Here is a 230,686-nt window from a genome sequence, read left to right on the forward strand (position 1 = left end):
TTGGATGCGCCGCAACGTCCGACGGTGGCAGCATCGATCTGCCAGTGTCGACCGTGGGGACATCTTCTCTGTTCCACTCCATTCCCCAAGGGTACGTCCTTCCATCCAATCCCTGAGCAGCATATTGCCATTCCCATTCGTGAGGAAGCCTTTTACCGGTCCAAGCCGCGTAAGCACGGGCGTCCTCGATAGATACCCACGTTACCGGCTTGCTGCCCCAGCCGTCGGGATAGTTGTTGCCGTGCCAGTCTTTCAGAAAATTATGATCATCGGCTGGATGGTATTTTGTAGCGTCTAAAAATGCTTTGAACTGCGCATTCGTTACAGGAAAAGTATCGATCCAGAAGGCAGGAATATGGATCTCTATCTCATGATAGCGGCGTGCTGAAGGCTCGCCCGGATACTGCACATCGACTCCTTCATCGTTGGTACCTTCAATCTCAATTCCATTGACGCGAAAGACAAAATCGGCCGATGGAATAGCTGACATCCCAGATGGTTGAGACTTGGCTGGTGCTGTCTTTGCGATGGGTACCAGTTGCTGGGGGACAGTCGTCCATCCGTGGGAGTAGTTCGCGAGAGGTTTTTCCGCAAGCTCTTTCATTGTTCGCATCAAGGCCGGAAGTTGTTCGGGTTCCGAAGATGACGCCAGAATTGCTCCATAAGCGTTCGCTTCAATCGAAAAATCAAGAACAATTTTGTCGCCTTCTGGCTTTGGCTTGAGTTCTATCCCATGCCACAGGTCGTAGTAGTGCATTCCTGTCTCGGCAGACAGAATCATCTGCCTGCCCGATTCAGGATAGGAGTTGCGATTGACAATAGTCCAGAGCGTGGAATGATCTCCGGGCCATTTGCTGGCGAAGACTCCATACTGCTGCATGGGCGTATGGGGCTCCCACTTGGGAGAGACCAGCAGTTTATTGAAAGCCCTCTCAATCGTCGCAATCCGACGCAGAGCTTCTGCATCGCGCGGAGTCATGCCGTTCCAGATGCCCCAGATGTTTTCCCATGATTCGAAGCCGATGCCGTTGAAGAAGGAAAATTGAAGATCATCCGTATGACTGTGCGCCCATCGATCCGAAATATTAACCATATGCCGGGTTTCGAGCCACTTGTAACGGCTTACCGTTGGCACAAAATCGTACTTCCAGTAGCCCCAGCTCATGTTGTTGTAGTTGAGCATCTCGTCGGAAGCCGGCCCAAGTTCGGGTTCGAGAGCGAGAGGATGGCCAAGACTATCGGATGCTCTACGAAATGTCCGCGGAATCCCTTCCAGGGTGTCACCATTGATACCGTCCGCATTCACCTCTGCAAGCTCACGAGAGAGTGCCTGTGCATCTGGCTCATCTTGCTTGCGTGTTCCCTGATCCCACAGCATCACGGGGAAAAAGACACGCACCCCTCGATGGTGGAAGTCGGCGACAAACTCTTTGATTTCTTCGCGGCCGCCGGGAAGATCGGCGAACAGATCGTACTCGTTGCGATCATCGATTCCGATGTTGGGATAGGTGGGCCACACGAGCACGCTGTCGATGCCGCCGTAACGCGTCTCTAAGTCCTTCAAGTAACCATCGACCGTATAATGGCGCGTGGCGACGTCATAAAAGAAGCGGTCATGCACCATCATCTGCGGCTGAACAAAGCTCGACTGTGTCCACCGCAGTTCGGGACGTTCGTACTCAGCGCCATCGAAGCCCACTCGGATGCGCCTTTCGTCACGCCAATGATGTAGGTCGTCGAGCCACGCCTGTGTCTCAGCGGGAGTACAGGTTCGGGGAGCGCTTCGCACAAACCATTGGGGCGGCGCCGCGCAGGAAGGACCATCGATCTGTTCTCCCTGAAGATGGAGCACGGTGTCCTGGCCATGCGCGAGAGAACCAGCGAGAGTAAGGCACAGCATGGCGAGAACAGTGCGAAACCGGTACATAGAAACTCCTTTAGGCTACAGCTAAGAAATGCCAATATAAAACGATTCAAGTACTATCGGCAAGAAGTTTGGCTAGAGATTGCGAAAATGCCGGTTGACCGACAGTACGTTGACAACTCTTGTTAGCGCATAACTTGCTTGAATACGTGAATGATTTGATCAAATTTGAGAGTTTCTGCTTGCTTAAGTTAAAAAGCTTGACAACTTGAGATGTGGATTACTAGGATGGCCACGCTTCTATTTTGAATCGATTCAAAAATATAAAACATTTAACGCGTGCTGGGAATCCAGCCCGAATCTACGGAGGTTTCGATGTTGTTTCCCAGGCAACTCAAATTTATTCTCTCGATCTTCGCAGTAATATCCTGCCTGACAATCGCTCCTTCATTGCATGCGCAGTTTGCCAGCGGCATTGAAGCCACGGTAGTGGATTCAACTGGCGCTTCGATTCCGATGGCGCAGCTAACGCTGGTGAATAAGGCGACTCAGGTCAGTCAGAGAGCCGTGACCGACTCTCAAGGGTATGTCCACATTCTTCAACTTCCCCCGGGAACATATCGTGCCGAGATTAAGGCAACAGGCTTTAAAACATGGCAACTCGACAATATTCAGGTAGAAGGCCACGATATCCGAACCATTTATCCGAAGCTCGCTGTTGGCAGTGAGAACACGACCGTCACCGTAACAGCAGATGCTGAAACGGTAGAGACCACCAAGGGCAACATTGGGCGCGTTCTCGAAGCGGAGACAATGCGCGAATCTCCGATGGTCGGGCAAGACGTCTACGCCTCCGTAGCGACTTTGGCGCCGGGTGTCACCGGGCTCGGAGATGCGTCTGGCAATATCTCTGCTGCTGGCTCGGTTGGGACCAGCAGCTTTAACGCGGAGGCAGGTTTTCAGATCAATGCCGCCGGCCAACGGCAGGAGGCCAACGAATATCAGGTAGATGGCACGGTCGTCGACGGTAACTCCCGCGACGGCGTCGTGAATATCACGCCTGAGCCCGAAACCATTCAGGAGATGAAGGTCACCGCTTCAACCTTCTCTGCCGAAAAGGGGCGACAGAGCGGCGCGCTGATAGAGATCTTCACAAAGCCCGGTACGAACCGTTTTCATGGCATGTTGTCTGAGTTTCATGCGGACAAACCTCTTACTTCGCGCACGGAGTTTCAGACTGAAGTGCCGAAGTACAATCGCAACGACTTCGGCGGAACAATAGGCGGGCCGATCATCAAAGACAGAACGTTTTTCTTTGGATCTCTGTTCTGGACACGCGCAGTGCTGGGAAGTACTTATGTAGAAAATGTCGAGACGCCGGCATTGCGGAATTGGGTTGCCAGTAATGAACCGAACTCGATTGCGAATATGTTCCTGTCGCAGGCTCCGCCTGCTGTCGATCCAACCGCAAACTTCCTGACGGCGGCCCAGGTAGAAAACAACTATGGCAGCACCTACGCACCGCCACCGATCCCGAGTGACCTGGTCGTTGAGGGAACATCCACGATTAATGTCTCTCCGATCGCAAATGGCTTCCAGGGACATCTAAGGCTGGATCAAAATATGAGCGGCGGTAAGGACAAGGTATTTTTCAGCTTGTTTCGCAACACCACACAGGGCGAGACTGCGGATGGCCGTCCTAAATACTCCTACATCGCTCCTAATGCCACGCTTTATGCAAAATTCGACTACCTTCATGTCTTCTCCCCGTCGCTTGTGAATGAAGCCGGCATGAGCTACGTGCGGAATACTGGCAGCCAGTCGGACAAGATACCTTCGCTGCCGAATGTGTATTACATTGGCGGCATTGACGATCATTTCTCGCAGTGGGGACCATCGAGCTGGGCGCAAAACAATTTCATCTATCAAGATGATCTGACCTATACCCACGGAGGCCACACCTTTCATGTGGGGCTCAATGTGGACCGTCAGCAAGATTTCGATAACTTCACAAATGGCCTTGTTCGACCATACTTCTACTTTCTCAACGTTCTCGATTTTGCAAGCGACCATCCATTTGATCAGGGTGGTCCAGTCGTGGATCTGGCCACGCAGACGACGGCGCATGATCTTTATCAGCGCGTGATGATGCTGTATGTTGCTCCCTACATCCAGGATGATTGGAAGATCTTGCCGCGACTTACTCTCAATCTTGGCCTACGGCTGGATGACTTTACACATCTCGCAACGGTAGAGAATGGTCAAAAACCAATTTCATTCTTTACTCCCGGCACTGGTTCTACGTTTGCCGAACAGACAGCAAATGGCAGCATGCAAGCACGCGGTTCAAATGGAGCGGCTACTACAAGCGCTCGATATCGCTTCGTTCCGCGAGTTGGTTTTGCGTGGGACGTTCATGGAAACGGAACGCTGTCTCTCCATGGTGGCTACGGCATATTCAACGACAAGGTAGGCGAATATGCCTACGTGAATAATATGCGCACGAATCCTCCGGGATATGCTGATCCCTCTCTGAGTATCTTCAATCCCGGTACAACCCTCGCCAATTTCTCTTATGGAGCGAGCAGCTCCGGAGCTCAAGGTTTCGCTCCTCCTCCGGGACTGACCTACAAGGTCGATTCTCACGGCGGTCTGGTCGGAACGCGGACCCAGGTTGGAGGTATCGATCCAAATTTGACTCCGCCGCTGGTTCATAGCTGGGGCCTTGGTCTCCAACAGATGGTGGGAGGTTTCGTTGTCGAGCTTGACTATCTGGGCACAGCAAGCCGTAACCTTTTCCTGCAGACCGACGTCAACCGATTTTCCGGTGACTATATCGTGAACAACGGCACGTCGAAACGATTGAATCAGAGTTTCGCTGGGGTGATCTATGGCCGGAGCGTTGGCATTGCAAACTCCAATGTAGGTGCCTTCGGCATCTCCCGCCACTTTTCACATGGATGGACAACGCACGTCACCTATACCTTTAGCAAGTCGCTCGACTACGTGAGCAGCAACGATAATGGCGTCGGCGGGGGAGAAGCTGTATTCGATGCACAACATCCTGAACGGCAATATGCCCGCTCGGATTACGATGCCCGGCATCGCCTCTCAGCAGACGCAGTATGGGATATTCCTGGATTCCGTTCAGGATTTCTAGGTACTCTCACTAAGGGCTTTACGGTGTCGCCTATCGTAATTCTGCAGTCGGGCAATCCCTATAACATCTATACGTCTGCTACATATTCCGCTGGTGGAGACTACAACGCCGACGGCTATGGATATGACATCCCCAATGCACCTGCGTTTGGTCGTGTCATCCATGCCAGCCGTTCAAATTACTTGAAGGGGGTTTTCACTGCCTCTGAATTCCCTGCCCCGACACGGGGAACAGAAGGAAATCTTGGGCGAAATGTCTATAACGGCCCAGGCTTTGCCCAGACAAATATCGCAGTGCAGAGATCGTTCCATGTGCCTATTCTGGGGGATTCAGGGAGACTTGAGCTTCGCGGTGAATTCCTGAATGCTTTCAACCGTGTCAACCTTGAAACTCCGGTAGGAGATCTGTCTAATAATCTCTTTGGTAAATCTACCGGACAGTATATGCCACGGCAGATTCAGCTCGTCGGGCACCTTCGCTTCTAACGTAACGCATCCGAGAAAAGGCATCTCTTCCGGATGCTCGTATATACGCTGCTTTGACAGTTATTATTTCTACACTTAAGGAGAAACCGCTTGTATCAACCGCAGGCTTACATTGTCGTTCTCCTGCTTATGATCACCAGCATGCTCTGCTGGGGCTCGTGGGCTAATACTCGAAAGCTCACAACCGGTTATGCCTTCTCTCTCTTTTATTGGGATTACGTGCTCGGCATCGTAATTGCAGCTCTGGTCTGGGGATTTACGCTTGGCAGTCTCAATGGTGGCACGAGCGCCTTTCTCCAGAATCTCGCGAGTGCCGATCGCAATCATTGGCTGCTGGCTATCGCAGGTGGAGTTATTTTTAATGTTGCCAACTTGTTGTTGGTTGCATCGATCGATTTGGCAGGCATGGCCGTTGCCTTTCCCGTAGGCATCGGCCTCGCGTTGATTGTCGGCGTGATCCTGAACTACATCATCCAACCAGCGGGTAACCCACTTTTTATCTTCGGCGGAGTTGCACTGGTCGCTGCCGCGATTCTTCTGGATGCTTTGGCTTATCGGCGGCGAGAAGCCAGTAACACCGTTAGCACGCGCGGTGTCATTTTGAGCGTCGTCAGTGGCCTACTGATGGGCACTTTCTATCCTTTCGTCGCCAAGTCTACTCTTGGAGAGCACTCGCTCGGGCCCTACGCTGTCGCTTTTGTGTTCGCTCTGGGTGTTGTGATCTGTTCTCTTCCCGTCAATAGCTGGCTTATGAGCCACTCGCTCACCGACGAGAAGCCAACATTCTTCAAAGAGTATCGTCAGGCTCGAACAAGTTGGCATATCTGGGGAGTAGTGGGCGGCGCGATCTGGTGTACTGGAGCAGTTGCCAGTTTTGTTGCTTCTCGCGCGAATCTGGTCGGCCCGGCTGTTTCCTATGCGATCGGCCAAGGCGCCACCATGATCTCCGCAATCTGGGGAGTCTTCGTCTGGCGCGAGTTTGCTAATGCGCCTAAGTCTTCCCGTCATCTGCTTCCCTATATGTTTGTCTTATTTTTGCTGGGGCTGGGACTAATCGCCGCAGCGCCGCTCATTGCAAGATAGTTTTGAGGAACATATGAAAAAGATAGTAGTGGTGGGAAGCATTAATCTCGATCTCGTCTCTTACGCGGCACGGATGCCGCTTGCAGGTGAGACTATCCTCGGCGAGGGATTTGCAACCCATTCTGGAGGGAAAGGCGCAAATCAGGCCGTGTGCGCTGCTCGCCTGGGAGGAGATGTCTCGATGGTGGGGCGGCTCGGTGAGGACAGCTTTGCGAGCGAGCTTCGAGAAGGGCTAAACGCGGCTGGCGTGGATACCGGATGCGTAGAGAATGTCGCTGGATCATCTGGTACAGCGATCATTTTAGTCACTGCCGATGGTTCAAATTCCATCGTTGTGAATCCAGGAGCGAACGCCTCACTCCGGCCTCAAGATTTGCTTGCCTTTGAGGACCTCTTCCGAAGTGCCTCAATCATTCTCTCCCAACTCGAAATTCCGCTCGAGACCGTCGAAGAACTAGGACGCATCGCTGAGCGGTTTGGGGTTCCGTTTCTTCTGGATCCAGCGCCTGCGTTGCCGTTATCGCCCGCTTTGCTAAAGGCTGTCACATGGCTGACGCCAAATGAAAGCGAATGCCAGAGTCTCCTTAAATCTTTCGGGTATTCGGGAGTCGAAACGTCAAATAATATTCCACCGGAAGAAGCGGTCCAGCCTTTCCTTGACGCAGGCGTCCGCAACGTCATCCTCAAACTCGGTGAGCGTGGAGTCTATATGGCTGGCCGAGATGTCGAACCGGCTTACATCTCTTCTTTTCCAGTAACAGCAATTGATACAACGGCGGCAGGAGACGCCTTCAACGGGGGATTCGCGTTTGGATTGACATGTGGCGGCCTTGATCCTTTATCTGCTGCACGCTTCGCGAACGCAGTTGCGGCAGTTTCTGTTACCAAGAGCGGAGCGCAGAGCTCTATGCCACAGATTGCGGAAGTCGATGCACTCTCAAATACAGAAGAGCATAATCGACAGCAACCTCCATGCGCGAAGACGTTACCTTACCGCTGATGCTTGCGCTGAAAAGACGAGTACGGTTGCCACGATTTATGAGCGGCAAAAAGCCGTGCCACTTTTACTGTGGGCACGGCTTCCATGTTGGTTGATTTGATTTACTGGCCGAAGTTGACGGACTCGATGCCGAGGAATTCGGCGGACTGGCCTAGCTCTTCTTCGATGCGGAGGAGCTGGTTGTATTTGGCGATGCGGTCGGTGCGGCTGGCGGAGCCGGTCTTGATCTGTCCGGCGCCCGTGCCTACGGCGAGGTCGGCGATGAAGGTGTCTTCGGTCTCGCCGGAACGGTGGCTGATGATGCTGGTATAGCCGAAGCGGCGAGCCAGTTCGATGGCTTCGAGGGTCTCAGTGACGGTTCCGATCTGGTTGACCTTAATCAGAATGGAGTTGGCGACCTTCTGCTCGATGCCCTGCTGTAGGCGGGTAGTGTTGGTGACGAAGAGGTCGTCGCCTACGAGCTGCACGATGCCGCCGATCTGGTCGGTGAGCAGCTTCCAGCCATCCCAGTCGTCTTCGGCGAGGCCGTCTTCGAGCGAGACGATGGGGTACTGACGCACCCATGACTCCCAGAATGCTGCCATCTCGGCGGAGGTCTTCTCGGACTTGTCGGACTTCTTGAAGACGTACTTGCCGGTCTCCTTGTTGTAGAACTCGCTTGCAGCGGGGTCGAGCGCGATGGCGATCTCTTCGCCGGGCTTGTAGCCTGCGAGTTGAATGGCTTCGAGGATGAGTTCGATGGCCTCGGCGTTCGACTTGAGGTTGGGTGCGAAGCCGCCTTCGTCACCGACGGCGGTGTTGTAACCCTTCTTCTTGAGTACGCCCTTGAGGGTGTGGAAGACCTCGGTGCCCCAGCGGAGGGCGTCGGAGAAGGTCTCGGCGCCGACGGGCATGACCATGAACTCCTGGAAGTCGACGTTGGAGTCGGCGTGCGAACCGCCGTTGAGGATGTTCATCATTGGGGTGGGCAGAAGACAGGCGTTGACGCCGCCGAGGTAGCGGTAGAGTGGCAGCTTGAGGGCTTCGGCCGAGGCGCGGGCGCAGGCCATGGAGACGGCGAGGATGGCATTGGCGCCGAGCTTGCTCTTATTTTCGGTGCCGTCGATCGAGATCATGGTGGCGTCGATGAGGCGCTGGTTGCTGGCGTCCATCCCGGTGAGTTCGGGAGCGAGGATCGACTCTACATTTTCGACTGCGTTGAGAACGCCCTTGCCGAGATAGTGGTCCTTGTCACCGTCGCGAAGCTCTACGGCCTCGTGCTCGCCGGTGGAGGCTCCGCTGGGAACTGCGGCGCGCCCTTTGGCTCCGCCGTCGAGGATGACGTCGGCTTCGACGGTGGGGTTTCCTCGGGAGTCGAGGATTTCGCGGGCGTGGATAGAGACGATCTCGGTCATGTTGCTCCTATGGTTTGAAGTTTGGGGGTGCTGGGCGACGACGCGGTGCATCAGGCGCTCATTCAATTTGGGGCGGCGGTCGACGCGAACGGGAGCACCGCCAGCTGCGGCGATTGTCTGCACCAATCCTGCGTCGGGAGAGCTCACTCACTGGATTTTAGCAAAGCATTTAAGAAGCGGGCTGAATGTGGCGTGAATCGCCTGAAATGAGCTGTTTACCGGATTGAGACGGGAGTAGCAGGTTCGATTCCCTTTCGCCAGATTTGTTCCTCGGCGGAGGCGATTCGCTCTAACCTTCTCTTTAATGGCCTGTCTAACAATCAGGCCTGAAATTGCTTGATTGTTAAGAGGATCAGCCATGAAGCTTTCGATTGCGACCGCCGCTCTCATTTTTGTCACCATTCCCGTTATTGCCCAGGATGCGCGGAGTGGAGTTTCGACGCCTCCTGCATCGGACATTACCGCGACCGACGATAACAGCCCCGCGACTCCGGTGTTGACGCCGCGCGTGCCTGAAGCGAAGCCCTCGGCGGCTGTGCCTGCGGACTCCTCGAACACCAACACCATTACCTATGGACCGTATGTACCTTATCGTGCGGCTGGCGATGCTGCACCCGGGACGGCACCGACCGACACATCTGCGACAACGGCTGCCTTTGATCCGGATGCCAATATCGTGACGACGACTGTTCCGGATACTTCTGCGGCCGCGGACTCTCCCTCTGACGATGAGGGGATTGTGACCAGCGTGCCGGAGCGCGAGGGCGAGATTCGCGAGGGAACGCTGCTGCGGGCGCGCATTACGCAGGGACTTTCGACGACGAGCACGCTTGAGGGCTCTCCGTTTTCGGCTTCGCTGACGCAGCCGGTCGAGAAGGATGGACGCGTGATTCTGCCCATTGGCTCGATCGTCGAGGGACGCGTTACCGAAGTTCGCAGCGGACGGAGAATCTCGGGCCGTGCGGCGCTGCACCTTGAGGCGCATGATGTGACGCTTCCGGATGGGTCGCACTATGTGATTCACGCGCAGCTGATCGATACGGATCAGACCGACCACAGCACCGTGAACCGTGAGGGCACGCTGGTTCGCAGGGACCATCCGAAGGAGACGCTGGCGGCGATGTCGGTGGCTACCGGTGGCGCTGCGGCTGCGGGCGCGATGGTTGGTGGAGGCGTGGGCGCTCTGGTAGGCGCGGGGATTGGGGCGGGAGCGAGCACGATTATCTGGCTGAAGCAGGATCGACAGGAGGCGTTGCCCAAGGATTCGCTGCTGGTGTTCAGCCTGACGACACCGATGATTCTGAAGCCCCTGAGCAATAACGCCATGAGCGGCAATGTTACGAGCGACAACACCGTGAGCAGCGTGGCTGCACCGCAGCCGGCTTCTTATACGGCGGTTGCTTCGGTTCCTGTTCAGTAATCAGGACTGGTGCGCCCACTAGCTCTGGTGAGTCCGAGCTAATGGGCGGCAAAAAACAGCAGATCCTCCGCCTTCGGCGAAGGATGACAAATCAAGATGATAGCAAGCCAATAGCTCGGTGTAGGCTCAGCTTCCCTAGTCGCGGACCTGTGCGAGGAGGCGCTTCCAGTTTTTCTGGTTGCGGCGATAGCTCTTTTTGAGGTCTTCGAGGATGCGTTCGAAGTCGGCGTGGCCGCTTAGCTTGCGCCATGCGGGGTTGATGCTGAACCAGGGATAGTTCTCGTTGCCCAGATAGATGGCCCGGCGCAGCCAGTGGAGCGCCTCGGACTCATCGCCTTCGAGGGCGAAGTAGGTGGCGAGGCGGTAGGCCATCTCGCTGTCGGCCTCGGCGGCGGAGAGCGTCTCATCGACAATGAAGGTGGCGGCCTTTTCGCGCTCGCCCAACTGCACGTAGCAAAGTGCGATGGTGGGAAAGACGATGCGCAGCGATTGCTCGTCGCGGATGACGTTTTCGAGTGTCTCAATGGCGCGGGGGAGATCGCCGGTACGCATCTGCTGGTAGCCGAGGGAGATTCGGAGCAGCGGTTGCTTTGGCTCCAGCGTGAGGCCCTTTTGAATTTCGTCTGCGGCAAGCTCCATCTGATTTTGATACTGGTAGACGCGGGCGCGGTGGTTGTAGACCATGGCCGCGTTGGAGGGGTTCATGCGCAGCGAGGCGTTGAACTGGTCGAGCGCCTCTTCGTACATGCCGTCGATGCGCAGCGTCATTCCGGCGACGAGGCGGACGTTCCAGTCGTTGCCTGCGGTCTGGAGGAGATGCTCGATGCCGTGGCGGGCTGATTCTTTTTCGCCTCGGGACAGGAGCATGTAAACGCGATAGAGATTGGCTTCGACCGAGCCGGAGTCGAGCGTGAGTGCCTTGTCGAAGGCGCGGCGGGCTTCGAGGACGTGCATCTGGCCGCCTAGTCCGTGGCGGGCGTATTGAAGGTGAGTGATGCCGAGACCGGACCAGCCGGGAGCGTACTTCTCGTTCTGCTTCACGACGGACTCGAAGAGCGTGCGGGCGCGGTCGAGGTCGTCGCGGCTGCCGGTGCGGGTCATGAAGGAGGAGAGGACGGCGCGGGCCTGCAGGTACTCTTCGGAGACGTCTTCGGAGAGCGAGGTGGCGCGATGGCTGTCGTGCTGCTGCTGCAGATCGCCGAAGCCTTGCAAGGTGCTGAAGACTTCGTTGCAGATCTCGGACTGCACCGAGACCAGATCGAAGGAGGCCACGTTGATGGAGCCGCCGGCACGGACGCTCTGGCTGGGAACATCGAGGAGCTGCCAGTTGAGGTCGAAACCCTTGTCGGAACGGAGGAAGTTGCCCGCCAGCACAAAGTGCACGAGCAGCTTTTTACCGACGCTGAGCGGATCGAGCTGCTGGGTCGAGACGTTCATCAGCGAACTGGAGGGGCGGACGACGAGCGACGGCATGCGCGCGAGACGGGCGGCAATGGCGTCGGCCAGGGCGTAGCCATAGAGTGGCGCGACATCGGCGGGGCCGTAGTTGATGAAGGGCAGAACGACGATGGTGTTCTGGGTGCTGACCTCGGCGGGAGTGGACTCGCGGAAGCGCTCGGCCAGCATGGAGAGAAGGCCGGTGGTGCGCTTCTCTTCCTCTGGCGTCTCCTTTTGGTTGTGGTTCTTTCCGCCCTGCGAGGGCAGCAGTGAGACCGACTCGCCGTGCAGAAGAACGGAGTCGAGCTGCATGGCCATCATGATGGTCTTAAGCGCCTCGCGCACATCGGCGGAGGAGGCGAAGCGGGCGGAGGGCTGCTTTTCGAGGCAGCGGAAGATGACGCTCTCAAGCTCGACGGGAAGGTGCGGCGCGATGGTGCGGATCGATGGCGGCTCGGCAAACTGGATGGCGCGGATGCTCTGGAAGTCGGGCGCGTCGGGGCGGTGGAAGGGGTGGCGTCCGGTGGCGAGCTCGTAGAGGATGAGGCCGAGGGCGAAGATATCGGACTGGACGCTGGACTGGCCGGTGACGAACTGCTCGGGCGCCATGTAGGCGATGGTGCCGCCACGTGCGGTATAGGTGGCTCCGGCGTTGGGCGGGTTGCGCTTGCTGTCGGGACCGGCGGGGTCGAACTCGGCCTTGTCGGGCGTGAGGCGGCGAGCGAGGCCGAAGTCGAGGATCTTGATGAGGCCGCCGTCGGTGAGCATGACGTTGGCGGGCTTGAGGTCGCGATGGAAGATGCCCAGATTGTGCGCGGCGGAGAGACCGTCCGAGATCTGAATGCCTGCGGAGAGCGTGAGTTGGAGGCTGGCCGGGCCTTCGCCGATAAGCTTGTCGAGCGACTTGCCGGGGATGTACTGCATGACGATGTAGGCTTCTTCGCCACCGCCGGAGTCTTCCGGGGCAACGCCTACTTCATAGATAGCACAGACGTTGGGGTGGTCGATCGCCGAGGCGAGGCGGGCTTCGCGAAGCTGCGTGGTTCGCATCTGCTGGACGGTGAGGTTGCCGCGTTTCAGCAGTTTAAGGACTACAGGGCGCTGGAGGAGGGTGTCGTTGGCAAGGTACACGACGCCGCTGCCGCCCGCACCGATCTTGCGAACGAATTCGTACTGCTCGATGACGCGTCGCTTCATACCTCTATTATCGCAAGCCCCGGCGTGGGAAAGGTTAATGGGCGGATGCGTCAAGGGATAGTTTTATCTTCCGCATTCAATTTGGCACTGAATTTTAGTGTTGCGGTCCGGTGCCCCGTTCCCAGGGGCGGTGGGTGATGGGGTCGTCCTGCCACTTTTTGCGGCGGCCTACAAGGAACATGACCAGGCCGAAGACGAACATGATGAGGCCCCAGGTCAGGTTCAGGTTGATGCCCATCGACTTTTCGTAGATGGCGGCGTTGCCGCGGGTGATGAATCCGTAGACGCTCATCAGGCCGCCCGTGATCAGGAAGATGAGGCCGAGGGGGATGCGGATGTCGAGTCCCATGTGCGCTCCTTGCGTGTACCTCGGGGGCTAAAGCCCCCTTTGATTATGAAACATTGTTTGGCACGGCTGAAGCCGTGCCCTTAAGCAGTACGAAAGCAGATCCCTGCGCTCCGCGAAGGATGACAACAATGGGGAGAAGGATGACAACAAATGCTGCGCGAACGATGGCACAAAAACGAACAATGGTAGATGCAGCCTGCTACTGGATGACAAGAAAACAAGCAACAACAAGTACAGACGCAGATTCCTACGGAATGACAAAAGAGATCAGGCGAAGACTAGGTTGAGGACGACGAGGATGGCAAGGACAGCGATGGCCAGCGTCGCGGGCTTCTGATACCAGCTTAGGTGGCCCTCCTCGGGCTTGGGTGTCAGCGAGTAGACCAGGCCAACCAACTCGGACTCTTCGCGAGGGCGCGTGGCGAGGCTGACCGCGATGGTTACGACCAGGTTGACGGAGAAGGCGAAGATGGCGGTCCAGAAGTTCTGCGCCATGTCGCTGGGATAGTGATGGACGATGGCGATCCATCCGCCGTGCATGCCGGGAACAGCGTCCGTGGGGATGGTGAGGCCGTGATGCAACAGAGCGGCGGCTGTGCCCGAGATCAGGCCGGTGAAGGCCCCGTGTCCGGTCGTGCGCTTCCAGAACATGCCGAGCAGAAAGGTGGCGAAGAGCGGTGCGTTGACGATGGAGAAGACGAGCTGCAGCGCATCCATGATGTTGTTGAAGTTGGTGACGGCGTAGGCCGCACCAATGGATAAGACGACCCCGCCTATGGTTGCCATGCGACCCATCCAGAGGTAGTGCGCGTCTGTTCCCTTCTTATTGATGTAGGCCTGATAGATGTCGTAGGTCCAAACCGTGTTGAATGCAGTCACGTTGCCGGCCATGCCTGACATGAAGCTGGCCAGCAATGCGGTGAGGCCGAGGCCGAGGATTCCGGTTGGGAAGAAGTGCAGCAGCATGACCGGGATGGCGAGGTCGTAGTTATAGACCGGGTTGCCGTTGGTATCGAGCACGGGCTGGCCGGTGATGGCGTTCATCTTCTCGGGAATGATGCCGTGGGGGTGCTGCTCATCGAGTGGAAGGGCGTGGCCGTTGGGCGCGTGGGTGACGATAGCCGTTGGCGTCGCCATGTGCGAGGTCACCGTGATGGCGATGAGGCCGGGCAGGATGACAAGGAACGGGAAGAACATCTTGGGGATGGCAGCGATCAGGGGGACGCGGCGGGCCGAGACCTCGGAGTCGGCTGCCATGGCGCGTTGGATGACGAGGAAGTCGGTGCACCAGTAGCCGAAGCTGAGGACGAAGCCGAGGCCCATGGCGAGACCCACCCACTCGACGCCGAGGGTGTTGGTGGAGGCGTGGGCCATGCCCTGCCATGAGTGCGTCATGTTGGACGGCAGGGTACGCTTGATGCCTTCCCACCCGCCTACGTTGCGCAGGCCGATCCAGACCAGAGGAGCGAACCCTGCGACGATGAGGAAGAACTGCAGCACTTCGTTATAGATAGCGCTGGTGAGGCCGCCGAGGAAGATGTAGCCGAGAACGATGATCGCCGACAGGATGACGGAGACATGGAAGACGTACTGGTCGGGGATGATGCCGTGAAAGAGGCCGAGCGTCTGGATGAGGAGCGCCATGGCATACATCGAGATGCCGGAGCTGAAGATGGTCATGACGGCGAAGGAGAAGGCGTTGACGGCGCGGGTCTTCTCGTCGAAGCGCATGCGCAGGTACTCGGGCACCGACCGGGCCTTGGAGCCGTAGTAGAACGGCATCATGAAGACGCCGACGAAGACCATGGCGGGAATGGCGCCGATCCAATAGAACTGGCTGGTGATGATGCCGTACTTGGCACCCGACGCGCCCATGCCGATGACTTCCTGGGCTCCGAGGTTCGCCGAGATGAAGGCGAGGCCGCAGACCCAGGCCGGAATCGAGCGTCCGGCAAGGAAAAAGTCGTTGCTGGTGCGCATGTAGCGCTTGAGGGCAAACCCGATCCCCAGAACGAAGACGAAATAGACCAGCATGATGAGCCAGTCAATGATGGATAAGGACACGATAACCCTTGTTTAAAGCTGAGTTTGAATTGGAAGCTCTGGCTCACTCTAAATCGTTACGATATATCGCGTCCAGCACGGGAGACGCCTGAAAGGATTCGATACCCCTGCATTTGTCGCAAGACTAACGGTAATATGGAGGCCACGGATAACTTGCAGGTTTGGCAGCGCATCGTAGGAACTATCTTGCGGTGTGACGCAGGTTAAGTTGAACGGCAGTTCATTCTGACGCTTTCTTTTTTCTTTCTTGTCCATCAAAAACGGGACAAGGTTGATCGACTTTTTTGTTGGACTTTTCTCCTTGGAGCAGCATGACAGTAACCATCCTTCTTATCGATGACAATGCGGTGCAGGCAGCCACCCGGCAGGCGATTTTGAGACGTGCGGGATACGTTGCCATCGCGGTGCTCAACCCCAGACAAGCACTCGAACAGTTTCAGAATGGCGGGTTCCCTGCTGCCATCGATCTGGTCATCACCGACCACATCATGCCAGGGATGAATGGCTCGGAGTTTGTCAGGCTGCTTCGACAGATGCACCCCAGGCTACCGGTCATGGTCGTCAGTGGGCTGGAAGATGCCGAGGCGGAGTACGAAGGACTGGACGTGCAATTCTGTTTGAAGCCGTTGCCTCCGGACAATCTTCTGGCCAGCGTGGCTCGGCTGGTGCAGGCTGCCTGAGATCCGCTTCAAAAAAATAGTGCGATAAACGATGGCGATTGCCGTTGCAACCTTCTCCCTGAGAGAATGGGTCATGCAATTGCACCCAATGCCTCAGTTTGGTAGTTTCACGTTGCTGCTGGCTCTGGCGTTGAGCGTCTACACGCTGCTGGCGGGCGGGTTCGCGCTTTGGCGGTTCAAGACGACCAAGGCGGAAGATGGGTCAGGACGACTCGGCGAAACTGCTCGCCGCGCAGGAATCGCGAGCTTTGTTGCCTTGAGCTGCGCTGGATTCGCGCTGGTCTGGGCGTCGTTTACTAACGACTACTCTGTCTCCTACATCCTGCACCACACCAACCGGTCGCTGAACCCGGCTTATAAGTTCTCCGCGTTGTGGTCGGGTCAGGAGGGATCGCTCCTGTTGTGGGCGTGGCTGCTTTCGGCGTATGGGTTTGTGCTGCGTATTCGGCATCGCGTCGATGTTCGGCTCTCTGCGTTTGCTTCGACGATTCTCGCAGCCATAACGGTCTTCTTTCTTTTGCTGCTGAACTTCGCTGCTCCTCCGTTTGCCATCCAGCCGGGGCCGGTGGCGTTGGACGGATTTGGACTCAATCCGCTGCTGCAATATCCCGAGATGGTGATGCATCCGCCGCTGCTGTACCTCGGCTATGTCGGCTTCTCGGTGCCGTTTGCGTTTGCGCTGGGTGCGCTGATGATGCGGTATCCGGGTGAAAAGTGGATTCACATTACGCGGCGATGGACGATGGTGACGTGGCTGTTTCTTACCTGCGGGATTTTCATGGGGGCGCACTGGGCCTATAGCGTGCTCGGTTGGGGTGGCTACTGGGGATGGGACCCTGTAGAGAATGCTTCGTTGATGCCGTGGTTGACCGGAACGGCGTTTCTGCACTCGGTGATGATGCAGGAGAAGCGCGGCATGATGAAGAGCTGGAACGTCTGGCTCATCTTCTCGACATTTATGCTGACGATTCTGGGGACGCTGCTGACGCGGTCAGGGATTGTCAGTTCGGTTCATGCCTTTGCTCAATCGGACATTGGGAACTGGTTCTATGGATTCCTTGTGATCGTTCTGGCGGTGTGCCTGTTCACGTTCTTCAAGCAAAAGGATCACCTCAAGTCGGAGAACAAGCTGGAGTCGTTGGTATCACGCGAGTCGAGCTTCCTGTTCAATAATCTGGTGCTGCTGGCGGCGTGCTTCACGGTTTTGTGGGGAACGCTCTTCCCTATTTTGTCGGAGTATGTGCAGGGTTCGAAGGTTACGGTGAGCGCGCCGTTCTATAACCGCGTCAATATACCGGTTGGACTCTTTCTTTTATTCCTTACTGGCATTGGACCGTTGCTGGCTTGGCGGTCTACTTCACTGAGGTCTATCCGGCGCAACTTTATTCTGCCGGGTGTCGCGTTTGTGGTGGCGCTGGTGGTTCTGATAGCCGCCGGTGTTCGTCCGTGGAACGCAGGCGACGCAATGCAGGCGACGATCTTCTCGTTGATTACGTTCTCGCTGGCGGCTGGCGTGGTTACAGCGATCACCTCCGAGTTTTTGCGTGGGGCCTTTGTGGTGCGGACGCAGACCGGCAAGAACCTTGTGGCTTCGACGGTTCTGCTGGTACGGCGCAATACTCGCCGCTATGGCGGATACCTCGTTCACTTCGGCATCGTGGTGCTCTTTATCGGGATCGCCGGGGGTGCCTTCAACCAGTATCACGAGCAGGAGATGAGTTATGGCGATTCCATAACAATGGGACCATACAAGCTGGTGTGCCAGAGCTTCACCCAGGAGAGCAAGCCGAACTACGACACAGAGTATGCTCTGCTGGATGTTTACAAATATGGCAAAAAGATCACCCAGCTCGCGCCGGAGAAACGCTTCTACCTTGCGAGCCAGACATCGTCGACGATGGTGGCCTTGCACTCCACGCTCGAGAGCGACCTCTACGTTATCTACGAAGGCAAAAACCCCGATACGGATCGCCCCATCATTAAGGTGTTCCTCAATCCTCTGATGAACTGGATCTGGATCGGCGTGGCGATTGTCGTCTTCGGTACGTTGCTGGCGCTGGTGCCAAGCCTTAAGAAGAATGCGCGGTCACAGGCCGCCTTCGAAGCTCCGCTGACGGAAGCCGAGGTTCATCATGTCGCTTAAACGATGGATGCAGGGTCTGGCCGTATGTTTTCTGGCCGTGATGATGCTCGGAGCTGCCGATGGGGGTGCCCGCTTCAACCGGCTTGGCCACAACATGATGTGCGCCTGTAGCTGCGGCCAAATTCTGCTCGAGTGCAACCACGTCAGTTGCCCAAGTTCCGGTCCGATGATCGCAGAGTTGCACGCGCAGTTGGCGGGGGGTGGCTCTGACAAATCCATCATGAGCTGGTTCGCGGCGAAGTATGGTGCGACCATACTGGCTGCTCCTCTGCGTGGAGGATTCGACGATGTGGCGTGGATCATGCCCTACGCCGTCTTCATTCTCTCCATACTGGGCACAGGAATTTTGATCTACTTCTGGAAGCGCCGGTCGCTGCTGAACCAGCCACCGGCAAGCGCCACCGGCACCTTCGATGCAGATAAAGAGGCGATGCGTGAGCGCATTCGCAGGGAGACGGAATACTGATGGGTGCTATAGCTGGTCTCGTACTGACGGTCGCAATCTTTCTGTTCATCTTCTGGCCCGAACGAAATCCGTTCTTCCAGGCCGACAAGACTCGCGTTGACTATCTGCGCGAGCGCAAGGATGCCATCTACGACAACCTTCGCGACTTGAACTTCGAGTATCTTGCCGGAAAGTACCCGGAGCAGGACTACACCGAGCAACGGAGGGGGCTTGAGGACGAAGCGGCCCGCGTGATCGCAGAGATCGACCGCCTGAACGCCCGAGGCGAGACTGGCCGCCGCAGCCGGGCATAGATTGAGACGACGGGCCTCGGCCAGCGATGGCCACTTTGACGTAAACTGATCGCGTGATCCTTTCCTCTCTAAACTTACGACGTGTTGCGGGAATTGCTACGCTGTTTGTGGCGTTTTCTGGTTTTGCCTTCGCTGAGTCCATTACCGGGACTGTCATTAACAAGACGACGAACAAGCCTGCCGTCGGGGACGATGTTGTTCTGATCCAGCTCACCCAGGGAATGCAGGAGGCGGCTCGGACCAAGTCCGATGCGCATGGCAGATTTACGCTGGATGTTCCCGACCAGGGAATGCACCTCGTTCGCGTGACGCATGACAAGGCAGCTTATTTTCGCCCCGCGCCTCCGGGAACGCAGTCGGTCGAGGTCGAGGTTTACAACGCCGCGGCGAAGGTGGAGGGGGTGACCGGCGAAGCCGACGTGATGCGCATCCAGAACGATGCCAGCGGCAAGAAGCTGGACGTGGTCGAACACTTCTTCATCAAGAACGCATCGAATCCTCCCCGAACCCAGTTCAGCCCGAAATCGTTCGAGTTCTATCTACCCGCGGGAGCTGTGATTGCAGGGTCTGCGGCGCTCGCCCCGGGAAGCATGCCTGTCAAGGCTGACCCCATACCACTCGGAGATCCGAACCATTTTGCCTTCATCTTTCCCCTCCGCCCCGGTGAGACGCAGTTTCAAATTATGTACAGCCTGCCTTACAGTGGAAGCTTCCAGTTTGCCCCTCATCTGACGCTGCCCACCGATACGGTCGCGATCATGATGCCAAAGAGCATGACCTTCGCGGGTGGAGGATCGACGGCGTACGCTCCTGTCACCGAGGAGATGACGGCGCAGACGTATGTTGCGCGCAATGTGGCTCCGGGACAGCCGCTCGACTTTACTCTTTCAGGTAGCGGGCAGCTTCCCAGAGATACTGGTGCAGCGGCTACGGCTGGCGACTCGAGCCAACCTGCTGCGAGCGGTCAATCCTCTGCAGCGGCAGATACACGGCCCGGCGGCGGTTTGGGAAACCCGATCGATCCCAGTGGGAACGACGATCCCTGGGCGAAGTACAAGTGGTGGGTCCTTGGAGGGCTGGGGTTGGCGATGGCCGCGGGCGCGGGCATCATGCTGAAGGGAACGCCTGCAAAGCCTGCTTCTGTGGGAGCTGCTCCGGCTGCGGCTACAGGACCGAATGCCTCTCTTGCAGCCTTGAAGGAAGAACTGTTTGCGATCGAGACGGAGAAGTTGCAGGGACGTCTGACCAATACTGAATATGCGGAGCAGAAGTCGGCGCTGGAGGTGGTGCTGCGCCGCGCTCTGCAGCGAAGCGAACCTGCCGCCACTGCGTCTAAGATTGACGGGCCTGTTCTATAGAGGGACTGACTAATGAATACGTTCAAATCGACGCTTCTGCTCGTGGTTCTTACGCTGTTTCTCCTCTTCGTGGGAGAGCGCATCGGTGGACGCAATGGCATGGTGCTGGCGTTTGTGCTGTCGGTCGCGTTCAACTTTGGAACTTACTTCTACTCGGACAAGCTCGCGCTCGCTATGTACAAGGCCCAGCCAGTAACACGGGCCGAGTTACCCCGCGCCTACGAAGTAGTCGAGCGGCTGACAGCAAAGCAGGGGATGCCGATGCCGAAGATCTACGTGTTACACACCGAATCGCCTAACGCCTTTGCTACGGGACGAAATCCGCAACATGCATCGGTGGCGGTTACGCACGGCATTCTGGAATTGCTGGACGATGAAGAGTTGGAAGGCGTGCTGGCACATGAGCTGGGCCATGTGAAGAACCGCGACATCCTTACCAGCTCTATTGCAGCGACGCTGGCGGGAGCGATTACGATGATCGCGCGCATGGGCTACTGGGCTTCCCTCTTCGGCGGCTACGGCGGCGGACGCGATAGCCGGGAACGCAGCGGAGGCTTCAGCGGCCTGTTCATGCTGATTCTCGCGCCGATTGCAGCTACCCTGATCCAGCTGGCGATCTCGCGTTCGCGCGAGTACGAGGCAGATGCCACGGGTGCGCAGGTGACGGGAAATCCCTATGCCCTGGCGCGAGCACTGCAAAAGCTGGATGACTATTCGAAGCGGATTCCGATGCAGGCTTCGCCTTCGACGGCGCACCTGTTTATCGTGGCGCCGCTGCTGGGCGGTGGCGGCTTCGGACAGCTCTTTTCAACGCATCCGCCTATCCCTGACCGGATTCGCCGATTGATCGGACGGGACCACGTTTAATGATTGAGAAGATTCTAAGAGCTTTGCGGATGCTGGCGATGGTCGCCTGGGTGGGTGGTCTTGCGTTCTTCGCGTTTGTGGTCGCGCCGGTCGCGTTTGGGCAGCTGTCGAGCGCCCATGAGGCTGGCCTGGTGGTCGGCGGGACGCTGCGCATTCTGCATTGGATTGGGCTCATTGGCGGCGGCGTCTTCTGCTTGTCGACGGCGATCTTATGGCTGCGCGCCGAAGTTCCGGCACGAGCGGGATTTGCTGGCGAGATGGTGTTGACACTGGTGATGCTCGCAATTACGGCTTACTCTCAGTTCAGCATCTTGCCGTCAATGGAGCAAGACCGCGTGCAGGCGGGCGGCGAGATTGAGATTGCAGCGATGACGAGTCCGGCGCGGCAGGACTTCGAGCGGCTCCATTCTTTGTCGGAACGGCTTGAAGGTTTCGTGCTTCTGTGCGGTCTCGGCGTGGTGCTCTTTCTGGCACGGGAGTCTCAGTGGCCTGAGACGGGTAAAATCAAGCTGATATGAAAATTGAAGTTTCCCCATTCGACTCGGCAAAGGATGGCGACGCTATGCGGCTTCGTCCTGCTCGCTGATGATGCCGAAGCTATGGTTGAGTCTTGGACTCGGATTAGTAGCCGGGCTGGCGGACTATCTTGGCGGAATCCTGCTCGTCCAGCGCTCTCCTTCTTCTAAAGCGTTGCGCTATTTCGTCGCGCTGGGCGCGGGCTTTATGCTGGCCGCGGCGCTGCTGGAGATGGTTCCGGAAGGAATGGCGGTCAACGCGAAGTGGGCCCCGGCATTGATCCTGTTGGGATACTGCGGAGTACATCTGCTGGAACATTCCCTCGTTCCTCATTTTCATTTTGGCGAAGAGACGCATCACCATGAGTTTCTTTCGGCGAAGACGAGCTACTCTGTACTGCTGGGGCTTGCGACGCATACCTTCTTCGATGGGGTTGCGATTGGATCGGGCTTTGTCGTATCGGATTGGCTGGGCTGGATGCTCTTCTTCGCGGTGTTCCTGCATAAGCTGCCGGAAGGATTTACCGTGGCGAGCGTGATGATGGCAGGTGGGCAAGGCCGGCGGGTGGCGCTGAACTCTGCCCTGTTCCTGGGGGCGACCACTGTGCTCGGCGTTCTCGTCATCAATCTGGAACCGGCGCTGGTGCGCGCAGGATTGCCGCTATCGGCTGGAGTAACGATTTATGTAGCGGCGACCGATCTGGTGCCTGAGGTAAATCGTGAACCAGGAATCAAGATGGCGCTGGTCTTTTTTGCAGGCGTTGTAGGATTTTATTTGCTGCGGATGCTGGCTCCGGCTTAGATATTGATCGTCTGCTACTCCTGCTTCGCCCGCATGGCAGATTGTTCCTTTGCTTCCATCCAGCCGCGCAGAATCACTACGGCTGCAACCTGATCGATGACATATTTTCGATCACGCTGATCGTGTCCCACTTCGTTGAGGATCTCGTGCGCTGCTACAGAACTCAACCTCTCATCCCAGAGTTGAACGGGAAGGCCGGAGCGTTTGCGCAACTCGTCGGCAAACTCGTGCACCTTTGTCGCCCATGGGCTGACATCGCCGGACATGTGCAGCGGATTTCCAACCACGATCTCGACGATCTCATGCTTGCGAATCAAACGCAACAGGCTTCGGAAATCTTCGCCGCGTGTCTTGCGCCAAAGCGTCAGCAATGGCTGCGCGGTGTAACCCAATGGATCCGAGAGCGCTACTCCTACACGTATCTTTCCGACATCAAGCGCCATGACTCTTCCTGTAGGCATATACCCAGTCTACCGCCGGAGTCGCAGAAGCAAAGAGACATCTGTCTTCGAGAGCAGGTGTCTCCTTCCTAATGGCTCTTCTCCTTTTTTATTAATCCATGCTGCGGTGAATTACCGGACGACTTAGTGCCTCTTCAGCAACTGCGCCAGCTTCTCCAGACTCTGGCTCCAGCCTTCCTTCATTCCTCTCAGGAACATCGGCGCTGCATCTGTCATGCTTCTCACATGTACATCCAGAGTTAGCTCTGTTCCTCCATCCTTCTCTTCGAGGAATACCGAGTTCCAATTTTCGAAGATTGCATTGCCATCTTTATCGAGTGGCGTTGCCGTAAAGTGGAAGCGGTAGGGCGCATAAAACTCCACTACCCGGCCCGACATCGGATACACGGTTCCATCCGGCGCTTTCATCTCGAGGTAGATCTTTCCGCCGACTTTGCCTTCGAACTCACAGCGCGGAATGGTGAAGCCCTTCGGCGCCCACCACTCGGCGAGCATCTCCGGCTTTGTCCACGCAGCAAAGACAAGATCGCGCGGCGCTTCAAAAAAGCGGCGCAGATGCAGCTCTGTGGGAACGTCGTTCGCATCTGCCACGCGTCCCGGCTGCTTATTCATTAAGAACTCCGCGAACTTATCAAATGCACTGTTCCAGCCGCCGGTGTGCCCGTCGCATGCGTTGGCGGTCAGGAATGGGCTCTGTGTGAATGTCATCACGGTCTTGTTACCTTTTTCTTCCAGCCGCACCGTGATCGTGTTTTCCTCGAAGTCCATGTTGCTCAATCCAACATCGCTGGGCACGTCCCACGCAAAGGAGAAAACCAGCAGCTCCGGCGGTTTTACTTCGCGAACTGTCCCATGCTGTTTCAACTGGACCTGAGCGCCGGTTGCTGGCACAAGGCCTTCCATGGTTCGCCGCCACGGTGCGCCCGGCGTCTTCGGCATATCGAGCTCGATCGTCGTGAAGCCTCGTGGCCCCATCCACTGCGCCTGCATTGCAGAATCGGTCCATGCCTTCCACACCAGCTCTCGCGGCGCATCGAAGACGCGCGTAATCTTCAACTCGTAGTCCTTGAAAGGCTCTAATCCCTTGTGCTCTGACGTCACTGTTGCTGTGCTCATGCTGTTGCTCCTTTCGCTGCAAGAACCTTGTTTAGCCGCTCGAACAGCTCGCGCGCGCCCTGAACCGAACCATAGGTGCGCACATTCTCGTCGCGCAGCTCGCGGCTGTCGAACTGGTTGCTCAACGTCAGGCGAGTCCCCCCGTCCTCTTCCTGCCAGGTAATCGTCTTGTGCATGGACACCAATGCAGCGCCTTCTTTGCCACCGACCAGATCCAACTCAATGCGTTCCTCGGGAACGACGGCGGTGAATGTCATCTCGTTGGGATAGTTGGTGCCGTCGGGGCTGTGCATCACGATACGCCACTTGCCGCCCGGACGCAGATCCATCTCCAGCACTGTGGTGCTGAAGCCGTGCGGGCCCCACCACTCGACCACCTGCGTCGGGTCGGCGAACGCCTCGTAGACCATCTTGCGCGGCGCGTTGAAGACTCGCGTCGACACAATGGTTCGTTCATCCTCTTGCAACTCGGGCATCGCTTCCAGTAACTCCAGCATTATGATTTCTCCTTTTTCCGTAAGGTCTTGCGCGGTGTCTGTTTTTGTTTCGCCTTATCAGCTTGCAGTCTCTGCAAATACGCATCGAGGCGGTCGAAGCTCTCTTCCCAGAACCTTCTGTACTCTTCGATCCAGGCAGCCGCGGTCTTCAGCGCCGCTGGGTTTAGCCGAGCCGGTCTCGTTTGCGCATCGCGCCCACGATCGATGAGACCGGCCTTCTCGAGCACCTTGAGGTGCTTTGAGATCGCAGGCATCGACATCTCGAATGGCTTGGCCAGCTCTGTTACGGAGGTCTCGCCGAGAGCGAGCCGCGCCAGGATAGCGCGCCTCGTTGGATCGGCCAGTGCTGCGAATGTCGTGTCTAGATTTGATTCGTTCATGGTTCGTTCCGTGGTCTCGCCATATTTCACCGAATAGTTATATAACCAATAGGTGAAATATAAGATCGATATTTCCGTTTGTCAACCCCTCCCGCAATATTTTTTTGAGGGCTGATCGACGGCGGCCGCAAGGGCCTGCGTGTGCAATGGATGAGTCGATGGCGAGGAGCAGGAATTAAAGCAACATCTCTACGCGATTGCGGATGGTGTCGTAAGCCGGTTGTTCGAGATGGGATCGATCGTCCAGGCGCTGGCCGTTATTCGGGTTCCACCGATGACGCGGACTGTGATGTCGGGCGCGGACGTTTGCGTGTAGTAAAAACGCCTGGTGTACCCTGCACGCTGGCTCAGGATCACCTCGATCACGGAGCCGTCGACGTAGGTGTGAAGCTGCGGTGTGTCATTCGGTTCGAGAGCGATCTCTTTATTCTCGACGAGGAAGGCGTGCTTTACAGGATCGTATGCGACATGCAGAAGCTCGCCGTTGTCGATGGAGTTTTGCATGATGAATTCGAATGCTTCCGTTCGCCGGAGTGCGGTGCACAGCACCTCACCTGAGGCTTTCTGGAGTGTGAATTCGATCTTGTTACTGGAGTTCGCAGGCCGCACCGGCGACGCCGAGCGCAGAGTGACGAGGGCAGGAAGAATCTCCATCTGGAGAGTGCCATCCTGATCGAGATGGAGCACGCGCGGCAGGCTCATCATACCGGCCCATCCGGCGGCCTTGTGCTCTGCCTCGGGCCTTCGCTCAGGGATCCATCCCCAGAGAACGCGCTGTCCGTTGGCGTCGAGCTGGGACTTCGGAGCATAGAAGGCGCCGAGATCGAGCTGTCCCGTCTTCGCAGGATGAAAGAGCATGGTCTCAGAATCGAGCTTTCCCGATTGCCAGAAGACCTTGCCCTCGGTGGAGTAGATTAGTACATGAGCGCCATCGAGAGCGAACAGTTCGGGGCACTCCCACATCTCGCCGTCGTCGCATGGGTTCGCCGTATGCTTTCCCGTCCATACGCCAGTTGCGATCTGGTGCATATACTCCCAGCTCTTCATATCTTTGGAGCGATAGAGCAGGACGCAACCGCCGACTTTGGCGACCCCTGAACCCACAGTCATGTAGTACCAGTCGCCCTGTTTCCATGCCGAAGGATCGCGGAAGCCGGTGATCTGCATTCCCGGCGGAGCGAGAGGAACAATCGCCTTCGGCTCTTTGGTCCAGTGAATGAGTCTGGAATCGTCGGACCACGCGAGACATTGTGATTCCTGAATTTTGTTTTCGCCATCGCGGATGGTTGCCTTGTCCAGCGTGCTCAGGACCGTACCTGTGTAGACCACGTAGACTCGATTGCCCACGGCGATTGCCGAGCCCGAGAAGCAACCATAAGCATCCTGGCCGCTCGACGTTGGAATGAATGCGATGGGCAGATGGGTCCAGTGAATCATGTCCTGGCTGATCGAGTGGTACCAGCTCATGTCTCCCCACACCGCCGCGTGCGGGTTGTATTGGCAGAACATATGGTAGCTTCCGTTGAAGTAGATCGGGCCGTTGGGATCGTTCATCCAGTTGGACGCGGGCAGCAGATGAAACTGCGGACGCATGGGATCTTCAGCGAGTTTTGCCTCCAATCCAGCATCTTCTTTACCAATTTCCTGTGCCAGGATGCCGCGCGGCACCATCGACGCCGCGGCCATCAGTGCTGCGGAAGACAGTAACTCGCGACGCGTTACTAAAACAGATTTTTTCTTCATCGGCCTCCGCTCATGGATGCAAAATCCACAAAGCATTTTATGCCCACTGCCTCGAACGCTGTTGTGTGGACTCCAGAGAGTATAGCGGGCAAAGGAGGAATCGGATTTGTTGACGGACGTTGTCACAGGCTGGACGCGAGTGGCTCGCTGCCATTCAGTATCATTAGGAGTGTTGGCCGGAGACGCGGCCCTGAATTGAGACAACTTTGACCAGCAAGAAGGCTTCACCTGAAGCCACCCGGGATCAAACGCAATCACGCCGGAACCGCGGCAAGACGGTCCGTCGCAGTCTCGTCGAAGCAAGCGAGGCCCAGGACGCGGCACTCCTCGCCCGCGAACTTCGTACCTCGCAGACTCAGCAGGAACTTGCCGTAATTGTCGTGGTCGAGTTCACCGGAGAGCTCCGCAAGCGCAAGCAGCTTACCGCAGCCGCTCGACTAGCCCGCACCGCGGCCGCCGTCACGGCTGGAGAAGAAGATCTCCCAGCCGATGCAGCCTCCACTCTCGACTTCGATGCCAGCCGCGCAGAGTTCGAAGAGCTTGCTCGGTCAGCTGGTGCGACCATCGCCGCCACTCTCGTGCAGCGCCGTCAGAGACCCGATCCCTCCAGCCTCGTCGGCCTGGGGAAACTCGACGAAATCGTTGAGGTCGTCGCCTCTACCAACGCGTCGCTTGTTCTCTTTGACCACGACCTCACTCCCTCGCAGCTCCGCAACATCGAAGCCCGGCTACCCTGCCACGTCATCGACCGTTCGCAGCTCATCCTCGACATCTTCGCCCGCCACGCCAGGACCCGTGAAGGTCAGCTCCAGGTAGAACTCGCACAGCTCGAATACCAGCTCCCCCGGCTCGCCGGACGCGGTCGCGCCATGTCGCAGCTTGGCGGCGGCATCGGGACCCGCGGCCCTGGCGAGACCCAGCTCGAGACCGATCGTCGCAAGATCAATCTTCGCCTCGACCATATCAAGACCCAGCTCGACGGCGTCCGCCGCATCCGCCATCAACAGCGGCAGCGCCGCGAAGCAGTTCCGGTCCCTGTGGTCGCCCTCGTCGGCTATACCAATGCAGGCAAGAGCACCCTCTTCAATGCACTCACCGAGGCTGGCGTGCTCGAATCGGCCCGCATGTTCGCTACTCTCGACCCCAAACTCCGGCAGTTGCAGCTCCCCTCCCGCCGCAAGATTCTGCTCTCCGATACTGTCGGCTTCATCCGCAACCTTCCCCACACGCTCGTTACGAGCTTCCGCGCTACCCTCGAAGAGGTCGAGCGAGCCGAGATTCTTATCCACGTCCAGGACGCCGCCAGTCCGATCCGAGAAGAGCAGAAAATTCAGGTTGAGAAAGTCTTGGCCGAGCTTGCAGTTTCGACGAAGCGGGTCATCCAGGTCCTAAACAAGATCGATCTCGTCCCGCCCCAGGAACTCGTCCACCTCTCCAGCGACCGCGATGCGATTCCCGTCTCCTCGCTTCGGCACACCGGTCTTGAACAACTCCTGATTGCCATCGATGCCGCGCTCGTGGTCGATCCGCTCGTCGAATTCAGCTTTCGCCTCCCGCAATCCGAAGGCGCAATCCTCGCCTCGCTCGAAGCCGGAGCCATCATCGACGAGAAACGCTTCGAAGGCAACCTCGTCTTTTTTCGAGCCCGCGGACCAGCATCTCTTCTTAACCGGTACCGCCGTTTCCGTGAAAAACCTGAACCGTCTAAGGAACCTCTGATTAAGTCATCCCTTTGAAGGGGCGCGGCTTCAGCCGCGTCGTAAGTCATTCTTACGAAAAGAGGCTTTAGCCTCTGAGGGAATCATTGGGACTTAATCAGGCTTTCCTTAACGAACACCAATCTCACCTTTTTCCCACAATTTATTCTTGGCTACCTGGGGCTACCCCCGTCGTTACCACTCCTATCCTCCCGAGTTCAGGTATTGAATGTGTTATCGACTGCCGGGGCCTCGGTGCTTGCGATCGGATATCTGCCGGCCGTTTGTCTCCTTTGGTCGTTGAAAAGGTTACAGGAGCGAACCTCTTGCAGGCGGCCGGCTTGGAGTGGCAGGTTCAGTCACCTCCGCTGACGGAGAATTTCACTGAAGTGCCCCTGGTTACGGAAGAGCCTATGCCTACGGCAAGATCGACGAAAAGATCCAGGTGACTCGGTGACATTGATCGCTGCATCTTGAAATCCATCTCTGCAGGAACTCAAAAGCGCTGAGCACGCCGCTACCGATTCTCCATGTGAGTAAAAATGCCGCCCATCTCCGCTGCCGTCACCGGACTAAATCTAAATCTGTCCTCCTCTCATCATCCAGCTCAGAAGTATGGAGTCCGATACGCCCACATTCCTGCTACCGCACCCATGCGTCCTGCAAAAACTCGAAGCTGCCCGATCCCCGCTGCTGAATGCCCCCGACCCGGCGCGTATGGACAACCTCGTTGTTCGGATACCAGAGTGGAATCGACGGCAGATCTTCGGAAAGAATCTGCTGCACCTCGATGTACTCTGCGCGTCGTTTCTGCTGATCCGTCTCCGCAGCGGCCGCGTTCAACAAAGCATCGAGCTTCGAGTTGGAGTACCGCCCGCGATTGCCGCCCCGCGGCGGAAAGCTCTCCGTCGCATACGCGTAGTGGAAGATATCGGGATCTTCATTGCTGTCGATCCACTTGAGCGCGTACATCTGGAAGGCGCCGCGCGTCACATCGGAGTAAAAAGTTCCAAACTCCGCCGAGCGAATATTCAGGCGAATTCCCGCTGCCCGCATCTGCTGTTGCAGCACCATCGCCATCAGGCGTGTCGACTCGTCGGTGCTCGTCTTCAGCGTGATCGTCAACCGCACGCCATCTTTGCCCGCAGGAAAGCCTGCTTCATCGAGCAATCGCTCCGCGCGTGCAACATCATGCGGATACTGCGCCATCTCCGATTCGCTTGCCGCCGCCCAGTGCCCGATCGGCAGCAAGGTATTCGCGACCCGCGCCTGATCGCGCCACAGGTCGCGCACGATGGCCTGCCGGTCGATGGCGCAGGCCACCGCTTGTCGCACGCGTCTGTCCTTCAGCAGAGGATCGGTCACGTTGAAGGTCAGATAGAACGCCTGCGATCCCAACCCGGTTTCCACCGCCAGGTTTGGATCACGGCGGAGTTGGTGGACCATGTCCAGCGTCAGCACGTTACTGGCTAAATCTGCCGAGCCCTTCTGCAACTCCAGCGCGCTTGTGATCGCGTCGGGAACAACCTCGAACCGAACCTGCTCGATCCGGCTCGCTCCCGCGGGAGGAGGCTGAGACTGCACCCAGTAGTGCGGGTTGCGCTTCAGGATCACGTCCTTGTCCTGCACCGCGCTCACAAATTCAAACGGGCCGGTTCCAACGGGGTGCAGTCCGAAGTCTCTTCCCGCGCCCTGCGGCACCACGCCGAAGAGGCCGTCACTCATATTGAAGAGCAGCCCTTCATCAGGCCGCTTCATGTGCACCACCACGGTCAGCCGATCCCGCGCTTCAACCTTCAGCACCGAGGCGAAGTTCCCGCTCTTCCCTGTCACCAACGTCCCGTCGATCAGGCTATTGATGGTGTACGCCACATCATCCGCGGTCAGCGGCTTTCCGTTTTGAAAGGACACACCATCGCGCAGATGAAAGATCCACGTCAAGGCATCGGGCTGCTCCCAACTGGTGGCCAGCCAGGGACGCAGATTATAGTGCTCGTCCTTGCGCACCAGCGCGTCGAAGATGAGACTGCCAAGCCTCGCCGACTGCGCATCGGTTCCCTGCCGCAGGTCGAGATTGTTAGGGCTGCTCTCGATCACCATCACGACAGTTCCGGGTGCATCCTTCTGCCCATGGCACCCGGCCAACCCAATACAAACCACCAACATCAACCAGCCAACAAACCGGGTGCCCCATCTCCCGATTCTGGGACATGGGTTTTCGCTCGAAGCACGAACCGCATTCCTCAGCCCAATCGCATCGCTCATCCGCGCGTGACTTTCCCCAACACCACACCTCTCGCAGCACCCGTAGCACTCGCAACATTTCCCGGCAGCCCAACCCAAGTCAGCCATGCCAACAGCGCAAACGCCACCGCCTCCTTAGCTTGACCCGGAACTCCCAGTTCTTCCATCAAGCGCACCTTCACTCCGATGGGCTGCAGACGCTCGCGCAGCATCGCCATCAACGCGACATTCTTCGCTCCGCCACCAGCGACGACGAACTCCGTCTTCGCCAGTGGAGCAGCATTCCCCAGATGCGCCCAAACAAACTTTCGATAACCATGCAAGACCGACTCCGCAGTCAAAGCCGTTGCCGTCGCGATGATATCCGCATCGCTCGCACCCACCTTCCGGCACAGCGAGATAAACCGCGCAACAAAATCAGCACCAAATTGTTCGCGCCCACAGCTCTTAGGCGGCAGCGCGGCGAAATACTTCTCCTCTAAAACCGTTGCCACTACAGACGAAATCACTCTTCCCTGCCGAGCCACTGCACCGCCGCGATCAAACGCCTTTCCATAAAGCTGCTGCATACAGGAGTCGATCACCATATTTCCCGGCCCCGTATCGAATGCCATCACACCATCAACGCCAGCTCCCGCAGGAATCGCCGTGAGGTTCCCGATGCCGCCAAGATTCTGCAACACACGGCTTACCTTCGCTGAACGGAACATCACGTAATCCAGCATCGGCACCAGAGGCGCGCCCTGTCCTCCCGCTGCCATATCCGCCGGACGAAAATCGCTCACCACTGGCGCGCGCAGACGCTCGGCAATCACAGCGGCTTCGCCTATCTGCCAGGTACACCGCACATCGTCACCCAAATATTTCGCAGCCGTCGATTGGTGATAAATCGTCTGCCCATGACATCCGACAAGCCCCGGCTTCACGCCAAACTTCGCCGCCGCCTTCTCCACACAGTCGGCATAGATCGCACCCAGCCTCCAATTCAGCCGCGAAAGATCCGCCACCGAAGCCGTCTTCGCATCCATCGCCGCAAGCACGGCTGCTCTCACCGCCTTGGAATACTTGACCCCCACATGACCAAGCAACTTCACCCGAGGCGTATCCCGCTCGTCACGCGCAGGAGAAATTCTGCACAGCGCGACGTCCACTCCATCCGCCGAAGTCCCGCTCATCACGCCCGCTACCACCATCGCCTTCGGCATCGTCATCCCTTCAGCTCGCGCTGCAACTCCGCCAGCAGATTCAGCGCTTCACGCGGAGTCAGCCCGTCCACATCCACCTCGCCCAGCCTATCCACAATCTTCTGCGACAGCGGCGTAAACATCGTCATCTGCATCTGCAGCGTCGATGGAGCGGCTTCGCGAACCTGCTGCGTCTCCGCCCGCTCATGCACCTTCAACACCTCACGCGCCCGCGAGATTACGACCGCAGGCAAACCGGCCAGCCGCGCTACCTCGATGCCGTAGCTCTTACTCGCAGCGCCAGCCTCGACCGTGTGCAGAAACACAATTCCCGAAGGCGTCTCCTTCACCGTCACGCGCAGGTTTGTCAGCCGTGCCAGTCGCTCCGCCAGCAGCGTCAGCTCGTGATAGTGCGTAGCGAACAGAGTGCGCGCGCCGATGCGATCGTGCAGATGTTCCACCGTTGCCCACGCCAGCGAAAGCCCGTCATAGGTCGCCGTCCCGCGACCCATCTCGTCGAGCAGCACCAGGCTGCGGTTCGTCGCGGTGTTCAGAATCGCAGCGGTCTCCGTCATCTCCACCATGAAGGTCGAGCGGCCACGCGCCACATTATCGCTAGCGCCGATGCGCGTATAGATGCGATCAACGAGGCCCACCCTCATTCGCTCCGCCGGAACAAAACACCCGCACTGCGCCATCACCACCAGCAGCGCCGCCTGCCGCAGATAGGTACTTTTGCCGCCCATGTTCGGTCCGGTAATCAGCAGCACCGCAGGTCCCGCATCCGCATCGAGATGCACCGAATTAGGCACAAATCGCCCGCCGCCACTCTCCTCCAGCCGCCGTTCCACCACCGGATGCCGCGCTCCTATGAACTCGAGCACGCCGCTGGCATCGACATCAGGCCGCGTCCATCCACGCAGCGCCGCCAGATGCGCAAAACATCCCAGCATATCGATCTCAGCCACGCGCCGCGCAGTGTCGCGCATTCGCTTCGCCGCGTCGAGCAACTGCCGTCGCAGCTCGGCGAACAACCTGCGCTCAATCTCGCCGCTGCGCTCCTGCGCCGTCAGAATCTTCGTCTCGTACTCCTTCAACTCCGGAGTCGTAAATCGTTCGGCATTGACCAGCGTCTGCTTGCGTTCGTAATCCGCAGGAACTAACTTCGCATTCGCCTTGGTCACTTCGAGGTAGTAGCCAAAAACCGAGTTGAAGCGAACCTTCAGCGAGCCAATTCCCGTGCGCTGCCGCTCGCGCTCCTCAATCGCCACCAGCGCCTGCCGTCCGCTACGAGACAACTCGCGCAACTCATCCAACTCCGCATCGACGCCCGCGCGAATCACGCCGCCATCGGCCAACGACACCGGAGGCTCATCCGCGATAGAACGCACGATCATCTCGTGCAGGTCTTCCATCGCATCGAACGCTGAACCGGGAACAAAACCTGGTGCCCCATGTCCCGATTCTGGAACATGGGTTTCCGCAGCAGCAACTCCACTCAGCTTCCGCCATAGCCCAGCCTCAAACAAATTCACCACAGCGACAATTCCGGGCAGACAGCTCAGTGTTCCCGCCAGCGCCATCACCTCGCGCGGCCCGGCCGAATCGAGCGCGACCCGTCCCAGCAGCCGCTCCAGGTCGAGCACGCCGTTCATCGATCGTCGCAGCTCTTCTCGTTTGCGCAGGTCTGCCGTCGCCTCGCCCACTGCTTCGAGCCGTGCCTTGATCTCCGATAACTCGCTCGAAGGCCGCAGTAGCGTAGATCGCAACAAGCGCTTCCCCATCGGAGTGCAACACGCGTCAAGCGTATAGAACAAGGTCGTCTGCGATGACTCGCCTGAAAACAGCGGCTCTACTAGTTCAAGATTTCTTACGCTCACCGCATCAAGTTCAAGACAGGTTGACCGCTCATAAAATCGCAGGCTATCCACATGCTCCAAGCCACCCTGCTTAGTCGCTCGCATGTAGTGCAGCAGCGCACCCGCCGCCACAGCGGCTGTCTCGTGCCCACTCAGTCCCATGCCATCGAGCGACTGCACGCGAAGATGATTGCGTAGCAATGGAACAGCATAGTCCGCGGTAAAAACCCAATCTTCCACCGCAGTCTTCGTCCGAATCGCATCCAGCCCCGCCGAAGCAGCCTCATCCTCCGTCGAATCCGACCCCGAACCTCCGAGTGCCCCATCCTTCGTGGCTTTATCGCGAAGGGTGGGAAGTACACCGCTGGAGCCATAGTTCAACCCGCCCAGCCCACCCTGTGCATACAGCAATTCAACCGGCCTCACCCGACCAAGCTCATCCGCTGCCAACGCCCAGCCATCGGCACCCGAAAACTCAGTCGCACGAAACTCTCCCGTAGAAAGATCGAGCAGCGCCAGCCCAACGCATTGCTCCAGCACAACCACGCTGGCCAGATAATTACTCTGCTCCGCACCCAGCGCAGGATCGACCGCCGTCCCCGGCGTCAGCACCCGCGTCACCTCGCGGCGAACAATTGTTTTGGTCAGCTTGGGATCTTCGATCTGCTCGCACACGGCGATGCGATAGCCCTTGCGCAGCAGCCGCTGAAAATAGCCCTCTGCCGCATGGTAAGGAACGCCGCACATCGGCTGCTTCTTCTCTTTGTCGCGGGCCGTCAGCGTCAGTTGCAGCTCACGCGAAGCCGTGATCGCGTCCTCGTAAAACAGCTCATAGAAGTCGCCGATGCGGCAGAACATCAGGCAGTCGGGATACTGCTCCTTCGCCGCAAAATACTGCCGCATCACCGGCGTCAAAGCCGCTGTATCGCCCATCAAATTGCTTGTCGTCTCATTCGTCATCATTGTTATCGTAGAACCGCCAGAATACCGCACGCTGCATGGCTATCTCTTCGGAGCCGACACAAGCTTGATCTCAAACAGCTTCGGCCAGAGCTTCCCGGTCACAAACAGACGATCGCTCTTCTGGTCATAAGCAATGCCATTCAGCACCGCATTGCCGTCCCTCGGCTCATCCTCCAACAGTCCACTCAGGTCGATCCACCCAATTACCTCACCCGTTGCCGGAGAGATGCGCGCAATCCGGTAGGCCTGCCATACATTCGCGTAGATCTCGCCGTGGATATACTCCAGCTCGTTCAGCTCCTTGACCGGCTTCCCACCATCCGATACCGCAAGCGTCCGCACCACCTTAAAGGTCACTGGATCGAGAAATCGCAGCACGGGCGAGCCATCGCTCATAATCAGGTTTTGACGATCATGCGTCAGCCCCCAACCCTCGCCCTTGTACTCGAACGTCCTGACCACGCGCATACTGAAGCGGTCATAGACAAAGCCGCGATGCGCCAGCCACGTCAGCTCGATCAGATTGCCGCCCCAATCCGTCAACCCTTCGCCAAAATATCTGTCAGGCACTTTCACGGATTGAATCACTCGACCCGTAGCCAAATCCACAGCCCGCACCGAAGACCGCCCCTTCAACCCGGTGCCTTCATAGAGCATTCCATCGACCATTACCAGCCCCTGCGTAAACGCCGAACTGTCGTGCGGATAGGTATGCACCACGCGATAGCCCTCAACCGGCGCACTCAGCTTAGCCGCAACTCCCACCGCGGTATCGGCCACCAGCAACATCACAACGAACAGCAAGAATCGGGACTCAGCTAATTTCATCGCGACTTTCAGCATCCTTTTGCGTCGGCAACTACCCTAAGACTAGTCGAAAAAGGCATCGCGGAGTGGCATGCCGTTCTCTGAACCGCTGCGCAAGCCCTCCTCATCCCTCATACCCGATATACTTAACATTCGCCACAAGCGAACGAATATCCATGTCCCTCCTCTGGCTCAGAGTCGCGGTCCTTCTTTACGCGTTTGCCTCGCTCGCCGTCCTTCCGGCGGCGTTGTACGACCGTCCCCGCTGGCGCCACATCGCCATCCCCGCCACCACGGCGGCCATCTTCTTCCACTTCGTCTCGTTGATCGAGATGCTCAACGCGGCCCATCATCGCCTCCCCGTCGACACCCACGAGGCCCAGTCTTTCCTCGGCCTCCTCCTCGCACTGGCCTTCCTCTTCATCAGCGCACGATACAAAACCGTCTCGCTCGGCATCTTCATCCTGCCTATTTGCTTCCTGCTCGGCCTCATCCCCGCGTTCCATCCCGGCGAAGAGGCAACCTACTTCCCTCACCTGCACACCGGCTGGATCTTCCTCCACGTAGCGCTCCTCCTCGCCGCCTATGCAGCCTTATTTCTCTCTCTGCTCGCCTCGCTGCTGTATCTGGTGCAGGAGCGCCGTCTCAAGCAGAAGTCTCCCGCATTTAAGTGGCTTCCGCCGCTCGAGACCACTGACCAGATCGCCCTTAAGACGCTCCTCTTCGGCCTGCCCTGCATGACCGCAGGTCTGCTGATCGGCTCCGTCATCGCCCAGCAGACAATAGGCTCCTCTTACTTCCTTGACCCCAAAGTCCTGCTCTCCTTCGCCATGTGGCTGGCCTACGTCGGCATGATCTTCATCCGCCGCCACAGCGGCCTGCGCGGACGCCGCGCCGTCTATCTCTCCAGCTTCGTCTTCCTGGTCGTCCTCGCCGTCTGGGCCGCCAACCAACTTTCGGCCGTCCACAGGTTCACCGCGCCATGACGAAAAACCTCTCAGCGCCGGGCTCACCCGTTGTCATCCTCCTCGGCATCAACCACAACACCGCGCCCATCGAGGTACGCGAGCGCCTCGCCATCGCTCCCTCGCGCCTCGCCGACGCCACCCGCGCCCTAGCGCATCAGCCGGGCATTCGCGAAGCCATCATTCTCTCCACCTGCAACCGCGTCGAGCTGCTCACCGTGCAGGACGCCGCGCACTCCGAGAATCCCGGCACACTCAACTTCCTCTACGAGTACCTCAACATTCCCGCAAGCGATCTCCAGCCGCATCTCTACGAGTTCCGCGAGCGCGAGGCCGTCCGCCATCTCTTCCGCGTGGCCAGTTCGCTCGACAGCATGGTCGTAGGCGAACCCCAGATTCTCGGCCAGGTCAAAGAGGCCTACACCACAGGCCGCGAAGTCGGCGCGGTCGCCACCACGCTCGAAGGCCTGCTCCAGCGCGCCTTCACCGTAGCCAAGCGCGTCCGCACCGACACCCAGATCGGCTCCAGCTCCGTCTCCATCGCCTCGGTGGCTGTAGATCTCGCGCGCAAGATCTTCGATTCCCTCGAAGGCAAAACCGTCCTTCTCGTAGGAGCCGGAAAGATGTCCGAGCTTGCCGCACGCCACCTCATCCAGCAGGGCGCGGCCTCCATCCTCGTCGCCAACCGCACGCAATCAAGGGCCGAGCAGATCGCCAAAGAGTTCAACGGCCAGATCATCCCCTTCGATCAGCTCTACGAGCAGGCTGACCGCGCCGACATCGTCATCACCTCCACCGGCGCGCCGCAAAAAATCTTCAGCCGCTCGCACGGCCAGCAATTCCTGCACCGCCGCCGCAACCGCCCCATGTTCTTCATCGACATCGCCGTCCCCCGCGACGTCGATCCCGGCATGAACGAGGTCGAAGGCTGCTTCGTCTACGATATCGACGACCTGCAGCAGGTCGCACAGGCCAACCTCGCCGACCGCAGCCGCGAAGCCGAAGCCGCCGAAGCCATCGTCACCCGCGAGGTCGACAAATACCTCCAGCGGCTGCAAACCCTCAACGCCGTACCCGCCATTCAGTCGTTGCAGCAATACGCCGAGGCCATCCGGCAGGCCGAACTCCGCCGCTCGCAATCCAAGCTCGCCGGCCTCACTCCCGAGCAGCGCGAGGCGGTCGATGTGCTGACCCGCTCCCTCACGGCAAAGTTCCTCCACCACCCGCTGACCGGCATCCGTCAGGCCGCGCAACAAGGTGACTCCCAAACACTCGCCGACCTCCAGCGCCTCTACACGGGCCAGTCCGACCAAAAATCCGATCCACCCACCGACGAAGATTGAGAAATCTGACAAGTCTCCACCCCCGGTTGCATTTGAATATTCTTCTAGGTACGCCAAGGCTTCAGCTTTGGCCCTCTAAATGCTGCCCTAAAAATGGGCTTCAGTCCCTGGGGTATGTTCTCCTTCTGCTGTGGAGACGGCCAATATAGTTGCGACGATGCCATAACAACCCGCAATCATAAAAATAGTTGCGTTCGATTAGCGCGCTATCTCCAGCTATTTCAATAGCTTCGCCAGCCTCCCTTTGTGACCTTTCGGTCATTGCCGCATCTAAATTGCTAGAGGTTGTAACAATGTCTATCCCAAAGTTCAAAGCGCTCTTGGTTTTCTCCCTGGCGACTCTGGCCGCTCCCGCCTTCGGGCAGAACGCGAACCCAGCCAGCCCAGGCACTCTTAATTACGTGGAAGGACAGGCCTCGATAGAAGGCCGCCAACTCTCCCGCCGCTCCGTAGGCCGCACCGAGATGCAGCCCGGCCAGGTCATCGCCACGGCCAACGGCAAAGCAGAGATCTTGCTCACTCCCGGCATATTTCTCCGCCTCGGAGACGACAGCACCGTACAGATGGTCTCGCCCGACCTGACCCACACCGAGGTCAGGCTCGAACGCGGCAACGCCAGCGTCGAAGTCGACCAGATCTACAAGCAGAACACCGTCCTCATCGACCTCCCCAATGGCCAGACCCAGCTGCTTCAGCATGGCCTCTATGGCTTCGACGCCAATAACTCGACCGTCCGCGTCTTCGATGGCAAGGCTGCGGTCTACCCCGGACAGAACTTGCAGAGCAACATCAAGCCGGTTGAAGTCAAAGGTGGGCATCAACTGGTCCTGAACGGCGAAGCCATCAAACCGCAGCGCTTCAATAAGGACCAGGCCAAGAACGACGATCTCTATAAATGGAGCAGCCTTCGTTCGGCCTACCTGGGCGACGCCAACATCGACCTTGCCTCCCAATATGCCGGATACGGCGGCTTCACTCCCGGCTGGTACTGGGCAGGCGGTCCTTTCGGCTACACCTGGCTGCCAGGCGGCGACGGGCTCTTCTGGAACCCCTTCGGCTATGGCTTCTACTCGCCCTACTACATCTATGGCGGCGGCATCGTCTATCGCCGTCCGGGCGGGTATGGCTATCGTGGAGGCTACGGATATGGCGGCCATCCTGGCCCTGCCCGGGGCAGTAACGGCCACGTCGTCGCGCACCCCGGAGGCTATCAAGGCAACGGCGGCGGCTTCCACGGCAACGGCGGTGGCGGCTTCCACGGAGGAGGCGGTGGGGGCGGTGGCTCCCATGGCGGTGGTGGCGGTGGTCACCGCTAGATCAGATCCCTGACGCTTTAGAGGGGTACCCCAAGAGTGAGGTACCCCTCAAGCTTGTCATTCTGAGCGCAGCGAAGAACCCCCGCATTTTGTCGTTGCTGTTGCTTGTACTTCCTGTCCTCTCCCTCTAAGCCGAATCCGCACTAATCCAAAAAATGAAACTGCTGGCTGGGTTCACTCAGCCGGCAGTTTTTTTGCTCCGGATCGTCTCGAACATAAGGATGGCAAAACTTGACAAACGCCGCTCTCCCCGAGCGCCCTCCAGCGCCGCACGAGGGTTGACTTCCGTACCGAAGTCCAGACTTTGCTCTTTGTTTTGAAGACTTTGGGACTTAAGTACAGGGGAGGGGGAGGTACCCACCCTTAACCAAAATGCAGTTGCTCGCCTACAATCAGAACAAACCTATGAGCAGTGAATTTAATCACCCAAAGAACCCTATTCGCATCGGTTCACGAGGCTCCCAGCTTGCACTCTGGCAAGCCAATCACATTCTCTACGCCCTGCGCGATGCTGGTTACCACGTCGAGCTTGAGGTCATTCGCACCACTGGCGATCGTATGCAGCAGCCAGGCTTTGTCGTACCCGCGAACCTCGACGGCAAAGGCATCTTCATCAAGGAGATCGAGGAAGCGCTCGAAGAAGGCAGCATCGACCTCGCCGTCCACAGCCTCAAAGACTTGCCCACGCAACTCGCGCCGCAGTTCACCCTCGCCGCCATTCCCAAGCGCGCCGACGCTCGCGACGTCTGGGTCTGCGAGCCGTACTGGTCGCTCAACACACTGCCGATGGGCGGAAGAATTGGCACAACCAGCCCTCGCCGTCGCGCCCAACTGCTGGCGCTGCGCCCGGATGTAGAGTTCGTCGACATTCGCGGCAACATCGACACTCGCCTCAAGAAGCTCGCTGCCGGGCAATGCGACGCTCTGGTTCTGGCCGCCGCAGGTCTCGACCGCCTCAAGCGCGCCGAATGGGTTCATCACCGCTTCTCGCCGGAAGAGCTTTGTCCCGCGCCGGGACAAGGCGCGCTGGCCATCGAAACCCGTAGCACTGAGCACCTCATCGACGAGGGCCGCGACGCTTATATTCGCCAGGCGGTCGCCTTCTTCAACCACCCCGAAACACGCTTCTGTGTCGAAGCCGAACGCGTCGCACTTGACGCTCTCGGAGGAGGCTGTTCGATTCCCATCGGCGTTCACTGCCTGCCCGAGTTTGAGAAGTGGCGCATGTTCGCCCAGGTGCTGGCTCCCGATGGCGAGGCCATGATCCAGATCGACACGTCTACCCCGCTCGATACCACGCCGGAGTGTTTCGGCCAATGGGTCGCGGCTGATCTGAAGTCGAAAGGCGCTCTCGACCTGCTGGCAGCGACTTTGTAATGTGGCTGGAGTTCATTACAAAAAGTATTTCAACCTTGCATTTCTCTCCTTGAGGGCAGTAAAAACAAGGGGCACCTCCTACAGGAGAATCCATGCCCCGAGTCAGCGCTTCAAGTTTGTCCCTCGTCATTCTTCTTGTCATCGCGACCATTGCCCAGACCGCGCCGGGCCAGTCCTTCCCGCTGGCTCCGCCAGCGGGCCCGCAGATCTATCCTCATCCGTTTGAAGACAGCGATGCAGGCTTTAAGCCAATCTTCGACGGCGAGACCTTGCACAACTGGGACGGCGACCCAAAGTACTGGCACGTCGAAGATCATGAGCTCATCGGCATCATCACGCCGGAGACCCTGTTGAAGCAGAACAGCTTCATCATCTGGCGCGGCGGAACCCCTGCAAACTTCGAGCTCAAGGCCGAGTTCCGCATCACCGATCACGGCAATAGCGGCATCAACTATCGCAGCGTACAGATTCCCGGTACCAAGTGGCTGCTCCGTGGCTATCAGGCGGACATTGACGGCGAAAACAAATATACCGGGCAGAACTATGAGGAGCGCGGCCGCACGTTTCTTGCCATGCGCGGAACCATTACTCACGTCGTCACCGGCAAAGGAGCGACGGTCATCGGCAGCCTTGGCGACGCCGATGAACTGAAGGCCTTCATCAAGCCAAACGATTGGAACCAGTATCACTTGATCGTTCGCGGTAACGTGCTGATCCATATTCTTAACGGTCACGTCATGAGCGAAGTCATTGATGACGATGAGCCTAACCGCAAGTTCAAAGGACTGATCGGGGTGCAGGTCCATGTCGGTCCGCCCATGAAGGTCGAGTACCGCAACATCCTGTTTAAAACCCTTCCCTGACCTTTCAAGGGCAGCTCTCGCTTATATTGCAAGATCTTGCAGCCTTAATGGCAGAGCCGTGTGAAATTGTCACAACGTTTTGCCATTGGCGATGTTGTAGCATCAGACAGCAGGTGCGGACGAGTACATCAGGCACCTAAAGGAAAGATTTCAAATGAGTGAGATACATGGTTTGGCTGTGCACGCGGCCGGTGCGCATTTGCTGCCCTATAAGTACGATCCCGGTGAGTTGCAGGCGAATGAAGTCGAGATCAAGATCTCGCATTGTGGGGTGTGCCACAGCGACATTCACCTGATCGACAACGACTGGGGATTCAGCAAATATCCCTTTATCCCAGGCCACGAGATCGTTGGAGCGGTCGTGGCGGTGGGCAGTGGAGTGGGGGACCGAAAGATTGGCGACCGGGTAGGCGTGGGCTGGCAGGCGGATAGCTGCGGGGTGTGCGAGTGGTGCCGTCAGGGAGATGAGCACCTTTGCGCGAAGTCACAGCCGACCTGCGTTGGGCGGAATGGCGGATATGCGGACAGGATTCGCGTCAATTCTCGCTTTGCGATTCCGGTGCCGGCAGTGCTTGAGAGTGAAAATGTGGCTCCATTGCTTTGCGCTGGAATTACGGTCTACAGCCCGTTGCGCAATCATGGAATCCGTCCGTCTTCGCGCGTGGGCATCATCGGAATCGGCGGCCTGGGGCATCTCGGGATTCAGTTTGCCAAGGCGTTTGGCGCAGAGGTGACGGCGTTTTCTACCTCGAAAGACAAAGAAGCCGAGGCGTTAAAGCTTGGAGCACATCACTTTCTGAATACGCAGGACACGGGAGCACTGAAGAAAGTCGCAGGCTCATTTGACTTTCTGCTTTCGACCGTGAGCGCGGACCAGGACTGGCAGGGGTATATAAATGCGCTCCGCCCCAAGGGAATGCTTTGCGTGGTGGGCGTTCCTCCCTCGCCGATACAGATTCAGGCATTTTCGCTGTTGGGGGCGCAGAGAGCAATTTCGGGCAGCCCGACCGGCAGCCCGCGCGATCTTCACGAGATGCTGGATGTTGCCGCGCGGCATGGCGTGAAGGCTATTACAGAGCGATTTGCGATGAGCAAGGCGAATGACGCTGTGGCTAAAGTGAAGAAGAACCAGGTGCGGTATCGGGCGGTTCTGGCCAACTAGCGTGGCCATTGTGAGATGAGAGATAGGCGGGAGCTTCGGCTTTCGCCTTTCTCTTTGGAGAATTGATGACAGAAGAGAAGCGCAGGTTCGCAAGATATAGCCCTGATTTTTTGCTGCTAGTGGTGGACCTTCTGGGAACCTACGTGTTCGCGGTGGAAGGAGCCATGGCGGCGATCCGGGCGAACCTCGACCTTCTGGGGCTATTGGTTCTATCGTTCGCAACGGCGCTGGGCGGCGGAATTATCCGAGATATGCTGATCGGCGCGGTACCGCCCAACAGCATTCGCGACTGGCGTTATGGCGCGACGGCGTTTGCCGGTGGCGGCACGGTCTTCTTCTTCTACGAGTTTTTCCGGAGTGTGCCGCAGCCGTTGATGATCACGCTGGATGCCGCAGGACTGGCGCTGTTCGCAGTGGCTGGCGCGGACAAGGCGCTTGAGTTTGGCATCAATCCTCTCATTGCTGTGCTGATGGGAGGCCTGACCGGCGTGGGCGGCGGCACGGTGCGGGACATCCTGCTGGCGCAGGTTCCGGCGGTGTTGCGGACGGATGTATATGCCTCCGCGGCGTTGGCTGGTGCAGCGGCTGTGGTGATGGGAGTAAGAATGAAGATGCCTCGTGGTCTGGCGATGAGCCTGGGAGCAGGGGTATGTTTTACGCTGCGCATGGTTGCGGTGTGGCAGCACTGGAACCTGCCCAGGGTGATGGTGCATTAAAGCGTGGAATCGTCGCCGGATAGTAAGCTGAGGTTCGATGCGATTTGAATTCTTTATTGCGATGCGGTATCTGCGGGCCAAGCGGCGACAGGCTGTTGTGGGCGTCATCACTGCGATCTCAGTGATCGGCGTCGCGGCTGGGGTGGCTTCGCTGATTATTGCACTCGCGATTACAAATGGGATGCAACGAGACCTGCAGGCGCGGCTGGTGGGCTCGACCTCACATGTGGACCTGATGCGGGTGAAAGCTGATGGCATTCAGAATTGGAGGCCATTGCTGGAGAAGCTGCGGAAGCTGCCGCATGTGACGGCTGCTGCGCCGGGGCTGTATGGGCAGGTGCTGATCTCGCGAGGTGCTCGGAGCGGGGGGGCTTTGATCAAGGGAGTGATTCCTGCGGATGAACGCAAGGTTGGGGATTTATTGCAATCGGTGGCAGAGGGATCGGCTAAGGATTTGGAGCCGGTTGAAGCTACGGAAACTCACGTCCCAGAATCGGGACGTGGGGCACCCAGTTCTGTGGCGGTGCAAGCGATTCCGCCGATTGTGATTGGGAAGGATTTGGCCGAGACGGTTGGCGCGAGTGTCGGAGACGATGTGCTGGTGACGAGCCCACAGGGAGAACTGACGCCGTTGGGGCTGGTGCCGCGCTATCAACGGTTTCAGGTGGTGGGGATCTTCAAGTCGGGGTTCTATCAATACGACATTGGCTATACATTTGTGCGGTTGGCGGATGCGCAGAAGCTTTTCAGCGAACCGGATTTGATCTCGGTGATCAGCTTCAAGGTGGATGATCTTTATCATGCCGACAGGATCGGCAAAGAAATTGAGAAGGCGGCGGGACAGGGATTTGAGACCACGAACTGGATGGAGCTGAATCGCGAACTGTTCCGCGCGCTGAAGCTGGAGCAGTATGTGACGTTCATTGTGCTGGCGCTGATCGTGTGCGTGGCCGCGCTGAATATTCTGATTGCGCTGACCATGATGGTGATGGAGAAGACCAAGGACATTGCCGTGCTGATGAGCTTCGGCGTGCGCGCAGAGCAGGTGCGGCGAATCTTTTTGCTGCAGGGATTGTTGATTTCAGTCATCGGTACAGTCATTGGGTTGGTGTTGGGATATGGCTTGAGTTGGCTGGGTAGCCATTACCACTTGCCTCTCGATGCGTCGGTTTATTCGATCGACTATCTGCCGTTCGCTCCGAGGATCCGGGATGCAGTGGTTGTGGCCTCCGTATCGTTAGGAGTGAGCTTGATTGCTACGCTGTATCCGAGCAGGTCGGCGGCGCGGGTGCTGCCTGCGGAGGCTTTGCGTTATGAGTGAACCACGGTTGAAGTATGCGCAGCTAGTGCCTGATGGCATGGCGAAGATGCACGAACTAGAACATTATCTGAATACCGGATCGGAGCTGGAGGCATCGCTGCTTGGGCTGGTAAGACTGCGCTCCTCGCTCATGAATGGCTGCGAGTATTGCGTCCACGTCCATACTGCTGAACTTCGGAAGTTGAATGAGACGGTGGAGCGGATTGCTACGATTGCGGAGTGGAGAGGTTCAGCAATTTATACGCAGCGGGAACGGTCTGCGCTGACGTGGACCGAGGCGGTGACGAATATTCAGGCGGGCCATGCTCCCGATGCGGTGTACGACGAGGTTCGCGCGCACTTCAGCGATGTGGAGACGGTGAATCTTACGCTGACCATTACAACGATCAACGCGTGGAACCGGCTGGCAATTTCGCTGGGAGCGTATCCCGGCCATGCGGGTACAGAGAAGATGGAGAAATAATGGCGGAATGGGCTGGCGAAATACACGGATCTCTCCACCCCGGCGGCAAAAGCGCCGCTTCCGGTCGAGATGACGTTTTGGGGGGAGAGTCGGAGATCACGCTGGTGCCGTTGCCAGGTGCGACTGAGGCGACAGTGGTCTTGCGGGCCGAGGGGCTGACAAAGAGCTACGCCGCCGTTCCCGGAGCGGCTGGGCGTGGGGAGCTGGAGCTTTTTCGCGGGCTGGATCTGGTGGTTCATGCCGGAGAGATGGTCGCCATCGTTGGGGAGAGTGGCGCAGGCAAGAGTTCCCTGCTGCATTTGCTGGCTGCGCTGGACAGGCCGACGGCTGGAGAAGTCTGGTGCGGGGAGAGTCGCTTGAGTACCTTTTCCGCGGCCCAGGCGGCGGACTTTAGGAATCGGGACGTGGGGTACGTCTGGCAGTTCCACTACCTGCTGCCGGAGTTTACGGCGCTCGAAAATGTAGCTATGCCATTGCTGGCGCGGGGGATGGGGCGTCTTTCCGCTTTGAAGCGGGCGCGGGTCTGGCTGAGCGAGGTCGGACTGGCAGAACGCGTCGAGCATCGCAGCGGCGAGTTGAGCGGGGGGGAGCAGCAGAGAGTGTCGCTGGCGCGGGCGCTGGTGACGGAACCGAAGATTCTTCTGGCCGACGAGCCTACTGGAGACCTCGATGGAAAGACGGCAGAGGCGGTATTTGGGCTGATTCAGGGGCTCCACACTGCCCATGGGCTGACCAGCGTGATTGTCACGCATAGTCTTGAATTTGCAGGTCGTTGCGGGAGAATGCTGAGGTTGCGGGAGGGGCGGCTGGTCGAGGTCAGCGACTGATGCACCAGGTTTGGTGCCTTTTTTACACAGCTTTCATCTAACGGGTAGTGGTTAGACAATGCTAAGTTATTGCATAACTTTTGAGGTATTTCCAGATGTGTTGCGCAGGCGACTACACTGATAGAAGTGGGATGGATGCTTCGCAGTCTGAAGTAGCCTGATTGTCTTTGCGGGCGGTCGCCGCAGAGATGGGTACGGTACCAACGGCGCTATGCGGCCTTCGGGCTCGGTGGTGGCCGGCGTTGAAGGGGAGAACATGTTCGAACGCTATACGGAGAAGGCGCGGAGGGTGATCTTCTTTGCTCGGTACGAGGCCAGCCAGTTCGGGTCGCCTTACATCGAGACAGAGCACCTGTTGCTGGGGTTGCTGCGGGAGGACAAGGCGTTGACGAACCGCTTTTTGCGGTCGCACGCATCGGTTGAATCCATACGCAAGCAGATTGAAGGACATACGACGATTCGAGAGAAGGTTTCGACCTCTGTCGATCTGCCACTTTCAAATGAGTGCAAGCGGGTACTGGCCTACGCGGCGGAAGAGGCCGAGCGGCTGTCACACAAGCACATCGGCACCGAACATCTATTGCTGGGGCTGCTGCGCGAAGAAAAGTGCTTTGCCGCCGAGATTTTGACGGAACGGGGACTCCGGCTGCCAGCGATTCGCGAGGAACTACAGCGGACGACGCAGGAGAAGGTGCCTGCCGCACAAGGTGGCAGCAAGAGCCAGCGCGGCGAGCAGAGTATGTTGGCGGAGTTCTCACGCGACCTTACGCAGTCCGCCATGGACCAGCAACTTGATCCGTTGGTTGGGCGAGACGCCGAGGTCGATCGCGTCATCCAGATCCTATGCCGCCGGACGAAGAACAATCCTGTGTTGATCGGCGAGCCGGGTGTTGGTAAAACCGCCATCGTCGAAGGGCTGGCGCAGAAGATCGCCGATGGCGAAGTGCCCAGCTTCCTCGCAGACAAGCGGGTGCTGGCGCTTGATCTTTCGCTCATCGTGGCTGGAACCAAGTATCGCGGCCAGTTCGAAGAGCGCCTCAAGACCATCATGAAAGAGTTGATGGAGAACCAGAACTCCATCGTCTTCATCGACGAGTTGCACACGCTGGTCGGTGCGGGCTCGGCTGAGGGGTCCCTCGATGCGGCGAATATTTTGAAACCGGCGTTGAGCCGCGGCGAGATTCAGTGCATCGGTGCGACCACTCCTGCTGAGTATCGCAAGTCGATTGAGAAGGACCGCTCGCTGGAGCGGCGTTTTCAAGCTGTGAAGGTGCCACCACCGAACGAAGAAGATGCGATCAAGATCATCATGGGCATCAAGGACAAGTATGAGAAGTTTCATGCTGTCAGCTACACCGATGATGCGATCACCTTCTCCGTCTCGCATTCGAGCCGCTACATTCCTGACCGCTTCCTTCCGGATAAGGCGATTGACCTGATCGACGAGGCCGGCGCGAGAGTAAAGCTGCGACAGACTTCCCTGCCCGAGGAGCTGACCGAGGTACAGAAGCGCATCAAGTTCATCGTGCACCGCATGGAGAACGCCATCGCGAACCACGAGTTCGAGAAGGCGCGTTTCTACTCGGACGAAGAACGTAAGGAGCGCGAGAACCTGCGCACGCTGCGCGACAAGTATCACCTCGACGATTCTTCCGCGGGCATCGTGACTCGCGAAGACATTGAAGATGTTGTTAGCCGATGGACCGGTGTTCCTATCACCTCGCTGAAAGAAGAAGAGACGCAACGGCTGCTGCGCGTCGAAGAAGAGCTGCACAAACGCGTCATATCGCAGGACAAGGCGATCTCGGCGCTGGCTCGAGCGATTCGGCGCTCGCGTGCCGGTCTCAAGAACCCGGCGCGTCCGATTGGCAGCTTTTTGTTCCTTGGGCCTACCGGTGTCGGCAAAACAGAGATGGCGCGTACTCTGGCTCAGTTCCTCTTTGGCTCGGAAAAGGCGTTGATCCGCTTCGATATGTCGGAGTTCATGGAGAAGCATTCCGTGAGCAAGCTGATCGGCTCGCCTCCGGGATATGTCGGCTACGAAGAAGGTGGCCAGCTTACCGAGCGGGTCAAGCGCAATCCGTACTGCGTGGTGTTGCTCGACGAGATCGAGAAGGCTCATCCGGATGTCTTCAACCTGCTGTTGCAGGTCTTTGAGGACGGGCAGTTGACGGACGGCCTTGGCAATACGGTTGACTACAAAAACTGCATCATCATCATGACCTCGAACATCGGCGCGAAGCATCTGCAGAAACGGCAGGGACTTGGCTTCCAGAGCGAGAAAGAAGACATGGTGCTCGACAAGATGGAAGAACTCGTACGGGGAGAGGTGAAGCGCACCTTCAATCCGGAGTTCCTGAACCGTCTCGACGAGATCATCATCTTCACCTCGCTGTCGGATGCTGACCTGATGCAGATTCTCGAACTGCTGGTGCAGCAGCTCAATGTGAACCTGGTGCATAAGGCGATCACGATCTCTGTGACCGATGAGGCCAAGAAGTGGATCATCGAGAAGACTGCATCTGACCGTACCTATGGCGCTCGTCCGCTGCGTCGTGCTCTGCAGAAGTACGTTGAGGATCCGCTGTCGGAGGCCTTAATCGGCGGCGGGATTGCGCAGCGACCTGCGTTCCTCGAGGTCTACATGGAAAACAACTTGCTGTTCTACCGGCCCATTGCGTCGGATGGTGAAGAGAAGATGGCTGGCCTTGCGCTGACCACTGTTTAGTTGGAGATGCAGATGCACGATACGCCCCGGCTTTTTGCCGGGGCGTATCGTTTAAGGTAGAGGAGTTTTGTTCTATGAGTTCGATGGATCGTCGTGAGTTTGCAACTTTGCTGCCAGCGTTGCTGGCTTGTTCGGCAGTGATGCCGGAGTCAGCCGCCGCTCAGGGCAATCTACCAGTGCTTCAATCAGGCGTGTTTCCGCCGGAGCCGCCGAAGGCAGGCGGCGCACAGGAGCGGGTGTCTCGCCATTACGTCACCGGAATGCTGAAGGCTGGCAATCTTCGCTGGAGATGCATGAGACGACGCAGGCCGTGGGTGCTCCGCATGAACCGATTGGAACCCATCTGCACAACGAGCTGTGGCTGGTGCGCGAGGGCACGGTGGAGTTGATGACCAATGGTGTGACCCGCAAGATGGTGGCTGGCGATGTAGGCATCTGCGTCGCAGGGGATAAGCACTTTATCAAGAATGTCGGCGACACAACGGCGATTTACTTTGTGGTGACCGTTGGGCCGCCGGAATAAAAACCCTCCGGCGTTACTGGCGGCTCAACCAGCGCATAAGTCCCTGTGCGGGAAGTTCCGGAGCCATGAAGCGGCTGCTGTCGCCCATGAGAGCGCCAGCGGCCAGCCTGCCGCTGCGGACTGCTCCCTCCATGGTCGCAGGCCACTCCGTTGCGGTCCAGTCGCCTGCGAGGTAGAGGCCGGGCCATTGGGTGGCTTGCTTTGGCCGGAACCTATCGAGACCGGGTGTGACGGAGAAGGTGGCTCGGGCCTCTTTGAGGACTCCGCTCTTGACCAGTTTTGCGGTCTTTGCCGCGGGAAAGAACAGCTCGAACTCTCTAATCGCGGAGGAGAGAATCTCTTCCCTTCCCATCTCCAGTTCGGGCCACGAGGCGCTGATGACCAGCTCGAGATAGCTGCCGCGCTCGGCGGGCCAACGGCGGATGCGCGACTTGGCGAACATCCACTGGATACGCGTGTCAAGGAGCACGGCGTGGTCGATGCCAACAACGTCACGGTCATACCAGAGGTGAACTGTCGTGATGGGAGCGACCATAAATTTGCCGAAATCACCGCCAGGCGCGGAATTTGAGCCGCTAAGGTCAGCGAGCATATTCTTTGTCTGTCTGAAGTCTGTCGCGAGGATGACGGAAGATGCGGTGTAAATCTCGCTACCAGCCTCAACCTGCCAGCGCTTGTCCGGTGTTTGCTGGATGCGGTCGATCCCGGACTTGAGCTTGACGGCGACGCCCTTGCGCTGCGCTAGTTCGGCGATGGGGCTGAAGAACTCGCTCAAAGGGGCTGTTGGGATGCCGAGCCGTCCGGCTGGAGCAGAGCGCAGAAAGGACTCGTGGAAGACTTTGCCGGCGTACTTCACTGAGCAGCGCTCAAAGGTGTCGTTGAGCGCGCCGACGACGACGGGTTCCCAGAAGTGGCGGATGGCACGGTCGGTCTGGCCAGTGCGCTTGAGCCATGAGGCAAAGCTCTCGGAATCGTCAGCCGGATAGCCACGCAAAAAGCGGGCGAGGCCAGCGGCGATTGCGGTCTTATCACGCAACGTCAGCATAGGAGCGCGCAGGAAGCTGATGGCCTGGTGTGCGGGCGCGGGAAGGATGCCGGGTCGCAACAGGCTGCGGCGGCCTCCGGGTTCGAGGAAGGTCAGTTCGTCGTACCAGCGGATGGTGCCCGCGATACCTGCCTGATTGCAGAGGTCAAGGATGTTGGTGCAGCAGCCGAGGACGACGTGTTGCGAATCGATGGTCTCTTCGAGAGCGAGATGCTCGTAGGAGTAGGCGCGGCCGCCAATGTAGGGACGGCGTTCGAGCAGAGTGACCGCTGCGCCCGCGTCGGCTAGCGCCACGGCGGCGGCCAGACCGGCCACACCTGCGCCTGCAACGATCACGTCGTGGCGGGTGGAGTCGCTCATGACGTTACCCGGTTGATCAAGGACATCGCCATGCCCTGGGTAAGAGTCAACAGCTTCGATGAAGTTGGGACGCTGGCACGCTGAGAGAAGACGTCGCTATCGAGCTTGCCGATCCGGGTGAGCAGGCCGTGATAGATGGTGACGAGCACCCAGAGCGCGGCGCGGCTGTCTTTGTCGACCAGAGGTAGCAGCTTATCCGCCGAGGCATAATAAACTTCGGCCTTTGCACCAAGCTGGTAGAGCATAGCGCGATCAGCTGATTCGATGCGAGCGCCATGAGCAAGCGCCTGGATGCGCTCGGTGCTGAGTCCGAATTCATGCAACCAATCCTGTGGCAGATAAACTCGTCCGCGCTCTGCGTCCTCTTTAACGTCGCGAAGGATGTTGGTCAACTGAAATGCGATTCCAGTCTCTTCGGCCAGCTTTTCCGCACGCGGATCGGTGTAGCCGAAGATGCGGATGCAGACCAGGCCGACCACTGAGGCGACGAGATAGCAGTAGCGGTAGAGGTCGTCGAAGGTAGCGAAGGTCTGGACTGCTTCGGCTGCGACCGGCTGGGGCTCAAGGTCCATCGTGGTTCCCTGCACCAGCTCTTCGAGCAGAGTGTCGGGAATGGCAAAGCATTTTTGGGTGTCGTTGAGGGCGAGGAAGACGGGATCGTCGGAGACTCCAGTACGGCGAGCGGTGCGCCACGACTCGACCCAGGCGCTCATGGCCTGCCTGCGCTGCTCGATTGGGAGCGATTCGTCGTCGGAGATATCGTCCGCGCGGCGCATGAAGGCGTAGACGGCGCACATGGCGTCGCTCTTGTGCTGGGGCAGCACACGGAAGGCGTAGTAGAAGTTCTTGGCCTCTCGCCGCGCTATGGTGCGGCAAGCGGCATAGGCTTCGGCAAGGGTCACGTCGTAAGCCCCGCCCTTATCTTGGCGATCAGTGCCCCGGCCAGCAGCCCCAGCTTCTTTACCTTGGAGACGACGGGCCTGCCGCGCAGCACATCGAAGTTTTCTGCCGTGATGCCGTCAAGAATAGCGTCGCCGCCCTTGCGAAAGAGGTCGAGCGTGACTGCGAGCTCCTTGTCGACGTGGGAGCTGATCACGCCGCCGTCATGCAGCATGGCGCGGGTTCCGGCTACAAGGCTCTCGATCATCGCGGCGAACTCCGGGGTGAAGACGCGGCCCTCAATCTGGCCATCTTCCACGCCAAACTGCTCCATCGCCTGCGCAGGAATGTAGCGCCTGCCGCGGTCGGCGTCCTCGGTAACATCCTGCCAGAAGTTGGCCAGTTGCAGCGCTGTGCAGACCTTGTCTGAAAGGAGGGCGAGCGACTCTTCCTGATATCCGCAGACCCACAGCACCAACCGTCCGACCGGGTTGGCGGAGTAGCGGGAGTATTCCAGAAGCTCGTGCCAGGTCTCGTACTCGGTCTTCACCTGGTCCATGCGGAAGGCGTGGAGAAGATCGGAGAATAGCTCACGGGGAACGCCGCACTCGCGCACGGTTTCATGCAAGGCGACAAAGACGGGATGCATGGAGCGCTCGGGCGTCTCGTAGCACTCGTCGAGCATGGAGCCCCAGGCGTTGAGCAGGCGCATGGCGACCTCGGGATCGTCGACCTCGTCGCCAAGATCGTCGGCTACGCGACAATAGGCATAGATACTCTCAAAGTGCGGTCTGATCTTACGCGGCAGAAACCAGGTGGCGACGTGGAAGTTTTCGTAGTGGGTCGTGGCGAGGTGGTGGCACCATGCTTGCGCCTCGGCCAGGGAGGGACGCTCCATCGGAGTGAGGTACTCGGGGGGTGCGCCCAGCAGCGCGTGTTCTGACAGGGTCATCTCGCTCATTTGGGCACCCCGGACGGAAAGACGGCGGTCTTGATTTCACGCGTGCTTCCGCTGCGGTCCATCATGCGGGCGAAGACGGCGGGGACATCGGTAAGCCCGACGCGGCCGGTGATGTAGTCCGCGCACTTGAAACGGTGGCTGGTGACCAGCTCGAACGCGGTACGGCAAGTGGCGGGGGTGTGGTGGAAGCTGGCTTTGAGGGTAATGTCGCCGTAGTGCAGGCGGTTGGTATCGAGTTGCACCTTGGTGCCGCTGGGCGGGCCACCAAAGAAGTTGACGAGACCGCCTTTGCGGACCATGTCGACGGCCCACTCCCAGGTGGTGGGGATGGCTACGGCCTCGATGACGATATCGGCACCGCGGCCTTGGGGGGTAAGGGCGCGCGCTGCTGCGACTACATCGTCTACCGCTGAGATTTGCAGGACGCTGGAGGCCCCGAACAACTTTGCGGCAGCGATCTGGTCTTCGCGCTTGACGACGGCGATGACGTTGACACCGGCAATCTCGGCGACGTGCATGAACATCAGGCCAATGGGGCCTGCACCAATGACAATCATGGTGTCGCCGGATTTGGCTCCGCTCTCCTCGAGGCCGCGAATGACACAGGCCAGAGGCTCGGTGAGCGCGGCGTGCTCGAATGGAACATCGTCGGGGATGAGCAGGGTATTCTTTTCGACGATGCGAGCCGGGACGCGGATGAACTCGGCGTAAGCGCCGTTATTGAACAGGAGGTCTTCGCAGAGGTTCTGTTGGCCGTGGGTGCAGAAGAAACAGGCATCGCAGGGCGCAGAGTTCAAGGCGACGACCCTGTCTCCCTTGCGGAATTTTGTCACGCCGGAGCCGACTTCCTCGACGATACCGGCTAGCTCATGGCCGAAGCGGATCGGCGGCTTCAGCATCCGGGCGTGGTAGCCCCGGCGGTAGACCTTGAGATCGGTACCGCAGGTCAGCGCCGCCGCGACGCGGACAAGCAGCTCTCCCTCTGCCGGGCGCGGGACTGCCACCTTCTCCAATCGCAGGTCCTGCTTACCGTACAACACCGCCGCTGTCATTTCAGCCATGATCCATTCTATTTTCTCATTTCTGAGGCCTATCCTGACATTGCTTAAAGAACTTCTTCAATCGTGCCAAGAAGATGCAATCTTCAAGACCGTCCCTGCATCTGATACATTGAGCCTGATAACCACATGCCCTTCGTCTCCCCAGAGGTCTTCGCCAAAGAAAAGATTGCCGCCGTTCAAGACTACGCGCTGCTCTCGTGGCATGCGGTCTCGAATATGTTCTCGCGTCCGCGGTATTGGCCGGACATCTTCACACAGATGGACTCGATCGGCTTTGGCTCGCTGCCAATCGTCGTGCTCACCGGCTTCTTTACGGGTTGCGTGCTGGCACTGCAATCGGCCACATCGCTGCAGGCGTTTGGCGCAATCAGCATGACCGGCAATCTGGTCGCGCTTTCGATGGTCAAGGAGCTTGGCCCCGTCCTTACGGGACTGATGATCTCCGGGCGGAATGCTTCTGGAATGGCCTCGGAGCTCGGCTCGATGAAGGTGACCGAGCAGATCGATGCCATGCGAGCGCTAGGAACCGATCCGATCCGGAAACTGGTGACGCCGCGGCTTTACGCTACCGTCTTCATGCTCTTTTTTCTCACGATCGTGGCTGACGCCGTTGGGATCGCGGGCGGAGCACTGGTCAGTGTGACGCTGTTGGGATTGAACGCGTCCAGCTACTTCCATACCTCGTACCGCGCGCTGGCCTACGGCGACGTGGTGCAGGGGCTTACTAAGCCGCTCTTTTCAGGGTTCATCATTGCCACGGTCGGCTGCTACTTCGGGCTGAAGACCAAGGGTGGAACCCAGGGTGTTGGCCGCTCGACCACCCAAGCCGTCGTGGTGTCGTCGGTCTTCATCATCATCGTCGACTTTATCGTCAGCCGAGCCATGATCGGCATCTTTGGCCGGTGACCCAGACCATGCCCAAAGACCTCGCCAACGCAGAGCTGTCATCGAACCGGGGCGATGCCGATCCGGCTGGGCCTGTGGTCGCCTATAACGATGTTTCCATCAGCTTCGACGGAAAGCCGGTACTCGAGAAAATCTCCTTTACCGTGCAGCGAGCGGAGACGCGCATCATTTTAGGCCCGGCGGGCTGCGGCAAGTCTGTTTTGATGAAGCTTGCCAACGGGCTGCTCCGCCCGGACTCGGGAACAATCGAGGTGTTTGGGCAGGAGATTACGACAATGTCCGAGAAGGACTTGTTCAAGCTGCGCGCGCGCATCGGCATGGTCTTTCAGGAGTCGGCGCTGTTCGATTCTCTCTCAGTGGAGGACAACGTCGCCTATCGGCTCCACGAAGATGGTGTTCCAGAGGAAGAGGCCCATAAACGCGTGGTCGAAGCGCTGCAGTTTGTCGAACTGGAGCAGGCCATCGCCAAGTTTCCGTCGGAGCTTTCGGGTGGAATGCGCCGTCGTGTCTCCATCGCCCGCGCTATTATCTCCAGCCCGGACCTGATTCTCTATGACTCACCCACCGGCGGCCTCGACCCGATCACATCGACCACCATCATCGAGCTGGTGGTGAAGCAGCGCGATGTCTCGCACACGACCTCGCTGCTGATTACCCATCGGCTGCAAGATGCCTTCGTGCTGGCCAGAAATCGCTTCAACCCGAAGACGGGCAAAATGGAGCTGATTCCCAATAATGGGATCGACGACAGCACCAAATTTCTGGTTCTGAATGAGGGAAAAGTGGTCTTTGACGGCACGACCGAAGCGCTCGTTCACAGCACAGACCCCTGGCTCAAGGAATATATTTCCTGACCGGTCAGCGCTTTCCCTGTTTCCATTCTTCGTACGAGATGCGCGGCACGGTTAAGAAGGAATCCCGCGTTTTGACATACGATCCCAGGCCATTCATGCGCCCCACGGCGTGAAGTTCTTCGGATCGGACGTAGGGGCCAGCGGGATCGACAAATTTGTCTTCGATGTACATGGCGACGACCCTGCCAAGGATAATGCGCGACCTGCCGATCTCCATGGTGGTGTACTCCCTACACTCAAGAGCGGCGTGTGCCTGTTCGATGCGCGGCACTTTTACCACCTGGGAGGGCGCAGTGGTTAATCCTGCCATCTCCAACTCGTTGAACTCGGGGGAAAAATCTGTCGCGCAGATGTTCATCTGGTGAATGAGGTCTTCGGTCACAACATTGACGACAAACTCGCCGGTGCGGCGGATATTCCGCGCCGTATCCTTGGGGACGAAGCCGCCGGTCGGACGGTCGGTCACACCGATTCCTATAATCGGCGGATCGATGCACAGGTAGTTATATGCGCTGAAGGGAGCGGCGTTAAGTCTGCCCTCCTCGTTCATGCTTGTCACCCAAGCGATTGGCCGTGGCGCTACCAGACCGATGAGCAGATTGTAGGTCTGTCGCGCGGTAGCGTCTTCCATATTGATTTTCATTGCCTGCCCCCAATGCTCTCAGGCTACCGCAATGGCTGTGGCGCGGCACACGCGCCTGCGCCGCAACTTCAAAAGCCAAATTTTCAGGTGAGTGGATCGAATATTCTGAAGCTAAGGCTTTGCAGGGCTACCCTGATTGGCCGCGTCTTTCGATGCAGTATCAGGAGGGAGCGTATAGATGACCTCGCCGGGCCGCGTGTAGTGCAGCTCTTCGCGGGCCTGGTGCTCGATCGCATTGGGGTCATTCTGCAAGCGGTCGACGTGCCCCTTCATTAGATCGTTTTCCTGCTGTAGAGTCTGCAATTGCTTGGCCAGCACCTGCGTCTCCTGACGCTTCTGCTGATAGACGGTCAGGCCGTTCTGGCCAAAGATCACATGGTAGGCCATTGCAAGCGCAAGCACCGCAGCGGCGCCGGTAGCAATCTTCCGCCATCCGCCGTGAATTCGCTGGTAAAGGCGCACGACGGTGCTCGACCGTTTTGCCTCTACGCCTGTTGTGCTGGAACGAGCCATATTCTCCTACATCTCAGTACAAATTTGATAGAGAACTCCGTCAAGTGGAAAACCTTCTTCCCGTGCGGATGTACCAAGTTTGTACTGACAACCAGCCTTGCGGCGGATCACAGCAGCGGCATTCACGAATTTCCACGGCAAATCGCCGGAAGGGCAGAACTGGCTGCACGAACCCGGTGCAATCTTGGTATCCTTCTACTAGCTCTTCTTCCGTTGATGCGAATTCTCTTTGCCATCTCGATTCTTTCGTTTCTCGCTCTCATCTGGGCAGCGGTGGCAATTACCCGGCGCATTCGCGCCAGTCACAAGCTCCACAGCGCGCCGAAACCAGCGCAGCCAGAGTTCAGCCAATATCTTTTCGCCGCAGCAGAAGACGCGAACAATCCCCTACCCCATGCTCCTGTACATTCGCCATCGCAGAACCTCTCGGCCAGCAAGCCTGCCAACCAGAGCTATCCCAACTCCTATGACAAGATCACTTCAACCGAACGCGGCTAACGCGAAAGGACCATGCCCATGCAACCCATCACCTCTTCTCACTTTGGCCTGATCGAAGGCGCCAAGCCGCTGCATGAGACACTGCCGGGCCGGGCGGTTCTGGCTGTTGCCGCCACCCTGTTTGTGGCTGCCTGCGCGCATGTGTCGATCCCACTCTTCTTCACGCCAGTCCCGATGACGCTGCAGACGTTCGCCGTCATCCTTATTGGTATGGTCCTTGGGCCGGTCGCAGGCTTCTCGACGATGGTCCTCTATCTCGCCGAAGGCGCTGCGGGACTTCCTGTGTTCAGCTCAGCCGGCCCTGGCGGCATCGCCCATCTGCTTGGCCCCAACGCTGGCTTCCTGTTTGCCTACCCGCTAGCCGCAGCCGCGGCGGGATGGCTGGTGCGCTCCATGCCACGCGCCGTATCGCGCTTCAGCAACGCGGTCATCGCCGGGATCGGCTCCAGCATCATCACCTTCGCCCTTGGCGCAGGCTGGCTGGCACATCTTCTGCACCTCGGCAGCACGGCTACATGGAGCCTTGCCGTCGCCCCGTTCCTCGCGGGCGAGGCCATTAAGATCACTGCTGCCGCTGGAATCTTCAGCTCGATGCAGAGGTGGCGACGCTCTTAGCCCAGTAATTGTGAATTTTCTCGACGTCCTGAACCGGCAATGCCGGGCCGCGTCTCTTATCCCTCTCACTCTCCCAAGGATTACCGAATTATGACTACCACGAACACTGCAATTCAAGAGATCAATATCGCCCACAGCCCTGACTCCGACGACGCCTTCATGTTCTATGGCCTGGCCACCAACAAGATCCGCGTACCCGGCTACAAGTTCAACCACACGCTCACCGATATTGAGACCCTGAACCACCGCGCCATCAACGAGGCCTTCTATGATGTCACCGCCATCTCGTTCCACGCCTATCCCTACCTGCAGGAGAAGTACACCCTGATGGCGTGTGGCGGCAGTGTCGGCGAAGGCTATGGACCGATGATCGTCTCTCCGCGCAAGCTGACGCTCGACGAGGTGAAGAAGACGCGCATCGCCGTTCCCGGAACGCTCACCACGGCGTACCTCGCGCTGAAACTCTTCGCGCCCGAGATCGAGACTGCGGTCGTGCCATTCGACAAGATTATTCCCGCCGTGGTCTCAGGCGAGTTCGACGCGGGCCTCATCATCCACGAGGGACAGTTGACCTATGCCAACGATGGCCTGGTCAAGCTGCTCGATCTTGGCCAGTGGTGGCGCGACGAGACCGGGCTTCCCTTGCCGCTTGGAGGCAATGCCATTCGCCGCTCGTTCAGCCAGGAGACGCTGTTGACCACAACGAACGCCCTGCGCGACAGCATCCAACATGCTCTCGACCATCGCGAAGAGGCGTTGGAATACGCGATGCAGTTCGCACGCGATCTAGACCCCGCGCTGGCCAATCGCTTTGTCGGCATGTACGTCAACGAGCGCACGCTGAACTATGGCGAGGATGGCAAAGTGGCGATCCGCAAGCTGCTGGATATGGGCTTCGACCGCGGCATCATTCCAATTCGCGCGAATGTAGATTTTGTTGGCTAACTGACAGCTTGCAGAGTGAAATCACTCTGCAAGCTGTGTTATCTTAACTAAGTCGATTGATTGCGGCAGACTGATTCCAGGATGTGCCCTTCAATCGCTTCCCCCTCATGCAATTGAGGCCAAATTGGACGCGTAGCTCAGCTGGTAGAGCATTCGACTCTTAATCGACTGGTCGTAGGTTCGATCCCTACCGCGTCCACCATTTCTTCTTTATATTCAATGGTTTATAGCCACAAAGCGAAATCCGCTTCTTGCCTACATCATCCAGTGGCTGTTTTGGTGGCTGTTGCGAGATCTGTGAATCTGGCGGTGTTACGCCTAGATCGCAGAGTGCAATATTGACATGCTGAGGCCTACAGATCGAAGCCAGACCGCCAGCCTCTCATCGAAACACCCAGACAACAAATTTGCCGGCCTCATAGATGAAGCACGTGAACAGGAGCGCGCGAAGGGCCACCCTTTCGCAAAAGGAGCACAGGTCGTCGATCCGTTTCTCAAGTTGCGCGAATTTGCTTTTTGCAGCCAATGGCCTGTTCTCTTCGTTCGCCTTGCCTTCGACCTTACGCGACCGTCACCGTGATCAGTTTGAACGCGATTAACTCGCGGAACAGTTCGCTGACCTTCGCATCCAGCCGGTTCTTTTCAAATTCGATGTAACCAATGTCTCGGAAATTTGTGGGGAAAGTTACGCCGGCTTCCTTGAAGATGATGACGCGGGAGCCGTATAGGGCGCTGGCCGCCCCTAGTTCGAAGATGGCGTTCTCGCTAGGCCGGAAGATGGTTTGGCCATTCAGGTCCTTGAACTCCTCATCAGCCGTGAATATGATGATCGCCGCTCCGCATTCATTCATAGAATCCGCCACCTTTTGCGATATTGGGCGTCCCTTATTCGGCTCATCGACGACCACCTTGTTCGGAATCTTGTACTCAATCAGGAATTTTTCAAGTTGCTCAAGTGGTGTGCGGTTCTTTCCGTGCCCGATGAATATTGCATTCTTGGCAGCTGGCGGTGTTCTCTGTTCTACCTGCGATTGCTGCTGAGAGTCCTCTCCCGTTTGGCTGGCGTTGCCCCTTTCGCCTATGGCCGCCCCGTCTGCTTCGCTCTGCTCGTCCTGTTCGGTCACAGATGGCTCGGAAGCCAACCACTTACCGGTCGTGGCTTGGCGGATTAGCCCGAGGTATTCCGCGTTTTCATAAAAAATAGCAGCGCATCGAGCTGCCTGATCCTTCGAGACGCCGAAGTCCCGCACCAGCGCATTTTGAAAAAACTGCATGTCGGGAACTTTCTTCCCTTTGTAAGAAGCGAAAATGCTTTGAAAGAGTGACGGCATGAACGCTGACCTCAGGAGAGCCTTGTTCTTGCTCCCGTCTGAAGTCGGCGCGACTATGTCTCTCGATAGTTCGGTTAGCGTGATCTTGGATTGGTTGAAGCTTCCGGTCGTAAGTCCGTACTTGATCGATGACGAGAGAAGCATTCTAAAATCCGAGCTCCCAGGGCTCTTCTCAATGGCTATTGCGACGTCAGTGGGGGGCATCGGATTGCCGCTGTTCTTGTTTTCAAGCGCTTGCGCGACGCGAATAGCGGCTTTCAGAGAATGCTTAGGAAATTCAGCACCGCCGCTCGCGACCACGGTATCGTTTTTGTTCAGAGACTTGTTATTCATTTGTCTTCCTTCCATTAATGTCATTAAAACAAGACATTTTTGAATGAAAACTGTCTATGCAAATATCATATACCTGAATGACTCGTGAAGTCTAGGGCTTGCTTTGTCTATCGTTCCCCTCTCGACGCTCAGTCGCTTAGTGAAGGCGTCCGCATACCCGGGGCAAATAAACCTGCGATAAAGCCTTCAATAGGCAGTTTTGTCCTGAACGTCAGTCGTCGTCAGTAATGATTCGATGATTTGAGTCCCCGTCTGGGAGGAACACAGAGCGGATTTCAGCGGCAACCGTCTAGGTCACTCCCATGTTATAAAACCGAATGGCCACGACGTTTACGGGCAGTCGGTTCACATCACTGCTGAATTCTTGAGATATTTGAAAGCGTCGAGGCGTCAGGACATCAAGTGTCGCGAAGCGAACTGGTGACCAGAGCAAGAGGGCCGCAGGGGTGCAATCAAGGAGCATTCGGCGGTTGAATGAACTTAGATCGGACTAGGTATGCCAGTGTTCTCACCAGGTCAGATTGGTGACAATTCGGCTTGGGGGAAGTGATCTCGGCGACAGCACTTCCGCGTTTAGCATGACGTGAGCCGCTAGCAGAATATCGTCTTGAAGTATAAGGCCGCGCATCCTTCATGAACTTTGACGCGTTTTGCACGATGAACCATCAGAACTGGGCGAAATGTCTGGGTTATGACTAGTCTGTTCAGGACGAGTCCCGGAAGCCCACAGAACAGCGCGGAAAGCAGTGGGGGAACTTGTGGGCGGTTCACCTAAATCGGCTCTTATCTCCCACACTAAAAGAGACCAGAGCACATCGTGGCGCTCTTTCGTCTTGTGTGGATTCGAGGCGGCGATCTCATCGCAGAAGTCGTGTAGCGCCTTAATGACACCTCTTGAGCCAATTAAGTGGAGATTGTTAATCGCGCTAGCAAAACGGATTTGTGCCTCGGACGATGGAGTTTCCCCTACTATTCCGCTACATGCCCCAATGAATTCTTCATAGTAGGCTAACTTCTTTGCTCGCCAGAGCGCTTCGCGTTCCTTTTGCTTGGTGAGAAATATGGCGCCTGCAGATGCAATGATCGCAGCCAGTGCAGAAAATTATTGCGGTGAGCATACCTACCCTCCTTTCACAGCGAAGGATAGCAGGCTGTGCGTTCTTGAAAAGAGCATCAGACGCAGTAGAGGTTAGTTCCTCATGAGTTGTTTATAGCCAATGATCCATTGCTAACGGTAGGCGGGTTTATGAGGATTCGATCAGGGCGGCTCGCCAGCCGATCACGTCTATCAAATGTGTTTCATCGCTGTACTTCTCCAACAAGACCATGCAGGACTTTCAAGAAATCTTCTGGATCGGGGCGGGATGGACGCTTCTCTACATAAGGCACATAAGATGCGGAATCTGGGCCCCAGTCGAAATAGATGCCCGCTTTGGGTTCTGTGAGTGCAGCGGCCAACTCATTCGTGATGGTCAATGTCTGCGAAAAAAGCCGGATTTGGTTTGCATCACCGAGCAATCGAGCAAATACCTCAAGTTGATATTGCCCAGCAGTGAATTCAAACGAATGGGCATCGTGCGGCGTCAAGAAATGATGGTTAGCCTCAACTCCTGCTTCGCCGACGAAAAGACCGCTTCCACGTACCAGATGGTCGTTCCCGTAGACCCAGATGTTGAAATTTTGCCGTGTCTCGCTCCGTGAGAGAGCGACATGAAGACTTTCAATGATGCGGCCACGCTTAGAGGTTGCAAACAGAAGAGTACGCAAGAAGACTTTGGGCAACGCACGTTTGAATTCCGACTTTGGAGTGTCTGGGCCAAAGAAGATTACTGTCGGCTGAGTCATCTTTACCGTGCCACGTCGGAAAAGCGTAAGCCAGGCTGTGGTCACAGACAGTACGAGTGACACTATAGCGATGATCGTCGTAAAAGCGGAAGGTGGCATATTGGGGTCGTGAGTCAGCCGAAGTCAACAGTATAAGCCGTGGAAGCTGGGACTATCGCGCGCGCCAATTTTGCTTACTGCATTTCAACTCACGATTCGCTCGGGATGGTCGCAGCGAGCATACTTCCGTAGGTCCGCCATCGGAATTAGGACGCGGCCCCCGATCCTCCGCGTAGGCAGTCGCTTCGACGCCACGAGATAGTCCAGCGCACGTTGGCTGATGGAAAGAAGCTGCGCGGCCTCTTCGCGGCTCACCAGCAGCTTGTCTTCAGTCGCCACAGTAGCGCGTTGCGGAGGTTTCCGGCGATGAACTTCAAATTGCGAACCAGCGTCTTCCCGTATTAATGACTTGCCTGTCCCTCTGTCGAAGTCAATGACATGCTCTGCCGCCATAGCTCAACCTCCCATTCCAAAGCTTTCATAGCCGTTCTCGAACTCATCCCACAAGCCTGAGTGCTCTATTTCGAGACCTCACAGCGTATCCATTCTTTAAAGGCTCAATCCGTACCCTATACTCACCTCGACTTCATGCTTCGGCGTCACAACCTTCGGCTCAGCTAAGCCAACAGCTTGTTCCGGCTTGTAGGCACTGTGGTGCGAAACATCCTGTCCTAACGCCTTTGGCAACTTTTCTAGACTGTCCGTAAATATCTGCGCGTCAAATTGGCCCCGCGAAATCGACACATAGGCCATGCGGCTGTTGAGCAGGTCTTTCGCAGCAAGCTCCGTGTCTACGTTCACCAACACACGCTCCGCAGTCTGGCCTTGGCTTGAGTAACTCGTTACGGCGTATCCGTGGTCAAGATGAGGGTGGCGTTGCGGATTCAAATCGACTCCGCGCTCATCATCCAACCGCAACCGCATCGCTCCATCCCGCCCGATGCTCTCTACAGTCCCCAAGTCACGATTGGCAATCTTCAGTTCTTGACTAGGCGCTGTGAACTGAATGCGATCACCAACCGAGAATTTCTTTTCTTGTTCTCGATAGACCGAGACGCCGCTCTGACGCCGAGGGTCGTAGGAAACCTGTTCCGCGTTTGCGCGCACGACGGTAAGTTTGTTCTCCTGCGGATTCACAGCAAGGACGCGAGTGTATTCGCCCTTCTCGATGCCGGTCTCCTTCGATGTGCGCGAGTACCGCAAGATGTCATCAACCTTGTACTGCTGTGCCCAACTGCGGTCCGCACCTGTCATCTCCTGACGCTGCACGAGCGTCCGCACGGAATGCTCTTGCCTCTTCACAAGTCCACGCGATTGCAGCTCGTCATGTATCCGCTGATTGATCTCGCTACGGGAATGATTGTCGGGCGAAACGACGAGTGTGCCGCTGGGAGACTTGGCGTACTCCGTCGCAATTGCAGCAATACGTTCATCGTGTCCTTTCACTTGGTGCACTCGGCCCTGCTGGTCAAGACTCTCGACGGCTGCACCTACTTGCCCGCGTGCCAACTGTTCGACTACCTGCTTCAATTCCGGATCGCGCTGCCGAACGATGTCATTCAACGTGGCCGTTCGCATCCCTGCTTCCTGGAGCTGTGCGAACGGACGGCCCGCCTCCACGGCCTCATGTTGGCGACTGTCTCCTACCAACAGCACCCGATCATTCCGATGAAGACGCTCGATGAAGTCGTGCATCTGACGCGTGGACGCAAGCGAGGATTCATCGAGTACATATAAGCGCCTCTCTCCAATGTCGGGCTGCGTCCCTTTCGCAAGGTGGTGCTGCAGAGTCGAGGTCTCCATGCCGGCTTCAGCAAGCTTATTGGCCGCGCGAGAAGTCGGCGCGAATCCTTCCACCCTGTAGCCCTGTGCCTCGGCACCCTCGCGGACAACGGCTAGCGTCGTTGTCTTACCTGCACCGGCAACACCATCCAAGCCCGTAATCTTCTCGCGACTCAGGAATATCTCATCAACCGCTTGGCGTTGCGAGCGATTCAACTCAGGATGGCGATCCTCTGTCCATATGCGCAACTGCGGCGAAACCAACATTGGATCGTCATAACCGCGCTGATTGCCGCGCTGCATGTTACTGATGATTTCCCGCTCCATCCGCATCATTTCAGCGGTCGTATATTGTGGCGCTGCTCGCCCATCTGACCGGGCGATAGCTCGGAACTCGCCCCTCATCACCCGCTGCTCAAACTCCTGGCGCACTTGGCTGTGAGAGACCTGTCCCATGCTGCGGTCTAGTGCCGCTTGCAGGATCGAGCGTTCGTCCTGAACAGCAGAGCGTTCAAAGACATGATTGCGTGAATACGTCACCGACTGTTGCGCCGTCTTCTCCGACTGCACTTCATGTCGCTGGGCGTGTGCCTTTGCGACGACAAGATCTGCCTGATGGCCGAACCGCGCGGCGAGGTCACGGTGTTGTTGCAACACTTCTTCGGGCGAATGAAGCTCCTTGCTGTCTCGGGTGCGATGCGCAGCAACCTGTGCCGCGCCTGCGCCCTCTCTACCGATCTCTTGGAGGTGTTCCTTGATCTGCACACGACGCGGACTCGATGCCTCCAGATACTCTTGCGAATAACCCTTGATCTCGGGCTGGCCATGCTTCCCGCGTTCGATCTCATATCCGAGGCCTTGTAGCTTCATCGCAAGCTCGGAGCGGTACACGGTTGTTGCATACTGTTGCGACTGGAAGAGACTGCGCTCTTGCAATGCGCGCGTCTCCCCATTGTCACGCTCGGTTACATTGAAAACGACCGCGTGAGTATGGAGCTGTGGCGCGGCATAGCCATCCACAGGACGCGCGGTGTCATGCTCAAAGGTCGCGGCGACGAACTTGCCCGTTGTCTCCGGCGCATGGACATTACCAATGCGCGCCTGTGTATACCGCTCCAACTCATGCAATGCCACGCGAACACTTTCGCGATGCGCTTCACGCACATGATTATCACCACCCACAAGGGCCGTAAGAGAAACGGACTTGGGAGCGGAGAACGTTGCATCCCACCCTGCACGATGCTCTGAACTAGTGATCTGTTTGCCGTAGCGATTGTCATAGGTCTTGGCTGGCTGATGCTTGACGAGCTGCGCATCGTTCGCTGGGTGCCGTCCTTCGCTCAAGCGAGCAAACTCTTCAGGCCCTACGTCGCCACGTAAGCCCCACTCCTTCGCGAGACTTCCTTGCCACTCGCTATGCCCTTGCTGATCGCGGCTCCAATAGCTCTGTCGTTCGGACGTGAACTCGCGTGCGTGATACGTCCGTGCTTGTCCAGCAGATAGCGATTTAGAGATCGTCAACATACCTCGGCCCTTGAGACAGCAGCTAGTTACTGTCTTGATTCACATCGTAGCCGAGATTTGTTGATAAATGGGTCTTTATTGCCAAGTATTTTTTCGACGCATGATCGCGAAAACCCTTATGGTTATTGGTTATTCTGCCTTTAGCGCAGCGATAACTAGAGTGAAAGCGCACAGATTGCAGTGACAATTACTAGACCATCGCAAGAGCTAAAGTTGACTCAATGGATAACTCGAAACGTTGCTTGAGAGCAGTCCGAGAGCACACCTTATCTTGAGTTCTAACGAATGTAATTCGACGCTAAAACGAGGCTGCCCCTCGCTCTCCTCAGGTAGCCGCTATAGATGAGTTAACTCGGAGGCGTCACCCACTCCTTGCCGTTGAGCGAAGAGATGCCAAGTTGATGCGCGATTTGCTCTTGAAGACACTGAGACATCGGAAGTCACTTCGTTAATCAATCCATTCCGACTCGTCCCACGGTTTGGATTGCAAGTGGGCGGCATCCGATGAAGACGATCCGGGGAAGATAGTACGTCGCTGAGACGGCGGTTTTGGGGAGTGAGAAGGGGGTGGAGTAGCGAGTTGCGGTGCAGTAGAAACCTCGCCGCGAACTTGAGTCGATGTCGGTCGGTCACTCTCACAAAGCGTTTCTGGATTTGGCAACTTCTTAAGACCGAATCTGCGACTGATTGCAGGCCCAAAACTTGGCCACTCAAACTCTGTCTTTTGCTCACTAATCCAGTGGGCAATGCGCGACTGAATTCGAGCAACAATTCCGTCACGATTCTCGGGCCAATCCCTTTCGTAATTGGATGACCATTGGGGCTCCGTAACCGCGCGTCGAAACTGTCTCCATTCGTACCCGATGTCCCCTCTCATCACGATTGCCAAATAGGCGACGATCAACCAAGCTGCAACACCATAGAGCAACGGTTCATTTGCGAGTCGGCGGAAACTTTCGCCGTCATAGAAATACTTTTGTAGAGTGTCCTCCAACTCGGAGGAGCCCATGCTCTCTATGGAAGTCCGCTCTATCCCCGTCCATCCTTGTTGCACAGCAAAAGACGAGAGTTCCAAAGGGAGACCACTCTGGCTTCCCTCGGCAACATCGGAGGCAAGTAGCCACTGTCTCTTTCGTCCGAGACCGGTCTTCATGAGCCATTGGACTTGAGTCCTGGCATCGGGCTGATTTGCATCTTCGGAACTGTGCCAATATGCCGCCAGATAATAACGCTGGAGCGGCGGGACCTCCCACCGCAACCATGCCCAGAAGCCGAGCAATGGAAGGCATGGAACGAGAGCCAGGATCAATGCGGTCCGCCAGGGAAAGGCAAAGCGAATGCGCGAGAGTTTCATCACGGCTCATTCGTGTTTCTGAGACTGTTCCGGCGACGCCTCTGTGCCATGTAATCTTGCGCCTTCTGCTCCTTGACAGAGTCCGAATAGGCGGAAATCTTGCGTAAATCTTCGGTGCTCAATGGGCCTTCCGACGCCCTGGCAAACAGATTCAGCATCAGCGAGCGCATCCCCATGATCTCCGCCAGCAAGATAGGATCGGTTTGCTCTTCTGCGCCAGCATCGGCGCGTGCGTGCGCGAGTGCCGCCTCGCGTAGCCATTCCGCCACCTTCTTACCGGCGTAAGCGGCTGCTGCCTCAACCTCACCGAACTCCGCGTCGGTAAGGCGCGTGGCAATGGATTTTGCACGGGAGGTCTCATTTACCGAGACGGTAGATGGCGACGGCATAGCAGTTTCTTGCGGCTTGTCGTTAGCGGAGGTCATTCGATTTGCCACCTGGAACAGATAGTCTCTTGAAGCGCTTGGATGCTTCCATCGCACCACCGGTTTCTGCGAATGCCACCGTTGCTCAGAACCTCGTCCAAATATCGCCGTTTACAGTTGGAAACGCTAAAACTCAAATAACTGAAAAGACAGACGTTAGCAATCGTGAACTGAGGGTTACTTTGCAGTTCCCCATTGGGGATGACGTGTCAGCTTATACCCGCTGCGAAGCAGCGTAGCTCTTCTACATCTCTGCGCGCAGCCCCAAAAACGCAGATTAGGGAAGATTTAGGTTTCCACGGAACCATGCAAATTGAAAGAGGATGTTTTATTATGCAAGGATGATTGATCGGTCAGTTTCTTCATCCATTGAACACTCTCTCGCTGAGCAAGCCGCTGTCGCTATCATCGGGCCGCGTCAGGTCGGTAAAACAACTCTGGCCAGAGAGATCGCAGACAAGCGTCCAGGGTCACTCTACCTCGACCTTGAAACTCGGGAGGATCGAGACAAACTCGCAGAGCCAGCTCTCTTCCTTCGGCAGTACGAGAATAGCCTAGTCGTCCTCGATGAAATCCATCGCGTCCCGGAACTTTTCAGCTCCCTCCGGGGCATCATTGATCAGGGACGCAGAACGGGTCACGGTAAAGGTCGATTTCTGATTCTGGGGTCGGCCTCGATTGATTTGCTGCGGCAGTCGAGCGAGAGCCTTGCTGGACGAATTTCCTACATCAATATGGGTCCGTTCAACGTATTAGAGCTGCCTGCCGATGAATCAACGCTCCTCCAACTTTGGACACGAGGCGGCCTCCCCGGCAGCTATCTCGCTCCAAACGACACGGTGAGCCTGCGATGGCGCGACGACTTTATCCGGACATATCTGGAGCGGGACGTTCCCCTATTCGGGCCACGTGTGCCGACGGGTGTACTTGAACGCCTCTGGACCATGCTCGCGCATGGGCAAGGGACTCTGCTGAACGCATCTCGTCTGGCATCTGCGCTTCAAATCACCGCTCCCACCGTACAACGCTATATCGACTTGCTTTCCGATCTGCTGCTCGTCAGACGACTCCAACCATTCCATAACAATGCAGGAAAACGTTTGGTGAAATCACCCAAGGTCTATATCAGGGATAGTGGTCTGGTACACGCACTGTTGGGTCTGAAAACTTTCAACGATCTCGCCGGACATCCAGTGTCGGGTTCCTCTTGGGAAGGCTTCGTTATCGACAATCTGTTGGCCGCCGCGCCTGAGCGCACCGTCGCCAGTTTTTACCGGACAGCAGCCGGAGCCGAGATCGATCTCTTGCTGGAAATTCCCGGACACGGACTGTGGGCAATCGAGGTGAAACGGAGCCTATCGGGTCGCCCTGAGAAGGGCTTCTATATCGCTTGTCAAGACCTGAAACCCGCCAAACAGTTCGTCGTGAACTCGGGACTTGAACCATATCCCATCGATTCAAACACCGTAGCGATAGGCGTTCCGGCCCTTGCTCGAATGCTTTCGAACCTAGCGATTTGATTCTCGTCTTCGCCGCTCCGCTACTCTCCACCGCGGTTGCTCTTTCATGTGTTTGTGCACATGAGAAGAAGACATTCTTCTCATAGCAGCGCACTACCCGGAGCGGAGGCGTCCGTCAGGGCCGCGCGTTGTTGTGCGCCGCGCAGCGGGCAAAGCGCCTTGACGGACGCTTGAGAGGAGGGTACCTCCACAGCTGCTCAAGACCGCGATCGGCCTGCCTTAGGCTACACAGACATCCGCATTCCGGTGTATCTCGATCGCCTAAGAAGGCTGAATGATCTCGGCGGCAAAACGTTCCATTTCTTCCGCCTGAGGACTGGACGACAACACGAGATCGACCCCTACAGCGGCGAATTCTTGGAGACGTTCTCGTACCCTAGATGCCGTGCCAACAAAGCCAGAGCGCAAGCCTCGGCTCGAAACGGAGTAATCCTCCAGTGACACCTTCTGCTCAAGTTGAGAACCGGCAATCCACTGTCGGTAATTGCTATATCCGCGGGCACTTTGCTTTACGTCGGTGATGCGAGCGACCTCCGTTTGGGCTTCGCTGGCCGCCGGAGCTTGCTCTGCGCGGTGGATGACACGTGCCTTCGGATACGGCAGCTCAAGCTCCTCCATCAGGCTGAGCTGACCCGCCTTGGAAAGCTCAGACCGGAACGCACGCACGCCGTTGATGACTCGGACACCCCGACTTTCCAAATGCTCTAGAAAGCCGCCGGTGCAGAAATCTGATCTCCATGACCACGGTTCCAGGCCGACGGGCTCATGCGGTTGAAGACCAGCGAATACAGCTTCTCCGGATGCTCGGCGGGCGAGTATGCGTGCTCGGGAGCAAAGAGCTTTACATATGGCGTGCCGCGCCGGTTGAGTTCGGCAAAGAGCGGCTTGAACCAATTCGGCTGTTCATAATAGATCGCGATCGGAAGGGCTTGTTCTGGCATCTCATCAATTCCTGTGGACAGGCTGTACTCAGCCTTTTAAAGGATAACGGTCGGCACAGAAAACTCACTTCTGTTTATTGTCACGCCAAGGCCTGAACCATGAAAGCCCTCGTGGGCTAGATTCACGAGGGCTTTGGAGCGACCTCAAAGTTGAAACGTCTTATCCGCCCCGTATACGAGTCCGAGCGTGATGACAGCGATCACCACTTCCCCGATGGCGCCCACGAGGAATGGACGGATTCCCTGCTTGCTCAGATCACGAAAGCTGGTCCTTAGACCAACTCCCGCAAAGGTAAGCAGGAATGCCCAACGTGAGAGGTTTCCTACAGCCAGGAGTTGCGGCTTGCTAAAGAAGCCAACAGTTGCCAACCCGGAAACGATCAAGAAACCAAGCACAAACTTAGGAAACTTCTGCCAAAGGAATGCTCCCTTGTTCTGAATGCCAGTAGCCTGCCCCTTCGATGCCCAATAAATGGCATAACCAAGAACGACGAAGCCGATAAGCGCATTTCGGCAAGTCTTCGTGAGCACCGCAATTTTGCCCGCGGCGTCAGAGTAAAGTGCACCCGCTGCCGCGGTCTCTGCAGTGTTGTCCACGGCAAGCCCGGTCCAAACACCGTAGGCTCGGTCCGACATGTGTAACGCATGACCGACAATCGGAAAGAGAAAGAGCGAGATCGCGCCGAGCGCCAGAATTGCGGCGATGGCGTAGGAAGAGTCTTCTTCATCCGCCTCGATAGCACCCTGCGTCGCAATGATTGCCGAGACGCCGCAAACCGAAGATCCCACCGCAAGAAGTGTTACCAGTTTGGGCCCGAGTTTGAACGCCCGCCCGAGATAGGTCATGAACGTGAGCGCCAGGATGATCTCCAGAAAAACTAGTGCCAACGATATTCCGCCCAACTTGGCGATATCACCAAGAATGAAGCGCGAACCCAACAGGACAATGCCCGTTTTGAGCCAGAACTCATAGGTAGCTACACCGCGACGGAAGCCTTCCGGCACGCCGATAGTGTTGGCAATGATCAGCCCGATCAGAATGGCCCACAAGACATATTCGATGTTGGGCAAAATGAGATGGTGCGCCTTGCCATAGCGTGAGATGAACTGCTCAATGAACTTGCCGGCATAGCCGACGACAGCCAGGAGCAGAATGCCGGGAATCAGGCCGAGCCAACCCGAGCGGACAGAAGATGTTTGCGGAAGTGAGATGTTGTTTGAGGCGGACATAACGTTCTCCAAGGACTACCAGGGCACCACTTTTAGAATTCCGAAACGGACAAGAAGGACCAGCGCGAGGGACAGCACAACAGCCCAGGTATCGAGTGAGAAACGGCGAGAAGTAGCCGGCATAAAGAACTCCTTTAACACCAGGCGAAGGCCAAGGTGAGAGAGACACAACCACCGTGGGTGGCCATGAAATGTAGGATGAAGGTAAGGGTGGGGTATTACCGGTGCCGGCGCTAGCTACAACAGCGCCCGGGCATAGGACAAGCAAACACGAATTGTGAGTTGTCGCGCATTGGTATATCTGTGTTTATCACGAAGCTTGGTAGCTTCACAAGACAATCCAAGCTCCGAAACGTTAACGGACTATAAATTAACGCGCTGACTTGACGACCCAGCGTTTTTTCCGTAACTTCCGAGGAATAGTCTTTTGAAGACTGCTGCCATGAAGAACAACATTCCAAGCCGAGTGAATCCCGACAAGAGCATAAGCCCCCAAAGGCTCTGCATCTTTCGCCTCGCCTTGGATTCACGTTGTTGTCGCTAGCACTTTCTCTCTCCAATCAGGAAATACGAGTGTGGAATAGCTGCGTCCCAGCAGGTCGCGGCATCTCCATTGATACAGATTCGTATAGCTCCTGCCCCTGATCCATTCAGCAAATGAAAAACCCCCAAGGGAAGACTATGTCGACACGCAGAAATTTTTTGCAATCCGCGGCGCTAAGCGCTGCCGCCGCCACTCTCGCACCTCTCACTACAAGCGCCAAAGAACCAGTTCAGCCTTCCACAACAACACGCAAAGGCATTATCGATACACATGCTCACTGGACCGGCCCCACGGTCGTAGAGCTGCTGAAGAAACGCACTACGGCTCCTTTCTACACAACCAACGAGAAAGGCGAATTGATTCTCATCAACAGGGGCACGCATGCAACGGGCAAAGAACGTCCGCAATCCTCATCATGGTTCGATATTGACGCACGTCTCCGCCACCTGGATGAAGCCGGCGTGCAGCGACAGGTTCTCTCCTGGACGGGTGCAACCTACGATGGCCAGCTCTCTACCGAGGAGGCAAGACCATTTTGGCGTGCCCAAAACAATGACCTTGCGAATGTCGTGAAGAAATACCCGAACCGTTTCTCCGGATTAGCAACCTTGCCCACCGCGGAGCCGGTCGCCGCAGCTGCGGAACTCGAGCGTGCGCACGCAGAGCTTGGACTTTCCGGTGGAACTCTGCCACTCGACGCTTTTATTAGCCTCGCAGGAGCTCAATTCCTTGCTCCAATATTCGCCGTGGCACAAAAGCATCGAAGCCACATTTTCATTCACCGTGGACTTTCCAGCGCGAACGTGCCAAGTGAAACGCCAGAGGTAGGCGCAACCAACAGCTACTTTGGACTTGCTTCCTCGGATGGTCCGAATGAGCGACCTAAGCCAGTTCCGGGAGATGACACGATCGCCAGGGCCGCGTTGATAAGCAGCACACACCTTGCAGCAGGCGTCATCACTCTGGCACTCTCTGACTTCCTCGATGCCTATCCTGACGTGACGGTTCAGATTGCCATGATTGGTGGCTCAATTCCCTTCGTCGCGGAGCAAATCCAGTTTGCGCAAGAAGCAGCGGGCCAGAAAGATACAACGCAAAGGTTGCGACGCTTGTATTACGACACCGGCCAGTTTGGCCGAGGGCCCCAAAACATCGCGCATACGGCCAAAGTATTCGGCGCCGACCGAATCGTATTCGGGTCTGACAACGGTCCGCAGAGTTCGATCATTCCTTACGTCGAAGCTGTCGAACAAACGCAGATAAGCACTCGGGAGAAAGATCTGATCTTTTCAGGCAATGCGAAGCTGATCTTCGAGAAGAGTTAGCGCTAAGAGGCGATCACTTTCCCGGCATGGTCGGGAAAGTGATCCTTCAAAGCCTGGCGTGCGGCATGATACCCACAATGCCCATGAACGCCGCCACCTGGGGGCGTTGAGGCAGAGCAAAGATACACTCCCTCCAGTGAGGTCTTGTAGGGCGATATCCTCGCTACCGGGCGAGCGAATATTTGAGCAAGATTCATCGCGCCGCCATTGATGTCTCCTCCGATGTAATTCGGGTTATACCTCTCCATCTCGATTGGCTGCATCGTGTGTCGCGCCAAAATGAGATCTCGAAAGCCCGGCGCGAAGCGTTCTATCTGACGCTCGATCGCTTCGGTCATATCCACTGTCGAGCCATTGGGAACATGGCAGTAGGCCCAGGCTGTCTCTTTCCCGTCAGGAGCTCGCGTCCGGTCAAAGCGGCTCTGCTGCGCGAGTAAAACAAATGGCTTTTCGGAAATTCGACCACGGTTAGCATCCTCCTCAGAAGTCGCAACCTCCGCAAACGTTCCTCCAATGTGAACGGTTCCCGCATGGAGACAAGCGTCAGCAGTAAACGGAATGGGGCCAGCAAGAGCCCAATCCATCTTGAAGACGCCCGGACCATACTTGAAGCGGCCCAGCTGTCTGAGATAACCGGGGGCCAGATCTTTTCCTGCGACCGCGATTAATTGCCGCGGTCCTAAATCAAGTAGAACTACATGCCGCTTCGGCAACTCGGCAAGAGTGGTTACCTGGACATCCGTTTCGATAACACCGCCAAGATCGAGGAAATAGCTAGCCATCGCATCCGCAATGGATTGCGAACCTCCTCGTGGGATTGGCCAACCGCGAAGATGTCCCGCCACAGAAAGTACAAGCGCAATAGCAGAGGTGGAGAAGCTAGAAAGCGGCTGCATAGAATGTGCGGCCATCCCCGCAAACAAACCTTTGCCGTGTTCCGAGTGATATAGCTTTGCGAGCAACGTAGCCGGCGACAACGCCTTCAGCCCGAACCGTGCAAGATCGATTGGATGCGATGGCAGCCCCAGCGGCCCCAGTACATCGTCAGCAATCACGGGCCATAAGGGCAATAAGCTGCCAACTAATCGTCTATAGACATCGCCATCTCTCCCCAAAAGCTCCGCAGTCCGATCGAAAGACTGCAGAAGCTGCGCTGCACTGCCATCATCGAAAGGATGAGCCGCCAGCACCGGAGGATCGATGAACTGCAGACCATAACGTTCGAGAGGAAGCGTTTGGAAGAACGGCGACAACACCGCCATAGGATGAACCGCGGAACACACGTCGTGGTGAAACCCCGGCAGCGTAAGAGACGCAGTGCGCATGCCTCCACCAACCGTGGATCGCCCTTCCAATAACCGAACCTGCACTCCTGCTCGCTGTAGAGTGATGGCCGCAGCCAGGCCGTTCGGGCCCGCTCCTACGACTACGGCCCCTTCGAGATTTCCTGCCATTCGATTCAAACCTGCCATCCGTCATGCAAAGTCCCGCGAAGATTTGGCTTCGCGGGCTCATGCTCTCTTCTACGTTAGCGTTAGCAATGCAAAGACCTACTGCTTGTCCTGGTCGCGATTTGGCGTATCTGTCGTGCCGTCGAAGCTCTTCGGACGAACGGGAAATCTACGTCCGAATTGCCTGCTGTAGACGAGCGGCTCACCCTGGATGGGAGAGTCAACGTGGATTGCCTGATTCTCCTGGACACGATCCAGGACAGCATAGAACTCTTGCTTATCCGGAGTGCTTCCTGTCAGGATGATGCGCGAATCGGAAGGCCGGCTATAGTGCCAGACATATTTCACTACGTCCTGTTTTTTACCACCCCTTCCGCCACGACCCTTTTTATTTTTATCTGAAGATGCCGAGTCGGCCCCAGCATCGTCTGAGCTCTTCTTTGCAGGAGGTGCGCCCAGCACCATGTTTGGATCTCGGGACCGAACGTCCGCGTTCTTGTCCTGCACTGTGAGGGTCTGGTTCGCCTCGTCCAGGTCGTAGTGAAGATACGTTCTACCTCCCGCGAATCCGGCGAGTTCGTAGTGCTTCTCTGCGTCCTTCGTCGCAGGACCACCGTTCTCCAGGCGTATTGGGAGAGGCTTGTCCACCTTGTAGGTAATCGTGGGGTAGTCTTCAAACGTCACATCGTGCCAGCGCACCGGATCCAGAGGGGAATACGGAAGCTCTTTACCGTTGAGCTTGAATTCCGTAACGGTGTAATAGCCTTTTGTCCCCTTCAAACCTTCGGCTCTGGGTTCTTTGCTCGCATTCGTCCACAGATAGTGATGGATGTCGCTATAGAAATAGAGCGGAATAAAGAGAATCCATGCGGCATACTTGATTCCGTTATAGGTATAGCGCTGCCAGTTTACCTTGAAAACAGGGTGATAGTAGCTCGGAACGATATCCTCCTTCTTGATCAGGAGGCGGTAGATATCCGGTATGTATTGCACCAGTAGCAAGCCTGCTAGCAGTGAAATCTCAGCGCTCAAGAGATGAACACCGCCGTCATACGCAAAGTTGGCATGCGCAACGTTGTAAAGAATTCCCAGATTCAGAAGTGCACCTAACGCTGCCGTCCTCCTGAAGAACAGGAGGCTACCCGCAAGCACTTCAACACAGCCGAGAACGATCTGGTACCAGGTCGAAAGGCCAATGATCGCCCAATAATATCGATATGCAGCTGTTTCCCCAATTAGCGTATGGAGATTCGATATCGATGGATAAGGCATCTGGTCCGGATAGACCTTCAGATAGCCGTAGTGCAGAATGTTGAAGGCGACCCAATACCGTAGCAAAAAGTTCAGCCAATAGTAGGCGACGGTGTATTCCTTCCGCTTGCTATTTCTCGCAAACCAGGTCCAGATTCCGGCGAGCGCAATCGCAATAAGCAATGCGATGCCCCAGTTCGTGAAGCTGCCAAGGCCCCAGCGTGCGCTCTCTCCTGCAGGAGTTACGTACGCGATCCCGCCACCTGAACCTGCGACGCCATAGATATCGTGCAATTGGCGAATCTGGACAAGACGTTGATAGAACTGCCCTTTAAAAGGCAACGTCAGTTGAGCCGTGAACAACAGAGCAACACGAAACAATACTCGTTGCCACGCGGTCCACGGAGCAAACCTTTGACGTGCCAGCTCTTGAGCTTCCTGGGACTGCAAGCTCTGCGGCGGGGCAGTAACGGTGATCGTAGCCATCTTGACTCCTTACGAAATTCGTTCGAGTTCGAGTTCGTTGCTTCCTAGTAAATGGTGAGCGGATTTCGACGACCGAGTATGAGGAGATACTTCTTGTCGATCTTTTCGAGCACTACGCGTAGTGCATTTCCGTTCTCGTCAACACCCGTAAGCAAGAGAGACCCACCGGGCTGATACTTGTACTGGAAACCAATATGCTCATGCGGATCATTCTTTCCCTGGAGCTGAATCGTTCCGTTTGCAGAATCGCTTGAGTAGCTATAGAATCTGCGTCCTCCGTTGCCGGCAAACTCATACTTCCGCTGGTCTTCCCCATAAGCGATCACGGGATTTGCCACTTCAATCGGCAAAGGCCGGTTGCTGCGAATGCTGATCGTGTTCCATTTTTCAAAGACCACGTTTTGCCAACGCACCGGATCAGTGAGCGAGTACGGAATGGCGCGGCCATTCACCTCAAACTCACGAACGTTGTAGTAACCCGCAGCATCTTTTAGTGTGCCCTTCGTATCCGGTAGGGGCCAGTTGGAACGGAAAAAGCCGTAGGAGACTGACACGGCGTAGAAGCCAAGAAAAACGACCACAGCGAACTTGCCTATCAGTCGCAGCTTCTGCGCTCGAACGCTGGGTAGCGTGGGTCTGAAATGATCGGCTTTCGCAGGGCGTTGAAAGATCAGCAGGTTGCTGAGCCGCTCAGTATCATGCGCCAACAGGAAAGACGTGGCGAGAAGCAGAAGCAGCGCGTACACATGATCGCCGAGCTGATAGGCGATGTTCGCCAAAACGATATTGAAGAGCAACGACGCCGAGATGATGGCGCCGATGGTAGCTGTGGTTTGCCACAAAAGCAGCGCACCCCCAAGAACCTCAAGCAATCCGATTGCCTGCTCATAGCCGGCGTGCGCTACGCCGTTCGTCAGGTAGTAAAGCTTCCACTGCAAATAATCTCCGTAATTCGTGTGGAGATCACTGAGCGTTGCTTTAGGGAACTGCGAAGGAAAGAGCTGCAGAAGGCCATACCCAATAAGACCGATCGCCAGCCTGTACCGCAAGATCACCCGGAGCCAGTAGTAGAGATCGTCGTATTGTTTCCGGCGGCGATCCAGATAGCTCCAAAGTGCAGCTCCCAGCGCAGCGATCAGCAGCAGTAGATAGAGATTTCGGAAGCTGGCGAAACCCCATTTGGGAGCGTAAAAGTATTGCGGAATAGCCGCCGTCAGTCGGAAGAGGTCCTGAAAGTGCAGGAAGTTGGTATGAAATAGCTCTCGCCAGAACTTCCGATCCAACGGGGCCGCGAAAGCCAGTGCGAAAAAGATGGCGCTAATCCGGAAGGCGATCTTCTTGAACGGACTCCACTCCATATGCGGTCCGCTGTCGAGCACTTCCGTAATGGGAAAATCTGGAATGTTATCGCTGAAATGGTCATTGGCGCGCGTGTAGTCAGATGAATTGGACAAGATAAAACTCCATGGCCGCGCGACGAAAGCTGCGGCAGAGATTGAGGGTATGTGCTGAAGAGCCAACCACGAATACCGATGGCTGAACTAAACACTATTTTTGAGGGGGATTCGCCTGCTTCACTTCACGCAAAACGTGAGGGTCGTAGCAGCTTCAGAGAGAAGCTCTATCGACAACAACCGCGACGTACTGGGTTGGAAAAACGCATGAATAGGTGCAACATTACCGCAAGCGCTGCATGTTTGCAAGTATTTCTCGCAATATCGCAGATAGATAGCGCGCTTGACGCTCTCCGCAAATAGAAGCAATTTATCTGCGAGTTGACTTTCGACAAGCGTGTCTCTATCTTCAGCAAGAATGAATGGCATATCGACTTCCACCACAATGCGAAACCTATCTCTTCGCGGTCTGTGCGCGTTCATTTTCTGCGATGCGTCATCGCTACGCTTCTGTTGTCGTTAGTTCCCATTTCCCTTTCTGACGAGACTACCCGTGGTGCAGCGCGGCGAAACGCCTTCTGGCGCTGTCTTTACGAGCAACCACCAGGTCGCTGTCGCCCAACAATTTCCCTTGAAATCAATTTCCAGCAGGCGCATCATTGCGCGGGCAAATCGTTTGTTTACTCCAGGAGAGTCCTTTGACACGTCTTCCCCGATTTACTTTGCTAACCCTTTTCAGCTTCGGCACTCTGACGGGATCGCTGAACGCACAGAATCTTGGCAACATCACCTTTCCTACCTCCGCCAATCCCCAAGCTCAACCCTATTTCCTGGAAGGCGTAAAGGATCTTCATAGCTTTGCCTTCGACGAAGCTGCCGTCGCTTTTCGCAACGCAGAGAAAGCCGATCCCAGGTTTGCGCTTGCCTACTGGGGAGAGGCCATGAGCTTCAATCATCCTCTGTGGGCACAGCAGGATCTGCCCGCGGCGCAGGCAGTTCTAAAACGCCTCGCTCCGACGCCGGAAGAAAGATTTGCAAAAGCCGGTACACCGAAAGAACGAGCGCTTCTTGAAGCGCAGGAGAAGCTATTCAATGCGCCAGGCGATAAACTCGCACGCGACATTGCCTACTCCGACGCCATGGCGCAGTTACATACACACTGGCCCGAAGATGATGAAATATCCATCCTCTATTCGCTTTCTCTACTTGGAACCGTGCGCCCCAGCGACACGGGATACCGCCGTCAAGCTCTGGCAGCTTCGATTGCTCTCGACATCTTTTCACGAAATCCGAACCATCCTGGCGCGGCCCACTTCATCATTCACGCATTTGATGATCCGGATCTCGCGATACTTGCTCTCCCCGCGGCCCGACGCTATGCAAAGATCGCTCCTGACGCGCCACATGCGCTCCATATGCCATCTCACATCTTCGTCCAGCTCGGGCTATGGGATGACGTTCGCGAGTCCAACACCGCGGCGTATGCCTCTGCTATCGGCATCGTGAAGCGTCTTCATGTCTCCGAGGGTCGTGAAGACTTTCACACGCTCTCATGGCTACAGTACGCCAACCTCATGCTCGGCAACTATGATGACGCCAAGGCGAACCTCGAAGCCGCTCATGCAGCCGTTCTACGTAACCCAGACAACGCGGGCGTCACACAGGGTTACCTCAACATGTGGGCACGCCAGGTTCTCGAAACACAAAAGTGGGTCGACCTGCCTCTGACTCCTGAAGGGTTCAAACCAACAGGGCCCTGGCTCTTCATCGTTGGTTACAGTGCGGCGCACACCAAGAACTTTGACCTTGCCAGACAAGCTTCCGCGGCCCTGCTGACACTCTCTCAAACTGTGCAGAAGGGTGACGCGGCCTATTCGGCGAAGCCCCTCATCATCATGCAGAGAGAGATCGATGCTGCAATCGAGTCGCAACAAGACCATGCGGAGAAAGCTCTCGCAACTGCGAAGGAAGCATCCACGCTTGAGCTCGCATTGCACGCGCCATCCGGTCCACCAGACCCCATCAAGCCCGCAACCGAGCTCTACGCGGAGCTTCTATCCCAAGTGGGCCAGAAGGCCGCAGCCGCAGCCGCCTTCCAACAGGAACTGTTGCGTACTCCAAACCGGACGCCTTCTGTTCTAGGACTCAAAGCTACAGGTGTTTCCGGCTACGTCGCTGCTCCCGCCTCGGCAGACCAACATGCCGTTCAGCCCGAGTCTCACGTTCACTAGGTCTACACACAGTCACTGGCCTTCGCCTCCCGCAAACTTACCTTCCGCGGATGAGGCGAAGACCAGCGACTCTATTCCTTCACTACTTTCTCTGCAGAGCTTCGGCCACGCGGACGCGATCGAAGTTCCCAGGCAAAACCCGCAACTTCCAGGAGACTTGTTTCTTCGCGGGCGCAAAGCAGGTTGTCTTCGTGCATACCTGATACTCAAGTACCCCATGAATCGTCAGGTCCGGATTCTCCGTAAACACGGCACTGTTCTTTGCTCCGCCGACTGCCCACACATCTTGGCTAATCTGTGTGCCAGTTTCGAAGACCGGGACTTTCTCTTTCAGGCTTGCGAACTCGAGGATAGTCGAAGAGCGGTACGCAACCGGACTCGACTGATAAAGATCTGATGGGTCAAGGGTGAGCTTAATGGGGTGGTAGCCAAAAGCCTCCGCACCCGGCGCGTACAGGTGCTCTCCCTTGCCTGCATCCAGCGTAATCGTGAGCCGTGTACGAGAGCCCGGCGCTACGGAGATGTCGGACTGAGAGAGCTTGACATGCAGATGAGGAGTCTCTGGCACGACAGCGATGGTGGAAGGCCTCGCAGTTCCGGAACCAAAGACAGATTCAAACAGATAACTTGCCGTGGCTCTTTGTTCAGGCTGCCCTTCAGGAAAGCGATTGAGAATCTTTCCCTCAGGGCTGATCAGGAAATAATTCGGAATCGCGATCCCCGCCTGTGAGCCCTTGGCCTCCGGATTGAGCACGCCGAAAGCCTTGATCGTCGCCGAGTCTGGATCAGACAACAGGCTGAAGTGGATGTCACGCCGCGTCGCGAAGGCTTTCAGGACCTCGGGCGAGTCATACGTGATCGAAGCAATATTGATTCCCTTGGCCTTGAAAACATCGCGGGCCGATTCCAGATCGAGCAATTGAGACTTGCAAAGACCACACCAGTCCGCAGAGCGGCTGAACAACACCAGCAGCCCGTTCGGCCCCGCAAGTGATTTCAGCGTCTCCGCTTTCCCGTCCTGGTTCTTCAAAGTGAACCCCGGCGCCGCAGCTCCAGGCTGTAGACCAGGTTCTGTCGCACGTGCAGGTATGACGAACGCGAGAACGGAAACTCCGAGAGCAAGAAGACTTCCTCCGGCTTTTATTTGCTTATTCATATCACTCCTATCTTCTGTCTTGATTGTTTGTGGTGAAGGCTTGAAGAAGCAGCGCTAACTAGCGATGCCGTGTCTAGCCAATAGCTGCTTCGCGTTGGCTGAGAATATGTTGCGCTTATCTTCTGCCGTCAATCGGCTTGATCCGCCAATCTTGCTGATGGCTGGCTCCAGCGCCGGTGCAGGACCATAGTCGGAACCAAAAAGTATCCTGTCCGAGCCGAAGGTTTCCGCGGCAAGTTCGACCGAACGTTGCAGAACCGAGTATGGGCCAGGATCGAAATAGATGCGGCGAAGTCGCTGGAGCGGATCGGGAGTATTGTCTCTTTGCGTTGCCTCCCGTATCTCTTCCGCAAGATACGGAATAAAACCGCCAAGCATAATTACCTGCACCGTTACGTCAGGATAAGCGTCAAGGAAATCGCTAAGACCGAGCGTGATGGCGCCCGCCGCTAACTGCGAGTCCGTCTGCAGGCCTCGGCGTGCGGGCTCGTTATCTTTCGGAACTACGTAAGTCGGTTGACCTGGAATATCCGGGCTTGCTGCTCCACGATGAATGAGCAGATGGCTCTTCTGCTTCTGTGCAACCTCGAAGATGGGTGCCAGATGCCTAGCTCCCTCCACCGTGGCAAACGCATTGAGCGGCAGCGAACCACCATAGAAACCATGTTCACGATGCGTCCGCTCTAGCTCCTGAGCCGACCAGGCGACGTCTGTCGTTGTCAGCCCGGCAAGACCTGAATAAACATCCGGGTGCTTCCGCACAACGGCAGCAAGGTCGTCATTAAAGCCACGCAGAAGCTCCTTCATCTCTGGGGCAGAAACAACAGAGTCGTAACCAATGGGAATGGTGTACGAAATAATCTGCCGCTTGACGCCATTCTTCTTGAGATAAGGAATACGGCTTTCGAGATTTGTGTGTCTTTCGAGAACATGGAACTTTCCGCCCAAACCCGTAGCGTTGCTCGGCGTAAGGATGTAGCGATCACCACTCTCTTCCACCAAGCGCGGAGCCTCTTTTCGCTTCTTCAGGAGCGCGAGTTCCGAAGGCGCAAACCAGTGCGTATGCCAGTCAACGATACCGTCATGCTGCGCGCCATCCGCGGCAGGAGCAGCCGTTTCTTCTGCCTTTACCCTGGGAAAAGGAAGTGAGCTGCTTAGTGCCGTCAAGAGGCCGGCCTTAAGATACTTCCGACGATTGAATTTCAAGAATGACTCCTTCAGATGGGGTTTGAATGAACTAACGGATCGGCCACGCTTGGCGTTAAGGCCGATTCACCGCTTGCTCCTGGTTAGCCGAATCAGCTGTGCCGTCGAAACTCGCCGGTGTCACCGGATATCTGCGGCTGAATGGCAATCCATAGATCAGAGGTTCCCCCTGAACGGGCGACGAGATGTGAATTGCCTGATTCTCATCGAGACGATCCAGGACAGCATAGAACTCGTGGCCATCAAAGGTGTTGCCCGTAAGAATGACGCGCGTAGGCGAAGGACGCGTGTAGTGCCATACCAGTTTCTGAACGTCCTTTCGATTCGCGCCCTTTCCGCCACGCCCGCCACCTGCACCCTGCTTATGATCTGGCTTAAGCTTCGCATCGGCGCCCGTATCCCGCTTGAAAAACGAATCTAGAAGCGCGGGGGTACCCCGAGCATCGTCAGCGTTGCGAGTGGAAGCATCCGCGTTTTTGTCCTGCACCGTGAGTGTTTGATTCGCTTCGTCGAGCGCGTAGTGTAGATAGGTTCTACCACCGGAATAACCTGCGAGTTCGTACCGTTTCTGCGCATCCCAAGTTCCCTGCCCACCATTTTCAAGGCGGATAGGAAGCGGCTTGTCCACCTTGAAGGTAAACGTCGGATAATCCTCAAACGTCGCATCATGCCATCGCACTGGATCAAGTGGAGAGTAAGGCACGTCCTTGCCATCAAGCTTGAACTCAGTGACGTTGTAATAGCCTTTTGCTCCGCTAAGTCCGGGGGCGCGCGGCTCCTTGCTTTGGTTCGTATAGAGGTAGTGATGATTGTTGTTGTAGAACGACACCGGAATAAGAAGCGCCCATGCGACGTACTTGAAGCCAGTGAAGGCATACCTCTGCCACTTCACTCGAAATACAGGATGGTAGTAGGAAGGAACAACATCTTCCCTCTTGATAAGTAATCGGTAAGTATCACGCAGGTATGGCAGAAGCAGGAAGCCGGCAAACAAGGCAATTTCCGTGGCAAGAACGTGCACGCCGCCGTCATACGCAAAGTTTCCATAAGCCACACTCGCTACAACGCCCAGAGTCAGAAGAGATCCAAGGGCCAGGGTACGCCGAAAGAACAAGAGCGTTCCCACAAACACTTCCGTTACGCCAAGCGATATTTGGTACCACGTCGACAGGCCAACGATCGCCCACCAATAGCGATAAGGCGCGATATCTCCAGCTGCAGTATGGGCATTGGCAAACGACGGAAACGGCATCTGGTTTGGATAGACCTTTACGTATCCGTAGTGAAGAAGACTCACTGCCGTCCAGTACCTCACGAACAGGCTGAGCCAGTAATATGCGACCGTATATTCCTTACGTCTGCTGTTCCTCGCCAACCAGGTCCAGATTCCAGCGATAGCCAACGCGATCAACAGCGATATGCCCCAGTTAACGAAACCTCCAAGCCCCCAGCGTCCGCTTTCGCCAGTCGGCGTCAGATAGTGAATGCCAACCGGACCAACAAAATTACCGCCTGGAGTGAACCGGACCATACCTTTCAGGTTCTGAAGCCGAATTGGCGCGATCATCTGGATTACAAAGATCGTTCCCGTGCGAAACAAAAATCTTTCCCAGGCCGCCCATGGCTGAAAACGCGGCTCTCCCACCTTGGAAGCCAGCTCCGACTCGAATACCGAATCTGTATGAATCACTGTAGCTGTTGACATCGATCAACTCCTTAGTAAGTTGCGTGGGTGCGTAGATCCGGAATAGCGGAAGTCCGCCTACGGCGTTCTTGCTCATTTCGTTACCACTCAGCTCTGCATCTGTCGCTTCAAAGCGGCGAAAAGGATTCGTGCCATTCCTACTTGCTAAATACCTGCGGTTCCCGATTGCGGGTAAAGAAGGCATTTCTAGCGAAGCAGAGCTTGACGAAACGGTTTCCCGAATCAAAGCGTTGCGCTCATTTTTGATAGAGATATATCGGCTTAGTCCAAGTACAGACGTGACGGCCAAAGCATCTTCGGGACGGAAGAGCTACAGGCAACAACAACGACGGACTTGATCGACTCGCGACATCAGTAAGGTGACGATAACCGAGATTGAGAGGGAGTGCAACTCCATTCCCACGACAACGAGCTGATATCACGCATGCATTCTTCCCAATATCGTGACTACAGAGTGCCCCTCTAGAAATATCCGAAGCCGATAGCCGCTAATCGTTCGGCAAGTAGAACATCACGTGTTGACGTTTCAATTTGCCTTTGTTACAGTTGCCCCTATGCCAAGCACCACGACACGTTTCGGACAATATTGTTGTCTCTCCTCAGCACTCGCTGACGGAGATGTGAACGTGCGCTAGCCTTAACCACTTAGGAAATTAGGTCAAGCGAAGTACACCCGTCAGCCACCTAGGCGCGGGTTTTTTGTTGCTCAAGCGGCATCTTCCCCACATTACAACTTCATATCTGCATCCTGTCTGAAAAGAGATGGCGCTGTGTCTAAAGCCATGTCTTCAACAGGGTCCGCTAACTCGCGCGTCGGTTCTCCGCGGACCAACTCGCCTTTAGGAGAGCCTCAAAATGCGGTATTTACACGGAAAACGTGCCTTTGCTTTTCTTCTTCTTTTTCTGGGTGTTGCGCTGTTCCCCTCACTCCTTCCTGCTCAAGTTACTGCATCAACAGGCGCGATTCAGGGCCTTGTCACTGATCCGAGCGGCAAGGTCGTCACACACGCCGAAGTCAAACTGACAAATCATTCTTTGCGTTTGGAGAAAACAGCAACCAGCAACTCTGAGGGAACATATGTATTCCCCGTATTGCCGCCGGCATCGGGCTATGAAGTGACGATAGAAACTTCAGGCTTTAGTCGTTACACCGCGACCAACCTTTCCGTCCGCGTTACGGAAAATACGGTTCTCAACATCAAGCTCCAAGTAGGTTCGGTGACTGAGCAGGTCACCGTGAGCGGAGGAGCACAGCAGGTCAACACAACGAATGCAACGCTAGGAGAGGTAGTCGGAACGCGCGTGATCACCGCGCTGCCACTGCCTTCGCGTAACGTATTCGATCTTGCAGCAACAGATGCAGGCGTCTACGAAAACTTTGACTCCCCCGCTTCGACCATCGCGCAAGGCGGCAATGCTGTTTACGTCGCCGGTCAGCGTGCAACAGCCAATGACTACAAGCTGAACGGCATTGAATCCACGAGCGTGGAGTTCCACACCCTCTCGGCCGGGTCGATTCCGATTCCCTCTCCCGATGCAGTTCAGGAGTTCCGCACCCAGACCAGTCTTTACGATGCGACCTCGGCTTATGGCTCGGGCGGCAGCATCAATTTGGTTACGCGCTCTGGCACGAGTAATTACCACGGCACGGTCTATGACTTCTTTCGAAACACGGTTCTCAACGCAAATGATTATTTTCTCAAGGCCCAGCAACTCATCAAAAACCAGAAAAACACGCCCCCTGTAATGCTTCAGAACCAGTTTGGCGGATCCTTCGGCGGCCCAGTGCCATTGCTACATAAGACTTTCTTCTTCGTGAACTATGAAGGTACGCGCCAAAAGAACGGCTCCACTGGTCTGTCTACGGGCAACCTTCCTGTCTTGCCCGCAACGCGCGATGCTGCCAGCCTCGCGGCAGCGTTCGGCGTTCCTGTGGGCGCAATTGATCCGGTCGCTCTAAAGCTGATCAACGCGCCGGGCCCTCTAGGCAGACCGCTTTTGCCTAGCGGCACCGGCACGTTAGGCACTTACGGTTCCTACGCAGCTTCCGGCGCAGTGATTCTTAATACGAATCAGGTGAGCTCACGCCTTGATCATGACTTCACCATCGCCGGTCACGACAATCATCTGGCTGTCGCATACTTCTACAACGACGGTATCTTCATCAACCCTTCCGGCCTGGGCGGCAGCCCCGGACAAGCATACGATTACCCGCTTGCCAACAAGAATCTGTCCATCATCGATACGCATACTTTCAGCAGCAAGCTCGTGAATGAAGCCGTCTACGGATTCAACTGGGAGAAGCGTGACATCGAAGCTTACGGTCGGGGTGTCGAGCTTTCAGATGTGGGCATGACACGCTTCAACTCCAGCTACTACAACCTGCTGCCGGCCTTCAGCTTCAGTGACACCTCGCTGGGCGTGTTCGGCTACGGAGGTAACATCGGCCGTCGTCAGCACACAGCGGCAATCAATTTCCGCGACACTGCTTCCTTGGACTTGAACAAAAACACCCTGCGATTCGGCTTCGAATCCATCTGGGAGCAGTTCAATGAATCCCCCCAGACCAACGCGGGCGGTACGATTCAATTCCAGCCATACTTTGCGGACATCCTATACGGCAAGCCAACCAATACCAAGCAGGATACTGCCTTCCGAGACTTCCTGATTGGCGCCCCTTACCAGACCACGGGCACCAGCGGCGAACAGAACTATCACATCCGGGCGACCGATCTTGGTGCTTTCTTACAAGACGACTATCGTTTCACGCGACGCCTGACCTTGAATCTGGGTGTTCGTTACGACCATCTCGGGAACCCGACAGAGACGCATAACTTCCTGGCAAACTTTGATCCCTCCTTGCTATCTACGGCTACACTGGAGTCCGGCGGCGCAGGCCTGCAACAAGGCTTTTTGCTTGCAGGAAAGAACGGCGTCTCTGCCACGACTCTCGGGGAGAACAATGGCAACTTCTCCCCGCGTGTCGGCTTTGCCTATGACGTGTTTGGGAACGGTAAACTAGCCGTGCATGGCGGGTTCGGACTCTATTACCAGTCGGCCGACGACGAACAGTCTCAACTCGTCAACAACATACCCTTCAATCAAAACGCAACGCAGTCCAACTACCAGGTCGGAACAGTAACCGGTATCGGTGGCACCAATACCGGAACGGTAACCGGCCTAGGGAATCCCACTCCAACCTTGCCGTTGCCCTCCGCTTTCCCAATCTTCCCCACGTTCAAGACGCAGATCGGGGTAACAGCCTCAGGCGCTCCCCAGTACCTCACAGACCCAGGCACCGGCTTGGTCGCTGGGATCTCGCCATCGGTGTATAGCGTCCAACGCAACAATAGGATGCCGTACTCAGAAAACTTCAACCTCACTGCCCAGTATGCCTTCGCACGCGACTGGACTTTAGCGGTTGGTTATCTCGAGACTAACGGTGTTCGTCAGTCTGCAGGACAGAACCCCAACAATGCTCTCTTTATAAACGCTACTTCTCCGGGGCGCTTCGGACTCACGACCAATACCTCAGCAAATCGTGAGTCGCGCGTACCCATCGCCGGAATCCTGTCAACGAGCTACGCCACCCTCATCAACGAAGCGTTCTCGTCTTACAACGCCCTTCTTGTGACTGTCACCCATCAACTGAGCCGCGGTTTCCTGATCAAAACGGCTTACACCCATTCCAAGAGCATAGATAACTTCCCCGCAGGAAACAGCAATGGCCCCGGGACATTCGGTGGAGGATCGGTTGGAAACCAGTTCCTCCTCGGATTGAACAAGGGAACTTCGGAGCAGGATGTTCCCAACCGTCTCGTAGTAACCTACGTCTGGGACCTTCCCGGGTTTCGAAGCCATCATGTGCTTGACGCCGCCCTGGGCCACTGGTCTCTTTCAGGAATTACCACCTATCAGGATGGACTTCCGGGAACGGTCATCCAGACCATTGGCTCGACTTCTCTCACGGGAACATCCGGATATGGTCTTGTTACCGGAGCGTTGCGGCAGCCAGGATCGCCACAGAGCAATTACAACGCCTCAACGGGTGCAATTCAGTATTTGAACTTTGCTGCGGCAACAGTACAGCCCCTCCTCGCGAATACCACGATCGGTTCTACGACGCCTCAGGGTACGCCTGGGTCAGGCACCTATCCCATTGGTGCTAGTGGCGGACGAATGATTGGAAAGCCTGAAATCGGTGTCTTCAGAGCACCCTTCCAGAATCGCTGGGATGCGACACTGTCCAAAAACTTCCCCGTGAAGTCTTTTGGCGAAGGCGGCAATGTGGAGTTCCGGGCTGAAGCTTTCAAGCTGTGGAACAACACGATCTTCAATGCGCCGAATTCAACAGCAGGGGCCACTACCTTCGGTCAAATCACAAGCACGGTAGACAGTACGGGAAGACAACTTCAGTTTGCGGTGAAAGTTTCTTTCTAAACAGATAACTCGCTGTCTTGATGGCCGATTCGAGCTGATCTCGGATCGGCCATAGAACTCCCGAGTAAAACCGGTGAGCGGCCGTCGATCATTGGTTAGATTTTGCGACGGGAGCAGTGGTCTCCTCATCTGCCGAGGACAGGGTCGCGCAAGATCTTTTTTAGGTCTGAGATGCACGGCGTAGCGGCGAGAGCCCAACCCTAAAAGAAGCTCAATGCCGTATTCCCAATTTTCAAATCTTTTGTCTTGCAAAAGTGCCCGGCGCGGTATCCGAAGCGTCATTCACAATTTGCGTGTGAATGCGTTTTTGCCTGCCGGTTTTCTGCAAACGGACTTTAGTAGCACGGTGGCGGTGCCATCGACGTCACACTCGGTTGAGAGATCCAGGAAGTTAGGCTGCAGATGTCTACTGACGAAGCAACAATAGCCGTCAAAAGATCGAATCACGTATGGCTCGGGAGCTTCAAGTTCGAAAAATCAGATAGCATTGGCCACCGTTGAAAGACAAGCATTGAATGATCAATAGAATTTTGGATTTCACCTTTCCACTTTGCCCATGAGAATCCCGCATTTTTCTAAACGCTTTGAGATCTTGCCTGGCTCTGTTCACGGAAAGAACTCAACTTGGCCACCGCACTCAGCTTGTGATCTGGTGACAGGTGGGCGTAACGAGTCGTCATGCTGATGTCTTTGTGACCGGCCAATTCCTGAACGGTTCTGATGTCTACCCCAGCCATCACCAGGCGAGAGATGTATGTGTGGCGGAAGACATGCCAAGTCACGTCAACAAGTTGTTTGTTCTGCTTTATGGCATCTTCCATGACTAGACGGAACCATGCCCTTGGGTTCTCCATTGGCTCACCGTACCGAGTCAGGAAAACTCTTGGCGTGTGCGGCACTCGTCTGGCTTGGCATACCCTTAATGCCTCAACCGCCTCTTTGCTCAAGATTACCACGCGGCTCGATCCGTTCTTCGTAGCGACAAGCTGAATTTGTTGGCGATTCAAATGCACATCGGGCCATTCTAAGGAGTGCTGCTCAGAAAGCCGCATGCCCGTCTCTACCGCGACCGTAAAGTCGGGTTCGTGGACTGGGCAACGCCTTCGGATGATGCTCCGAATCTGCGCCTCCTCTTCAAACGTGATAAATCTAAGGCGGGCATTGTTCTCTTTTCGAAGGCGAACCAGTCGAGCAGGGTTCGCGGTCACTTTTCCGTTCCGTATACCCTCCGCGAAGATCATCGACATGGTGGAGCGATATCTGTTGATGCTCGCTGGCTTGAGATCAGTTCGTGTGCTGAAGTATGCCGAGATGGTCTGAGGGGTGATCTCTTCGGCCTTCATCTTGCCAAATACGGGGAGCAAACTGCTCAGATTCGAGATGTCCCCACGGTGGCTCTTTTTGTGGGCCTTGCTGTACTCCATCGCGTCCTTGGCAAGCTCCTCAAATAAGACAGCTCTCTTGGCCTTGAGCGAGTCGGGGAGCTTAACGCCCATTCGCGCGTCGTTCTTGCGCTTGCTGTAGAGGTCGGAAGCCGCTTTGCGGGTTCCTACTTTCTCGCGGTGACGTTTTCCGTCAACGTAGTAGTTGACCCACCAAATGCCGCTATCAGGGGGGTGCTCGAAGACGCCACGAAGGGGCTTCGGAGCCTGTCTGCCACGTTTCGACGGCTGTCCATCAGAAGTGTTTGGTGGCTGTTTTAGTGGCTGTTTGTCTTCGTATTTGCTGCGATTCACTGCAACTGTCTGCGCCATAGAATAAGTATACAACTCATTGACATAAATGGACTTATTTCATTCCTGTGCAGCGTATTGCAACCCCCTGCAATACCCCCATTTTCCGACTCTTAATCGACTGGTCGTAGGTTCGATCCCTACCGCGTCCACCAATAATATCAATGAGTTAGCTCCTTAGTGATGAGGGGATTTTCTTCGGTTATGGGGAGAATTATGGGGACACACTTAAAAGCTCGACAGTAACGTACTTGTCTCAGTGAAGCTGCTATGCTTGCCTTCGATGAAGCCATTTGCGGTCAGTCGACTACGGCTAGATAGGGCCATCGAACATGGCAGATCTCTCGCCCATATTTGGAATGGGATTCCTGCCGAACACTTTTTTGGAATTCGGGTTAAGTTCGGTGCGCGCACTGGACACGGAAGGATTGAAGTAGTCGGCGTCGGAGCAATCCCGGATGAGTTTTCTTTGCTTCTTGGTGAGCATCTATACCAGCTCCGATCCGCCCTAGATACTTGCATTTACCAAGCGGTTATCTATGCGACTGGCAAGAATCCGCCTCCAGATGAGCAAAAGTTAGAATTTCCTATCTGCGCCGATCTAATAGAATTCCAGAAACAAGCAAAACGCAGGCTTTCATACTTGCCGCAAGACTTGCAAAATGCCATTGAAAAGATTCAGCCATACAATATCTCGCCGTCTATGCCACCAGGGGAGATCATGGAGAGCCTAAATCGTTCGCTTGGCATCTTGAACGACCTAGCACGCAAGGATCGACATCGAACGTTGCACATCGTTGGTGCTTGGCCTTACCACTTCAATCCTCAATTCTCGGTTCTTCTGCGTGGCGTGAGCGTGCACGATCTGCTAATCATGCCGCCGGGCATTCTGGAAGAAAACAGCGTACTAGCAACCTTTCGACTTGAGGGCTACACGCCCGGTATGGATATCCAAGTCAATCCCCAGCTCCGAACCAAGGTCGGATGCAATCAGTCATTAGAGAAAAACCATTAACTCGAAAATACCATCGTTCTCTTTCTTTCGGATAACGGGCATCTGCCGAAGAGAAAATAGGCAAAGGTGCTCAGGAAAATCCAGAAGACTCTCAACCCGGAGGCCCGAAGTCCTTTACGAGTTATCGAACTCCGTGGGCTAATCTTTCGGATACACCCATTCAGATGTTCAAGCACTACACCGATGAAGGAGGAATCGCTACGCCGCTGATCGCATGGTCCCCCAAATATGTCTCGCGGGAAAATGCTCTGGAGCACACACCGGCACATGTGATGGATCTTCATCCGACGTTGCTTCGGCTAGCTGGAGGAACATATCCTGAAATTTTAAAAGCCAGCCAGCCGTTCCCTTGGCTGGGGAAGATTTATGGCCCTTAGTGCTTGGCCGAAAGAGACAGTCGTCAAGAAAGCTCTTTTGGGAACACTCTGGAAATCGCGCATTCCGTGACGGGGACTGGAAAATTATTTCTCGCTTTAAGGGGTCATGGTCACTTTACAATTTAGTCTCAGATCGCACTGAACTGAATGACCTGGCTGCGAAAGACCCGGAACGCCTCAATCGCATGGCGTCCCAATGGCAGGAATGGGCCGATCATACCGGAGTTCTTCCTTGGGAGTAGATACGTAAAAAGACGCGAGCATCGACTAAGCATCTGTCGAGTTCCCCTGCCCCAAATACATCTCCTGATATCGAGTGTCGCGAAACGATGCTCCACGGCACCCCGAGTAGTCCAGCGCCAGGGCAGGCTCTCCACTACGACAGAGAGCCTGCCGATGACTCGGCGATTCTTACCCTTGTTCGCGTTACTTTGTACTCTTGGCGGCGGTGATGAATTCGTCCTTGTGCGCAGTTGCCCACTCTCTCAGGGTCAATGCAGGCCTTCCGAGAATGTTCGGAAACGTCATCACGGATGCTGCCAATATTGCCCATGCGTCCGTCAATTACCTGGCGCATGAACTCCCCTCCACCCTCGGCGTACCAGGGCTCAACCTGGACTTCCGACGACTGGAAGAGCTTCTTGAAGTCATCCGCTCCCTGGATATTGCACTTGATGTCGCGACCGGTGAGGCACTATGGGACAAGTACTGCACGGGAGTGCCCGAACGACAGCGGCAGATAAGTGGAGAGATCAAATACCGTCTGGAGACAAGTCGGGGCGATGAGTTTCTTGGCACCAAGGACGACGTTATAGAGACGTTCTCAAGGTTCAATCGGAAGCTACTGAAGGAAGGCTACCAGCGTAGGGGATTTAGACCGGGCACGGACCCCGATTTTCAGTCTCTGTGATAACGATCTTTCTATTTAGAGCGGTCCAATAAAGGAGACGTGAATGCCATCGATGAACGATCCCGCCAAAGAACTCCATCGTACTGATTCGGAGGAATCGCCTCCATGTCAAATCAGCGCAGAAGCATTTCTCCTGGCCGAATATGGTGCTCTGCGTCGAGAAATTGAGTTGGTAATTAAGGACATAGGCGATTATCTTCGCTATGCAATTTTGTCATCGGGAGCCATATGGCATGGCTGCTTTCACGGCCAAAGGCAGTCTCACCACAAGCGAACCTCTCATATATTGGCTTTTTCGTCCCCTTGTGGCTTTCGTTTTGCTTTTTTCTTCAGACCCGTGTTTTGAGGCATAAAGTCTTCAAACTGGCCAGCTACATTCTCAGAATTGAAGCAGCTTCTCAAATGGCGAAGCAGTTCGGATGGGAAACACAGTTGGCGAGTGGCAATATTAAGCGTGCCGGCGTGCAACGATGGGAGAACACTATCTGGCTCATCCTCTGTGGAGCAAACGCGATTGGAGCAGTGTTAGTCCTTCTGCTGCTTTAGCGCTGATTGCGGGCAGCATGTTTTTTACCCATGCCTCAACCTCTGCACCAAACTTACAACGCCATCGAGTACGCCACACCCGCATGGGTAATTGGGCTTTTACTTAACACTCTTCACCATATCTAACAGCCATAAATCGCACAGTAGCTTATTGCGCACGGCCTGATCGAGAGCCGTTTGTGTCATTGCCTGATCTCCTCAAAGGTCGATGCTTGATGTAGGTTCACATTTCTGACCGAGAAGAGGAGAAGATGGACACCAAAACTAGCCTTCATCTGATAAACTCATTTATATCGTTGCGTTGGAGCTTTTGACGGCCAGTTGGTATCCAAAATGGTCAAAAAGTAGGCTCAAAGCAATGAAGCGGTAGAACAGAGCAAACAGACCGAAAGCTGCGAACTCTCTGATTCTATGTGACGTATATCCAAGTGTCTGAAAAGACTCGTGGGGACGTAGCTCAGTTGGTTAGAGCGCTGCCCTGTCACGGCAGAGGTCGCGGGTTCGAGCCCCGTCGTCCCCGCCATAAACCTAAGAAAATAAATGGTTTATGGCACAGTGACAATCTTAGTTATTCCCCGCGAGGGTGCTGAAGGGTGCTGAGAGATTCCGGCACCTTTTTTGCTGCCTTCCAGCATCAACGGTTCCCGTTGCGAGGGTGCTGGCGAGGGTGCTGAAATTCTTGCCTTTCCGGCTTCAATCACCATCTCCATCACTTTGTTGTTGGCATCCCGTTTCGTCTCGGAGATTGCTCGCGTGTAGATGTCGAGCGTGATCCGAGAGTTTGCGTGACGCAGGAGTTCCTGGGCTGTCTTCAGGTCCGCACCAGACGCTCTCAGGTTGGTTGCCAGAGAGTGCCGGAAGCTGTGCCATCCGATCACCTTGCCGATGATCTTCGCCCGCAGCAGAGCCGGACGGATGACTTTCTTGAGCACCATGTCGGGCGTAATCGGCTGTTTCCCCTCTTTCCGATTTGATGGAAAGAGGAAGTCGTCATCGCCGTTATGCTTGGACTCCTTACGCCACTCATTCAGGCATTCGACCACGGATGAATGCAACGGGACCGGCCTACGGCTGGCTTCGGTTTTCGTGTCTCCGAAGTGATTCCGAACACAGGAGCGAAGGACATTGACCTGAATCAACAGCGGGTCGATATCTCTCCATGTCAGCGCGATGAGTTCGGAGCGCCGTAGTCCTGTGCTGCCCGCCACCATCACCATCGCCTTTTCACGGAGCGGCAGCTCCGCAATCAACGCCGACAACTCAGCGGGCGAGAGCACGTCCGGTTCCCGTAGCCGTTTGGCAGAGGCCCGGACTTTGGTGATAGGATTCCGATGTATCCATTCATGCCGGATGCCATGATTGAACAACGCCGACATAATGTTGCGGATCTTGCTTCGTGTTGCTGGAGCGTAAGGCAGAGAGTGTAACCACTGCTCGACTTCCACGGTACGAACATCCGATAACGAAGCATTACCCCATTTGGGAACAACGTGATTCGATAGATAGATCGACGTTGACTCAATCGTTGCGAAGGCTTTTTTATCGGCTGTCAGTTCGTGTTTCCGATAGTGGGCTGCGAGTTCGGAGACCGTTTGTGGGACTCTTACCTCGACGTTGATGTTGGCGCGAAAGTCGGCCACGGCCTTTTCCGCATCCCGGCGTAGTGGCATATCTGTCACTTTGCCGAGAACGCGCTTTTTGTACTTGCGTGTACCGTTGGTGTCGTCATACCAGCGAAACACCCATACGTCCGGCCCGCTTTTGCGCTTCTGTTTCAAAAGACTTCCTTGTTGGAAACGGCTCATGCTGTTCTCCTTGCATGAGCGCTGATGGCTATATTTATGGTACTCGCCGGTGGCCGTTTTTTCTCTGTTTCTCTTGCCTCGACCCACGCCAATAGTTCGTGCTCACGAAACCGCCACAGCTTCCGTTTTCCCTCGCCTAGCGGGTGCGCGGGAACGTAGCCGATACGCGCCCAACGAACCAGCGTCCGCTTGTCCATCCGAAGAATCTGAGCGGCCTCCTGAGCATCCAGAAGATGATGTTCCATAGGTTCGACTCCGAAGCCGCAACTTTGCTTCCCTCACGCCCGGTTTGGGGTTGAACCACAGCTCCCATCCCGGTCGCTTGTTTAGCGTTGCAACTCAGAGTCATCATGTTTGGCTCTACGCCTCGCGTCCAATGAAATTTTGAGCGACCGTCATTCCTTTTTGGAATGACGGTGCCTCTTGCGCGCTCTCATCTCGCTGCCAATGGACGCGATTGAGGATTACAATTACCTGCATTGAGCGGATGATTTTATCCGTATTGAAGTGTTTGCTGTCCTTCCCAGAATCCACGGCCTGGAGGATAGGCATGGTCTTACCGGAGATTCGATTGCTGCAAGCCGCTATCGTGCTTGCGGAGGAATTGCACTTCTCACGGGCTGCGGACAGGCTGAATATGAGCCAGTCCGCGCTCAGCAAGCAGATTCTGAAATTGGAGCGCGAGATCGGTTTTCAGGTCTTTCGGCATAATCATCAAGCGGCAGAGTTAACCGACGCGGGCCGGGTGTTTATAGCCGAGGCGAAAGAAGTCATCGTTCACGCCGAAAGGTCCATCTTGTCTGCGCGAGCAGTCCTGGATGGACCTCTCGATGTTCTGAACATCGGCAAGTCGTCCTATACCGATCCGTTCTTGGTCTCGGCACTCCTATCCATCCGGCTTCCGCTCTTTCCGGATCTCAAAATTAAGCTGTGGAGCAATTTTTCACACGAACTTGCGCAGCAGGTGATGGTGGGGACACTTGATCTTGCCCTGATAACCGGCATTCCCCCAAAGCCGAAGCTGAGCGTGATGAACATCACGAACAATCCCTACTACATCGTTATGACGATGGATGATGATCTTGCCGGGCATCGTGAAATTCGTCTGGAGCAGATGAAAACCCGCAACTGGATCATTCTTGGGCAACACGCAAACGTTCATCTCTACGACGCGATTCATTCCGTAGCTTCAGATAGAGGGGTGCATCCTTCCGATGTTTACCATTTCACGAGCCCCGAGGAGGCATCGGAGCTGGTTCGTGAGCATGGCGGGTTGGCATTCCTTTCACGAGTTGCCGCCTGGAGAATCGCCCGCGATGGCCTTACCATGCGCCCTCTAACGGAAGATCGTCTTCGTCTCATCACGAGCCTCGCGGTACATGTGGATAGCAAGTCTCGGCTTGTAAATGAGTTTGTCAAAGCCGCAGGCAAGAAATTTGGCGGCATCGGTCAAAGGACACAGGGCAGGCTGCCACTCACAGGCTGAATCATTGATCGGCTCGTGGTTCAGCTTCGGATGTGTCTATTTCGCGGATTTCAATATTCAGTGGCCCCTCGATTCCGCACTTCGGGCAGAGATAAATTCCCGTTGTATGTGGCCGCCCTTCAAATTCTTCCCGGCGAAATACGCTGCCGCAGTGGACGCATACGTGGAAGTGAATCAACGTCATCCCTTGCTTATTTGTATTCTCTGTCATGACCGAACCTCAGTTCAACCTCAGCGGGAGAAGGATCAGGTGTTTTCGCCCGGCTGATGATTCGGGCGATCACTGCGGCCATCAGCAGCATGATCGCGGTGCCAGCGACAAAGACGGTTACGAAGGCAATGTCGAACGCCGTCTTAGCCTGAGCAATCAATTTCATCGCTGCATCACCAGACAAGTGTTGGGCGAGCAGCAGTGCCTGATCGAGGCTGTCCCTGGCAAGCGCTGGGGCGGGGACTCCCTGCGGCAGTACGAGAGCCTTCGTATAGGTAAAAGACAGAATGCTACCGAGGATGGTAATGCCAAGCACACCGCCGAGTTCGTAGGCGACGCCTTCGATGGCGCCGGCCATGCCGGCTTTATCTTCTGGAGCGTTGATCATGATGGCGGTTGAGGCCATCGCTGAACCTACACCTACGCCAAATCCCAAGATGACAAAGCTTGCGACTTGCTCGACAGCGCTGCTGTTACGGAAGACAGCGTAGCCGATCAGGCCGACCGCAGACACGATGAGACTTGTCCAGAGTGCCCGACCGACGCCGAGCTTGTGGAGCACGAACCCATTGAGGGAACCTGCGACAAATGCCGAGATCGAGATTGGCAGCATGAACAGGGCCGCATGAAACGCCGAATACCCGCTTACAAGCTGTAACCGCTGCGTGAGCGCAAGCTGTACGCCTGCACCAGCCAAGGTTCCGGTCATCGCTGTCAATACACCGGCTGTGAAGCATCCGTTGCCGAATAGCGAGAAGTCAATCATCGGGGTTGGGGAACGGTTCTGCCGCCTCACGAAGATGACCATAACCGTCATGCCGATGACACCCGCGAAAGTGGCTCCGAGCAATTTTGCTCCCGGTCTTGCGACCTCCATCAGCGCATAGACCAGGCTAACCATTGCGACCATGGCGAGTAGTGAGTTTAGAAGGTCGAGCCGCCGATCTGGGTTCCCCTTTCCAGCGGGCACTACGAATGGAGTAAAGATAAGTGCCATTACGACCACGGGCACGTTAATCAGGAAGACCGAACCCCACCAGAAATGGCTGAGTAAAGCTCCACCGATCAGCGGGCCGATTGCAACACCGCCTGAAAAGACAGCAGCCCAGATACCGATTGCTTGCCCGCGTTCTCTGTCGGTAGTAAATGTCAGCCGCAGAAGAGAAAGCGTCGCTGGCATCATCATGGATGCGCCCACACCAAGAAAGGCCCGCGCCGCGATTAGGACGCTCGAAGAAGGGGCGTAAGCCGCAATCAGAGAAGCAGAGGCAAAAGCAGTCAGCCCCCAGAGAAAGACTCGGCGATGCCCAATCCGGTCGCCAAGCACACCCATAGTTGGAAGCAGACCCGCCATGACAAGCGGAAATGTGTCGACGATCCAAAGTTTTTGACTGCTGTCGGCGGCAAGATCGTGGGTCAGCCGCGGTAAAGCGATATACAGCACAGTCATGTCAATGCTGATGAGAAAGAGAGCGGTCGAAACGATGACCAGCACGAGCCATTTATTGTTGCTAAGCATGATTCACCTGAGGTGTAACGGTTATAAGGTGCATGGTCTGCACAAACGCGGTTGTAACCAGTGGAGGCTCCCAGATTGATCGAAGGGCCTCGTTCCTGGTCCTTGGGTCGATCTAGAACTTAACGGTGATGCCTGGATAAAACGACTTCTCCACGCAGGATCCCGCGCCCAGGCCCATGCAGACCGGGCTGGCATTGTGGTCGAAGCCATACTTGTTTTTCCAATATCGATACGCGACCCACACGTCGAGCCTATGTGTGCGCTTCGGGCCCCAGAACGCCTTACCGGAATCGAAAATCAGACGGACCGGCTCGCTATCGATCTCAGTTTTTGTCGGGTTGTTAGGCAGAGGTGAATTCTCTCCGCCTTTCGGACCATAGAAATTGGCGCGGCCGCGAACACCAAAATATTGCATTTTCGCTGGCAGAAAATCGAGGTCCATGTAGTACGAAGTCTCAACTGCCCAGGTGCCTGTGTACGCGATATCGCCATCAGCGAGACAAGTCACACCCCGAATGCCACCGACATCGCATTGCGCGTAAGCGTTGTGATTTGCTTCCTTGTAGTAGAGAGGACTGACATTTAGGAAGCCTTTGTAGGGCAAGTCGAATGCGAACTGCAGTCCAGCGACAACATCATGTTTGTAAGCGCTCGAATAACGATCTTCCCTTTGCACATCACCACCGATTAGGAGCGAGACGTCACGCAATGGTCTCTTGGAGAATGTTGTTGTGCCAAGGATTTCATTGAAGCCCAAAGTGCTTCGGAAGAAACCATAGATTTCCGCAGCGCCCGAACAGCCTGTCGTTGGACCAGTCGGCGAAAGACAAGGAGCTGCCGGGTCCGCATGATCTGATTTCAGCAAATCGACGATGACAAGATTCGTGCCGTAGCGCCAGATATCAACATGAGAAAACTCGAAAATCTGCTTGGCCGTCTTGTTGGTGACGCCTGGTTGTGTTGCGGTGGATTGATAGGCGAAGGTAGCGCGGTTATCGACTAAAAGCAAGAAGGGCAAATTGTCATCAGGTTTCGCCTGATCCGAAGTGCTTGTCGTATCCGATGCGCTAGCGAAACCCGTCGTAGCGATCACCACAAGAAACGTAATGGTTGCGACAGGTCGACGCCCGATGCTTTTCACTCGTCGTGCAACGACCGCCAAATCCAGCGCACATCTCAGGACGCGGTTCACACATATGTTTGCGAGCGATGCAATCACTACGCCTGCCTCAATGAGGAAAAGACCCGTGCTAGTCCAGAGCAGGGCGCTAAGGAGAATATTCTGTTTCGAGATGGCCACGCGCACATCCTTCTCGTCGGGATGCACCGTGAACGCGAAAACAGCCACGTTATGCGCATTCCCGACTGTTGGTCAGGTTGCGCCGTGGCTGTGAAGAGATCATCTGAGGGATGACCGCGGGAGATACCATCCCGCTACTCTATTTTCGGCAAGATCGATAATACTTGATATCGGCTGCGTTTTCAAGCTGCGCTGCCAATTCTTTGCCGTCGCTCTGCAAGACGCACTCAATCGGTTCCGCGCTATTTCAACGTCTTTCTTGGCAGCTTAATCTAGCCGTTCTCTTTAATTGAGGGAAAGGTGCAGGAGGAGGAACTTGACTCCTGCCGCGCAGCCGGCGAGCGAAGGCCGGACCCAGGCGGGCAGAGGGTTCAGGGAGAAACCAGCACGGGTTCTCCCTGCGCGATTTGGGCGCAAGAAACGAGGGACGGCGAAGCGCCGCCCCTCGATGAATGGAGAGCTATGCCACTCTCTTTGCGGCGTTCGCGGCGGGCTGTGCCGTCTTCTTTATCTTTTCCTTCGCAGTGAACTCCTTCCGCACCTTGGCAGATATGGCTTCGGTATCCACTTTGTAGACGGTGGCGGCAGCCTTGAGGATGGACGCTGGGTTGCCGCGCGAGGCCGCCAGAAGGATGCTCGACTCTACCAGCAGCCGGGAGAGCGTGCCTTCATCGGCGCGGCGAAGGAACGCACTGAACGTCTTTGCAATGCCTCCGTCGTCGCGCTTCTGCCGGATGCCATACTGCCGCGCCAGCATCTCCATGCGGTTCTCGTCCATGAGGCTGACCAGCTTCTCAAGGATGAACAGCAGGTCACGTTTCATGAGGCGAACCGGGACGGCGGTGCCGATGGCGGCGAGGACGCGAAGGCCGGTCGCATTGGCGACGGCCTGCTCCTTCCGCTGCTTCTCCTGCTCCGCCTTCCACTTCTCATCGTTGCGGCTGGTTTGCTGCTTCGGATGGTGGACAGGGCAGGACGGGTTCGCGCACACCTTATGGATGGTGCCGACATCTGAGCCTTCGGTGATGATGGCCTCAGTAGTGAACTTGCACGCCTTGTACTCAGGCCGCTTCGCATCGTCCTTCGACTTCGGCTTGTCGTCCCGAATGGCGGTGTACGTGTTGCGCGGCAATACAGGGCTACCTTCTTTCTGTCCACCGTAGGCGGTGCTGATCTGTACCAGCTCCGGTTTCGCGGCGATGGTTTTGGCAACATGCGCCGATACCTTAGCGCCGTAGCATCCGGGGTCGGTGCAGCGGTCGCCCTGCCTGCCGAGGTCATCGCCGAACAGCAGTTTGTTGTGGCCTGTACGCTTGGGGCAGTCGGCACACCTCCCAGCGGCGGGAACAAGCTCGGCATCCCGCTTGTTGAACGGCGCATCTTTGAGGACTAGCAGGATATTGCTGTCAATCCAGAATTGCAGGTTGCGAACGGGCAGCAGGATACGCGCTGGCTTCGATGCTCCATTGTTGTATACCTCCTTGAAACATGCCTTGAGAGCGGGTTCCTGTTGGTCAGCCGGTAGCTTCGACAGTAAAACCGCGTGTCCTACGCCGATCTCATCGGCATAGAACGCATCAACCGCTGCCGGAACGAGGTCAGTCAATTTCAACCTCGAAGCCACGAAGACGGCACTCTTGCCCACCTTCGCGGCGATCTGCTCGATGCTGTACTTTGGTTCCTCCAAGTCCAGCAAGGCGCGGAAGCCCTGCGCTTCTTCGAGCGGGTGAACGTCTTTCCGTTGCAGGTTTTCAACGATGGACATTTCGACGGCCTGAGCATCGGAGAGATTGACGATGCGAACGGGCACGGTCGGAACTTCGGCCATCTGCGCGGCGCGATACCGCCGCGCTCCGGCGACAATCTCGAAACCGTTCTCGGTGAGAGGCCGGACAAGCAAGGGAGAGAGAACGCCCTGGGCACGGATTGATTCCGCCAATTCCTTCAAAGCGGTTTCCTCGAAGGTGCGTCGAGGGTTGGTCTTCGACTCATTCAACAGAGCAAGAGACACGTTGCGGTATTCGGTGGCGTTGATGACGGTGGTTTCCATGATGACAGGCTCCTTTCGAGCGGTTGAGGGTGAAGGTCACGGAGCGGCACACGTCGGGCACACCGCTCCAAGGTGGAGCGGACTAGCCGCGAATGCACTTGTCCGTAAAAGCCTCTGCGAAACCCTGCAATCGCAGGTTGTTGTCCCATGACTTTGCGAAACGCTGGTGCTGCTCGTGCAAAGCAATCAGGTGGACATAGTTGCCGCGCACGATATTCCGGCTCCACTGCTCCACACCGGCATAATCGTTGCGGTAGTAGAACGCGGAGAGATGCGCTCCCCCGGCAAGGCCAAGCTCAAAGCACATCTCCGGGTCGCGCATAGCATCGCCGTTCTGTTCGCCATAGTGACAAACGGAGATAGAAGGAAGTCCCATCGGGCCGGACTCGTCCATCGCTTCGATGACAAGCTCCATGTAGGGCGGGTTGTCGATCTTGAGGTAGAGGCCGGGGTGCCACCCTCCGGCCTTCTGGATGATTTGAAGGATGGTCTGCATCACGCCACCTTCGCCAGTTCTGCATCGGCCATCGTCGCGGTTGCGGACGATTCCAAGGCGGCAAGGATGACAGCGGAGGTCTGCTGAATCACTTCTAGACTTTCGGCCAACAGTGAAGCGTTGCCGTGATAAAGCTGGATGTAATCGGCGGATGCGGTTCCGGTTTCGAGTCCTACGGCTTTGCCGATGACAAAGGCGATAGCTTCGGCCTCCGTCTCGCGTACCGTCTTCGTCGTTGCTGTTCGCCGCTCGGCCTTGTGCAACATCTCATGCGCCAACTCGTGAACAAGCGTGCTGAACTCTTCGGCCTTCGCCTGACCGGGCAGGATGGCGATGCGTCCGCCGTAGCTCATGCCGAGTGCCGGGGCGATGCGCTCGGTAAAGACAAGCTCGATGCCCTGCTGCTCGATAAAGGCAATCAGCTTATCCCGGTTCTCGCCCACGTCGCCGCTGATCTCCCGCAACTCGGGAAGTTCCGCGCCTTCGGTCTGCGAAACATCGAAGACATAGGCGGAACGGAACCCCACCAATACCGCCGTGTTCTGTTTGGTAATGTCCTTGTTAGCTTCCTCGTCTTTCTTGCGGCGAACGCCGATGATGGGAGCAAGGATGCGGATGCCCTTCTCGCCCTTCTTGACGCTGCGGCCAAGCTCCTTCCACTTCCAGAACCCGGCTACTCTCATCGCGTCCGGGCGCTGTCGTGCGATTTCGAGAATGTTGCCGAGGCTGTAGTTGTGAAAGCGGCTCATCGCGTTCAGATAAGCCGTGAGTGCATCGCTGTGTCCTGCCTCTAGCTGCTCGATGAGGCTCTGAACGTTGGCGGCGACTACTTCTTTCGCCGTCTTGGGCTGGTTGTTGTTGCTGGTGGTGGCTGTGTTGCTCATGGCGTCTGCTCCTTTGGTCGGCTTTTGCTTTTGCACGTCCGCGTTGAAACGCGGCATGTACATGCCGAACGCCTCCTGGCGAAGGCGGGGGTAGCAAGGCGCAACGGGGAGGGGTCTCCCCATCCTTGGAGCGGAGGCTTTAGCTGGAGCGGAAAGGACGGAGCGCAGCGGAGGTCTGCACAAGCGAAGCGCGGAAGATTGGGGAAGCTCCTTGCGCCGCGCGATCGGGGCAGCGCCCCTTAGCGAGGCTTGTCTTCCTTATGCGTGCGCGTCAGCACACATGATTTTTCAGGGTCGCGTTGCGGCAGGAACAGGCCGCAGAGGTGGGAAGCGGAGAACGCAAAGCGGTCGCAGCGCGGGAGGAGACCCTCCCGCAACTCAGCGCGATGTTTTAGCGAGACACAGAGAGCGTGGAGTAATCCTTGAGAAGACGGGGATGCCCACCTTCGTTGCGCGTCACCTTGGCTTCCAGTGCGGTGGAAGTTTTCAAACAGGAAGAGAACACGGTGCCATCGGAAAACTCGATGCAGATTTCCGGGCCGTCGATCGTGTCCTCATAGATGGTGAAGTTACTCACGACTTTCCCTACGAATTCTTTACAGACCATCATTTTGAGTTCCTTTCTGGTTCCACTTTATTGACCTGGTAGGTCAATGGGAGAAGACCGCGCGTTCTAAGTTCAGGATCGCAATGCGGGTCGAACCACTGTTCTGCCTCAACTTGCCCAAACCAAGATCGACCGTACCTGGGAAATCTTGGCTTCTTCTATGCGGCCTCGATTTTTGGAGATTATCACACTCATCGTGTGTAGACTCATAGTGGTCAAGGACGAAGCATTGTGAAGTGCCCAAGCCTTCGACTAAATCTCTCTTTGGAATGGCCATCCGCGCATTGCGCGAAGAGCGCGGCTATTCTCAAGAAGAGTTGGCGGAGCGGGCCGGTCTGCACCGCAACTACGTGGGTGGTGTGGAGCGAGGTGAGCGCAACGTTGCTCTGGAAAACATCGTTAAACTGGCTGGCGCGCTATCCGTGCGCACTAAAGATCTCTTCGATTCTTTACCCTAAGCCTTCCATCTGTTAGAACGCTCCTCTAACCTCTGTGCTGTTGGAATGATCTTGATCGATGTGAGCAAGCTGGCCGCGCTTTCAGTCAAGTCGCCCACCAGATAGAAACACAATGCACATCGGCGTGCGCTCTTCATCAGCACATCCGTTTGGTCATTCTTCGGTGCGGCCTTTCGCGCCATGGCTATATCTCGTTATCGATCATTCGCCTTTGATCCTGATGCCAGATCGTACTTCATCAGGCCGCATTCCTCTAAAAGTTGAATCAACTTCGGCATGTTGATTAGTTCAAGCCCCGACTGTGTTGCGAACTCTTTGGCCTGATTAGTGAAGTCTGATGTGGTGATGAATATCCCTTTGATGGCTCTATCGGCCATAACCGCCCCGTAGAAGTCCCTGACCTCCGAAGCCCCCACCATGTTCCCGTCGCTGTATCTTTTGCACTGAAAGAGATACCGGCCACCGATGAACGGTTTGTCGAGTGTGGCGATGAGATCAATGCCGCCGTCTCCTGTTGTGGCCGTCATTTCGGCCTGGAAGCCCATTACAGTGAGCAGCTCCTTGATGACGTGTTCGAATTCCTGACCGGATAAAGCATGGATGCTGGAAATGGCGCTTGGTCTCGTGGCACTCGGGGCCTTAATACGCAGACGGGCGAAAGCAATCAGCATTTCCTCTTTTGTTATCTGGGGGCGGTTGGTGGTTTTGATTTGATCGATGACGCCACATAGCCGCCGAAATTGGTAAAGCATTGTGTCGGTGCGACCGCCGCTAATGCTGACCACAAGCTCAGACGCATCGCGGTCGAGGGCAATCTGGTCCTTCCACGCTGTCTCCTCAAGCAGCTCGATAAGGCCCTCGGTCGTGGCTGGCTCAACCGCGAAGACGTTTTCGATAACGCGCAGCAACGGGGCGGGACATTCGTATTTGCTTTGGCACGAACCAATCAGAGTCGTCGTAGATATATCCATCTTGTGGTTTCGAGCGGATGGACCTAAGCCGATGACAACTTCATATTCACCGTGAGGCAGGTCGTGTTCAAGCTTTTCGACGAATGGCTTCTTCAGCGATTGAATGTTGCTTATGTATACGACGCCGCCTGCCGTTAGGGCGAGGGTGAGGTCGCCCTGTGCAGCAATCCTCGCAGCATCGACTTTGGTGAACCTGACGCCTACGTGCTGTGCGAACTCTTCGGCCACGTCCAAACGACGAGCTTCATCAGCACCGATTAAAAGAAAATGAGGTGGCGGAATTTTGTGGGTTCGGTAGGCATCAACGAATTGTTGTAGAGACACGTTCTGATCGTTCATTTGGGGAGACCCAGTATCGCAGAGATTTAGCCGAACAGGCCCCCTTGGGCTGGAACATCGCATGGCGGCTCGATGGAAACAGGACTGACAAGATGCAGTTCGGTCTCCTCGGCCGGAAGCACTCGGAGCAGATGCACTGGTGGTCGCTCTGTGGGCGTGAGCCATTCTTCGTAATCACGAGGCTCAAGGATGACCGGCTGGCGATCATGGATGGGCTGCATCTTGGCGTTTGGATCGGTGGTGAAGACTGAAAACGTATCTTCCCATTGTTCTGTCTTCGGGTTCTTCCATGGCGCCCAAAGACCTGCGAAGCCGATGATGTCTCGTCCTGGCACGCTGATCTCGTATTTCGGTTTCTTTTGGCCCTTTGATACTTGCTGCCATTCAATGAAAGCAGAGGCAGGGACTATGCACCGGCGCTGCTCGAAGCGTTCTTTCCAGAATTTCGATGTCATGACGTTTTCGGAGCGGGTATTGAATAGCAGACGGCTGGGCAGCTTGAACCCCCAGCGCATGAGTTCGATCCGGCGTTCGCCTTTGGGACTGATGGAGACGACCGGCTGCACGGAGCCGGGCGCAATGTCGTCCTCTGGTGCAAGGTCGAGTTCTTCGAGACTCGCGCTGACATCGAAGGCATCCGCGATGCGTTGCTTGTCGGATTTGCGACGGTAGCGGCCACACATCAACCTAGTGTATTCCGATCGAGAGTCCTAATAAAACTAACTCATATCGCTGCAATAGCTTAGAAGTTTCCTGCACAAGTAACAGGTCAAGTGCTATTGACAGACCCCGGTACGCATAGGCGAACATAAGGCGAATACACTTCTATGCCTTCGTCCGCTGCAATTCGCCTTCAGATCGAAACAACACTGGCAAACCGGGTGCCTGCTGCACTGACGCTCAAGATCAAGCAGGCCCCGGAGGTGTTTGCGACCCGCATTGCGGAGGTCGATACGGTGCTGGACGGCGGCATTCCACGCGGCGGCATCACCGAGATAGCAGGCGCGGCATCGGCGGGTAGAACCTCGTTTGGTCTATCGGCCATCGCCGCCATTACACAATCCGGTGCTGCCTGTGCCTGGGTCGATGTCAGCGATACGCTCTCGCCCGAGTCGGCGGCGGCGGCGGGTGTGGAGCTGAAGCGACTGCTCTGGCTCCGCACCTCGACAGAGCGCAGACAGAAGCTCACAGACAAACCGTGGCCACGACTCGAACAGGCATTGAAGGCGACCGATTTACTCCTTCAGGCCGGAGGCTTCGGAGCCATCGTCCTCGATATGAGCGATGTGCTTCCACAACACACCATGCGTATTCCTCTGGCGACGTGGTATCGCTTTCGCCTTGCGGCGGAGCAGGCCCGCACCGCGCTCATCTTTCTTTCGCAAGCGCCCTGCGCTCATAGTTGTGCCGCTCTCGCTTTACGTTGCGAACCGGCCAGCGTTCGCTCTTTCAGCAGCAACGGGGAGACGGCGCTCTTTGAGCATCAGCAATACACGCTGATCCGAGAAAGGAACCGCAACGAAAGCTCTGTCTTCCTTCAGAAGAAACCACCCCTGCGTGCGGCATGGCACGCCGAAACGCTGTGGTCGCGGGTGCGATGATGTATGCCGTCCTCCATCCTCCGAACTTCTATGCACAGGCGGCGGCGCATCCGCGCCCGGAGTTGCGGAAACGGCCTTTTGCGCTGCTCGATGGTGAGCCACCGGCAGAGTTCGTGATCGCTGCGAACAAAGCCGCACGCGTTTTAGGAGTCGAGGCAGGCATGACGCGCCTGCAGGCAGAATCGTTCCCTGAAGTCACGGCGCTCTCGCGGACGCCAGCGGACGAAGCCTCGGCGCACACAATCCTTCATAACGTCGTGTGCCTCTTCTCTCCACGCATCGAGCACATCGAAATATCTCCCGGCACTTATGCGCTCGACATCGAGGGCATGAATCGTCTGTACGACGACGCGACACAACTCGCGGCCAGACTCAGGCGGCACACGATGGCTGTTGGCTTCCTTGCGAACGTAGCCGTCGCGGAAAACTTCCATGCGGCGGTCTGCCTTGCATTGGGCAAAGCTGGCGTCTCGGTTGCAGCGTCGGGCTGCGAGAGAGAGGCATTGCGGGATCTTCCTGTGCGTGTGCTGCCCCTGGAGCCGGAGCATGAAGAGACATTGCATACGTGGGGCGTCCGCACCTGCGGGGAGTTGGCTGCGCTCCTTGAAACTGACCTGATTGCACGTATCGGTCAGGCGGGCAAGAAACTCCATGCGCTCGCCCGTGGCGAATGGCCTCATCTGATGTTTCCGATAGAGCCGAGCTTCGAGGATGGACTGAGCGAGCACATGGAGCTGGACCATCCGGTAGAGGTGCTGGAGCCGCTGCTTTTTCTGCTCTCTCGTATGACAGACACATTGTTGGAGCGGGTGAAGGAAAAGGCGCTTGCGATTGCTTCGTTGCGCGTTGTGCTGCATCTCGATGGCAATAAGCGACATGAGCGTATCGTCCGGCCTGCGTTGCCGCTTCAGGACAAACTGACATTGCTCAAACTGCTGCAACTTGATCTGGAGACGCATCCGCCAAGCGCCGCGATTCTTCACCTCGAACTGCACGCGCAGTCTGCCGCGCCGTATCGCGCACAGCATGGCTTGTTTCTGCCTCAAGCGCCGGAGCCGGGACGATTGGAGGTCACGTTGGCGCATTTGAAAAAACTCCTGGGCGATGAACGTGTGGGTTCGGTGGAGCTGAAAGACGATACCAGACCGAATGCGTTCCGCATGGTTCCGTTCGCACCTCCCCCGCCGGCAAAGAGCGAAAAGCAAACCCTGTCGGTGCCTACGGCTTTGCGCGTCTCCCGGCCTCCACAAGCGGTCGGCGTCGTTCTTGCAGACAACAGGCCCACGCAAGTCTTTTGGGACGGGCAGCGATACGCCGTTCGTGAGATCGCGGGGCCGTGGCGGGTCAGCGGGCAGTGGTGGTCGGAAGCCAACTGGTGCCGCGAAGAGTGGGACGTTCGGCTGAAGACTGAGACCGCAGAGCGTGTCTGCCGCATTGCCTTCGATCCTCGCTCTCGCTGCTGGTATGTGCAGGGGACGTATGACTGAGTACATCGAACTGCACGCACGCTCCGCGTTCAGCTTCCTCGAAGGCGCTTCGATGCCCGAGTTCCTGATGCAAGAGGCCGCCGCGATGGAGATGCCCGCGATGGCTCTGTTGGATCGCAACGGTGTCTACGGTGCGCCGCGCTTTCACATGGAAGGCCAAAGGCGCGGTGTACGGGCGCATATCGGCGCAGAGATTGGCGTAAGCGATATGGGACAGCGAATGCGGCCTGCATCGTACCTGCCGCACCAGCATCCCACCGAACCTGTGCGGCTGCCGCTTTTGGCCGAGTCACGCACCGGCTACAAAAATCTCTGCCGCCTCATCACCCGTTTCAAGCTGTGCGAGAACACGAAGGCCGAAGGTGCTGCGCTCACCAGCGACTTTGAGGAGTTTGGCGAAGGCTTAGTGTGTCTCACAGGTGGAGGTGAGGGGCCGCTGGCCGCTGCGTTAATAAGCGGTGGCTATGACGCCGCGCAAGAGAGCGTCGAACGGCTGATACGTCTCTTCGGCCAGAAGAATGTCTATGTCGAGATACAACGCCACTTCGACCGTGAGGAAGAACACCGCAACCGTGCGGCGATTCGCATTGCACGGTCGCTGAACCTGCCGCTGCTGGCTACGGGTGGCGTGAACTATACAACGCAGTATGAGCGTGAAATCCTCGATCTCTTCACCTGCATCCGTCATGGGACGACACTTGATACCGCGGGCCGGTTGCTGACGACGAATGCGGAGCGGCATCTCCGTTCCGCACGCGAGATGCGGCAACTTTTCTACGACTACCCCGATGCAATCTCGAATACGCGAGAGCTGTCCACGCGCCTGCAATTCGAGTTTACCGGCCTCGGCTATGAGTTCCCGGCATATCCCGTACCGGATGGGCAGACGATGGACTCGTTTCTCCGCAAGCGGGTAGAGGAAGGCATCCGCAACCGCTATCTGCCGAAGAATGATGCTGCGCTCTACGCCAAAGCCGTCAAGCAGGCAGAGCGCGAATTGAAACTGATTGAGACGTTGGGGCTGGCGGGATACTTCCTGATCGTTTGGGACATCGTGCGTTATTGCAAGGACAATGGCATTCTCATTCAAGGCCGCGGTTCCGCCGCAAATAGCGTCGTTTGCTATGCGCTCGAAATTACCATCGTCGATTCGGTCGGTCTGGACCTGCTCTTTGAGAGGTTCTTATCGGAGGAGCGGGGCGAGTGGCCAGACATTGATCTTGACTTACCAAGCGTGACCGACCGCGAGCGGGCTATCCAGTACGTCTATCAGCGATACGGAAAATTGGGGGCGGCCATGACTGCGAATGTCACGACCTACCGTAGCCGCTCCGCGTCCCGCGAAGCGGGCAAGGCGCTTGGCTTCGATAAAGAGACGGCTGGACGGCTCTCTGGATTGGTCAGCGCATGGGAGTGGAAGGGGCCAAGCGATACGCTGGAGAACACCTTTCACGCAGCGGGCTTCGATATGCGGAATGCTCGCATTCGGAAGTATCTGGAGCTGTGCGGGCGAATGCAGAACCTTCCCCGCAATCTCAGTCAACACTCCGGCGGCATGGTGATCTGTCAGGGACACCTTGATTCGGTCGTGCCGATTGAACGTGCCTCCATGCCGGGCCGCACCGTCGTCCAGTGGGACAAAGACGATTGCTCGGACATGAAGATTATCAAGGTCGATCTGCTCGGCCTCGGCATGTTGGCTGTGCTCGCGGATTGCCGGGGGCTGGTGCCGAAGCATTACGGAAAGACGCTCGACTATGCCCAACTGCCGCAGGATGCCGAAGTGTATGAGGGCATCCAGAAAGCGGATACCGTTGGGCTGTTTCAAATCGAGAGCCGCGCTCAGATGTCCGCGCTACCACGCACGAAGCCGAACTGCTTCGCTGATCTGTCCATGCAGGTAGCCATCATCCGCCCTGGGCCAGTGACGGGCAAGTTCGTCAATCCGTATATTGAGCGGCGGTTGGGCAGGCAGCCGGTCACATACCTGCATCCGTCCTTCGAGCCGTTCCTTCACAGAACGCTCGGTGTCCCTCTCTTTCAGGAACAAGTGATGAAGGTGGGGATGGTCGCTGCGAATCTGACCGGAGGCGAGGCGGAAGAACTGCGTAAGGCGATGGGCGGCAAACGATCAGATGCCATTCTCACCAGGATGAGAGAACGACTGATTGCAGGCATGACCGCTAACGGCATCGCCCCGGATGTGCAAGTTGAGATTCTGCGGATACTCTCGACCGTGCGAGAGTTCATGTTCCCCGAATCGCACGCGCATAGCTTCGCGTCGATTGCGTATTCGAGTGCCTACACGAAGTTTCACTATCTCGCTGCCTATACCGGCGCTCTACTGAACAATCAGCCGATGGGATTCTACTCACCGTCCACGATCATCAACGACGCGAAGCGTCACGGCCTGAAGGTTCTGCCCATCGACGTACAGCACTCCGAATGGAATTGCACCCTTGAATCGCTGAGTGAAGTCGAGCGCACAAAGTACACCGATCCATTCGCACTGCGAATTGGACTCCGCTATGTGAAGGGACTGCGGCAGGAGATGGGAGGTGCGATTGCTGAGGCAAGAGTGAGTAATGGAGCGTTCGCATCGGAATATGATCTCAAGCGGCGCGTGCCTGCCATACGCAAAGCGGAGCTGGCGTTGTTGGCGAAGGCTGGCGCATTCAACTGGACGGGCAAGAAACATGACCGGCGCACGGCACTGTGGCGGGCGGAACGTGCTGGACAGAGTGCAGGGCCGCTCTTTGAGAACATACCAGACGAATACGAAATCAACGATTCGTCACCATTGCTGAGCATGACCATAGATGAACGGTTGGTGGCGGACTTCTTCATCACAGGCTTTACCATCGGGCCGCATCCGATGGCCTACCACCGGACGGAAATGAACGAAAGCGGCGTCCTGAGTGCCGCTGATCTGAGGGCCATTCCTGACGGGACGTTTGTTCGGGTGGCTGGGGCAGTCATTGCACGGCAGCGTCCCGGCACCGCAAGCGGTTTTATCTTCCTGAGCAATGAAGATGAAACAGGCATCTCGAATGCCATCATTCATCCCAAACTCTACGAGCAAAACAGAGTGGCCGTAACGCGAGGCAAGTTCCTCATGGTGGAAGGCGTTCTTCAAAATCAGGACGGTGTTATCTCTGTGAAGGCGTCTGCCGTTCGTGTGCTACAACTCAGCGAGGTTGATGTCCGGTCGCATGACTTCCATTGAGGGCTCATGTCAGGGGAGTTGTGAGAGGCAATCCATAGGTGGGAAGCGAAGAACGCGCACGCGGTCGCAGCGAGGGTAGACTTTCTATATGGCTGATCGAATGCTCCTGGCAAAACGCATTAACAATGGACAATCTGAGGTCTGGTTCAGCACCGAACCGGCGAGGAGTCGTGTCGTCGCCACCAATGGGATTGTGTACCCCATCCGCACTCTCTGTTCATCAGAAGAATCGAAAGCCTTTCATGAGGCGTTCGCTGGCGGACAAGCCGTTGTGCCGCTATCCATCATGGGCAAGCTGATCGCGGATTTGGTGCTCGACACCTAGTCGCGGGTCAAGGAGAGATATGGAAGAAGTCACAAAGAACGAAGTCACGCAAAGCGAGCTGGATCAGTTTTCAGCATTACTGAAGGAACACGAGATTGAAGCACTGGTTGCGAAGCATAAGCCGCAAGGCTTGCAGGTCAGCTTTGATGTCGAATGGCTTCGGGACAATGCGTTGGCAGCATCGTTTCGGCGAACCCACACCGCAGGGGCGCACTCCATCACGCTGTCTCCGCTATTACTGCAGTGGGGACTCACCGACGGCATAGCCTTCCCGACGATTATCTTGCACGAATTGGGTCATGTTATCGACCGGGTGCGGAACTGGAAAAGATATGGTTCGATTGAGCCCTTCGATCATGAAGTCCTGGAATACGAAGCAGATGACTTCGTGGTTGGATGCGGTTGGAAGGACAGTCTGATTGAGACTCTGCGTCGCTCAATCGCGCTCGCAATGGAACATGAGGTGCAGGAGAGAATGGCCAGGAAGAGACTATCGCGCCTTTTCAATGCAGCTTAGTAAAAGAACATGCGGGTGAATAGGATCGAGCCTTATGGAGTCTTCACGAAAGTATTGGGTAGTATCCCCTAACGTTCAGTCTCATGCACATACTGTTGGAGCCTGGCGACAAGCGAGTGTGAGGTGGAAAGCGGCGTTCATGGGCTGGCTTCCTGATGACGAGCGACATCGGATCGGTCCAAAATTCGCACGAGGGATCGAGTCTGGGGACGTAATCCTTATTGCTCGACGATTCCGTGGTGAACCGGAGACCGTCGGCTTCGGGACGGTAGTCGGGAAGTTCGGGACTCGATTGGCCGGATTCGTGCCCCACGAACCATTTGGATCGCTTCGCCAACTCAAGCCCTTCGTCCCCATGAGTAGGCCGCCAGCTTCTCTCCCACTCTTAGCGGCTCTCAATCAGGCGGCTGCATTGCATCGATTACACCCTGAGTCGAACGCTCAACACCAAATTCTCTGCCGTTGGATGGATGCTAAGCTCAATTCAACCGACGATCCGCAACCTGACGCTCGACCGGTACCCCGAACAAATAAAGTTAGCTTTGGCCCACTATCAACTGATGGGCAACTTGACTACCAAGTGAAAACTCGGCAGTCGGTCAAGCAGGCGAAAAGACTCGAAGCCGCTCTAGTCGAACGATACCGCCTTTGGGTCGAGCGTCAAGATCGTACGCTGCGTATCTTTCGGGTCCATCGGCTCCAATGCGATGCCTACGAAGAGGGCCGCCAGAACTTGATCGAAGCAAAGTGCTCGGCTAGACGAGAGTATGTTCGCATGGCAGTAGGGCAACTACTCGACTATGCGTTTATTGCTCAGGCCGAAATTGGCCAGTGCAACAAAGCAATCTTGCTGCCGCACAAGCCGAATGCGTCGTTGACACAGTGGCTCGACGCTATTGGTATCAACGTGATTTGGGAAGATGGGCCAGTATTCCTCGATAATGCGAATGGGCAATTCACCTAGTGCGGCTACTCGATCTTCGGCCCTTCTACTAGGATAGCTAATATCGAATGAGGATTCGCCACCCATGTCGAATGAGCTTAGGGAACATCTGATCCGCTGTGAGAAGGCAATGCAGTCTGTGAAGCCCATTCTTGGCAAACACGGATTTCCTGCCGATGGGCGGACCCTTACTGTTATCGGTTTTATCTCATGGCTTATTGAGCATCACGAATCGATTCTGCTCTTGGTAATGCACGACATGGTGGGATCTGCATCTGCGCTCTTGAGACCCGTCGTCGAAGGTTCCTATCGGGCACTTTGGGTTAACCTGCCCGCGACCGACGCGGAGGTAAAGAAATTCAATGAGCGGGACGAGATTGACTTGCGATTTGGGGAGATCGCGGCGGTCCTCGACACCACCTACGGCATGGAAGGTTTCTTCCAAAAGCTCAAAGATCGAACATGGAAGCACCTCAATAGCTATACGCACGGGGGAATGCAGCAAATTGGACGACGTTTTGTGAAGAACGAGGTTGCCAATAACTACAGCGAAGCTGAGATATACGAGATGACCACAACGGCCACAACGATCATCCTGCTCACAGTCTCGTTCTTCCTCAAGCGGCATGGACACATGGATTCCGGGGACGAGATTCAGAGCCGCTTAGAGACCTACGGTGCAAACGGCGATGGCAAGAAGGCAGAGGCGCAGCCCGAGGCGGGCGGATAGCCTAGCGTTGATAACCTCAGTCCTCCGTCTCAGCGGCTTCCGTGCGGGAGGAGCCTTCTTCCCGGCATAGTTCAGAGCATCCTCTGCGAAGAGAGAAAATCTCTCTCCCGGCAAGTCAGGCCCGTATCATTGATGCTATGGCTGAAGAGAACGTGGAGCGTCAATTTCTGAATGTGGCATTGCGACCGCGACAGTTCCGCGTCGCTTTCTTAATTGACCCGTCAGGAACATCCCTTGCATTACTCGACGCCATCTTCGAGTTTGCCACTGGCGTATGGGGAGGACGGCTGTTTCCCATTATTCCGGTCATCCACGGAGACATTTCGCCTGCCTACTGGAATCTGTTACTGACCTACGACCCGGATTCCATCTATACATACACAGCACTTCCTCAAGCGCTGATCGACCGGATCGAATCGGAGATTGATCCACTCCGACTTGAGAGACATCCCGAATACCTTCTCCAGGGCGATCACCCGCATCTTTCGCCGCACCATCTGGACCATTTTGTTCCAGTGCAGAGCCTTATCCCTCTGGAAATACGACCGCATTGGTTTCGCAACCCGGTTCTGGCTACCTATGAGGACCGTGGGGGCAGTCAGGCCGATCCGTTGATCGCGCGGAATTTCGGGATACTGCACAAGGATCTGCGATCTCGTCCAATTCCCGAAGGTGTCGCGCAAGTGAGTTTCACTCGCGAAAGCAGCTTTGCGTCTTTCCTCGAACTTGTGACTGCGGCCCAGCCAAACACTGTTGTCTTTCCCTTCCATCTAGCCGCCGCACGCTGCGCGTTGAACGTCGGTCGTGAGGGACACGAGACGGGCTACGCAATCTTTGTGGGGGAGGGCGTCGAAGACTGGATCGCACATTGGAACCATATCTTTACGGTGAATCCCGGCGGGCGAACAGCTTGGAAGGCAATCTGCCTTCCGGCCGCCCAGTTGAGCGATCCGGATCTTCAACCCGCGCTTCTCGCCTTCTTGCGCAGATGTACTCACCGGAATGGACAACATCCGCCGTATGTCACCTGGAGTTCACGAGAGCTGTCTGAACAGGAACTCCGAGACCTGAGTGCTCCCTATCGCGTGAAAACGTTGGACGCAGTCTTTCGATTTGTGCAACGGGCAGCGTGGGACTTTCCCATGCTTCAGCCAAACGATGCGATCTCCTATGGGTTGCCCAACATCGCGTCCGGCGACCCTGACCAGATTCAGACCAGCATCCAGCAAATTCCGCGAGAGGGAGGGTTGCTGAATCCGCCACCACTCCCATTTCGTTTTCACGGCGACGGACGTTGGATGCTGGATGTTCGCATTCAATATCTGTCCAAATATCCGTTTTACGGTAATGAAGAAGTGACCTACAAGCTACCGCGCAGAAACGGAGTGGCTCTTGCTTTTTCGCAGTTTCCCGGAAGGATTGTTCTTCACGGCGGTCTGGCTTTTGAGGTGCAGCGGCAGATGCCTCTCGGGATACGGATTCCCGACGACCGCGACTTGCTCTTGGTAGCGATCGGTTGTGGCACACGTAGCGGGCGCACTGCCGACTTAGAGTGGCGACAGCTTCCTCCCGCGTATCAAGATCACGCACCCTCGGACAAGGCGAAGTATTGCCGAGGCGTCATTGATTTGTTTGAAGGGCTGCAGACGGCAAGCCAGTATTTCAATTCCCGCTTCTGGAGACGAATGTTCAACGAGCTGGCTGGGGCGGAGATTGAGCATCTCAGAAGAGTCGCGGCCAATAAGATCAAGAAGCATCCTGAGCGATGGACACTCGATTCTGCTGTGGCAGATGAGGCCAGTATTGAAAGGATTGCAAACCATGTCGTGCGGCTTTTACAGCATGTGAAGTCGCAGGACGGGGAAATCACGCTGAAATACATGGAAGAGCAATTCGCGTTGGAGCGGAAGGAATTTTACGGAAAGAATCCAGAGTTCAATAGCACGGAGGAAATGTCCGAAGAAGAGCAGGAACAAGCGATTCACCTGGACTTGAAACGTAATCTGCAATGGTTCGTGGATCGCGGTATTTTGCAGCAGGGGGTTGTTTCGAGGTGTTCCCACTGCGGGTCGCGCTTGTGGCGAGAACTTACGAACCTTGCGCAGAGACATCCCTGCGATGGCTGCGGCGCGGAGGTCCGTACTCCAGTGGATACGCAATGGATTTATCGAACGAATTCCCTAGTGCGCGGGGCCGTAGCGCATCATGGCACCGTGGCTCTACTCTTAGCGTTGGCAAGGCTCCGAGAACAAGCGAGAGATAGCTATATCTATAGCCCAGGCATACAGTTTTATGAGCGCTACGAAGACAAAGACCCTGCCGTAGAGGTCGATTTGGTATGTATTAAGGATGGCAAGGTCGTCGTTGGAGAAGTGAAAACAGACGCGGGTGAATTCAATCGAACTGAAATTGACAAGTTAGTGGCGGCTGCCAAAAGACTAGGCGCCGAAGAAGCCTGCGTGTTTGCGCTGGATGGGAATCAGGAGAATCTGGCGAAACTATGCGCTGCGGTCAAAGCAGAGAATTGCCCCGTTGATTTAGTCCATGTTTGGCCGAGCCAGCGCGCATCAGAACCGGCGCTGCATGTCTAAACCCTACGGGAGCCTATGCGGAGATCACCCTACGAGCGACGATTCAGTTGATTGGCCGACTGCCCCGGCATCGGGCCGTCAAGCGTTGGGTGGCACGGCATTGCTGATTTTGCCGATCCGCTCACCCGTGCGCCATCGGTCCATCAGCATCGCAATGCCGGTTTCGCCATCGTCGGTGAATGGTACTTGCGGCCATTCCACCTTTTTAGGCAAGCTCGGATAAATCTCGATCAGACGTTCATCGCAGATCGTCGGCGGGGGCGCGATGAACGATGTCTGGTCACTGACATAAGGCGCATGTAAGTGCTCCGTTACGATCTGCACAGCGAAGTGCCCCGCGTAGATGGTATTGACGCTGCCTGTCCCCAGCCGGGTCTTTCCACCGTTGGCGACGATCGTAAAGTCCGTGCCATGACAGCCGAGGTGAGAGCCGGTCAGGGACCCGATCCAGACTCTAGTTCTCTCAGGAATCGTGCGGCTTTCGCGCAAGGCAATGCGTTCTTCACGGGTAAAGAAATTCTCATTATCGTTGCGCGGTTTGATGGAATCGGAAACCATCGCGGTCTTCACCGCCCATTCCGTCAGGAGCTTCATCCCACCGCGATCAAGCGTGATCGGCGTATTGAGAAGCATGGCCTTGAGGCGCGTGACGTTCTTCTGCTCAAGTTGGCTCATCCACCCGTTGTTGCAAGTGCCGCAGATTGTGTTGATGGTGACTTCGGGATCTTGTCCGACGAGGACACGGCCGCTCCCTTCCTGCCTGTTAATCGGTGCAAAGGTAATGAGACGATGCATCCAATCCGGCCACAGATGTTCTCTGCTGCCGGATTGGTTATCGCAGAAAATACACGGCGGAAGCATGACCGAGTATAGGACAAACGCGTACCTACGTTTCCAAATGCAGCATGCGCTTCCACCAAGATTCCTGGCTTCGTTCCTGGCCGCACGCACCGCAAAATCGAGCGGGCTTGCCGAGGCGTCATTTGCTCCTATCGCGCAATCGAGGCGACATACTCACGGAGCTTTGTGAGGACAGCACTATACCCCAGGTCACGTAGTAGTTGGTTAAGAAGGTCAGCGATCAATGTGTCCAATCTCTCTGTCCTGGTCTGGAAGTTGGATGGACTGAAACAGCTCACGTCACGTTGCACCAATGAATTCGGAGATTTGGGGACAACCTCACCCGACTGGATGGCGGGCGGTTGTCGATTCTCGGAGGTATGCCGTATGAACGGTAGCTTCCCCCCCTCCTGATGCAGCCGGCCCTGACCAGGATTGGCAAAGAAGTGAACTGAAGCATCCCCGAGGTAGCCAACCTGCGTGAGAAGAGAATGAGCGGTCGTGACCGCTGCAATAAGCTCGATGGTCAGGTCCGACAGACTCCAGAGTGGGCCACCAGGCGGATAATCCTCGGCGAGGATCGTCGCGTAGCCAAACTCTCCCACGTTCGTGAGTACCCATTTTGACTGAAGGTCGCGCTGAAGGTGCGCAAAGTCGATACGGGCGAAGCTTCTATCACGGATCATCTCCTCGGACGAGTCCCAGCGGGAGTCTCCCAAAAACGAATCCTTGGGGAAGGTCCTGAAAACAATGTTGCGGAACGTCAGTTCCGTGTCGTAATCCAGTGGCACACGACAGCTCTGGTCGGGGATTACCCAAAGACGTAAAACGGAAGGTGCGGCAATACGCTGAGACGGCACTGACTGCTCTTTGCGACCCCAGCTTTGTTGAGCTTTTGTGATGGGGAGCAGATTCAAGAGGCGAGCTGTATCAATGTACTGCGGGGATGAATTCTCCGCGTTGCGCTCGCGCTCGATCAGATTCCTCAACTCGGGTGCCCGTGCAGGAACAGCCTCATCTTCATTCCGAACGTATACAGGGGCGGGTGCGTTCTTTGCGGTGAGAAAGTGGATCCTGTTGGTAGAGCGAACTCGGATAACCGCCAAACGACGATCCGGTAGTGTTGGCAGCGTACATTCAGCGATCTCGAAACTTGGGGTCGGCGAGATATTTGCAGCAATAGAGCTGGCAAGCCGCGTTTTTATGTCTCCTTTAGACTCCTCTCCTACCAGATCCTTTGCTCGACCACCATCTTCGGAAACACCGATAAGAATGGCTCCCCCAAAGGTATTGGCGAAGGCGGCGACGACTCTCAAGGCGTTATCGCTCCATTTCTCCTTGAAATCGACGGTGTATCCTTCCTGCGTTCGATCACTCTGCGGAAGAGTTTGGCGAGTGAATTCTTCAATAGCCGCATAGAGGTCGGAGTCGGTAAGGCGAGAATAGTCGGCGCTAAATAGGTCTACGGCCATGCGCCAAAGTCTAGCACTGAACGGCTACTGGCTATCAAAGAGGCTCACCTGTTGGTTGGTAATATTCGATTTCTCAACCAGGGCGGCTCGCATCTCATCGGCAGGCAGTATGCGGAGCAGATGCAGGGACGGTCTTTCCGAAGCAGTCAGATACTCCGCATAGTCGCGCGGCTCCAAGAAAGTCGTCATGCGATCGTGGACCGGCTGCATGAGTTCATTCGGTTCACCAGTGATGACGGCGAAGGTACGCCCCCACTGATCGGTTTCGGCCCGCACCCCATGTCCTACCACAGGGCGAAGATGGATCAAGCGGGCGACGTCCGTGCTGCCGATTTGAAGGATGTACCGGACGGGACGTTTGTTCGGATCGCGGGTGCTGTCATCGCCCGGCAACGTCCGGGGACAGCCAGCGGTTTCATCTTTATCAGGGGTGAGGATGAGACCGGCATCTCAAACGCGATTATTCACCCGAAGGTATATGAGCGAAACCAGATGGCTGTAACGGGAGGAAAGTTCCTGATGATCGAGGGTTTGCTCCAGAACCAGGACAGTGTGGTCTCCGTGAAGGCTTCCTCTGTTCGTGTGCTGGATTTTGGACCGATAGATATGCGGTCGCATGATTTTCATTAATGGGCTCTATGTCTTGGGGCATTGCCCGATAGGAACAGTACCGCCAAGCTGGTGCCCGGATTACGCAGTGGGCACAAAAGCGAAGGATTTCTCCTTTCCAGCAGAAGAGTCGGTTACTCTTTAGTTTTGAATACTTTCTGCCGAGTCAAACACGCATGCTTGAACTAGGATTACAAAACAATTTGGTGTCTCCGTGGTTCGTCACTCAGCCGCAGCAGCACTACACCCGCGTGACTGTATCCGTCACAGACGCTGCTTCTTGGGGAGGGTTGCTTCAAGACGCGGTTCGACGTTGTTATGCCACTGATACCTACCTGCTTCAACGGGCACAGACAACACAATTGGCGCCGGCCCAGATTCTCGCTTCCAAACTACCTGATCCCGGCCCGGTAATGTCTGGAGACTTTGGGGAAATTCTCGCCTATATATTCCTAGCCTCACGCGAGGGTACGACTGTCGCTGCCGGACCGAAGAAGTGGCGATTGAAAGAAACTCGCACAAAGGCAGCTCCATATTCTGATGTCGTCCAGTTTGTATTTCATAGCTGGCCCGTCCCTAACGATCAAGATCGCGTGATTTGCGCCGAAGTGAAGGCAAAAGCTACTAACGGAGCTTCAACTCCAATCCCAGACGCCTTGGCAGGAAGCCAGAATGATCGGACGAGCCGATTGGCAAAAACGTTGGTGTGGTTAAGGGATCGGGCGATTGGAGAAGATATCGGTGTCGTTACTGTGCAGGAGCTGAACCGTTTCATCCACGCCACAGAACACCCTCAGTATGCGCGCGAACATCATGCGATTGCCATAATCTGTTCCGGACTGGTCGATGCGGAGCTTGCGACGCTCGTACCGCAAGATATTCCAGAGGGTTGCGCTGTAGTTGTCGTCTCCGTTCCGAATCTGCACCAGACATATACGACGGTTTATGAGAATGTGCGAAATTCTGTTGCTCAGTGGGCGCTACCTGTGAGCGTGGAGCCATGACAGCATCGCTATCGAGATGGATCTCAGCTGCAGATGCGGTGCGGCATCTCGAATATTTCCGCGCGGCCGAAATTCCATTAGAGCTCAGTTATATCCGGGCTCGCGCCGATGATTACTACATCTCGCTTGTGGGGGACCTATTCGAAAGAATGCAAGAAAACGCGCCAGAGTCGTTCGAATGGGCGCGATTAGGAAATGCCTTCACACAGTTTGTAGAGGATGACACTCGCGTCTTGGTGCGTTCTTTCATCAACCGAAATGAAGCCGCCCTCTATGCTGCTGCGGCATTCTATTGTGGAGGTTTTCCAGCATCGGCTTACCTGAGCATCAGGCGTATGCAGCAGCTTCCTGACGACGGGACAACGAGGGCCTGCTATGACCTTTTGGCCAGAACGGCAGCTCCGGTGTCTGGATTGATTGCAGGGTTATTGGCAGCATTGGACAGGGGGGACGCTGCCTTCATTACTGCAGCCGTCACTCAGGCTGCACTGGTTGCCTCTAGCGCGCGTCTCATAGGCCCCGAAGAGTGGGTTCCGGCCCGTCTATACCAGCAACTACTCGCGCGGTTTGCTGCCGCAAACCTTCGAGCAGTTTTGCCTCTCCGACCACCCGGATTTTGGGATGCTCTCGTCAATTCGTTCCTAGCCCGAACTCCGAATACTTGGGAATTCTTTCCTTCTCAAATTCAGGCTGTGCGCGCCGGGCTTCTGGATCGGGACATAAGCTTCACTTTGCAAATGCCGACAGGGTCAGGCAAAACAACGCTTTGCGAGACTCTGCTTTACGATCATCTTCGCCGTCATCCTTTGGATGCTGCGATTCTGCTGGTTCCGTACCGTTCATTAGCAGCTGAACTGCGAGGGAGCCTGGTTCATCACCTCAACAACATGGGTATTTCCTCGCGACCAGCTTACGGCGGAACGGTGCCTAGTGGTAATGAAGTACGTGCCCTGCAGGAAACACAACTTCTTGTTGCAACTCCTGAAGCACTTTCTGGCCTATTGAGTGCAGATCAGCAATTTCTTCAGCGCATATCGCTGGTCATTTGCGACGAAGGCCATCTGTTAGACGAACCATCTCGCGGCATTGGGCTCGAATTGCTGTTGGCTCGTCTCCGCACTCGTGAGACGGGATCACCGCGTTTCGTGTTCGTGTCTGCGATCGTGCCAAACGTACAAGAAATTAACGCTTGGCTGGGGGGCTCACAGGATTCAATTGTTGTGAGCGACTATCGGCCAGCGGTGGCGGAATTCGCGGTACTTCAACCTCGTGAAGCGACTAACGAAGCTGTCGTTGATATGGTGGTGCACCCTCATCTACCGGAAGATGTGCAATTTACGGTGAATGCCTTCCTGTCCGCGAGTGACTTCAGATACCTCAACGAAGTGACTAAGCGTTTGAACACCTATCCTTACAAATCTTATAAAGCGCGAGCAATCGCCGCCGCCAGGAAAGCGCTTCCAATGGGTTCAGCGGTGGTTTTCTCAGCCAACAAGCGCGGGAATGCGGGAGCTGTTGGTCTTGCCGAAGAATTAATTGCGCAGGTTGCTCATCCATTAACACTACCGATGCCCAACTCCTATGCTGCTCAGGTTCAGGTGAATAGGGCCGTGGACTATCTGCAAAGAGAGTATGGGACGGAGTGGATCGGAACCCGCTCGCTTGGCGCAGGTGTAGTGCTACACCACGGGGATATCCCACAAGAGACTCGTGAAGTCTTGGAGGAGATGCTTCGCAACAAACAGATAGGGCTGGCAATTTGTACCTCTACACTCGCCGAAGGAGTCAACCTCCCAATCCGGACATTAGTGCTGTACTCTGTGGAGCGACGCGGCAGTGCTGGAGTCGCCGAGCCTCTTCTTTCCCGAGATATTAAAAACCTTGTTGGACGCGCTGGCAGAGCCGGTTCAAATACGAAGGGACTAGTTATTTGTGCCAACGAGAGACAATGGCCTTTGGTAGAACGGGTCGCCATACAGAGTCCTGGAGAGAACGTAAGAGGCGGGCTTCGCACTCTTCTTGATCGGCTTCGAAATGCACTAGTAGTTCAAAATGTAACCCTAACGAATGAAGTATTGGAAAACAGCACGGGTTTACACGCGCTCGTCGACGGAATTGACTCGACATTGATCAATCTGGCCGCAGAAGAGATTGGTGAAGAGGCGCTGATTCAGTTGGCAATTGGTATTTCCGATCGAACCTTTGCGGCACAAGAATCTGGACCCGAATCGCGCGAACTCTTGCGAACTGTGTTTCGATTACGAGCTGGACGTATTATTGCTCTCCGGACTTCCGGCCAGTTGGGATGGATTCGCGAGACCGGAGCGCGGCTCCGCATGTTGGATAAGGTACAGCTGTATCTAGAACCGCGATTCGTGCGCTGGGAGACATTGGAAAATCCCCTCGATGATCTATTCATAGACGTGATGCTGCAATGGGCCTGGGAATACGGCAATTTGGAAAGTGACATTCGGAAAGCATATCGGCTGGAGCAGAATGTTCCTCTAGAGACAGTTAGGGCAACGTTCTTTCTCTGTGTGCGCAGATGGCTTGCCAGCGACTCCTACGTCCAAATTGCAGAATCGACGCAAACGGAAGTTGATGATGTCCTCGCAATAGTAACTGGAGCGATTGGCTTTGCGTTACAGACCGTTATAGAGCAAGGGGTAGCCTTGTTGGGAAAACTTCTGGAATCGCAGGGCCGAACTATCTCCAACTCCGTGCGCAGCTTCCCAGACTACCTTCGCTATGGAGTATCAACCGTCGGCGCTTGTGCCTTGAGCCAAGCGGGATTTAGGCACCGTCGTGCCGCGATTCTTTTGGGCGCGACTCCTGAAGTAGGAGCAGTTTCACAGGAAGGCCGAATCATCTTGTTTGCAACTGTTGTACGGCTAATAGAAGCTGATCGTGCAGGATGGGAAGCCCGACTCGGCATTCTTGTTCTTGAAAGGACGTTGTTCGAGGTAATTCGCTAGGGAGCTTGAGGCCACATGCGTTTTGAATGAGATTAAACAAATTCAGAGAGCTAATCCAAGGCCAGCGGCGGGTGGCTTACTCAAAGGCAGGGCCTGGTCCAGGCCGACACTTGCTACCGGATTCTGACTCTTGCCTAACTCAATCGCTGATAACTTTGTTACATTCCGGCTTAGGCGTTGGGCGAGCGTGGCTTCGTCGTTCGTGAAAATCTGTGCATCATGCGAAGCCCGTGAGACGGAGACATAGGCAAAGCGGCTGTTGACGAGTTCCGGGTGAACTTCCGTGTCCATGTTCACCAGCACGCGCTCCGACGTGAGACCCTGAGAGCTGTGCGAGGTCACGGCATAGCCATGATCGAAGTGCCGCATCTGGTCGGCATCGAAGCGCACGATTCTGTCTTTCGTGCCATCCATGCGAACGCTGATCTTTCCGTCACCCCCGATGCTCTGGATGATGCCGAGATCACGATTGGCTACCTGCAAATCCCTTTGCGGAGCTGTAAATTGTATTTTGTCTCCTAAAGCAAACTCGCGCTCGATCTCGCGGTAGGCTGCGATGCCGCGCAGCCGCGATGGGTCATAGGTGACTTGCTGGCCGTCCTGCTTCTGTACGGTGACAAGATTCTCTTTCGGGTTTGTGCTGACGACGCGAGCGTAGCTTCGACTCTCGATGTCATGCTCTTTGCTGCCACGGGTGTAATGCAGGACATCTCCGGGCTCATAACGACTGGCCCACCCTCTGTCCGCGCCTGTCATATCATTGCGCGGCGCGAGCACGCGCATGGAATGGTCTTTCGAGTCCACGAAGCCAAGCGCCTGCAACTCCTGCCGCACGGCCTGATTGATGGCGCGGCGCGAAGCGTTATCCGGCGACACGATGAGCGTGTTTTCGGGACGTTCGGCATAGCTCTTTGCGATAGCCGCGATGCGCTCCTGCGGGTCAACAATCTCTGTAATTCGTCCCTGCTGCGAAAGCATCTCGACGCCGATGGCCGTCTCATTGTTGGACAGGTGCTCAACGGCTTTGAGTAGCGCGGGATCTTTCTGGCGCATGATCTGGTCAAGCTGCGCGGTCTTCATGCCCGCTTCCTGTAGCTGCTCGAAAGGCTTTCCGGCATCGACGCCCTGATGCTGGCGGGTGTCGCCAATCAACAAAACCTTGTCCTGCGGACCAACCTTATGAAGAAAGTCGCGCATCTGCTGCGTCGATGCCAGCGAGGATTCATCGACCATATAGAGATGCTTGTTCGCAGGATCGCCGGCGGCCTGCAGGCCGCCGCCTGCCAGGAAGCGTTGCAACGTGTCCGCCTTGATTCCAGTATCTCGGAGCTGCTTCGCGGCACGCGAAGTCGGTGCAAAACCTTCCACGGCGTAGCCATTCTTTTCGGCTCCTTCGCGTATGAGAGAAAGCACGGAAGTTTTGCCACTGCCTGCCCGCCCCTGCAATCCCTGTATCCGATCGCGTGAGGTAAGAACCTCCTCAACAACCCTCTTTTGGGCGGCATTGAAATGAGGGTGAGAATCCGCAAGAGGGACTGCGGAATCAATCGGCATGATCTGCGGTGCGCGGCTCTGCCCGTCCTGCACCTTCTGGACGATTTCACTCTCGGCTTTGATGGTCGCCGCCGTCGTGAACCTGCGTCCCGCCCTGGGGCCATCATCTGCAATCTCTTTGAACTCGCCGGAAGCGACACGAGCCTCGAAGCTGGCGCGAACCTCCGGGTAGGTCATCTGGCCCATGCCCCGGCGCAACGCATCGACATAAAGCGCCCGTTCGTCCACGACCGCCTCACGCTCGAAGCTCTTATCGCGGGCGAAGGTGACGGCCTCGCGTATCTGCTGGCGGCGCTCCTGTTCCGGTCGCTCCTGCGCCTGTTCCTTCCTGCGCTCTCGCGCCTCGGACACCACCCTATCGGCCTGATTGCCGAACTCATCGGCAATCTGTTTGTGCGCGGCCAGGATTTGATCGGGAGACAGGATGACTTTCTTATCGCGGGTGTTATGCGCGGCAATCTGTGCGGCCTCCGGCCCGGTAAAACCGCTACGGGATAAAGCCTCTTCGATCTGCTGGCGGCGCGGGCTGGAGGCGTCAAGATAATCCTGCGTGTAGCCTTTTATGTCCGGTGCGCCGCTCTTGCCGGGTTCTATTTCATAACCGAGAGAGCGCAGCTTGTAGGTGAGATGAGATTGATAGACGGCGGTAGCAAACTGCTGGCTTTCAAACAGCGAGTGCGGCTGCAACGCCCGCATCCTGCCGTTATCGCGCTCGGTCATATTGAACACCACAACATGAGTATGGAGCTGCGGTGCAGCGTAGCCGTCTACCGGGCGGGCGGTGTCATGCTCGAACTTGGCCGCTGCAAACTTCCCGGTGGTCTCGGCGGGAGAATTACCGCCGATGCGGGCCTGCGTGTATCTTTCCAGTTCATTCAAGGCGACATTGACCGCCTCACGGTGCGCCTCGCGCACCCGGTCATCGCCGCCCACAAGTGCCGTCAGAGAGATGGACTTGGGCGCGGAAAAGGTAGCGTCCCAACCTGCACGATGCTCGACGGGAGAGACCATGTTGCCCTCTGCGTTTTTGTACTCATGGACAACGCGATGCAGAACTAATTGCTTGCCGGACTCCGGGTGCTGGCCTTCGGAGAGGCGGGCAAACTCCTCGGCTCCCACAGCACCCGACAGGCCGAAGTCCTCGGCCAGCTTGCCGTGCCATTCCCCCTGTATGGTGTCGCCCTGCTTCCAATAGTTCTGCTCGGCAGCGGTGAACTCTTTGGCATGGTAGGTCTGTGCCTGGCTTGCGGAGAGCGGTTTCGAGATATTCAGCATGGCGTCACCTCAACCGTGAGTAATCACATTCTGTTCTTCATGGGCATCGGGGGCGGTAGAGAGCTCCGGCTCTAACACCTCTGAGGTTGCAGGCTCATTGGGTTCGGGGGCCGGAGCTGAGGCTTCCGGCTCCTGCTTCAGTTCCGCCTCCGGCCTGCCGCCGCGCACGGCTTTGGGATCGTAAGGCAGCTTGTCGTCCGTGCGTTCGCGCAGCTCGAACGGCTTGGCGACCTCCGGCATATCGAAGTATGGAAACGAAAAGAAGGTCACATAATTCTGATATTTCATAAAGGCGTGAAGATCGGGGAGGCCGGAGATTTCCGACTCCAATACCAGCGGCTCAACCTGCCTTTCGAGGGTGAAGTTGTGCCCCGCGCGTGTTCCATCAAAGTGCGTCTCGCGCAGCCGCTCAATCTCAACCTTGCCGATGAATTTGCTCACCCATTCACCCGCGTTCGGCTCCTTCGTCGTGAGCCAAACGCTGGTCGCGGGCTGGGACAGCATCACCTCCGCCAGATGCCCATACAGGTATTCAAGCTGCGCCTTCCCTTGGAAGCCAAGCACTACGGGATTCCGTCCCTTCCTTCCCTCGGTGATCGCCGTATGAAGCTGCGGCAACTTCTGCAAGCTCGCCAGCTCGTCAATCACAAACCAGACACGCTTCTGGTCTTTCGTCGGCTCATTCAGCAGCCGCAACACCAGCCAGTCAATCCACAAACTCTGCAAAGGCCGGAGGGCTTCGCGCTCGGCTGGCAGAGAGGTAATGAAGACCCAACCCTGCCGCTTCTCAGCCCATTCCGTTGCCGTCCATGCGCCATTGCCTTCCTCTCTCTTGGGAAGCAAACGCAGGCTATCCGCGACCAATCCAAGCGAGCCAAGAACCCCGGCCCGCTGCTGGTGTGCTCGTGGGTCGATCAGGTGTGCGTGCTCGGTGCCTTTCAGTCGGCGGTCGATCTCGTCCGGGTTCGACATCCACTGCACCAGGTCGTCGGGCGTCGGCCCATAGGCCATCAGAAAGGCAAAGATTTTCTGCGGCGATTCGATAAAAAACTCGCCCTTGCGATCTTGCGGCGGCTGGAAGAGAGACGCAGCCAGGGCCTTTGCTTCGGAGCGGCTGCGCAGCTCCTCGGCTGGTCCCCAATACGGGCAACGTTTGTCTAGCGGATTGAGGATCACATCACCGCGTGTAGGGTCGTAAAATCGCTTCACGAACTCGCGTGCCGGGTCATACACGATGGCCGAATCTTCCCGGCCTCGCACCTGCCGGAGCACCTGAAAAAGCATCGCGGACTTACCGGCCCCGGTATCCCCAATGATCTGCATGTGCTGTGCTTCGGCCTTCGCCGGAATCCGAATCATCTCTTTCATGCCATCGCTTTTGAAGCCGATGCCATTCCCTTTGACCGTGCGATTGAACTCTTGCGGCGTAAGCCGTTCCGGACCTTTCAGCCGCCGTCCGTACTTGAGTGATTTCTGGCGCTTCACGTCCTTGATGACGGCGAACGGCAGGAGTACCAGAAAGAGTCCCGCGCCACAAAGTAGCGGAGCTTTTAAGATCGCGGACAGATCGTTACCCTTATAGATGGATACCTTGAGGTAGTCGCACAACCGGGCGTCCACGTAGCTCCGCACCGGGCCGCGAAAGAGCAAGTCCTCCCCATGCTGGAGCGCAGCGGAGGAAAGCGCCAGAGGGATGATTCGGCCTCCCGGCTCCACGGTCTTACCACGCACTACATCATCATTCATGGCAGGACTCGGCTTAACGCCGCGTCCCGTCAGAAAAAGCATCCGGTACTGGCTGCGGTGCGTGCGACTGAGCGACCCGAATATCGAAGTACGCACATAAACCGGCGTGTAGAACCGCTGCAAGGGCATACCGATGAACCGAAGTCGGCCATACAAGAACAGGAGCGTAAGAATGATGGCGGCAATGATCGCGCCATAGGTATAGATGGGCCGGTTCTGCGGCCAGATGATTGTTTCTTTGCGACCCCATGTAGCCTTTGCCATTGCTTTATCTCCTTCCTTCGGCCAGGAGCTTTCCGGCCATCTCGTGTTTCAAATTACTGATCTGGTCAAGCAGTTTGTCGAACGCTTCGAGCGAGAGATTCTGTCCTGCGGCGAGCGGTCGCAGGACATTCACAAGCAGGAGCCGAACACCCAAAACCTCGATCAGCGTCGGATCGCTGACTCCGTTCTCTGTCCGACCCAACTCAGTCAGAATGAGATTCCGGATAAGCTCGCCAGGCGTCGTGCCGATATCCCCGCAATGCTTTTCCAGTGCTGCAAGCTCTTCTGTATTGAGCTTCGTTCCGGCTGTCTTGAGGCGATAGCCAGCGCGTTTGATGGCCTTCTCTGCAAGCTTCGTTTCATCAAGTAAGTGCATCGGAAATTCCTCGAAAAGTCAGAGCGCCCCGAAACGCCCCAAGGCGCTCGAAAGCGCTCTGACTACTGCAAGTCCTTTGTTTGCCGTAAGCATTTCAGAGCGCTTTATAGCGCTCCAGCACGACCCTATGAGGGGTGGAGTGTCGAGATACACCCGGTGCGAAGCACCGCTCCGGTACTGCCACGGATGTAGAGGGATAATCATGCTCTCCGAACCACCTCGTTTTCTGCTGGCTCCACCCCGGTCGAAGGCTTCTTTGCGCTGCGAGAAGCCTTCGTTCCATTAGCGCGACGGGCCTTCAGAAGCTCCGGCACATCCTTGCATTTATCGGAGGCTCGAAAGGCTGCGAAATCACGGTCTTTGTCGAAGAGATATTCGAGACCTTTATTGATGACTTCATCAGGCGTTGCGCCGATGAAAGCCGCGTATTGATTGATCTGCGTAACGACCGGCTCATTGAACCGGACGTGGGCTGTTACGCGGCGGATTTGGGTGACTTCGATGAGTGGCATTTGCGTTCTCCTTTTGAGGGTGAAATCAGACGGTCTTTCTGCGGGCAATCATGCGTTCTGCCGTCGCCGCAATCTCCCGCGCACGAGCGGAGCAAAGTGCGGCGGGAAGCTCGAAGCGGCGGCGTGATTCAAGCATGATGATTACGTCATCGAAGCGGATGCCTTCGATGAACCACAGGCGAGCCGAAGCGACATCGACGGTGCGCTGCGCGTAATAGAGAGGATTGGGCTTATCAGAGCGCCGCGAAGCCAGCTCTCGCGTCAGTTTGACGGCATCTTTGCCGTGAGCAAGCTGATCGGAAACCCATGCCCAATCGCTCTCCGAATTGCTGTGCTTCGATGGCGGTTTACGCGGCGTCGAAGTAGCAGTGAAGAGCATGGCATCGGCCGTGCCAGCGTCAAGCTGAAAGTCATCGGGAGTCCAGATGGAATCATCGGGGTATTCGACCATTACTTTGAAGGCTGGGTCATACTTCCGATTCAAGAAACCGGGGACACGCAGGACACGGTTGCAGTCAGTGCAAGCGATGTCCGCGCCGAAGCCGATAGCGAGGAGCTTAAGCATCTGTTCCTGCTGCGGAAAGTCGAATCCTTCCACTCGCCAAAGCACCTGATACTTGCCGGGGGATGTTGAGAGAATCGAAGTCGGGGGCGGCACGAGTTGCGATGCCCGCAGCACGGCGAGCCGGGCATCTCCATCGGTGTCGATGTCTATATATAGATGGCGCACGGAAGCGATGCACTCTTTGGTACGTTTCCGGCTGCCAGGACGAAGCGGATTGGCAGCGACATAGATGTTGTTGCGGCCATGTTGGTTCTCATAGGAGAGCCAAGCCATATACCGTGTTTCCAACGCGCCCTCCAATTGCACGACTCTTTGCATGGGAGCTGCGGCATCCTGCCTGCGAAGCAGGATCGCAATGGTCTCTTCCGGGGCAAAACAACGTCTGAGGAAGCTGGCGGCGATCTGGCTCATAGCAACACCTCTTGCGAGCGCGAACGTGCGGGCGTTTTAGCAGAAGAGAAGCCCGGCTTTCACCGGGCTTCAGTGACGAGGAGATGGCCTATGCGGCCACGTCCTCGTCGAAGGTTTCATCGAACTCATCGTCGGTGGCAACCCGCTCTGCGCGGTCGAGCTTGAGGATGGAAGTCACCAGGATCGTGTCGGTCTTCACACCCTTGTATTCGGAGTGCTGAATCTTGCCCTCGATCTGGATGTGAGCGCCCTTCTTGAGCTTGGCTGCGAACTCGGCCAGCTTGCCGAAGACGATGAGGTTGTGCCATTCGGTGCGCTCGTTGTACTTGCCGGTCTCTTTGTCCTTGCGGGACTCCTTGGTGGCAAGGGAGAGCGTGGTGAACTGCTTGTTATTTTTTCCGGTGCGAACAACTGCGTCGCCGCCGAGGAAGCCCATGAGGATTACTTTGTTCAGGTACATGATTGTGTCTCCGTTTTGAAATTCCCGATCTGCTCGGGTCACACCTAGCGAGTGGGTCCGACTCCCAAGGCCGAAGTTCTGCATTTACGGAGGGTCCGTCACAGATGGAAACCGTAACCGAAGGCGGCGTAAGCCGAAGCAGAAGAACGAGCCTGCCGCCGGGCGTCGGTTTGACCCCGAAGCCGTGACCGTGCAGAAAGCGGGATACATACGGGAGGCACCCGCCTGAACAATCCTCCTCATTCGCTTCCTGGCGATGCTATGTACCGGCGAACAGGGTTCACTTGCTCCCATCAAGGACTCCGTAAAGAGCCGCAAGTCAGCGCCGAAACCAACCGCCTTCAGACAGCCTGCGCCATGCTCAAGCGCACACTTTACGGTCGAAAGATTCGGCTTCGTGTTGTGGGTGAGAAGCACCATAATGATTCCGGTTTCATCCTCAACTCATGCCGCCGTTGCCGCAGAGGACGCGCGGTAGATATCCTCCGTCTCGAAGGACTGGTCTGCATGGCTATACCCCTTCACGGCAATAAGCTCGCGCACCCGGCGTCGGCCCGCATGATCGCGCTCGCAATACAGCACAAAGTCGATGGCTTCCGCCGTCTCCGAACGAATGAAAGAGTGGTTAAGATTGGGCCTCGCACTCAAGGCGAGATCCGATAGCCGGTTGAGGGCGTCCCAAGCACTCTTTGCGTGAATGGTCGAGAGCGTTCCACCGTGTCCTGTATTCATCGCTTGCAAGAGGTCGTACCCGCATTCATCGCGTATTTCGCCCATGATGATGCGGTCTGGACGATGGCGCAGCGCAGCGGCCACAAGTTGGCTTGGCGTCACGGCAACCTGGCCGGGGATGGCCTCGACGGTCTCCCACCGAACGGCATTGGGATGGGTTATCTTTAGCTCGGCGGGCTGCTCGATCACGATGAGCCGTTCATTGAGCGGCACATGATCCAGCAAGGCTTTCATCAGGGTTGTCTTCCCGCTACCCGTTCCGCCGCTGATAATGCCGTTCTTCCTCTCTGCGATAAAGCCCACAACCGCATCCCGAATCTGCTCCGGTAGGCTTCCCGACGCAATCAGCTCCTCGGACGTGAACCAGCGATTAAATTTCCGCACGGTGAACGTCGGGCCATTGATCGAAGATGGCGAGCCGACGACAGCAACGCGGGAGCCGTCCGGCAGACGGGTATTCAGGATGGGATTCTGGCTGGTAAGGTCTTGTCCAAGCAGGCGGGCGACACGCTCAATCGCCGCCTGCAAGCGGTCGTTGCTGTACGGCGTAGAAAGCGCAATATGCTCGACCACTCCGCCACGATCAGCGTAGACGCCGGTGGTTCCGTTAATCATCAGGTCAGAGATCGACGGATCGAGCAAGAGCGCCCGCAATTCCTCGGGGAAGAACGGCAATATCAGCTCGAAGCTCACCGCGTTGCTCCCGCCGTTGGCACAGAGATTCCCGCTGGACTAGCAGCGGGAGCGCCGGGTGCAACGGGATCGACTGAGACGCGGTTTTCATGGAACTCTGTAATGGTCAAACCGAGTGGATTGATGAACTCATATTGCGGGTAGATTTTGGCCTGATCGCTGACCTGTTTGGGATTGAGGTAGTAGGTGATACTGAGCATCCAATGCTCCGTTCTCGGCTCCCTCGAATGGCTTGGGGAGTAGAGCTTGTCCAGGGCAAGGAGCGCCGTGCCACGGGCCATGACTGCGCCCTGTACCGTCTCCTGAGACATGGCGGTGATGGTGACATCCTTCACCTCCACGTCGCTTTGCTCAATCTGCCCGCCGATGACCTGTGAGACAAGGTGGTTCTGGTTGTCTTCCGTCATCAACTGCGAGGCGAGATTGCCAGAAAGAAAGTAGTAGTTGAGCGGGTACTTCTTGGCGATGGTGTCGCGACTGATTGTGTAGCGGTAGTTCGCCCAATCCGTGAGGTAGGTGCGAATCTCGCCCTCGCGTGGACTGTAGTTCAAATCGCTGTATTGGATGGCCTGAGCACGGCCCATCTCATCAATACGAATGTAGCGATTGACGAGCGGGCGGCGGGCAAGAGAGAAATTGAGCCACATGGAGCCGCACAGCAAAACAGTGCCACAAGCGAGGATGAAGCGGTAGGCTTTGCGCTCGGCGTAATGCGACGCATAGACCTCGTTGCCAATCTGATCCGTGAGCAATGCCTGTTCCGGCGTCAATATCGGCTGGTCATTGACTACTGTGTGCGTGGACATGGGGTGGATGACTCCTTTCGTTGACGGCGTGGATAACGACGGCGGCATAGATCAATCCGGCGATGACGCAGCCGAGAAGGATTACCAGCAACAGGCAGCCAAGCGGCCTACCTAAACCCGCTTTTCTCATTGCCAGCGTGTGAACCTGATACTTGAACATTTTTATCCAGCTCCTCCCGCGATGAAGAGTGTCGAGACGACATTGCTCACCGCGTTACCCATATTTCCTGCCAGTCCCGCCGCCCCACCGAAGATTGCTTGTGTCATGCTCGGAATAAAGAGCATGTTCACGATGAATGCGACGAATACCATGATGCACGGAATGAGATTGGCAAGCCACATCTCCATCGAGTAATTTCCGTTGAATGTCTGTTGGATAAAGGCGTTCATAAAGCCACCCCAAACGAAGATGAATGCGGCGGCCACGGCGCGAATCATGGCGAAGCTGATAAGTACATCAAGGAAGTGAAAGAACTTCGCACGAAATGTCTTTGTCATTAAGAGCGGAACGAAGATCGGCCCGAATAAGGCGGTCACTCCGTAGAGGATGAAGGCGCTGCAATTAATCACAAAAAGGATGGCGGATGAGATGCCGAGAAGCGCCTGCACGACGAAGTAGCAAAGAATCTGAACCGGAGCCATGAGAGAGGGCATCGCGGTATTGTCACCAGCGGTCTTGAAAAGCTGGAGCAGGGTGTCAAGCGAGTTCTGATCGAAGGCAGCGACCATCGCCTGTGCGATGTAGGAAAAGAAATGATTGATACCGAAGCTCGCGCCGGGGAATGGATTTACCCAATAGTTCTCAAGCAAACAGCAGATAATTAGCCGCAAGAGGAAATTGACCAAATCGCCCGCGTGGACAGGTTGGGCGTGAAAGCGAAAGGTCATGCTGGTGGTATTCCAGTTGATGACCAGGCTGATAAGGGTAAAGAGAGAGATGCACGCAAGCTCCGTCAGTCCAAGCTGAGTGAGCGCACCGCCGTTCTGCGTGGTCAAGTTGGTGAGGTTATTGGTGAACTGGTACAACCAATCGACGCCTGAACTTGCGCTCGGCAATGCTTGTGCTAACAACGCTACAGAAACCATATCGTTACTCTCCCTCGGTCACATTTAGGGGATGTACTTCTGCCAGGTCTTGCCCTCGTTCGCGCCGGCGGAGTTGTGCTTCTTCTTATCTGCTTCCACCCGCTGCCGAAACGCTTCATCCTCGGCCTTTCGTTCCTCGTTCTCCTTCTGCTGTTGCTGAAGGATGGCCGCAGCTTTGGCGGCGGCAGCGGCGGCTTTCGCCGCCTCATGCCGCTGGTAGGTAAGCGCGCCACCAATCGCGGTGAGAGCCGCGAGGATGGCGAGCAGGATTTTGGTATTGATCGCTTTCAACATCGCAGTCTCCGTTATGGCAGGTAGCTGTCCCAGGTGCTGCCCTCGTTGGCGGCGCTGGTGTCGTTGGCCGAACGCTGCTGCTGTACGAAGACGGCGGTGTTGAGGTCTTCGACGTGAGCATTGCGGCGCTCCATGTTGGCAACCGTTATCTGCGCCGCAAGGTAAGCCTGTAGCGTGCCCTGCGACTGCATCTCTGCCGTCTTCTGCGCTTCTGCTGCATTCAACAGATTGAGTTGTTGAACTTCGCTATTGGTGCTGTCGCTGCCGTCGAACTGCTGTGAGAGTAGCGAGCTGTTCGCCGTCGCGTTGGTGCTCCGATCGCTCCGATACTGGCCCACAGCCGTAAGGCAATCGGGCGATACAGCATCGGACGTTTCAATCAAGGCAAGCTGCGACGTGCGCGAGCTACCGAGAGACTGGCTGGCCAGGTAGGTCGGGGCGCTGCCGTTCATCGTGACGGTCGCGGCCTTCCATGCTGTGCTTGAGGCAGACGGCGAATTGCTGTTGAGCACGATCCTCATACCCGCTGTCTCACCGAACATATTGGCGACGTTTACGTTTTCGAGAGCATGGAGCGTTGTCTGCCACTGCTGTTTCGCTGAGAAATGCGTGATGTTGTTTTTGAGCATGTTGTACTGCATCTGAATGGTGGTGAGCTGCTGGACAAGCGAGGCGTAGCTGGTCGGGTCGAAGACAATATCTCCGACGCCGAACAGAGCGAAGCTAGGCGTCGCCGTGAGAAGCAACGCCGCGCCTGCCCCGATGAGCCATTTACGACGGTTGGTCAGTGTGACTTTCATAAAGCCTCCTGCGATTGGGTTGAACTACATGCACTGCGGGCAGGTTGGGTCCAACCTGTCCAGAGAAAATGGGTTAATATATGTTGCGTTTGTCATGGCCTCGGTGGACTGGAGGTAAATCCACGTAAGAGTGCTTCTGCCGGTCGCTGTCCCAACGAACAGGAGAGCGAGCAGAATGGCGGCGATGATTCCTGAAACTTGATAGAAGCGATGGAGCGGAATTGTCTGCATGGCTGTCATTCCTCCTCTGCAAGCTGGCGGGCAACCTGCGGAATCACCGCAACCCACTCCGCGCCGCTGCGGTCGATAGCCTCGGGAATTGTGTAGTTAACCTCGGCCAGCCAATCGGCACGATTGAGGACAAGCGCCACGGCAACTTTCTCGCCGGTAGACTGCACGGTCCATGTGTCATGCCCTCCGCGCTTGGCGTCACGCGACTTGCGGAGCAAATGTTCGTAATGGTCATTCATCGCAAATGCTCCTTTCCTACAACGTGGGATCGACGCGATGCTCCGCATAGGCCGGAATCAACAGGTCGGTGCCGATGTACACGCGGGCACGCGAGCCTTCCTTGAGCGTGATGATGGGCAGGCGATTCAGGAAGTGGTTGAGCACCTGTTCACCCTCTACGGCGGACTGTTCGGAGATGCCGTTGCGAATCTGCACGGAAGGATCAAGAACACTGCCGCCATTTCCGATCTGTGCGAGACCGCCAAGGCCACCGATAGCGGCGGCGGCGGCGAACGCCTGCAAATATCCGTGGTCTACTTTGGTGGCAAGGCCGGTAGTTCCAATCTGGTCAAGGCCGATGTACTTGGAAAACTCCAGAGAGAATCCATCGGGGCAGATAGCGCGATGGAAGGTGACGAACATCTTTCTCTGTTGGGCGTTGCCCACACTCTGCACGTCCCCTAGCAACCGCGTCCCTTGCGGCAAGAGAAGCTGTTGATGGTCGTGGGAGTACAGATCGGTCGTCAGCGAAACCATGATCGGGCCGCTAAATCCGCCGTCGATATGGTTGGTCACGACACCTTCCAGTACCGTTCCCTCGAAGACGCGATAGAGAGGGCCATCGTAGGTATCGAAGTCGTATCCGGCCAGAGGGTTCTTTTGAGCATCAGCCTTTGCCGCCGTAGTGACTGGTTTGGATGAAGCCGCGCCGCCGGCTGCGGTAGCAGCCGTCCCCTGCGCGGCCACTGGCATGACTGCCGGACTGGTGCGCTCAAAATCAATCGCTACGGTGTCGCTGTCGATGGCGTCCTGCTGCTGCTTTTCTTTCGCAAGTTGTTTCTGCTTGGCCTCGGCCTGGGCTTGCGACATCTCGGAGGTATGCGCGGGTGCGTTCGGATTGTCGCCGTAGATCGCTGAACGCTGCGCGGCGGTCATCGGTGGTGCTCCTGGGGCCTCCGGGCCGGGAGCACCCTCGGTTTGCTGAAGCTGCTGGAGCGCGGCATTGAGTTCTTGCTGATGCTGGCGTGCCTCGGCATCCCGTTGCGCCTGCAACTGCTGCTGCGACTCGAAGCTGTTCACCTGTTGCGCGTTGGGCGCAGCCGGACGCATCGGCATAGCGCTGGCCGGAGCGTTCTTCTTGTTGCCGCTCAACAGGCTGGAGAGGTTGGCGATGCCGATAAGTCCGAGGATGACCACCAGGGCAATCACTACCGGCATACTCTTCCTGAGCGGCGGCTTTGACTCCGGCTGTTCCGGCACGGTAGCAGGGACGTTCTGGTTTGTTTCCGGCATGGCTACCTCGCTTCCTCGGCACGGTGAAACTCCACCTTCTGTTTGCCAATAGCGAGGTAGCCGTTATCAAGCTCCTTCGGGACGGTATAGAGACCATTCGAGAAATCGAAATTGATGAGCGAAGGTTTCTTATCCTTCACTTCGTACAGGGCAGGCGTCTCTTGGAATTGCCCGCGCAGATACGTGAACTTGTCATCGCGCCATATCGCCTGCAACCCAAGCTCTTTGCCCTTCGACTTATCCCAGGTGTAGTCAAAGTGCAGCGAGCCGGGATACTGGCTGCGATATGCCTCTTCCTGCGACTTCTCGGTCTTCAGCGTCGCGGCCTGCGCGGCCTGCGCTGCCGCCGCTTCCTGCTTCACCTTGTCCAGCTCGGCGGCGGGCACGAAGACGGGCAGCTCGGCCAGCCGATCTTTCGCGGCCTTGTCGCCGGGGGCGATGAAGATTTTGGAATCGAAGTGGGGATCGTCGTCGCCGGAGACTTCGCGCAACTGTAAGGTGTACTCGTTGCCGTGATCGGAGACGATATGCACGTCCGTTGTGCTGTTCGCCAGTTTGGGCTTGATGCTGATGAAGCGGCTGGCGACATGGCCGCCATCGAAGACCCAATCCACGGTATCACCGGCAAAGACATTCGCAACCTTCTCCTGGTCTGGAAGCAGGATGAGCGTCGATTGCAACAAACCGGCGCGGACCACAGGCGGCGTGTCTGCCTCGGACACGGTGATAATGCGTGGCGCATTGGGCTGGAGATGCTTTGCGTCGGGAGTACCGGGGCCAGAGGCAAGGGCGGCGGTGGTAGTAAAGGCAAGTCCACAGGTGATGAAGATGATTATGGGTAGTCTCATTTCTCTGGTCCTTTCGGTTATGCAGACTCGCCCTGGGCGAACCGCGTGATGCCCTCGGTGAGTCCGTACTTGGCAATCAGCTTCGACCGGCGTACCCGGTCTTTGGGTTTGGTGGAGAATGTCGCATAGCTGCGTCCGTCGAGATTCAGGCGAACAACTTTGGTGAGTCCGTCGCGGCGCATGTACAGCGCCTCGCGGTCCTGCAAGCTCTCAAAGAGAGCGAGCTGCTGTTCTGTCATCTTGAACAACTCGGCATACCGCTTGCGGTTGAAGGTCGCATCCTTCAAAAACAAGAACGACGTGCAGGAGTTCACGATGGAATCGGCGTTCTCTCCCAAATCCTCTGCCGACTGCCCAATCATCGTGACGCCGCCAAGATTCTTGCGGACGGTCTTGATGGACGCAAGAGCGCCTTCGAGCAACTGACGATTCTTCATTGAAGAGAAAATTTCTCCGATCAAAATGTGCTTGGGAACGCCAAGACTGGCGGGGTCGTAGAGCACATCGTTGATGCGCCGTAGCAGCCATACCATCAGCGGTTCAATCAGGTCGGCATACTGCGCGTTATTGACGCCCTGGAAGTCGAAGCACTGCACACGCGAGAGCGAGAGGCTGTCTTCTACGTTGTCGAAAATGGCGCTGTACACACCTCGCCCAACCCATTTCGAGAGATAGCGGTCGAGCTTCTTGGGAAGGAAAAGATTGGACAGGCGGCGGTTTTCCGGGTCGAGCAGGTAAATGTCCTGCACGGCCTTGTGGATCACATCGTCGTCTTCCGGCTCCAGTTCCGCGCCACCGTTAGTCAGCAGTAGCTTGATGAACGAATACAGGAACTTGATATTGCTCTCGGTCGGCTCCAGAGAGAACAACGCAACGCGAGGGCCATCTTTGCCGATGCGGTCAACGCGACCGCCATACAATTCGACTACGCTTTCATAGCTGCCGCCGATGTCGAAGATGTAAGTGAATCCGCCGTATTTTTGCTCCATCGCAACGGTCGCATTACCGATGACGCTTTTGCCTGAACCTGTGGGACCGATGATGAGCGAGACACGCACACCATCCACATACACGTCCTGAAAGAATGGCGTCCGCGTGCGTGTCTCGAAGACGTTGAGGTATTCGGAATCCAGGTCTTCGGAATGCGGGTGGCCGATGTGCGGCGCAAACACAGAGGACAAACGCGCGTGGTGTTCTTCACTGAGCCACATTGGGAAGACATTGAACTTTCCATTGCCGGGGAACATGGCATAGAAGGCACAGAGATTGCCAAGCGTCTCTTCGATCACCTGCGCCCGCGCATCGACGAAGATCCGATGCACGGCGGGCGCGGCATCGCGTAGCTGCTCCGCACTGTTGGCGGCGAGCAGCAAGCGGAGTGAGTATTCGCCCTGAGCTTTCTTATCCAGTTCGCGGATGACAAGGCTCAAGTCATCGACGCTGCTGTTGGCGGCTTTCGCGCCTGCGCCTGTTTCCAGTGAAGCCGTGTCGCGCCCGCTCATCACGCGGGTCAGCACACCGACTTTGAAAAACGAGATGAACTTCTCCTGCGCGTCGATCTCGCTGCGGGCCGCAGTGGTGGACTTGGGCCGCCATGTCGAACACAGCACGCTATCGCAGTCCAGTGATAGCAGGCCGGAGAAGAGGCACGGTCTCGACGCCTCCGGCGTCGTCTTGAGGGAGTACATCTGCACGTACCGTTTGCCCACGCGCAGATGATCGCTATGCCATGCGACGGGATTGCTAACGATCTGCCGGTCTACCCCCTTATCGTCGCGGAGCTGCGCCTGCGAAGCCCACTCTTCAAGGTTGAACAAATACGAAAAGAACCGGAATGTGCTGTTTTTATCCAGCGGTCGGAGTCCTAACAAACCGCCGAGATGTCCTTCCAGAATTGTTGCCGCCTTCTGAAGTTCCACCAGCATCCGCGATGTGTCGGCGGAGTTCTCCTGTGGCTTGCGGTCGAATGCTTTCAGCTTGGGCGGCTCCAACGTGAGGCACCAGTGAAGATCAACGCGCCGAAAGGCGGCGGTCTTGGCAAGGAAGCCGAGACGGTCATCCACGAATACCTGTGTCACAGGATTGCTATAGTTCTGTTGGCGCGGCAGTTTATAGCCGGACATGACGCGGGTGTACTGATACAGGCACGAACCTTCGGGAAGGCCGCGCAATGCGCCTTCAATCGAGCGCACCCGCGATTCAAGTTCCTGGTCGGTCAATCCTTCTTCATCAATTCCGGTGAGAGCAAACAGGCATCCGTAGCCGCCGCCTTTCAAGGCGAAGATGCTGGGGCCGATGAAGCGTGCAATCGGAACGATGCTGCACGCGGCTCCGGCCTTGGCGAACCACGGAACGAATTTGGCTTGCTCAGTATTTGCGCGGGTCATAATAGGACTTCTGGTTGAGGCTTAGGCCCCACAGTTGAAACATCTTCGGGTGTTTGCGAACGATGAGCCATGCACTCACGGCAAGCGTGGGAAAGGCAACCATCGCCAGCAGGCGAAACCCAACGAGGAAAACCGTTACGCAGACGAAAACAATCGCCATCCATGCGCTGAGGTCCAATCCGAGCTTGGCTCGTGGCCTATTAAGCGCCTGATTGATCGGTAACGGCTCTCCCCGCTTGGCCATGTCGATGCACCTCCTACATCGACTGCCCGGTCAGGCTGCCTATCCATCCGGCTCCCCAACCGAGCACTCCAGCGCCAAAAAGAGCGCCGAAAAGCCCTGGGATTGCGTCTTGAAATCGCCCGCTCATCATGCGGATTCCCGCGAAAATGAGCCCGCCAAGGCAGATGACGGCCCCAGCGTACATGGCGAAAGTTTTGAAAGTTGACATCAGCGTTTGCGCCCCGGAGAAATCCATCGTTCCCTGGGCATGGGCAACGCCGCTTCCAATGCCTGCAAAGAGCAGGGCTGTCAGCGTTGGCCCCATGACATGAATTGCGCTGCGAAGTTTTTGTTTGGAGAAGTGTTCTGCCCACCATTGGGCAGGGAAATTGGACGACCGATTGAGAGGCTTTTCCAATCGGAATGCACGGCGTATTCTGAGCATCTTTGCACCTCCGCTGACCTGGTGTTGTCAGCTAGGCGCAAAACTAAGGGCAGTTCGCGCGAACGTCCAATGACTTTTTGAGCGGCCGTCATTCCAAAATGGAATGACGAGGCGGGGAGCAGGAGCCTCCCGACACGACGCCTAGTGCTCTAACCCTCTTAGGAGCTACTCATCGGCGCGTGCGCGAAGGTGACGTGCGGAACGTTAGCGCTTCTTTGTGACCGCTTTTTTATTTGCCTTGAAGAGGGAAGAGCGCACCTTGCCTACAGACACATTGCGAGATGGGTCTCTGGAGCTTGCGTCGTAGGCAGGAGCTTCCGTTTCTCGTAGCCATTCGTCCACCTGCGCTTCCTTGTGGGTGTTCTCCATATAAAACTCATGTAGTTTTCTCTGCAGCAGGTTCTTATCAGGAAGCTGTGTCTGGTACTCGGCGATCAGGGCTGGGGAGAGGGTGCGACTGAGCGCATATTCGACGACTTCATCACTCTTACTGGCGCAGAGCAGGACGCCGATGGAAGGACGCTCGTGCTCTTTGCGTATATCGCGGTCCAGCGCTTCCAGGTAGAAGCTCAGCTTGCCGAGGTATTCCGGCTCAAACTCAGTCACCTTGAGTTCAAAGGCTACCAAGCAATTGAGACCGCGATGAAAGAAAAGCAGGTCCAATGCAAAGTCGCGCGTACCGACCTGTACCGGAAACTCGGAACCGATAAAGCAAAAGTCACGGCCAAGCTCCAACAAAAATTCTTTCATCCGGACAAGTAAGCCACGGTGGAGTTCGTTCTCAGTATGTTCCTGTGGCAAGCCAAGGAACTCGACAACATAGGCATCCTTGAAAACGTCCTGCGCTTCCGGGTGCGTTTCTGTGACAGAGGGCGAGACCTTTACAGGCGAGAGCACCGCTCGTTCGAAGAAAGCTGCGTTGAATTGCCGTTCCAACTGACGGCTCGACCATCGTTCTTGTACTGCCATCCGAAGATAGAACTCGCGTTCCTCGGGCCGCTTGCTCCGCCCGAGGATGATCAAATTGTGAGTCCACGGCAATTGTCGGGCCAGTGCCCCGACAATTGCCTCACCACAATATGTCTCGTAAAACTGCTTCATTCTGAAAAGGTTATCGCGCGTAAACCCGCGCAAGCCTGGCTGTGTCCGAGCGATGTATTGTGCGAGTTGCAATACGACGCCATCGCCCCACTCCGCGGCAGCGATCTTGCGGCTGATGTGTTCGCCAACCTTCCAGTAGAGGTCAATCAGAACCGTGTTCACCGACTGGAGGGCACGTTCGCGTGAGGCAGAGATCAGCTTGGAAATCTCAGCGAACGTGACTTCATCGAAGTCGACCACCCTGGGGCTCGGCGGTGTGGCCCTAGCGTTCTTTGCCAGTGTCTTGGAGTTCTTCTTCATCAGGTTCAATGTATCAGCGGCTCGCAATATCGTTACGCACGAGAAGCAACTTTCGTGCAGACCTCTGCCGGAGTTCGGCAGAGGTCTGAGTCACATATCCTGGGCAAACTATTTATTCTGACGGCTCTGGTTCCTCTCGAATTGATTGCAGGGGTGCGGAAGGGTGCCGAGACCACGCAGGGAAGACGTGCGGTGGGCAGACACGAGCCAGGGTTATTGGTGACGACAAGTCGGTTTAGCGGTACTAACCGGTGTCGGTAAGCGCATTGCCGATTATTCGCTCAGCGGCATCTATCAGCCTAACTATCCAAGTAGAGAACGTTGATGGTCTCTCTGAACCGTCTCAAATCCTCAAACACATTGAGCAGCCTGTAAACTGCATGAATAGCCACCCTCCGGCTCAGGCACAGTTTCGTGCGAAGGGTAACTGCGTGACGCCTTTTCTTAGTTCGACCTTTATCGACCTGGTCCCCGAGCGCAAAGCGGTCCTCGAGGTGCTTCGCAAGAAGCGCATGCCTCCGTTAGCGATGGAAGATTTTGTAGCCTCCGCAAGGACACCTGCCGACACCGCCCTGAAATACCTACGCAAGTCCGATCTGATGCTGCTCGTGATCGGCTTCAAGGCAGGAAGCCTTCTCCCCGACGGCTCTGGAGCTACCTACACGTCTGCTGAATACGACGAGGTGCTGAAAATGGGAAAGACACCGCTCGTGTTTGTGAAGCAGAAAAAGAAGAAGGGACAACGAAACGCCTCCTGGCACAACGAGGAAACCAATCCGATAAAGAAGAAGGCTCTCGACGACTTCAAAGCCCATGTTGGAGAGCAGTTCACATGGGTCTACTTCACTACGCCGGAGAGCCTTGCCCTGGCTGTCGTTCTGGCACTTGAAGATTGGGAATCTGAAGGCAGGCCTGGAGGCAGAACCACATTCGCCTCGACCTCTGACTACTTCGCAGGGAAGAACCCCACTGGGCATTTTCAGATACTGGATTTTGGTACGACTCTTTTGGGTCGCGAGGAGCAAATCTCCGCTCTCAATGACTTCGCTGCAGATCCCACACAGCGCGTATGCATCTTGAGTGGCAAGGGCGGTATCGGCAAGAGTAAGCTCCTGTTCGATTGGGCGAACTCGAGGCCGAAGGAGGTGATTTTCCTGAAGGACGAACCGTTATGGCTCGGGGATTCAGAAAAAGAGATCCCCGCCGATTGCCAGTTCGTCATCGTTGACGATGCGCACCGTCAGCCCGACTTCGGGAAAACCCTGCAGTTGCTTCAGGACACCACGGCGAACAAGAATCTCAAACTGATCGTCTCAACCCGTCCCGGGAGTAAAGAAGGACTGGTTCAACAAATCAACAAGAAGATCAATACCAGCAAGATCTTGCGATTGCCTGATCTGGAAGACCTTACCAAGGATCAGAGCCGCGCTCTCGCGGAGCAAGTATTGGGGGACGAATTCGGTAACTATGCTGAACATCTCGCGGTCATTGGAAGCAACAGTCCGCTGGTCATCGTCGCCGGGGGCAGACTAATCGCCAGCCGGAAGATAGATCCATCTACGCTGACTACCTTGCAGGAGTTCCGGTCCACAATCTTTGGCAGCCTGCTCGACGAGATGGAGTTGAATGGACCGAAGTTCACGATCGATCCACCTCGTCCCGTCCTCGATCTCATCGCAGCGCTTGGGCCAATCGACGTCGAGAAACCCGAATTTCGGGAGGCCGCGGAGAAGATGCTCGACAGGCGGATTGATGAGATTTTCTCGACGATCGATGTCTTAGTCACCGTTGGCGTCATCACACCACGGTCGAAGCCGACACGAGTCATTCCGGACGTACTCTCGGACTTCCTGCTCGAGGCTCGCTGTCTTGACAGCAGGGGACGATCGACGCGATACGCGGATCAAGTGTACGAAGCGTTCGGCGGGCCTTTCTTGAAGAGCCTTATGCGGAATCTATCAGAGCTTGATTGGCGCCGTGGGCAGGTCGCCGACGCCAGCCTCAATCTGCTGGGGGAGATATGGACTGACATCCATCACCGGTTCCGCTCGGGTGACGAATATGCTCGTCACAGCATTCTGACTGATTTGTCCGGCGCTGCAATTTACCAGCCTGACCATGTCATAGGGCTGGTTCGAACCGCGATCGCCAATCCCATCAAAATCGATCCGACATCGGAGGGGAGCCACTACCGTGTTGGTCAAGATTACGTGCTTTCGGTGCTTCCTGGTCTGCTCGAAGCAACGGCATATCATGTGAACTGGACCACAGAATCCATTGACACCCTATGGGAACTGGCACTGCGGCATGGAGGCGACGCTGAAAGCGCCACAGGCGCGAAAGGAGTGTTGAAACGCCTGTCGTCCTGGCATCGATTCGGCAACCCTTCCTTCAACTTCGCCATGCTGCTGCAGGCGATACGACTCACCCGTCGCGCAGACGCGTTTAAGACCGCGTACACTCCGTTCGCCATTATTCGGCAGATCCTAGAGAAAGACGGGGAGTTCAACGAATGGCAGGATGAGATGACCATGTCCTTCGGGGGCTTTGGCCTCAACTATGCGGCCGTGGGACCAGTCCGGGAGAACGCGATCGATTTTCTCGAATCCGTACTTGAAGAAGATGGCAGGCCCGCGGTGCTCGCCGTCGATATTCTGGAACACTTACTGCACAACTATCTCAATCGGATGGGACGCCCATCGACCGAACATGAGAACGAATGGCAGGGCAACGAACGCCAGCGCTGCCTTCAGGTGCTTATCGGTCGTTATGAGCGCACTGCGAGTCCACAACTCAGGGCGGCGATCTTCGATGCGCTTCGTTCGGCTACCGCCGTCAACTGCCCGGAGTCCATCAGGCAGGCAGCATCTGAAGCACTCGCCACGATTGCCGTAAACGACGAAGTTGCGGTGATCGACGCAATCCGCACCGCTGAACACGAACTTCCGGTCCTCTCAACAGACTTCAGCCACCTAGGCTGGGAAGAGTCCATTACAAAATTGATGGAAAAGGGGCGCGCGAGTTTAGAGCGCCTTATTGCATCGACGGGCAGCCAGGCCCGGTTTACCATTGATCAGACCCGCGCTTGCCTCGAACTGCAAATGACAACCGGCGGCTTCCACCGGTTCATGTTTGCCTTTGCTGATCGCCCCGAGTTTCTCTCTGAGATGGCGGACCAATTGATCACCCATCCGCACTTGGACGAGATGGTAGGTCAACTGTCGTCGGTCATGGGATCGATCCACGCTTCCGATCCAGCGGCGTTTCGCCAGCGGGCTCTCTCGGCGCTCGAAGCTGGTGCAGTGCATGTGATCCATGCCTCGGCGAACAATCTTCGCGTATTCGCGGATGCCACCGAGCAGGACATCGCTGTAATCCAGGCCTACGGGGGCTACCCCGATCCCGTAACAAAACGTGGAGCTATCCACGCGATTGCTTACATGGGAAAGTTCACGGAGCTCCGTCAGAGTCTAAAAGAAGCTGCCCTGTCGATTCACGCCGAAGGGGATAAATTCATCGCCACCGACCTTGTGGATGCCTTTGGGATCTACGGGGTCCCGTTGACAAGCCTGACCCGCGAGGAAGCGGCAGCGGTGGTGATGGAGTTTCTCCCAGTAGAAGACTGGGACCACGATCAGGCCGCCATTCCGCGATTCCTCAGTGTCTTCGTGAACCTGTTTCCGGACGAGACCTACGACCTGTTGCTCAAGCGGATCGAGACGTCTATCCAATCGCGAGTCGCGGGTCGGAGTCGTTACCGTACCTTTGATCTGGTTCGCGGGAGCATCTCCTTCGGCGGGGTCCCCGCCGAGAAGCGTGCCCAACTGGCCAAGGACTGCATCGACCGGGTCATGGCCAGCGAGTCAGTGGAGGAACTTGCCGAGCTCTACTGGGCTGTCGCCGGATATGATACTGCCGCATACGATCAGGTTCTTGTCGCAGCTTCAAACACTACCGACCAGGGCGTGCACAACTTGGTTGTCCTCATCGACAAGGCGATCCCTAACTTTATCTTCATCAACCCGGGCTTTGCGAAAGACCTCGTTAGATCGTTCATCGGCGAACGGAGACAGCTCATAGTAGATGCGCTTGCCAATCAAGTAACCCACCTTGGGTCAGGTGTCTACGCGGGGAGCACAGAAGATTTCATGCAGAACAGGCGCAAGCGAATCAAGGACGGGGTCGCTGCCTTTCCGGAGGAGCCTGGCTTTGAGGATCTTATGCGGGCGCTCAGGCGCTTCGTGTAAATGCGAGATTCGGATGTTGCGCAGATAAGCTACGGAAGACGAAGCAACGGAAGCTGGAAAACAATCGATTTCATAAAGTGCTCTGACTGGTTTCAGTTGAAGCTATGGGAGGGTGCCGGGGCACCCTCCGCACCCTCAAAAGTCGATCGCCCCGCATGTGTTGGCAGACGTCTGCCCAGGTCGATCTCGCTGCAGAGGTTCTGCAGAGGTCGACGCATCTCCATGTAAGCATTCCTCAAGCGATCAACGATTTACGAAGGCCGGCAAAAAGGACAAGGGTGCCGAGAGGTGCTGACAATAACAACCTCAGGTGTTTCGCGGAAAATGCTAAGGTGCGGTAAATGCGTTCTCGTTGCTCATCGGACGCGGCGGTCCTTACTCACGGCATCGCGAGAGAGGAGTGATCAAATATTGGCTTTCCAAGTATTACTCCTTGTGAACCTTGATAGGGCCACGACCGCCAATTCTATTGTGTCGCGCAATCGCATCAAGAGAGTGTTGGATCTTCACGAGAGAGTCCGCGATGGATTTTAGTTGAGCAAGGATGGCTTCTTCCACTGATGTTTGCACGTGTCCTCCAATGTGTATGTCTGCTCGAAGTCGATTGCCATACGCACGAAGGTCTGTTCTTCGCTAAAGCGCACGGAAAAAATAGCTGATTGCAAAACGTTGTCCTTTACAAACCTCGCTTACAGCATGAAATGATTTTGAATCTACAAGCAACGCGACCGCTCTCCCATGTTCGGGGCGGATAATCGAGGCCACATCCCTCTCATTGTTACTATTGAAAAGAACCAAGTGACCGCCATACGCATCATCCCAATGTCGATTGAGGTAAATGTTCAAAACGACGCCAACAACAGACTCATCAGTGTGGAGGCCTATGCCGTTACCGGGCCTGAGTCTATGAGCCATGATCCTCGCTCCTGTGCTCATCTCTCTCTTGAAATGCTCTTCAACTAGCTCCCTCAGTCGTTCAATTGACCGGGATTTAAGTAGCCGGGAAACAGGCGCGGGCAGCTTTGCGCTTCCTACCAATATGCGGTCGTAATCGAAGTAAGAACCGACCGTTTGCTTCCACTCCTGGGACGTCTCTAGCCATTTTAATAACATCTTACTTTCAGTCTTAGTAAAGAACTCATCAGCAATGAAGTGGGGAAAGGGCTTCCGGCGCATCAGGAACCCACTCTGTAACGTTCTTCCATTACGTGTCATAGCTCATGCTCTTTTCGGGAGCGGTCGAAAAGAATACACGACCATGTAGCATTCTCCGGACTCAACTTCGGATAACGCGTGATAGGAGTTAGGTCCAATTTCGAATGCAATCGCGAGATTGTGGGCCTGACTAAAGATTAAGTCCACATCTGTCTCACGGCGAGTTCTCAGGAATACCAACTCACCTCCTTGGCTGGCGATTCTTCCTCTATTCAATTGAACAACTACACGATGACTTTCCGGCTCCTCGCCAAAATCAGTATGAACGCCTATGCCATGACCTTGAACAAATTTGAGAGCCGCAATGTCCACATTGGGCTCTAGGGCGGTCTGGAAATGATTTTCAACCTGACGACGAAGCAGCCCCAGACTTCTTTGCGAGAAGGCTGGCAAGAGATCTTTCGGAATCTCTACATCCATGAGGGGGATGGCAAATTGTTCGTAAAAGGCAGTGCGTCCGTATCGCCAATTAACCTCATCAGCCAGCCATGTGAGCACACGCCGCGAGACCGATTTCGGATAGAACGAGCTATCGACGCAATGCCTAAAAGGCTTCAGCTCCCTTTTGGCTCCTAGTAGTGGTACCCACACATTGACCTCAGATTCTGAATGCTTCAACCGTGAAATTAGCCGCTTGATTATAGCGTGGCTTGTTCCAACTGAGGTGGCACAGTCACTTGCGGCAACCCGGATGACAAGACTCTGTTCGAAACGTGTCTAAAGATATCCTGAAGGTCAGAACAGTAGGCGCTTGGGTTGTCGTAGCGCATCTCATTGGACCACCGATTCGGTACGTAGCCTCCGCCGCAGGCACTGTAGAATCGACACCGCTTGCAGACTCCTGCCAAATCCAAAGATGCATTGAGAACTTCCACCCACCGGGGCGAAGTTACAATCTCTTGGAGATTGTTGGAGGCAAGATTCAAGCCCGCGCAGGCGGCGTTTAGCCCGACGCTGTGAAAGACATCGCAAAGTTCAAACGAACCGTCGGGCGTAATAGCAAATGTTGTCAAAGGACCCAAACCAAGACTTTCACTTGTAGATCGCCTGCCCAAGACACCAAGCAATAGGTTTTCCGCAACGCGAATAGTGATGCCTTGATACCTCAGATCGTCATACCAACGGTCAAAGAGATCCTTGAAATACGAAGCCACAGGCCTGACGATGTCGTGGTGCGTTACATCGGGGAAAAGCACATCAAACCAACGAACATTGAGGTCTTTTACAAAGTGATTACATAAATCCGCGGCTGAAGAGCCAGGATTACATACGGCCAAAACTCCGGGCGTGAAGCCCTCCGATTGAAGCAGATGAAGGGCAGTTACAACCTGGCTATAAGTACCACGCCCAACATGGTCTATACGGTTGTGGTCATGCAGCTCGCCTGGGCCATCCAAACTGAGAGAGGGGCTTACGCGGAAGTAGCGAAAAAGGCTACACCACTCTTCATCTATCAGGATTCCGTTAGTTTGAATAGTCAAGTCAATCGAGCAAGCGAGAGATTCCTGTAAGCGTCTGAGACTAGAGCAGAGTGTGCCAAAGCGTCGTTTTCCGAACAGCAGCGGTTCGCCCCCGTGGAAACATATGGCAAAATGCTTCAGTTGGTAACGAATGATGTGCTGTTCAAGCCGCCGCAATAGGAGTTTCTCAGCATCTCGGGTCAACAGTTTTGACATCGAGTATGCTGATCCATCGCGGAACCAGTAGCAATACGTGCAATTGATATTGCATCGCGAGCAGAGCTTTAAGAGGAGGCTGTCTACAACAAAAGTCCGAAGGAAAGCGCGCGTACGTGTCGAATTGGCCGTGGGGGCGGCAGGTGGTGTGTAGCGCGCAGATCCCAACACATTAATATGAACCGACAAGGTATTTACCTCTCGATTCCAAGCTTCTTCAACACCGCAAGATCTCGTCTCGTGACTTTGGCATCAAAAAGACGGTCATTTCCTATGCCGCCTCTATCAAAGTTTCCCGATCCAGACACACGATCCACGTCGGGATGGAAGTGCTGAGAAGGTTCGGATTGCAAAAGCGAATGATCTAAAATCATTCGACATGCGTGCAGAGCGACGTCGGGATCTTCAGACTTTATCAGTTCTGCGAGACGATCGATGGCACTACCAACGTGGACTCTAGCAAGGCGACGAATCTCATTCTCGATTTCAAGCAGGTTTTCATCTCCTCGAGCGGGCACAGAGTTGCCCGTCAGAGCGTCCACGACTTCGCCGGACCGAGTTCTAATGTTCAGCTTCTTCCCTTCAGATTGAGCTTGCTCCTTCGATATGGAGGGGGCTCTTGACTTGCTCGTTTTCGAACTGCTCCTATCAACCATTGCTTCTCCTAACCTGCCGAAGGGCATAGACAAGGCTGCTGAATTGCCAAGTTCGAGATCTTATACGATGGAGGTCAATTGCCAGACGGCACGATCCAGCGCCAAGATGAGGACACGGAATTATTATCACAACAACCGAAGACCACCAACAGATATCCGGTAGCATGTCTCGATCCGCAATCTGATCGCACCTCGTTGCTCATAACAGCAATGTAATGTGTTCAGGTTCAGCCGACCGGATGCCCGCGAGCAGGACAACTCTTCCAAGCGGCTGAGGCACCCAATTCACAACCCGGCCCAAGAACAAGGGAAACGCTCTTTTAGTGGTCAACGATCCCCCAGGGAAATAGGAGGTCCTCCCTCAGACCACTGCCGTTGCTCGGCAGAGGTCGAGGCATTTCAGCCTAAAATAACCGAGGGTGCTGGCGAGGGTGCTGAAAATCGGAATTCGCGGTTTTCCCAGTGTTTTTGAATGCCCAAGGGTGCTGTAGTTAGCCATCAACGCCCATGAAATCATTTAGATGCAATCAGTTAGCGTAACTGTCACGGCAGAGGTCGCGGGTTCGAGCCCCGTCGTCCCCGCCATAGATTCTAAAAGACTTAGAAGCTATGGCACCCCCAAGTGACAAGCAAATCCAGACACATTACGGGCACAATAAGCGATTACGCTTCTGAACCTGTACGTGTTTGATCCCTCTTTGTGCCCACGCCGGGCACAATCATCTGAACTACCTTGCTCTGTGCGGCACGCTTGTGCGAGTTCACGGCCTGCGTATAAACGTCGAGCGTGATCTTGCTGTTGGCGTGTCGTAAAAGCTCCTGGACGGTCTTCACGTCTTCCCCGTTCGCCTTCAGCAACGTGCCGAAGGAGTGGCGGAAGGTGTGCCAACCGATGTTCTTGTGGATGCCAGCCGCTTTCGCCGCTGGCTTGATGTACCGCTTCATAAGGTTGTCCGGCCAGTAGGGCTGTTTGCCTTTCATGGTCGGGCTAGCGAAGACCCAATCGGACTCCATCGGATAGGGGCAGGTCTTTCTCCAACGCAGAAGATCCTCTGCCATGTACTCGTCCATCGGGACGGGTCTGGCTGACGCCTCTGTTTTGCAGACACCCAATACCTGATGCCAGATGGATTCGGTGACGCGAATCTCCAGATTCTCAAAATCAATGTCATCCCACTTGAGAGCGAGAAGTTCACTCACTCGCAATCCGGTCGCAGCGTCGAGCAATACTAACGTGCGCTCCCTGACGGCCAGTTTGGTGAGAAGTGTCTGGAGTTCGTGCAATTCGAGAACATCGGGAATCTTCTCTCGTTTCGCGCTTTGCCGAACGAGGCGAATCGGATTTCTGTCCGTCCACTCGTACCGCATTGCGTGACTGAAGAGAGCGCTCATAATGTTCCGAATCTTCGCTTTGGTTCCCCTGGCCCGCTCGATGTTACCCAGCCATTCCTCGACGGCTACAGACTTCACCTGCTGGAGCCGGTGATTGCCCCAACGAGGAACAATCCAGACGTTTAGGTAACATTCGTAAGCGGCTCGTGTCGAGTGCGCCTTGCGTCCCTGTTCGTCCTCGGTCAGTTCCTTCAACCGATAATGTTCGATCACTCGATTGCTTCCGCTATGAGCGTTTCTCATTACCTAAACTTTGCAGAAAGATGTTCGTTCTGCGGGCTTCAGGCAGTAATGACAAGAGATAGGAACATAGATTTAAGGAACTTTGCTCCCACGATCAATCATTTCCGCGGAGTAGATCCAATGGCATCCGACTCTTGCAACTGTGACTGCCTGAAGCAATGAAGAGGCGATAACCTCTGCGGGATTCACATGGAGCTTCTTCGGCAGGACAGGAGCCAGGATGCGGAGAAGCGTCAACGCCGCGCCCTCCGCGGCTCTTGATTCATTTCGCTTTCCAGCAATCAGGCTAGGCCTGCAAATCGTGAGGGATCTAAAGCCAATCTGTTGGATATCTCTCTCCACCTCTCCTTTGGTCCTGTAGTAGAAACTTCGAGAATTGGGAGACGCGCCCATGGCACTGACAAGCGCGCAGGTTTCTATACCTGCAGAGTGTGCAGCTTTACCGAACAGCATGGGTAGTTCGTAGTCAACGTAACGGAATGCTTCCTTCGAGCCCGCTTTTGCCTGGGTCGTCCCCAATGTGCAGATGACGGCGTCTGGCTCGTTTGACATAAGGTTTGGAATGAGCTCTTCAAGATGCGATGTGGTCGGATTGACCAGCCTCTCGCTCGGGACCAATGGTTTCCGTGTAGGCGCAATCACCGCAGAAAAGGCGTGATTGGAAAGAGCGAGTTCCAACGTTCGGCTGCCTACTAACCCTGTTGCACCCAGCAGTAACAATTTCATATCGGATCTCCCTCACAGCCTGTTGCTCACCATGACATGTATTACTGACGGTGACTTGTTGCTAAAGAAAGAAACTCAGAACGAGTCGGTTGCGTTTTGAAGCATCCAAGCAACGCAGAAGTCACCGTCTGCGAATGCTGCTTTTCAACTCCTCGCATCATCATGCAAAGGTGCTGTGCTTCGATTACGACCCCGACACCACTGGGCTTGATCGTCTCGTAGAGCGTATCAGCGATCTGCTGTGTGATCCGTTCTTGGACTTGCAACCGCCGTGCGATGGCATCGACCATGCGGGGCAGCTTGCTCAAGCCGATGATCTTCCCTTGAGGAACGTACCCGATGTGAACTTTGCCAAAAAATGGCAGCATGTGATGTTCACAGAGGGAGTACATCTCAATATCCCGCACGATGACCATCTCGTTGTAATCGACGTCGAAGAGCGCGCTCTGCAAGATTTGGCGCGGGTCAAGATCGATACCGCCCGTGAGGAATCGCATTGCCTTTGCCGCGCGCTTTGGGGTGTCAATGAGTCCGTCACGATTCGGCACAGCATCAAAACGACGGATCAATTCGGTGTAGAGATTTTCCGTGCTTATGCCTTCGAGACTTTGCGCTGTTGAAGCGTATTCTTCAGTGGCAACGAGAGTTGTCATATTCCTCCAGTCGCATGCCGCGGAGGGAAGCGAGACTCGCAGTTCTCTTCAGATTTCCTGATGAGCTCTTCCTGCTCAACTGCGGTAGGCTCCTGCATTTTAGACATCACGGCTGTTCACCTTTGAAGTCAACCTTCTCCAGAGGATGTAGGAGACGCTTGAAATGAAAAGGAAGGCTAGCGGCATTAGTGGTTCTCTCTTGTCGCCAGAAAACAGATGGGAGGCAATGGCGCCAAGATAGTCAAAGGTAAAGCCTGCATAGGCCCACTCCTTGAGACGAGGGAGCTTATTAAAGAGAACTGCCGCAGCGCCCAGCAACTTTGCAAGACCTATGATTTTCGCCAAATAGGATGGATAGCCCAGATGATGCAGTACGGGCAGAGATGCAGGGGAGGCGGTAAACAACTCTGGAATTGCCGTTCCTATCATCGGCAAGACAAACAGCAGTGTAAAAACCCAGTAGAAGATTTTCGTACTCTTGCTTGGTGGCGCCATAGCGGCATTCTCCTTAGTGACGCGTTTCCTTGGTGGAATTCAATGTGGTGGGCCCGTTTCTAGTCCAATCCAGTCTTGCCGGGCGCCCAATAGGCCTTCACCTTACTTCGTGCCAGGTCGATGCCGAGGGCAGTAAGCTCCGTTCGGACTGTCTGAATAAACGGGCCACGACCTGTGAGGACAAGTTCGGCTGTCGTGAGTTCTGTCATGGCCATCGCGACACAACGTGCCGCTTCTTGGAGGTGAGATCCGTCTGCGCGCCTCTCGATCAACGAGGTCTCTCGAATACCTAAGAGGTCGAGAGCCATGCGCGATTCTTGGACCGACGACACCTCAAAGACGAAGCGCGACCGGATTTCCGTGTCAAGATGAGTCTGCAACGCACTCGCGACCCCGAATGAGGTCTCGTCGCCAAACAAGACCGCTGGTTCGGTGATGGACGAAAGTGGCAAGGAGGAGCGTGGCCCCATGAAATGGCACTCGTCCGAAACCTCGACGGAGGCTGCCCAGTCAGACCCGGGACCTCCTCCGTGTAAGAAAGCCAGCAGCCGCAGTTGCTCGCTAGACGGATCGATGGAGATGGGTGTGTAGACCCGCTTGCCGCCAGCGATGATGCCGATCTTATCGCCCGGATTCCAGACCGTCTTTCGAAAGACCTCCGACTTGAGGTCGATCAAGCGAAAGTGTTGCCCGATTGGGGTGACGGCAGCTACACGCGCAACCGACCCAATCCGTTCACCGACAAACCCAACAATCGCATTTTTGACAACTGACATTTGATCTCCTCAATCTCCAACGGGCCTGCTTACTTCACCATTACCTTAACCATCAACCGCCGCCACAAGGCATCGGGCAATATCCGATTCATCCAAAAGAACGGTCCTGGCTTGGCGAGGTAACGAAGTCGATTGCCCGAATCATTCGCCGCCCGGTAAATGACTTTGGCAACTTCGATTGGCTTTGCCCCTCTAGAGTTTCCTTGGGCAAACACTGCCAAGAATTTGTCCATACTTATTCGGTAGGGTTCACTCACCGCCACTTGCTTGCTCCCGCTGCCGAATTCAGTCGTGATGCTGCCGGGCTCGATCATCTTGACGCGGATGTGAAAGGGTTCCAGCTCATAGCGCATCGCTTCGCTCAAGCCTTCAACGGCGAACTTCGTCGCGACGTAAGACGATGCGTAGGGCAGAGCCAGACGGCCCACGATAGAAGAGATGTTGATAATCAAGCCCTCGCCGGCGGCTCGCATGACGGGAAGGATTTGCTGCGTGACCCCGATGAGGCCGAACAGATTAGTTCCAAATTGCTGTTGAACTTGCTCTGTACTGATCGCTTCAATCGGTCCAAACAAGCCGTAGCCTGCATTGTTCAGGAGCACGTCGATCTTCTTGTAACGATTCAATGCATCGTTGATAGCGCGCGCTATAGAATCAGCTTTCGTCACATCCAGTGCGAACAAGCTGATCTGCGGATGCTTGAGCACAGGATCGGCCTTCAGTGGATCACGCATCGTCGCCGCCACATTCCAGCCCTTCTCGGCGAAGTAAAGCGCAGTCGCCCGTCCGATACCGCTTGAGGCACCCGTTATCAAAATAGTTTTTGCCATAAAGCTCCTCGTATTTCGTTGCATGGCCGACTCGGTTGCACTGACCTAGGAGCAGGCGATCCGATTTCTGCACATCCCATTTGGTTTAGATATACCGAATGGTATCCTAGTTTCAAATAGTTTTGATGTATGGTGAACATGCCTAAGCGCAAGTTTGCGGAGTATTAGAGCAACTGTGCGCGATGCGCTCACGAGGTTTCGTCTGCCGACCTGAGTTGCCGTCAATTCTCGGCGAACTCCTTGGGGAGATCTAGTGAACCGCGCCCTCTGGAGCGCCTTTGACAGAGCCAACGCGAGTAGCCCGGTCACAAAGCACATCCCCGCCAATACAATGTAGACGTCCTGATATCCCATTACAGCGGCTTGACGGTTTAGTTCCTGATAAATATAGCCTCGCGCCATCGGCACACTGTTTGCGACTCCGTAAACTCCTGTGAATCTGTTTGCGAGTTGGTGCACTGCTTGTTGGAAGGCAATGCTTCCATCCTGCATGGAGTTCTGCAGTCTGGACTGGTGCACCAGCCCACGGTTTACGACCTCAGCACCGGTGAGTGAGATCAGTACGCTTCCACCCACATTTCTAGCGAAGTTGATGAGTCCAGCCACCTGATTGCTCTCCTCACGGGGGAGGCCAACATACGCGGCATTGGTAATTGAAACGAATGCAAACGGAATGGGCAGCATTTGCAACATGCGGAGCCACGATGCGTAGCCAAAACTCAAACCCAGATTGATATGGTGCGCTGTGAAGTAGAACGCTCCAGCGAAGGCGAAGAAGCCAAAGGCGGCCAGGTTGCGGGCAGCAGTCTTACCAGTGGCGATGCCGGCGATAGGCATGACGATGAGGAGGAGAACGCCTCCTATTGTGAGCGCTCTGCCAGCGTTGGTAGCGGTGTAACCCAGCAGCCCCTGAAGAAACTGAGGTTCAAGAACGGTCCCGGCATTCAATATTCCGCCCACGACTGACATGAGAAGTACGCATATGGTGAAGTTCTTGAAACGGAAGAGGCGCAAATTCATCACCGGATTCTTCGCACGAAGTTCCTGCCAGACAAGCCCAATTATGCCGATAACGAACATCGCCGCAAGAACCCGGATCAGGTTCGATCCAAACCAATCGTTCTCTTCTCCTTTATCGAGCATGATCTGCAGACCGCCCATTGCCAAGGCGAGGAAGCCTACACCCACATAGTCGAGCGTAAGAAGCTTCTTTCGATCAGGCTTGATCCAGGGCGGATCTTGAACAAACCGATGAACCAGGAAGATGGCGAGCGCACCAACGGGTATGTTGATGTAAAACACCCAACGCCAAGAATAGCTATCGGTGACCCATCCACCCAACGTCGGCCCAATGGAAGGAGCCATCACAGCAACGATTCCATATAGCGCGAACGCTTTCCCACGATGCTTCTCATCGAAAGAGTCGGCCATAATCGCTTGAGCCATCGGTTGGAGCCCCCCACCACCGAGTCCTTGAAGAACACGAAACAAGAGAAGAAGCGGTAGAGTCGGTGCAACGCCACATAGAAAGCTCGATACTACAAAGACGCCCAAGCATATCTGGAAGAAGTTCTTCCGACCAAAGACACTTGACGCCCAGCCTCCCAGGGGAAGCACTATGGCGTTCGTTACGAGATAACTGGTGAGCACCCAAGTACCCTGGTCTGTGCTTGCGCCGAGATCTCCAGCGATGTGGGGTAATGCCACATTTGCAATGGAAGTATCTAAAACTTCCATGAAGGCGGCTAACGCTACAGAACCAGCAATAACCCAGGGATTCGCCAGCGGTTTCCAGTTCGCATCGTGGATGTTCTCGTTCATAAGGGTTGCCGCATTTCGCACTCGCTGTTTCTACGGTTTCGTCATCTTGAGATTGGTCACGATCGCGTCGGTATTGTGCGCAAAGCGAATCCCGTACAGCCCGTCCGTCGACTTCAGCTTTCCTCCGGCCAGTAGCGTTGCCTTGTCGTACGTTGCCACTGTCGTGCCGTTGATGATGCAAGAAACCTTGTCACCCAGGACCTGCATTGCGATGTCCTGCGTCACCGGCTCGCCGATTCCCGCAGCCTTATGAACCGCTGAGGAACTAACCCCTTCGCGGCCGTTCATCCTGAACGTGTCTGGCCCGAAACCGCGCACGATGAACTTCCCATTGCCATATGCCGCGCAGTACACTAGGGACTGCTGCGCAGTTCCTAGATCGTTACCCGCAATCACGATCCCATACGGATGCGGATGAGAATTAAGGTTCTGGAATTTCGGCTCCGTAAACGTGGCTGAGACCGCATAGTCTCCCTTCGCCGTATTCTCCGGATTCCAATACGTGACCGCAGGCCCCGTCGTCACATGCAGAGCATTCCCAACTTGCAGCAGCTTCGCGTCGTTGACAGTCTGACCCGCCTTTGCGGCCCGATCATCAATTTTCCCCATCCATCCCTTCGCCTCGATCCCACCCCCGGCGACCTTGCGATTGGAATCCTGGCTTTCCTGTGCGTACCACGAAGCTGTCATCCGACCAGCGCCAGCAACTACCAGAGTGAGGGCGATACAGCCTAGTGCGACACGCATGAAAATCTCCTGACCAAACAATTCTCACTGGTATAGATATACCGACTGGTATGTATGTCGCAAATAGTTTTTGTGCGATATCCTATAAACATGGCCAAGGTAATAAGGAAGAGGCTGACCCGGACAGAGAGCCGGCTCGAAACCAAAACCAGGCTCTTGGAGTCAGCGGCTCAGTTGTTTGCGCGGGGAGGCTATGAGGGGGCGTCTGTTGATTTGATTGCGGAAAGCGCCGGCTACTCCAAGGGAGCGTTTTACTCTAACTTTGACAGCAAGGAAGCGATTTTCCTGGAACTTCTCGATGCCCATAAGCGGCGGGAGATTGATGGTTTAGCTCAAATTCTGGCGCAAGACGTCACGGCACCGGAGCTTCTGGCTTTGATCCGCAACTCGGAGGGTTGGCGCGATTCAGATTTGGATCTGGGTTTACTGTCGGCGGAGTTCCAACTGCAAGCTTGCCGAGATAAGAAGTTCGCGAAGATCTATGCGAAGTTGCATCGCACGCACCGCGACACCATGGCTGGATTGGTTGCCAAACTCTTTGCCAAGCTTGATCGGACCCCGCCGTCTGATCCGAGTACACTTGCAGACATCATTATGGCGTTGACCAGCGGTCTCTCCTTGCAAGGATCGAGCACGCAAGGGGTTCCGCGAAAAGGATTCCCTACGGATGCGATCCTTCTCGTCCTCGGTCTCGCTTGAACAGGTACTGCAACATTCCGACTCATCCATCATTCCCGGTAGAGTTTCGTAACAGCCTCGTTCCCCCTTCGCTGCCTGCGGCTACGGGTGGAGGAGAAGGCGTTTTTCGTTACCTATCGTGCCGCTAAAAGGCCATTGGTGAAGGTTGGTTCATCTGCCTAATACTTGACTGGTCGTTCCATAACCGGTATAACGGTGCAATGGCGCGTACAAAGGAGTTCGATCAGGAGCAGGCTCTCGATGCCGCCATGCACGTGTTTTGGGAGCGGGGGTACGAGGCGACATCGATTCAAGAATTGGTAGATGCTACGGGCGTCCAGCGTCAAAGCCTCTATGACACTTTTGGATCGAAGCATGAGATGTTTCTGCAAAGCCTCATGCGGTATCAGACGTTGGAGGGCCACCATGTAAGCGAGCTCACAAAGAAGCATCCCAAAGGCGGCTTGTCGCTTATCCGAGCGATCTTTGAAAGTTGTGCCTCCCAGACGGTTTGTGATGGTCGCGGATGTTTTGTTGTGAACTGCGCGGCGGAACTGGGGAGTTCGGACGAGGCAGTCGCCGAGAGAGTACGGATCGGGCGCGACGGGCTGGAAGAATTTCTGAAACGCTGTTTAGTGCAAGCGAGGGACGCTCGCGAACTAAAGAATTCATCTTCTATTTCTGCGTTGGCGCAGTTCCTGGTCAATGCTTTTTTCGGCCTTCGCCTGCTGGCGAGGACGCGACCCTCCAAAGCAATGATCGATAACGTGGTGTCAGTCACTCTGGCTGCCCTCCGTTAATTCATTTGCCCTAAACTTGAACGCTCGTTCCAGAAAGGACGAACACAATGGGAAAGCTGGATAACAAAATTGCAGTCATTACGGGTGGAACCACTGGCATTGGTCTCGCCACAGCGCAGTTATTCATCGAAGAGGGCGCGAAGGTCATCGTCACTGGCCGCAACCCGGAGACACTGGACCAGGCCAGGAAAATATTAGGGTCTGACGCAGATGTAATCGCAGCAGATACCAGTGACCTTAAAGCAGTCCAACAGCTCTTCAAGACCATCGCGGAACGGTACAAGAAAATCGATGCTCTCTTCGTGAATGCCGGCGTAGCGAAGTTTGCCCCGCTCGCGCAATCAACACCTGAATTCTTCGATGAGCAGTTCAGTGTCAACGTGCGAGGAGCCTATTTCACAGTCCAGCACGCAGTTCCGCTCATCGCTGACGGCGGCGCCATTCTCTTCACCGCGTCGATGGTGACGAGCATTGCAGAACCCATGTCGAGCGTCTACTCCGCCACCAAAGCCGCGCTGCGGTCCTTCGGACGCAGTCTTGCGTCAGAGTTGGCTCCCAAGATCCGAGTCAATACCGTCAGCCCTGGGCCCATCGAAACCCCGATCTTCGGGAAGCTCGGTTTGCCTTCCGAAGTGGTTCAAGCTTTTGCTGCGGACATGCTTCAGAGAAACCCTTTGAAGCGGATCGGACAGGGCCACGATGTGGCGAAGGCCGCCCTGTTCTTGCTCTCGGATCAGTCTGCCTACACAACAGGAATTGAGTTGTTCGTAGACGGTGGTATGGCGAGCCTCTAAGTCTCGTTCGTAAGGGACACTTTGCTGCAAAACAGTAGACCAAGGAGATTTAAATGTCAGTACCAACAATCGCGCAAAAGGGTCCATATCCGGTTCCAGTTGAAGCCGGCAAGAGCTACTACTGGTGCTCCTGTGGACTGAGCAAGAATCAACCGTTCTGTGATGGCAGCCACGCCGGCACAGGTCTCTCTCCGATCAAGTTTGAGGCCGCAGAAACAAAGACTGTTTACCTTTGCGGCTGCAAGAGCAGCAAGAGCGGCGTCTTCTGCGACGGTAGCCACGCTGCCCTCTAAAGAAGCGCTATCGTTCGCGGCCTAATCCCGTGAGGCGCAATCTCTTCTCAATCAACCCTGACCGCCGCCATGAGCGGACGATCTATGGAGAACATCATGAACATCAGCAACCAAGTTATCCCACAATCGGCGGGCGCTCTTACCTTCAACCTCGACGGGGTCCTCTTCGTAGGCGACAGCAAGCTCGGAGCCGTTTTTGCATTTGAGACGGAACGCGGCGAGGCTCCAGCCTCACTAGACCCCTTCCTCTTCGAGTCGATTGACGAAAAGATCGCAGCGGCACTGGGAGTAACGGCGAAAAGCCTCGTGATGAACGGCATGGCCGTTCATCCGGTGACGCGCGAGCCCTACTTGTCAGTTGGCGTGCGGGATGGCGACAGCCTAAAGCCCGCGGTTGTGCGCGTCTCGCTTACCGGCGAGATTCACCCATTTGACATCTCATCGTCTAAAGTGACGGTGCACCAACTCTCCGACGTTCCCGACGAGGATGCGACCTTCAAGTCGCGGGCTGGTACTTTCCCATATCCACCAGCGTCGTACTTCGACGAGAAGGCACGTACGCCCATCCGTTCCATGACGATCGTGGATCTGAAGTTTCATGACGGCGAGGTGTTCGTCGCCGGCGTCTCGAACCAAGAGTTCTCTTCTACTCTGCGCCGAATTGCCTATCCATTCACTGGGGCTGCGAGCGAGACACAACTGGAGATTTACCACGTCGCTCATGGCCGCTATGAAACGCGCGCGCCGATCCGCACCATGCAGTTCGCTACGCTCGATGGCGTAGACACGCTAGTCGCCGCGTACGCTTGCAGCCCACTCGTCACCATTCCGGTTTCAGAACTGCAGCACGGCGCGAAGGTGAGGGGCAAGACGATCGGCGATATGGGCAACGGTCAGCCCATCAGCATGGTCGCCTATCGTGACGGAGAAGAGGACAAGCTGTTCATCACAAATCTCGCTCGTGGCCCGATGATAGTTCCGCTCTCCGGTGTCCGCTCTGCCGAAGGTTTCACGCCCGAAAACCGACCTGCCCAGGGCCCGATGCTGGACCAGTCACCCTTCATGCCCGCTGGCCCTGTCGGCAAACCGGTGCTGTTCGTTGGATCTTCGTTGCGGGCAGACCTGTTCAGCGACAAGTTCTTTGTCTCGCTAACTCGCTACGCAGACACCGGCGATCTGACGCTTGAGACTTTGATGGTCAGTCCGCTTCCCGCACGGCTAGACAAGATCTGGGTGGAATTCGATTTCCCAGGCGTCGAGTTCCACCGAAAGCATGCAGCGTAACCGCAGGCTTTTGGATCCGCCAGAGATGTGTATCTCTGGCGCTGCTCCCTCAACCCCAAACCGACAGAAAGATCAGGAAAAAATGAAGAAGCTCAATCTCCTCGCAGTGGCAAGCGGCCTCATGATCGCCGCATTGGCATTGGCGTCCCCACCGGTTCAGCCAGCCTCCGCGTCTGCGACCGTCCAGTCTCCACAAGCCACAGTGAAGCTGCAATATGCCGGAGCTTTGACGTTCAGCCCAGAAGGTGTTCTGTTCGTTGGCGATAACATCAGCGGCGCGGTCTTCGCGTATCCGATGAGTGAAGGGGCGGTTTCCAAAACGGCTCCGAAATTGGACATCGAAGGCATCGATACCCGGATCGCGTCGCTGCTCAAAACCAAGTCCAGTGTCCACATCAACGGCATGGCGGCCCATCCCATTAGCCACGATGTCTATCTGTCGGTTTCGTTCGGCGCAGGAAGCCCAGCCTTGGTCAAAGTCTCGCCAGCAGGCGTTCTGTCCCAGGTGGATCTTGCGCACGTCAAGTCCACGAGTTGGGTTGTCTCGAATGCTCCAACCTCGGACGAACACTTCCGCGACCGGACAGGCGATTTGCCCTTGCCGACCGCCCCTGACCGAGATCACCTCAAGGCGATGACGCCGATGCGGTCCATGACTATTGTCGACTTGAAGTTCCACAAGGGAGAACTGTTCATCGCAGGCATCTCGAACGAGGAGTTCTCATCGACGCTGCGGCGGGTGTCCTATCCGTTTGACGGCCATTCCTCATCGACCGCCGTTCGTATCTACCATGTAGCTCATGAGCGCTACGAGACACGAGCTCCTATCCGCGCTATGGGGTTCGCTACGATCGATGGGCAGGACACGCTCATCGCTGCCTACACCTGTAGTCCCATCGTCCTGATACCGACCGCAGACTTGAAGGATGGCGCGAAGGTGACTGGTCGGACCGTTGGCGACATGGGCAATGGACAGCCGATCAGCCTTGTTTCGGTGTCCTATATGGGACAGCCAAGCCTGTTCGTGACGAATGTGGGCCACGACCCGCGCATGATCCCGATTTCCGGCTTGCAGAAGGCGGTCGCTTATCTGCCCGAAAATTCGCCTCATGGCGGCGTTGGAGATTGGCGCCCGGAATACCCCCTGGGTCCCGTGGGCAAGTCGCTGATGTTCGTCGGATCATCCTTGTTTGCGGACAAACTTGACGACAACTACATGGTGTCCGTGACGCGTGATGCTCCCTCCGGCTCTCTCAATCTTCAGGCAGTGCTGACGGTTCCGTTGCCGGTCAACAACCTGGGCGAGATTTGGGCGGAGCAGGATTTCAAGGGCGGCGGGCCCGACGCAAAGTGATCGCCGTCCTCATAACCGGAGTGGCGCTTGCTGTAAGCAGCGCCGCTCCGCAAGTGGTGTCGATCTCGCCAGCCGCGAGATCGATCCCGGCCAACACTCTCCGCCTCTATGTCATCTTCGACCATCCGGCGCGTGGTGTTGTCGCGACACGGGATCTACGACTGCTCGACGAAGCTGATCGCACGATCAACGGCGCGTTCATGGATTTCGGGCAAGACCTTTGGAGTCCAGATGGTCGGCGTCTTACGGTTCTGTTTGATCCAGGTCGCGTCAAGCGGGGCGTCGAAGGGGAAGGTGAAAGCGCGGCGCCTCTTCAGGTCGGCCACAGTTTTACAGTCGAAGTATCCGGCAAGAGCTTTCACTATCGAGTTACACCTGCGATCCGCACTGCCATCAATCCGCAAACCTGGCGTGTTGCCGTGCCCAAGGCCGAGTCGCGTGATGCCCTTAGGGTCACCTTCGACCGTGAGATGGACGACGCTCTTCTGCGCGACCAACTGGAAGTTGAAGACGCTCAGGGGCGACTCCAGGCAGGGCATACAACCACATCCTCCAGCGGACGAGTCTGGTCGTGGCGACCGATGCGCGGCTGGAGCACCGGCGACTATCGACTTGTTGTAGGAGCCAACTTGGAAGACGTTAGTGGGAACAGGATCGGTGAGGCACTCGACCACGAGGTCGGTTCACCGGACGCGGCCCGCGAAACTGTTGCGCTCCCTTTCACGATCAAACGTCATCGAGAGTAACTGTATGACTGAGAAACCGATCCGCATTTCTCCGGAAGCAAATATGCTCCCCGCGAACACCCTACGTTTCTACATCCATTTTCCAAGGCCAGGAGAGGCACACTTCGATCGTGACCAACTCTGGTTGCTGGATGACAAGGACCAGGTGGTGCCTGACCCTTTTCTCGTCCTATCGCAGGAGCTGTGGTCGCCTGATGGGCGGCGTCTCACTGTGTTTATGGAGCCGGGAAGGATCAAACGTGGTCTCGGCGCGGATCCAGCTCACGAGCCGGCGCTTGTCGTTGGGCGCACGTACAAACTTGTCATCACGGCGCTCGGGCAAACAGCGAGCTATACATTCCGCGTGACCGATCCCGTTCTGAAAGCGCTCGACGAGACCTACTGGGTTCTTCTTTTTCCAATAGTGGGGAGCCTCGATCCTCTAGTCGTGCACTTCGACAGGGTTATGGATGCAGCCCTTTGCGAAGACGAGATCGGAATTCTGACAGCTTCCGGAGAGGTCGTTCAGACGAACTTGTCACTTGAACCGCACGGAACCACAGCGCAGATTATCCCGACCCATCCGTGGAACGTCGGCGAGCACCGCATCATCCTTTCTGATCGTCTCGAAGACGTTTGTGGCAATAGGTTAGGCGAGGCTCTGGACCATGACATGAGCAAGGAAGGGCGGCCGCGGCCTGGGATGATCACGTTTGCTCCTCGCAGCGCCGAATGAAAATCCTGCTGAGGCCGATCGAACAGACATGCGCGCTCCCAGCTGCAGGTCACATCGGTTGAACGGGGCACACGGAGTCGAGGAGCTTCGACCGTGATTAGCGGCCGTGCTCCTCGAGGTACTTTTCTACTTCAAGCGCTGCCATGCAGCCTGAACTGGCGGCGGTGATGGCCTGGCGGTAGCGGCGGTCCTGCACGTCGCCCGCGCAGAAGACGCCGGGGATGACCTGGCCGTTGTGCGTGGTGAAGACGTTGTCCTTGCTCTTGATGTAGCCGTCTTCGTCTAGGTCCATCTGGCCGGCGAAGAACTTCGCGTTGGGAACGTGGCCGATGCCGAGAAAGAACCCGGAGAGCGGGATATCCTTCACGTCGCCGGTGATGGTGTTGCGGACGCGGATGCCTTTGACTTCCTTCTCTTCGACGCCGAGTACTTCTTCAACGACGGTGCTGGCGAGGAACTCAATCTGCGGATGCGCCATGGCGCGGTCCAGCATGATCTTGCTGGCGCGGAACTGTGCCGAGCGGTGGATCAAGTAGACCTTGGTGGCAAAGCGGGTCAGGAACATTGCTTCTTCCATGGCGGAGTCGCCGCCGCCGATGACGCAGATTTCTTTGCCGGAGAAGAAGAAGCCGTCGCAGGTGGCGCAAGAAGAGACGCCATGTCCGATGAGGGCCTGTTCGCTGGGTAGACCGAGCCACCGCGCGCTTGCGCCGGAGGCGACGATGAGCGTGCGGGTGTGGACGATCTTGTTGCCGAAGTTGAGAACGATCGGCGACTTGGAGAGGTCTGCGCTGACGAGGTGCCCCATCTCGACTTCAGCACCGAACTTCTCGGCCTGCTTGCGCATGTTCTCGACAAGTTCCGGGCCCTGCACGCCCTCGGGCCAGCCGGGGAAGTTTTCGACCAGCGTGGTGATGGAGAGCTGGCCGCCGGGCTCGTGGCCTTCGATGACGAGCGGCTTGAGATTGGCGCGTCCGGTGTAGATGGCGGCGGTAAGGCCGCCGCAGCCGGAGCCGAGAATCACGGTGTCGCGCGTGGTGGTTTCGGTGGTAACAGTGTTCGACATGATTTCCTAATCTGTTGTGGCTGGTGGTGTCCCATCGCCGTTTTGCGAGGCAACATCGGAAACGAGAGCGGCGGGTTGCGCCGCCCTCGTTTGTATCGCCGGTAGCTAACTCACCACTGGTTCATCTCTCATGGACGAAATGCGTGCCACACCAAATGCTCCTGCAGCAGCGATGACAGACATCCAGAGAGCCCAGCCAACGTATAAGCCATGATCGATCAAGGCCCCAACCACCAGAGGTGCGAGAACAGAGGCAATCGACATTACGGATTGATTGACGCCCATCACGAGCCCCTGACGCTGTGGCGAAACACGTTTAGAGAGCCGCGCTATGATCGTCGGCCTGAGCACCGCCGCGCCACTATGGCTCAGGGTAAGGAACACCAACGTTACGAGAACTGTATGGCTCAGCGAGAGCAGACCAAATCCGATGGCCATCAGCAGGAAACCTGCCAAGACCAAGGTGCGTTCCCGGAACCACCGTAAAAGGTGTCCCAGAGCTATTGCCTGGAAGAAGAAATTCAAGAGACCGGCGTAAGCGAACATAAACCCTGCGGTCTGCGGTCCTATCGGCTCTCCTCCCCAGGTGACGCGCCCGGCCAAAAACAAAGCGAAGCCGGATATGAAGGTGTTGAAGACGAAATAGAAGAGAGACAAGAGAAAAAAGATTCCGCTTGTCGCCGGATCGCGAAAGCAATCCAGGATCGGTTTGACGGGAAGCAGACTCTCGGACGGCCCTTTGTGCTCAGCCTTTACTCCCTTCGGCAACAGCACGGCCGTCGCCACGATGCTGAGGGCTGAAAGAACGCAAGCTCCCCAAATCGGTGTCGTCAGGCTGTGCCTGGCCAGGAGCCCGCCGAGGCTTGGCCCAACAAGCATGCCCAGACCAAAAGCAGATCCGACGATACCGAAGGCCTTCGTTCTCTGTTGGGGTGCCGTATTGTCCGAGACGTAGGCGTGGGCGACCGAAATGTTTCCCGCAGTCAAGCCGTCAATGATCCTTGCCGCAAATACGAGCCATAGGGTGTTCGACACGGCGAGCAGGATGTATCCCACAAGTGTGCCGATCTGACTGATCACCAACACAGGTTTTCTGCCAATTCGATCCGAGAGCTGCCCTAGCGGAGGTCCAGCGAGCAATTGACAGAGAGCGAAAATCGACAGGAGCATACCGACTGTAAAGGCGGAAGCTCCAAAATGCTCTGCGTAGAAAGGCAACAGAGGAATCATCAGGCCAAAGCCCATGATGTCTGTAAAGACGATGAGAAAAATCGGGAACATTACCTTGCCGATGGAAGGAGCGGACGGGGTGTCTGGATTTTGGATTGCGCTTGTCATAGTTTTCCGTCCTAAGCCGTGTGTCGTCCGGGTATACCGGGGTTGTGAAACCCTTCCCAACGGTTGGGTTTGTAGCATCACTCGCCCTGCGGAGAAATCCGCGCCCGCAACGTCCAGGCGCGGAGTACCGCATGGAGATCCCGGGGGTTATTGCGCGACGGGCCGAGCGATTGCTTCCAGTGCCGCCACCACTGTTTCCGCCTCCACACGTCCGGTCATGTAGTCCGCGTCGACGTGGGAAAACCGAATGATCCCCGAAGCGTCGATCACATACGTGGCGGGCACAGGGAGCTGGTAAGAGCCTTCTCCATTGCGGACTGTTAAATCGTTATTGAACCTTGCCTTGCCGAGTTCTTTCACTCCATCTCCCACTTGGAAGACGATGCCAAACTGCCGCGCGACCACGTTCTTGAAGTCGCTGAGGACGGGGTAGGTCAGTTGGTTCTTTTCGGTTGCGACAATTCCGCTATCCGGTTTCTCGGGCGAGATCGCGACCAGTTTCGCGCCCAGCGCCTGAATCTTTGGCAGAGCCGCCTGCAGTTCACGCAGCTCGAGATTGCAATACGGGCACCATTCGCCTCTGTAGAAACTGACAACGAGCGGTCCTTCTGCCAGCAGACTCTTGAGCGAGACTTCATGGCCGAATGCGTCCGGCAGGGTAAACTCAGGCGCGGCATCGCCGACTTTCAAAGCGTTGTCCAGCACGTCGGACGAGCGGACGCGCTCCATATCACCGGAAATAATGCTGAACTGCTCTCCGAGGGCAGCCTTCACCTTCGCCTGTATCGCCTCTGCCGCTTGTTTGTAAGCCATATTGATCTCCTGAGTGCCATGAGTTGATTATTTGTAGCACCTGCTACATAATGAGAGAGCAGGTCGCCCATGTCAATGATTATTTTGGGGCAGTCGCTACAGAATAGGAAAGGTCTCTCATGGCACGGACTTTGGAGTTCGATTACGACACTAGCTTGGAACGGGCGACCCGGCTGTTCTGGAAGGGTGGCTATGCTGGCACTTCGCTGCGCGATCTCCTCAAAGAAATGGGTATCGGGGAAAGCTCGTTTTACAACACCCTGAAAAGCAAGAAGCGAGCCTACCTGGAGTGCCTGAAGCATTACAACGACACTGTCGATCAAAAGCGTTCCAAGGAATTTCTTACGGCACCCACGGCCGCACTGGGCGTACGTGCGCTGTTCAAGGACATCCTGGAATCTCTTGATAATCCCGATACACCTTCGGTCATCTGCATGATGGCTGGAAGCCTGACCCACGAGGTACTTGATGAGACTGAACTGCGACAGTACATCGAAGGGCGAATCTCCACACTTCAGGACGCGATGATTGCTCGGATGAGTGCCGATAAGCGGGATGGGCTTCTCGCGGATGGCTTCGAGCCTCAGCTCGTAGTGCCGGTCGTCCTCACTTACATGCAGGGCCTCTGGCGAATGGCCCTTGTGTCCTACGAGAGGTCTCGCTTCGAGCAGCAGATCGAAGTCTTTCTCACCGGGCTTGGACTCTAGCGGGCCTTTGAACGGAGGACAACTTGTAAGCGCTGGTATGAGGAGGTCAACACACTGCCATAGCTGGCAATCGATCTACATCGGCAATAACATACTTGACTCAGCAGCCAATTGAGCATACATTAGGTTCATGGACACGCTGAAGACACTCAAAACCCTCCAAGAAGCAATCGTCTACTTTGCAAACCCTGACAATTGTGTAGCTTACATGGTGTCTAAGCGTTGGAAGGATGGAGTGATTTGCCCCAACTGCGGCTCCCGCGAAGTGAAGTACATGGAGTCTAGGCGTGTGTGGCAGTGCAAGACCCGTCATCCTAAGAGCCAGTTCTCGGTCAAGGTTGGAAGTGTCTATGAAGACAGCGCAATTGGCCTAGACAAGTGGTTGACCGCAACCTGGATGGTCGTCAATTGCAAAAACGGTGTGTCCAGTTATGAGATTGCCCGTTCCATCGGTATCACACAAAAATCTGCTTGGTTCATGCTGCATCGTATCCGTACCGCGATGGATGAAGACATACACACCAAACTCGGCCATAACAATATGGTGGAGATTGACGAGACGTTTGTAGGCGGCAAAGTAAAGAACATTCACAAGGGCAAACGTAAGCAGTCTGCTTCATATCAGGGTGGTGGTAACAAGGCCATCGTTCTAGGGATGCTGGAGCGTGGTGGTAAGGTTCGCGCCAACACCGTTGCAGACCGCCGCAAACCTACTATGCAGCCCACGATTCTTGAGAACGTGGCGGCTAGTGCTCACATCATCACAGACGAGCACTCCAGCTACCCCTTCATCGCTGCTGACACCTACTACCATGAGGTCATCAATCACGTTGAAGGTTATGTACGTGGACACATCCACACAAACGGCATTGAGAACTTCTGGAGTCTGTTGAAGCGCGGCCTGACTGGAACCTATATCTCAGTCGATCCGGTTCATCTGGACAAGTATGTGACCGAGCAGGTATTCCGCTACAACAATCGTAAAGGGCTGAATGATGGTGGACGGTTTGGTATCTGTGTAGAGCAGACTTTCGGCAAACGGCTTACCTATAAGCAACTGACGGGCAAAGCGTAGGATGCAGGAGGACGGCACAGAGGTTCAATCTGTGCCGTTACTTTGTATTGAAAGAAAAGTCTTATGAACGTTCCTATTAATCCTGCACTCGTTGTTGCATTCAAGGATGCTATGAAACTGTTGAATTCGCTGCCAAAGGTGAAGACCGACACACCTATTCTGACGAGCAATCTGTTCCAAGACATCCTCTAGTAAACATCCCTAGTGGCTTCTGAGTGCTGCTAGGGATGCTTAATCTTTGTCGGCTTGGGATACCGCTTACCTGTTTTGGCTTTCTTGGCCTCTGCAAGCCGCCTATCCAATTCTTCTTTGGACACAGACATAATCTTGTCCATTGCCTTATCGAATTTCTCAAACTCTTCTGACGGTTTGGAGGTCATAAGGAACCTCCAGTCCATTCAATTAGGGTAGATGGGTTTTCGAGTGGAACTTCTTTTCTACCCACTTTCAGGTAGCCATCAAAAGGTGTCCACAACACTAGAGAGAGGCTTTTTATCATCTCAAGCGTTAAGGCCGGTAAATCAAGACCTGACTCAACTTTGAAGTGTAACCAACCCTCCGCTGGCAGACCGCGCTTTAGCGGCTGGCTACTATCCATCTCTAAGTCTTTAAGAAGACTCTCTCCCCGCACCCTATATTGAGGTAGTTCTCCCCAATCCAGATCCACCCTACGATAAGCGCTAACATCGTTCAAAGGGCCTTCAAGGTGGTATTGGGATGAAGTACCGACATCAACTAATGCCCTATATTTCGAGATAGCAGTCTCTACCGGAGAATCGTTATGAATGGATACGTGTACAAATACGTCTGATCGGCGTTGTGGAATCACAAACACCTCTTTAATGGCAACATTTAGATTTGGTTTCTCAGTGTGCTTAAGCAATAAAGTGTGTTCATCCTTCCAGACAGAGAAGGTCGCCGTCAGCAGGAATACAACTGCCAAAACCACATTCATTGCTAAAAACCAGTGGTTCGTCTGGTGAGTTTTAGCGATATACGCTGACAATGCAGTAAAGACGGCGCAACTCATAAGTTGCAACCATTTTTTGAGCACGGCAGACAGGTACGTGCCCAACATTTTGAACCAATCTCCCATGCCCCTGATGGTCTCAGCATCGGCACTATACAGTCAAAATTTTGCTGCGTTATAAAACTAATACCCTGTGCTACCGTTTTCATAATCATATGAATGATCTGATCGAGTATCTGAAGTGTGCTTTTGCACCAGCCACTCTTTCCACTTGGTTTCTGGTCGTGCTGGGAATTGTCGCCGGAGTAATAGCGATGCGCACATTGAGGCACATCAAGACACAAGCTGAAGCCGCAACACGAACCCTCATCTCGACATTTAGGCCACACATTCACATCAGAAGAATGCGAATCATGGAGACCGAAGACTCCTTGTTCCTCGAAGTCATTCTTGTTAATAGGGGTGATAGCAATGGACAAGTCACAAACCTGTTCATGAAGATGGAGTGGCATTGGACGCACACCGCAGACGAAACAGAGATCAATACAACCACTTTCGAGCCCTTTGGACTCCTTCCCGGTGAATCCGCCCCGATCAAAATCATTCTGAATGGGGCTTTGGTTTTGTACCGGATATCCGTTATGGACTTCGAGAAGCACGGAACGCAAGGAATGACTCTCAGGTGTGTCGGTGAAATCGCCTACCTTGACGACAACAAAACTCAGCGACAAATCGGCTTTGATCGTAGGTGGAATCACGAGACAAAGCGGTTTATCGCGAGTGATGACCCAGAGGAAGAATTTGCAGATTAAACTCAACAAAACTCCTAAATCGAGAGCATCGTCTTGAGTTTTTTTTGATTGGTTACTCACTTAGCCCCCAATATGGGAGCAGCCTGCCATTTGGCGCAATAAATGCCTGACCGGACTGCTGAGTCAAGTATGTTATTGCCTCTACATCGACCGTTCTCAGTCCGGGGCGGTCCTCACACACTCGTCAACATCCAGATTTGGATTAGTACCGAGATGTCGGCTTCTCGTCAGTAATGGAAAACCAAAGGCAAGTCCCCTTGGGGTCACGAAATACGCTCAAATCGAGGAACCAGACCTCTGCCTCAGCAGAATTAGCCAATTTTGGCGGTTTCAAACCTCTGCCGCGTGACGGCAGAGGTTTCAGGGTTGAGACCGTGGGCACAATAAGGACACATTAACGGTTCCTTGGTGTGCCTAATAGCGCGAATTGGAGCCATCCGTTGCTTGTTTTTTCAGTAAGTTACGGGATTCTGGCTCACTGTCACGGCAGAGGTCGCGGGTTCGAGCCCCGTCGTCCCCGCCATAAACTTAATAGAAACAATGGTTTATGGCATACCTACAGTGACGCTTCTAAAGCGGCCGGTACGGACCGGTACGATGGCTCCGGCACGGCGACTTTTTCCATCAATATCTCAATCTGCTTCTCACTCACCTCGCGTTTATCGGCCGAGACGGCGCGCGTATAAATGTCCAGGGTGATGTGTGAGTTTGCGTGCCTCAGGAGTTCCTGCGCCACCTTCACATCGATCCCCATAGACCGCAGGTTCGACGCGAGCGAATAGCGAAAGCTGTGCCACCCGATCACCTTGTCCGTGACGCCTGCTGCCAGGAGCGCAGGCCTGATGATTTTGGTGAGTACCATATCCGGCGTCAATGGCTTCTTACCATTCAGCCGGATTGACGGAAACAGGAAGTCATCGTCACTGCAATACGGTGACTCATTTCTCCAGTCTGCCAGAACCGCGCAGACGCAGGCATTCAGAGGAACCGACTTCCGGCTCGCCAGTGTTTTCACTCGCCGAAGTAATTGCGCACCTACGGCCCGCGTGACCGACACCTGCATAGTCGCCAAGTCGATGTCTGACCACCGAAGAGCGAACATCTCAGACCGGCGGAGCCCCGTTGATCCCACCAGCATCACCATCGCACGCTCACGCAGAGCGAATGTGGTAGCAGGGCGCGGAACTCATCCGGCGTGAGCACATCTGGTTCTCTCAGTCGAGTTGCCGAACAACGAACCTTGCTCATGAAGTTGAACGTGATCCACTCGTGCCGGATTCCGTGCGTGAAGACGAAGACCGCAGACATTATGTTGCGGATCTTGGTACGCGTTCCTGGTGCGAGAGGAAGGGTATCCAGCCATCCTTCTACAACAACCGTTCTGACCGCCGATAGTCTATGCTCTCCCCCACTTTGGCACAATGTGCAGTTTGAGATAACTGCGATGTGCTTCGATGGTAGCGAATGCTTTCCTCTCTGGCGTCAGTTCGTGCTTCGAATAATGGATAACGAGGTCATTCACCGTCTCCGGCGAACGCACACCTGAGTTAATGGTTGCGCGAAGTGACAATACCGCTTTTTCAGCGTCGCGACGGTGCGCGAAACCTCGTCAACCAATATGCAGCATTCACCAGAGTCATCGCAGATGACGTAGTGAGCAGCTACTCGCCGCGACAGATACAACGATCGATGAACGAAATGCTGCTTGCGACAAACTTTCACCAGCGCAATATCCGAGATACTGTACGTTTGGCCATTGGCTCTGTTCAAACGTCTTTGTACAGAGTTTAATGTTTTTTATTTTGTGGTTTTCCCGCCTCGCCCTTCCGGAGATAGGCTTCCATCAGCTCGATACGAGTCGCGTTGTCCTCTGGCGCCAATTTGGTCGCGGCTTCCAAATTGGTAATCGCGGCATTTGTATCCCCTTGGTCGAGTTGAAGCTTGCCGAGTTGATAATAGATTGCCGGATTGTTCGTTTCTGGCTGCTGCGCCAACTCTTTCAGCAGAGACTGCGCTTCGTCTTTTTGATCAAGAGCAATCAGCGTAAGCGCAAGATTGTATTTCGCATTCTTATCAGCGGGATTCATACGGAGCGCCATGCGTAATTGAACTTCTGCCTTCTGATACTGCTTCTGACCTGCATAGGCTTCCCCAAGAGCAACAGGAACTATGGCAAGACTGGGATCAACTTCCTCCAGATGCTCCAGGCGATCAACGCCTAAGCCCACGTCGCCGGTTTTTACCAGCGATTCTGCATACGCATAGGCGAGCAGTGGGACAATATTCAGTTGAGCCCCCAGGGAGGAAAGCGTATCGATGGCCCCACGGTAATCTGACAGCATGAATTGACTCATGCCAAGAGGGACGCGAGAGCGGGCGTCCTCCGGATGAGCCTGCATGTATCTACCTAGGCAGAGCACAGCTTGATGATAGTCACGGGCGCCAAAAGCTGCCCGGCCCCAGTTGTAATCTAGCCCATCCATCCCCGGGTTCCATTGGGCCGCTTGTTTAAAGTAGCCGGAAGCCGTTGTATAGTCCTCGTCCTGCGCAGTGATAACTCCAAGGTTGTCAAAGCTATCCGCAATGGCAGGCCCAATCTGCTGCTCGAGTCGTTTTACCTTTGCGGCGGCGGCGGGATCGGGTACCGTATCGGTTTTTCGAGAAGGAAATCTTAAAATCGACTTGCCAGCCATGTTGGCAACATCCAGTTTTCTATTCTCAAGCAGCAAGTCCTGGGAGATCTGCAATTCCTTTTTGCTTTCTTCGGTTTTCCCCTCCTTTTTCAGCAAGAGACCTAACTCATAGTGAGCGCCGCGGATCTGGTAATGGTTTCGCGAAGGATCGGTACATACCTGAATTGCCTTGCGCAGCGCAGACTCCTCCTCTGTGGTCCTGCCTAGCTCACTGTACACGTCGCCCAGCAACAGAAATGTATCGTCGCTGTGGGAGTTCAAAGCAGCAGCGCGAGTAAGGTTGCTGACTGCCTCGGGTAGGTGATGTTGATTCATTGCGAGAGAGCCGAGCTCGTAATAGCTAAGAAAATCGTCAGGATGAAGGGAGAGTTCCTTGCGGAACTCCGCCTCAGCCTCGTGAGAGGCGGTGTCCCCCGATCTCCTCAGATAAGAGGCTCCTAGCGAGTAATGGGCGTCGAGAAACGTGTTATTTCTGGCAAGCGTCTTCCGGAACTCCGGAATTGCTTCTTCGGGAAAGTCGGCGTTCCCATAGGCGAGGCCGAACTCCATGTGGATCTGAGCTGTATCGCCAAATTCAGCAAGCATCTTCTTAAAGATCTTTGCCGCATTGTCTTTGTCCAGCATCGCAAGATATGCGCTGGCCAGGGCGTACTGGTTCTCAAAGTTGGGGCTGATGCCTACCGCAGTTGCAAACTGATCCCTGGCTTTCTCGTTGTCGTCCATACCAAGCATCGCCTGACCGAGGAGCCAATGCAGCCTCGCCGTCCGACTGTCTCTGGCGTTTTTTGGAGAAGAATCGACTAATTCCTGTGCCAGATGCTGGGCCTTGAGCATATCGTGCGCGTCTAGCGCTGCCTCGGCGTAGTCCATCGTCAGCGCGGCGTTGTTCGGAGTGAGTGCGAGGGCTTCATCGAAGAGCGGGACCGCTTCCGGATATTCTCCAACCTGTGCCCAGCCGTTTGCAACCCGATGCAACGCCTCGGCGAGAAACAGCTTGTATTGAAACGCAGCTTGCTCCAGGTCGCCCTTTCCCTGCAAGGTCTCCGCTGCATCGTAATGCTCCTGCAGTGGCGACTCTGCCGAATGGATCTTCGAGACGCCTTGACCAGAGACAGCAACGGCAGACAGAAGCAGGGCTACAGCTACGCCGGTGCCATGTGATACCCAACTCTCGAACGATCGATTTATCCACATGCAGTTGTGGCCACTCCAAGGACGCCAACATTTACAACGGTTCGAGATTCACAACTCCGGCCCTGTCCCGAAGTCGTCTTCTGCTTCGGAACTAACAGGCAGAAGCAACAGATTGGCGAGCGACCGTTCTCATCATCGCTCACTTTGGGCTGCTGGGCTTTCATCATGCGGCAAATCTGTATGGATGTGCCACGGAACGCTCTCGGCTGAGATCTCCGGATGGTTATTCAGAAATTTAAGTGACCCGGTGAGTGCTTCCGGATCGGCCTTTTCGGTGATAAGGAGTGCCTGCTCCTGCTCAGCCGGCTTTTTCATGCCCATCCGCCGATAGAGGACTGACAAATTGTAGTGCGCCGCAATGTCGTCCGGGTCGATCACTTCGAGCGCCTGAAACTGCTGTATCGCATGTTCATCATCGTCCCGTTGAAAATAGGTAACGCCCAGCTCTCGTCGAGCGTCGCGCGACTGAGGGTACTGCTGTACCACTTCTTCAAGATCAGCCAACTCCGCGTCGGACTCTCCCGCTCTCCGCTCCAGCAGTGCCCTGTAATAGAGGGCGCGTGCATTGTTCGGACTCAGCGATAGCGCCTTTTCGACAGCGATTCGCGCTGGCTTATACTTCTCCCACTCGGTCTCGGTTAATGCGATATTCGTGTAGCCATCTGCGTAATCTGGTCGCAGATGGGCTACTTCTGAAAATGCGTGGGCCGCCGCGGCATATTGAAGCTGATCAAGATAGCCGATACCGAGGTTGTTCCAGCGCATCCAATCCGGATTATCTCCAGGCTCAGGCGGAACTGAAGGATTATCACCGATTTTCAGCGTCCGGCTGCGCGCCGCCAGCTCCACCACGGGATAGGCAGGATGGTCCTTGCCAAGCACATTATTGATATAACTTTGCCGGAAATGGCGGTAATTTACCTTCGCTGTGATGGTGATGGAGCCTTTGATATCTGCAGGAACGCGGAAGCGGTATCGAACCAGCGTCGACCGCCCAGACTGGATGGTATTGTCATAAGCGACCGAGTGGATCGTCTGGACCTGATGGTTGTCGACAAACTTGCCGTCCTTATCCACGGGCCGGCTGGTAAAGCTGTGCGTGCGCGGATTGAGTTCGCCGCCCGGCTTGAGAAAGCCGCTGTGATAGATATCCTTGCCCTGGGGGTCTTTGACGGTGAATTCCACCCAAGCTTCATATAGATCGCGGACTTCCGGAATCAGCGAGTGTCCTATGTTCTTATTCTGGATTACGACGTACGCGTCGAGGATGTCGTTCGGCTCGATACGAAAAGGCACCGAACCAAGTGGCCCGATGAGTTTCTCTTCATTGGCCTTCTTTATACCGAAGATATCTATATTCAGATAATCCTGGGCCTGGAGAAATCTCAACGTCTTCTCCAATTGCTCATCGAAGCCGTAATAGAACGGAACCCCTGTATTTCCGGCAGCCCAGCTATGCGATGCAAACGTGCCATGCTTCGCTCCATAGTCCGGCAGCGTGTTCGGAGCGCGCTGCATGTGGCAGTTCTGGCAGGTCTTGAAGTCTCCTGTATAAAAAGTCAACGGATTCCGGTGCGAGAATTTCGAGTTCTGCCACTCGTCAAAAGTGACAAATGCGCTCAAGAATTTGTAGTCATTTAGATGCTCCGGCAAGTTCGCCTTATGACATGCGGCGCAGAACTCAGGGGTCCGGTAAAAGCCTTGCATGACGGCCCGGGAATGACGGTCCGTATGATTTAGGCTCTCGTCGTATGGAACCTCTCCAGGGATGCGGTTGCCGTTTTCATCCACCATCACTGACGGAACTCCCATGATAAAACCGCCGTTGCCGCTGGTGGACTTCAGACCCTGTATTGAGTGACAGACCATGCAGGTCACTCCGTTGCCATCGAATTTTCTGTCTACCTGCGAATTTTCAGTGAGAGCGCCGCTGAGCACACCGATCGGGTTGTGACAGCTATCGCAGTGCCGTGAGAATTCAATGCCTTTCGTGTTGTTGACGAGGTTCACGCTGGTGCGGTAAAACGGCTCGCGAAAGGAGTTCGAGTGCAGCGCCTGACGCCACTGGTGATACGCCTCCTGGTGGCAGTGCGCGCAATATGTAGCGTCGGGAAAAGCTCCAGGCTGGATAAAGCCGCCGCCTTGCACCTCAGGGTTGCCTGGCGTGAAGGAAAGATCCTTGCCAAAGCGGTAGTTGTAGCCAGATGCGATCTTTTCCGAGTATTGCTTGCGCCCCGCATCCTGTTGCTGCCCGGATGCAACAGAGCCGAACAGCATGCAGACAAGCATTACACCGGAGAGAGCGGTAGAACCGCACATTAACCGCTTTAGCACGAACTTAGACACCGCCAACGAAAATCGGAATAGAAATGGCATTCGTAGCATCCGCAGTCTCTGATCATCATGAGAAGGTGCGATTTTCACAATGCACTCCTCGGTTTCGAGATGGTTGGCGAGCACTTTACTTTCTCGACGACATTTCCTTCGCGACGCCATCGTAGACGCTGGGTATGACGCCTTTGCCTTCTTCGATGACGAAGTAGCGATTGAGACTCGGTAGATTGACGTGCTCCACCGTACCGGTACTGGCCCAGTGAATTTCGACTGACTCCACAGAAGTAGCCTGTCCGAGACCGAAGTGAAGACGTTGGTCGTTGGAAGACTCATAACTTCCGCCGCTCATCACGTCTCCCCGTTGGCGAATCCCGCCGGCGGTCAGATAGACGGTGGACCCAACTGCATCGCGGGGGCTTCCGGGGCCGCCGACAAGCTGGAGCCCTACCCAATGATTATGGTCGGGATTGACATCGCGCAGCAAAACGGGAGTGTGGTCCATGCAGTTAATCACGACATCAATCTTGCCGTCATTGAATAGATCGCCAAAAGCCGCTCCCCGAGAGGGGAGAACATCGGCGAGCCCTGTACCCTCAACGGCTGGCATCGTGATAAATTTCTGACCATGATCGACATTATGGAAAAGCAGCGGGCGCTCAGCATAGCTGGTTCCCCAGTCATGGTGTTCGACCTCTGGAAACACATGTCCGTTGGCTATAAAAACATCCTTCCAGCCATCATTGTCGTAGTCGATGAACTCCGTGCCCCAGCTCAGAAATGGATAAGTAATTTCATCGATCCCGGTCCTTGAAGTAATTTCGGAAAAATTGCCGTCGCCTTTATTCTCAAACAAGGTGTTGTAGTCGTCCGAGAAAGTCGTGGTGTAGATACCCACTTGCCCAGAATTCCTATAGTCTCCAACCGCCAGTCCCATAGACGCCGTCTCGCGTCCTGACCGGTTTAGCGCAAAGCCGGAATAGTAGCTGGCATCTTCGAAAGTTCCATCGCCTTTATTTATATACAGGTAATTGGAGGAAGAGTCGTTTGCAACCAGCAAATCTACCTTGCCATCGTTATTTATATCGACGAAGGTGGAACTGAACCCATAATAATGATTCGGGTCGCTGACGCCGGCCTTTACGCTCACATCGGTAAATGTTCCGTCGCCATTGTTGTGGAACAGATGGTCAGGCTCGCCTTCCAGTCCCCGCGGACCGCAGCTGACGTTCACCCCGCGATATTGGCAAAAACCAAGGCTGCCTGATCCCGCATGAGGTGGATGCGCCATGTCGTAGTGAACGTATCCGGGCACGAACAGATCCAGGCGCCCGTCTCCATCGTAATCTCCAAAACTCGCACCGGTCGACCAATTACCGAGAGTCACACCTGCTTTTTCCGCAACGTCCGTGAACGTGCCATCGTGGTCATTGCGGTAAAGGCGATTCTTGCCGAAATTCGTCACATATAAGTCTGGCCAGCCGTCGTTGTCATAGTCTCCTACTGCGCAGCCATATCCCCACCGGCCGTTCGTCACCCCGGCAAACGTGGCGACGTTTGTAAACGTGCCATCGTGGTTGTTGTGAAAAAGTGCGGCATGTTGCGGCTCGGTCTTTCCGTCCTGCGCGTCGTAGGTTGAGCCATTCACCAGGTAGATGTCCTGCCAGCCATCATGGTCGTAATCAAGCAGGCAGACGCCGGAACCCGTCTCTTCGATAATATATTTCTTCTGCGGCGTTCCCATGGTGTGGTTCCAGCTTGTCAGGCCCGCCTTCGCTGAAATGTCCTCAAAGATGACCGGACCAGTCTTGACGAACCCGCCGGCCGTGATGGGCCGGTGCTCTGAATCGAGTACAGGCGCGAATACTCCTGCAGTAGACGAACCTCCCTGCTGCTTCGCAGCCGGAGCATCCGCGCTCTGAGCTGTGGTTTGAATTGTCTGTTCGCTCACCTGACCAGATGCGGATGAAAAAGAAATAACGATTGCCCCGGCAAATGCCCACACGCGCAACTGCCTCCAGCCAAGCCCTTTACTCATAGACAGTGTCCTTTGCTCTGCACTAAATCGTATCAGTATGAAGAAATAGAGCACATCGTCCAAAAGGTTGATTTTTCTGTTAGGCGTCCTTCCCGGGGCGAAGAGTCTAGTGCTGTGCTTGAGCGATCTTTCCGTCAGGCGCCCTCGTTCATGACGTCGACGCACGAGGATTTCGATGAATCAAAGCGATCGATACTGAGCGCAGTCTTCTACGTTCAGTTGCTGCATTTGGAGCGACCACAACGGTCGTCGGCTTTAAAATCGCGTAGGGAGAACCCGCTTTGGTTTCTCCCTTACGCCCTCATGCCGCTATATTCCGGCCTCCGCTCGAAGAACTCTAACTCTGCAAACGATCAAGACCGAGAACGAGAAGAATCGCTTCTGTGACGACCCCCTTGCGCAGAGGCCCTTGCATGCTCGTTCCCTGCAGAGAAAGGCCCGTGGTCAACGCCATAATGATGTCGGCAAGATCTTTCGGAGCTGATGGCGGAGTTCGACCAACCTTGGCAAACAGTCTGATCACCAATCCAGCCATGGTGTCCCGATGAGTGCGATGCAGTTTGGCATACGTCTTCGCAAATGTCTTATCGCGGCACGCTTGTAGTTGGAACTCCGCAGAAAGTAAGCCGAAGTCGAAGTCAGAGCCACGTCCGGTTTCAGAGTTACGGATCAGCGACAGAAGTTCCGACGCGGGAATGTCCTGCGCAAGAAGCTGAGCCAAAGCTTCAATCTCTCGCCGCTTGTGGGTGTCGAGAAGCTCCAGAAAGATCGCTTCCTTGCTCTCAAAGTTGGAGTAGAACGCTCCCTTGGAGTAGCCTGCGCGCTCCGCAATCAGATCGACAGACGCGCCTTCATAGCCGCCCCTTGCAAACAATTGAGCTGCTGACTCCAAAAGCCTTGTCCGGGTTTCCAGCCGGCTCTCCTGTCGGGTTAATCTCTGCTTGATCGCTTTAGGCACGTTCTCAGAATAACGCACAAAAACTATTTGCAACTTAAATACCTATTGGTATATATATACTGTATAGAATTATAAGGACGATTACGGATACCGCAAGCTCGGCGTGACCGGATCAGCCAACAACTGACGCGAGGAGTTTTTATGGAAAGAACATGGTTTATCACCAGTGCTAACAGCGGCTTTGGCCGTCCGTTATCAGAACGGCTTCCGGAACGCGGTCATCGCGGCGCCGCGACCGTGCACAAACCGGACGCACATCAGGACTCCCAGAGGGTCATCGCCAATGGCTAAAACAATCTTGATAACCGGCGCCTCTAGCGGTATCGGACGAGCTACCGCGCTTTATTTCGCTGCAAAAGGCTGGAATGTAGCCGCAACCCTGCGCGACCCTCTCAAGGCGGATCCCGTGCTTCAGCATCCGCAAATCAGCTTGTTCGCACTGGATGTGACGAATGCAGATTCCATTGCACAAGCGATAAGCAATACGTTGAATCGTTACAAAAAAGTTGATGTGCTGCTGAACAACGCAGGCTACGGTTTGTTCGGTCCGCTTGAAGCAATAGAGAGTCAGCAAATCCAACAGCAATTTGCGACGAATCTATTCGGCCTAATCGGGGTCACGCAGCAAATTCTTCCAGTCATGCGGGACGCGGGCGAAGGTTTGATTATCAATGTCTCTTCCATTGTTGGGCGTTTAGCTCTGCCCTACGCCTCGTCATACGTTGCGACAAAGTTCGCGGTAGAAGGGTTGAGCGAATCGATGCGCTACGAGTTGGAGCCGTTTCGCATCCGCGTAAAGATGATCGAACCCGGCAGCATCAGTACCGAATTTGGCAAGGGCAGCAAGCAGATAGCAGTGAGTGACCCGTACAAGACAAGCATGAACAAATTTTTGGCTGTATTTGCAAAAGGAAGCTCTGCAGGCGCCAAGCCAGAGGAGGTGGCGAAAGTTATTTTCCGTGCTGCGAATGATCGGAGCAATCGGTTACGTTACCTCGCTAAACCCGGCCCATTTTTTTGGATGAATCGGATTTTGCCTGATGCCGTGTGGCGGCGGTTGATGGTGAAAGCAATGGTGAAATAGGCAGATCGCTAGACGGTGTGGAGGTCAAATGTCGGTTGTGAAAAATTCCATCATGAGACTTGTAGGTGAAAGGATTGGGTCGGTCGCGCGTGTAGACGCTGTCATTCGCGTGTTGGCCATGCGTAGTTGCGTCAATGCTTGGAGCTTCTCTGCATCACGGTTTCCCTGCTGTAACCGGAGAGAAGTGGTGCAAGGTGTTTAATCCCGGCATTTGATGGTGCATACTTTTCGCAAGAGTGGAAGGAGGCATTATGGGACTGGTTCTTCACCGAAGCGCGACAACGACAGAGGCGATCCGTCGAGCGATACAACATAGTCGAGAGAGTATGAGGGCTCTGGCCCGCCGTCACGGCATCAACCCGAAGACCGTCGCCAAGTGGAAGAAGCGCGAGTCCACGACGGATCGCAGGACCGGGCCCATCGTTCCCAGGTCGACGGTTTTGTCGGTCGAACAGGAAGCCATCATCGTAGCGTTTCGCAAGCACACACTGTTGCCGCTCGACGACTGCCTCTACGCTCTCCAGGCCACGATCCCTCAGCTCACCCGATCGTCTCTTCACCGTTGCCTGGAACGCCATGGCATCAGCCGTCTGCCTGACCTCGAAGGCGACAAGCCCAGGAGGAAGAAGTTCGACATCTATCCGATTGGCTTCTTCCACATCGACCTGGCCGAAGTGAGAACCGCTGAAGGCAGGCTCTACCTGTTCGTGGCCATCGACCGCACCTCGAAGTTCGCTGTCGTCGAACTGGTGGAAAAGGCCTATACGCGGGCTGCCGTTGCCTTCGTCGAAGCGCTCATCGAAGCCGTTCCGTACCGCATCCACACCGTGCTCACCGACAACGGCATCCAGTTCGCCGATCTGCCGAAGAACCGGCAGGGGCCAACCGCGCGCTTCCGTGGCCACCCCTTCGACCGTACCTGCTATATCCACGGAATCGAACATCGGTTGACCAAGCCCAACCATCCCTGGACCAACGGGCAGGTCGAACGCATGAACAGAACCATCAAAGACGCTACCGTGAAGCGCTACTTTTACGACACCCATCACCAACTCAAAGCGCACTTGGCAGACTTCCTGGCGGCCTACAACTTCGCCCGAAGACTCAAGACCCTCAAGGGGCTCACACCCTACGAATATCTTTGCAAACTCTGGACGCAAACCCCAGACACATTTACTCTCAACCCAATCCATCAAATGCCGGGACTAAACACCTAGCAGACGGTTTAGCAGATTGGTCTTCGCCAGGTCGATGATGGCGTCTCCGCGTCCGTTCAGGACACTCTTGGTCAGATAGAGCCCAAATCCGAGAACCTGGCTTGGTGTGATCGTCGCAGGCATGGAGAGCTCCTGCCGATGTACGAGCACGTCCACCAGCGCCGGCCCGTCATGCGCGAAGGCTTGTTCAAGCGCCGGCTTCAACTCCTCAGCTTGAGTTACGCGAACTCCGAAGAGGCCACACGCTTCCGCCACCTTACTGAAGTCTGGATTCTTCAGGCCCGTGCCGAAAGGCACGATACCTGCAGCAATCATCTCAACTTCAACAAATGCGAGAGCGTTGTTGTGGAAGACGACAATCTTCACCGGGAGCTTGTTCTGGACCGCAGTGAGCAGCTCCCCCATCAACATTGCCAAGCCTCCATCTCCAGAGAGGCTAATCACTTGTCTTTGAGGAAATGTAGCTTGCGCTCCTAAGGCCTGCGGCAACGCGTTGGCCATCGAACCATGGGAAAACGAACCGATCCACATTGGCCGAGACTACCGCACTCATCGCCTCTTTCAGCGAACCCGCTCCGCTTGAAGAGACTCTGGCTGAGAAGTTCGCAGCGTCTGCTGCCGTGGTGACGCGCAAGAGGTCGTGCTTCTTCAGGTCCTGCGCCGAGTAACCACAGAGCCGCTGCTTGACCTGCTCTGCAAATCGATTGAGGTCTTCGTCGACCTGGACATTGAGGCGCGGAAGGATCTCTACTAGATCAAAGACGTTGGTCACCAGAGAGGCATGGAAACGCGACTCGGGTTCGTTCAGCCGATCGACCATATGGGAGACCACCTCACGCAACCTCTTCCACAGGTCCTCGGTGCCGCAAGCCAACGATTGGCGCACATTCGCGTCAATCTCGCGGGAGACACGAGCCTGCTCCTCTGCCGACATCTGGACCCGGAAGTCCGCTCCCGAGGGGATGGGCAGAATCTCGAGCTTCACGCCGAACTTCGTTCGCAACTTCTCGGCGGACGGATAGTCCTCCTCCCGAAAGAGCCCGTTCAGTTCCGGACGCACCTGATCGATGTACTGCGGATAGACCGCGAGGAAGCTCTCCACTCCCTGCTCGAAGCTCGCCTCGAACTCCCGCATCCGCTCCATCAGGTCGAAGTAGAAGTTCGACGGCAACAGGCGAAAGCCTTCGTCGGACCAGGGGAGAGTGATCTTGTAGAAGTGCTGCCTTATCTGGCCAGCCAGCGTCCGCAGGTCGTCCAGCTTGTCTGCACCGCGCAAGAGCTGCTTGTTGTAGCGTCCGGCGCTCTGATGCGCTCCATGTTGATAAGCGACGTCGCGACTGATCTTGCGATCGTGTTTGACGGCCGTCCAGATGCTGATGTGGATGGCCGCGAGCATAGCGCGTTCGGGGATCATTGCAATACCTCCCGGTATTTCACGCCGAACTGGATGAACTCCGGCGTGTGGGTGATAGCGACCTCTCGTGCGGCCGCGTCGCGGACGGCCATAACGCGCATCTCGGTCGGCATGCGGTCGAGGTAGGTAATCCCTCTGCCGATGGAGTTGTCCGTCATGACACGGCCCAGCGCCGTGGCGACCGCAATCTGTGCGGAGGTCTCCGTGGGGACCGGGGCTGTCGCTGGATTAAGGAGGATCTCGTCGATGGAAGGCAACTGACGGAAGTGCCGGAGAAATCCGATAAGCTCCGAAGCCGCTCCTTCACCGACCGTTCCATCGAGTAGTTGCGCTTCGAACTCGCTGGTGCCCGAGAGCAGCAATGCGTTCCGATGTTTGGCGACGCCGCACAGGACGTTCGAGGCCATCTCCCAGGATCGCGGAGTGGGCCATGCGTTGGCGTCGGCCATCGTGTCGGCCGCGTGCAGCAGATCCGGCTTGAACCGCAGAAACGCGATGATCTCTGGGCGGATGCGGGCCTTGACTGCCCACTTGCACCAATCGTCCAGGTCCGCCTCGAGTTCGAGATGCACGAACCGATTACGCAGGGGACGCGGCATCGCGAAATGGACGCCTCGTTCCGAGGCTGGATTGCCGGCAGCGATGACTACCCACCCGTCGGGCAGGACGTATTCGCCGAGCTTGCGATCGAGAACGAGTTGATAGCATCCGGCCTGCGTCATCTGTGGAGCGGAGGTCAGTTCGTCGAGAAAGAGAATGCCCTTGCCGGTGGTGGGCAGGAACTTTGGAGGCACCCATTCGGTCTGGTCCGACGCAATCCGCGGCAGCCCGCGCAGGTCGACTGGGTCGAGTTGCACGGCCCGTACGTCGAGAAAGTCGAAATCGAGGTCGCGGGCGACCTGCCCGACGATCTGCGATTTGCCGACGCCGCATGGTCCCCAGATATGCAGGGGCACACGCTCGTCGATGAGCGCATGAAGCGCTTCATGGAGCTTAGAGGGTTTCATGGCTTTCCTTGTGATGATTGGATGAGAGGAGTAAGTAATTTAATCTAAATGACTTATACGGAATCGAAGCCAAGCCGATCTCTGGGAGGCCAGGATGGACCGGGGCAAGGTCAATCGGATTCGTATGATCAGCAATTGGAATGAAGGGCTCCAGCGAATCAGGGCTAACTGGGTCGTGGCAAGGTTCCATAATCGCGAAGAATCTCGATATCGCCGTCGCTGGTCGTCAGATGACGCATTCTAAATTCAACCGTCGGTATTGGCTCGATAAAGAGAAATGTGCCGTCCTTGAATCGGATTTCGAAGCCTTGCCACCCTCTCGCTTCTTCCGCATGGCGGATGGAATCGACGATTTTGCCCGCGGCTTCCAGGTAAATCCTCCCGGCGGTGATTTCGTTCGGAGTTGAAGGCGGCAGAGATGTCGGCTCGTCACCTACTAGGCAGTATCGACATATAGATTGAGTGCAAGTGATTGATTAATATAGAAGCTGTCATCCTGAGCGGAGCCTCTCGCAGTTTTATCGCGTGAGGCGGAGTCGAAGGACCTGCGGTCGGCAGGTGATGCCAAGATTTTCTCCGCTATTTCCCACCCGTTCGATCCGTCCCGTCTCGTTTCTATATGTCGATACTGCCTAGCTCATCCACCGCGGCTCGAACAACCGCCCCGCAATGCACCGCCATAGGCGCGGCGGAGCCTCGACAGACAGAGGCGATCTGTTTGAGCGCTCGAAGCAGTGTTGGAGCGGACATCAGGAGCGGCCGGATCGCAGACCATTCTGCGGAGCGTTCTTCGTAGTCACGGTCCCGTCTGCCTCCCTGAAACGCGTCCTCGGCCCAATCTTCGAGAAATTGATCGGGCAGACCGAGAAGCCTGTCCACGTCGGCGCTCGAACAAGAATAGATAGTGAGCATCTGTTTTCCTTTCAGTAACTTCTTGACTGACGGTCTACCGAACGAAATGCCTGTAGTCCGCTGTGGCCCAGTTCGTGACGGCGATCTGATTAGCCCAAGGTCAGGGTGTAATATTGCCGATATTGCCGCTTTAGTGTACGATTGTGACAGTATTGGCAGGAGGCGAAGGTGAGCTCATCCATCACTAATCCGAAATCAAGAGGCGCCGGTGACACGCTCGCCTTGGACCTGGCTCTTCCCGAAGGGACCAATCCTGCGATTTTGCGGTCGGTCCGCCAAGGGATCGCCCAAGCCGTCCACCTCGTTCTCAGCACCCGGCAGACAGCCATCCTGGAACAAGCAGACCAACTTGCCGGACTTGTGAGTGGTTTGATCGAGCCCGACCTCGGCCTGGTTGAGGAACGTATCGATCGGATGGAGACCATTCGGACGATGTTTCATGGAGGGGAGTGGCTCAGCAACGAGATGCTTAATCAATTGCAGTCGGAGCCACCCTCGAACCGATCCATGCCGGCCAGCGACTGGAAGCGCCGCGGGCGGATCTTCAGCGTCAACTTCGGCGGGAAGGAGTACTTCCCACGCTACGAATTTGACACTCTATACCAGCCTCTGCCGGTGATCCGGGACATCTTGAAGGCCTTTGGCCCGGTGGCGGATTCGTGGAAGCTCGCTGCGTGGTTTCACTTCCCCAACGGATGGATCGTTGAACCCGGACCAGAGGGTCCGACTCCGGTAGCTCCCAAAGACGCTCTGGATCGACGTGAGGACCTGCTCAACGCTCTCAAGAAGCGGCAAGGGAGCTATGTAGCATGATCTGTGGACTACCGGTACCCGGCCCGTCAGAGGCATTTACCGCGGTCTCCGTGAAGCACTCCGACGTCGCGGTCTGGTTCCATGTGTACAGCACGAAGAACTATCCCACCCATGCAGGCTCCTTTTCCCTGGGATGGGGCGACACCCGTTTCGCTCCCATCCATGCCGAAGGCGGGACGTGGCTGCATACCTACTACGTGGCCAGCACGCCGGAGTGCGCTTACATCGAGTCGGTGCTGCATGACATTCCGCTCCATCCCTCTGGGTCCTTCGATGAGGACGAGCTTCGGCATTACCATCTGGCGGGGGTGGTCCTTCCTGAGCCGCTCGAATGTGTGAGCTTCCACACGCCCTATTTGCCTGCTCTCCAAAATCTCACTCGCGCTCAGTTGATCGACAGCCTGCCGGCTTGCTACGAGGAGACGAGAGCATGGTCTCAAGCGGCCTATCTGCAGTGCCCCGATGCGCAGGCTCTGGCCTATGGATCGCGAAGAGATGACGCGGGGCGTTGCCTCATGCTTTTCGGCCAACGCATGCCTGCCCCTCCGTTGACAGTCGTTTCGGACGAACCGTTGGCGCTGGAGCCGAGACGCTCAGAGATCATCGCTCTGATTCGCCGACTGAAGATCCACAAGATTTAGCTCGGTCTTCTCTCGCGTCGGCCATGTCAGAGTTCGTTGAGAAACTCAGTTCAAGAGACTCGATGATGGAACGAATGCTCGCGCTCTTACTTCCAGAATCGGAATTGTGCATTGCGAAGCCGCCCAGGCGAGATGAAGCGCTTCCGTCAGTTTGCGGCGTCGAGCACGTCTGTGATTTTCTTGAGGTGGCATGCCATCATCGGGTAGTTCATAGATTCATCTGTTTGGAGACAGAAGCCACGATGTCAACATTTTCAGATCAATTCTCCGTTGCACTTCCATACGGGCAGTACCTTGCGAACGGTACTGAAGAGCAGCAGCGCCGCTGGACGCAGGTCTACGACATTGCAGGGCTCGATGCAACTCAACAGGAGTTCATCGCCGGCTTCGAGCGGGAGATGAAGATTCTTGTTCATTCCGGCATCTGGTGCGAAGATTGTGTCGAGCAGTGTCCGCTGATCCAGCGGACCGCCGAAGCCAATCCTGCAAAGATCAATGTGCATTTCTGGAACGCGAGATGAATACGGAGCTCAGCCAAGAGTTGCGCATCAACGGAGGAAGCCGAGTTCCCGTTGTTCGTTTTTACTCCGAAGATGATGTCTGGTGCGCCACGGCAGGAGACCGAACGCTCAATCGATATCGCGCGCTTGCGCTGAAGCGCCTTGGGCCAAGCTGTCCGACTGGCATTCTTCCGCCCGAGAAGGCGAAGTGGAAGCGACAGTCGCCGACTGGCTCAACGAGGTGGAGCGTGTGCAACTCATGCTTCGACGCACCCGCGGCTGCGCGAAAAATATCAGGACTAGGGCGTTCCACCCCAACGAGCCAAAAGCGCGCTCGTCGGGGACCCCGGTTTGCCCCAGGCTGGTATAGAGCGGGCCTTTGGCCCTTGTGTAAGTGAGGCCCAAAGTTGGTATAGAGCTCGCTTTTGGCCCTTGGTTTGGGATGCGAATTCAAGAGTCACCACGCTCGTTTGCCGTCTGTGTTGCTGCTGTTGCATCAGCACCCCCTTCCCCCCTACTTAAGTCCTAAAGTCTTCGAAAAAAAGGACCTAAGTCCGGACTTCGGTTCGGACTTAGGTTAAATGAAAAGGCCCGGCGAGTGCCGGGCCTCTCTCTTTTTCCTTCTGATTTAATTATACCGGGGCTGTCAATAGGCTGGAGCTGTGGCGGTGGCCAGTCTCTGGATTGGGGTGCTTCTACGACTCTATTTTTGAACGTAGCTGGGATCGATCGCTTGATGGACGGTCTGGGAGAAGTCGGTCCAGGAACAGGAAAGATCCTGCCGGCTACAGCCGGGGAGAAAGACGGGCACACGGCTCGGCGGGTTGGCGGGGGAGAGGGTCGCGGCGGCGCGCATCTGCTCGAGGGTCTGCGCGGTGAAGTAGACGCGCACGGAGTAACGACCGGAGGTGGGGTCTTTCCATAGCTCGAAGACAAGCGCGCTGCCGGGAGGGGTATCGTCGCGACGGTCGTCGGCGATCCATGTGAGGTTGAGCAGGCCTGCGATGTTGGAGAGATTCGTGTCGTGGCCGACGAGGAAGAGAGCGCGATCTGCCGGCCGGGATACGGCACCCGGAACGGCGCGGCAGGTGGCGGCCTGCTCGAGCGATCTTTCAATGTGGTCGAGCAGGTTGGATGCCTGTGCCTGGGCGATGACAGGGGTGCGTTGCGCAAAGTCGGATGCAACGGTGTGGAGGCCGATGAGAGAGCGGAGTTTTATGCCATCGACGCAGCCCCAGCCCACATCTGCGGCGTCCATGCCTTGTGTGTATTCGAGGAGAATGTTTTCGGTGAGCGTGGCAGCGGTATTGATGGGACCGCGCAGTTCGGCGAGATGGTCGCCTTTTGCGGTCGTAATGCTTGCCGGAAGGGTAAGGATTGAAGTGCGTTTCGATGACGGAGCGGAGGGCGATGCACCGCAAGTGGCGAGGATGTTGTCAAAAGCGGCGAGCTGTTGATCGTTGGCAGTGGTGAGGTTATTGGGATCGCCACCGACGCGCCCGGCAATCGCGGCAGCAGCAAGCGCGGAGTTTAAGGGGCCGAGCTTTGCAGGAACAGGGTGAAAGAGCGCGTCGTTCGTTCCTTCAGGCAGGGATTGCACCCGAGCATTGCAGCCGGGAAACAGGCCTTCGGAGAGTGCGTTGCCAGTCTCGCGGGTGCGTTGGTCAGAGTCGGCGTAGATGGTCACGCTGGAGGCCGCTTCGCATCCCTGCGCGCTGAGGAGCCCTTCGCTTGCGAGTTGGGCGCGGTCGTAGGCGCCGAAGAGCTTCATCAGGGTGTAGCCGTGAGCAGTGAGATAGCCGGGCTTGACATCCCATGCGGGCCAGGGCGCGGCTGAGTAGATGCTGTATTGAGAAGCCTTGCCTGTAGGCGACCGAACTCCATGGCGGCTGAGGTAGACGACAAACGCTAGGTTCGCGGCATCCTTATTCTGCGAAGGAGAAGGAACAGTCTGCGCGACAAGAGGCGCACAGAGAAAGGCAACTAGGGTGATGGACAGAAGGCATCGCGTCATGAGGTTCCTTGAATCTGAGATGCCGAAGCACCACTAAGAGTGTGTGCTCCGGCGGATAAGGAGTTATCGAAAGAACTTACCGCTCATGCTGGAAGTTATATCGAATGCCGGCGGTGATCGTAGGTTTGTAATACTCTCGCTGATTTATGAACTGGGAGCTGCCGGTGTAATAACCGAAGACCTCGTTGTTGAGATTAAGTCCGGAGACGACAGCGCTCAGGCCGCGAACGAGGCGATAGCTGCCCTGTGCATCGACCTGAAAATGGGTGAGCGTGTAGACGTCGCCGGAGGGTCCCCTGGGGCCGAGGCCGCTTGGGTCCGCTCCACTCACCAGGGTTGGAGAGACCCAGTTGTAAGAGAACAGGCTTTGGCCGTTGTAGGCGAGGCCGGTGCGCAGAGAGAAGCGTTTGGTGTCGTAGGTGCCGCTGAGGTTCCAGGTGTTGGGAGCCTGATCGATCAATGTGGGATGGTCGTTGCGGAGGGGAACGCCTTTCTCGCGCGATGCGGTGTAGCTGTAATTCGCGGAGACGCCCAGGTTGCGTAGAACTCCGGGGAGATAACTCAGGTGCTGCTGATAGCTGAGCTCGAAGCCGTAGAGGTAGGCGTTTTGGCCGTTGACATACTGCGTGATGGCATCGCCCGGATACTGCTCGATGACCGCCTGCAGTGCGGTTGGGAAGTACCCGACAGGGAAGTTGGATAGGTCGAGGTTGCCGGGAAGCGTAGAAAGTAACTGCGGAGCATTCAGTTGCTTGAAGAAGAAGCCTGCCTGGATCATGCCGAGCGGGCGTAGATAGTTCTCATAGAGTAAGTCGTAGTTATTCGCATGCTCGGGACGCAGGGAGGGATTGCCAATGCTGACTGCGACAGGGCTGGCAGTGCTGTCCTCTGTGACATAGGGAACTAGTTGGTAGGCGTCAGGACGTGCGACACCCCGAGCGTAGACTGCGCGTAGTGCGGAGTCGGGTGTGAGGCGATAGCGTAGCTGCACGCTTGGCAGAACATCGAGGTAGGAGGGATTATTGGCAACGCCGGTAGGTATCCCACCTGTTGGCGTAAGCAGGACTTTGTAGCCGAAGGTGTCCATCTGAGTTCCTTCAAAACGCAGTCCGGTCTGGACGTGCAGATTGCCGAAGTCGATGGTGTTCATGACGTAGCCTGCGGTGATGCGTTCGACGGTATGGAAGATGTTGGGATAGGTAGCGGCAGCGGTCTTGGCTGCGTCGACGAAGCCTTTGAAGTTAGTGAGGGTGTAAGCCATGGCTTTGTTGAAGTCTGAGACGGGGCCATACTTACCGCCGAAGTAGCTGCCGTTGTAGTAGTCGGTATTGCTGAAGTCGCCTTGGAGCTGGGCCATGGTAACGGCGGAGTTGGCCTTGGTCGACCAGCCATCGTAGACGGTCTCAGTAGCGTCCTGGGTCTTGTGAGCATTGGTGAACTTGAAGCCGGTTTCGAACGAGCCGAAGTGGGAGCCTAAGGTGTAGTTATGCGCGTAAGAGGTGGCTGCGGTCAGGTTGAGCTGTGTACTGGAACCGGTCGATGTGGTGATGTCTTTGAAGGCCCACAGGTTCGCATTCTGCAAGGGAGAGTTATTGGCGTCGCATGTGTTGAAGGTAGGACGGTTGGGATTCTGTTGCGCGGAGGGGGAGTAGTTACAAAAGACGGAGGGACCAATCCAGGAGAAGTCGGCCTTCGGGTTGCCGGCCGAGTCAACCTCATAAGACCGTGCTGCCGATAGCTCCCAGGTCAGGAGGGAGTTGGCGCGAGCATCTCTTCCTCCGAGAATCAAGGCGCCAACGGAGGCGTTGGGACGCTTGCTCGATGTGTAGAACTTCGGTGCTGGAGAAGCGGCGGTGACGCTGGGGAGTGCGCCGGTTGCGCTGAGGGGGGTTGAGACGGGCTCATAGTACCACTTGTCGCCCCAGTCCTTGAAGTCGGAGTAGATGCCGTGCGCATACACGCTGGCGTTGTCGCTGAGCCGGTAGTCGGCGCTGCCCGCAAATCCGTAGCGATAACGGTAGTATCGATATTCGCGGATGGTGTCATTGTCATAGAACGGTTGCGCAAAGGTGGAGAGTGGATCGAGCGATGGCTGAATGTTATCGATGCCGCGCCCGTTGTAATCAAAGGCTGCGTTGCCGAGAATGCCGAAACGCTTGGTGGCTCCGAAGCGCTTACCAGCAGTGCCGCCTACGCCATAGGAGGAGCGGCCATTCTCGATGTTGGTGAAGCCTCCGTTCCCGTAGAGGTTGAGAGTGGGCAGGTCGCCGGCCTCTTTGGTGCGCAGATTGACGGAACCTCCGATGCCGTTGGCATCCTGATTGGCAGAGAGGGTCTTATTGAGCTCGACAGCCTCGATCAGGTCGGATGGAAGAACGTCGAGGCGCACCTGGCGGACGGTGGGTTCAGGCGAGGGAATGGTGATGCCGTCGACGGTGACGTTGGTGAGGCGAGGCTCCGTGCCGCGGACCTGGATGTAGACGCCTTCGCCTTCGATGCGGTAGAGGCTGACCGAAGGAAGGCGACCGATAGCGTCGGCGACATTGGCGTTGGGCAGACTAGTGATGACCTCTGAGGGAAGGACCTGCACGATATTGTCCGCGGTCCGTGTCTGATTGATGGCCTCGGCTTCACCATGGGGACGATCGGCGGTGACAAGAATTTCTTCGCTCCGCGAGGCGACGGTCAACTTCAGATCGAGGTTCAACGATTGTCCGGGCTTGAGCTCGAGGTGCGTCTTCTGGGGTTCGAACCCGACATAGGAGACGGTGATGGTATAGCTTCCTGCAGGGACGGCGGGGAGCGTGAAGGAGCCTTGTTGCGAGGTGACGCCGAGGATGTTCAGCGGTGTGAGCTGGAGCTGCGCACCGGCCAGCGCGGCTCCGGCATGATCGACGACGGAGCCCGAGATGGTTCCTCTGCCGGATTGCGCCAGTGAATGCGAGGACAGCAGGGAGAGACAGAGCAGCAGACAGAGGGCGAGACGACGCCGGCAATCACCGATAGTAAAGACAAGGCTCGCAAAAACAAGGTTCATAGACATGCAGATTTTCTCCAGACCTGATCGCTGCGCAATGGCAGATATGTGTGAACAGGGCTGAGTATGGCAGGCCACTCTAAGCTCAATCTAAGGATTGGAGCAGTTTTCGCGTGATTCACGGAATATTCACGAGGTGTGGCTAGTCTCGCAATTATGCGCATCCTGATCGCTGAAGATAAGCGGAGCCTTGCCGGCCACATGGGCCGCGCTCTGGAAGGAGAAGGGCATACGATCGCACTGGCTTATGACGGCGACGAGGCTTTGCGGCTGGGTAAGACGAATAACTTCGACCTGATGATTTTGGATGTGATGCTTCCGCGCAGAGATGGTTTCGCCGTCATCAAGAAGCTGCGCGAAGATGGGCTGGGCACACAGACGATTATCGCCTCCGCGCGGGATTCGATGGAGGACATTGTCTGTGGACTGGATGCGGGAGCGGATGACTATCTGACGAAGCCTTTTGCGCTGGATGTACTGCTTGCCAAGGTGCGGGCAGCTTCGCGTCGCGTGCCTGAGCCAACAGTCGAATCAATACAATTCGAGGACCTCATCTTCAAGCCGCATCGTTATGAGTTACAACGAGGCGAGCGTGTGGAGTTACTGACAAGGACCGAATGCGCGTTGATGGAGATACTGATACGACGCGCGCGGACTGTGGTTCCGCATGGGGCGCTGATCGAAGAGGGATGGAGCTCGGATGCCGATGTGAGCTTCGACAGCCTGTATGTACTGATCCGCGCGCTGCGAGCGAAGATTACGCAGCCTGGGGAGTTAGAGCTGCTGCACACGGTTCGCGGGGTGGGTTATTCGCTGCGGTGCGAAGCGCGATGAAGCGGCAGGCGTCGATATCGTTACGACTGACGACGTGGTTCGGCAGCGTATTTCTGATTGGATGGATACTTTTTGGCGCGGCCATGTGGCTGAACCTGAAACAAACCTTGACGCAAGAGCGCAAGCTGACCTTGACGCACCGCATCGACCGCTTGCAGTATCTGTTGCGCAAAGATCAACAGGCGAATGACGCGGCGCGAAACCAGGACTTTGAAGACTTTGCGCGCGCAACGGGCAAGGGGCTTTCGGAGATCTTTGCCGCGGATGGTCTTCGCGCGTATGGCGCTCCATCGCAAGCGGCACAAGATTTTCCATGGCCGACGGTCAGAGGAGACTCGAGCGAGCGATTTGTGCTGGTGAATGCAGGCGATCAACCGTATCTGGTGTTGATGCGACCGTTCTCGCTTGGAGGCAAAGATCTGTTTCTGCTGGCTGCTGCGCCCGAGGCAGGAAGCCTGCTGATTCTTGAAAGATTCTGGAGAGGTTTGCTGGCTGCGGCGCCGATTCTGTTGTTGATATCCTCGGCCAGCGGCTATTGGGTAAGCCGCAAAGCGCTGCAGCCAGTAGATAAAATTACAGCGACCGCGCGTTCGATCAGCATCCGTAATCTATCGGAACGTTTGCCGGTTGCCGAGACCGGCGATGAGCTGCAGCGGCTGGCGGAGACGTGCAATGCAATGCTTGCTCGTCTTGATACGGCAGTGGGACAGATTCGACAGTTTACTGCCGATGCTTCTCATGAGCTGCGAGGGCCGTTGTCGTTTACACGAACCGTAGCCGAGGTGGCGCTGAGAAATCCTCATATCGATTCAGGCAGCCGGCGCGCCTTCGAGGACATCGTGGATGAGGCGGCGAAGGCGGCGGTACTGCTGGAAGAGATGCTCACGCTTGCTCGTGTCGATGCGGGATCGTTCCACATTATTCTGGAGCCGATGGATTTGACCAGAGTGGTGGAAGAGGCTTGTGGTTTGGCCCGCCCTCTGGCAGATGAGCGAAACCTTCTCTTATCGATCGCACGGGATTCCGCGCAATCGGTGGGTGTTCTGGGAGATTTCACCAGTTTACGCAGGCTGCTCTGGATTCTGCTGGATAACGCGCTGAAGTACACGGAGGCGCCGGGCCGTATCGAAGTCGCGTTGAACGCAGTCGCAGGACAGGCCGTTCTATCGATTCACAATAGCGGCATGGGGATTGCGGCGACCGACCTGCCGCGCATCTTCGATCGCTTCTATCGCGTGGATCCTTCGCGAAGCCAGGTGGAGGGCAACGGATTGGGGTTGGCGATTGCGAAATGGATCTCCGAGATGCACTTCGCGGAGCTCTCCGTGGTGAGCGCAGAACAGAGCGGCACGACCTTTCAGTTGATGCTTCCGCTGCATGTTCTTTAGAGAGAGTCTGATCAAGTCTCCGAACATTCCCTCAGTGGCTGAAGCCACATTGATTGGGTTATGTTTATGGCCGCTTCGTTCACATGCACCTCCTTCAATTGCGGAGACAGCATGGGGCGGATCGAAAACTCGGTCAAATTTCGGTTTATCTTTGCGGATTCATGCTATTTCAATCAGCCCTCCGACCCGCCAGCGACAACGAAGGTCGGCGCACCTTTGTGATCCATCTGCCAGGGACGAGTGACTCAAGCCGCAGGAACCAACCGCTTGGAGGGTGGACTGGCAGGCTGAGGTCGCCGACCGTTTCCACCTGTCGGCAACCCGTCCACCCATTGCATGACTGCTTCAAGGCGATACCGCACAAGCGGACCCACCTTCTTGTACTCTGGGCCTTCTCCGCGGAGCCGCCACCGCCTCAAGCAGGCCAAGCAGCATCTGGCGGTCAACGTGCCCGGCGATCTCCATGATGGTCTCGTCGCCGGCGCCGCTTTCGGCAAGCTCTGTGATGAGGGAATGCCGGTTGTCGTGCCAGCGGCCCTTCACCTTCGCATTCTTGCGCGTCGTCTTCCATGCCGTCTTGAAAGAGGTAATGTGCCGCTTCGGATCGGAGGGCATGGGCCTGCCCCAGGGGAAGACGTACCACTCATCCTCGATTTCGCCGAACCGCTTTGTAAACCATGCGCGATGCTCGACGAGTGCGTGGTAGACCTCGGCGTTCAGAGGTACGACCCGTCCCGCACCAGCTTCGCTCTTTGCCCTGCCTACCTTGACCGTCCGGGCGTCGAACTTTATCTGTTCCCAGGTAAGGGTCTTAATCTCGGTGTCCCGAAGACCTCCATTACGAGCCAGCATGAAAGCCGGATACAGATGGGGACTACGTGACTTCCTGGCTCTATCTGCGAGGCCCTCTGTCTCCGCGTTGTCGAAAGCTTTGCCGATCCGTTTGTGGACGGCCAATTTGAGCTGCTTGGTCTTCTTGAGTTGCGCGCGAATCAGTTCGCCCGGGTCGCCGAGCATCTTGAGCAGAAACCGGACCTCTTCGTTGATCGACTTCGGCGCGGCTTTCTCGCGCAGCCGGTCTTCCTGATAGTGAAGCACCGAGGAATCAGTGATGTCGCCGACGACCTTCGTTCCGAGGAGACGAGCCACATGCCCAAGGGCATACTCGGCGAAAGTAGCCGAACGGTATCGAAGCCGGTATCCGACCAGATATTCGTCGATGATCTCCTGGAGAACCCGCACACGGTTTTCCCGAAGTTCCTTAAAGTTGTTGTAGCCCGCTTCGAGTGCCCGCCGGTGTTGCTTTTCAGCCTCTTTCGCGATGGTTTTGGATGGGGTCTTGGTGGATTCGTCGATCTGCTTTCCCGCAAAGCGAAACCGATACCGAAGATATTTTCCCCGCAGATAAATGGCCATGCTGCTCCTGCCTCTCGGTAAGGCGGGCCGGTAGTCCGGCGCGCGACTGGAGATTCAGGTGAAGTCCATATTCGGTCAAATTCAGAAGTGTCCCGGACCAGGGCGGCGGGAGTGAGGCTGGGATCGGAGGCGATACATCAGGATGGTGACAACTAAGCTGGATTGCTATGGGGTAGCATCCGTTTTGAAATAGCCTGACGGTGAAAGTGGCCACCGTTGGCATATTCCCACAGCTTTTTGCTGTGTTTTATTAAGCTAAGTTGTTGATTGATTGGCTCCTGAGGTAGGACTCGAACCTACAACCCTTCGGTTAACAGGGGCATTTTGGGGTTTGCAACGCCTTGCAATGCTTTGCACGTCTGTTGATTATAAAAGACTTGTAGGAATGTCGACCGCAGATCGTTGCAGTGAATCGCATAGATTCTCAATTTGAACAGCCATCAAAACAGCCACCACTACCCACCTTCGGTGTCATTATTAAGGAGCAGGTTGTTGAAGGAGAGGGCCCCGTGGCAAACGCATTGAGCAAGAAACCGAAGCCGATTAAGGGAGTATACGAGCATCCCCTCGATAGCGGAATTTGGTGGATCAACTACTACGTGGAAGGTCGAAGACACCGCGAAAAAGTTGGCCGCCGCTCCGATGCGGTCACGCTGTATCAGAAGCGGAAAACCGACGCCCGCATGGGAGTCAAGTTGCCCGAGATACGGCCACGACGGGCCGTCCTCTTTGAGGAAATTGCGGAAGACGCTCTCGTCTACTCCAAAGAGCATAAGGCGTCGTACCCTGGCGACCGCTCCACCATCGGAAAGTTGCTTCCCGTCTTCGGCAAGACACCCGTGACGGAAATTACCCCACAGTCGATCAAAGCCTATCTTGATACGCGGGACGACCTAACCAAGACAACAATCAACCGGTATCGCGGTACGCTGTCGATGATCTTTCAAGAGGCGATCCGCAATGGGAAGGTGGAGCAAAATCCTGCTCGCCTCGTTCGCCTGCACCGCGAAGACAACGGTCGAGTGCGCTTCGTCACGTACGAAGAAGAGGCTTTAATTCGGCGGATCGTTCGCGAGCGATGCCCTATTCACGAGTCTGAACTCACACTGGCTCTTGAAACCGGAATGCGTCGGGGCGAGCAGTATTCTTTGGAGTGGGACCGGGTGGACTTGGAGCGTCGTCAGTTGCTCCTACTGAGGACGAAGAACGGGACAGCTCGGGTTGTAATCCTGACGGCCTCTGCGGTGAAAGCTCTTGAAGAGCTGCGGACCAGGCGCAATCCTGACTCGAAACAGGTTTGCCTTACCCGATACGGTGAGCCGATGATTTCTCCGCGAGCGTGGTTTGAACTTGTGATGGAAGAAGCCATCAAAAAGAATCCAGCCCTGCACGACGTGACCTGGCACATTTTCCGGCACACATACATTTCTCGGCTTGTAATGGCCGGAGTTGATCTGCGGACGGTACAAGAGTTGGCCGGCCATAAAGACATCAAGATGACGACCCGTTACGCTCACCTCGCTCCGTCACACAAACTCGCGGCTGTTGATCGACTCGCCGAGCACAGGAGACTGCAAGAATTCGGCGAAACTAACCAAGCAGCAATCCAGTGAAACCGCCATCGGTCACTTTGCTGGCCCCAGTCACTTCCGCCACCCAATCACTGATACCGTGACCCTGTGCCATGTCGCGTATGGCGCAAACTCATCGTCAACGCCAAAGCACCCCATAATTTCTTACTGTATGACTGAGCTTTTGGTCCCGCAAGAGCGAAAGGACATTGACGTTGCCTGCGTTCATACGGAGTACCACCAGGCTGCCCGTTCAGGACTCAATGAGTGCTTCGGCTTGTTATCGTCAAGCGAGGACCATGCGAATTCACACTCGGAGGCATCCGCCCAACTTCGTGGTACCAGCGTGGCTTTGATCGATGTCTGCCCTCAGGCGACTCGCAATGCGAGAAAGCCCACTGGTTCGCTGACCGACGCGTAAGAATACTCTTGTAGGGAGGAATTTGAGACCGATGAAACCGGAGGGCAATGGCATCACTACCGTAGCATCACCAACGGTCCAACACCCGTCCGATTTGGCGGCGCTTGTTCATTCTTACCTGCTTACTGGGTTCCCCCGCATGCACCAAGAGAAGGATGGCTTGCCTGACCTGCCAGTCATTACCCAATTTTTTGAAGTGCTTTTTCATTTGAGCCTCCAAGCGGAGGAGGGACACCAAATCATCTGCTCCGCTGCCTTCATGTCTCCGATAGAAGCCGTGAAGCCGTATCGGTCGCGAAAGCTACAGGCTAACGTCGCTAGTTCTAGGCCCATTCAGTTTCCAGAATCTCTGCCATGTGATACGCGGACCCTACGAAAATTAGCTCAGGCTGTAGACCCGTCCTACGCCGCGATTGGAATTCACGCAACAGGAACCGAGCTTCGTGTGTGGGGCATAGTAGATCAACTTCCGCTAAATTTAGAGCGGTTCACGAGGTGGGAATCGACACGATCAGCATTTGCGCCAGGTCTCTTCTATTCTCAGATAACTGGTATAGGCGAAATAACGGTCTACATGCGGGATCGAGTTGTCGCGATCCTCCGTCAGAATAAATTGATTTCGCGAGAATATGACGCGCTATGGAAAGGCCCGCTCAGCGAATCGCTAAGTCGCTACATAGGACAATTCCAAAGCGAAGTGAAGAGGGACGTTGGAGATGTTGCCTACCAAAGCGCTGGGAAATGGTTTGAATGCACAGATGAGTTGTGGAGATGTGCAGAAGATTTCGGGGACGAACTGAGAAACGAGTGGCTGGGCTCACTGTGTCGCGTGCTCCTTAAAATTCGGGACTACCGACACGGAGGCGCACTCTTGATCTGCCCTAAGAGGACCACCGCCGATCTTAGTATCAAGTACCCGATGGCGTATAGAGGCATATCCAACTCCCTAAAGGCCTACTCCGGAGCTCATATCAGGCAGCAAATTATCGAGACCGAAGCGCGGCAAGGCCGTTTGCATGAAATCGAATTCGATGGAAAGCCGATAGCCAAGTCGGGGTACTTCATCACGCCGGATGAACGCGAGAACATCTTCATGCAAGGGATCTCGCTCCTCGACCACGATGTCCTTTATCGATCGTGGCACTACCTGGCATTAAGCTCGGGTGCCCTCGGCTCCCTTGCGGGTGCTGTGGGATTAGTTGCGTCTCTCTCTAGAGTTGACGGTGCCGTGTTGCTTCAAAATGGACTCGATGTTGCCGGATTCGGTGTCGAAATCCGAACCAAGACAGACGTCAAGCAGATCTCTGTGGCACAGGACGAGTACGCAACGAAACTCGTGGCCGCCGATCCCCGTGCATATGGCACCCGCCACCGCTCGATGATGCGCTACTGCCAAGCGCACCCTTCAGCCGTCGGCATCGTGGTGTCGCAAGATGGGGACATTCGTGCGATGACAACAGTGAAATCCGAACTTGTAATGTGGGAACAACTCCAACTCAGAGCCGGGACGCTCGATGAGGATCTGTTTCCGCCCAAAGTCCGAAAGAGCCATTCTGAAGTGCAGACTTAATTCGCACTACCTTCGGGACGCCGAGTTGGAGTAGTCCGAAACCGCCATTGCACCTGGAGAGCCTTGGCCTCGCGCATTATCTCCAATACACTTCCCAACCCTTCCAGGGCTTGAGGAGTGCCTTGGCCTGAAGTCGCCAACCGAAGCTTTGCGAGTCTAGATGTTCGGGAGCGAGCGGCTGCGGATATCAGAAACTGGCCTTTCTACAGTCACCCCGTTGAAGGTATTTGAGCGCCCTACAATACGGTCGCCGCCGCGCTTTGCTGGAGCATGTCTCGGGTCTTGCTTTGTAACAGACGTGCTGAGCAGGCCCGCGTCCCGAGCAGTTATGGACCGAAGACAAATCAGTCTGCTGTAACCGAGTTGCCCAAAGAAACGGAGCAACCAGGGCGTTGGATATGTCTGACGTTCAACTATGAAGCTGTCGCAAAATCACGGGATCCTTGATGGTGCCATCTTCCGCGAGTAGGAAAGCCTTACTCAAAATGATCGACAGCGTCGAGTCGCCTTCAAAGGGCAAATACACCTGAGGCGTCCCAGCCCGAGCCTTCGCATCAGGAACGATGCATAGGTATTGATCATTCGGCTCCATGAGGATGTTACCGGAGCCGAGGTGGATCTTGTACCTGCGATGTGTTCCCTCTACGACTAGAAACCGATCGCTGATGACGCACTTGCTCGCAATCTTCAACCGAGGAATCAGACGCTCAAGGATCTCTCGCCTGGCGACGGCTGTCGTGGAGAGATCTCCGAAGGAGTAGTTCTGCCAGTAAGTGCCATATCGGTTCTCGCCGCCGCCATCCTGCCATGCCGGATCATTCCCAATCGATGCGACTCCTACGAAGAGATCAACATCTCGCATGATTTCCGAAAAGACCAGCGCGGGTACGTCCGCCATCCGCAACGCCTCATTGATTCCGCCCTCCCCAGCGCCGAAAGCGCGCGTTCGATAGCCGCCTCCGCCAGCATGGGCCGAGTTCTGCGTGGCTCCAATGAGATAGAAGCGAACTTGGTCTGAGGCCAGGCGAAGGTAGCTTCCGGCTTCATTCGTATCCTGTCCAAAGCTGTCTCCGATGCCTTCGATCCAAAACTCCGCACGTAAGCCCCACGAAACTAGTTCCCGAGCAGCGGGAGAATACTCGTCGTCGACCATTAGGCGTAACTTATTCTTCCAGTGACGCGCTCCGCATAACGCATTGAATTGATGTTGCCTGAGTATGTGAGCGGCGAAGCGATTGGAGTATCGTTCAGTGCGTACTTCGGCATCGGTGACGAGGTACACCTCACGGTGAGCTTGTTTGAAGGGTTGGACTATAGCCAGGGCTTCGATTTGCCGACGCCAGGCGACCACCTGATCGGCGGTGTGGCCAACAGGGTGCCAAAGAGAAATCATCGAGTTCGCGTCGATGGAAACTTTATTGCCCGCAACATCCTGCGCTTCACCATTAACAAACGTCGCGGCGTTGCCGTTGACCTTCCAGATAAGCCGGCGCGCAATTGTTCCGACCAGCGGATGATCCAGATAGCGCTCACGCCACACCTGAACCAGCCAAGTACGCTGCTCAATTAGGAGGTTGTCGATGCGTTCCTTCTGTGCCGAGATGGTCATCGCGAGATCCTTGAGATCTCCCTGGAGTTCTTTCAAGTCTTCGGCATGGTCGCGCTTTACGGCGGCGGGCACAGCCTTCAGCATTTTGCCTTTGCCATCGAACCACGTGGTAACAACGTCGCTGCTATTTACCTCGACACGAACTCGATAGTCGCCGAAGGTCTCTTCGCGCAATCCAACACTCTGAAGTCCGCAGTCCGGCACGCTGATCTCTTCGACCTCGTTGCGCGGCAAATTGAGAGCTCGGGCGGCAGCATCGAAGGCTTTCTCAATCTCTTTCTGCGCTGTGCCAAAACGCACACGCACCTTGAGCATCGCGAGCTGTGACATCGCCTGAGGGCCAAGCATTTCCGAAAGCGTATAGATAGCCGCGTTACCCACCTTAACGGCTCTAGGTCCCACGCCAGGTGCTTTTCTGAACGCCGAGAGCGCGATGGACGCGACTAATCGTGCATCGCCATCGCGACGCGTAAGCATTGGAAGCAGCCAAAGGAAACCCCGCAATGCTGTCGCGTTTTCGTCGTGGATGCTGTCGCCCACGCCTCGCGGGTCACGCACGAGCTTGACCGACCGCCCTTTGGTCACCTGCGGCAGCCAGCGCTCAAGTTTCTCACGAAATTCAGGTTCACCAAGCACACTCACTAGCGCAAGCCCGCTCTTCTGCCACTTGGCCGAAGGCCTTGCCGATGTTGCGGTCAGCGCATGGTGCACAACCGCGATCCAATTCTCCCTTTGGTTTGCCGGCAATGCAGCCAGATCCGCATTGAGTCGGTCGCTCCAACTCTCGCCGGGCACGAGGAAGTAACTTGCACCGTCGGCGATCCAGCGCGTCAGCCGCTTCACGTCCTCCGGCATGGCACCCATGCACGGCCCCAGCACACGTGCAGACCGCCACAAAGACAGGACGTAGCGCTCCCCCTCCCTCAGATCCTCACCATCTGATGTTAGCTTGTCCACCAAACTGAACAGAGAAGTATCCGACGATTCCGACAGCTTGCCGCCGCGTGGCGACGCATAAGATGGCCTCATTGCAAGATAAAGAATGACGTCGAACAGCATCGATCGGTCCAGTACAACCGGATCTCTTCCAAGCCCGCGCACAATGCCATCCAAGCCGCTGTGCGCTTTCCAGTACGTTGGTTCGCTATAGTCAATCGCCGGTCCTAGCAGCGAAGCCATGTGGCGTTCCACCGCCGCGACCAGAAGTCGTCCCCGTGCAACGTCATCGCGTCCCAGTATTTCCTTGCCAACTTTGAACGTTTCTAAATCCGTGTTCCACTTCGCCGCCTGGATCTTCTCTTCCAGAAGGCTGGCCAGCTTCGCGTGCTCGTCTGCCAGAGGCGATTCACGCGACATCGCATAGCGATCCGGTCCGGTGGTGGTGACTGTGTCGATGGTGATGTCCGCCGACAGCATCCCCAACAGATGCTTCAGTGGAGACAAAACGTGCGGATCGCCAGCTGTTACGGGCGTAGGAGCCGGCTTCAGCGGCAGAGGCGCCCCACTCGCGGGCTCCTCTTGAGACGGTGAGGACAGCTGTTCGAGGCGTGTAGCAGTGCGCTTTGCATCGTTGTCGCCCGACTGTCGCAGCATAACGGCGAACTTGCGAATTGCCGTTGCCAACTCCTCATCCAACTCGTGCTGCGCAAGATAACGCTCGACCGTCTTTGACGAGTAGCCAATCGGTAGGCTGTAGGAGTAACCGGTGCGCACTAGTAGCGCGAGCAGTTTCAGCACATCGTCGCGTTTCATCGGCAGATTGCGCCTCAGTAACGCCCCCATAACTTCCTGGATACGCAGACGACTCCCCTGCGCGACAACCCATGCGGGTTCGCCTCCCAAATTCCAATTTCCTTGTTTAGGAGCGGCCTGGTCGCGAATCCGGAGCGCTTCAGCGTTCCAATGCTCTGCCTGCTCGATTGCCGCGAGTATTATCAGCCGACAAACTTCTGGCGAACTTGCCAGGATCGTCTGTCCGGTCGGAGTCTCTTTTAGTTCGACGCTTTGGTAATAGCGCTGGCCAGGACGAAGCGCCATGGATTCGCGCAACCACTCCGACAAGAGCCGATGTTCGGCGGCTAGAGGATGCGTATCAGCAATAAACAGGGGCCGTGCGTCGATCAACATCTCAGCCGCCAACCAGCGGCGTCAGCTTTACAAAGCTCACCGTCGTCGTTGGTCCCACCACGAACTCTTCATCGAGTTCTTCGGCCTGGCGATTATCGATGAGCACGAAGAAGGCGTTACCCGTAAAGCCTTCGAGCGCCAGCGCAAACTGTGCTTCCCAGTCGAGCGGCCGGTGCGCGCGAAGCTTGCTTCCGTTTAACGTGCGTTCGGCGTCTGTGGGCTGAACGAGCCCTTGGAAGATGAGCTTGTCCTGTTGCCGATTGAACTCGCGCACTTCGTGATGGACGCGTTCCCGAAGCAGTTCGCGTACCGTAATGCGCTCGCTCAGAAACTCGAGCGATATTTCGTACAGACTCTGGCCCGAAGCCGACTCGTCGCGGACACATACCTGCATGATAGAAACCTCGCAGAGATTCTAACAGCCAATCGCAGCGGGTCCGTTTCGACACGCGTCAGCTCACAATTCGTTCGGGATGATCGCAACGGGCATATTTGCGCAGTTCTGCGACGAGGATCAGGACACGTCCGCCGATTCTCCTGGTCGGCAAGCGTTTGGAGGCCACAAGGTAGTCAAGTCCACGCTGACTGATGGATAGAAGTTGCGCGGCCTCTTCACGGCTCACCAATATCTTATCCTCGGGCGCGATGGTCACCCGCTGGGGTGGCTTCCTACGGCCTGGTTCGAAGACAAGCCCATTCGATTCCTGTGTGGACGACTGCAATCTACCTCTGGTGAATTCAACAACATTCTTTCCTGCCATGGCCCGGTTCCCCTTTGATGTTCTGACTGCTCACTACTGAACCCGCCCGCGTTCGACCGCCTTCATCCATTGCTTGGCACTTCACAGGCTTAATCCAAACCCCATGCTGATCTCAGGCTCTTGTTGCAGAGCCGGCACACTCTTTGCCGGTATCTTCGGAATACTCTGCTCCGGCTTATAGGCACTCTGGTGCGAAACATCATGGCCTAATGCCTGTGGCAACTTTTCCCGGTTGTCCGTAAATATCTGCGCGTCGAATTGGCCACGCGAGATCGAGACGTACGCCATGCGACTGTTGAGGAGATCCTTTGCAGCAAGCTCCGTATCTACGTTGACCAAAACACGCTCCGCCGTCTGGCCTTGGCTGGAATAGCTGGTGACGGCGTACCCATGATCGACATGCGGATGTTGTTGCGGATTGAATTCGACTTTGCGCTCATCGTCCATCCGCAACAGCATCGTTCCATCTCGCCCGATGCCTTTGACGGTTCCTAAATCGCGATTGGCGATCTTCAAGTCATGGCTGGGCGCGGTGAACTGGATGCGATCGCCTACGGAAAACCTCTTCTCGTCCTCCCGGTAGACGGAGACTCCAACCTGACGACGTGGGTCATAGGTCGTCTGCTCCCCGTTTCCACGTACCACCGTCAAGGTGTTCGCCTTGGCATTGACAGCAAGGACACGGGCGTACTCGCCTTTCTCGATACCGGTCTCCTTCGATGAGCGCGAGTACCGCAAGATGTCATCGACCTTATACTGCTGGGCCCAACTGCGGTCCGCGCCGGTTAATTCTTGGCGCGGAACAAGCGTCCGCACGGAATACTCTTGCTTGCTCACAAGTCCACGCGATTGCAGCTCATCATGTATCCGTTGATTGATCTCACTGCGGGAACGGTTGTCGGGCGAAACAACCAATGTTCCGGCGGGAGATTTTGCATACTCTCGCGCAATGGCCCCGATACGTTCCTCGTGTCCCTCTACCTGATGCACACGGCCCTGCTGGTCAAGGCTTTCGACTGCGGCTCTAACCTGGCCACTCGCCAACTGCTCGACAACCTGTTTCAACTCTGGGTCGCGCTGCCGAACGATGTCATTCAGCGTCGCCGTCCGCATACCGGCTTCCTGTAGTTGCGCAAAAGGACGGCCCGCTTCAACGGCCTCATGTTGGCGGCTGTCTCCAACCAACAGCACACGATCGTTCCGATGGAGACGTTCGATGAATTCATGCATCTGGCGCGTGGAGGCAAGCGAGGACTCATCGAGTACATACAGGCGCTTCTCTCCGGTGTCGGGCTGCGTCCCTTTCGCAAGGTGACGCTGGAGAGTTGAGGTCTCCATGCCGGCCTCAGCAAGCTTGTGGGCTGCGCGCGATGTCGGCGCGAATCCTTCGATCTTGTACCCCTGCGCTTCGGCACCCTCACGGACGACGGCGAGGGTCGTCGTCTTGCCTGCCCCGGCGACACCATCCAAGCCCACGATCTTCTCGCGACTCAAGAATATCTCATCGACCGCTTGGCGTTGTGAACGGTTCAATTCAGGATGGCGATCTTCTGTCCAGATTCTCAGCTGTGGCGATACCAACATTGGATCGTCGTAGCCGCGCTGATTGCCGCGCTGCATGTGACCGACCATCTCCCGCTCCATGCGGATCATTTCAGAGGTCGTATACAGTGGAGCGGCTCGGCCATCTGACCGCGCGATAGCTCGGAATTCCCCTCTCGTCACCCGCTGTTCGAATTCCTGCCGAACTTGGCTGTAAGAGGCCTGTCCCATGCTCCGGTCGATCGCTGCTTGCAGGATTGCGCGTTCGTCCTGAACAGCGGAGCGTTCAAAGACATGATTGCGTGAATACGTCACTGACTGTTGCGCCGTCTTCTCCGGCTGCACTTCGTGGCGCGGCTCCCGTGCCATTGCAACGACACGATCCGCCTGATGGCCGAACCTCGCTGCAAGTTCACGGTGCTGCTTCAAGACTTCTTCCGGTGAATGAAGCTCTTTATTGTCGCGTGTGCGATGGGCAGCGACTTGTGCTGCGCCCGCACCCTCTCTACCGATCTCATGCAGGTGTTCTTTGATCTGCACACGGCGCGGGCTCGATGCCTCCAAATACTCCTGCGAATAACCCTTGATCTCAGGCTGCCCGTGTTTGCCACGTTCGATCTCATAGCCCAGGCCTTGCAGCCTCATTGCAAGTTCGGACCGGTACACAGTTGTCGCATACTGTTGCGACTGGAAGAGACTGCGCTCCTGCAATGCGCGTGTTTGTCCATTCTCCCGCTCGGTCACATTGAAGACCACAGCATGAGTATGGAGCTGCGGCGCGGCATAGCCATCCACTGGACGAGCCGTATCATGCTCGAAGGTAGCAGCGATGAACCTGCCCGTTGTCTCCGGCGCATGAACATTACCAATGCGAGCCTGTGTGTACCGCTCCAACTCCTGCACCGCCACGCGAACACTTTCGCGATGTGCCTCACGCACGCGATCATCGCCACCCACAAGGGCTGTCAGCGAAACAGACTTGGGCGCAGAGAACGTCGCATCCCACCCTGCACGGTGTTCTGAACTGGTGATCTGCTTGCCGTACTGATTCTCGTAGGTTCTGGCGGGCTGATGCTTTACGAGCTGCGCATCACTTGCGGGATGCCGACCTTCGCTCAAGCGAGCAAACTCCTCAGCCCCTACATTGCCACCTAAGCCCCACTCCTTCGCGAGTCTCCCTTGCCACTCGCTATGCCCTTGCTGATCGCGGCTCCAGTAGTTCTGTCGTTCGGACGTGAACTCGCGCGCGTGATACGTCCGGGCTTGTCCAGCAGACAGCGATTTAGAGATCGTCAACATATCTTGGCCCGCGAGACAGCAGATAGTTACTGTCTTGGTTCACATCGTAGCCGAGATTTGTGGATAAGTGGGTCGTTATTGCCGAAATATTTTCGGCTGATGATGGACAAAACACCTATGGCTATTGGTTATTTCTATCTTAAGCAAAGCTATTAGCGGAGTAATGGACGGGTGATTTGAATGGCAATTACTCGACTAACGCAACAGTTAGAGCCGACTCAATAGAGACTCTATACTCTGTTTGAGAACAGGCTCAATCAAGACATTCCACGTGAGTCCGAACTGGTCTATTCCATGCTCAAGATGGGGAGATTCAGCCTCTCAAATAGCTGCTCGTCAAGCTGCTCTTTGAGATGAGTTGAAGTAGGATCAACGTGAGGGCTATCGATGCTTCTCGAAGTTGAGCAAGAGATCCGAACTTGGTAAGTGATCTGATCTCCAAGACTCCGATACATCTGTAGTCGCTTCGTCAATCAATCCACTTCGATTCATCCCACGGTTCTGATTGCGAACGCGCATCATCCGATAGAGACGATCCGGGGAAGATAGTACGTCGCTGAGACGGTGGTTTTGGGGAGTGCGAAGGGGGTGGAGTAGCGAGTTGCGGTGCAGTAGAAACCTCGCCGCGAACTTGAGCCGATGTCGGTCGGTCACTCTCACAAAGCATTTCTGGATTTGGCAACTTCTTAAGACCGAATCTGCGACTGATTGCAGGCCCAAAACTCGGCCACTCAAGCTCTGTCTTCTGCTCACTAATCCAGTGGACAATTCTCAACCAAATTCGAGCAACAATCCCGTCTCGATTCTCGGGCCAATCCACTCCATAATTAGATGACCATTGGGGCTCCGTAACCGCGCGTCGAAGCTGTCTCCATTCGTACCCGATGTCTCCTCTCATCACGAATGTCAAATAGGTGACGATCAGCCAAGCCGCGACACCATAGAGTAGCGGTTCATTGACGAGTCGATGGAAACTTTCGCCGTCATAAAAATCTTCACGCAGGAGCTTTTCTACCTCGGTGGAATCCACGCTTTCGACTGCGGTTCTTTCTATGCCCGTCCATCCTTGTTCAAGAGCAAAAGACGAGAGTTGCAAAGGGAGTTCACTCTCGCCTCCCTCAGTGACATTGGGGGCGAACAGCCACTGTCTCTTACGCCCGGGAGCCGTCTCCATGAGCCATCGGATCTGAGTCTTGGCATCAGGCTGATTTGCGTGTTCGGAACTGTGCCAATATGCGATCAGATAATACCGTTGTAGTGGCGGAACTTCCCACCGCAACCAAGCCCAGAAGCCGAGTAATGGGAGGCATGGAAGGAGCGCCAGGATCAGCGCGATCCGCCAGGGAAAAGCAAACCAAATGCGGGAGAGTTTCATTACGGCTTGTCCGTGGTTTTGGGACTGTTCCGGCGACGCCTCTGCGCCATGTAATCCTGCGCCCTCTGCTCCTTAATGGAGTCCGAATAGGCTGACATCTTGCGTAGATCGTCGGTCGTTAGTGGACCTTCCGACGCTCTGGCGAACAGATTCAGCATGAGCGAGCGCATCCCCATGATCTCAGCCAGGAGGATCGGATCGGTTTGCTCCGCTGCACCAGCACTCGCACGGGCGTGCGCAAGTGCCGCCTCGCGTAGCCATTCCGCCACCTTCTTACCGGCGTCAGCGGCTGCTGCCTCAACCACGCCGAACTCAGTCTCGGTAAGGCGTGTTGCAATCGATCTTGCGCGGGCGGTCTCACCCGAGAGGGTAGACGCCGACGGCGCAGCAGTTTCTTGCGGCTTGTCGTTACCGGACGCCATTCGCTTTGCCACCTGGAACAGATAGTCCCTTGAAGCGCTTGGATGCTTCCACCGCACCACCGGTTTCTGCAAACGCCGTCGCTGATAAGAAATGTTGTCCACTCCAACGGCGTTTACAGTCGGAAACGTAAAAGTCCAAGCAATTGAAAGCAAACACGTTATCAATCGTGAACTTCGGGTAGCTTCGCAGTTCCCTATTGGGGATGACGTGTCAGCTTATACCCGCTGCAAAGCAGCGCAGGCCTTTTACCCAACGTGGTGCCCAGCCACTGTCTATCCACTAAGCTAAATTTGTGCTCCTTACAATTTCCACGACTCATCAGCCGGCAACAGATCTCGGCTATCTGCTCCACAAGAACCCAGCACGTCTCCAGACGGAAGAACTTTCGTTTGGAAAAGCCTACGTGTTCTACCCCGACGCTTCTTCTGACATCTGCACGGCGGCGCTGCTTGTCGAGATCGATCCGGTAGCGCTCGTACGGGGTCGGGGACCAGCCGGTGAAGGTGGTCAGCTGGAACAGTACGTTAATGATCGCCCTTACGCTGCGAACTCATTCCTCAGCGTCGCACTGGGGCGTATTTTCAGCACAGCAATGAGCGGACGGAGTAAGGATCGACAGGAGCTTGCAGAGACAGCGATTCCATTGATCGCCCACCTTACCGTCATCGCTGCTCGTGGCGGTGAGGATTTGGTCAAGCGTCTGTTCGAGCCGCTCGGATACTCCGTCGAAATGCAGGGATCGCAGCTCGACGACAAGTTTCCTGAATGGGGCGCATCCCCCTACGTCACCCTCACTCTTGCAGGTACCGTTCGGCTGCAAGATCTGCTCACACACCTCTATGTTCTGATCCCGGTCCTGGGCAACGAAAAGCACTACTGGGTAGCCAATGACGAGATCGAAAAGTTACTGAAGCGCGGCGAAGGATGGCTTGGTGTCCATCCAGAGAAGGACCTCATTGTCTCTCGATACCTGAAGCGTCAGCGGAGTCTTACGCGAGAAGCGTTGAGCCGTTTGCTGGCGGAGGAAGCGCCGAGTGACGAGGCAGATCAGACGCCTTCCGTCGAGCCGCCGGTTACGGAACGCGCACCTTCCCTGCATGACCAACGCCTGCAAACCGTGTTGTCGGTCATACGAGATACAGGTGCAAAGCGTGTGGTCGATCTCGGGTGTGGTGAGGGCAAGCTACTCAAGTTGTTCCTATCTGAGAAGCAGTTTGAGACCATCCTCGGAATGGATGTGTCATGGCGTTCATTAGAGACAGCGAAGGAACGCTTGCGATTGGACGAGCTGCCGGAACGGCAGCGTAACCGAATAGAACTGGTCCAAGGGTCGCTGACCTACCGAGACCAGCGGCTGAACGGGTTTGAAGCAGCCGCCATTGTGGAAGTCATAGAGCATTTGGATGCGTCGCGCCTGGCGACTTTCGAGCGCATCGTCTTCGAATTTGCTCGACCGACGTACGTCGTTTTGACCACTCCGAACGCAGAGTACAACACGATCTTTGAGACGCTTCCGGCAGGCGAATTCCGTCATGGCGACCACCGTTTCGAGTGGAAACGAACTGAGTTTGAAGGCTGGGCAAGTGGAGTAGCAGAGCGGTTCGGCTATGGAGTTCGCTTCGAACCTGTAGGGCCGGTCGATGTAGAAAAAGGTGCCCCAACACAGATGGCAGTCTTTACTCAGAAGGAGGTGGCGGCATGAAGATCAGCATTCCAGAATTGTCGCTTGTCCTCCTGGTTGGCCCTTCGGGCTCTGGCAAGTCTTCGTTCGCGCGTAAGCACTTCCTGCCCACCGAGGTTGTCTCCTCCGACTTCTGCCGCGCGCTTGTTTCCGATAATGAAAACGACCAGTCTGCGACCGGAGATGCTTTCGACCTGCTGCACGAGATCGTCCGCAAGCGCCTCGCTCGTGGCCGCCTGAGCGTAGTCGATGCGACCAACGTCCAGCCAGAGGCACGGAAGTCTCTGATCGCTCTGGCAAAAGAGTTTCATCTCTTTGCCGAGGCGATTGTCTTCGATCTCTCGGAGCGCGTGTGCCAGGACCGCAACGTGCTTCGTCCCGACCGGCAGTTCGGGCCGCACGTCATTCGCAACCAGTCGCAGCAACTCCGGCGTTCTCTGCGCGGATTGGAACGCGAAGGCATCCGCCACGTCTTCAAGCTCTCAAGCCCCGAGGAAGTGGACGCCGTAACCATCGAACGTCACCCACTCTGGAATAACAAGAAGGCCGAGCACGGCCCATTCGACGTCATTGGAGACGTTCATGGGTGCTTCGATGAGCTTATCGAGCTTATGGCCCAGCTCGGCTACACGGTGAATCAAACCGATGGGGCGTATTCGGTTTCGTCCTCCGGCGAGCGCAAGCTAGTCTTTGTGGGCGACCTTGTTGATCGCGGCCCAGGAACTGTTCAGGTACTTCGTCTCGTTTCAAGCATGGTGCAATCTGGACAAGCATTCTGTGTTCCGGGCAATCACGACATGAAGCTCGTCAGAGCATTGCGAGGCCGAGATGTGAAGCATACGCACGGTCTTGCGGAGACGATGGAACAACTCGGAAACGAGTCGAATGAGTTCCGCGTCGAGGTCGCCAAGTTCCTTGATGGCCTTGTCAGCCACTATGTCTTCGACGACGGAAAGCTGGTCGTTGCCCACGCTGGCCTGAAGGAGTCAATGCATGGTCGCGGATCAGGAGCAGTGCGCGAGTTTGCCCTCTTCGGCGAAACAACTGGAGAAACGGACGAGTTCGGCCTGCCTATTCGCTACAACTGGGCAGCGGACTATCGCGGGAAGGCTCTAGTGGTCTATGGACACACGCCCGTTCCCGAGCCGCTCTTTCTCAACAACACGGTCAATATTGATACCGGCTGTGTCTTCGGTGGCCGACTCACAGCGCTGCGCTATCCCGAGCGCGAGATCGTATCGGTCAAAGCGCATCAGACATACTACGAGCCTGCCTGTCCCTTCCTGCCCGAAACGACCGAGAGTCAGCGGCCCTTGCAGCACGCACAGGATGATGTACTCGACCTTGCCGATGTGGTCGGTAAACGTCTCATCGACACACGGCTGAAGCCGAAGATCACGATTCGGGAGGAGAATGCGATTGCGGCGCTTGAAGTCATGAGCCGGTTCGCAAGTGACCCCAAGTGGCTCATCTATCTTCCGCCGACGATGTCACCCACCGAGACAAGTAAGCACGAGAATCTGCTGGAACATCCGGACGAGGCATTCGCCTTCTACCGCAAGGAAGGGATCGCCACCGTTGTTTGCGAACAGAAACACATGGGATCTCGCGCTGTCGTTGTCCTCTGCAAAGACGAGACCGTATCTCAGAAACGCTTCGGCGTCGTCCAAGCGTCACTCGGAACGGTGTATACCCGCACCGGTCGCCGCTTCTTCACCGATGAAGCCTTGGAGCATCAGTTTCTCGCGCGCTTGCAATCAGCAGTCGAGAGGTCCGGGCTATGGAAAGAACTCGCGACGGATTGGCTCTGCCTGGATTGCGAGCTGATGCCGTGGTCTGCGAAGGCGCAGGAGTTGCTCCAGAAGCAGTATGCGCCTGTCGGCAATGCCGGCGTCCATGCATTGCGAGCTGAGAGTGAACTGATCACTAAGGCTTCACTGCACGTACCGGGCTTGGAATCGCTCTCTGTACAAACCGCTAAAAGACTCAGTGCTGTCGAGCATTACACCACGGCCTATCGGCAATACTGCTGGCCGGTCGGTTCGCTGGCCGATCTCAAACTTGCACCATTCCACATCCTGGCAAGTGAAGGCGCGGTCCATACCGACAAGCCGCACACTTGGCACATAGAGACAATTGCCAAGCTCTGCGGGGCGGATCCGGAGATATTGCTCGCTACCCCGTTCAAGATCGTCGATCTTCACGATGAGGCGGGCACTGCGGATGCAGTCGCCTGGTGGACGCAGATGACGGCTGAAGGCCGAGAAGGCATGGTCGTTAAACCGCTCAACTTCATCGCTGAAGGCCGACGCGGGATCACCCAGCCAGCCATAAAGTGCCGGGGTGCCGAATACCTTCGCATCATCTACGGCCCAGAGTATCTCCTGCCGGAGAACCTTGAACGCCTTCGTTCAAGGAACGTGGGAGCCAAGCGCTCCCTCGCCAGCCGGGAGTTTGCACTTGGCATCGAGGCGCTTGAGCGGTTCGTTCGCAAGGAGCCCTTGCGCCTCACTCATGAGTGCGTCTTCGGAGTTCTAGCACTGGAAAGTGAACCAATTGACCCGAGACTCTAAGATTTGCACTCCTTGAAGGAGATGCTTTACCTTCCGTCTTCATGACGTTGAGGCCAGCCGCGCGGCGGCTACTTGATCGTGTAGCGTGCCCCGCGCCCCTGCCCGACCTGACGCAGATATTGTTGCTCTGCCAGCTTCTTGACATGCACCTTAATGGTGTTGCGGTTCGCGCCGGTCGAGTCCTCAATTTCCTTGACGGTGACTTCGCCGCGCGTTTTCGCCAGCTCCAAAATCTGACGGGAAAGGGCGGCCAAAGATGAGCGAAGCGCCTGCTCCTCCTTCACCTTCGCGGCGAGATTATCTTTCTGCTTAGCCATCGTCTTCAGGAAGAAGACCACCCAAGCCTCCCAGTTCTGTTCTTCCTTGCGGATCGTTTGTTGAGTTCTCCGGAGGGCCAGGTAGTAGCTATCCTTATTCTGCTCAACCACGCCTTCCATAGAGCTGTAGGGGACGTAGCTGTACCCGGCGCGTAGCAATAGTAAGGTCGTAAGCGCACGCGATAGCCTGCCATTGCCGTCTTTGAACGGATGGATAGCGAGGAACACCACAATGAAGATCCCAATGAGGATCAGCGGGTGATGGCTCTCCTCTTCCACGGCGCGGTTGAACCAGTCGACAAGGTCCTTCATCCATCCCGGCGTTTCAAACGGGGTCGCCGTCTCGAAGACAACGCCCAGACTCTTGCCGTCAGGTCCGAACGCCTCCACGTGGTTTGTGACGGTCTTATACTGGCCGCGATGATCCTGATCCTTGGAACTGTACTTGAGGAGGACGCCGTGGAGCTGCTTGATGTGATTCTCGGTCGAAGCGATAGCCTCGTATCCCTCGAAAATCATGTCCATCGCATCGGCATAGCCCGCGACTTCTTCCTCATCGCGGCTTGCAAAGGATTTGGTATGCAGCCCGGAGAGTAGCTTCTCCACATCCGCATCGCTGAGCTTTGACCCCTCAATACGGGTGGACGACCCCACGCTCTCAATCGTGGCGATTCGCCGCAAGGTAGTCAGTTTTTCCGGGGCGAGGGTTTCAATGACGGTCCAGCGCCCCTTAAACTCGTCGATCTCGGCGATGAGCTTGAGGATCTCCGGGGTGATCGCAATGTTGGTGATGGGGTACATGGCTGATACCCATTTTCACCCATTTATAGCCATTTTGCACCCGATCATGGCAAATATCCGTTTTTACCCGTTTTCACCCAATCAGCGCGGGGCGTGAGGGTTCGCCTGTCGGCCTTTGCTGACTTCACCAGTTCGCTATAGCTCTCCGCCGTTGCCTGTTCCATGTGTCTTTGGACACATGAGAAGAAGACATTCTTCTCATGACAGCGCCTCACCCGGAGAGGAAGCGTCGGTCAAGGCCGCGCGATTTCGCGCGCCGCGTAGCGGGCGAAGCGCCTTGACGGACGCTGGAGCGGAGGGTACTGCGCCACGGGTGCGAGGGTTAGGGCTCCAGTTGACTGCTGAGTTAGTGAACCACTGAGCACTCTTATATGGCCGCGCTACTTGGCACTAAAGGCTCCGTTGGGAGCCAACAAAGACTTGTCGGTGTCTAATCGTCGTATGAAGCAAGTTTGGATTGCGATGTTGATGATTTGGGCACTGAAAGGCATCGTGTCCGGCCAGTCGACCACCAAATCTGTTCGAAAAATCGAGTTGCACTCCGGGTGGGGTGGGCTTGGAACACCGCAAAACTCTACGGTGATCATTCGCAGAGCGAACGGCCGATACCTGAGAAACGGAATGCCGATTGATGCGGCTCTGGTCGATGCCTTTATTTCAGCTCTCGACGCCCCCACCGTTGCAAAGCCCCAGATGGAGAATCTGGGGGTCACATCGATTTGGCTAAGAAACAATCTTCACCTGGCAGAAAAGGCTGTATCGGGCAGTTTTGCTGATGCGACGCCCACACAGAGATCCCTTTTCGAGTCCTCCTTCGTAAATCCAACGCTGATGGCGAAAGTGGTTTCCGATTTGTTCTCGTATTCGAGTTTCGACGACAACCCATATGCCAGCGGTGAAGTGACCTTCGACGATGGGTCCATGCTTACAGCGAAGACCCATTCCTACTACGTGTTCATGATCCCATGGACGATCTCGGATCGAGGGGACACGTTCAATGCGGCGATATCGCGAACATTTTCGGCTTTGCTACCTACGAAGACGACGAACAAGCAGCGTCTCGTTGCAGACGAATTCGTCTCAAAGCTCGGCGAAACGCTTTTGCAACGAATCGAACCAGAATGGAAAATGCGTGGAGTTGAAGACCGGGCCGGCAACGCACTTAAGTCACTTCGCACCGCCTACACCGTGAAGGCTGCGGATATCAATCCGTACCACGACGTTGCATTTGGACGCCGGTGGGATGAAAAAGGTCCCCATGAAACGAACTTGCAGGCCACACTGCACAAGCCAAGTTTCCCGCCAAACTTGAATGAGCACCTTGTGCTCCAATACGAGCAAGACAAGGTTCAGGGCCTCGATCAATTCCTAGCGTCTGGAGGCAAGTACGAGTCTCTTGTTCTCTCCGTTCCATGGCTCAAGGAATACTTGGGTCAGCATCCCTCCGAGACAGTGACCCTCGAACACGTTCACCAACTCTCCTTCAGCAACCACGCGTTAGAAAGTTTTGCGAGCGATATGAAGGCTAGGGGGCGCGAGGATCTCATTCCGACTGTGCAAGCTCAGCAGCCACAAATTGCGCTCCTCCACGTGGGCTTTGTCTATTGGCTGCTCTTTCCGGACAAGCATATGCTGCTATGGCGTTTTGAGGGGCCGCGCGGGTTTCTAAAGTGGAACCCTAGCGACTTTCCAGCCGGGAAATGTGGTGAGTATTATCGGGTCAACAATGGCGGTTGCTCTGGCAGGGAAATCTCACCAGACGGTGAGCTTCTCCCCGATCATGAGCCGAACGATGTGGCCTGCATGACCAGCTTCAGGAAGACACTAGATCCAAATCTTCCGAAAGCAGAGGCTCTATTTCCGGTAACCCAACATGACCATAGTGGCTTCATCGATAAGGACGGGCGAGTGCGCGTACCGCTGTGCTTCGATGCCGTTGGCGAATTCTCTGAAGGGATGGCGTCCTTTGAGCGTGACGGTGTTAAAGGATATCTCGATGAATCTGGGACCGTGGTCATTCAGCCTCGCTTTCCTTGGGCTGAAGCCTTCTCTGAAGGACTCGCTAAGGTCCAGGTGTCGGGGACGGTTCTCGGCTACGACGGCAAGTGGGGTTTCATCAACAGGAAAGGCGAAAATGTTATTGCGCCAGTGTATGGGTGGCAGACGGAGCAGGACGGTACAGAGCAGGCTTTCCATAACGGTCGCGCGAAGATCGAGGTGAACGGGAAGAGCGGATACATCGACAAGAACGGCACAATGGTCATTCCACCGCAATTCAGCCTAGCCTACCCTTTCAGCGAGGGTCTTGCGGCGGTGACCAAGGCAGAATCAATGGATACAGACTGGGGCTATGTGGATTCCACCGGAAAGTGGGTCATCCCGCCATCATTCGATTGGGCCACATCTTTCAATGAAGGTCTCGCAGCGGTAAATCGAAAGCATGACTGTGGTTTCATCGCTCCTTCCGGCAAACGGGTTATACATCCTCCCGTTGCGCCAGGCGAAAAGGATTGTGCGACAGTATGGGGTGACTTCAGCGAGCACTTAGCCCGCTGGAAGTTTGGCGACAAGTACGGATTCATTAACCAAGCTGGCGAGGTCGTCATCAAGCCTGCGTTCAGCTTTGTTCATTCGTTCTCCGAGGGACTGGCGGCAGTCCAGATTGCAGGCGGGTGGGGATACGTGGACAAGACTGCGCAACTCGTCATCGAGCCCAGAGATCTGACCCGGGCCGAGGATTTCCATCACGGCTTGGCCCTGGTTGTGACCCGGGACGGCAGATGGGGCTACATCAACAAAGCAGGCAAATACGTGTGGGGGCCGTCTCGCCAAGGCAGCGACTAGCGATATCTTGAGTGCGAGCCTTTTGGCGACATCGGCCTATGGCTCTTTACTCACACAGGATGCGACGCCCAGTATCCCATCATTTGAAGAGAACACAAGCACCCTACCTGCGGTCATAATCGCAATCCGGTCAGACTTCAATTTTGTCCAACTCCCCGGCTCACCGGGCAAGTGTGCCACTTCCGTTTGAGCCCACGTACCGTCGCCATTGGGGCTTACGCCAAGCACGTACCCGTAATTGAACCCCATATGCGCCAACCCAAAGACGACAATTGCGCCCGTACCGTCATAGTCCATTCCGCGCACGTTATCTCGATCCAACACCACTGGCACTCCCTCGCCTGGAATCCACGTCAGATCACCACCCCATTCGCCGTGGTCTGTACCTACGAGTTCCCCCCTGACATTGCCGTTCGATAGTCTCAGCGCGTGCGCATTCACATCTCTAATGGGCTGGATTCTGAACTTCTCCCGCTGCCACTGCCAGAGATTACTGGGACAGGCATCTCGCGTGCCATGAAATCCATCGGTGATCAAAGAGGTTGGATTGGTCTGCATCCCGCGGTCCATCGTTTTCCAAGGGGCGCGTTCAACCTGCCCCTTGGAGCGCAAAGCGGATGCCACATGTGCGGCATCGTCTTTCAGTTCAACGAGCCAGTAGGTGGATGCTAAATTCTCCAGCTTCCCCGCAGCATTCCTATCACCGAGCCAGCCAACTGCCCGAATTGCTGCATACACGACACGCCAGTCCTTCGAGTCGAGTGCTTGGCCGATCTTTCCAACTGCCGGACGGTAGTTGATGTACCCGAGTATCAAAATTCCATAGGCGCGCTCTGCCTGGTTATCAGAATCCAGAAACGGCATCAGCGCGTCTCCCGCCACACTCCCCGCCGGTCCAAACTCAGCTATCTCGCTGAGGCATTGAACCGATTCCAGAGCAAGGAAATCGAATTTTTGCGCGTGGGGCTGACACGCTTTGGCCAACGGCTCAATCACAATGGGATCACGGACTGCCGTCAGCGTAATGTCTGCTTGCTTCTTGATCTCCGGCTCATTGCTCTTGAGCAGGACATGGAGACCGATGCTGGACTGCTCTGCTACGGGGCCTAATGCGGCGATACCGCGCAGCGCAGCGATGCGTTTCGGCAGCGGTTCGCTCCGATCAAGGGCCAGCGCCGTCCAAGTAGCTGCATGCGCAATCGGAAGGGGTTCCATCTCGGCGATGACTTCGGCTGCGAGCCGATACTTCTCGTCGTTTTCGAGAAGCAGCGTAAGTTCTGCAAGTGCCCTCTCACCAAGTTTTGAGAGGGCGAAACCGGTCTGGTTCGTAACGTCGTCCCCATGGGACAGATCTTCGACAAGAGCGTGGATGGCAGTAGCTGAGCCTATTTGGCCGAGAGGGCTTGCCACCCAGCCGCCATGATCCATGATGAGAGCGGCCCGTAAGGCTGGAACATCATCAACCGTCCAAGTGCCCCAATCTGCCAATATTGCGCCAGCTACATTCCGCCAACCGGCGTGGCTTCCAACCGCACGTCTCAACAGCTCCTGCTTCGCAGGTTCTCCAAAACGCCGAAGATCACGGGCTAGGATGAGGCTGTTGCTGCCTTCACCATCATCTTGGGCGGGTACAACTTTATCCAAGAGTGTCAGGCAAGCCGACAGCGGGGCGCAGGTGTCCAAGCCTTTCGGAACCGGAATGGCACCTGCGGCTTTGGCAAAGAGAAGCACAACTATTGCAAGGTACGCCCTGCACATGGAGACAACCTCCTGAACCTAGATCTCCTGGACTGTCATTCCATTAGACACCGGACCGCTGTGAGCCGGTCAGCCGGCTCAGTCGTCGCGTTCCTCGTGGAGGTAAGCTGGACAGATGATTACGCTCGGACTCGGCAATATCTTCCCAAAGCGACGTGAGCCATCGCACAGTGGATTGCAGACGCTATCAGAGATGGTCGAACTGCTAGAGCCGTCCCCCCTGGTCTTACAGGCTCTCTCAGAAACGGTTGCATGGTGCCTACGCAGACCGCTGCAACAAGACCAGTTTCGTAGTCGTGAACTTGATCCTTCGGCCCTTCTCAGAGTCCCGCCGTTCGGTGAGTCAAACATAGGAGTCTGGCTCGAAAAAAAGCGTGAGAGCTACCAGTCAGCTATCAACGCGATCAACGCAAATCGCTCCGCCCTCGTTCGCGATAGGAATATAAAAGTCGCTGATTCAGCGGTGGCGAAATCAAAAGGCAGGTTGTTGCTCTACGAACCATTGGAAACTGTTACGGACGGTGCATCTGATGCCAGTTCGCGCGGCTTCTTTGACATCGAGGATGCTCCGCCCTGGGATACGTGGTTTCTGTATTCAGAAGGCTCAATCTTCAGTTGGGTTCCTGAGGCACTTGTCCAGGATGCGCAGGCAGGCATTGACGCAAATCCCGTCGATTGCATCCACTGGTGTGACCGGCCAAAGTTGTGAAAACTCCGGGATGTGCAGACCCCACGGATTTCTCGAAACGGTTTCTGGAAACGCCTGGGGGAGTTGCCGAAAAGAGGACTTCGCGGGAGTCTCCCCCCGAAGACCGGAGTTGTCGTGAATGATTGTGAGAAGCCTTGACACTGCTGCGTCCATTGGCTGCACAATCGAGGTAATGATTTCAATAACAGTCGAAGAAGTTCAAGCCCTTGTGAACTCGCAGTGCGCAGGGAACTTGATTGTAAAAAACGACCATCGCATCGGCTTAGAGCAGGCGATCGTGCCGCCTCACCGAACGTTGGTCGTTTGGCGCACGGTCGAAAATGGCAACTTGAGAGACACGGAATTGAGCGTGTGGGTGGTTGGGCAAGAAAATTCTTCCGACGGGTACAAGATCATCATGCGAGACGACGGCGAGCAATTTGGTCTTGCGTCGGTTGGTTTCCCGAACGACAAACACCTGATTTTGGACGGATGGTACGGCTCCCTATTGTCCGCGTTCCTAGCAATGTGACCAGGCTTTACCTCACTGAAACGTGCGCTTCACCCGAAAGCACGGATTAATGCTGAGATCGCGGATGCATGCATGCCCCACAGAGCTTTGCTTTAGGTGTTCTGAGAGGCTTTCCGCACTGTTCGCATGGCGGCCCATACAGGGATACCCGATGGTGCATAATGGCATTCTGGTGGCAATCCTTCATGCCCGTCAGCTCTTCATAGCGCTTCCGAACCGGACGAAATAGATCATTGATCGGTACGCCCTCCAGAGCGATACCCCACTTCTGGCGAAACTCTTTTGTGGCCTTTATGCCGCCGCTGTAGAGGGCTTGGACTGAGAGGAACTCGTCCTCATCAAGCATCGGCATTTCGCTCTTGCAGCGCCAGCACCACATGCGTTCCATGCCTGCCATCATCGAACCAACTGCCTTCAAAATGCAAGCGAACAGTAGCAAGCGCAAAACCTCAGTCCGATCTTGTTACCCATGAAACGGACAAGTTAACGGACCAGACCGTAGCGCCTTGAAAACGGCGTTTGCAGCAAGTGCTGAACCACTTTCACACCGACGCTCCTTCGAGCAGGCCCACGAAGAACAAAACCAGTAAAGCCGCCACGAGTGAAATGACGGCCCATCTTGAAGCGCCGCGTAATCCGGCGACGACTGTCGCAACTAAGCCGACCGGTGCCAAGAGAAAGAGTAGCCCAAGATCCAACGTCTCCGGGTCCTTCCAAGGCGGAAGCTCTGGTGAAGGCTTCAGTGTGTAGTAGAGGAAGACGTATGCACCGTAGACGGTAACTAGCCAAGCCACGCCCACCGACCACAGTGGAAGTGGACGGAGTCGACCTCGTCTGTAGCTCGTTATTGTTCGCGCGAGGGCGAATGTCGCGAAGAGGAAAGGACCGCAGGTAAGAAAGAGCGGAACGGCAAGCAATCGCATTATGGCTCAACTTTGTGCAATGTCAGAAGGCCAAGTCAGCTTACCAGTCTTTTAGATCGAACAGCTTTCGATCCCTGGTCCGGCGTCTACGTTTCGCGCAAGACGGCGTTTCATGCAAGTTCGACCAACTTGGATCAGCCAGCCGTAGTTGCTCAAGACGCGACTTTCAAGGAATGTCGATCAATACTGCAGTGCCTAGCCGGCTCTGGAATATGATCGACCGAAAGAACGCTGGAGGGGGACCGATGGACAGTCTCGCGTGGCTCCAAAATTGGTACGCAAAGCAATGTGATGGGGAGTGGGAGCACACCAACGGCATCCGGATCGATACATTGGATAATCCCGGCTGGAGCGTGAAGATCGATCTCAGCGACACCCGCTACAAGGGCCTCGAAAGCGCCATCATCGTCGATGATTACGTAAGCGATTCAGATTGGATCGTGTGCCGGATCGTTGATGGAAACTTTGACGGGTCCGGCGACCCTCAAAAGCTCCTGCCGATCGTACAGAAGTTTCGTGGTTGGATCGACAACTTTTGACTCTCGTGTGGGCGTAGTTTCCCAAAACCCGACTTTCCGGACGCCTGCCTGGCTATTGGCGGTGATCTCCTTAGAGGGGACAAGCTGATACGCTGACGTTCATGGATACGAAGACCATCTATGTCCCAATGCTGAACGAGGGAACGGACGTTTGGAAACCCGTCATCGCGCAGCCCTTGAGTCGCGCGACGTACCGCATCGAAAGCGGCCCGCTCGATCCAGACGACGAGAATTTGGCCTACGGAGCAGGCCAAGAAGTGACTGTCGAAGAGCACATCTTTCAGGACGGAAATCGCGGTCTTGTGGCTGTTGGTAGAGCGGCACACGCTCGATTAGACCTCACGCCGGAAGAGACCGACATTGTCCAGAACGCACTGAATGAGATTTGCAACGGGATAAACCTTGGAGATGAATTCGAGACGCGAATAGGTGCGACTGTCGGCGAGGCTCGCGCTCTGCTTGAGCGTGTTGCAGGGTTGAGACGGCAGTAACGTCGAGGCGGCGTTCCGTTAGGCTGGCACTGGCTTCGCGCACGCAAAACGGGAATGTCGGCAAGTTCGACCGCTCAAACGACCTGCGACGGCGTGATTGCCCAAAAGACGACTTTCGAGGAATGCCGCTAGGTCTGATATGTTCGCTTGTGTGCCCACGGGAGTTCTAGCGATGCTGACTGTAAATCGAGTGGGTCTGAGGCCACTGATGTTGCTACCGGCATTCTTTTGGGGTCTGTCGATCCCGGCCCAGCAATCCAGAGTTCAGCAAGGGCATGATGTTGTCTGGACGTGGTCTGCGCAATGTGGAACGAAGCAGCAACTCAGGGTTACAGTTCACCTCCAGAGCAAGCTTCTTTATGACGGACTCCTTCCCATCTGTCGTGGCAACCGTGATGCAGAGAATGGAAGGGCGGAATTCCATTTCTCTAGTGGTCAAGTTTTCGGCGGAGAATACCGGGCACGAGGGCGAGATTCTATCGAGGGTGACATCTGGCAGGCTGGAGGCGAGAAGGATGCTCTGATCTTGGGCGTCTCCTTGGCCACTAAAAAGCAGGTCATGCTGAACACTCTGCACATCGCCAGCCCGGACAAAGAAACGACCGCTGAGCTGGACAAGGGCCTCTACATCACAACTACTCCCGTGACCACTCGCTAGCCATAGATCGAAACTGCATAGACTGGTCATGCACTAAAAACGGCGTTGTGGGAAAGTTCAGTCCCCGGCGAGCCGGTCTGACGCTTTCTCAGCCTTGAACGATGACGTCTTGGTTTTTATCCCCATCCCGGCCCCGAGCAACATCAGGAGCAGTCCCCCGAACATCCCCTCAGCTTCGGCCTTCGCGAACTTGACATGCTGGATCTCGTAAAGGAACTTGCCTCCGATCAGAAACACCGCAGCGCCTACCCATAGCAGAAGCCGCGAGCAGCCTCGAATGACTTTCTTTGCCGATGATGCAATCGACCCGTTCATCAGACAAGCCTAGCATTTGGTTTCGCCCGAGAAACGGCGTTTCAGGAAACATCGGGACCGAGATTGCCGAAAAGAGGACTTTCAGGGAATGTGAGAGGATGCCGTCATGATCGCGCGTTGGAACGAGGAGAAGCCGAGACAGGGGAAAGACGGAGTGCGTTGGAGCTTTACCTACTGGCACTTGGTTTGGACTTCAGATCGGACGAAGAGCGCCCAACGACTCTTCTTTTGGAATCAGGATAAGAGCGAGCGCGGCGTCGTGATCCTTCCGCCAGGCAAAACGATGCATTATGCCCGAATCAGAAGCTTGATAGAGAAGCTGGTCGCAGATCAGCAACTGCGGAAGAAGTACAAAAGAGAGATTGAGTTCCCTCTGGAGCGACACTACCCCGAGTACGGTGCTTTCCCAGAAGAGCTTCCATGATAGGCCGCACCGCGGCCCCTTAAAACGGCTTTTGAGAAACGTGGTGCCGGTCATTGCCGGAAAGACGACTTTTCGTGCACCATGCTTTGGTTTCGGATAAACGGCGATCCGAAAGTCCAACAAGGATATTCGGGGACACACGTCGGCCGTAGAAGTAGACTGCTTCCAGAATGAAACGCACACTCGGCATTGCGCTTCTCGCTATCGCGGTCGCCTCGTCACTCGCTCACGCGCAAGACAGGGGTGGCAGCGAACGTCAACTGCACACTCGCCGAGGCCTCCCCCCGCAGCCTCCGGATGAGCAGCTCCTTCCGCTGAGCAGCGTGGTTCCGTTTGTGGTTCCTGACCCCAAGAAGTACCCGCAGAAGTATGCGGCCGTGTATATGCCTGTTTCGCTTGCGGTCGGAAGAGTCCGGACTCCGGAGTTTCGGGTTGCGAAAGGACAGTGGTACGACATCGTGCTTCAAGTCCAGGTGCCCCAAATGCCGAAGTCAGCTCGGCTAGCGTCGGCGCAGCGCCTGCGGTGTTTGACGGGAGCTACTACAGGTCTGCTCGATGAGCGGGACTGCGGAAAAAACGATCGAGTACTCCAAGCCGACTGGACGGTGTGGGAAGGTGGGCGCATTGTGTACTGGGGTTCCATTCCCGAAGAGGATGGTGGCACGTGGGGTGCCGATATGATCATCCAGATAGGAAGTTTCGGCTTGGAATCTGGCAAAACGTATGTCGTGCAGGTGCACTTTACCAAGGACGGGACGGCGCTCAGTACCGCCAATCCGCACCTGATCGTAATCCCACACCAAGATATGTACTGAGGCACCGCTGGATGTTCGTCAACCTCGCGTTGGCAGATTATCAGCGTGATTCCTCAAAAACGGCGTTTTGAGCAACTCCGGGCACGGTGCGGATGGTTCGACGGGCTGCTCTTGCCGCAAAGACGACTTTTCGGGGGTCAATGGAAAGTGATCGCACCGTTCAACAAAGGGACGTTCCCGCCAGCGCCTCAGCTTTCGCTAAAAGCTCCTTCAGTTTGTCTGCTCCGGCGGCAGTCAGCGGCAAGTCAATCATGCAAGCTTCGTCGCGAATTGAATCGAGTGCAGGAGATTTGATTGTGACACTTGTGAAGTCATCCCAATCCCAATCTCCGCCTGAACCTTCGAGGAAGTCACGAATGTAGCCTGCGACTTCCTCGGCAGACCTCTCCGTCGATTGTCCGATGTTGAAGAGTTTCAGTAGCACGATGACAGGTATAGCCAAAGGAAGGAGGGCGAATGCCTTCCAGCCCGTGATGTGCCCGTCGCTGCTCCGCTTGACCATATGATCTTCAGATTCTATCTGTCGCCCGTCATTCCCGAGAAAGGGCGTTTGCGGCAACTTCGACCGGTTTGGACGGTCCAGCCCGGCCTAGTAGGCGATAAGCAGACTCTACAGACGCTCTATCAACATTGAGGTGGGCCGGGGCATCCGCAACATGACTTTAGCTGCAACCGATGAGTAGGGATTGCGATCGGGCTGCGCGGACATGCTCAGCCTGGCGTGGAGCTGCGGGCGGGAGAGCAGCCACAAGAATTTCCTCAACAGCCACCAAAACAGCCACCCTGTCAAAACGAACAAAGCCACCTCTCGGGGTGGCCTCTGCAAATTACTCATTTGTATGGTGTTTATGGCTCCTGAGGTAGGACTCGAACCTACAACCCTTCGGTTAACAGCCGAATGCTCTGCCATTGAGCTACTCAGGAATATGAAGACGCGAAGACAAATCGCGTTGTGCTAAGACAGTTATAACAAATGCAAACGAGGGGGTCAAAGGCTTTGAAAAATGTTGTTGGTAAATGAGATTTCAAAACACATAAGCCATCGCTATCGCTATGCCATCCCCTATCGCTATAGGGATGAACCATTGTCCGAGATGCTTCGCTTCGCCACGATAAGAAGGGCCATTCAGACCGGGCATTGAACCTCGCAGAATGTGGCCTTCTTTTTATGGGTAAAGGAGGACAGCGATATTGTAGGCCGTGAAAGGTGTAGAAGTGTTTTCAGAGCAGGCTCCCACAACCGCCTGATGGTACTTGCCCGTGCTCAGCCGAGACTGGAGTTGAGCAGGTAGTTCAGCGATGCTGTGAGCGGTGTAGCGCATGATGTACCAGGGTTGATTGGAGCCAGCATAGCCAGTGGACATACTGCACGTCTCGCGGGCATCCTTCTCACTCATGACTTTGCCGTTGGCTATCTGCATACCGGATTTAGCGAGAAGACTGGCAACTGCTGATTCCTGTGCGTTAAAGCTGAGCGACTGAACAATATTGGCGAAATCCTCTACCGCATAGTATTCGTGATCGCGCACGATAACCGAGATACCCACGACGTCAACGCCAGGATCCAGGAGATTCTTTCTGTGCCCTTCCGAGTGCATCCAGAGATCATGAATCATGGCTGCGACCGGGGCTTCCGCTACGTTTTCAGAGATGAGGCTGAAGTGTGCTCCGGCGTTGGCTCCCCGTTCAGAGAGCTTCGGTTCTCCAGAAAATTGGTGCGAAATGTCGCGATGAGCCGCCATCTCACGAGCGTGCGCAAGAGCAGCCTCGGCAAGCGTAGGGTCAAGACGAAGCGGTTGCAGACCCCGCGCTACGCGATCCTGATTCGCAGCGGCGAGAAGGAACTGCTCAGCAACATTGGTCGGAGTGTTGAAGATCGACTGTGCGCGAAGAACTGGAGCGATTGCAAAAAACAGAGTTGCTGCAACCAGCATCCAGCTTGCTCTGCGTGATACACGGTGCTCTGGGGAGGGCTCCATGTAGCTGATTCTAGGTTTCAAAAGTAACTGAGGGCATAGCACTTTCGGGGTACTCTGCCTTGAGTTCCCTGCTACTGAACCTGCCGGCCGGCCTAGAAGATTTGGTTGCGGACGGCTTCCCAGGTAGTACGAATTCCCTGTTCGAGGCTGGTCGTGTGATGCCAGCCAAGGTCGTGGAGGCGGGTTACATCCATGAGCTTGCGCGGGGTGCCGTCGGGCTTTGTGGTATCGAAGACAAGCTGGCCATTGAAACCAAGGACTTTAGCTACGGTTTCGGCCAGTTCCCGAATGGTGACGTCTTCTCCGGTACCGATGTTGACCAGCGGCGGCGCGTCTTCGGTAAGCAAAGAGTCGTAGCGAGCGTCGTCAAGGTTCATCAGGAAGTGGCAGGCCTCGGCTAAATCATCTGAATAGAGCAGCTCGCGGCGAGGAGTTCCAGTTCCCCATACGGTAATCTCGCTGGCTTTGGACTTGATGGCTTCGGCAGTCTTCCGGATGAGAGCAGGCAAGACATGCGAGTTAGCCAGATCGAAGTTATCGTTGGAGCCGTAGAGATTAGTCGGCATGGCGGCTAAATACTTTGTTTTGTATTGCCTGTTGTAGCTCCAGCACATCTCGATCCCGGCAATCTTCGCCAGCGCGTAGGGTCGGTTGGTGGACTCGAGCGGACCGGCAAGCAGGCAGGACTCTGGCATGGGCTGCGGGGCGAATTTGGGATAGATGCAGGAGGATCCAAGAAAGAGTAGGCGGTCTACATTATTGATTCGGCTGGCTTCGATGATGTTGGTCTGAATGATGAGGTTGTCCCGGATAAAGTCAGCCGGATAATTATTGTTCGCCAAGATTCCGCCGACTTTAGCAGCGGCGAGAAAGACGTATTCGGGCTTTTCCTTGGCAAAAAAGTTATTGACTTCATCAGTCTTAAGCAGATCCAACTCAGATCGCGTGCGCGTGAGCAGGTTGGGATAACCCTGAGCAATGAGAGCGCGCTGGATGGCCGATCCTACAAGTCCACGGTGGCCAGCAATATAGATGCGGGAGTCTTTTTTCATATTTTTATTAGATGAATTGCGCGAGCTTATTGATAAGTTTCACGAAAGCATGTGACTTTTGCCATCCCTTAGAAGCAACGGCAAAAGTACCGACGACGGGGAGAGCTGCAAAAAATGGAATGCAGGAATCCTTTCCCTTCAACTGCGCATAGGGTCAGGACGACAACGGATAAGCAGACCACAGCGCTCCTGTTACGTTTCGCGGACGTTGTATGCGTCGAAGCCGTGTTTCCGAACCAGCGCGTCACGTTGGGCTGCTTTCAGGTCAGACTCGACCATCTCTTTGACTAGCTGATCAAAGCTGGTACTTGGGGTCCAGCCCAGCTCGCGTTGAGCCTTCGTCGGGTCGCCGAGCAGCGTTTCTACCTCGGTGGGACGGAAGTAGCGCGGGTCAACCGCTACGACTACATTACCCTTTGCATCGAGTGCCTTCTCGTCCACTCCGCTTCCCTGCCAAGTCAGATCGAGATCAAGAAGCTTGGCGCAGCGTTGGACGAACTCGCGGACGCTGTACTGCTGCCCGGTGGCAATGACGAAGTCCTGCGGTTTTTCCTGCTGAAGCATCAGCCACTGCATTTCGACATAATCGCGGGCGTGCCCCCAGTCTCGTTTCGAGTCGAGGTTGCCGAGAAAGAGCTGCGATTGCAGGCCAACCTTGATGCGGGAGAGTCCACGTGTGATCTTGCGAGTAACGAAGGTCTCACCCCGCAGTGGCGACTCATGATTAAAGAGAATGCCATTGCAGGCGAAGATGCCATATGCCTCGCGATAGTTGACGCAGATCCAATAGGCATACATCTTGGCCACCGCATAGGGCGAACGAGGATAGAAGGGCGTGGTCTCCTTCTGCGGAATCTCTTGAACGAGGCCGTACAACTCCGATGTACTGGCCTGATAAAACTTTGTCTTCTTTTCAAGGCCGAGGATACGGATAGCCTCGAGTAGACGTAGAGGGCCAAGCGCGTCGGCCTCGGCGGTGTACTCGGGTTGCTCAAAGGAAACTTGAACATGTGACTGTGCGCCGAGGTTGTAGATCTCGTCGGGCTGCACCTTCTGCACAATGTGGATCAGCGACGAGCTATCCGTGAGGTCGCCGTAGTGGAGGATGAAGTGGGGCGACGGATTATGCGGATCCTCGTAGATGTGATCGATACGCGCAGTATTGAAAAGGGAGGAACGGCGCTTGATGCCGTGAACTTCGTAGCCTTTGGCGAGGAGGAACTCGGCGAGGTAAGCTCCGTCCTGTCCGGTAACTCCTGTGATGAGGGCTTTCTTCAAAGCGAGATTTCTCCTTTTTGAAGCGGGGTGGGCATAATTGATTTTACTCGACGAAAGGTCAACCGCCGATTTTCAACAACGAGACCGCGCCAATAGACTTTGGTGGCCTGAAAATCGCTGTACGGCGAATCGAGCTATATATAGGTCGGTCGAACGATCATTGAGCCAGCCCGAAGTCGATAAAGGCACGTTGCGGATCGGTATGAAGCAGGGTCACGTTGACCGTATCCCCCACATCCAACCCCTGCTCGCCATGAATCACCTTGCCTTCGACCGGAGGATGGAAGACGCGCACATAGACGCCTTTGTTGCCTGCACCAGTAATGACGCCATGGAAAATCTTGCCGATGCTGTCGGACAACGCAACCGCCGCTACTCGTTTCTCCATCGCTCGTTCGACTTTACGGGCCGCCGCCTCCTGCACATTACATCGCTGCGCAATCGCCGCCAGTTCGTCGTCGGTGTACGGTGGAGGCTCCTTATCGAGCATCGCCTTCACCACTCGCTGCGTCACCAGATCAGCGAACCGTCGATTTGGAGCCGTCGAATGGGCATAATCTTCCGCCGCGAGACCGAAGTGTCCTAACGGCTCGGCCTCATCGCCTTTGGTCAGAACATATTCACCGGGCCCCATCAGCTTAATGATTGCAAGTGCCAGATCGGGATAGTGAATCGGATCGCTTGTTCGCTTCGCCTGCAAAAAAGTATTCAACGCACCGGAATCAGGCTGCAACGGCAGCTTCGTGCCATTCCGTTCTACCAGTTCCATAATGCGGTCCCACCGTTTAGGAGTCCGCACCACGCGGCGAATGCACGACCGATGTGCCTCGCGGAGCGTGCGCGCCATCGTTCCATTAGCCGCAATCATGAACTCTTCGATCAGGTCAGTGGCCCGGTTATGTTCAGCCGTCCTGATCTCGTGCACCTGCCCATCGACCACCACTGGGTCCGCCTCGATGCGATTGAACTCGAGCGCTCCCTGTCGCACCCGCTCCGCACGCAGCGCCACCGCCGCCTCATCCTGCAGCTTTAGCTGCACCTGCAACTCCGCCGACGCCCCAACCTTCTCATCGGGTGCCGCTTTTCCTTCAAGCCACGGTCCAACCTTACTGTACGCAAGCTGTGCCTTGTTCTTCACCGCAGCACGATAAATACTCGTCTGTCCAACTACACCTTGCTCATTGACGACAAACTCCACCACCATCGCTGCACGATCTTCACCTTCATTCAGTGAAGTAAGGTCAGTAGAAAGCTCGTTGGGTAACATGGGAAAGTTGCGCACTGCCGTGTAGACGGTCTGCGTCTGCTGCGCCGCGTGCTCGTCGATCGGCGTATTCTTGAACACCGAGGCTGAGACGTCTGCAACTCCCACTCTGACGCGAATACCACTGTCAACGCTGTCAGCAATGCGCTCGGCAACCTCAATCTGGTCGAGATCGCGCGAGGTGTCGTTGTCGATCGAAGACCAGTGCAGCGAACGCAGATCGTGTGTATCCGGGCCACGCTGCGCCGCATGGCCATCGGCACGAATCTCTTCGACCTGCTGCTCACTGCCTGTTGGAAAATCCGGTTGAAAACCCTCGCGGATCATCTCCGCCGACGCAGAAGCAGCAAGATCAAAGGTATGTGTGGACATGCAAGGGAAGGCTACCACGCTCGCCTTTCCCTTTGCTTAAGATCGTTCCAGCGCAGCGACAAATACGCCTGCCCAGCGCGACACCTGCTCCGCATACGCGCCCGTCACCGAGTCGCGGCTGCCTTCGAGCACGGCCATCTGCACAGAGAAGTTGCCCACCGTCGAGCTTTCGGCCGAGCCGCGAAACAATTCGAGACCAGTTGCCTGCTGCGTAAGGCGGTTAAGAAACTCGTTCTGGCTGGCACCTCCAACGATGAACAGCCGCTTCAGCTTCTTGCCGCTGTGCAGGGCCACGCGATCCAACACCTTCGCATAGCGCGCAGCCAGGCTATGGAAGATCAGGCTGGCAAACACGGGAGCGCCTTCGGGACTCTCATCCAACGGCTCGAAACCTTTGCGCACACGCTGCGCATTGATGCGCTGAGGCATTCGCCCCGCCAGCAGAAGCTCAGGATCGTCCACATCGAGAACACCGTGCGGCTTCGCGACTGCCTCGGCCGCGGCTACCAGTTCAGGCACACTCCACACCTTGCCGTCAGCAGCCCACTTGTCGATGCATTGTTTGATAAGCCACATACCGTTCACATTCTTGTGAAAGCAAATTCTGTCGCCCACGGCGCCAAGATTCGTAAAGTTCTCTTCAGCCGCATCCTTGCCGTTGCGTGGCTGCTCCACCAGCGTTCCTACCAGCGACCATG

General features: G+C 55.9%; 194 protein-coding genes, 3 tRNA genes and 2 pseudogenes (2 of these 199 only partly in view). 84 read left to right on the top strand and 115 right to left on the bottom strand.

Annotation, left to right across the window (positions count from 1 at the left end; translation table 11 throughout):
- Window positions 1-1,927, bottom strand: partial view of an SUMF1/EgtB/PvdO family nonheme iron enzyme gene (locus GSQ81_RS08085; protein ID WP_158910278.1) — the 5' portion only. It extends 242 nt beyond the left edge of the window; only the first 1,927 of its 2,169 coding nucleotides appear in the window; its start codon is at window positions 1,925-1,927; its stop codon lies beyond the left edge, outside the window.
- A 312-nt stretch (window positions 1,928-2,239) separates the two neighbouring features.
- Between GSQ81_RS08085 and GSQ81_RS08090 the strand changes: the two genes are divergently transcribed.
- From GSQ81_RS08090 to rbsK, 3 genes are all read left to right on the top strand, one after another.
- On the top strand, window positions 2,240-5,509 hold the full coding sequence (locus GSQ81_RS08090) for a carboxypeptidase-like regulatory domain-containing protein (protein WP_158910279.1): 3,270 nt from the start codon (window positions 2,240-2,242) through the stop codon (window positions 5,507-5,509).
- 90 nt (window positions 5,510-5,599) lie between these two features.
- A complete protein-coding gene (locus GSQ81_RS08095; RefSeq protein ID WP_158910280.1) occupies window positions 5,600-6,592 on the top strand; it encodes a GRP family sugar transporter in 993 nt (330 codons plus the stop codon).
- 13 nt (window positions 6,593-6,605) lie between these two features.
- Window positions 6,606-7,592, top strand: coding sequence for a ribokinase (gene rbsK / locus GSQ81_RS08100; protein ID WP_158910281.1), 987 nt, complete (start codon window positions 6,606-6,608; stop codon window positions 7,590-7,592).
- Between the two features lie 101 nt (window positions 7,593-7,693).
- Here the strand turns inward: rbsK and eno are convergent, their stop codons facing one another.
- The gene (eno, locus tag GSQ81_RS08105) at window positions 7,694-8,986 is read right to left on the bottom strand and encodes a phosphopyruvate hydratase (RefSeq protein ID WP_158912118.1); all 1,293 of its coding nucleotides are present in this window, start codon (window positions 8,984-8,986) and stop codon (window positions 7,694-7,696) included.
- A gap of 358 nt (window positions 8,987-9,344) precedes the next feature.
- On the opposite strand from eno, the gene GSQ81_RS08110 reads away from it, so the two are divergent.
- A complete protein-coding gene (locus GSQ81_RS08110) occupies window positions 9,345-10,406 on the top strand; it encodes a hypothetical protein (protein WP_158910282.1) in 1,062 nt (353 codons plus the stop codon).
- 135 nt (window positions 10,407-10,541) lie between these two features.
- Here GSQ81_RS08110 and GSQ81_RS08115 read toward each other — a convergent pair whose 3' ends face one another.
- From GSQ81_RS08115 to GSQ81_RS08125, 3 genes are all read right to left on the bottom strand, one after another.
- Complete coding sequence (locus GSQ81_RS08115) at window positions 10,542-13,040, bottom strand: serine/threonine-protein kinase (RefSeq protein WP_158910283.1); 2,499 nt, start codon at window positions 13,038-13,040, stop codon at window positions 10,542-10,544.
- A gap of 94 nt (window positions 13,041-13,134) precedes the next feature.
- Window positions 13,135-13,389, bottom strand: a complete 255-nt coding sequence (locus GSQ81_RS08120; protein ID WP_158910284.1) for a hypothetical protein — start codon at window positions 13,387-13,389, stop codon at window positions 13,135-13,137.
- Window positions 13,390-13,656: 267 nt separating this feature from the next.
- Window positions 13,657-15,453 (bottom strand): sodium:solute symporter family protein, encoded by a 1,797-nt coding sequence (locus GSQ81_RS08125; protein ID WP_158910285.1) that lies wholly within the window; start codon window positions 15,451-15,453, stop codon window positions 13,657-13,659.
- Between the two features lie 311 nt (window positions 15,454-15,764).
- Here GSQ81_RS08125 and GSQ81_RS08130 point away from each other — a divergent pair, with 311 nt between their 5' ends.
- The 8 genes from GSQ81_RS08130 to GSQ81_RS08165 all read left to right on the top strand — a co-directional run bounded on the left by GSQ81_RS08130 (window position 15,765) and on the right by GSQ81_RS08165 (window position 22,577).
- Window positions 15,765-16,133 (top strand): response regulator, encoded by a 369-nt coding sequence (locus tag GSQ81_RS08130; protein WP_158910286.1) that lies wholly within the window; start codon window positions 15,765-15,767, stop codon window positions 16,131-16,133.
- A gap of 73 nt (window positions 16,134-16,206) precedes the next feature.
- The gene (locus tag GSQ81_RS08135) at window positions 16,207-18,276 is read left to right on the top strand and encodes a heme lyase CcmF/NrfE family subunit (protein ID WP_254060077.1); all 2,070 of its coding nucleotides are present in this window, start codon (window positions 16,207-16,209) and stop codon (window positions 18,274-18,276) included.
- On the top strand, window positions 18,266-18,742 hold the full coding sequence (locus GSQ81_RS08140; protein WP_158910287.1) for a cytochrome c-type biogenesis protein CcmH: 477 nt from the start codon (window positions 18,266-18,268) through the stop codon (window positions 18,740-18,742). The genes GSQ81_RS08135 and GSQ81_RS08140 overlap by 11 nt, the downstream gene beginning before the upstream one ends.
- Window positions 18,742-19,035 (top strand): hypothetical protein, encoded by a 294-nt coding sequence (locus tag GSQ81_RS08145; protein WP_158910288.1) that lies wholly within the window; start codon window positions 18,742-18,744, stop codon window positions 19,033-19,035. Before GSQ81_RS08140 ends, GSQ81_RS08145 begins: the two co-directional genes overlap by 1 nt.
- Window positions 19,036-19,142: 107 nt before the next feature.
- Entirely contained in the window at window positions 19,143-20,393 is a 1,251-nt protein-coding gene (locus GSQ81_RS08150; RefSeq protein ID WP_254060078.1) for a carboxypeptidase-like regulatory domain-containing protein, read from the top strand.
- A gap of 12 nt (window positions 20,394-20,405) precedes the next feature.
- On the top strand, window positions 20,406-21,260 hold the full coding sequence (locus tag GSQ81_RS08155) for a zinc metalloprotease HtpX (RefSeq protein WP_158910289.1): 855 nt from the start codon (window positions 20,406-20,408) through the stop codon (window positions 21,258-21,260).
- Window positions 21,260-21,778 (top strand): DUF4149 domain-containing protein, encoded by a 519-nt coding sequence (locus GSQ81_RS08160; protein ID WP_158910290.1) that lies wholly within the window; start codon window positions 21,260-21,262, stop codon window positions 21,776-21,778. The genes GSQ81_RS08155 and GSQ81_RS08160 overlap by 1 nt, the downstream gene beginning before the upstream one ends.
- A gap of 85 nt (window positions 21,779-21,863) precedes the next feature.
- Window positions 21,864-22,577 (top strand): ZIP family metal transporter, encoded by a 714-nt coding sequence (locus tag GSQ81_RS08165; protein ID WP_254060079.1) that lies wholly within the window; start codon window positions 21,864-21,866, stop codon window positions 22,575-22,577.
- A gap of 14 nt (window positions 22,578-22,591) precedes the next feature.
- On the opposite strand, the gene ruvX is transcribed toward GSQ81_RS08165, so the two are convergent.
- The 5 genes from ruvX to GSQ81_RS08190 all read right to left on the bottom strand — a co-directional run bounded on the left by ruvX (window position 22,592) and on the right by GSQ81_RS08190 (window position 26,774).
- On the bottom strand, window positions 22,592-23,020 hold the full coding sequence (gene ruvX, locus GSQ81_RS08170; RefSeq protein WP_254060080.1) for a Holliday junction resolvase RuvX: 429 nt from the start codon (window positions 23,018-23,020) through the stop codon (window positions 22,592-22,594).
- A gap of 141 nt (window positions 23,021-23,161) precedes the next feature.
- Window positions 23,162-24,154: an SRPBCC domain-containing protein gene (locus GSQ81_RS08175; protein ID WP_158910292.1), complete on the bottom strand. Its 993-nt coding sequence runs from the start codon at window positions 24,152-24,154 to the stop codon at window positions 23,162-23,164.
- Entirely contained in the window at window positions 24,151-24,651 is a 501-nt protein-coding gene (locus tag GSQ81_RS08180; RefSeq protein WP_254060081.1) for an SRPBCC domain-containing protein, read from the bottom strand. The genes GSQ81_RS08175 and GSQ81_RS08180 overlap by 4 nt, the downstream gene beginning before the upstream one ends.
- Entirely contained in the window at window positions 24,651-25,031 is a 381-nt protein-coding gene (locus GSQ81_RS08185) for a helix-turn-helix transcriptional regulator (RefSeq protein WP_158910293.1), read from the bottom strand. The genes GSQ81_RS08180 and GSQ81_RS08185 overlap by 1 nt, the downstream gene beginning before the upstream one ends.
- 189 nt (window positions 25,032-25,220) lie before the next feature.
- Entirely contained in the window at window positions 25,221-26,774 is a 1,554-nt protein-coding gene (locus tag GSQ81_RS08190; RefSeq protein WP_158910294.1) for a glycoside hydrolase family 32 protein, read from the bottom strand.
- Between the two features lie 206 nt (window positions 26,775-26,980).
- On the opposite strand from GSQ81_RS08190, the gene hflX reads away from it, so the two are divergent.
- Window positions 26,981-28,510, top strand: coding sequence for a GTPase HflX (gene hflX / locus GSQ81_RS08195; RefSeq protein WP_158910295.1), 1,530 nt, complete (start codon window positions 26,981-26,983; stop codon window positions 28,508-28,510).
- 603 nt (window positions 28,511-29,113) lie between these two features.
- Here the strand turns inward: hflX and GSQ81_RS08200 are convergent.
- The 4 genes from GSQ81_RS08200 to GSQ81_RS08215 are packed head-to-tail and all read right to left on the bottom strand — an operon-like array spanning window position 29,114 to window position 35,549.
- Complete coding sequence (locus GSQ81_RS08200; RefSeq protein ID WP_158910296.1) at window positions 29,114-30,736, bottom strand: ABC transporter substrate-binding protein; 1,623 nt, start codon at window positions 30,734-30,736, stop codon at window positions 29,114-29,116.
- On the bottom strand, window positions 30,733-31,926 hold the full coding sequence (locus GSQ81_RS08205) for an anhydro-N-acetylmuramic acid kinase (protein WP_254060082.1): 1,194 nt from the start codon (window positions 31,924-31,926) through the stop codon (window positions 30,733-30,735). Before GSQ81_RS08205 ends, GSQ81_RS08200 begins: the two co-directional genes overlap by 4 nt.
- Window positions 31,923-34,718 (bottom strand): DNA mismatch repair protein MutS, encoded by a 2,796-nt coding sequence (gene mutS, locus GSQ81_RS08210; RefSeq protein ID WP_158912124.1) that lies wholly within the window; start codon window positions 34,716-34,718, stop codon window positions 31,923-31,925. The genes GSQ81_RS08205 and mutS overlap by 4 nt, the downstream gene beginning before the upstream one ends.
- Before the next feature lie 42 nt (window positions 34,719-34,760).
- Window positions 34,761-35,549, bottom strand: a complete 789-nt coding sequence (locus tag GSQ81_RS08215; RefSeq protein ID WP_158910297.1) for a glutaminyl-peptide cyclotransferase — start codon at window positions 35,547-35,549, stop codon at window positions 34,761-34,763.
- Window positions 35,550-35,704: 155 nt separating this feature from the next.
- On the opposite strand from GSQ81_RS08215, the gene ccsA reads away from it, so the two are divergent.
- The 12 genes from ccsA to GSQ81_RS08275 all read left to right on the top strand — a co-directional run bounded on the left by ccsA (window position 35,705) and on the right by GSQ81_RS08275 (window position 49,132).
- Entirely contained in the window at window positions 35,705-36,514 is an 810-nt protein-coding gene (ccsA, locus tag GSQ81_RS08220; RefSeq protein WP_158910298.1) for a cytochrome c biogenesis protein CcsA, read from the top strand.
- Window positions 36,511-37,836: a glutamyl-tRNA reductase gene (gene hemA, locus GSQ81_RS08225; protein WP_158910299.1), complete on the top strand. Its 1,326-nt coding sequence runs from the start codon at window positions 36,511-36,513 to the stop codon at window positions 37,834-37,836. The genes ccsA and hemA overlap by 4 nt, the downstream gene beginning before the upstream one ends.
- A gap of 293 nt (window positions 37,837-38,129) precedes the next feature.
- Window positions 38,130-39,152: a FecR domain-containing protein gene (locus GSQ81_RS08230; protein ID WP_158910300.1), complete on the top strand. Its 1,023-nt coding sequence runs from the start codon at window positions 38,130-38,132 to the stop codon at window positions 39,150-39,152.
- 405 nt (window positions 39,153-39,557) lie between these two features.
- A complete protein-coding gene (hemC, locus tag GSQ81_RS08235; RefSeq protein ID WP_158910301.1) occupies window positions 39,558-40,529 on the top strand; it encodes a hydroxymethylbilane synthase in 972 nt (323 codons plus the stop codon).
- A 92-nt stretch (window positions 40,530-40,621) separates the two neighbouring features.
- Window positions 40,622-41,392, top strand: a complete 771-nt coding sequence (locus GSQ81_RS08240; RefSeq protein WP_158910302.1) for a DUF1080 domain-containing protein — start codon at window positions 40,622-40,624, stop codon at window positions 41,390-41,392.
- A gap of 154 nt (window positions 41,393-41,546) precedes the next feature.
- Window positions 41,547-42,554 (top strand): NAD(P)-dependent alcohol dehydrogenase, encoded by a 1,008-nt coding sequence (locus GSQ81_RS08245; RefSeq protein ID WP_158910303.1) that lies wholly within the window; start codon window positions 41,547-41,549, stop codon window positions 42,552-42,554.
- A gap of 65 nt (window positions 42,555-42,619) precedes the next feature.
- A complete protein-coding gene (locus GSQ81_RS08250; protein ID WP_158910304.1) occupies window positions 42,620-43,270 on the top strand; it encodes a trimeric intracellular cation channel family protein in 651 nt (216 codons plus the stop codon).
- Between the two features lie 37 nt (window positions 43,271-43,307).
- Window positions 43,308-44,591, top strand: coding sequence for an ABC transporter permease (locus GSQ81_RS08255; RefSeq protein WP_158910305.1), 1,284 nt, complete (start codon window positions 43,308-43,310; stop codon window positions 44,589-44,591).
- Complete coding sequence (locus GSQ81_RS08260; protein WP_158910306.1) at window positions 44,584-45,054, top strand: carboxymuconolactone decarboxylase family protein; 471 nt, start codon at window positions 44,584-44,586, stop codon at window positions 45,052-45,054. The genes GSQ81_RS08255 and GSQ81_RS08260 overlap by 8 nt, the downstream gene beginning before the upstream one ends.
- Window positions 45,054-45,881: an ABC transporter ATP-binding protein gene (locus GSQ81_RS08265; RefSeq protein ID WP_158910307.1), complete on the top strand. Its 828-nt coding sequence runs from the start codon at window positions 45,054-45,056 to the stop codon at window positions 45,879-45,881. Before GSQ81_RS08260 ends, GSQ81_RS08265 begins: the two co-directional genes overlap by 1 nt.
- Before the next feature lie 256 nt (window positions 45,882-46,137).
- The gene (locus GSQ81_RS08270; RefSeq protein ID WP_158910308.1) at window positions 46,138-48,609 is read left to right on the top strand and encodes an ATP-dependent Clp protease ATP-binding subunit; all 2,472 of its coding nucleotides are present in this window, start codon (window positions 46,138-46,140) and stop codon (window positions 48,607-48,609) included.
- A 127-nt stretch (window positions 48,610-48,736) separates the two neighbouring features.
- Entirely contained in the window at window positions 48,737-49,132 is a 396-nt protein-coding gene (locus GSQ81_RS08275; protein ID WP_254060083.1) for a cupin domain-containing protein, read from the top strand.
- Window positions 49,133-49,145: 13 nt separating this feature from the next.
- Here the strand turns inward: GSQ81_RS08275 and hpnE are convergent, their stop codons facing one another.
- From hpnE to GSQ81_RS08295, 4 genes are read right to left on the bottom strand one after another with little or no spacing between them, the layout of a single operon-like run.
- On the bottom strand, window positions 49,146-50,537 hold the full coding sequence (gene hpnE, locus GSQ81_RS08280) for a hydroxysqualene dehydroxylase HpnE (protein WP_158910309.1): 1,392 nt from the start codon (window positions 50,535-50,537) through the stop codon (window positions 49,146-49,148).
- Window positions 50,534-51,439 (bottom strand): phytoene/squalene synthase family protein, encoded by a 906-nt coding sequence (locus GSQ81_RS08285; RefSeq protein WP_158910310.1) that lies wholly within the window; start codon window positions 51,437-51,439, stop codon window positions 50,534-50,536. Before GSQ81_RS08285 ends, hpnE begins: the two co-directional genes overlap by 4 nt.
- On the bottom strand, window positions 51,436-52,368 hold the full coding sequence (gene hpnC / locus GSQ81_RS08290) for a squalene synthase HpnC (RefSeq protein ID WP_371715229.1): 933 nt from the start codon (window positions 52,366-52,368) through the stop codon (window positions 51,436-51,438). Before hpnC ends, GSQ81_RS08285 begins: the two co-directional genes overlap by 4 nt.
- Window positions 52,369-52,373: 5 nt before the next feature.
- On the bottom strand, window positions 52,374-53,429 hold the full coding sequence (locus GSQ81_RS08295) for a zinc-binding dehydrogenase (protein ID WP_158912125.1): 1,056 nt from the start codon (window positions 53,427-53,429) through the stop codon (window positions 52,374-52,376).
- A gap of 135 nt (window positions 53,430-53,564) precedes the next feature.
- Here GSQ81_RS08295 and GSQ81_RS08300 point away from each other — a divergent pair, with 135 nt between their 5' ends.
- Together GSQ81_RS08300 and GSQ81_RS08305 are read left to right on the top strand one after the other, a co-directional pair.
- Window positions 53,565-54,344, top strand: coding sequence for an ABC transporter permease (locus tag GSQ81_RS08300; RefSeq protein WP_158910312.1), 780 nt, complete (start codon window positions 53,565-53,567; stop codon window positions 54,342-54,344).
- Between the two features lie 8 nt (window positions 54,345-54,352).
- Window positions 54,353-55,198 (top strand): ABC transporter ATP-binding protein, encoded by an 846-nt coding sequence (locus GSQ81_RS08305; protein WP_158910313.1) that lies wholly within the window; start codon window positions 54,353-54,355, stop codon window positions 55,196-55,198.
- Window positions 55,199-55,202: 4 nt separating this feature from the next.
- On the opposite strand, the gene GSQ81_RS08310 is transcribed toward GSQ81_RS08305, so the two are convergent.
- Window positions 55,203-55,829 carry a flavin reductase family protein gene (locus GSQ81_RS08310; RefSeq protein WP_254060084.1) on the bottom strand — a complete coding sequence of 209 codons (627 nt, stop codon included), beginning with the start codon at window positions 55,827-55,829 and terminating at the stop codon, window positions 55,203-55,205.
- A gap of 123 nt (window positions 55,830-55,952) precedes the next feature.
- The gene (locus GSQ81_RS08315; RefSeq protein WP_158910315.1) at window positions 55,953-56,354 is read right to left on the bottom strand and encodes a septum formation initiator family protein; all 402 of its coding nucleotides are present in this window, start codon (window positions 56,352-56,354) and stop codon (window positions 55,953-55,955) included.
- 216 nt (window positions 56,355-56,570) lie between these two features.
- Here GSQ81_RS08315 and GSQ81_RS08320 point away from each other — a divergent pair, with 216 nt between their 5' ends.
- From GSQ81_RS08320 to GSQ81_RS08335, 4 genes are all read left to right on the top strand, one after another.
- The gene (locus tag GSQ81_RS08320) at window positions 56,571-56,852 is read left to right on the top strand and encodes a hypothetical protein (RefSeq protein ID WP_158910316.1); all 282 of its coding nucleotides are present in this window, start codon (window positions 56,571-56,573) and stop codon (window positions 56,850-56,852) included.
- A gap of 12 nt (window positions 56,853-56,864) precedes the next feature.
- Window positions 56,865-57,467: a biotin transporter BioY gene (locus GSQ81_RS08325; RefSeq protein WP_254060085.1), complete on the top strand. Its 603-nt coding sequence runs from the start codon at window positions 56,865-56,867 to the stop codon at window positions 57,465-57,467.
- A 90-nt stretch (window positions 57,468-57,557) separates the two neighbouring features.
- Entirely contained in the window at window positions 57,558-58,412 is an 855-nt protein-coding gene (locus GSQ81_RS08330) for an MqnA/MqnD/SBP family protein (protein WP_158910317.1), read from the top strand.
- Between the two features lie 126 nt (window positions 58,413-58,538).
- Window positions 58,539-58,614 (top strand) — tRNA-Lys (locus tag GSQ81_RS08335).
- Window positions 58,615-58,972: 358 nt separating this feature from the next.
- On the opposite strand, the gene GSQ81_RS08340 is transcribed toward GSQ81_RS08335, so the two are convergent.
- The 6 genes from GSQ81_RS08340 to GSQ81_RS08365 all read right to left on the bottom strand — a co-directional run bounded on the left by GSQ81_RS08340 (window position 58,973) and on the right by GSQ81_RS08365 (window position 67,045).
- The gene (locus GSQ81_RS08340; RefSeq protein ID WP_158910318.1) at window positions 58,973-60,076 is read right to left on the bottom strand and encodes a TIR domain-containing protein; all 1,104 of its coding nucleotides are present in this window, start codon (window positions 60,074-60,076) and stop codon (window positions 58,973-58,975) included.
- A gap of 1,299 nt (window positions 60,077-61,375) precedes the next feature.
- Entirely contained in the window at window positions 61,376-61,921 is a 546-nt protein-coding gene (locus tag GSQ81_RS08345) for a hypothetical protein (RefSeq protein WP_158910320.1), read from the bottom strand.
- A 183-nt stretch (window positions 61,922-62,104) separates the two neighbouring features.
- Entirely contained in the window at window positions 62,105-62,413 is a 309-nt protein-coding gene (locus GSQ81_RS08350; protein WP_158910321.1) for a helix-turn-helix domain-containing protein, read from the bottom strand.
- Between the two features lie 96 nt (window positions 62,414-62,509).
- Complete coding sequence (gene mobF, locus GSQ81_RS08355) at window positions 62,510-65,266, bottom strand: MobF family relaxase (protein WP_158910323.1); 2,757 nt, start codon at window positions 65,264-65,266, stop codon at window positions 62,510-62,512.
- A 448-nt stretch (window positions 65,267-65,714) separates the two neighbouring features.
- Entirely contained in the window at window positions 65,715-66,620 is a 906-nt protein-coding gene (locus tag GSQ81_RS08360) for a hypothetical protein (RefSeq protein ID WP_158910324.1), read from the bottom strand.
- Window positions 66,620-67,045, bottom strand: a complete 426-nt coding sequence (locus GSQ81_RS08365; RefSeq protein ID WP_158910326.1) for a hypothetical protein — start codon at window positions 67,043-67,045, stop codon at window positions 66,620-66,622. The genes GSQ81_RS08360 and GSQ81_RS08365 overlap by 1 nt, the downstream gene beginning before the upstream one ends.
- Before the next feature lie 323 nt (window positions 67,046-67,368).
- On the opposite strand from GSQ81_RS08365, the gene GSQ81_RS08370 reads away from it, so the two are divergent.
- Window positions 67,369-68,565, top strand: coding sequence for an ATP-binding protein (locus tag GSQ81_RS08370; RefSeq protein WP_216846402.1), 1,197 nt, complete (start codon window positions 67,369-67,371; stop codon window positions 68,563-68,565).
- A gap of 261 nt (window positions 68,566-68,826) precedes the next feature.
- Here the strand turns inward: GSQ81_RS08370 and GSQ81_RS20010 are convergent.
- Both GSQ81_RS20010 and GSQ81_RS08380 read right to left on the bottom strand, forming a co-directional pair.
- A pseudogene (locus tag GSQ81_RS20010) lies at window positions 68,827-69,506 on the bottom strand (RimK family alpha-L-glutamate ligase).
- A gap of 144 nt (window positions 69,507-69,650) precedes the next feature.
- Window positions 69,651-70,736, bottom strand: a complete 1,086-nt coding sequence (locus tag GSQ81_RS08380) for a YeiH family protein (RefSeq protein ID WP_158910327.1) — start codon at window positions 70,734-70,736, stop codon at window positions 69,651-69,653.
- A 681-nt stretch (window positions 70,737-71,417) separates the two neighbouring features.
- On the opposite strand from GSQ81_RS08380, the gene GSQ81_RS08385 reads away from it, so the two are divergent.
- Window positions 71,418-72,605 (top strand): amidohydrolase family protein, encoded by a 1,188-nt coding sequence (locus GSQ81_RS08385; RefSeq protein ID WP_158910328.1) that lies wholly within the window; start codon window positions 71,418-71,420, stop codon window positions 72,603-72,605.
- A gap of 2 nt (window positions 72,606-72,607) precedes the next feature.
- Here GSQ81_RS08385 and GSQ81_RS08390 read toward each other — a convergent pair whose 3' ends face one another.
- The 3 genes from GSQ81_RS08390 to GSQ81_RS08400 all read right to left on the bottom strand — a co-directional run bounded on the left by GSQ81_RS08390 (window position 72,608) and on the right by GSQ81_RS08400 (window position 77,247).
- Window positions 72,608-74,059: an NAD(P)/FAD-dependent oxidoreductase gene (locus tag GSQ81_RS08390; protein ID WP_158910329.1), complete on the bottom strand. Its 1,452-nt coding sequence runs from the start codon at window positions 74,057-74,059 to the stop codon at window positions 72,608-72,610.
- Window positions 74,060-74,155: 96 nt separating this feature from the next.
- Entirely contained in the window at window positions 74,156-75,793 is a 1,638-nt protein-coding gene (locus tag GSQ81_RS08395; protein WP_158910331.1) for a hypothetical protein, read from the bottom strand.
- Window positions 75,794-75,837: 44 nt separating this feature from the next.
- A complete protein-coding gene (locus tag GSQ81_RS08400; RefSeq protein WP_158910332.1) occupies window positions 75,838-77,247 on the bottom strand; it encodes a DoxX family protein in 1,410 nt (469 codons plus the stop codon).
- A gap of 638 nt (window positions 77,248-77,885) precedes the next feature.
- Here GSQ81_RS08400 and GSQ81_RS08405 point away from each other — a divergent pair.
- A complete protein-coding gene (locus tag GSQ81_RS08405) occupies window positions 77,886-79,418 on the top strand; it encodes a hypothetical protein (RefSeq protein WP_158910334.1) in 1,533 nt (510 codons plus the stop codon).
- An 82-nt stretch (window positions 79,419-79,500) separates the two neighbouring features.
- On the opposite strand, the gene GSQ81_RS08410 is transcribed toward GSQ81_RS08405, so the two are convergent.
- From GSQ81_RS08410 to GSQ81_RS08420, 3 genes are read right to left on the bottom strand one after another with little or no spacing between them, the layout of a single operon-like run.
- Entirely contained in the window at window positions 79,501-80,574 is a 1,074-nt protein-coding gene (locus GSQ81_RS08410; RefSeq protein ID WP_158910335.1) for a peroxiredoxin family protein, read from the bottom strand.
- Window positions 80,575-80,628: 54 nt separating this feature from the next.
- Window positions 80,629-81,780 (bottom strand): amidohydrolase family protein, encoded by a 1,152-nt coding sequence (locus GSQ81_RS08415; protein ID WP_158910336.1) that lies wholly within the window; start codon window positions 81,778-81,780, stop codon window positions 80,629-80,631.
- 55 nt (window positions 81,781-81,835) lie between these two features.
- On the bottom strand, window positions 81,836-83,485 hold the full coding sequence (locus GSQ81_RS08420) for a hypothetical protein (protein ID WP_158910337.1): 1,650 nt from the start codon (window positions 83,483-83,485) through the stop codon (window positions 81,836-81,838).
- Between the two features lie 855 nt (window positions 83,486-84,340).
- On the opposite strand from GSQ81_RS08420, the gene GSQ81_RS08425 reads away from it, so the two are divergent.
- The gene (locus GSQ81_RS08425; protein WP_158910338.1) at window positions 84,341-87,925 is read left to right on the top strand and encodes a TonB-dependent receptor; all 3,585 of its coding nucleotides are present in this window, start codon (window positions 84,341-84,343) and stop codon (window positions 87,923-87,925) included.
- A gap of 575 nt (window positions 87,926-88,500) precedes the next feature.
- On the opposite strand, the gene GSQ81_RS20260 is transcribed toward GSQ81_RS08425, so the two are convergent.
- Window positions 88,501-89,679 carry a site-specific integrase gene (locus tag GSQ81_RS20260; protein ID WP_216846403.1) on the bottom strand — a complete coding sequence of 393 codons (1,179 nt, stop codon included), beginning with the start codon at window positions 89,677-89,679 and terminating at the stop codon, window positions 88,501-88,503.
- 262 nt (window positions 89,680-89,941) lie between these two features.
- Here GSQ81_RS20260 and GSQ81_RS08435 point away from each other — a divergent pair, with 262 nt between their 5' ends.
- From GSQ81_RS08435 to GSQ81_RS08455, 5 genes are all read left to right on the top strand, one after another.
- A complete protein-coding gene (locus GSQ81_RS08435) occupies window positions 89,942-90,673 on the top strand; it encodes a hypothetical protein (protein WP_158910341.1) in 732 nt (243 codons plus the stop codon).
- Window positions 90,674-90,837: 164 nt separating this feature from the next.
- Window positions 90,838-91,050 (top strand): sulfatase-like hydrolase/transferase, encoded by a 213-nt coding sequence (locus GSQ81_RS08440; RefSeq protein ID WP_158910342.1) that lies wholly within the window; start codon window positions 90,838-90,840, stop codon window positions 91,048-91,050.
- A 511-nt stretch (window positions 91,051-91,561) separates the two neighbouring features.
- Window positions 91,562-91,960: a hypothetical protein gene (locus GSQ81_RS08445; RefSeq protein WP_158910343.1), complete on the top strand. Its 399-nt coding sequence runs from the start codon at window positions 91,562-91,564 to the stop codon at window positions 91,958-91,960.
- Between the two features lie 228 nt (window positions 91,961-92,188).
- A complete protein-coding gene (locus GSQ81_RS08450; RefSeq protein ID WP_158910344.1) occupies window positions 92,189-92,506 on the top strand; it encodes a hypothetical protein in 318 nt (105 codons plus the stop codon).
- 446 nt (window positions 92,507-92,952) lie between these two features.
- Window positions 92,953-93,029: transfer RNA gene (locus GSQ81_RS08455), tRNA-Asp, on the top strand.
- 22 nt (window positions 93,030-93,051) lie between these two features.
- On the opposite strand, the gene GSQ81_RS08460 is transcribed toward GSQ81_RS08455, so the two are convergent.
- Window positions 93,052-94,311 carry a site-specific integrase gene (locus GSQ81_RS08460; RefSeq protein WP_158910345.1) on the bottom strand — a complete coding sequence of 420 codons (1,260 nt, stop codon included), beginning with the start codon at window positions 94,309-94,311 and terminating at the stop codon, window positions 93,052-93,054.
- On the bottom strand, window positions 94,308-94,556 hold the full coding sequence (locus GSQ81_RS08465; RefSeq protein WP_158910346.1) for a helix-turn-helix domain-containing protein: 249 nt from the start codon (window positions 94,554-94,556) through the stop codon (window positions 94,308-94,310). Before GSQ81_RS08465 ends, GSQ81_RS08460 begins: the two co-directional genes overlap by 4 nt.
- 305 nt (window positions 94,557-94,861) lie before the next feature.
- Here GSQ81_RS08465 and GSQ81_RS08470 point away from each other — a divergent pair, with 305 nt between their 5' ends.
- Entirely contained in the window at window positions 94,862-95,797 is a 936-nt protein-coding gene (locus GSQ81_RS08470) for a LysR family transcriptional regulator (protein ID WP_158910347.1), read from the top strand.
- Window positions 95,798-95,988: 191 nt separating this feature from the next.
- On the opposite strand, the gene GSQ81_RS08475 is transcribed toward GSQ81_RS08470, so the two are convergent.
- The 6 genes from GSQ81_RS08475 to GSQ81_RS08500 all read right to left on the bottom strand — a co-directional run bounded on the left by GSQ81_RS08475 (window position 95,989) and on the right by GSQ81_RS08500 (window position 102,834).
- The gene (locus GSQ81_RS08475; protein ID WP_158910349.1) at window positions 95,989-97,527 is read right to left on the bottom strand and encodes an MFS transporter; all 1,539 of its coding nucleotides are present in this window, start codon (window positions 97,525-97,527) and stop codon (window positions 95,989-95,991) included.
- 112 nt (window positions 97,528-97,639) lie between these two features.
- Window positions 97,640-98,875: a hypothetical protein gene (locus tag GSQ81_RS08480; protein WP_216846404.1), complete on the bottom strand. Its 1,236-nt coding sequence runs from the start codon at window positions 98,873-98,875 to the stop codon at window positions 97,640-97,642.
- 412 nt (window positions 98,876-99,287) lie between these two features.
- Window positions 99,288-100,877 carry a ParB/RepB/Spo0J family partition protein gene (locus tag GSQ81_RS08485; protein WP_158910350.1) on the bottom strand — a complete coding sequence of 530 codons (1,590 nt, stop codon included), beginning with the start codon at window positions 100,875-100,877 and terminating at the stop codon, window positions 99,288-99,290.
- Window positions 100,878-100,959: 82 nt separating this feature from the next.
- The gene (locus tag GSQ81_RS08490) at window positions 100,960-101,373 is read right to left on the bottom strand and encodes a hypothetical protein (RefSeq protein WP_158910351.1); all 414 of its coding nucleotides are present in this window, start codon (window positions 101,371-101,373) and stop codon (window positions 100,960-100,962) included.
- Window positions 101,373-102,257, bottom strand: a complete 885-nt coding sequence (locus tag GSQ81_RS08495; protein ID WP_158912129.1) for an ArdC family protein — start codon at window positions 102,255-102,257, stop codon at window positions 101,373-101,375. The genes GSQ81_RS08490 and GSQ81_RS08495 overlap by 1 nt, the downstream gene beginning before the upstream one ends.
- A gap of 391 nt (window positions 102,258-102,648) precedes the next feature.
- Window positions 102,649-102,834, bottom strand: a complete 186-nt coding sequence (locus GSQ81_RS08500) for a hypothetical protein (RefSeq protein ID WP_158910352.1) — start codon at window positions 102,832-102,834, stop codon at window positions 102,649-102,651.
- A 299-nt stretch (window positions 102,835-103,133) separates the two neighbouring features.
- Between GSQ81_RS08500 and GSQ81_RS08505 the strand changes: the two genes are divergently transcribed.
- Window positions 103,134-103,322 (top strand): helix-turn-helix domain-containing protein, encoded by a 189-nt coding sequence (locus GSQ81_RS08505; RefSeq protein WP_158910353.1) that lies wholly within the window; start codon window positions 103,134-103,136, stop codon window positions 103,320-103,322.
- A 194-nt stretch (window positions 103,323-103,516) separates the two neighbouring features.
- Here the strand turns inward: GSQ81_RS08505 and GSQ81_RS08510 are convergent, their stop codons facing one another.
- Both GSQ81_RS08510 and GSQ81_RS08515 read right to left on the bottom strand, forming a co-directional pair.
- Window positions 103,517-104,632: a restriction endonuclease gene (locus GSQ81_RS08510; RefSeq protein ID WP_158910354.1), complete on the bottom strand. Its 1,116-nt coding sequence runs from the start codon at window positions 104,630-104,632 to the stop codon at window positions 103,517-103,519.
- 26 nt (window positions 104,633-104,658) lie between these two features.
- Window positions 104,659-105,315, bottom strand: a complete 657-nt coding sequence (locus tag GSQ81_RS08515) for an SOS response-associated peptidase (RefSeq protein ID WP_158910355.1) — start codon at window positions 105,313-105,315, stop codon at window positions 104,659-104,661.
- Between the two features lie 144 nt (window positions 105,316-105,459).
- Between GSQ81_RS08515 and GSQ81_RS08520 the strand changes: the two genes are divergently transcribed.
- The 8 genes from GSQ81_RS08520 to GSQ81_RS08555 all read left to right on the top strand — a co-directional run bounded on the left by GSQ81_RS08520 (window position 105,460) and on the right by GSQ81_RS08555 (window position 116,052).
- Window positions 105,460-106,233: a hypothetical protein gene (locus tag GSQ81_RS08520; protein WP_158910356.1), complete on the top strand. Its 774-nt coding sequence runs from the start codon at window positions 105,460-105,462 to the stop codon at window positions 106,231-106,233.
- On the top strand, window positions 106,197-107,720 hold the full coding sequence (locus tag GSQ81_RS08525; protein ID WP_158910357.1) for a DNA polymerase Y family protein: 1,524 nt from the start codon (window positions 106,197-106,199) through the stop codon (window positions 107,718-107,720). The genes GSQ81_RS08520 and GSQ81_RS08525 overlap by 37 nt, the downstream gene beginning before the upstream one ends.
- Window positions 107,713-110,946, top strand: coding sequence for a DNA polymerase III subunit alpha (locus tag GSQ81_RS08530; protein ID WP_158910358.1), 3,234 nt, complete (start codon window positions 107,713-107,715; stop codon window positions 110,944-110,946). The genes GSQ81_RS08525 and GSQ81_RS08530 overlap by 8 nt, the downstream gene beginning before the upstream one ends.
- Window positions 110,947-111,034: 88 nt before the next feature.
- Window positions 111,035-111,271, top strand: coding sequence for a hypothetical protein (locus GSQ81_RS08535; RefSeq protein ID WP_158910359.1), 237 nt, complete (start codon window positions 111,035-111,037; stop codon window positions 111,269-111,271).
- Between the two features lie 19 nt (window positions 111,272-111,290).
- A complete protein-coding gene (locus GSQ81_RS08540) occupies window positions 111,291-111,788 on the top strand; it encodes a hypothetical protein (RefSeq protein ID WP_158910360.1) in 498 nt (165 codons plus the stop codon).
- A gap of 466 nt (window positions 111,789-112,254) precedes the next feature.
- Complete coding sequence (locus tag GSQ81_RS19805; RefSeq protein WP_216846406.1) at window positions 112,255-112,752, top strand: hypothetical protein; 498 nt, start codon at window positions 112,255-112,257, stop codon at window positions 112,750-112,752.
- A 109-nt stretch (window positions 112,753-112,861) separates the two neighbouring features.
- Window positions 112,862-113,461, top strand: a complete 600-nt coding sequence (locus GSQ81_RS08550; protein WP_216846407.1) for a hypothetical protein — start codon at window positions 112,862-112,864, stop codon at window positions 113,459-113,461.
- 1,142 nt (window positions 113,462-114,603) lie between these two features.
- Window positions 114,604-116,052, top strand: coding sequence for a hypothetical protein (locus GSQ81_RS08555; protein ID WP_158910363.1), 1,449 nt, complete (start codon window positions 114,604-114,606; stop codon window positions 116,050-116,052).
- 78 nt (window positions 116,053-116,130) lie between these two features.
- On the opposite strand, the gene GSQ81_RS08560 is transcribed toward GSQ81_RS08555, so the two are convergent.
- The 3 genes from GSQ81_RS08560 to GSQ81_RS20020 form a co-directional block, all read right to left on the bottom strand.
- Window positions 116,131-116,847 (bottom strand): hypothetical protein, encoded by a 717-nt coding sequence (locus tag GSQ81_RS08560; RefSeq protein ID WP_158910364.1) that lies wholly within the window; start codon window positions 116,845-116,847, stop codon window positions 116,131-116,133.
- Window positions 116,848-117,041: 194 nt separating this feature from the next.
- Window positions 117,042-118,364 (bottom strand): helix-turn-helix domain-containing protein, encoded by a 1,323-nt coding sequence (locus GSQ81_RS08565; protein WP_158910365.1) that lies wholly within the window; start codon window positions 118,362-118,364, stop codon window positions 117,042-117,044.
- A 24-nt stretch (window positions 118,365-118,388) separates the two neighbouring features.
- Window positions 118,389-118,574, bottom strand: a complete 186-nt coding sequence (locus GSQ81_RS20020) for a hypothetical protein (RefSeq protein ID WP_254060292.1) — start codon at window positions 118,572-118,574, stop codon at window positions 118,389-118,391.
- A 90-nt stretch (window positions 118,575-118,664) separates the two neighbouring features.
- Between GSQ81_RS20020 and GSQ81_RS20025 the strand changes: the two genes are divergently transcribed.
- From GSQ81_RS20025 to GSQ81_RS08585, 3 genes are all read left to right on the top strand, one after another.
- Window positions 118,665-118,994 (top strand): OB-fold nucleic acid binding domain-containing protein, encoded by a 330-nt coding sequence (locus GSQ81_RS20025; RefSeq protein ID WP_254060086.1) that lies wholly within the window; start codon window positions 118,665-118,667, stop codon window positions 118,992-118,994.
- 155 nt (window positions 118,995-119,149) lie between these two features.
- Entirely contained in the window at window positions 119,150-119,977 is an 828-nt protein-coding gene (locus tag GSQ81_RS08580; RefSeq protein ID WP_158910367.1) for a Hachiman antiphage defense system protein HamA, read from the top strand.
- On the top strand, window positions 119,974-122,952 hold the full coding sequence (locus GSQ81_RS08585; RefSeq protein WP_158910368.1) for a DEAD/DEAH box helicase: 2,979 nt from the start codon (window positions 119,974-119,976) through the stop codon (window positions 122,950-122,952). The genes GSQ81_RS08580 and GSQ81_RS08585 overlap by 4 nt, the downstream gene beginning before the upstream one ends.
- Window positions 122,953-122,994: 42 nt before the next feature.
- On the opposite strand, the gene mobF (GSQ81_RS08590) is transcribed toward GSQ81_RS08585, so the two are convergent.
- From mobF (GSQ81_RS08590) to GSQ81_RS08680, 19 genes are all read right to left on the bottom strand, one after another.
- Window positions 122,995-125,781, bottom strand: coding sequence for a MobF family relaxase (gene mobF, locus GSQ81_RS08590; protein ID WP_158910369.1), 2,787 nt, complete (start codon window positions 125,779-125,781; stop codon window positions 122,995-122,997).
- Between the two features lie 9 nt (window positions 125,782-125,790).
- Window positions 125,791-127,791, bottom strand: coding sequence for a type IV secretion system DNA-binding domain-containing protein (locus tag GSQ81_RS08595; RefSeq protein ID WP_158910371.1), 2,001 nt, complete (start codon window positions 127,789-127,791; stop codon window positions 125,791-125,793).
- 4 nt (window positions 127,792-127,795) lie between these two features.
- A complete protein-coding gene (locus GSQ81_RS08600) occupies window positions 127,796-128,167 on the bottom strand; it encodes a hypothetical protein (protein ID WP_158910372.1) in 372 nt (123 codons plus the stop codon).
- Between the two features lie 200 nt (window positions 128,168-128,367).
- On the bottom strand, window positions 128,368-128,679 hold the full coding sequence (locus GSQ81_RS08605) for a hypothetical protein (RefSeq protein WP_158910374.1): 312 nt from the start codon (window positions 128,677-128,679) through the stop codon (window positions 128,368-128,370).
- A 25-nt stretch (window positions 128,680-128,704) separates the two neighbouring features.
- Window positions 128,705-129,655, bottom strand: a complete 951-nt coding sequence (locus GSQ81_RS08610; protein ID WP_158910376.1) for a RepB family DNA primase — start codon at window positions 129,653-129,655, stop codon at window positions 128,705-128,707.
- Window positions 129,656-129,743: 88 nt separating this feature from the next.
- Window positions 129,744-130,115: a single-stranded DNA-binding protein gene (locus GSQ81_RS08615; RefSeq protein ID WP_158910377.1), complete on the bottom strand. Its 372-nt coding sequence runs from the start codon at window positions 130,113-130,115 to the stop codon at window positions 129,744-129,746.
- Window positions 130,116-130,559: 444 nt separating this feature from the next.
- Window positions 130,560-131,540 (bottom strand): CpaF family protein, encoded by a 981-nt coding sequence (locus GSQ81_RS08620; RefSeq protein ID WP_158910378.1) that lies wholly within the window; start codon window positions 131,538-131,540, stop codon window positions 130,560-130,562.
- The gene (locus GSQ81_RS08625) at window positions 131,537-132,346 is read right to left on the bottom strand and encodes a VirB8/TrbF family protein (protein WP_158910379.1); all 810 of its coding nucleotides are present in this window, start codon (window positions 132,344-132,346) and stop codon (window positions 131,537-131,539) included. Before GSQ81_RS08625 ends, GSQ81_RS08620 begins: the two co-directional genes overlap by 4 nt.
- A 162-nt stretch (window positions 132,347-132,508) precedes the next feature.
- Window positions 132,509-133,432, bottom strand: a complete 924-nt coding sequence (locus tag GSQ81_RS08630; protein ID WP_158910380.1) for a hypothetical protein — start codon at window positions 133,430-133,432, stop codon at window positions 132,509-132,511.
- A 24-nt stretch (window positions 133,433-133,456) separates the two neighbouring features.
- Window positions 133,457-133,726: a hypothetical protein gene (locus GSQ81_RS08635; protein ID WP_158910381.1), complete on the bottom strand. Its 270-nt coding sequence runs from the start codon at window positions 133,724-133,726 to the stop codon at window positions 133,457-133,459.
- 11 nt (window positions 133,727-133,737) lie between these two features.
- The gene (locus GSQ81_RS08640) at window positions 133,738-134,526 is read right to left on the bottom strand and encodes a hypothetical protein (RefSeq protein WP_158910382.1); all 789 of its coding nucleotides are present in this window, start codon (window positions 134,524-134,526) and stop codon (window positions 133,738-133,740) included.
- 24 nt (window positions 134,527-134,550) lie between these two features.
- Window positions 134,551-134,757: a hypothetical protein gene (locus tag GSQ81_RS08645; RefSeq protein WP_158910383.1), complete on the bottom strand. Its 207-nt coding sequence runs from the start codon at window positions 134,755-134,757 to the stop codon at window positions 134,551-134,553.
- A gap of 5 nt (window positions 134,758-134,762) precedes the next feature.
- Window positions 134,763-134,996 carry a hypothetical protein gene (locus GSQ81_RS08650; protein WP_158910384.1) on the bottom strand — a complete coding sequence of 78 codons (234 nt, stop codon included), beginning with the start codon at window positions 134,994-134,996 and terminating at the stop codon, window positions 134,763-134,765.
- Window positions 134,997-135,012: 16 nt separating this feature from the next.
- Complete coding sequence (locus tag GSQ81_RS08655; protein WP_158910385.1) at window positions 135,013-136,269, bottom strand: TrbI/VirB10 family protein; 1,257 nt, start codon at window positions 136,267-136,269, stop codon at window positions 135,013-135,015.
- Window positions 136,270-136,271: 2 nt separating this feature from the next.
- Entirely contained in the window at window positions 136,272-137,117 is an 846-nt protein-coding gene (locus GSQ81_RS08660) for a TrbG/VirB9 family P-type conjugative transfer protein (RefSeq protein ID WP_158910386.1), read from the bottom strand.
- A 17-nt stretch (window positions 137,118-137,134) separates the two neighbouring features.
- Window positions 137,135-139,504 (bottom strand): VirB4 family type IV secretion system protein, encoded by a 2,370-nt coding sequence (locus GSQ81_RS08665; RefSeq protein ID WP_158910387.1) that lies wholly within the window; start codon window positions 139,502-139,504, stop codon window positions 137,135-137,137.
- A complete protein-coding gene (locus tag GSQ81_RS08670) occupies window positions 139,485-139,748 on the bottom strand; it encodes a VirB3 family type IV secretion system protein (RefSeq protein ID WP_158910388.1) in 264 nt (87 codons plus the stop codon). Before GSQ81_RS08670 ends, GSQ81_RS08665 begins: the two co-directional genes overlap by 20 nt.
- Before the next feature lie 13 nt (window positions 139,749-139,761).
- Window positions 139,762-140,052, bottom strand: coding sequence for a hypothetical protein (locus GSQ81_RS08675; protein WP_254060293.1), 291 nt, complete (start codon window positions 140,050-140,052; stop codon window positions 139,762-139,764).
- Between the two features lie 324 nt (window positions 140,053-140,376).
- Window positions 140,377-141,573, bottom strand: coding sequence for a YhcG family protein (locus tag GSQ81_RS08680; protein ID WP_158912132.1), 1,197 nt, complete (start codon window positions 141,571-141,573; stop codon window positions 140,377-140,379).
- Between the two features lie 431 nt (window positions 141,574-142,004).
- Between GSQ81_RS08680 and GSQ81_RS08685 the strand changes: the two genes are divergently transcribed.
- Window positions 142,005-145,820, top strand: a complete 3,816-nt coding sequence (locus GSQ81_RS08685; RefSeq protein WP_216846409.1) for a DUF4062 domain-containing protein — start codon at window positions 142,005-142,007, stop codon at window positions 145,818-145,820.
- A 633-nt stretch (window positions 145,821-146,453) separates the two neighbouring features.
- On the opposite strand, the gene GSQ81_RS08690 is transcribed toward GSQ81_RS08685, so the two are convergent.
- The 12 genes from GSQ81_RS08690 to GSQ81_RS08745 form a co-directional block, all read right to left on the bottom strand.
- Window positions 146,454-147,035 (bottom strand): 2OG-Fe(II) oxygenase, encoded by a 582-nt coding sequence (locus GSQ81_RS08690; RefSeq protein ID WP_158910390.1) that lies wholly within the window; start codon window positions 147,033-147,035, stop codon window positions 146,454-146,456.
- 3 nt (window positions 147,036-147,038) lie between these two features.
- The gene (yhhC, locus tag GSQ81_RS08695; protein WP_158910391.1) at window positions 147,039-147,653 is read right to left on the bottom strand and encodes a cyclophane-containing peptide 2OG-Fe(II) oxygenase YhhC; all 615 of its coding nucleotides are present in this window, start codon (window positions 147,651-147,653) and stop codon (window positions 147,039-147,041) included.
- A gap of 20 nt (window positions 147,654-147,673) precedes the next feature.
- Window positions 147,674-148,882, bottom strand: a complete 1,209-nt coding sequence (locus tag GSQ81_RS08700) for a radical SAM protein (protein ID WP_256369686.1) — start codon at window positions 148,880-148,882, stop codon at window positions 147,674-147,676.
- A 23-nt stretch (window positions 148,883-148,905) separates the two neighbouring features.
- Window positions 148,906-149,367 (bottom strand): hypothetical protein, encoded by a 462-nt coding sequence (locus GSQ81_RS08705; RefSeq protein ID WP_158910393.1) that lies wholly within the window; start codon window positions 149,365-149,367, stop codon window positions 148,906-148,908.
- A 663-nt stretch (window positions 149,368-150,030) separates the two neighbouring features.
- On the bottom strand, window positions 150,031-150,972 hold the full coding sequence (locus tag GSQ81_RS08710; protein ID WP_158910394.1) for a site-specific integrase: 942 nt from the start codon (window positions 150,970-150,972) through the stop codon (window positions 150,031-150,033).
- A 102-nt stretch (window positions 150,973-151,074) separates the two neighbouring features.
- Entirely contained in the window at window positions 151,075-151,728 is a 654-nt protein-coding gene (locus GSQ81_RS08715) for an NAD-dependent dehydratase (RefSeq protein WP_158910395.1), read from the bottom strand.
- 41 nt (window positions 151,729-151,769) lie between these two features.
- Window positions 151,770-152,381, bottom strand: coding sequence for a GTP cyclohydrolase I FolE (gene folE / locus GSQ81_RS08720; protein ID WP_158910396.1), 612 nt, complete (start codon window positions 152,379-152,381; stop codon window positions 151,770-151,772).
- 99 nt (window positions 152,382-152,480) lie between these two features.
- The gene (locus tag GSQ81_RS08725) at window positions 152,481-152,876 is read right to left on the bottom strand and encodes a DoxX family protein (RefSeq protein WP_158910397.1); all 396 of its coding nucleotides are present in this window, start codon (window positions 152,874-152,876) and stop codon (window positions 152,481-152,483) included.
- 59 nt (window positions 152,877-152,935) lie between these two features.
- Window positions 152,936-153,652, bottom strand: coding sequence for a siderophore-interacting protein (locus GSQ81_RS08730; RefSeq protein ID WP_158910398.1), 717 nt, complete (start codon window positions 153,650-153,652; stop codon window positions 152,936-152,938).
- A 29-nt stretch (window positions 153,653-153,681) separates the two neighbouring features.
- Window positions 153,682-154,482 carry an SDR family oxidoreductase gene (locus tag GSQ81_RS08735; RefSeq protein WP_158910399.1) on the bottom strand — a complete coding sequence of 267 codons (801 nt, stop codon included), beginning with the start codon at window positions 154,480-154,482 and terminating at the stop codon, window positions 153,682-153,684.
- Window positions 154,483-154,527: 45 nt separating this feature from the next.
- Window positions 154,528-156,303 carry a DHA2 family efflux MFS transporter permease subunit gene (locus tag GSQ81_RS08740; protein WP_158910400.1) on the bottom strand — a complete coding sequence of 592 codons (1,776 nt, stop codon included), beginning with the start codon at window positions 156,301-156,303 and terminating at the stop codon, window positions 154,528-154,530.
- Between the two features lie 30 nt (window positions 156,304-156,333).
- Complete coding sequence (locus GSQ81_RS08745) at window positions 156,334-157,050, bottom strand: hypothetical protein (protein ID WP_158910401.1); 717 nt, start codon at window positions 157,048-157,050, stop codon at window positions 156,334-156,336.
- A gap of 90 nt (window positions 157,051-157,140) precedes the next feature.
- On the opposite strand from GSQ81_RS08745, the gene GSQ81_RS08750 reads away from it, so the two are divergent.
- The 8 genes from GSQ81_RS08750 (at window position 157,141) to GSQ81_RS08785 (ending at window position 163,714) form a co-directional block, all read left to right on the top strand.
- Window positions 157,141-157,749, top strand: coding sequence for a TetR/AcrR family transcriptional regulator (locus tag GSQ81_RS08750; protein WP_254060088.1), 609 nt, complete (start codon window positions 157,141-157,143; stop codon window positions 157,747-157,749).
- 200 nt (window positions 157,750-157,949) lie between these two features.
- Window positions 157,950-158,528, top strand: coding sequence for a TetR/AcrR family transcriptional regulator (locus tag GSQ81_RS08755; RefSeq protein WP_158910402.1), 579 nt, complete (start codon window positions 157,950-157,952; stop codon window positions 158,526-158,528).
- A 47-nt stretch (window positions 158,529-158,575) separates the two neighbouring features.
- Window positions 158,576-159,322, top strand: coding sequence for an SDR family oxidoreductase (locus tag GSQ81_RS08760; protein ID WP_158910403.1), 747 nt, complete (start codon window positions 158,576-158,578; stop codon window positions 159,320-159,322).
- 53 nt (window positions 159,323-159,375) lie between these two features.
- A complete protein-coding gene (locus GSQ81_RS08765; protein ID WP_158910404.1) occupies window positions 159,376-159,615 on the top strand; it encodes a CDGSH iron-sulfur domain-containing protein in 240 nt (79 codons plus the stop codon).
- 96 nt (window positions 159,616-159,711) lie between these two features.
- Entirely contained in the window at window positions 159,712-160,899 is a 1,188-nt protein-coding gene (locus tag GSQ81_RS08770; protein ID WP_158910405.1) for a hypothetical protein, read from the top strand.
- Between the two features lie 82 nt (window positions 160,900-160,981).
- Window positions 160,982-162,253 (top strand): hypothetical protein, encoded by a 1,272-nt coding sequence (locus GSQ81_RS08775; protein WP_158910406.1) that lies wholly within the window; start codon window positions 160,982-160,984, stop codon window positions 162,251-162,253.
- Complete coding sequence (locus GSQ81_RS08780) at window positions 162,250-162,999, top strand: hypothetical protein (RefSeq protein ID WP_158910407.1); 750 nt, start codon at window positions 162,250-162,252, stop codon at window positions 162,997-162,999. The genes GSQ81_RS08775 and GSQ81_RS08780 overlap by 4 nt, the downstream gene beginning before the upstream one ends.
- 4 nt (window positions 163,000-163,003) lie before the next feature.
- Window positions 163,004-163,714 carry a hypothetical protein gene (locus tag GSQ81_RS08785; RefSeq protein WP_158910408.1) on the top strand — a complete coding sequence of 237 codons (711 nt, stop codon included), beginning with the start codon at window positions 163,004-163,006 and terminating at the stop codon, window positions 163,712-163,714.
- Between the two features lie 97 nt (window positions 163,715-163,811).
- On the opposite strand, the gene trxB is transcribed toward GSQ81_RS08785, so the two are convergent.
- From trxB to GSQ81_RS08800, 3 genes are all read right to left on the bottom strand, one after another.
- Window positions 163,812-164,780: a thioredoxin-disulfide reductase gene (gene trxB / locus GSQ81_RS08790; RefSeq protein ID WP_158910409.1), complete on the bottom strand. Its 969-nt coding sequence runs from the start codon at window positions 164,778-164,780 to the stop codon at window positions 163,812-163,814.
- 105 nt (window positions 164,781-164,885) lie between these two features.
- Window positions 164,886-166,118 (bottom strand): MFS transporter, encoded by a 1,233-nt coding sequence (locus tag GSQ81_RS08795; protein WP_158910410.1) that lies wholly within the window; start codon window positions 166,116-166,118, stop codon window positions 164,886-164,888.
- A gap of 147 nt (window positions 166,119-166,265) precedes the next feature.
- Window positions 166,266-166,931 carry a peroxiredoxin-like family protein gene (locus GSQ81_RS08800; protein ID WP_158910411.1) on the bottom strand — a complete coding sequence of 222 codons (666 nt, stop codon included), beginning with the start codon at window positions 166,929-166,931 and terminating at the stop codon, window positions 166,266-166,268.
- Between the two features lie 119 nt (window positions 166,932-167,050).
- Here GSQ81_RS08800 and GSQ81_RS08805 point away from each other — a divergent pair, with 119 nt between their 5' ends.
- The gene (locus tag GSQ81_RS08805; RefSeq protein WP_158910412.1) at window positions 167,051-167,638 is read left to right on the top strand and encodes a TetR/AcrR family transcriptional regulator; all 588 of its coding nucleotides are present in this window, start codon (window positions 167,051-167,053) and stop codon (window positions 167,636-167,638) included.
- Between the two features lie 130 nt (window positions 167,639-167,768).
- Window positions 167,769-168,713: an IS1595 family transposase gene (locus GSQ81_RS08810; protein WP_254060089.1), complete on the top strand. Its 945-nt coding sequence runs from the start codon at window positions 167,769-167,771 to the stop codon at window positions 168,711-168,713.
- A 221-nt stretch (window positions 168,714-168,934) separates the two neighbouring features.
- Here GSQ81_RS08810 and GSQ81_RS08815 read toward each other — a convergent pair whose 3' ends face one another.
- The gene (locus GSQ81_RS08815; protein WP_158910413.1) at window positions 168,935-169,093 is read right to left on the bottom strand and encodes a hypothetical protein; all 159 of its coding nucleotides are present in this window, start codon (window positions 169,091-169,093) and stop codon (window positions 168,935-168,937) included.
- Window positions 169,090-169,791: a hypothetical protein gene (locus tag GSQ81_RS08820; RefSeq protein WP_158910414.1), complete on the bottom strand. Its 702-nt coding sequence runs from the start codon at window positions 169,789-169,791 to the stop codon at window positions 169,090-169,092. Before GSQ81_RS08820 ends, GSQ81_RS08815 begins: the two co-directional genes overlap by 4 nt.
- A gap of 107 nt (window positions 169,792-169,898) precedes the next feature.
- Here GSQ81_RS08820 and GSQ81_RS08825 point away from each other — a divergent pair, with 107 nt between their 5' ends.
- On the top strand, window positions 169,899-170,495 hold the full coding sequence (locus GSQ81_RS08825; RefSeq protein WP_158910415.1) for a hypothetical protein: 597 nt from the start codon (window positions 169,899-169,901) through the stop codon (window positions 170,493-170,495).
- 556 nt (window positions 170,496-171,051) lie between these two features.
- Here GSQ81_RS08825 and GSQ81_RS08830 read toward each other — a convergent pair.
- The 5 genes from GSQ81_RS08830 to GSQ81_RS08850 all read right to left on the bottom strand — a co-directional run bounded on the left by GSQ81_RS08830 (window position 171,052) and on the right by GSQ81_RS08850 (window position 179,727).
- On the bottom strand, window positions 171,052-171,654 hold the full coding sequence (locus tag GSQ81_RS08830) for a site-specific integrase (protein ID WP_256369687.1): 603 nt from the start codon (window positions 171,652-171,654) through the stop codon (window positions 171,052-171,054).
- A gap of 628 nt (window positions 171,655-172,282) precedes the next feature.
- The gene (locus GSQ81_RS08835; protein WP_158910417.1) at window positions 172,283-174,382 is read right to left on the bottom strand and encodes a tetratricopeptide repeat protein; all 2,100 of its coding nucleotides are present in this window, start codon (window positions 174,380-174,382) and stop codon (window positions 172,283-172,285) included.
- Window positions 174,383-174,514: 132 nt separating this feature from the next.
- Window positions 174,515-176,758, bottom strand: coding sequence for a tetratricopeptide repeat protein (locus GSQ81_RS08840; RefSeq protein WP_254060090.1), 2,244 nt, complete (start codon window positions 176,756-176,758; stop codon window positions 174,515-174,517).
- Window positions 176,759-176,843: 85 nt separating this feature from the next.
- The gene (locus GSQ81_RS08845) at window positions 176,844-178,751 is read right to left on the bottom strand and encodes a CRTAC1 family protein (protein WP_158910418.1); all 1,908 of its coding nucleotides are present in this window, start codon (window positions 178,749-178,751) and stop codon (window positions 176,844-176,846) included.
- A 337-nt stretch (window positions 178,752-179,088) separates the two neighbouring features.
- Window positions 179,089-179,727 carry a TetR/AcrR family transcriptional regulator gene (locus tag GSQ81_RS08850; RefSeq protein WP_158910419.1) on the bottom strand — a complete coding sequence of 213 codons (639 nt, stop codon included), beginning with the start codon at window positions 179,725-179,727 and terminating at the stop codon, window positions 179,089-179,091.
- A gap of 265 nt (window positions 179,728-179,992) precedes the next feature.
- Here GSQ81_RS08850 and GSQ81_RS08855 point away from each other — a divergent pair, with 265 nt between their 5' ends.
- Window positions 179,993-180,793, top strand: coding sequence for an SDR family oxidoreductase (locus GSQ81_RS08855; RefSeq protein ID WP_158910420.1), 801 nt, complete (start codon window positions 179,993-179,995; stop codon window positions 180,791-180,793).
- Window positions 180,794-181,044: 251 nt separating this feature from the next.
- Window positions 181,045-182,010, top strand: coding sequence for an IS481 family transposase (locus GSQ81_RS08860; protein ID WP_158910421.1), 966 nt, complete (start codon window positions 181,045-181,047; stop codon window positions 182,008-182,010).
- Here the strand turns inward: GSQ81_RS08860 and GSQ81_RS08865 are convergent.
- The 3 genes from GSQ81_RS08865 to GSQ81_RS08875 are packed head-to-tail and all read right to left on the bottom strand — an operon-like array spanning window position 181,999 to window position 184,431.
- On the bottom strand, window positions 181,999-182,541 hold the full coding sequence (locus tag GSQ81_RS08865) for a thiamine pyrophosphate-dependent enzyme (RefSeq protein ID WP_158910422.1): 543 nt from the start codon (window positions 182,539-182,541) through the stop codon (window positions 181,999-182,001). The genes GSQ81_RS08860 and GSQ81_RS08865 overlap by 12 nt on opposite strands.
- The gene (locus tag GSQ81_RS08870; protein ID WP_158910423.1) at window positions 182,447-183,424 is read right to left on the bottom strand and encodes a hypothetical protein; all 978 of its coding nucleotides are present in this window, start codon (window positions 183,422-183,424) and stop codon (window positions 182,447-182,449) included. Before GSQ81_RS08870 ends, GSQ81_RS08865 begins: the two co-directional genes overlap by 95 nt.
- Window positions 183,421-184,431, bottom strand: coding sequence for an AAA family ATPase (locus GSQ81_RS08875; RefSeq protein WP_158910424.1), 1,011 nt, complete (start codon window positions 184,429-184,431; stop codon window positions 183,421-183,423). The genes GSQ81_RS08870 and GSQ81_RS08875 overlap by 4 nt, the downstream gene beginning before the upstream one ends.
- 140 nt (window positions 184,432-184,571) lie before the next feature.
- Here GSQ81_RS08875 and GSQ81_RS08880 point away from each other — a divergent pair, with 140 nt between their 5' ends.
- Window positions 184,572-184,838, top strand: coding sequence for a hypothetical protein (locus GSQ81_RS08880; protein WP_158910425.1), 267 nt, complete (start codon window positions 184,572-184,574; stop codon window positions 184,836-184,838).
- A 208-nt stretch (window positions 184,839-185,046) separates the two neighbouring features.
- On the opposite strand, the gene GSQ81_RS08885 is transcribed toward GSQ81_RS08880, so the two are convergent.
- Entirely contained in the window at window positions 185,047-185,343 is a 297-nt protein-coding gene (locus GSQ81_RS08885; protein ID WP_158910426.1) for a hypothetical protein, read from the bottom strand.
- Window positions 185,344-185,511: 168 nt separating this feature from the next.
- Here GSQ81_RS08885 and GSQ81_RS08890 point away from each other — a divergent pair, with 168 nt between their 5' ends.
- The 3 genes from GSQ81_RS08890 to GSQ81_RS08900 all read left to right on the top strand — a co-directional run bounded on the left by GSQ81_RS08890 (window position 185,512) and on the right by GSQ81_RS08900 (window position 187,318).
- Window positions 185,512-186,156, top strand: coding sequence for a hypothetical protein (locus GSQ81_RS08890; protein ID WP_158910427.1), 645 nt, complete (start codon window positions 185,512-185,514; stop codon window positions 186,154-186,156).
- Complete coding sequence (locus tag GSQ81_RS08895; protein ID WP_158910428.1) at window positions 186,153-186,797, top strand: RES domain-containing protein; 645 nt, start codon at window positions 186,153-186,155, stop codon at window positions 186,795-186,797. The genes GSQ81_RS08890 and GSQ81_RS08895 overlap by 4 nt, the downstream gene beginning before the upstream one ends.
- 62 nt (window positions 186,798-186,859) lie before the next feature.
- The gene (locus GSQ81_RS08900; protein WP_158910429.1) at window positions 186,860-187,318 is read left to right on the top strand and encodes a thioredoxin family protein; all 459 of its coding nucleotides are present in this window, start codon (window positions 186,860-186,862) and stop codon (window positions 187,316-187,318) included.
- Between the two features lie 682 nt (window positions 187,319-188,000).
- Here GSQ81_RS08900 and GSQ81_RS08905 read toward each other — a convergent pair.
- Both GSQ81_RS08905 and GSQ81_RS08910 read right to left on the bottom strand, forming a co-directional pair.
- Window positions 188,001-189,311, bottom strand: coding sequence for a histidine-type phosphatase (locus GSQ81_RS08905; protein ID WP_158910430.1), 1,311 nt, complete (start codon window positions 189,309-189,311; stop codon window positions 188,001-188,003).
- Window positions 189,312-189,387: 76 nt separating this feature from the next.
- The gene (locus GSQ81_RS08910) at window positions 189,388-192,354 is read right to left on the bottom strand and encodes a TonB-dependent receptor (protein WP_158910431.1); all 2,967 of its coding nucleotides are present in this window, start codon (window positions 192,352-192,354) and stop codon (window positions 189,388-189,390) included.
- Between the two features lie 132 nt (window positions 192,355-192,486).
- Between GSQ81_RS08910 and GSQ81_RS08915 the strand changes: the two genes are divergently transcribed.
- Window positions 192,487-193,182, top strand: coding sequence for a response regulator transcription factor (locus tag GSQ81_RS08915; RefSeq protein WP_158910432.1), 696 nt, complete (start codon window positions 192,487-192,489; stop codon window positions 193,180-193,182).
- Window positions 193,179-194,570 carry a cell wall metabolism sensor histidine kinase WalK gene (locus GSQ81_RS08920; protein ID WP_158910433.1) on the top strand — a complete coding sequence of 464 codons (1,392 nt, stop codon included), beginning with the start codon at window positions 193,179-193,181 and terminating at the stop codon, window positions 194,568-194,570. Before GSQ81_RS08915 ends, GSQ81_RS08920 begins: the two co-directional genes overlap by 4 nt.
- 345 nt (window positions 194,571-194,915) lie before the next feature.
- On the opposite strand, the gene GSQ81_RS08925 is transcribed toward GSQ81_RS08920, so the two are convergent.
- On the bottom strand, window positions 194,916-195,986 hold the full coding sequence (locus GSQ81_RS08925; protein ID WP_158910434.1) for a site-specific integrase: 1,071 nt from the start codon (window positions 195,984-195,986) through the stop codon (window positions 194,916-194,918).
- Between the two features lie 509 nt (window positions 195,987-196,495).
- Here GSQ81_RS08925 and GSQ81_RS08930 point away from each other — a divergent pair.
- The 3 genes and pseudogenes from GSQ81_RS08930 to GSQ81_RS08935 all read left to right on the top strand — a co-directional run bounded on the left by GSQ81_RS08930 (window position 196,496) and on the right by GSQ81_RS08935 (window position 199,548).
- Window positions 196,496-197,599: a site-specific integrase gene (locus GSQ81_RS08930; protein WP_158910435.1), complete on the top strand. Its 1,104-nt coding sequence runs from the start codon at window positions 196,496-196,498 to the stop codon at window positions 197,597-197,599.
- 518 nt (window positions 197,600-198,117) lie between these two features.
- Window positions 198,118-198,426: pseudogene (locus GSQ81_RS20345) on the top strand (putative sensor domain DACNV-containing protein); the annotation flags it as partial.
- 423 nt (window positions 198,427-198,849) lie between these two features.
- A complete protein-coding gene (locus tag GSQ81_RS08935) occupies window positions 198,850-199,548 on the top strand; it encodes a hypothetical protein (RefSeq protein ID WP_158910436.1) in 699 nt (232 codons plus the stop codon).
- A gap of 409 nt (window positions 199,549-199,957) precedes the next feature.
- Here GSQ81_RS08935 and GSQ81_RS08940 read toward each other — a convergent pair whose 3' ends face one another.
- The 6 genes from GSQ81_RS08940 to GSQ81_RS08965 form a co-directional block, all read right to left on the bottom strand.
- Window positions 199,958-203,284: a DUF4132 domain-containing protein gene (locus GSQ81_RS08940; RefSeq protein WP_158910437.1), complete on the bottom strand. Its 3,327-nt coding sequence runs from the start codon at window positions 203,282-203,284 to the stop codon at window positions 199,958-199,960.
- A gap of 1 nt (window position 203,285) precedes the next feature.
- Complete coding sequence (locus GSQ81_RS08945; protein ID WP_158910438.1) at window positions 203,286-203,678, bottom strand: hypothetical protein; 393 nt, start codon at window positions 203,676-203,678, stop codon at window positions 203,286-203,288.
- A gap of 58 nt (window positions 203,679-203,736) precedes the next feature.
- A complete protein-coding gene (locus GSQ81_RS08950; RefSeq protein WP_158910439.1) occupies window positions 203,737-204,045 on the bottom strand; it encodes a helix-turn-helix domain-containing protein in 309 nt (102 codons plus the stop codon).
- A gap of 81 nt (window positions 204,046-204,126) precedes the next feature.
- The gene (gene mobF / locus GSQ81_RS08955; RefSeq protein WP_158910440.1) at window positions 204,127-206,886 is read right to left on the bottom strand and encodes a MobF family relaxase; all 2,760 of its coding nucleotides are present in this window, start codon (window positions 206,884-206,886) and stop codon (window positions 204,127-204,129) included.
- Window positions 206,887-207,355: 469 nt separating this feature from the next.
- Window positions 207,356-208,261, bottom strand: a complete 906-nt coding sequence (locus GSQ81_RS08960) for a hypothetical protein (RefSeq protein WP_158910441.1) — start codon at window positions 208,259-208,261, stop codon at window positions 207,356-207,358.
- A complete protein-coding gene (locus GSQ81_RS08965; RefSeq protein ID WP_158910442.1) occupies window positions 208,261-208,683 on the bottom strand; it encodes a hypothetical protein in 423 nt (140 codons plus the stop codon). The genes GSQ81_RS08960 and GSQ81_RS08965 overlap by 1 nt, the downstream gene beginning before the upstream one ends.
- A gap of 293 nt (window positions 208,684-208,976) precedes the next feature.
- On the opposite strand from GSQ81_RS08965, the gene GSQ81_RS08970 reads away from it, so the two are divergent.
- Together GSQ81_RS08970 and GSQ81_RS08975 are read left to right on the top strand one after the other, a co-directional pair.
- Window positions 208,977-210,386 (top strand): 3' terminal RNA ribose 2'-O-methyltransferase Hen1, encoded by a 1,410-nt coding sequence (locus tag GSQ81_RS08970; RefSeq protein WP_158910443.1) that lies wholly within the window; start codon window positions 208,977-208,979, stop codon window positions 210,384-210,386.
- A complete protein-coding gene (locus tag GSQ81_RS08975) occupies window positions 210,383-212,938 on the top strand; it encodes a polynucleotide kinase-phosphatase (RefSeq protein WP_158910444.1) in 2,556 nt (851 codons plus the stop codon). Before GSQ81_RS08970 ends, GSQ81_RS08975 begins: the two co-directional genes overlap by 4 nt.
- Window positions 212,939-213,006: 68 nt before the next feature.
- On the opposite strand, the gene GSQ81_RS08980 is transcribed toward GSQ81_RS08975, so the two are convergent.
- Entirely contained in the window at window positions 213,007-214,056 is a 1,050-nt protein-coding gene (locus GSQ81_RS08980; protein ID WP_158910445.1) for a Fic family protein, read from the bottom strand.
- A gap of 441 nt (window positions 214,057-214,497) precedes the next feature.
- Here GSQ81_RS08980 and GSQ81_RS08985 point away from each other — a divergent pair, with 441 nt between their 5' ends.
- Window positions 214,498-216,900: a WG repeat-containing protein gene (locus tag GSQ81_RS08985; RefSeq protein ID WP_158910446.1), complete on the top strand. Its 2,403-nt coding sequence runs from the start codon at window positions 214,498-214,500 to the stop codon at window positions 216,898-216,900.
- A gap of 36 nt (window positions 216,901-216,936) precedes the next feature.
- Here the strand turns inward: GSQ81_RS08985 and GSQ81_RS08990 are convergent, their stop codons facing one another.
- Window positions 216,937-218,442, bottom strand: a complete 1,506-nt coding sequence (locus tag GSQ81_RS08990) for a HEAT repeat domain-containing protein (RefSeq protein WP_158910447.1) — start codon at window positions 218,440-218,442, stop codon at window positions 216,937-216,939.
- A gap of 1,043 nt (window positions 218,443-219,485) precedes the next feature.
- Here GSQ81_RS08990 and GSQ81_RS08995 point away from each other — a divergent pair.
- Complete coding sequence (locus tag GSQ81_RS08995; RefSeq protein ID WP_158910448.1) at window positions 219,486-219,878, top strand: hypothetical protein; 393 nt, start codon at window positions 219,486-219,488, stop codon at window positions 219,876-219,878.
- 46 nt (window positions 219,879-219,924) lie between these two features.
- Here the strand turns inward: GSQ81_RS08995 and GSQ81_RS09000 are convergent, their stop codons facing one another.
- Window positions 219,925-220,266, bottom strand: a complete 342-nt coding sequence (locus tag GSQ81_RS09000) for a hypothetical protein (protein WP_254060093.1) — start codon at window positions 220,264-220,266, stop codon at window positions 219,925-219,927.
- 154 nt (window positions 220,267-220,420) lie between these two features.
- Window positions 220,421-220,672 (bottom strand): hypothetical protein, encoded by a 252-nt coding sequence (locus GSQ81_RS09005; RefSeq protein WP_158910449.1) that lies wholly within the window; start codon window positions 220,670-220,672, stop codon window positions 220,421-220,423.
- A gap of 374 nt (window positions 220,673-221,046) precedes the next feature.
- On the opposite strand from GSQ81_RS09005, the gene GSQ81_RS09010 reads away from it, so the two are divergent.
- The 3 genes from GSQ81_RS09010 to GSQ81_RS09020 all read left to right on the top strand — a co-directional run bounded on the left by GSQ81_RS09010 (window position 221,047) and on the right by GSQ81_RS09020 (window position 222,489).
- Window positions 221,047-221,340 carry an immunity 53 family protein gene (locus GSQ81_RS09010; protein ID WP_158910450.1) on the top strand — a complete coding sequence of 98 codons (294 nt, stop codon included), beginning with the start codon at window positions 221,047-221,049 and terminating at the stop codon, window positions 221,338-221,340.
- A gap of 101 nt (window positions 221,341-221,441) precedes the next feature.
- A complete protein-coding gene (locus tag GSQ81_RS09015; protein ID WP_158910451.1) occupies window positions 221,442-221,831 on the top strand; it encodes a hypothetical protein in 390 nt (129 codons plus the stop codon).
- Between the two features lie 172 nt (window positions 221,832-222,003).
- The gene (locus GSQ81_RS09020; protein WP_158910452.1) at window positions 222,004-222,489 is read left to right on the top strand and encodes a hypothetical protein; all 486 of its coding nucleotides are present in this window, start codon (window positions 222,004-222,006) and stop codon (window positions 222,487-222,489) included.
- A gap of 57 nt (window positions 222,490-222,546) precedes the next feature.
- Here the strand turns inward: GSQ81_RS09020 and GSQ81_RS09025 are convergent, their stop codons facing one another.
- Entirely contained in the window at window positions 222,547-222,804 is a 258-nt protein-coding gene (locus tag GSQ81_RS09025) for a hypothetical protein (protein WP_158910453.1), read from the bottom strand.
- Between the two features lie 193 nt (window positions 222,805-222,997).
- Entirely contained in the window at window positions 222,998-223,348 is a 351-nt protein-coding gene (locus GSQ81_RS09030) for a hypothetical protein (protein WP_158910454.1), read from the bottom strand.
- 50 nt (window positions 223,349-223,398) lie between these two features.
- On the opposite strand from GSQ81_RS09030, the gene GSQ81_RS09035 reads away from it, so the two are divergent.
- Complete coding sequence (locus GSQ81_RS09035; protein WP_158910455.1) at window positions 223,399-224,043, top strand: hypothetical protein; 645 nt, start codon at window positions 223,399-223,401, stop codon at window positions 224,041-224,043.
- 160 nt (window positions 224,044-224,203) lie between these two features.
- Here the strand turns inward: GSQ81_RS09035 and GSQ81_RS09040 are convergent, their stop codons facing one another.
- From GSQ81_RS09040 to GSQ81_RS09070, 7 genes are all read right to left on the bottom strand, one after another.
- On the bottom strand, window positions 224,204-224,545 hold the full coding sequence (locus tag GSQ81_RS09040; protein WP_158910456.1) for a hypothetical protein: 342 nt from the start codon (window positions 224,543-224,545) through the stop codon (window positions 224,204-224,206).
- 347 nt (window positions 224,546-224,892) lie between these two features.
- Window positions 224,893-224,967 (bottom strand) — tRNA-Asn (locus GSQ81_RS09045).
- A gap of 242 nt (window positions 224,968-225,209) precedes the next feature.
- Window positions 225,210-225,977, bottom strand: coding sequence for a CAP domain-containing protein (locus tag GSQ81_RS09050; protein ID WP_158910457.1), 768 nt, complete (start codon window positions 225,975-225,977; stop codon window positions 225,210-225,212).
- A gap of 137 nt (window positions 225,978-226,114) precedes the next feature.
- Window positions 226,115-227,074, bottom strand: coding sequence for a GDP-L-fucose synthase (locus GSQ81_RS09055; RefSeq protein ID WP_158910458.1), 960 nt, complete (start codon window positions 227,072-227,074; stop codon window positions 226,115-226,117).
- Window positions 227,075-227,266: 192 nt separating this feature from the next.
- Entirely contained in the window at window positions 227,267-228,352 is a 1,086-nt protein-coding gene (gmd, locus tag GSQ81_RS09060; protein WP_158910459.1) for a GDP-mannose 4,6-dehydratase, read from the bottom strand.
- A 157-nt stretch (window positions 228,353-228,509) separates the two neighbouring features.
- Window positions 228,510-229,988 carry an RNB domain-containing ribonuclease gene (locus GSQ81_RS09065; RefSeq protein WP_158910460.1) on the bottom strand — a complete coding sequence of 493 codons (1,479 nt, stop codon included), beginning with the start codon at window positions 229,986-229,988 and terminating at the stop codon, window positions 228,510-228,512.
- 36 nt (window positions 229,989-230,024) lie between these two features.
- Window positions 230,025-230,686, bottom strand: the 3' portion of a protein-coding gene (locus tag GSQ81_RS09070) for a rhamnulokinase family protein (protein WP_254060094.1). 823 nt of this gene lie beyond the right edge of the window; 662 of the gene's 1,485 nt are visible here — the last part of the coding sequence; the start codon falls outside the window, past its right edge; its stop codon occupies window positions 230,025-230,027.

Origin of the sequence: Granulicella sp. L56 (genome assembly GCF_009765835.1) — a bacterium.
Taxonomy (GTDB): domain Bacteria; phylum Acidobacteriota; class Terriglobia; order Terriglobales; family Acidobacteriaceae; genus Edaphobacter.

Excerpts from the sequence above, each read along its gene's own strand:
- GSQ81_RS08410 (WP_158910335.1), bottom strand. The coding sequence starts at position 80,574 with ATGAATAAGCAAATAAAAGCCGGAGGAAGTCTTCTTGCTCTCGGAGTT.
- GSQ81_RS08115 (WP_158910283.1), bottom strand. The coding sequence starts at position 13,040 with ATGAAGCGACGCGTCATCGAGCAGTACGAATTCGTTCGCAAGATCGGT.
- GSQ81_RS08960 (WP_158910441.1), bottom strand. The coding sequence starts at position 208,261 with ATGAAACTCTCCCGCATTTGGTTTGCTTTTCCCTGGCGGATCGCGCTG.
- GSQ81_RS08565 (WP_158910365.1), bottom strand. The coding sequence starts at position 118,364 with ATGGCCGTAGACCTATTTAGCGCCGACTATTCTCGCCTTACCGACTCC.
- GSQ81_RS08820 (WP_158910414.1), bottom strand. The coding sequence starts at position 169,791 with ATGTTGGGCACGTACCTGTCTGCCGTGCTCAAAAAATGGTTGCAACTT.
- GSQ81_RS08895 (WP_158910428.1), top strand. The coding sequence starts at position 186,153 with ATGATCTGTGGACTACCGGTACCCGGCCCGTCAGAGGCATTTACCGCG.
- GSQ81_RS08980 (WP_158910445.1), bottom strand. The coding sequence starts at position 214,056 with ATGTACCCCATCACCAACATTGCGATCACCCCGGAGATCCTCAAGCTC.
- hemA (WP_158910299.1), top strand. The coding sequence starts at position 36,511 with ATGACGAAAAACCTCTCAGCGCCGGGCTCACCCGTTGTCATCCTCCTC.
- GSQ81_RS08395 (WP_158910331.1), bottom strand. The coding sequence starts at position 75,793 with ATGGCTACGATCACCGTTACTGCCCCGCCGCAGAGCTTGCAGTCCCAG.
- GSQ81_RS09010 (WP_158910450.1), top strand. The coding sequence starts at position 221,047 with ATGGACAGTCTCGCGTGGCTCCAAAATTGGTACGCAAAGCAATGTGAT.
- GSQ81_RS09015 (WP_158910451.1), top strand. The coding sequence starts at position 221,442 with ATGGATACGAAGACCATCTATGTCCCAATGCTGAACGAGGGAACGGAC.
- GSQ81_RS08745 (WP_158910401.1), bottom strand. The coding sequence starts at position 157,050 with ATGCGTGTCGCACTAGGCTGTATCGCCCTCACTCTGGTAGTTGCTGGC.
- GSQ81_RS08690 (WP_158910390.1), bottom strand. The coding sequence starts at position 147,035 with ATGACACGTAATGGAAGAACGTTACAGAGTGGGTTCCTGATGCGCCGG.
- GSQ81_RS08735 (WP_158910399.1), bottom strand. The coding sequence starts at position 154,482 with ATGGCAAAAACTATTTTGATAACGGGTGCCTCAAGCGGTATCGGACGG.
- GSQ81_RS08670 (WP_158910388.1), bottom strand. The coding sequence starts at position 139,748 with ATGGCCAAGCGGGGAGAGCCGTTACCGATCAATCAGGCGCTTAATAGG.
- rbsK (WP_158910281.1), top strand. The coding sequence starts at position 6,606 with ATGAAAAAGATAGTAGTGGTGGGAAGCATTAATCTCGATCTCGTCTCT.
- GSQ81_RS08855 (WP_158910420.1), top strand. The coding sequence starts at position 179,993 with ATGGCTAAAACAATCTTGATAACCGGCGCCTCTAGCGGTATCGGACGA.
- hemC (WP_158910301.1), top strand. The coding sequence starts at position 39,558 with ATGAGCAGTGAATTTAATCACCCAAAGAACCCTATTCGCATCGGTTCA.
- GSQ81_RS08910 (WP_158910431.1), bottom strand. The coding sequence starts at position 192,354 with ATGTCTATGAACCTTGTTTTTGCGAGCCTTGTCTTTACTATCGGTGAT.
- GSQ81_RS08390 (WP_158910329.1), bottom strand. The coding sequence starts at position 74,059 with ATGGCAGGAAATCTCGAAGGGGCCGTAGTCGTAGGAGCGGGCCCGAAC.
- GSQ81_RS08160 (WP_158910290.1), top strand. The coding sequence starts at position 21,260 with ATGATTGAGAAGATTCTAAGAGCTTTGCGGATGCTGGCGATGGTCGCC.
- GSQ81_RS08880 (WP_158910425.1), top strand. The coding sequence starts at position 184,572 with ATGAAGGGCTCCAGCGAATCAGGGCTAACTGGGTCGTGGCAAGGTTCC.
- GSQ81_RS08315 (WP_158910315.1), bottom strand. The coding sequence starts at position 56,354 with ATGGCTCGTTCCAGCACAACAGGCGTAGAGGCAAAACGGTCGAGCACC.
- GSQ81_RS08245 (WP_158910303.1), top strand. The coding sequence starts at position 41,547 with ATGAGTGAGATACATGGTTTGGCTGTGCACGCGGCCGGTGCGCATTTG.
- GSQ81_RS08460 (WP_158910345.1), bottom strand. The coding sequence starts at position 94,311 with ATGAGCCGTTTCCAACAAGGAAGTCTTTTGAAACAGAAGCGCAAAAGC.
- GSQ81_RS08900 (WP_158910429.1), top strand. The coding sequence starts at position 186,860 with ATGATGGAACGAATGCTCGCGCTCTTACTTCCAGAATCGGAATTGTGC.
- GSQ81_RS08215 (WP_158910297.1), bottom strand. The coding sequence starts at position 35,549 with ATGAAATTAGCTGAGTCCCGATTCTTGCTGTTCGTTGTGATGTTGCTG.
- GSQ81_RS08965 (WP_158910442.1), bottom strand. The coding sequence starts at position 208,683 with ATGGCGTCCGGTAACGACAAGCCGCAAGAAACTGCTGCGCCGTCGGCG.
- GSQ81_RS08600 (WP_158910372.1), bottom strand. The coding sequence starts at position 128,167 with ATGCACTTACTTGATGAAACGAAGCTTGCAGAGAAGGCCATCAAACGC.
- GSQ81_RS08135 (WP_254060077.1), top strand. The coding sequence starts at position 16,207 with ATGCAATTGCACCCAATGCCTCAGTTTGGTAGTTTCACGTTGCTGCTG.
- GSQ81_RS08940 (WP_158910437.1), bottom strand. The coding sequence starts at position 203,284 with ATGTTGATCGACGCACGGCCCCTGTTTATTGCTGATACGCATCCTCTA.
- GSQ81_RS08835 (WP_158910417.1), bottom strand. The coding sequence starts at position 174,382 with ATGTGGATAAATCGATCGTTCGAGAGTTGGGTATCACATGGCACCGGC.
- GSQ81_RS08925 (WP_158910434.1), bottom strand. The coding sequence starts at position 195,986 with ATGGCCATTTATCTGCGGGGAAAATATCTTCGGTATCGGTTTCGCTTT.
- GSQ81_RS08200 (WP_158910296.1), bottom strand. The coding sequence starts at position 30,736 with ATGAGCGATGCGATTGGGCTGAGGAATGCGGTTCGTGCTTCGAGCGAA.
- GSQ81_RS08985 (WP_158910446.1), top strand. The coding sequence starts at position 214,498 with ATGAAGCAAGTTTGGATTGCGATGTTGATGATTTGGGCACTGAAAGGC.
- GSQ81_RS08770 (WP_158910405.1), top strand. The coding sequence starts at position 159,712 with ATGAACATCAGCAACCAAGTTATCCCACAATCGGCGGGCGCTCTTACC.
- GSQ81_RS08435 (WP_158910341.1), top strand. The coding sequence starts at position 89,942 with ATGAAGCCATTTGCGGTCAGTCGACTACGGCTAGATAGGGCCATCGAA.
- GSQ81_RS08555 (WP_158910363.1), top strand. The coding sequence starts at position 114,604 with ATGCTTCAGCCAAACGATGCGATCTCCTATGGGTTGCCCAACATCGCG.
- GSQ81_RS08615 (WP_158910377.1), bottom strand. The coding sequence starts at position 130,115 with ATGTACCTGAACAAAGTAATCCTCATGGGCTTCCTCGGCGGCGACGCA.
- GSQ81_RS08385 (WP_158910328.1), top strand. The coding sequence starts at position 71,418 with ATGTCGACACGCAGAAATTTTTTGCAATCCGCGGCGCTAAGCGCTGCC.
- GSQ81_RS08815 (WP_158910413.1), bottom strand. The coding sequence starts at position 169,093 with ATGACCTCCAAACCGTCAGAAGAGTTTGAGAAATTCGATAAGGCAATG.
- GSQ81_RS08485 (WP_158910350.1), bottom strand. The coding sequence starts at position 100,877 with ATGGAAACCACCGTCATCAACGCCACCGAATACCGCAACGTGTCTCTT.
- GSQ81_RS08350 (WP_158910321.1), bottom strand. The coding sequence starts at position 62,413 with ATGGCGGCAGAGCATGTCATTGACTTCGACAGAGGGACAGGCAAGTCA.
- GSQ81_RS08825 (WP_158910415.1), top strand. The coding sequence starts at position 169,899 with ATGAATGATCTGATCGAGTATCTGAAGTGTGCTTTTGCACCAGCCACT.
- hpnE (WP_158910309.1), bottom strand. The coding sequence starts at position 50,537 with ATGAGCGACTCCACCCGCCACGACGTGATCGTTGCAGGCGCAGGTGTG.
- GSQ81_RS08730 (WP_158910398.1), bottom strand. The coding sequence starts at position 153,652 with ATGTCAGTTGTCAAAAATGCGATTGTTGGGTTTGTCGGTGAACGGATT.
- GSQ81_RS08470 (WP_158910347.1), top strand. The coding sequence starts at position 94,862 with ATGGTCTTACCGGAGATTCGATTGCTGCAAGCCGCTATCGTGCTTGCG.
- GSQ81_RS08560 (WP_158910364.1), bottom strand. The coding sequence starts at position 116,847 with ATGCATCGTCTCATTACCTTTGCACCGATTAACAGGCAGGAAGGGAGC.
- GSQ81_RS08130 (WP_158910286.1), top strand. The coding sequence starts at position 15,765 with ATGACAGTAACCATCCTTCTTATCGATGACAATGCGGTGCAGGCAGCC.
- GSQ81_RS20025 (WP_254060086.1), top strand. The coding sequence starts at position 118,665 with ATGGATCAAGCGGGCGACGTCCGTGCTGCCGATTTGAAGGATGTACCG.
- GSQ81_RS08885 (WP_158910426.1), bottom strand. The coding sequence starts at position 185,343 with ATGCTCACTATCTATTCTTGTTCGAGCGCCGACGTGGACAGGCTTCTC.
- folE (WP_158910396.1), bottom strand. The coding sequence starts at position 152,381 with ATGACAACTCTCGTTGCCACTGAAGAATACGCTTCAACAGCGCAAAGT.
- GSQ81_RS08450 (WP_158910344.1), top strand. The coding sequence starts at position 92,189 with ATGGCATGGCTGCTTTCACGGCCAAAGGCAGTCTCACCACAAGCGAAC.
- GSQ81_RS08995 (WP_158910448.1), top strand. The coding sequence starts at position 219,486 with ATGATTGTGAGAAGCCTTGACACTGCTGCGTCCATTGGCTGCACAATC.
- GSQ81_RS08300 (WP_158910312.1), top strand. The coding sequence starts at position 53,565 with ATGCCCTTCGTCTCCCCAGAGGTCTTCGCCAAAGAAAAGATTGCCGCC.
- GSQ81_RS08705 (WP_158910393.1), bottom strand. The coding sequence starts at position 149,367 with ATGGTTGATAGGAGCAGTTCGAAAACGAGCAAGTCAAGAGCCCCCTCC.
- GSQ81_RS08875 (WP_158910424.1), bottom strand. The coding sequence starts at position 184,431 with ATGAAACCCTCTAAGCTCCATGAAGCGCTTCATGCGCTCATCGACGAG.
- GSQ81_RS08530 (WP_158910358.1), top strand. The coding sequence starts at position 107,713 with ATGACTGAGTACATCGAACTGCACGCACGCTCCGCGTTCAGCTTCCTC.
- GSQ81_RS08345 (WP_158910320.1), bottom strand. The coding sequence starts at position 61,921 with ATGACTCAGCCGACAGTAATCTTCTTTGGCCCAGACACTCCAAAGTCG.
- GSQ81_RS08505 (WP_158910353.1), top strand. The coding sequence starts at position 103,134 with ATGGCCATCCGCGCATTGCGCGAAGAGCGCGGCTATTCTCAAGAAGAG.
- GSQ81_RS08140 (WP_158910287.1), top strand. The coding sequence starts at position 18,266 with ATGTCGCTTAAACGATGGATGCAGGGTCTGGCCGTATGTTTTCTGGCC.
- GSQ81_RS08425 (WP_158910338.1), top strand. The coding sequence starts at position 84,341 with ATGCGGTATTTACACGGAAAACGTGCCTTTGCTTTTCTTCTTCTTTTT.
- GSQ81_RS08950 (WP_158910439.1), bottom strand. The coding sequence starts at position 204,045 with ATGGCAGGAAAGAATGTTGTTGAATTCACCAGAGGTAGATTGCAGTCG.
- GSQ81_RS08860 (WP_158910421.1), top strand. The coding sequence starts at position 181,045 with ATGGGACTGGTTCTTCACCGAAGCGCGACAACGACAGAGGCGATCCGT.
- GSQ81_RS08775 (WP_158910406.1), top strand. The coding sequence starts at position 160,982 with ATGAAGAAGCTCAATCTCCTCGCAGTGGCAAGCGGCCTCATGATCGCC.
- GSQ81_RS08445 (WP_158910343.1), top strand. The coding sequence starts at position 91,562 with ATGTTCGGAAACGTCATCACGGATGCTGCCAATATTGCCCATGCGTCC.
- GSQ81_RS08760 (WP_158910403.1), top strand. The coding sequence starts at position 158,576 with ATGGGAAAGCTGGATAACAAAATTGCAGTCATTACGGGTGGAACCACT.
- GSQ81_RS08110 (WP_158910282.1), top strand. The coding sequence starts at position 9,345 with ATGAAGCTTTCGATTGCGACCGCCGCTCTCATTTTTGTCACCATTCCC.
- GSQ81_RS08380 (WP_158910327.1), bottom strand. The coding sequence starts at position 70,736 with ATGTCCGCCTCAAACAACATCTCACTTCCGCAAACATCTTCTGTCCGC.
- GSQ81_RS08650 (WP_158910384.1), bottom strand. The coding sequence starts at position 134,996 with ATGAATGACCATTACGAACATTTGCTCCGCAAGTCGCGTGACGCCAAG.
- GSQ81_RS09050 (WP_158910457.1), bottom strand. The coding sequence starts at position 225,977 with ATGCTGGTTGCAGCAACTCTGTTTTTTGCAATCGCTCCAGTTCTTCGC.
- GSQ81_RS08675 (WP_254060293.1), bottom strand. The coding sequence starts at position 140,052 with ATGGGGCCAACGCTGACAGCCCTGCTCTTTGCAGGCATTGGAAGCGGC.
- GSQ81_RS08440 (WP_158910342.1), top strand. The coding sequence starts at position 90,838 with ATGTTCAAGCACTACACCGATGAAGGAGGAATCGCTACGCCGCTGATC.
- GSQ81_RS08475 (WP_158910349.1), bottom strand. The coding sequence starts at position 97,527 with ATGCTTAGCAACAATAAATGGCTCGTGCTGGTCATCGTTTCGACCGCT.
- GSQ81_RS08865 (WP_158910422.1), bottom strand. The coding sequence starts at position 182,541 with ATGTGGATCGGTTCGTTTTCCCATGGTTCGATGGCCAACGCGTTGCCG.
- GSQ81_RS08090 (WP_158910279.1), top strand. The coding sequence starts at position 2,240 with ATGTTGTTTCCCAGGCAACTCAAATTTATTCTCTCGATCTTCGCAGTA.
- eno (WP_158912118.1), bottom strand. The coding sequence starts at position 8,986 with ATGACCGAGATCGTCTCTATCCACGCCCGCGAAATCCTCGACTCCCGA.
- GSQ81_RS08145 (WP_158910288.1), top strand. The coding sequence starts at position 18,742 with ATGGGTGCTATAGCTGGTCTCGTACTGACGGTCGCAATCTTTCTGTTC.
- GSQ81_RS08680 (WP_158912132.1), bottom strand. The coding sequence starts at position 141,573 with ATGAAGAAGAACTCCAAGACACTGGCAAAGAACGCTAGGGCCACACCG.
- GSQ81_RS08190 (WP_158910294.1), bottom strand. The coding sequence starts at position 26,774 with ATGAAGAAAAAATCTGTTTTAGTAACGCGTCGCGAGTTACTGTCTTCC.
- GSQ81_RS08630 (WP_158910380.1), bottom strand. The coding sequence starts at position 133,432 with ATGGTTTCTGTAGCGTTGTTAGCACAAGCATTGCCGAGCGCAAGTTCA.
- GSQ81_RS08840 (WP_254060090.1), bottom strand. The coding sequence starts at position 176,758 with ATGCCATTTCTATTCCGATTTTCGTTGGCGGTGTCTAAGTTCGTGCTA.
- GSQ81_RS09020 (WP_158910452.1), top strand. The coding sequence starts at position 222,004 with ATGCTGACTGTAAATCGAGTGGGTCTGAGGCCACTGATGTTGCTACCG.
- mobF (WP_158910369.1), bottom strand. The coding sequence starts at position 125,781 with ATGCTGAATATCTCGAAACCGCTCTCCGCAAGCCAGGCACAGACCTAC.
- GSQ81_RS20020 (WP_254060292.1), bottom strand. The coding sequence starts at position 118,574 with ATGCAGCCGGTCCACGATCGCATGACGACTTTCTTGGAGCCGCGCGAC.
- GSQ81_RS08185 (WP_158910293.1), bottom strand. The coding sequence starts at position 25,031 with ATGAACGAATCAAATCTAGACACGACATTCGCAGCACTGGCCGATCCA.
- mobF (WP_158910440.1), bottom strand. The coding sequence starts at position 206,886 with ATGTTGACGATCTCTAAATCGCTGTCTGCTGGACAAGCCCGGACGTAT.
- GSQ81_RS08845 (WP_158910418.1), bottom strand. The coding sequence starts at position 178,751 with ATGAGTAAAGGGCTTGGCTGGAGGCAGTTGCGCGTGTGGGCATTTGCC.
- GSQ81_RS08265 (WP_158910307.1), top strand. The coding sequence starts at position 45,054 with ATGGCGGAATGGGCTGGCGAAATACACGGATCTCTCCACCCCGGCGGC.
- GSQ81_RS08785 (WP_158910408.1), top strand. The coding sequence starts at position 163,004 with ATGACTGAGAAACCGATCCGCATTTCTCCGGAAGCAAATATGCTCCCC.
- GSQ81_RS08905 (WP_158910430.1), bottom strand. The coding sequence starts at position 189,311 with ATGACGCGATGCCTTCTGTCCATCACCCTAGTTGCCTTTCTCTGTGCG.
- GSQ81_RS08665 (WP_158910387.1), bottom strand. The coding sequence starts at position 139,504 with ATGACCCGCGCAAATACTGAGCAAGCCAAATTCGTTCCGTGGTTCGCC.
- GSQ81_RS08870 (WP_158910423.1), bottom strand. The coding sequence starts at position 183,424 with ATGATCCCCGAACGCGCTATGCTCGCGGCCATCCACATCAGCATCTGG.
- GSQ81_RS08515 (WP_158910355.1), bottom strand. The coding sequence starts at position 105,315 with ATGTGTGGCCGCTACCGTCGCAAATCCGACAAGCAACGCATCGCGGAT.
- GSQ81_RS09055 (WP_158910458.1), bottom strand. The coding sequence starts at position 227,074 with ATGAAAAAAGACTCCCGCATCTATATTGCTGGCCACCGTGGACTTGTA.
- GSQ81_RS08610 (WP_158910376.1), bottom strand. The coding sequence starts at position 129,655 with ATGAGCCAGATCGCCGCCAGCTTCCTCAGACGTTGTTTTGCCCCGGAA.
- GSQ81_RS08260 (WP_158910306.1), top strand. The coding sequence starts at position 44,584 with ATGAGTGAACCACGGTTGAAGTATGCGCAGCTAGTGCCTGATGGCATG.
- GSQ81_RS08740 (WP_158910400.1), bottom strand. The coding sequence starts at position 156,303 with ATGAACGAGAACATCCACGATGCGAACTGGAAACCGCTGGCGAATCCC.
- GSQ81_RS08715 (WP_158910395.1), bottom strand. The coding sequence starts at position 151,728 with ATGAAATTGTTACTGCTGGGTGCAACAGGGTTAGTAGGCAGCCGAACG.
- GSQ81_RS08800 (WP_158910411.1), bottom strand. The coding sequence starts at position 166,931 with ATGGCTTACAAACAAGCGGCAGAGGCGATACAGGCGAAGGTGAAGGCT.
- mutS (WP_158912124.1), bottom strand. The coding sequence starts at position 34,718 with ATGACGAATGAGACGACAAGCAATTTGATGGGCGATACAGCGGCTTTG.
- GSQ81_RS08975 (WP_158910444.1), top strand. The coding sequence starts at position 210,383 with ATGAAGATCAGCATTCCAGAATTGTCGCTTGTCCTCCTGGTTGGCCCT.
- trxB (WP_158910409.1), bottom strand. The coding sequence starts at position 164,780 with ATGTCGAACACTGTTACCACCGAAACCACCACGCGCGACACCGTGATT.
- GSQ81_RS09025 (WP_158910453.1), bottom strand. The coding sequence starts at position 222,804 with ATGAACGGGTCGATTGCATCATCGGCAAAGAAAGTCATTCGAGGCTGC.
- GSQ81_RS08540 (WP_158910360.1), top strand. The coding sequence starts at position 111,291 with ATGGAAGAAGTCACAAAGAACGAAGTCACGCAAAGCGAGCTGGATCAG.
- GSQ81_RS09000 (WP_254060093.1), bottom strand. The coding sequence starts at position 220,266 with ATGGAACGCATGTGGTGCTGGCGCTGCAAGAGCGAAATGCCGATGCTT.
- GSQ81_RS08155 (WP_158910289.1), top strand. The coding sequence starts at position 20,406 with ATGAATACGTTCAAATCGACGCTTCTGCTCGTGGTTCTTACGCTGTTT.
- GSQ81_RS08750 (WP_254060088.1), top strand. The coding sequence starts at position 157,141 with ATGGCCAAGGTAATAAGGAAGAGGCTGACCCGGACAGAGAGCCGGCTC.
- GSQ81_RS08240 (WP_158910302.1), top strand. The coding sequence starts at position 40,622 with ATGCCCCGAGTCAGCGCTTCAAGTTTGTCCCTCGTCATTCTTCTTGTC.
- GSQ81_RS08550 (WP_216846407.1), top strand. The coding sequence starts at position 112,862 with ATGCAGTCTGTGAAGCCCATTCTTGGCAAACACGGATTTCCTGCCGAT.
- GSQ81_RS08520 (WP_158910356.1), top strand. The coding sequence starts at position 105,460 with ATGCCTTCGTCCGCTGCAATTCGCCTTCAGATCGAAACAACACTGGCA.
- GSQ81_RS08660 (WP_158910386.1), bottom strand. The coding sequence starts at position 137,117 with ATGAGACTACCCATAATCATCTTCATCACCTGTGGACTTGCCTTTACT.
- GSQ81_RS08535 (WP_158910359.1), top strand. The coding sequence starts at position 111,035 with ATGGCTGATCGAATGCTCCTGGCAAAACGCATTAACAATGGACAATCT.
- GSQ81_RS08465 (WP_158910346.1), bottom strand. The coding sequence starts at position 94,556 with ATGGAACATCATCTTCTGGATGCTCAGGAGGCCGCTCAGATTCTTCGG.
- GSQ81_RS08305 (WP_158910313.1), top strand. The coding sequence starts at position 54,353 with ATGCCCAAAGACCTCGCCAACGCAGAGCTGTCATCGAACCGGGGCGAT.
- GSQ81_RS08510 (WP_158910354.1), bottom strand. The coding sequence starts at position 104,632 with ATGAACGATCAGAACGTGTCTCTACAACAATTCGTTGATGCCTACCGA.
- GSQ81_RS08640 (WP_158910382.1), bottom strand. The coding sequence starts at position 134,526 with ATGAAAGTCACACTGACCAACCGTCGTAAATGGCTCATCGGGGCAGGC.
- GSQ81_RS08525 (WP_158910357.1), top strand. The coding sequence starts at position 106,197 with ATGGCACGCCGAAACGCTGTGGTCGCGGGTGCGATGATGTATGCCGTC.
- GSQ81_RS09040 (WP_158910456.1), bottom strand. The coding sequence starts at position 224,545 with ATGGTCAAGCGGAGCAGCGACGGGCACATCACGGGCTGGAAGGCATTC.
- hpnC (WP_371715229.1), bottom strand. The coding sequence starts at position 52,368 with ATGACCCTGTCAGAACACGCGCTGCTGGGCGCACCCCCCGAGTACCTC.
- GSQ81_RS08270 (WP_158910308.1), top strand. The coding sequence starts at position 46,138 with ATGTTCGAACGCTATACGGAGAAGGCGCGGAGGGTGATCTTCTTTGCT.
- GSQ81_RS08490 (WP_158910351.1), bottom strand. The coding sequence starts at position 101,373 with ATGCAGACCATCCTTCAAATCATCCAGAAGGCCGGAGGGTGGCACCCC.
- GSQ81_RS08205 (WP_254060082.1), bottom strand. The coding sequence starts at position 31,926 with ATGACGATGCCGAAGGCGATGGTGGTAGCGGGCGTGATGAGCGGGACT.
- GSQ81_RS08420 (WP_158910337.1), bottom strand. The coding sequence starts at position 83,485 with ATGTCAACAGCTACAGTGATTCATACAGATTCGGTATTCGAGTCGGAG.
- GSQ81_RS08595 (WP_158910371.1), bottom strand. The coding sequence starts at position 127,791 with ATGGCAAAGGCTACATGGGGTCGCAAAGAAACAATCATCTGGCCGCAG.
- ccsA (WP_158910298.1), top strand. The coding sequence starts at position 35,705 with ATGTCCCTCCTCTGGCTCAGAGTCGCGGTCCTTCTTTACGCGTTTGCC.
- GSQ81_RS08330 (WP_158910317.1), top strand. The coding sequence starts at position 57,558 with ATGACTACCACGAACACTGCAATTCAAGAGATCAATATCGCCCACAGC.
- GSQ81_RS08585 (WP_158910368.1), top strand. The coding sequence starts at position 119,974 with ATGACAGCATCGCTATCGAGATGGATCTCAGCTGCAGATGCGGTGCGG.
- GSQ81_RS08580 (WP_158910367.1), top strand. The coding sequence starts at position 119,150 with ATGCTTGAACTAGGATTACAAAACAATTTGGTGTCTCCGTGGTTCGTC.
- GSQ81_RS08635 (WP_158910381.1), bottom strand. The coding sequence starts at position 133,726 with ATGTTGAAAGCGATCAATACCAAAATCCTGCTCGCCATCCTCGCGGCT.
- GSQ81_RS09065 (WP_158910460.1), bottom strand. The coding sequence starts at position 229,988 with ATGTCCACACATACCTTTGATCTTGCTGCTTCTGCGTCGGCGGAGATG.
- GSQ81_RS08340 (WP_158910318.1), bottom strand. The coding sequence starts at position 60,076 with ATGAATAACAAGTCTCTGAACAAAAACGATACCGTGGTCGCGAGCGGC.
- GSQ81_RS08250 (WP_158910304.1), top strand. The coding sequence starts at position 42,620 with ATGACAGAAGAGAAGCGCAGGTTCGCAAGATATAGCCCTGATTTTTTG.
- GSQ81_RS08765 (WP_158910404.1), top strand. The coding sequence starts at position 159,376 with ATGTCAGTACCAACAATCGCGCAAAAGGGTCCATATCCGGTTCCAGTT.
- GSQ81_RS08655 (WP_158910385.1), bottom strand. The coding sequence starts at position 136,269 with ATGCCGGAAACAAACCAGAACGTCCCTGCTACCGTGCCGGAACAGCCG.
- GSQ81_RS08325 (WP_254060085.1), top strand. The coding sequence starts at position 56,865 with ATGCCCATGCAACCCATCACCTCTTCTCACTTTGGCCTGATCGAAGGC.
- GSQ81_RS19805 (WP_216846406.1), top strand. The coding sequence starts at position 112,255 with ATGGATGCTAAGCTCAATTCAACCGACGATCCGCAACCTGACGCTCGA.
- GSQ81_RS08605 (WP_158910374.1), bottom strand. The coding sequence starts at position 128,679 with ATGCCACTCATCGAAGTCACCCAAATCCGCCGCGTAACAGCCCACGTC.
- GSQ81_RS08805 (WP_158910412.1), top strand. The coding sequence starts at position 167,051 with ATGGCACGGACTTTGGAGTTCGATTACGACACTAGCTTGGAACGGGCG.
- GSQ81_RS08725 (WP_158910397.1), bottom strand. The coding sequence starts at position 152,876 with ATGGCGCCACCAAGCAAGAGTACGAAAATCTTCTACTGGGTTTTTACA.
- GSQ81_RS08795 (WP_158910410.1), bottom strand. The coding sequence starts at position 166,118 with ATGACAAGCGCAATCCAAAATCCAGACACCCCGTCCGCTCCTTCCATC.
- GSQ81_RS08120 (WP_158910284.1), bottom strand. The coding sequence starts at position 13,389 with ATGGGACTCGACATCCGCATCCCCCTCGGCCTCATCTTCCTGATCACG.
- GSQ81_RS09035 (WP_158910455.1), top strand. The coding sequence starts at position 223,399 with ATGAAACGCACACTCGGCATTGCGCTTCTCGCTATCGCGGTCGCCTCG.
- GSQ81_RS08175 (WP_158910292.1), bottom strand. The coding sequence starts at position 24,154 with ATGAGCACAGCAACAGTGACGTCAGAGCACAAGGGATTAGAGCCTTTC.
- GSQ81_RS08810 (WP_254060089.1), top strand. The coding sequence starts at position 167,769 with ATGGACACGCTGAAGACACTCAAAACCCTCCAAGAAGCAATCGTCTAC.
- GSQ81_RS08320 (WP_158910316.1), top strand. The coding sequence starts at position 56,571 with ATGCGAATTCTCTTTGCCATCTCGATTCTTTCGTTTCTCGCTCTCATC.
- GSQ81_RS08295 (WP_158912125.1), bottom strand. The coding sequence starts at position 53,429 with ATGACAGCGGCGGTGTTGTACGGTAAGCAGGACCTGCGATTGGAGAAG.
- GSQ81_RS08255 (WP_158910305.1), top strand. The coding sequence starts at position 43,308 with ATGCGATTTGAATTCTTTATTGCGATGCGGTATCTGCGGGCCAAGCGG.
- GSQ81_RS08180 (WP_254060081.1), bottom strand. The coding sequence starts at position 24,651 with ATGCTGGAGTTACTGGAAGCGATGCCCGAGTTGCAAGAGGATGAACGA.
- GSQ81_RS08310 (WP_254060084.1), bottom strand. The coding sequence starts at position 55,829 with ATGGAAGACGCTACCGCGCGACAGACCTACAATCTGCTCATCGGTCTG.
- GSQ81_RS08945 (WP_158910438.1), bottom strand. The coding sequence starts at position 203,678 with ATGCAGGTATGTGTCCGCGACGAGTCGGCTTCGGGCCAGAGTCTGTAC.
- GSQ81_RS20260 (WP_216846403.1), bottom strand. The coding sequence starts at position 89,679 with ATGGCGCAGACAGTTGCAGTGAATCGCAGCAAATACGAAGACAAACAG.
- GSQ81_RS08230 (WP_158910300.1), top strand. The coding sequence starts at position 38,130 with ATGTCTATCCCAAAGTTCAAAGCGCTCTTGGTTTTCTCCCTGGCGACT.
- GSQ81_RS08365 (WP_158910326.1), bottom strand. The coding sequence starts at position 67,045 with ATGACCTCCGCTAACGACAAGCCGCAAGAAACTGCTATGCCGTCGCCA.
- GSQ81_RS08645 (WP_158910383.1), bottom strand. The coding sequence starts at position 134,757 with ATGCAGACAATTCCGCTCCATCGCTTCTATCAAGTTTCAGGAATCATC.
- GSQ81_RS08370 (WP_216846402.1), top strand. The coding sequence starts at position 67,369 with ATGTTTTATTATGCAAGGATGATTGATCGGTCAGTTTCTTCATCCATT.
- GSQ81_RS08755 (WP_158910402.1), top strand. The coding sequence starts at position 157,950 with ATGGCGCGTACAAAGGAGTTCGATCAGGAGCAGGCTCTCGATGCCGCC.
- GSQ81_RS08360 (WP_158910324.1), bottom strand. The coding sequence starts at position 66,620 with ATGAAACTCTCGCGCATTCGCTTTGCCTTTCCCTGGCGGACCGCATTG.
- GSQ81_RS08920 (WP_158910433.1), top strand. The coding sequence starts at position 193,179 with ATGAAGCGGCAGGCGTCGATATCGTTACGACTGACGACGTGGTTCGGC.
- mobF (WP_158910323.1), bottom strand. The coding sequence starts at position 65,266 with ATGTTGACGATCTCTAAATCGCTATCTGCTGGACAAGCACGGACGTAT.
- GSQ81_RS08625 (WP_158910379.1), bottom strand. The coding sequence starts at position 132,346 with ATGTCCACGCACACAGTAGTCAATGACCAGCCGATATTGACGCCGGAA.
- GSQ81_RS08495 (WP_158912129.1), bottom strand. The coding sequence starts at position 102,257 with ATGAGCAACACAGCCACCACCAGCAACAACAACCAGCCCAAGACGGCG.
- ruvX (WP_254060080.1), bottom strand. The coding sequence starts at position 23,020 with ATGGCGCTTGATGTCGGAAAGATACGTGTAGGAGTAGCGCTCTCGGAT.